A 230,686-nucleotide genomic window follows, 5' to 3' on the forward strand; every position below is an offset into this window, starting at 1 on the left:
TTCCCTGGCGGCTATAGCGCTGTGGTCCCACCCGATCCCATCCCGAACTCGGAAGTGAAACGCAGCTGCGCCGATGGTAGTGTGGCATTGCCCATGCAAGAGTAGGTCACCGCCAGGGGCTTCATCCCAAACCCTCGTAGCTCACGCTACGGGGGTTTGTTCTTTTTAGGCCCTGGCGCCGTTAGGCGCAGCCTGCAACAGGTCACCGCCAGGGGCTTCATCCTCAAACGCCTTCCCATCCGGGAAGGCGTTTGTCTTTGTGTGTTTCGCGCTTTGCGCGCCGCAGGCGCCCCCCGCAACAGGTCACCGCCAGGGGCTTCATCCCAAACCCTCGTAGCAACTGCTACGGGGGTTTGTTCTTTTTGGCGTGTCGAAAACGCACGCTGTTGACGCCTCCGCTCGATGCCAAAGGTTTCAAGCCAAGCCCTCGTCGCCTATGCGTCGGGGGTTTTTGTTTTGGGCTTTCGACAACATCGGCGGCGGCCGAACGGCCCATCAACACCTCACCGTCATTCCCGCGAAAGCGGGGATCCAGTGACTGTGCACGGGTTGGACAGCGCAACAGTTGTCGCCTCATGCCGCTCACGCCTAAGGCGCTGGATCCCCGCTTTCGCGGGGATGACGGTGAGGGGGCGAATGACGGTGAGGGAGAGCCGGCGGTGAGGGGGCGAATGACGGTGAGGGGGAGTCGACGATGAGGGGGGAATGGTCGTGAGGAAGCGACGCCGGTGAGGGCGGAATGACGCTGAGGGAGGGCCGACGATGAGGAAGATCCAGGTTCGGCTCACCAGCTTCGCCGTGCTGCGACTTATCGCCTATGATGCAGAGTGTCCTTAATCGGCGTCTCGCGGAGCGACCTTCACGTGTTTGTCCATGTCGAAACCCGACGTCGTAAGCACGTGCAATGGGCCTCCACGCTGTTGGTCGTCGTTTGCGTGATCAGTTTCGTCTGGCTGGCCCTGATGCCTGCGCCGCAGCGCGTTTCGATGTGGCTGGAATGGGGTACGGTGCCGGCGAACATCTTCGACGCGAAGATGCCGATACTGCCGCAATTGCACGACCCCGCCCTGCTGCGCCTCGCCACTGCCTTGTTCATCCACCTGGCGTGGCTGCATTTGCTGGGCAACCTGTTGTTTCTGGTGATCTTCGGCATTCCGGCGGAACGCGCACTGGGGTCGCTGCGCTTCCTGCTGTTGTTCATGCTGGGCGGTATCTTCGCCAATCTGGTTGGCGCCCTGTCCCTGGCCGGGGTGCGTTCACCCATCATCGGCTGCAGCGGAGCGGTGTCCGCGGTGCTCGGTGCCTATATCGCGCTCTTTCCGCGTGCCCGTCTTGGCCTGGTCCTGCCCCTGGGGCTGTATCTCGAGTTCGTGCGGGTGCCTGCCTTCCTGTTGATCGGCATCTGGGTCTTGTTGCAGCTGCTTTTCACCTATGCAGGACCAAGCTATGGGGCCGTGGTCTGGTGGACGCATATTGCAGGGTTCTTGTTCGGCGTGGTGTTCGCCCTGCTTTCACGAGATTCGATTGCGCGTCGTCTGCGAGGATAAAATGCGCGTATGCGTATCAAGAAACTCTATAAGGTGACCTTCCTGCATCTGGGCAAGTGCTACGAGCTTTATGCCCGGCACGTGGCCTCCAGCAGTCTCTGGGGTTTCACCGAGGTTGGCGAGCTGGTCTTCGAGTCGGCTGGCGAGGGCTTGTTGGTCGATCCCACGGAAGAGCGCCTGCGCGAGGAGTTCAAGGACACCCGCGTACTCCATCTGCCAATGCAGTCGGTGGTACGCATCGAAGAGGTCGAGAGCAAGGGCGCACTGGTCATTCGCGATGCCAGCGATGGGCAGAAGATCACGCCGTTTCCGATGCCGCCGCGGAGCCGCTAAGGTCAGGCCGGCGGGCGTTTAGACGTGCCGCATCACCGCGATGACGATCTCCACCACGATCAGCAGGATGATCGCCAACTCCAATAGCTCGCCGCGCTTGCTCGAGGCTTCTTCATAGAGCGCCGCGTAACTGTCGCGGATGATGGCCAGCTTGCGATCGACCGCTTTGCTCACGTGTGAGACGCGGAACAAATCCAGCGCCGATGCATAGACGCGGGCGAGATAGACGTCCTCGGTCACCTGCAGCGCGTTGTCCACTTTTTCGGTGATCTCGGTGACTTCAGCGACCAAGGTGTAGAGATGACGCGCCAGGTCGGCGTAGCGCCGCGCGGCGAATGGGCTGGCGACGTGGAGCGTGGCTTCGACGAGGTCATACATGCGCGGCAACTCGGCATCGAGCAGCTCGTCGTAATAGCGCAACTCCAGCAGCTGCGCATTGGCCACCTCCAAGATATCCACCACATCGGAATCGTTGCGCGGCTCGATGATGAAGGCGCGATCCCAAGTCAGCACCACGAGGTCATCGGCATAGTAGGAAAAGCGCTGCCGCAACAGCTCATGGCGGGCTTGCTCGGACAGAGGGCGCGACTCGCCGGACAGCAGCGGCACGAGGTCGACCTCGTGATGCAAGGAAGCCGTGGTGCTCACGCCCTCCATCGAGTGTACGAGCCCCAGCAGATAGTCCTCCTGCAACGGTTCGACGCTGGGTCGCGAGAGCGCGGGACGCATGATCGTGGTGATCTGTTCCAACAGCCTAGGCCACACCGCTGCGTCTGAAGACAGCCCCAACGCGGCATCGACGGCGTTGACGCGCGAGGTGAAGTCCGCCCAGGAAAGATCATCGGCTGCTACGCGCAGGGAAAAGGCGACGGCGCCAAAATCATAAAGCCGCGCCATGACGGTGGCCTGCATCGGCCGCCCGCCGATGTCGATCTGTTGGGGATCAAGCGTAAGCTGAAGCGGCGGCACCCCGAACGCCACCGCCTTCGGTGGTGCGTTGAGCAGGCGACCGCGCGCGGCGGCCGTGCGTGCATGATGTACCCACAGCGATTCGGCGGTCGTCAGATCAATGGCGTCGGCGATATCGACCAGCCGCATCGCGATCACCGCGGCGCGATGTACATGCGGCTGCTTCAATGCCATCTCGCCCATCCTTTCGCGGAGAGCGCGCAATCCGCGGAAAGGCGCCCGGCACGGTCATTCTAGGCTGCCACTGTGACTTGCCCGTGTAGGTCAGCCCTTGGCGAGCCCGTGGTGCCGCGAGAATTGCCGCATCAGCCGGCGTGCCAGCGGCGTCGCGGCCACCTGGCGGAATGTGTGCCGCGGATCGAAGCCTTCCTTGTCCATGGCATCGCGCTTGCGATGGATATACGCGCGCATGACGTCGGCATTGAATTCGGGGTGGAACTGCACGCTGACCGCGTTCGCGCCATAACGGAGCAAGTGGTGCGGGTCGCGCTCCGAACTGGCCAGCACGGTGGCGCCCTTGGGCACCTCCAGCACGCTTTGCTCGTGCGTGGTGTGGGCACGAAACTCGGACGGCAGGTCGGCGGCGAGCGGGTCCTGCTTGGCCGCTTCGAGCAGCTTGATCGGCAGCGTGCCGATCTCGCGTCCGCCCGGCAGGTAGTCGACGCGGCCGCCGAGTGCGTGCGCCATCAGCTGGTGGCCATAGCAGACGCCGAACATCGGCAGCTCGAGGTCCATCGCATCGCGGATCCAGCCCGCGGTGCGCTCGCTCCAGGGCGCGCGCTCGGTGACCATGGCGGCCGAGCCGGTGATCAGTGCACCCGCTACCTCGGAAGCGGCCGGAAGCGTCTCACCGGCCTCCACATCGACGATGCGTACACGCTCCGGCGACAGATTGGCGCTGAGGCGGAACCAGTGTGGAAAATCGCCGTGGCGAGCGCGGATGGAATCAGGGGCGCGACCGGTGCGGATGATCAGGACGGGCTTCATGCGATGCGGCGACTTCCAGGACGAAGAGACGGTGTGATGATGCAGATTCAAACTGAACTGTGCTCGATCGGCGGTATCACGTTGAGCACTTCCTGCACGGTGGTCACGCCGCGCGCGACCTGTGCGGCGGCGGAAATGCGCAATGGACTCATGCCTTCGGCCAGCGCGGCATGGCCGAAATGCCCGAGATCCAGCTGTGCAGAGATAAGGCCGCGCAGGCGCGAGGACAACTGCATCATCTCGTAGATGCCGGTGCGCCCCATGAAGCCGGTGTTGCGGCATTCCAGGCAACCCTGGGGCTTGTAGACCTTGTCCGGCAGCGGGATCGACCAGCCATGGGTCAGCGCCGTCCATTCGTGCGGATCCTGCGCAGTTTCCTGCTTGCAGTGCGCACACAGCGTGCGCACCAGGCGCTGTGCCACCACGCCAGTCAGCGTGGACTGGATGAGATAGTGCGGCACGCCCAGATCCAGCAGGCGCGTGACCGCACTGGGCGCATCGTTGGTATGCAGCGTCGATAACACCAGGTGGCCGGTGAGCGAGGCCTGTACCGCCATCTGCGCCGTGGCCAGGTCGCGAATCTCGCCGACCATGATGATGTCCGGATCCTGGCGCAGCAGGGTGCGCACGCCCGCGGCAAAATCGAGATCGATCGCCGCCTGCACCTGCATCTGGTTGAACTCGGGCGAGACCATTTCGATGGGGTCTTCCACCGTGCACACGTTGAGCTCGGGCGTGGCCAGGTGGCGCAGCGTCGAGTAGAGCGTGGTGGTCTTGCCGGAGCCGGTCGGGCCGGTGACCAGCACGATGCCATGCGGGCGCTCCACCATCGAGCGCCAGATCGCGCCCTCCTCGGCGGAAAAGCCCAGTTGGCCGAAATCCTTGGCCACCAGGTCCGGGTCGAAGATGCGCATCACCACCTTCTCGCCGAACGCCGTGGGCATGGTCGAAATGCGCAGCTCGACCTCGCGCCCCGACGATGAACGCGTCTTGATGCGGCCATCCTGCGGGCGGCGCTTCTCGGCCACGTCCATGCGCGACAGGATCTTGATGCGCGCGGTGACGGCGGTCATCACCGGTGGCGGCAGCTCGAATACCTTGTGCATCACACCGTCGATGCGGAAACGCATGCGGCCGGCGTCGCGGCGCGGCTCCAGGTGGATGTCCGAGGCGCGCTGCTCGAACGCGTATTGCAGCAGCCAGTCGACGATATGCACGACGTGGCGATCGTCCGCGCCGATTTCGCCACCCTTGCCCAACTCCACCAGTTGCTCGAAGTTGAGGATGGCCGACGAGTCGTAGCCGGTGCCCTTGGCGTCCTGGGCAAGCTGGATCGAGCGCTGGACGCCGTAGAACTCCAGCAGGTAGCGGTTGATGTCCACCGGATTGGACACCACCCGACGCACGTCGCGGCGAATCATCTGGGCCAGATCCTTGGCCCAGCCGGCGTCGAACGGCTCGCAGGTGGCGAAGGTGACCTCGCCCGGCGCCACGCCCACGGGCAGGATGCGATGCCGCTGCGCATAGGCGTGGCTGACCACCTGGGTCACGGCCGCCGCGTTGATCTTCATCGGATCGATCTTGAGATACGGCAGGCTGGCGTGGCCGGCCAGCCATTCGGTCAAGGCTTCGAGACCCAGGGGGCGCCCGGGCTCCCGTTGATTGGGCAGCTTCGCGTTGGCCACCAGCACCAGCGGATGCAGCTCCACCGTGCTGCGGCCGCTGCGTGCGCCCATGCGCACCAGCTTGGCGTCCTCGGCCAGCAGGTAGCCATCGACCACCAGCGTTGCCAGCAGCTCGTCCAGTTCCAGTCGGCCACGGCGGCCGAGCAGGGTCGCGGATTGCGGTGATGCGGCCATGCGGCAATCTCTCCGATGAGGGTTTTCGCCGAAAAGCCAGCGGCGAAAGCGGTCGCGGCTATACTAACGCGCTTTATTCAAGCCCACGGAAAGCCATGTCCGCGCGCACCTTCCAGGATGTGATCCAGACCCTGAACCGCTATTGGGCGGCCCAGGGTTGTGTCTTGCTGCAGCCCCTCGATACCGAGGTCGGCGCCGGCACCTTCCACCCCGCGACGTTCCTGCGCTCGCTCGGTCCCGAACCGTGGGCCGCTGCCTATGTGCAGCCCTCGCGCCGCCCGACCGACGGCCGCTACGGCCAGAATCCGAACCGCCTGCAGCATTACTACCAGTACCAGGTGGTAATGAAGCCCAATCCGGACAATATCCTGGACCTGTACATCGGCTCGCTGAAGGAGCTGGGCCTGGACCCGCTGGTGCACGACTTGCGCTTCGTCGAGGACAACTGGGAATCGCCCACCCTGGGCGCCTGGGGCCTGGGCTGGGAAGTCTGGCTCAACGGCATGGAAGTGACCCAGTTCACCTACTTCCAGCAGGCCGGCGGCCTGGAATGCCGTCCCGTGACGGGTGAGATCACCTACGGCCTCGAGCGCCTGGCCATGTACCTGCAGAACGTGGACAACGTCTACGACCTGATCTGGACCGAAGGCCCGCATGGCACCGTGACCTACGGCGACGTGTTCCTGCAGAACGAAGTGGAACAGAGCACCTACAACTTCGAGCACGCGAATGTGCCCGAGCTGCTGCGCTGGTTCGACGTCTGCGAGGGCGAGGCGAACAAGCTGATCGCCGCCGGCCTGCCGCTGCCCGCCTATGAGCAGGTGATGAAGGCCAGCCACACCTTCAACCTGCTCGACGCGCGTCGAGCCATCAGCGTGACCGAGCGCCAGCGTTACATCCTGCGCGTGCGCACCTTGGCCCGCGGCGTGGCGGAAGCCTATGTGGCGCAGCGCGAGAAGCTCGGTTTTCCGGGCCTTAAGAAGAACCTGAAGGAGCAGGCTGCATGAGCGCCGCCAGCAAGCCATTGTTGATCGAACTGGGCACGGAAGAACTGCCGCCCAAGGCGCTGGACGAACTGGCCGCCGCCTTCCTGCGCGGCATCTGCGATGGCCTGGCCAAGCGTGGCGTCAGCGCCGCGCTGGACGTCGCCAGGTCCTATGCCTCTCCGCGTCGTTTGGCCGTCCATATCCCGGAGGTGGCGGTGCAGCAGCCGGCGCAGACCATTGAGCGTCGCGGGCCGGCGCTCAACGCCGCGCTCGATACCGATGGCCAGCCGGGCAAGGCCTTGCTGGGCTTTGCGCAGTCCTGCGGCGTCAGCGTGGAACAGCTGGAAAAGCTGGAAACCGACAAGGGTTCCTGGTTCGTTTTCCGCGCGACCAAGCCCGGTCAGCCGGTGGCGGCGTTGCTGCCAGAAATCGTTGAAGAGGCACTCAAGGGCCTGCCCATCCCCAAGCCGATGCGCTGGGGCGACCACGACTATAGCTTCGTGCGTCCGGTGCATTGGCTGGTGATGCTGCATGGCGCCGATATCATCGATGGCCACGTGCTTGGCCTCAGCAGTGGGCGCAAGTCGCGTGGTCATCGCTTCATGCATCCGCAGCCGTTGCACGTGGTCGATGCCGACAGCTGGCTGGACGGCATGCGTTCGGCCAAGGTGTTGGCCGATCCGCTCGAGCGGCGCCAGAAGATTCGCGATGAAGTGGCGCGCGTGGCGAAGGAAACCGATGGCGTGCCCCAGCTCGACGACGCGTTGCTCGACGAAATCGCCAACCTTACCGAATGGCCGGTGGCCATCGCCTGCACGTTCGAGCGCGAATTCCTGGCGGTACCGCCGGAAGCCTTGGTCACCACGATGGAGACCAACCAGAAGTTCGTGCCGGTGTTCGACGCTGAAGGCAGACTCACCGAGCATTTCATCGGCGTCGCCAATATCGACAGCAAGCAGCCCGGCGAAATCCGCAAGGGTTACGAGCGCGTGATCCGTCCGCGTTTTGCCGATGCGAAGTTCTTCTGGGACGAGGACCTGAAGACGCCACTGGCGGGCTATCAGGACCAGCTGAAGAGCGTCACCTATCAACAGGCGCTGGGCAGCCTGTGGGACAAGAGCGTGCGCGTGGCCGAGCTGGCACGCATCATCGCTAATCGCGTCGATGTCGACGCCGGCGAAGCGACGCGCGCGGCCGCGCTCAGCAAGTGCGATCTGCTCACCCGCATGGTCGGCGAGTTCCCCGAGCTGCAAGGCGTGATGGGTCGCTACTACGCCGCCCATCATGGCGAAACGCCGGAAGTGGCCGCTGCGCTCGACAGCTACTACCAGCCGCGCTTTGCCGGTGACGCCATCGCCGCGGGCAAGGTGGGGCGCGTACTCGCCGTCGCCGATCGCCTCGATACGCTTGCCGGCATCTTTGCCGTGGGCCTGAAGCCCAGTGGCAACAAGGATCCGTTCGCGCTGCGTCGCGCTGCGCTGGGTCTGGCGCGTACCCTGGTCGAAGGCGGTCTCGAACTCGACCTGCGCGGCACCTTTGTCGAAGCCCTGGAGTTGCTGCCGGAAGCCGCCCTGGCGGCCGGCCTCAAGCCTGGCAAGGACGGTAAGGCGCCTTCCCTGGATGCAGGCAAGCGCCGTGCGGCCCTGGTCGACGAGCTGTATGACTTCGTGCTCGAGCGTCTGCGCGGTTATTACGCCGAGCAGGGCTTCACCGGCGAGCAGTTCGAAGCGGTGTTGGCGGTGACGCCGGCCAGCCTGGTCGACTTCGACCGGCGACTGCGTGCCGTCGCCGAATTCGGCCGTCGCCCGGAAGCACTGAGCCTGGCGGCGGCGAACAAGCGCGTGGCGAACATCCTGCGCAAGCAGGCGGAAGAAGCGGGCGCGCCAGTCGTGGGCAGCACGGTCGATGCCGCTTATTTCGAAGCCGACGCCGAGCGTGCCCTGGCGGCGGCGCTCGATGGTGCGCGTGCGGATACCGCGGCCCCGTTGCAGGCAGGCGACTATGCAGCCGTACTGACGCGGCTGGCGCAGTTGCAGGCTCCGGTGGATGCGTTCTTCGACAGCGTGCTCGTCAACGCCGAAAACCCGGCCGTGCGGGCGAATCGCCTCGCCTTGCTGGGTCAGCTCAAGGCGCAGTTTGGCGCCATTGCCGATATCGCACGCCTTTGACGTGCGATGACGCGGGGTGACGACCCCACAAAAAAACGGCAGCCGATGGGCTGCCGTTTTTTTTCGTGCGAAACGCGGCTTGCGCTTAGCCGATGATCGTGCGGCCACGCTTGACGCGTTCGGCCAGACGGTGGGTGAAGGCCACCATCGCCGTTGCGTCGACATCTGCGCCACCCGGGCCAAGGATGTCGTAAAGATCAGCCAGCATGTCGGCGTTGTCGGCCAGGGTCAGGTGACTTTCGGCCAGGTCCAGTTCCGACTGCAGGATGCGCAGCGCGGTATTCAGGCGTTGCGGATCCATGGCCATGCCGCTGGCGTGGAGGGTGTCGGCGGCGGTCCGCAGCTTGGTGCGGTGACGGTTGGCCGTGGACTCCGCATTCGGCTGGTCTTCCCCGGAGGTGATCGCGTCCGTCTGGATCGAACCCTCACCCGCTACCAGCCATACCAGCGAAATGCCCAGCGTCTTCGCGAGCGTCACGCAGCGGGCGCGCGACGGATCGGTGTTGCCGTCGCGCCAGCTGCGCACCACGCCCTCGGAAAAACCGCACATTCGGGCGATTTCAGTGACGCTGCCTACGCGCTGGATCAGCACTTTGATGCGATCGGCGAAGGTGCCTGCCGTTTCGGGTGGCGTAAATTTTTGCATGTTCATCGCAGTTTCCTGGCGGATGGCGACAAGTTGTAGTGAGCGTGAACCCGAAAATGAATTGCCAGCGTCAAGCGACTGTTAGCAAGTCGTTGACGATCGTAAAAGCTTTCCGATGGTCCGTAGGTTCTTGGGGGATAGTCGCGATATCCAGCAACTTCGCCTAGATCAACAACGCAATTGTCCTTGATTGGTAACTACAAACTCGCCGGCTTGTTCAGCTGACAGACAGGAAAGTACGGGCGCTCCAGGTCTAGTTCCTGCGACCCAGGGTGAGGAAAGCAAGTTCTCGATCCCTGGGTCAGCCCCCGGGGGAATCTTGGCTTGGGAGCGAGGTGGCTGTTTCGTAAAAAGATCAACAACAAACTTACGCTCGCCGCACGCCTTGCATCACCCGTAGGTACCTTCGCGGGCCCTGGCGCCTGTTTGCCAGGACAAGGCGACGAAGCTCGCGCTTACCCGCAGCCACGACTTCGGTACGGCGGGCAATGCCTGGATGGGCCGCTACGACAGCAACGATGACCCGAGGCAACTTGATGCCCTCGCACATGGCACATCCCATACGCGAACTGTCTCCCCATGAGGATCAAGTCAGAATGCCAACGCGGATGAGCAGGAGGTGTTGCAGACCCGTGGGTAGCGAACTTCGCTTCGGTGGGATCGGCCCACGCATGTATTCGAAGGCGAGCTGTTCCTGTGGCAGCAGCGGCGGCGTGGATCGTGCTCGCTTCTATTACCGCCAATATACCCAGCGTTGCAAAGACGGGTTAATACCGTATTAGCAGGTGTTCGCTAATCAGCCACGCTTTTTGTTTATGCGCCAATGGGCTGGCGATTAATTGCGGCATACGCTCGCGAATGGAGTAAGCTTTTACAAGGCATATCCTTTGGGCTATCCTGAGAGCTTCCCCCGTGTAGAGTCGAGGCGTGTTGGCGCCTGTTGGTTCTCGCGCTTCGCTCTGACATTCGATAGAGGTTTTTCCCATGCGCAGGTTGGTTTGGTCGCTGATGTCGGTCGCTGCTCTGGCTCTGGCTCTGGCTGGTTGCAGTAATTCTTCGGACTCATCGCAGACCGCGGCCCCTGGTGGCGCGACGGCTCCCGCTGGTACCACCGCTGGTGCCCCCGCCAATGCCAACGCCGTTACCGGTACGGTGACCTTGCGCGACGCCAGCCAGCTGAGCGCTTCGGCGAAGCTGGATATCAGCCTGGTGAACGTATCGGCACAGGACGCCGCACCGCTGGCGACGAAGACGATCAGCCCGGCAACGACATTCCCGCAGTCGTTTGAGCTGACCTTCAATCCTGCCGATATCGATCCGGCTGCCATCTACACGGTCAAGGCCGTGCTGACCGATGGCGATCGCAAGTACACCATGCCGATCCAGGCGCCGGTATTGACCAAGGGTTCGCCGAGCCAGGTGAGCATCCAGCTGGTGGCCGAGCAGACTCCGGGCGAGAAGGAATTCGCTGCCTTCACCGCGGTGCAGAAGCAGATCGGCGGCATGAAGATCAGCAGCGGCACCAAGCTCGAAGCGAATGTCTCGCGCGGCTGGCAGGTGTTCCGCGAAGCGGGTGAAGTGAAGTTCATCCGCGAGCAGGTGGATTTCGGCGACAAGGGCTTCACCAGCACCGACTTCGCCTTCAAGGATGGCAAGCCGTGGGTCGTGGTGCAGCAGCATAAGGCCAGCAAGGATGCCAAGCCGACGTCGACCGACCGCGCTGCGTGGAGCCAGGACGGCACGCTGGTGCTGAAGACGTCCGAAGCGGGTGGCAAGACTTCGCCGTTGGGCGATGACGCCGCCGCCGACCTGCAGAAGCAGGCACTGGCCATCCTGAGTCTCGCCACCGGTGGCAAGGGCAAGTAAGCCCCTCCGACACGGAGCATAAAAAAAGCCGTCCGCTCACGCGGACGGCTTTTTTGTTGGGTGACGCTCGCCTTAGCCTTAGAAGTCGTACTTCATGCCGAGGTTGACGCTGCTGTAACGCTGGCTGCTGTCCTCGAAACGACCGCTGTAGCCGAGCCAACCGCTGATGGCCTTGGTGAACTGCGCGCTGACGCCCAGGTCACCGGTACCCCAGGTCTTGTCCGGGGCGAAGCCAAGCAGGCTGAAGGAGCCCGGCATGTTGTTGAGGCCGGCCGTGACGTCGCGTGGATCCGCCTTGCTGTCGTGGTTCCAGGCCAGTTCGGCGTAGGGCTTGAGCAACACGTTGCCTGCCTGCCACTGGCCTTCCAGGCGCCAACCGACGACCGAGAGCAGCGAGTCGCGCTGCTGGCGGCCAAACCACATGGCCGTGCTGTCGTTGCCGGCTTCGTTGAAGCCGTTGACCTTGACCGTCTGCCATTCGACCGTGGCGAACGGACCGCTGCGCAGGCTCGACATGTCGAACCAGTAGCCACCGGTCACGCCACCACCGAGGTGGTTGCCGTCGGCCTTGGCGGTTTCGGTGCGCTGGGCGTTACCCAGCTGGATGCGACGCTCGATGTCGGAGAAGTTGTCCGAGCCGAAGTCGACATAGCCACCGACGTAGGCGCCCGCCTGGTGATAGGTGATGTAGCCGAGGCCGGAGACGTCCTGCAGCTTGTAACCGCCGCCGCCGGTGTAGCTGGCGTTGTGCTGGCCGATATTGAGCGCCACGCCGGCCGACAGGTTGTCGGTGGCGCGCACGTCGGCACCCAGGGTCAGGTTGACGTTGTTGCTGCTGGTGCGCGGCGAGGCGCTGCTGGCGTCGAAGGTCTGGTCGCCGTAGTCCACATTGGCGAAGACGCGCGTTTCGCCGCCTTGGCCGTCAGCCAGCATCTGCGTGCGGATGGCGCGGTTCTGCGCTGCAATCGAAGCCAGCGGCGCTTCGGCCAGGATCGATGCGTAACCCGGTGCGCTGAGCACCGAGACCACGTACTGACCCAGCATCACGTCGGCACCGGTGGTCGGGTGCACGCCATCGGCGAACAAATAGGTCATGTTGGTGCCGGCGGCCCAGGTGTACGGCAGGCCGGAACCTGCCGGGCCGCACATCACCGAGCTGGAACCGACGCCGCAGGCCGGCGTGGTCACGTTGGTAAAGCCGTAGGCGCCCGGGTTGGCGATCACTTCGTTGAGCAGGCTGTAGGTATCGAGCGGGACGATGCCCTTGCCGAGCGTAGCCAGGCCGGCGTTGAGCTGGCCGTTGAAGACCAGGCTGAGGCCGGTCAGCGAGGCGGAGGCTGCAGCGCCCTGCGCCGTGCCGTCCGGGGTCGCGCCGATATTGGGCAGGTTGAACACCAGGATGTTCTTCACGCCGGCGGCCTGCAGCTGGCCGATCAGCTTCACTTCCTGTTGTGCGGCGGCGGCAATGGACGCCTGCGCCTGGTCAGGCGTCTGCAGGGACGACACGCCGGCGGCGGCGAGCACTGCTTGGGTCACCTGAGCGGTCACCACCTGGGTGATCTGCGGGGTGGCTGCCTGAATCTGTGCAGGAGTTGCGCCCTGGCTTTGCAAATAGGCGATCTGGTTGGCCACGTTTTGGGCGATCAACTGCTGCGCCGTGGCGGCCGCGCCGACGGAGGTAGCGGCAGCGAAGATGTCGTTGGCACCGCCCCAGATCGAGTACAGCGTCTTGCTGTCGACCTGGCCGCTGGCGAGATAGGCGTTCACCTGGGTGGTGATGGTCGGCACGGCCGACGGCGTGCCAGGCGAGTTGGTGAGCACACCCGCGCCGCCCCAGGCGTAATCACTGCCGCCAACGAGCGAGGGGGTGAGCGAGATGCCGTAATGGCCGGCCACGTTCTCCACCGTCACCGCGCCCGGATTGGTGGTGAACTTCAGCGGAGGCTGGATGGCGGGGTTGGTCGCCAGCGAGATATTGCCGGCGTCGCTCAAGCTGTCGCCGAACACGACGACGTTGTCGAACTGCGAATTGGCGGCGAATACAGGGGTGCTGAAGATCAGTGCGGCGGTGATGGCGCCGGCAATGGTGCGAATGCGGGGCATGTCTTAACGCTCCTGGACCGGAATGGTCTTTTGTTATTCCCGCGTTACGGTAATGCATGCCCATACGTAAGCGCATGCTGCGCCGCATCGCGAGTGATTTCCCCTGCTGGCAGACCACCGTCCGACCGCCGGAACCCCCTCTTTGGGCTCGGCGGGTGGTGCTGGCAACGGCCGCCCCAGGGGCCGGGTATTACACGTAACTTCAAAAACTCGTCATTCCCGCTTGACCAGCCTGCGGCTGTTGAGAGCCGCGGGAATGACGGTGAAAAAGCGTGGCTTTTTAAGGTTCTCTGCAGTGTCGCTGGTTGGCTCAGCGCTTCATAGCACGAGACAGGGCGTCGGCGAACGCGCTGTTCGACGGCGTCGGCGCCGGCTTGGGTGCCCCGCCAGCCGGACGCGGACCTCGGTTGTCGCGTTGGCCACCCCGTGTGTCGTTGTCGCCCGCCGGGCGGGCGCTGCGCGCCTGCTGGCCTGGCTCGTCATCCAGGCGCATGGACAGGCCGATGCGCTTGCGCGGCAGGTCGACCTCCATCACCTTCACCTTGACGATATCGCCGGCCTTGACGGCATCACGCGGGTCCTTCACGAAGGTGTGCGACAGCGCGGAGACGTGCACCAGGCCGTCCTGATGCACGCCGATATCCACGAAGGCGCCGAACGCGGCCACATTGGTCACGCGGCCTTCCAGCACCATGCCAGGGCGCAGATCCTTCAGGTCTTCCACGCCCTCGGCAAAACTCGGGGCGACGAATTCAGGGCGCGGATCTCGGCCAGGCTTTTCCAGCTCCTTGAGGATGTCGCGCACCGTCGGCACGCCGAACTTCTCATCGGTGAACTGCTCGGCCTTGAGGCTGCGCAGGAAGCTCGCGTCGCCAATGATGGCGCGCACTTCACGACCGCACTGGGCCATGATGCGCTCGACCACCGGATAGGCTTCCGGATGCACGGCGCTGGCGTCGAGCGGATTGTCGCCGCGGGGCACGCGCAGGAAGCCGGCGCACTGTTCGAACGCCTTGTCGCCCAGGCGTGGCACTTTCAGCAGCGCCTTGCGATTGGCGAACGGGCCGTTGGCATCGCGATGCTTCACCACGTTCTCGGCCACGCTGGCGCTGAGGCCGGCCACGCGCGAAAGCAGTGCAGCGGAGGCCGTGTTGACGTCGACGCCGACGGCATTCACGCAGTCTTCCACCTTGGCATCCAGTGCGCGCGCCAGCTTCACCTGGTTCACGTCGTGCTGGTACTGACCCACGCCAATCGCCTTCGGCTCGATCTTCACCAGCTCGGCCAGCGGATCCTGCAGGCGTCGCGCGATCGACACGGCGCCGCGCAGGCTCACGTCGAGGTCCGGGAATTCCTTGGCGGCGGTTTCAGAGGCCGAGTAAACCGAGGCGCCCGCTTCGCTCACCACGATCTTGGAGAGCTTGAGGTCGGCGTGTTTCTTCATCAGTTCGGCGGCGAGCTTGTCGGTTTCACGCGACGCCGTGCCGTTGCCGATGGCGATCAAGTCCACGCCGTGTTGCTTGCTCAGCACGGCCAGGCGCGCGATGGATTGATCCCACTGATTGCGCGGCTCGTGCGGATAAATCGTGTCGGTAGCCAGCAGCTTGCCGGTGGCGTCGACCACGGCGACCTTCACGCCGGTACGGATGCCCGGGTCCAGGCCCATCACGGTCTTGGCGCCGGCCGGTGCAGCAAGCATCAAATCCTTGAGGTTGTCGCCGAACACGCGAATGGCTTCGTCTTCGGCGCCTTCGCGCACGCGACCGAACAGGTCGAGGGTGAGATGCAGGTGCAGCTTCACGCGCCAGGTGAGGCGCACGGTTTCGCGCAGCCACGCATCGGCGGGGCGACCGCGGTCGAGGATGCCCGCATGCGCAGCCACGCGGCCCTCGCCTTCCAGATGGCCTTGTTCCATGTCGACCGTGGGCGCGAGTTCCAGCTCGATCACGCCCTCGTTGCGCGCGCGCATCAGCGCGAGCAGGCGATGCGAAGGGATCTTGCCGATCGGCTCGACATGATCGAAGTAGTCGCGGAACTTCGCGCCTTCGTTCTCCTTGCCGGGCACCAGCTTGGCGCGGATCTGGCCCTTGTCCCACAGCCAGTCGCGCAGCTCGCCGAGCAGGCCGGCGTCTTCGGCAATACTTTCCATCAGGATCGCGCGCGCGCCATCCAGCGCGGCGCGTACGTCAGCCACGCCCTTGTCGACATCCACGTACGCGGCGGCCGCCGATTCCGGTGATTGGGTAGGATCTTCGCGCAGGCTGAGTGCCAGCGGCTCAAGGCCCGCTTCGCGCGCGATCTGCGCCTTGGTGCGGCGCTTGGGTTTGTACGGCAGGTACAAATCTTCCAGGCGCGCCTTGGTGTCGGCATAAAGAATGTCGCCCTTCAGCGCATCGGTGAGCTTGCCCTGTTCCTCGATGCTGGCCAGGATCGCGCTGCGCCGTTCTTCCAGCTCGCGCAGGTAACGCAGGCGTTCCTCCAGCAGGCGCAGCTGGGTGTCGTCGAGACCGCCGGTGGCTTCCTTGCGGTAGCGGGCGATAAACGGCACGGTGGCGCCGCCATCGAGCAGATCCACGGCGGCGTTGACCTGTTCAGGCTTGGCGGCAATGTCCTGGGCAATACGTTGTTCGATGCTGAGCATGAGGCTGAAACGATTCCTGTGCGTTCGACAAAGCGACACGCCACCTGCGTGGCATGCCGAGCTGCCGATCATAGCAAGTCGCACCCTCGCTCAATCCTGCGCCGCGGGCGCCTGCTCCGGACGAAGCGTCAGATAGCCCGGGGCCAGCGCCTGCGACGGTTCATCGCCACGGGGCGACAGATAGCCGGTGGCGGTGCGGTGGTAGCGCGGCCAGTGCCGTGGATGCAGGAAGCGCGGATCGGAAGCGTGGGCGTACGGCATCACCACCAGGGCGGGACGTGGACCTGTACTCGGCAAGGACAAATGATCATGCGGTGGGAACCCCATGCTCATGGCTGCCAGCATGGCGGCGATGATGGCCAGCGTGATGGCCGCGGGCAGCCAGCGCGCGAGCATGCGGGAGAACCTGGGCTTGCGCTTGAAGTTCGGCGCGGGCGTGGCAGGCACCTCGCGAATCTCGATGCCGGCTGGCGACTCGCCCACCGCGTGCCCGTTGGGCGCTTCGATCGGCGCGGCCGGTATGGGTATGCGTCGCACCTCGCCAATGAAGCGATATCCGAGACTGTGCACGGTGGCGATGTACTGGGGATCGGCCACGCAATCACCCAGCGCACGCCGTAGCTGCGAAATGGCACGCGAGAGTACGCCGGGTGTGACATGCCGGTGGCCCCAGGCGGCATCGAGCAAATCGTCCTTGCTGACGACATGCCCCGCTTGCTGCAGCAGCGTCGTCAGTACCACGTAGGCCTTGGGTTCGACCGCGATGGGGGCGCCCGCGCGCTCGAGACGATGCGCGCGCGGTTCGACGACGATGTCGTCGCATTGGTAGATCCAGCCACTGTCTGCCTGGGACTGGGCCATGACCTTGCCTGATGGGCGGCCCCCCGCACCCGGAAGCATGCGCCCAGTGGATCGGGCACGCATCCGCCATTGGTCATAATCAACGCATTTCGTGCAAGGTGGCATGCATGGTGCACATGCCGCGGCCTGGATGACGCTTAGGTGTCAGCAGCCTTGCGGATGTATTGCGGGAAGCCCACGGCTCGCAAGGTCGCTGTCGCCATGAGCTTGCTTCAGGCGTTGAACGAACCTGCGTTGGCACCGGTTTTTTTTCCGGCGTCCTTGAGTTCGCCGGCGCGACCGTTGAGCACCAGCGTATTGGCGATCAAGTCGTGCAGTCCCTGCTTGCGTTGCGTCCAGCCAACCATCAGGAAGCCGATGCCAAGGATGAGTGCGCTGAGGTATTTGGCCGGATAGCGGCCGAACGCGCGCAGGAAGCTGATACGTTCACCTTGCATATCGGTGACACGGATACGCAGCACGAGCTTGCCGAGCGTCGCCTGCCAGGCCGAGCTTTCGCAAATCGCGAAATACAGCCAGATCATCGCAGTGATGATGAGAAACGCAGGCGTCATGGTCGTGTAGTACTGGCTGAGCGCGGCCAGCAGGGCCTGCGCATCGTCCGAAGCGGCGGCTTGCGCCTGTTCCAGCGTGGCCTGGGCTGCGTCACCGCCCATCATCTTTTCGATCAGCGCGCCAGGGATGGAGAGGATGATGCTATCGATGAAGTAGGCGGCGACACGCTTCCAGAACCCTGCGTTATCGTCCAACGCGGCGGTCGTTGTTGGCGCCGACTGCACCGGGGGCATGCGTGGGGGATAGGCCGGGGACGGGGACAGCTCTTCAGGAAACAGCGCGGACAGCGGCTGCCAGTCGGCCAGGCCTTCGTGCCAGCCCAGGTCGCTCGCGCTGACCTGGCCGCTGCGCAGCCACTGGCGCACTTCCACTTCCGTGTACGGGCCATGCCGTTCGCCGTCCCGTCCGATCCAGACTTCCATAAACGCATGCTCCGCATAGTCGATGGCATCCATGATGCCATGCGCGGCGCAAAAGCGGCTTTCACGCCATCCCGATCAGGCCATCGGTCGCTCCGCCGGGATCAAGCAGCGTGGCGTTTCAAGTGCACCAGCAACAGCGAAATGGCCGCTGGCGTGACGCCGCTGATACGCGATGCCTGGCCGATCGTTTCCGGTTGCGCGCGCTTGAGTTTGAGCAGCACTTCAGCGGAGAGTCCGCGCACCTTGTCGTAGTCGAAACTGCCGGGAATCGCGGTCTGTTCGTGGCGCCGCTGCCGTTCGATTTCATCCCGCTGGCGCTCGAGGTAGCCGGCGTACTTGGTCTGCACTTCAACCTGGGCGGCCACGTTCTCGTCGGCCACGGCTGGCGCAATGCCATCCACCGAGGTCAGCCTGGCATAGTCCAGTTCGGGGCGGCGCAGCAGGTCCAGCGCATTGGTTTCGCGGCTCAGCGTGATGCCGAGTTGGCGCTCGATGGCCGCGCCCAGCGCGTTGTTTGGCGCGGCCCACAATGCGCCCAGGCGCTGTGTTTCCCGTTCCACGGCGTCGCGCTTGGCGCGCAGCGCGTCGTAACGCGGCTGTGGCACGACGCCGAGGCGATGCCCGCTTTCGGTCAATCGCAAGTCCGCATTGTCCTCGCGCAGATGCAGCCGATATTCGGCGCGAGAGGTGAACATCCGATACGGCTCGATGGTGCCGTTGCTGGTGAGGTCATCGATCAGCACGCCGACATAGGCCTCGTCGCGGCGCGGATACCACGGCGCCTCGCCCTTCACGGCCAGCGCTGCATTGAGTCCCGCGATCAGGCCCTGCGCCGCGGCTTCTTCGTAGCCGGTGGTGCCATTGATCTGGCCGGCGAAGTAGAGCCCCGGGATGGTCTTGGTTTCCAGCCACGGGTGCAGGCCGCGCGGATCGAAATAGTCGTACTCGATCGCATATCCCGGCCGCGTGATGTGCGCGTGCTCGAAGCCCTTGATCGAACGCACGAGCGCCAGCTGCACGTCGTACGGCAGCGAGGTGGAGATGCCGTTCGGGTAGATCTCGAACGTGTCGAGACCTTCCGGCTCGATGAAGATCTGGTGCGAGCTCTTCTCCGCGAAGCGCACCACCTTGTCCTCGATCGAGGGGCAGTAGCGCGGTCCGACGCCTTCGATCTGGCCGCTGTATAGCGGCGAGCGATCCAGCGAGCCGCGGATCAGTTCGTGCGTGTGCTCGCTGGTATGGGTGATCCAGCAGCTGACCTGGCGGGGATGCTCGGCGCGCGAGCCCAGGTAGGAGAACACCGGGGCCGGGTCGTCGCCCGGCTGCTCTTCCAGGCCGGAGAAATCGATGCTGCGCATGTCGATGCGTGGCGGCGTGCCGGTCTTCAGGCGGTCGGCCGCAACAGGCAGTTCGCGTAGCTTCTGGGCCAGCGTGCTGGCGGGCGGATCACCGGCACGGCCGCCAGCGTATTGCGCGGGGCCAATATGGATCTTGCCCGCCAGGAAGGTGCCAGCGGTCAGCACCACCGCGCGTGCGTGGAATTTCAGGCCCATCTGGGTCGCCACGCCGGTGACGCGCCCGCCTTCCAGGATCAGGTCGTCCACTGCCTGCTGGAACAGTTCCAGGTTGGGCTGGGTTTCCACCTGGTGCCGGATCGCGGCCTTGTACAGCGCACGATCGGCCTGGCACCGGGTGGCGCGGACGGCCGGCCCCTTGGAGGCGTTCAGCGTGCGCCACTGGATGCCGGCGCGGTCGGCCGCACGGGCCATGGCACCGCCAAGGGCGTCGATTTCCTTCACCAGGTGACCCTTGCCGATGCCGCCGATGGCCGGGTTGCAGCTCATCTGCCCGATCGTCTCGATGTTGTGGCTGAGCAGCAGGGTGCGCGCACCCGTGCGCGCCGCGGCGAGCGCGGCCTCGGTGCCGGCATGGCCGCCGCCGATCACGATGACGTCGTAGTGGGTCGGATGAAACATGAAACTGCCCCGAAAGCGCAGGAATGGACCAAATGCGGCGCCTATGGTAACTCCATAAGCGCTATCTGACCTTTGGCACGCTTCCTGCTTGGCCCAGTCAGCACTTTCACGGGCAGAAGCTGCGCGGCAACGCGCGCCGAGATCGAACGACAGGGGTTCGATTGCGTGCCGGGAGAGGAAGCAAGACGGCGCCCCTAGGGGCGCCGTCGCCTTTTTCAGGTCTTGAATAAGATCTGGCGCCCGGCGGTCTCAGGAACAGGGGGAATCCAGGATGACCGTGTTGCCGGGCGCCAGAAACCGTGAAAACGGATGACTGGCAACAGCTACCTGCTGCGCTACGGGTTGGATATTTACGCCTCGCGCGTGAACGTAAAGTGACTAAAACGCTCGTTTGTGCCAAGTCTCGGCACCTCATGACGTACAGCGTCATTTCGTGATCCGGGCCCTGTTTGAATGTGATCTGCGTCACATGGATGGCACGGGCATTGCTTCAGCAGGCAAGCCAGCCAAGGCAACTGTACTGGGGGAACTCGTGTCATGGATTTCAACTTCGATCTTCAGCCGGTTTACCAGCATCACGACCTGCTCATCGAGCTGGGTCGCGTCGAAATGGCCATGGAGCACCTGGATGCACGCGGCGAGAACGAGCGCCAGACGTTGCGTCCACGCCTGCTGACCCGGCTGAGCCGACTTCGCGACGCGTTGGAACGCCTGCCCGCCTGACGGATGCGCAGGCTTTGGCCGGATGGACGGCTAAACGCGCATTGACTGGCAAGCGATAAACGTCCCGGGCGCATGCTCCTCACTGGGGCCCTCCGCGACCGGGTGGTGTACTCCCGGCAATAACATTACGCCCGGGTGCCCCGTCCTAGGCGGGCAGCACTCGGGCGTTTTCTTTTGGCATGCGACGAAGGCCGCTGCCATGCAGCGACCTTTGTCAGGTTCAGTCGTGCAGCATGCTCTGCACGATCTCGGTGAGGTTGCGCGACAGCCCGGGTCGTCCCGCGAGGGCGTCGATCGCGGCCCTGGCCACGGCGTGTCGCGTGGGTTCCAGGCGTTGCCAGCCGTTGAAAGCCGTGGCCAGCCGCGCCGCGACCTGCGGATTGAGCGCATCGAGCTCGGCCAGTCGTTCGGCGAGCAGCCGATAGCCGCTGCCATCGGGGCGATGAAAGCCATCGGGGTTGTTGCGCGCCCACGCGCCAAACAAGGCGTTGACGCGATTCGGGTTCTTGAGCGTGAAAGCCGAGTCCGCTTCCAGCTCGCGCACGCGAGCCAGCACGATATCGCCGGGCAACTGCGTCTGCACCGAGAACCACTTGTCCATCGCCAGCGGGCTGTCTGCATAGCGCTGGCGGAAATGGACCAGGGCTGCGCCGGCCTGCGGGGCATTGCCGCGCGCCAGCACGGCCAGCGCGGCCAGGCGGTCCGTCATGCTTGGCGCGTTGTCGTATTGGAGCGTGGCAAGTTTCTGCGCGCGATCGGCATCGACCAGCGCGAGCAAGTCGAGCACGCGGCGCTTGAGCCGGCGCCGGGCCTGGCTGAGCGCGTCCAGGTCCCGATTCGTGTGGCTGGCAAGCGCCTCGTATCGTTGCAGCAGGGTGTCGCCGCCGATGCGCCGGGCCAGACGTTCCTGCAATTGCAGGCGCAATGCGTGCACGCGCGAGGGATCGACCAGGCGCTCGCGCTCGGACAGCTCGATTTCGCCGGGTGGCGTCAACAGATCGGCGAGCAGCGCCGGATCGAGCGTCGTCTCGCCAAACAGGGCCGCCAGCGCGTCGCACCAGGCGTCCAGGGCGGATGTGCCGGCGCCATCACGCAGGTTGTCGAAGGCGCGGGCGGCGAGCTGCTGGCCGGCTTCCCAGCGATTGAAGCCGTCCACGTCATGGCGCAGCAGCAAGGCCAGTTCGCCTGGTGCGTAGTCGCATTCAAGGATGACCGGTGCAGAGAATCCACGCAGCAACGATGGCACGGGCGCCGCGTCCACCTGGTGGAACACGAAGGCCTGTTCGGCGCGATCCAACACCACCACACGCTCCGTCGTAGCGGCAGGCGTTGAGGTGGCGTCACCCGCAAGATGCAGTGGCAGCATGCGGCCCGCACGATCGAACAGCGCCAGCTTCACCGGGATCGGCAGCGGCTGCTTTTGCGGCTGGGCCGCGGTGGGTGGCGTGTGCTGCGACAGGGTCAGCGTGTAGGTACGCTGCGCGGCATCGTAGTGGCCGCGCGCCGTCAGGCGAGGCGTGCCGGATTGGCTATACCACGCAAGATAAGGCATCAGGTCGATGGCGTTGGCGTCGCCCAGCGCGCGCAGGAAGTCCTCCAGCGTGGCGGCGTGGCCGTCGTGGCGCGAGAAGTACAGGTCCATGCCACGGCGAAAGCCTGCGCGACCCAGGTGGCCGGCCACCATGCGCACCAGTTCCGAGCCTTTCTCGTAGACGGTGGCGGTGTAAAAATTGTTGATCTCGCTGTATTGCGCGGGACGCACCGGATGCGCCAGCGGACCGGCGTCTTCCGGGAACTGGGCGCGACGCAGCAGCGCCACATCCTCGATGCGCTTGAGCGAGGGCGAGTTCATGTCGGCGGAGAACTGCTGTTCGCGGAAAACCGTGAGGCCTTCCTTCAGCGACAGCTGGAACCAGTCGCGGCAAGTGACCCGATTGCCGCTCCAGTTGTGGAAGTACTCGTGTGCCACCACGGCTTCCACGGCGCGATACTCGTCGTCGGTGCTCGAGTCGGGGTCGGCCAGCAGGTACTTCGCGTTGAAGATATTGAGGCCTTTGTTCTCCATCGCGCCCATGTTGAAGTCGTGCGTGGCGACGACGTGGAACACGTCCAGATCGTACTCGCGGCCATAAGCCTGCTCGTCCCAGCGCATCGAGCGCTCCAGCGCGTCCATGGCGTAATGGCAGTGGCCGATGGCATCGGGCTCGGCCCAGATCACCAGCTTCACCGCGCGGCCGCTGGAGGTCACGTAGTCCTGCTCGATCTTCTGCAGCCGGCCGGCGACCAAGGCGAACAGATAGCTCGGCCTGGGGTGCGGATCGACGAAGCGCGCCCAATGACGGCCGTTCTCCAGGTCGCCATGGCCATCCGGGTTGCCACCGGCCAGCAGGACGGGGAAGCGGTCGCGATCGGCGCGCAAGGTGACGGTATAGCTGGCCAGCACGTCCGGCCGGTCGGGGAAGAAGGTGATGTGGCGGAAGCCTTGCGCCTCGCACTGGGTCAGCAGAAAGCCACTCTCGCGCTTGCCGGACAGATACAGGCCTTCCAGCGCCGTGTTGGCCGCAGGCTGCACGCGCACCCGCGTCTCCAGCACGCTGCCGTCGTTGGCGCCATCGACTTCCAGCACATGGTCCGCGTAGCGCCAGGCCGATTCAGGCAGCGCCTCGCCGTCCAGGGTGATCGAGAGCAGCTCCAATCCCTCGCCATCCAGGCGCAACGGCTCGTGCTGGTCGGGGTCGCGCAGCAGACGCAGGCGCGAGGTCACTTCGGTGGTGTCGATACCGAGGTCGAAGGCCAGTTCCACCTGCGCCACGCGCCACGCGGGAGCGCGATAATCGTTGAGCCGGATAAGCGTTGGTGAGGCGTCGCTACGCATAATCATCGAGACAGCTGGGGCTAGTGAGACCGATCAGGCTAACATGCGGCCCTTTCCAGGCAGGACAAGGCGATGTCGGACTATCTTGCGGAACGCGACCATTGGGGCACCCATGAGCTCGCCGTACTGGGCGATCAGGCGCGCGGCCGCCGGCTGCGTATCGCACGGCGCGGGGCCACCCTGGTCAATTTCGAAGTGCCGAGCCGTGCTGGCACGCACGATCTTGCTGATGGCTACCGCGATGCCGGCGAGCTGGACACCCGGCCCAGTTCGCGTTTCGCGATCATGGTGCCGTTTGCCAACCGCATTGCCGATGCGCGCTACAGCTTCGACGGCGAGGCGCATGACTTGCAGCCTGGCGTCGAGGGCGCCCAGCGCGCGGCTCGCCACGGTTTCGTGCGTGGCGTGGATTTCGACATCACCGAACTGTCGGCTGATGCACAGGCGGCGCGCGTCACGTTCGCTACGCAGGCGATCCGCCCCGGTCTGCATCCGGGCTACCCATTCGCCATCGACCTGGCGGTGACCTACACACTCGATGCCGCCGGCCTAACGCTGCAAGCGAGCATGCGCAATGTCGGCGACCGGGCGGCACCCTGCTTCTTCGGCTGGCATCCGTATTTCCGTCTTGGCGACAGCCCGGTCGACAGCTGGATATTGCAGGTTCCTGCGGCCGCCGTGGTGCGCACGGATAGCGACTACATTCCCTTGCCGGGCGACGCCGCGCGCGTGGCGTTGGAACATGCGCCCGAACTCGACTTCCGCCAGGCCCAGGCCATCGGCACGCGCGAGCTCAATCATGCCTTTGCGGACCTGCGTTACGACGCCGACGGTCGCGCACGCACGCGCCTGCGCGATCCATCGAGTGGACTGGCGATCGCCATGTGGCAGACGACCGGCGTGATGCTGGCCTTCACCGCCGACACGGTGACGCGCGATATACGCCGCTCGGTCGCGCTGGAGCCGATGGAAAGCTGGTCGGATGCGTTCAACCGGCCCGACTGCGCTGCCAGCATTCGTCTCGAACCCGGCGCCGAACGGCGCTTCCTCTGCGGCGTGGAGATCGCATCAGCATGAGCCCCAACAACCCGGCCGCACTACCCAGCTACGATCAGATCCAGCAGGCGGCAGCGCGCATCGCGCCTTATGCCGTGCTTACGCCGGTGCTTCGCAGTGCCACGTTGAATGCGCTGACTGGCGCGGACCTGTATTTCAAGTGCGAAAACCTGCAGCGTGGCGGTGCGTTCAAGTTTCGCGGCGCCTGCAATGCGGTGTGGTCGCTGGACGATGAGCGGGCGGCGCGCGGCGTGGTCACCCATTCGTCCGGCAACCATGGCAACGCGCTGGCGCTGGCCGCAGCCACGCGCGGCATCGCCGCGCATGTGATCGTGCCGGATGGCGCCGTGCGCACCAAGCTGGAAGCCATCGAACGCGCTGGCGCGATCCTCCATCGTTGCGAGGCGACCCAGGCCGCGCGCGAGGCGAAGGCCGAGGAAGTGCGCCTGGCCACCGGGGCCGAACTGGTGCATCCCTATGCGGATACGCGCGTGATGGCCGGGCAGGGCACCGCAGCGCTGGAATTGCTGCAGCAAAGCGGTGGACTGGATGCGCTGATCACGCCGATTGGTGGCGGCGGCCTGGCGGCCGGCACGGCGATTGCCGCGCACGGGCTGGCGCCGCAACTCGCGCTGCATGGTGCCGAGCCGGAAGGCGCCGACGATGCGGCCCGTTCGCTGGCACAGGGTCACCGGGTCGGTCCGTTTACGGCGCATACGATTTGCGATGGCCTGCGTACCTTGATCGGCGAAAGCAACTTCGATGCACTGCGCATGCACCGCGTGCAGGTGGCGACGGTGAGCGACGAAGAAGTCGTCGTCGCGATGAAGCTGCTGTGGAACGAGCTGAAGCTGGTGGTCGAACCTTCCAGCGCCACGGTGCTGGCGGCGGTGCTCAAGTATCCGGAACGTTTTGCGGGTCGGCGCCTGGGGCTCGTGCTTAGTGGCGGCAATGTCGATCTTGAGGCGTTGCCGTGGTGACTAAGCTTCCTCTCCCCTTCGGGCGGCCCGAAGGTAGTCCCCGTGGGAGAGAGGATCGAGGTGAGGGGTGGGTGCTCGCGGGAACGCTAAAAAGTGCCCGCTTCAATCAATCGCTATCGCAAGATTGACCCCTCACCCTACCCTCTCCCCTTCGGGGAGAGGGATAAGCGCAGCGCTCAGACCTTCTTGATAAAACAGGTCTTCAACACCAGCGTAGAGCGCCCGTCGCGGCATTCGACTTCTTCGGGGTTGTCCTCGTCCACGCGGATGGACTTGAACACCGTGCCGCGCTTGAGCGTCTGCGACGAGCCTTTTACCTTGAGGTCCTTGATGACCTGCACCGAGTCGCCGTCGAGCAACACGGCGCCATTGCTGTCTTTCACGTTCAAGTCGATCTTCCTGCGCGAAACAAGGCGCTTATTGTAGCGCCGTGCGGGCGAGGCGACTCAGCCGCGGCGCAGTCGCACCCCGCTCACCGCGGCCAGTCCGAGCAGGACAAACACGATGCCCACCACTTCCATCGCGCTGGGGTGCTCGTGCAGGATCGCCCACGCCAGCAGGACGCTGACGATAGGCACGCCGAGGCTGGCCAGGCTGGCCACGGCGGTCGGAAGGCGCTGCAGCACCACCAGCCACAGGCCCCAGGCCAGGCTGGAGGCCATCACCACGCTATAGGCCAGTCCGCCGACGAAGCCCCAGCTCCAGTCGATCGGGCGCTGCGGTACGCATAGCGTGATGAGGGACAGGGCGATTGCCCCGAACAACATCTGCCATGCGGTGAGATTGAGTGGCGTCGGCGCGTGATGCAGGAATACCCGCTTGCTCAATACCGTGCCCGTCGCCCAGGCCATGCCGGCACCGATCGCCAGCAAGGTGCTGCCGGTATTGCCCAGGCCGTGCCACGGCTCGATGATGCAAACCAGTCCGATCGCGGCGAGCCCGAGGCCTAGCCAGCGACGCGGCGTCAGCCGCTCGTGCAGCATCACCCATGCCAGCAGCACGGCCCAGAACGGCATGGTGTAAGCCAGCAGGGCGACGCGGCCGGCGCCGCCATTCACCAGCGCCCATTGCCCCAGGCCCTGGAAGGCAGCGGTCTGGGCGAGGCCGATCATGAGGGTAGGCAACAACGGCGGCGGCCGCAGCGACTGTCGCGTCGCCAGCAAGGCGCCAAACAAAAGCAGCGCCCCAAGCACGTAGCGCAGCGCGGCGAAATCGAAGGGGCCGGCGTGTTGCAGCACCTGCTTCATTACGACCCAGCTATAGGCCCAGATCAGGATGGTGGCGAGCAGCGCCAACACGGCGCCGCGCGGAGGCGGTGATGCGGTCATGGCGTCAGACCAGGTCGATGGAGCGCGGCGTATGACGGGCGTTGCCCTTGTGACGCGCCAGTGGGTGGGATAGCGTCGTGGCTTGCCCGGAAACTAGCAAGGGGAGGGTCATGGCCGCAACGAGTTCGTGGAACGCACCCGTGGCCTGCGCCGGATTGGCGGCGTACGTCGGCATGCTGTTCCGCTTTCCACTGCTGGTGCAGATGGTGCAGGCTGGCGAGATCGCCTTGCTCAGTGCCGTGCCGACCGTGCTCGGTGCCTTGCTGCTGCTGGTGGCGTGCTTTGGCCTGCTGCTGCGCAGGCCGATCCGCGGATGGCTGTTTGCCATCGCTGCGGTCGCCTTGCTCGTTGGCTTGATCTGGCTGCCTAGCCTGGTGTTTTCGTTCTGGCTTTGGCTGGCCGTCGTCGTGGCGGTGGCGGGGACCGTGATTGGCTTTCGCTCCCGGCGCCGCGCAGGTGCGGAAGACTGATCCAGGCCAGGGCAAAGGGCTCGCACGTCATTACACGGAGTTCAGCACATGAAGCGTTGCCACTGGGGCGATAGCCCGGACATGCACGACTATCACGATACGGAGTGGGGCGTGCCTCTGCACGACGATCGCGCGCTGTTCGAATTCCTCTGCCTGGAAGGCGCGCAGGCCGGACTGTCGTGGCGCACCGTCTTGCTCAAGCGCGACAACTATCGTCGCGCCTTCCATGACTTCGATATCGCCAAAGTGGCGGCGCTCAAGGATCGCGAGCTGGAAAAGCTGCTGTTGGATCCGGGCATCATCCGGAACCGCCTCAAGGTAACGGCCGCGCGTGACAACGCCATCACGGCACTCGACGTCATCCGCGAACACGGCAGCCTGGACCAGTTCCTGTGGTCATTCGTCGACGGCAAGCCCATTCGCAATCGCTGGCGTGAGCAGGGCGAGGTGCCGGCGAGCACGCCGCTGTCGGACCGCATGAGCAAGGAGCTGAAGAAGCGCGGCTTCCGTTTTGTCGGCACCACCATCTGCTACGCCTTCATGCAGGCGACGGGCATGGTCAACGACCATGTGGTGGGGTGCTTTCGCTACAAGGAAGTGTGATGCCCATGACAGCAGCACGATCCTTCCCGCGCCATCTCGTCTCAAGTCGGGACGACGCGGGAAGTGCGAATGTCTAGCGCCGCCGCGAACCGCGCAGGCTGTCGACGGAGAAACTGGCCATCTCGCCACCGCCAGGCGTGCGGCGCGATTGTCCGTGGGGCGGGCCCCAGGCGTGCGCGGTGACGACTTCCCATGTCGCGGGAATACGCCCGTCGACGCGCATGGCTTCATAAGCCGCAAGCATGCGCTGGTAGTGGCGCTTGCCGAGCAGATGGCGTTCGCGTTCGCGATCGGCATTGGTGGCGCCCAGGCCCTGCAATTCCTTCAGCAACAGGCGCGGCTCGCTATAGGTGAGCGTATAGCGATCCACATCGAGCACCGGGTCGCGTAGACCGGCGTTGATCATCGCGTCGCCCAGATCATGCATATCGAGAAAGCGGCTCACGTGCGGCTGCTGGTCGGCCTCGGCCCAAGCGGCGCGCAGTTCCTTCAGCGTGTCGGGGCCGAAGGTGGAGAACACCAGCAAGCCACCGGGCTTGAGCACGCGCACGCATTCGCCGAACAGCGCCGGCAGATCGTCGATCCACTGGAAGCACAGGTTGGAATGCAGCACATCCACGCTGTGATCGGGCAGCGGTAGCGAGGTGGCGTCGGCACAGACGCGCTGGAACGGCTTCAGCCAGCTGATGTGCTTCTTCGCCGCGCGCAGCATGGGCAGCGCAAGGTCGGCGGCGATCACCTGCGCCTTGGGATAGCGCTTGCGCAGCAGCGCGGTGCCGCGCCCGGTGCCTGCGCCCACGTCGAGCACGCGTGCAGGCGCTTCGAGATAGAAGCCAAGGCGATCCAGTAGCAGTCCCTGCACTTCCTGTTGCAAGGCGTCGTGCTGTTCATAGGTGATGGCGGCGCGGCCGAAGTTCCGGCGCACCTGGCGCTTGTCGAAATGCGATTCGCTCATCGCAGCGTATCCAGTAACGGCGTCAGCACATTCGCAACGTCATCGGCGTAACCGAAGAACGGCGCGTGGCCGGCGTGGGCGATCTCGTGATACGTGCCGCGAGCCTGTTCGGCGGACCAGGCCATCGCGGGCGGTGGCACCAGACGGTCACGGTGTCCGGCAATCCAGGTGTTCGGCACCGCGAGCGAGGCAAGGTCGGCGCGGCGGTCGGTGGTTTCCAGAATGCGGATACCTTCCTGCAGCACGCGCATATTCGGTTCGCCGCGGGTGAACATCAGGCTGCGTAGGTGGCGTAGCTCGGCGCGCGGATCGGGACTGCCCATCGCTTCGAGCGCGATGAAGCGTTCGAGCGTGGCGTGGTAGTCGGTTTCCAGATCGTCGGCGAGCTGGCGCACGAGCTTGGGGTCGCTGCCGTAGGGCCAGTCTTCGTCACGCGAGAACTTGGGTGTGCCGCAAATGACGCCGAGGCCGCGTGCGTGCTGCGGGTGTTCCAGGGCTGCCGTCAGCGCCACCAGGCCGCCCAGCGACCAGCCGATCCACAGCGCGGGCGGGGTGCGTTCGGCAATCGCCTGGGCACAGGCCGAAGGTTCCAGTGGCAGCGTGCTGTCGCGCGAATAGCCATGGCCGGGAAGGTCGACCACATGCATCGAGCAGCGATCCGCCAGCGCGTCCACCAGCGGCTCCATCATGCCGCCGTGCATCGCCCAGCCATGCAGGATCACCACGGGGATCGGGCCGCGGCCGTGGGTTTCGATGTGGAGACTCACTGATCCTTCTCCCCGCCGGGGAGAAGGTGCCCCGAAGGGGCGGATGAGGGGTGAGTGCTCGCGGGCATGCTCAACGAAGCTCGCTCTGCTGATGCGCTATCGCTAGATTGGCCCCTCACCCCAGCCCTCTCCCCGAGGGGGAGAGGGAGCAAGGGCGCGGGCGCCAGGCGCTTGTCTACGGCGCCGCGCTCGTCGAACACGAAACAATCGCCGCGCCAATGCGTGCCGTCGGTTTCCTCGAAGTACTTCAGGATGCCGCCTTCCAACTGGTAGACGTTGTCGATGCCGATGTCCTGCAGATGCAGGGCGGCCTTTTCGCAGCGGATGCCGCCGGTGCAGTACGACACCACGGTCTTGTTCTCGTAGCGGGCGCGGTCGGCGGCAATCGCTTCGGGAAAGTCGGTGAAGCTGCTCAGGCGATAGTCCACGGCATTCTCGAACAGGCCGACGTCGGTCTCGTAATCGTTGCGCGTGTCGAGCAGCACGACCTCGCGACCCTCGTCGTCACGACCTTGCGCCAGCCAACGCTGCAGGGTGCGCGGCGCCACGGCCGGCGCTCGCGTGGCTTCCGGACGAATCGCCGGCATGCGCATGGTGATGATTTCCTTCTTCAGGCGCACGCGCATGCGGCCGAACGGGATCTCGTCGGAGATCGACTCCTTCGGTTCCAGCCCGGCGAAGCGCGGGTCGCTGCGCAGCCAGTCCATGAAGGCATCGATGGGTTCGCGCGGGCCGGCCAGGAACAGGTTGATGCCTTCGGGTGCCAGCAGGATGGTGCCCTTCAGCGCGAGCGCTTCGCAGCGTTCGAGCACGCGCTCGCGCAGCGCCGGAAGGTCGTCCAGGCTGACGAAGCGGTAAGCGGAGAGATTGATGATGGACATGGGCAGAGGGGTACGGCGAGGCCGCCATTATACGGGGCGTGCCAAAGGCGCCCCCGTGGGCAGGCGTGACAGGGCATCCAGCAGCCGGTCCACGTCGGTCTCCGTGTGCATGGCAGACAGCGTGATGCGCAGGCGCGCCTTGCCTTGCGGCACCGTGGGCGGGCGGATCGCGGTGACCAGCAAACCCTGCTGTTCCAAGGCTTCCGCCGCGTCCAGCGCGGCCTGGGCATCACCCAGCAGCAGCGGCTGGATGGCGGTGGGCGAGGGCATCAGGGGCAGGCCGAGCTGCGCCGCGCCCTGGCGGAAGCGGGCGATCCGCTGGTTCAGCTGGTCGCGCCGCCAGTCTTCCGTCTGAGCCAGCCGCACGGCGGCCAGCGTGGCAGCGGCGAGGGCCGGCGGCATCGCAGTCGTATAGATATAGGTACGGGCGGACTGCACCAGGCCGTCGATCAGCGCGGTTGAGCCGGCCACGAAGGCGCCGCTGCAGCCGAGCGCCTTGCCCAGCGTGGCCATCAACACCGGCACTTCGTCCTGGCTGAGCCCGCTGTCGACCACGCTGCCTGCGCCTTGCGCGCCAAGCACGCCCAAGCCATGGGCATCATCGACCATGAAGGTGGCGCCTTCGCGCTGGCAAAGCTGGGCCAGTGCGGCCAGCGGCGCGATATCGCCGTCCATGCTGAAGACGCCATCGGTGGCGAGCAGGGCGGCCGCATCGCTGCGGCTGTCGAGCTGGCGCGCCGCGCCGTCCACGTCGGCATGCGGAAAACGCTTGAGTTCGGCACCAGCGAGCTGGGCGCCATCGAGCAGGCAGGCGTGGTTGAGCTTGTCCTGCACGCACAGGTCATCGCGTTGCAGCAGTGCCTGCATCACACCCAGGTTCGCCATATAGCCGGTGGAAAACAGCAGCGCGCGCTCGCGCCCGGTCCACTCGGCCAGCGCTTCTTCCAGCGCGGCATGGGCGCTGCGATGACCGCAGATCAGATGGGCCGAGCCGCTGCCGACGCCGTCGCCATCGGCGGCCTGCTTGAGCGCGGCGATCAACTGCGGATGTTGCGCCAGGCCGAGGTAATCATTGCTGCAGAACGCGAGCAGGCGCCGCCCGTCGCGTTCCACCCAGGCGCCATCCACGCGATCCACCGTGCGCAGGCGCCGCCGCAAGCCCGCCTGCGCGCGTTCGGCGCTGTGGCGGGCGAGACGCTCGGTGAGCGAGGGACGGGTCATGCGGCCAACGGGATGGCGGTCAGGCGGCCGCGCTGCAACCGCAACCGTTGCCGCAGCCGGCCGCCTCGGTTTCGAGGATGTCGGCATGCACCGTGTCGGTTTCTTCCGCGACTTCCAGCGGATGCAGGTCGAGGCGGGCGAACAGCTGGCGGTCGTGCTCCACGTCGGGGTTGCCGGTGGTCAGCAGCTTTTCGCCGTAGAAGATGGAGTTCGCGCCGGCAAAGAAGCACAGCGCCTGCACCGCGTCGTCCATCTGCTGGCGGCCGGCCGAGAGGCGCACCATCGAGGCGGGCATCAGGATGCGCGCCACCGCGATCGTGCGCACGAAATCGAACGGGTCCAGCGCCTGCGTGCCGTTCAGCGGCGTGCCTTCCACCTGCACCAGCTGGTTGATCGGCACCGACTGCGGGTGCTCGGGCAGGCTGGCCAGGGTCTGCAGCAGGCCGGCGCGCTGGTCGCGCGTTTCGCCCATGCCGACGATGCCGCCGCAGCAGGTCTTCAGGCCCGCTTCGCGCACATGGTCCAGCGTGTCCAGGCGATCTTGGTACTGGCGCGTGTGGATGATCTCGCCGTAGAACTCCGGCGCGGTGTCCAGGTTGTGGTTGTAGTAGTCCAGGCCCGCCTGCTTCAGCGTCTGCGCCTGTTCGCCGCTGAGCATGCCCAAGGTGGCGCAGGTTTCCAGGCCCAGGCCCTTCACCGCGCGCACGATCTCGGCGACCTTCTCCACGTCGCGATCCTTCGGGCTGCGCCAGGCCGCGCCCATGCAGAAGCGGCTGGCGCCGGCGCTCTTGGCGGCCTGCGCCCGTGCCACCACGGCATCCACGCTCATCAGCTTCTGCGCCTGCACGCCGGTGTCGTAACGCGCCGCCTGCGGGCAGTAGGCGCAATCCTCGGGACAGCCGCCGGTCTTGATCGACAGCAGGGTCGATACCTGCACGGCATTCGGGTCGTGGTGCTCGCGGTGCACGCTATGGGCGCGATGCAGCAGCTCGTTGAACGGCAGGGCGAACAGCGCGGCCACTTCGGCGCGGGTCCAGTCGTGGCGGATCGGTTGGGCCATGGCGGGCATTCCGGGGTGGGGAAGCGCGACAGTTTGGCAGGGCCGCTCCGGCTGTCAACTTTCCATGGACATCATTGGTTGACGATGCGCAAACGTATGGCTGCCGCTACCATCGGGAGCAGTCACCCCATGGAGTCACAGGCATGAGTGCAGGACAGGGCAGTGCCGGCAACGTGCTCGCGGCGATTTGCAGCTTTTTCATCCCCGGCCTGGGCCAGCTGGTGCAGGGGCGCGTGTGGATCGCCCTGGTGATGTTCGTGCTCGCCGGGATCCTGTGGATCGTCTGGCTGGGCTGGATCATCCACCTGTGGTCGATCCTCGACGCGGCGCTGTTCAAACCCAAGAGCTGAGGCAGGGGCGTCGCGCATGGAGGCGCTTTCCTGGTGGCGACGGGCGGCGGACGCGTTGCAGCGCTTCGCCTTGCCCCGGCATTGCCTGTTATGCGGCGGGCCCGGCGACGACGGGCTCGATCTCTGTCGCGACTGCGCCGCCGAGCTGCCACGCAATCGCAGCTGCTGCGCTCGCTGTGCCCTGCCGCTGGCGCTGCCGGCGGCCTTGTGCGGGCAATGCCAGCGGCGCCCGCCGCCGTGGGACGCGGCGTGGGTGCCGTTCCGCTACGCGTGGCCATTGGACCGGCTGGAATCGCGCTTCAAGTTCGGCGCGGACCTTGCGGCGGGTCGCGTGCTGTCGACCCTGTGGCTGCGCGAGATGCCAGCCGTGGAACCGCCCCAGTTGATCATCCCGGTGCCGCTGCATCGTTCGCGTTTGCGCCAGCGCGGCTACAACCAGGCCCTGGAGCTGGCTCGGCCGCTGGCACGCGAGCTGCGCCTACCCACGCGGCACGACCTGCTGCAACGCCCGCGCGCGACCACGGCACAGACCGAACTGGGCGCCGTCTCGCGTCGCCGCAATGTGCACGGTGCCTTCGCGGCGAAGGCCGGCGCGGTCTGGCCCACCCATGTCGCCCTGCTCGATGATGTGATGACCACCGGCGCCACCGTGCACGAGTGTGCTCGCGTGCTCAAACGTGCGGGGGTAACACGCGTCGATGTCTGGGCGCTGGCGCGTGCGCCCGCGTCGCGCAGTTAGTCCCTGCGCTCCCACGGCATCGACCGCTGCCGAGCTTCGGCTAGGATGCAACGCGACCCCTACTGGAGAGTGCACCGTGGCGCAGCGTCGTTCTGTTCTGGCCGTCCTTTTGCTGGCATGCCTTCCGGCGGCGGTATCGTTCGCGGCAGACTCCAAGCCTGCGACCGATAAAGACTTCGTTGCCTACGCGCAACCCGTGATTGCATTCACCCATGCGGACATCGTCGATGGCACCGGCCACAAGGCCGCCCATGACCAGACCCTGGTCATCGATAAGGGCCGCATCGCGGCGCTGGGGAAATCCAGCCGGGTGAAGGTGCCCGATGGCGCCACCGTCATCGATGCGCACGGCAAGACCTTGCTGCCGGGCTTCGTGCTGATGCACGAGCACATGTTCTATCCCGCCGGCGAAGCCGCTTATAACGAGATGACCTTCAGCTTCCCGCGGCTGTATCTCGCCGGTGGCGTCACCACCATGCGCACGGCCGGCACGATGATGCCGTACGCCGACATCAACGTGCGCGATGCCATTGCGCGGGGCGAGCTGGTCGGTCCGGACATGGACGTGACCGGTCCCTATCTCAACGGCCCTGGTCTACCGATTCCTGGCGTGCACGTGCTCAGCGGCGTCGACGATGCCGAGCGCACGGTCAATTACTGGGCCGACGAAGGCGTCACGTCGTACAAGGCCTATATGCAGATCAGTCGCGCCGAACTGCAGCGCGCGATCGAAGTGGCGCACCAGCGCGGCCACAAGATCACTGCGCACCTGTGCTCGGTGACCTATCGCGAAGCGGTGGAGCTGGGCATCGACAATCTGGAACACGGCTTCTTCGTGGCCAGCGATTTCGTACCGGACAAGCAGCACGACACTTGTCCTTCCGGCGCAGCCGTGCAGAAGTCCCTGGTGGATATGGACCCAGCGTCACCTGAAGCGAAGGCGCTGATCAAACTCCTGGTCGACCACCATGTGGCGCTTACCTCCACACTCACCGTCTTCGAAACCTTTGTGCCCGGTCGACCGAAGGCGCCGCAAGGCGTGCTCGACCTGATGATTCCCGAAGTGCGCGCGCAGTACGAGGCGCAGTGGAACAAGGTCCAGGGCAGCAAGACCGCCTGGTCAACGCTGTATCCGAAACTCGCCAGGCTGGAAAAGCAGTTCGTCGATGCTGGCGGCACGCTGATGGCTGGCACGGACCCGACCGGCTACGGCGGCGTGGTGCCCGGCTATTCCGCCCAGCGCGAAATTGAATTGCTGGTGGAAGCGGGTTTCAGCTTCGAGCAGGCCATCCACATCGCCACCTTCAACGGCGCGCACTATATGGGCCGCGACGCCGATATCGGCACCCTGGCGGTGGGCAAGCGCGCCGATATCGTGGTCATCGACGGCAACCCGCTCAAGGACGTCGCCGCGATTGAACACATGCCGTTCGTATTCAAGAACGGCGTGGGCTACGACCGGCAGGCGATCCTTGGCACGATGAGTCATACGGTGGGCTTGCACTGAGCGGCATGCCGCTTCGATGCAGGTTCGGTCGACGACAACGATGGGCTGCGTTGTCGTGCCTCAACACCGGCCAGGCGCAGCCATAGCCAGGGAGTACCAGAACGAATGGCCATCCAACTGTTTCACGCCGACACCGATGAACAGATCGCGGCGACCTTCGCGGTGATGCAGCAACTGCGGCCTCACCTGCAGCGCTCCGAGTACGGTGCGCAGATCCGCAGCCTGATGGCCAGCGACGGCTTGCGCTTGCTGGCGCTGGCGGACGGCGAGGTGGTCAGGGCCGTGGCCGCCTACCGCGTCATGAACATGCTGTATTGCGGCCGCGCGCTGTTTATCGATGACCTGGTCTCGGATGAACACGCCCGCTCGCTTGGCTATGGCGCGCAATTGATCGCGCGGCTGAGGGACGAAGCGCAGACGCTTGGCTGCAGCGAGGTCCAGCTGATCTCCCGCGTCACCCGCGAGCAGGCGCATCGCTTCTATTTCCGTGAGGGCTTCGGCATCGAATGCTTTCACTTTCGCAGCAAGCTGGCCTGAGCATGGCCTGGCCCGCCGGGCCTTTGCAGCGCTGACACGAAGAGGCCCGGGACGAGTCCCGGGCCTCAGGTGCGCCGGCGTTTGCAAGCGGCAGCGGTGTTGCTGTCGTTATTGCGCCAGGGTGTTGATCAAGGCCGCCTGCGGGCTACCCCAGCCTGTCACCAGGTCATAGCCGGTCACGGCTGTATAGCTGCCGGACTTGCCACTGGTGATGTCATGGAAGTTGGTGCCATAGCTGCTGGTGATGTTCAGCGGATAGATGGTGGCGTTGAAGTTGCCTACGCGCGTGCCGCCGTTGGCAATCGCCTGCTGGTTGACCAGGGCGATGAAGGCTGCCCACATCGGTGCGGCGAAGCTGGTGCCGCCGTACGCGTTGGCCTGGCAGGTGGTCTGGTCGGCGCAGGTGTAGAAGGTGAAGTTGGCATTGGCCGAGACATCCGGGCCGTTGCGCAAGGTGGTCGAACCCTTGTTGCTGGTATTGATCACACCCGCAAGCTTCTGCCAGGAAGGAATGGCGATCTTGTCGGGCGAGATGCCGCCGCCGCTGTCGACCCAGGCGGTCTCCGACTTCCACGCGCCGCCCGCGCTGGCGGTGACCAGGTCGGTGCCGCCGACGGAGATCACATAGGCGTCGTCGGCCGGCCACGCTTCATTGCGCCGCGACCAGGTCGAACTATCGCCGGAGGCGGCGAAGAAGGTCTGGCCCTGGGCGGCCATCTTCTCGAAGTACGGATCAAGCGTCGACGGATCCGCGGGCGTCCAACCCCACGAGCAGCCAATCGTGGTGGGTAGCGGGCTGTGCGTCGTCATCGAGCTGATGATGGCGGTATCGGTGGAACCGATATACATCACCAGGCTGCTGAGCCCGGGCGCCATGCCCAGTGCCTGGGTCATGTCCAGCGTCTGCTCGGTGTCGTCGCAGCCGCTCTTGTACAGGCAGGCCGTGCTGGTGCCGTCGGTCGAGAGCAGGGTGACAGGGACGTTGTTGGTCTGCCCCACGTTCTTGTAGTACGTGGTGAGATCAGCCAGGTCGGTACCTTCATACTCGAACAAGCCGAGGTTCTGGCCTGCGCCGGTGAGTGCCGTGCCGCCGTAGTAGGCCGCGCGCATGTCACTGCCGAGGAAGGAGGCCGACGGGCCCGAACCGGTGGTGGCGTGCGAGACGACAGCTTCAGGGCTGATGCCATTGGCCTTGGCGAAATCGCTCTTCTTGACGTAGAGCGGATGCGGCAGCGAGTAGTTGTCGAGTCCGGAGACATGCCAGAGCGCGATGCCCAGCGCCGTCGTGGGCTCCCGATCGGGGCTGAAGAATACGCGGTTCTCGGTGGGATGCTGATAGGTACGCATCTTGACGTTGAAAGCAGCTTCGACGGCAGCAACCGGGCCCCTGACCTGCACGTCCATGCCATCGCGGCTGCCGCCGGTGATGGTCAGGCCGTTCCTGCCCAGATAACGCACGACATTGTCGTAGTCGCTCTGTGTCGGACCAAACCTCGCCGTGAATTGCGCCGGCGTAAGGAACTGATGATAGGAAGCGCTGGCAGGATTGTTGACGTTCGCCACGAACGCGTCGAGACCCGCCTGGTCGCGCACCGGCAACACCACATCCAGGCTCATCACCTGGTTGGCCGCGAGGCTCCCCACCTGCGCCGCTGTCTTGCCGCTCACCGCGTCGCGCACATGATGCGTCAACACCTCCGCAGCCTGCGCGGCGGCGGTGGCACCGAACGCCAACGCGATGGCGACGGACAGAGCACAGGTCTTGCGAACCAGGCCTGATACACCGTTCCCAAGATCCGTTCCAGTCGAAGCTGTTCTATTCATTGGAAGCTACTCCCCATATAGACAGTGACAGTGAAAATCGGAATGCCTGACGGCATGCTCCCCCGGTGTGCCGAATGGCCGCGGGAGCGTAGGCTCGCGTTTGTTGCCGTCGGGTGAAGTGACTGCCGATCAGGCAAGGAAAGTTTTTGCGATCGGCGCAGGATCTCCCCTCGCGCCTGGAGCAGAGCACCTCGAGCTCCCGCGAATTTTCAAAACACGCTCAAAAACAGGGCTTTTACCTCGCCGAGCTGGAGGCACGCTTGCCTGGCCCGGCGCCGAAACTTTCGCTTTAAGCTCTATGGGAATTATTCCTAGAAGGGCGGGCCACGGCCGCTCGGCATGCGCGTTCGCCCCTCCTAAAGCAGTGGAACCCCGGCGCTGGCTGGCGGTACACAGGTGGCGCCAATGCCTCGGCACGCGAACAGGTATGGCTTTGCACTCCTGCTGCCATACACCGACGCGATGGTGTATTGGCGAAGTGTCGTCACGCGGTGGAACTCGCCACGTGTGCATCGCTGCACCGTTTTGAGCGGCAATTACTTGCAGTCACCGGGAACGGCGGGCAAGCTAGATCGTTTGAGCAAACGGAGGTTCCATGTCTAGCGAAGAAACCATCATCCAGATCATGCCGGCTACCGGCTGGGTTGCCGTGTACGAGATCGACGGCGAGGAAAGCGCCGAGACCATCGTCTGCTTTGCGCTGGTCGAGTCGGTCGAGGATGGCGTCAAGCGCCGCGACGTCCGCCCGATGTGCGCGGAAGGCAAGCTCATCGAGTTCGCCGACGAAGCCGAGAATTTTGTTCGGGTCGAGGAACTGGCCGAATTCGAGGAAGAGGAAGACGAAGACGAGGATGAAGAGGTCGAGGAGTAATCCGGGCTTCGCATCAGCCTGACCTTGCCCGCCTTCTAGCCAAGGCGGGCATCTCCAGGACGCGTGCCATCTACCAGGTCAGGTCGTCCGGCACTTGGAACTGCTTGTAATACTCGTCGTCTACGTCGCTCGTGCTGCTGGCCGTGTTCAGGCCGTGATCGAGCACGATGGCGCTCGCGTCGCGTGCGTAGATCTTTTCGGCGGCAGCGCGGGGCAGTAGCTCGAAGCCCTGCTCATGGCGGGCGATGACCAGGGCGCCCTTGGCCAGCTGCGCACGTTGCACCTCGCTGACCAGCACGCTCTGGATCTTGTCTTCGACCGTGAAGCGATAGGTGAGCTCGCCGTCGCGCTTGATCTTGTGCGCCTCGACGATCTGGCGAATCTGCGCGCGCAGCTCGTTGGCGCGCAGCTGGGCGTTGTGTTCCGCGGCCAGGGCGCGATCGCGTTCGGCACGTTCCGCCAGCAAGCGCTGCGCATCCACCTGTTCCGTGCTGGCGGGCGCCGGTGCCTTGCCCTGGCGTTGCTTGGTCTGTTCGCGCACGACCTGGGCCACCTTGCCCTTTTTTACCAGGCCGGCCTTGAGCAGCTGTTCTTGCAGGGGATTGCGCATGGGAAACGGGAGTGTGGGTGCGAGATCGCGGACGCTTATTGTAACGCGCCTGCCCGAACGCGCAGGCGGCAGCGCCAGCGATGGCTGGATCAGCCGTTGCCGCGTACGCGCAAGGTCAGGCCCTTCAGGAAATTGCGCAGGGCCTGGTCGCCGCAGAGCCGGAAATTCTTGTGCTCGGGCTGGCGGAACAAGGCGGTCAATTCCGGCTTGGAAATCGGGAAGCCGGCATCCTCGAACGCCTGGTGCATGTCCACGTCCTTGAGCTGGAACGCGACGCGCAGCTTTTTCAGCACCACATTGTTGGTGACGCGCTTTTCAATCGGTCGCTGCGGCTGGCTCTCGTCCTTGCCCCGGTAGTGGAATACCAGCCCGTCGAGGAAATGCGCGAGCACGCGGTTGCTGCACTCGACGTAGCCTTCCTCATCGTCCTTCTTGAGAAAGGCCTGCACATCCGTCTTCTCGATCGGGAAATCGGCATCGGCGAGCTTGGTGATCTCGACCACCTTGATGTCGCTGAGATCGAGCATGTAGCGGATGCTGCGTAGTACGTCGTTGTTGATCATGACTATTCCGTGGTGCAACGCCTGCTGGCGCTTGGGGCAAGGCGGATTCTAGTGGCTTATGGCCTCGGCGGGGCTTGCCTGGCGCGCGCGCCACGTCGCCTCAGTAGCCGATCAGCACAGCCGGCGTGGGAAACGCTTTGACGCCAAACCAGCGCTCGCGCTCGTCGCGGCAACCCGGGCTGCCCATGGTGTATTTGCGGCAGATGGCGGGACGCTGTGCATAGATCGTGCAGCGCGAAGTGTTGGGATCCACCGCCGCACACCAGCCGTCCTCGCCCTTGGCCAGCGTTTCCATGCCGTGGGCGTCGCGATCGATCAGCCACTCCGGCACATGATCATCGGGCATCAACAGCACGGTGAGGCGGCAGCAAACCGCCTCGCAGTCGTTACAGCTGACGGACGGGTTGACGCTCTCGGCGTACGGATCGAGGGGGATGCTCACGCGTCAGTATGACGGCTTTCCCATGCGGGTATATGAACCCCACGCCGGCGCGGCCCGGGGCGGCGGCAGTCTCAATCCGGATAGTCGAGCCTCGGGTACCAGTGACTGTCGCGGCCTTCGGGAGTCATGTCCAGCACCGTCCAGAGCGGCATGAGATCGGGTGCGCCACGCGGATCCTGGCCGGGATCCGCGCTTTCAAAGCCCATTTCACCACCCCAGGAGTGGCGAATGACGCCGTTGCGGCGAGTGAACACGTTGATGGCCGCATCGTCGCCACCGTCCTTGCCGATGCCGTGGTAGTCGCGGCTGAAGCCACCGTTGATATCCGCATACAGCTTCAGGTGGCGCCAGCCACGCTCGTTCTTGAAGGCCACGAGACGCTCGATCGGCGACCGGGCCACCACCGCAAGCGCAATACGTTGCTCCATGTCGCGGGCCTCGCCGTCCCATGCACTGAGCAGCGATGTGCACATGGGACAGGGGCGCTTACGCTGCGGACCGAACATATAGCTGTAGATCACCAAGGTCTGCTTGTCGCCAAACAGACCCTCGAAGTCCACCGGCCCGCGTTCGCCGTGGAAACGGTAATCACCGGTCACCTCACCACCCGGAGGCAAGGCGCGGCGTTGCTCCGCCACGCGTTCGATATGCCGGCGCAGTTCAATTTCCTCGGCCAGCAGGGCCTGGCGCGCGCGACGGTAGTCGGCGCTTTCGTTCGGAAACCTCGTCTCGTTGCGTTTTGCGAGTTCGGCCGCGGGAACGAGGGTGGGGCTCTGTGCCATGGTCGTCTCCAGACTGAGGCCCGATCAATCGCGATCGGGTGCGCCAAGGGGGAACAGCGGACGGTATACGCGCGCCTCGTCGACGGCGCGTGCAAACGATGGCCGCGCCAGCAGCCGGCGTCGGTAAGCGAGCACATGCGTGAACGCGGCATCGATGCGATGCGTCCAGTCGGCATAGAACAAGAACGGTGCGGCGCCGCAATCGGCCAGGCTGAAGTGATCTCCGGCGGCCCATTCGCGATGGGCCATGACCTGGTCCAGCCAGGCGTAGGCGGTGTCGAGCATCTCGCGCGCCTCCCTGACGCCGCGCGCATCGCGTTCGGCCTCGGGTCGCAGGCGGTCCGCCACCACCCGCTGCGCCGGCGTCGACATGTAGTTGTCGAAAAAGCGGTCCATGGCGCGGACCTCCAGCGCCGCGACCGGGTCCCGCGGCAGCAAGCTGATCGGGCCCGGATAGTGCAAACCCAGGTACTCGATGATGATGCTTGCCTCGGGAATGCTGTGCCCGCCGTCCACCAGCACGGGGAAGCGCTTCAGCGGCCATAGCGCGGCGAACTCCCCCAACAGTTGCGCATTCTCATGTTGCAGCAGGCGCCACTCGAATGGCGTGTCGTTTTCATACAGCGCGACCAGCACCTTCTGGGAGTAGGAGGAAAATGGGTGGGCATAGAGCTTCAACGTCATCGCGGTTCACCGTGTGGAAGAGGGGGCTCTACTCAATGACGAACGGGATCGGTGGAAATCGACAGGCCGTGGAGTGCCGCCATGGCTGGACGATCCAGCCGATTCTGCAAGCACGCATCAGCGGCGGCCAGTGCGCCTTGCCTGAATGCCGTTCACGCCAGGATCACGACGGGGCGTCGTCCTAGGGATCGCGGGTCAGGCGCAGGTCGTTGAACTTGCGACGTTCGATCAGCGCGTCGACCTTGCCGTGTTCATCGCGGCGGAAGATCAGCAGGTTTCGTTCGTCGTCGCTGCCCATGAACACGTCCCTCGCGATGGGCTCGAGCACATTGGCCGGCCCGCCGGGCTTGCTGACGTAACTGAGTACACCGTGGGCGTTGCTGACGGTCCAGGCCCGGTCGGGTGCATAGCGGTAGGTGCCGCTGTAGTCGTCCAGAACCAAATTGGCGACAGCCAGCCTGGGCGGTGGCGTGGGCAAGGTCACATCCTCGTAGCCGGCAAGCTTCCAGGCGCCCGCCTCCTTCACGAAGGTCAGCAGCGACTGGTAGCGCACGACAAAGTTCTGCCCGAAGACGCTTTCACGCTCGTACTCCTCCGTTTGCAGGATCGCCGTGTCGCCATATTGCTGAACGTGGGCATCGCGTAGTTCGATGCTGCCAGACAGGCCGGGTGGAAACGGATGCAGCGATGCCACCGTATCGGCCTTGTGCGCCACACGGCCAAACTCGTCGACGATAACGGCATCGTCGGCAAGCGCCTGCTCCCAAACCGCCTTGTCGCCGGTTGGAATCGCGTCGACCAGCGCTTGCGTCGTGTGCAGGAGTTCATCGCGCAAGGGCTTCGGCGCTTCGGCGGCCTGCGCAGAAAACGCCGGGCTCAACGCAACCACGGCGGCAAACAGCAACCCGAGCGATCGCATAGGCATGACGACTCCTCTCAAGGATGTCGCGAAGCATACGCCGACCGCCAAACCCGTTACGCGTGCGTGAAGTCACTCCACGCATGCGCGGGAGTTCGGGCAATGACGCCCAGGCTCAATGGCGGCCACCGGCGTCACCTGGACCCTTTGTTGAAGATCCATTGGATGGATCGAACCCTTCTCGCGTGGCTATCAGGACCCGCTTCGGCCGACTCAATCTTGCGGTGATGTGTGCGCCGTAGAGGGAGCGTAGTGGCAGTGAAACTGCTCCCTCAATTGGTTCTTCAGCACTTTTCCCGTCGCGCCAAGAGGAAAGCCATCGACAAAGACGACGTCGTCAGGCTTCCACCATTTCGCCAGCTTGCCATCGAAGAATGCGAGGATGTCCTCTTTGGCCAGGCTGCTACCCGGTTTCCTGACGATCAACAGGAGTGGACGCTCGTCCCACTTGGGGTGCTGCGTTCCAATGCATACCGCGCTCGCCACTTCAGCATGCAGGCAGGCGACGTTCTCGATGTCGATCGAGCTGATCCACTCGCCGCCGGATTTGATCACGTCCTTGCTCCGATCGGTGATCTGCATGAATCCATCGCGGTCGATCCTGGCCACGTCACCGGTGGCAAACCAGCCATCCTCCAGTGCTGCCGTGGTTTCGTCCCGATAGTAGCTGCGTGACACCCAGGGGCCACGCACGAGGAGGTTGCCTACCGCGGCGCCATCCCAGGGGAGTTCCGCGCCTTCGGCGTCGACGATCTTCATGTCAATGCCGAAGACGACCCTGCCTTGCTTGGCCTGGATGGCATGGCGCGCATCCGCCGACATGGAAAGCTGATGGTGTTTGAGACTGCACACGGTGCCGACGGGACTCAGCTCCGTCATGCCCCAGGCATGCAGCACCTCGACCTGGTGGCGATCCTGGAACTGCACCGTCATTGCGGTAGGGCAGGGAGCGCCGCCAATCACCGTTCGCCGCATCGACGAGAACGTCCTGCCAAGTTCGGCAGCGTGCGACAGCAGGCCTTGCCACACGGTGGGCACGCCCGCCGACATCGTGACCTGTTCCGACTCGATGAGCTCGTAAAGCGATTTGCCGTCGAGCGCGGGTCCCGGGAAGACCAGCTTGGCGCCCACCATGCAGGCGATATATGGCAGTCCCCATGCATTGACATGAAACATCGGCACGACGGGAAGAATGGTGTCGCGCGCCGAGCAGTTCAGCGCGTCCGGCAGCGCTGCCGCGTAGGTGTGCAGCACGGTCGAGCGATGGCTGTACAGCACACCCTTGGGGTTGCCCGTGGTGCCGGAGGTGTAGCAGAGGGACGATGCGGTGTTCTCATCCAGTGGCGGCCAGACGTAGTCATCGACGTGGGCCTCGATAAGGTCCTCATAGCAGAGCATCGAGACCTTCGAATCAACCGACGCCGGCATATGGCTCGGATCGCACATTGCCACGAAGAGCCTCGGCTTGGTCATCCGAGCCGCCAAGGCCTCGATGATCGGAAGGAAGCCGAGGTCGAAGAAGACGACCTGGTCGTCGGCATGCTCGACGATATAGGCGAGCTGATCGATGTGCAGGCGAGGGTTGATGGTATGCAGCACGGCACCGGATCCCGACGCCGCGAAATACAGCTCCATGTGGCGATAGCCATTCCAGGCCAGCGTGCCCACGCGGTCGCCCGGCCGGATGCCCAGGCCCTCGAGGGCATTGGCCATGCGGCGTGCCCGCTTGGCGAGGTCGGCGAACCGATAGCGATGAAGATCGCCCTCGACCCGTCGAGACACCACTTCCTGATCAGCATGATGCCGTTCGGCGTGCATCAGAAGAGAGGCAACCAGGAGAGGTTGCTCCATCATCAAGCCTTTCATTGTCAGCCGCTCCGGCTTTAGTCATCAATCACTGCGGGTGCCAAGGTCGCGGCCTCGCACCGATGCTTGCAAGTCGCCCTGCATCTGCCCAGGGAAAGCGCAGATGCAGGGCGTGCTTTGATCAGAGCAAGCTCCGATCAGAACGTGGTCTGGAAGGTGAAGTCGACGTAGTTGCGATCACGCAGCAGCGAAGCGAGACCGGCACTCGAGGTCACCTGGCCAGCTGCGTTGGTGGCGACGCGGCCTTCGAAGCCGATGTACTTCAGGTCGAAGCGGTATTTGGAGCGTACGTCCGCACCCACGCCGATGGAGAAATTGCCGTTGCCCTTGTTGCCGCCGAAGGTCACCGCGGAATTGCCCACCAGGCCCATCGAATAGGTCAGCGGCAACAACAGGTCGACGCCCGGATAGACCTGGAACCAGGTCGGGGTGAAGTTCACCTGGGTGCCAATGAAATCCTTGGTCGGCTTGTCGATGCCGGTATAGGTGGGAGCGCCCAGGAACGCTGCGGCGTTCTGCGTCACCTTGTCCCAGCGGTTGTAGGTGAACTCGACCACGTAGTTGGCGGTGTCAAACAGCGGGGTCTTCGGCACGATGCCGGCAAAGTCGGTGACGGCGTGCCAGGTATCGCCACGGGCGCCGGCGGTCTGCCCCTGTTCGGGCAGGGTGCTGATGGCCCCAGGAACCTTGCTTGCCAGTGCAGCCGGCAGTAGCTGAATCGGCACGCTGACCAGCGGCATGTTGTGGCGGTAGTTCACTTCCGCACTCACGCTGACACCGAGGATCTGCTTGGCGAAGCTGGCTCCGTAGATATCGATGTCGCTGGCATAGCTGGCCATGTACTGGCCGATATTGCCTTGGAGGATCTGGGAGACACTGGCCATGGACGGGTCGATATAGCAAACCGTTGGCGTGATCGACTTGTAGCCGAGCTTCTTGCAGACCGCGGCGGGCACGTTGGGCGCCACGGCAGGCGCCACGATCACCTGCGGCTGGATATCCGAGGTCTTGCGGTAGTACAGGCCGATGGTGGAATCGATCAGCTCCGGTGTCCAGCGCATCGCCAGGCCCCAGTCGCCATGGTCACTCGGCGTGATGTCGTTGCCGCGCAGCACGCGCTGGGCCGCATTGATGTACAGCGACTGGCCACCCTGCAACACCGCGTCATTGGGGGCCATGTAGGAACCCGACTCGGGGTAGAACACCTGCTCCCAGCCCAGGTAGTACTGGCCTTCGATCGAAAGCGTGGGCGTTGCCTGCACCTGCGTCGACACCTGCGGGCGCGGGCGGAACAATTCCTTCGCCGTCACGCCTGGCACGGTGAGCAGCTTGCCGATGTCGAGCGAAGCCTGGCCGTAGCTGAGCGAGTTGATCGGATTCAGCAGGGCTTCGCCCCAGAACACGGTGTAGCGACCGGCCTTGGTATTGACGTTGACGTCGTCCACGTCGAAGTTGCCGAACGCGAACGCATCGAGGATCTGCCCGGAAGGTCCGTGGAAATAGCGGTTCGTGTAGTTGGGCAGGCCGAGCGCGGGCGCACCGTTGACGATGTGGTTGGACGACGCGACGTGCGTGTTGTCCAGCGACTCATAGGCCTGGTCGTACCAGCCGTCCGCGCTGAGGCGAAAGCCGTAGTTCTTCTTGTAGACGAAGTCGAACTCGCTCAGCACGTCAAGTCGATTGGTGACGATTGAGTTGTTGCCGAAATTGCGATCACCGTCGTCGTAGTTGGGGCTGGCGAGAATCGACCCGTCCTGTTGGTGAGCGCGATGGCCAAGGTTGTAACGAACGGTATTGTCCCAACGAATCGAAATGTCCGGGTTGCCGGTGTCGATCTCGACAGCCTGGGCGATTCCCGTGAACCCAAGCGCAGCCGCCACGGCAAGCGCCATCAGACGGATGGCCGTCCCACTCCGGCGCCTGTTCGCCCCATAAACGTTCTTCATGCAGCACTCCTCCCCCTAAAGCCAATCTGCAATCCCGTCGGGGGTCCAACACACCTGCATCCGCACCATGTACCTGGTACGGGACGCGTCGCGCCGCACGTGGGCCGTAGCCATGGTGCGGCCTGGTTGTCGGTACTCCACACGCGGGTACGTGTCGCCAAGCAGCCTCAGAAACTCCCCCCCCCCGGGCCACGCGACGAATCTCATACCGGTGCCAACGCTTCGGACCGGTCAGCCCACGACCGAACCGTTCGGCGCGATATGAGCGATGCCAGGACCGTCACGACCGGTGTTGAGCCAGCCGGCCGTGTTTGTTCCGGTCTATTGAGAGTCATGCGGCCGCCTTCGAAAGGCCCCCCCCACTCCGATGGGGGAGGGGCGTCTCATGCAGAACAAGCGCGAGAGGCCTCGACAATGCATGAGGCAAGCTGGGCGCGATGGCGTGCTTGGGTGCTGCGACGATGACCATCGAGGCGCGTCGTCTTGGCGCCGACGCGTGCATTCGACCAGCCATCCTGGACCCTACGTGCGCATCGTCGTGCGTGGGACTCGCCATGGCCCAGTATGGGCCGCGCGCGTTTCAGGCCAGCGATTTCAGCATGGCCATCGCGAGCTCCTCCGGCGGCTGCGCACCCATGCGGGGCACGCGATCTTTCAGCACGAAGCCCGGCACGCCCGCGATGCCCTGGTGCCGGGCGTCATCGAGCCATCGCGGCAACGGTGTCCCGTGCATGGGCGCGACCAGCAGAGCGAGCGTGCGAGCGCGCTCAAGACCAAACGCTTCACCGATACCTGCAAGCACCTGCAGGTCGCCGATATCCTCATTGCGACAGAAGAATGCGTCGAACAGACGATCGATGAGCTGGGCCTGGAGCGCATGACCACCCGACTGCCCGGCGTGTTCTATCAGCCGATGCGCGGCAATCGTATTGGGCATGAGCTCGATGTGCTCAAAATCGAACTCCACCCCAGTGGCCAGCCCGACCTCGCGAACCTGGCGACGACGTGCCTCGACGGCGCTCGCCGAGCCCAGGCGCTTCAGGTAGAAGGCCTGGAACGGGACGCCTGAAAGTGGCAGATCCGGCAGTAGCGGCAGCGACTTCCACTGCACGACGACTTCCACATCCGGGTAGCCAAGCCTGAGCAAGTCGATCGCCTGCTCGAGCTGCCGCTTTCCGATCAGGCACCAGGGGCAGACGAGATCGAAATAGAACTCGACGGCGATGCGCCGCTGCAGCGTTTTTGCATCGACTTCCGCTGGGCAGCTCATCGCAGCGAATCGATGAGTGTCTCCGCCAACGGCCACGGCCCGTAACCCGCGGCAGGGTTGAGGTGGCCGACATCGCCGAGCTCGACGAGGCGGCTGCCCCAGGCATCGGCCAGTCCGGCAGCGCGCTGGGCGCTGCACAGCGGATCGGTGCTGCTGGAGGCGAGCGTACTGGGAAATGGCAGGCGTCCGCGCGGAACCGGCAGCCAGCCGTTGTCGCTGAGTGCTTCCATGGTCGGATAACCGGCCGGCATCGGCGATTCCAGGTCGGCCGGCGCGGCGAGCAGCGCGCTATGGATGGGACGATGCTGCCGCTGTGCCCAGTGCACCGTGATCAGCACGCCGGCACTGTGCGCGACCAGAATCACCGGGCCGTCGATGTCGGCGAGCGTCTCGTCGAGTGCCGCCACGCGCGCTGCAAGGCTGAGCTTGTCATGTTGCAGTGGCGGCACCGAGCGGGAGCCGGGAAGCTTCGCTTCGAGCAGGGTCTGCCAGTGCTCGGCGACGTGGTCGCGCAGCCCGGGCACGAACAGGATCGTCGGGTTCGAGAGGTTTTGCATCGATGGCGAATCCGTGGATGAAATATCAGTGCGCCGGCGTGGATGCCGAGGCCTGGATGCGTGCGAGATCGTTGGCGTAATGGCGGCGACCCATCCAGAACGCGGTCGCCGCGAACACCGCCATCAGCGGAATCCACTTGAAGGCGCCGAGCAGGCCGATGTGGTCGGCCAACAGGCCGGTAAGCACGGGGCCGGGCGCGAGCCCCAGCAGATTGTTTGCGAGGGTGAGCGTGGCGAACGCGGAGGCGTGGATCGGCGTCGGCGTGAGATTCGCGACCATCGCACCGGCCGGACCGGCCGTGCCGGCGGCGAGGAACATGCCCAGACCGATCATGCTCAGCTGGCCGGGTCCCGGCGGCAACTGGAACGCAATGCCGAGCATGATCGCCGTGATCAGGCAGAACGCGATGGCCATGGCCATCTTGCGCGATGGCAGGCGACGGCATAGGCGATCGGTGATGGCACCGCACATCACCATGCCCAGGGCGGCGATCAGCACAAAGGCGGCTGCGCTGACGCCGGCCTTGTCGGGCGTCATGCCGTAGTAGCGGTTGAGGAAACTGGGCAACCAGGCCATCACCGCAGCCATGATGAACAGCTGCAAGCCACTGCCGATGTAGGCGCAAATCACCGATGCGCTGGAAAACAGGCCGCTGAACAGGCTGCGCAGCGACAGGCGAAAGCCTGGCTCGGAGGCACCCGGGCGCAGGCCTTCGCCGCCACGCTCGCGAAGCCTGCGCTCGCTCACCGTCACCGCATAGAGCAGCACCAGTGCGCCGCCGAAGGCCGCCATGGCGGCGAACGCCCAGCGCCAGCCGAGATGCGTGGCGAGAATGCCGCCCAACGCCATGCCGGCGACCGAACCAAAGGCGCCACCCGCCATGAAGGCGCCGGTGAGGGTAGAGCGCAAGTGCGCAGGGAACACGCTGATGATCAGCGCAACGCCGACGCTGCCATAGGCGGCCTCACCCAGGCCGACAAAAAAACGTGCGGCGAACATCTGTCCGAAGCTCGTTGCCAGGCTGCAGGCAAGCGTGGCGAGGCTCCACAGCGTGGCCATCAGGATGATGCTGCGTACGCGTCCCCAGCGGTCGGCGAGCACCGAGAGCGGGAAGGTGAGCAGGCCTACCAGCAGCGCGACGATGCCGGAGAGCGAGCCCAGCTGCGTATCGGACAAGCCCCATTCGGCCTTGAGCAGCGGAAAGACCGCATTGAGCACCTGGCGCGACATGTAGTCCGACAGCAGCAGCCCGAACGTGAGGGCGAACACGAGCCACGCGTAAAAGCGCGGCGTAGCGGTGGACGTGGCAAACGTCTGCGGTGAAGCTTCGGCGTAGTGCATTCCCAAAACGGTATCCTCGCCAGCATCCATGCCGTGATTGATGGCGCGATTGCGCGTCTCACGCGGTGGGTCGCCGGGTGGAGCGCCCACGGCGCTCCGCCCGGCGACGGTGACGGCTCAGGCAGCGAGCTCGGTCAGACTACGCTTGGCTGGCTTGCGATTCGGCGAAAAGCCGTTGGCGGCCAGGGTCTCCTCGATGGTGTCGTAGAACACGCCGATCTTCAGGATCTCGCGCGCCTCCTTGCCATTGGCGACCTCGCGACCGAATTCGCGCGACATGCGCACCAGCTGTTCGATCTGTTGCACCGTCGTCATCTTGCCGGTGCGCGACTGGTTCCACAGGTTGTCCTCGATGCCGCAGCGCACGTGCAGGCCCATGGCGATGCCCATCATGTTGATCGGCAGCACGTTGCGCATGCTGCTTTCGACCGTCAGCATGGTGCCGTCAGGGATGGCGCGCACGAAGTTGGCCAGGCTGTAGATGGTGGGCTGGTCCATGCCGCCGCCGATCGCCACCCAGTTGCACACCAGCGGGCCCTTGTAGACGCCGCGGCGGATCAGGCGCTCCACCGTCTCGTAGCTGTTGATGTTGTAGAACTGGAACGCGCTCTGGATGCCGGCGGCGGTGAGGCGCTTGACGTGCTCCTCAATGAAGCCTGGGCCGGAGGGCACGATCATCTCGCGATAGGCCTGGTAGTTGTGCGGCTCGGCCAGGGAGGTGCCGGCGAGATCCGCCATTTCCATCTGCTCGACCACGTTCATCTGGGTCGTGTTGACGGTGACCGTCACCTGGTCCGGCTTGGGGTCGAGTTCGGCCAGCATGTGGCGGGTGTCGTCCTGCAGCCACTGGGCGGCGGCGCCGTCGGACTCGGGCGCGAAGGAGATCGAGCCGCCGACCTGGATGACCATGTCCGGCACCGCCTTGCGTACGCCGGCAATCAGTTCATTGAACATGGACAGCCGCTTGGAGCCCTTGCCGTCCAGCTCGCGCACGTGCAGGTGCAAGACCGAGGCGCCAGCGTTGTAGCAGTCGACCGCCTTCTGCACCTGCTCGGCCATGGTGACGGGAATGTCTTCCGGAAAGTCCGAAGGAATCCACTCGGGACCATAAGGCGCTGCAGTGATGACCAGCTTGTCCTGGTTTTCGGGAAACAGCGAACCGTCGAGGAAATTCATGGCTTGTCCTGTTGATATGGAGTGGTAGGGGCAATTCAGAACGTGGCGCTGCCGATGATGCCGGCGCGTTCCATCTTTCGATGGCAGGGCGGGTAATCCATGACGGCATAGTGTTGGGTGGAACGGTTGTCCCAGATGGCGACGCTGTTCTTCTGCCAGCGCCAGCGCACCTGGTACTCGGGGATATAGGCCTGGCTGATCAGGTAGCTGAGCAGTTGGCCTGCACCCGGGTTGGCGTCCTGGCCGAAGCGCACGTTCTCCCTGGTGTGGAAGTTGCTGAAGTGCGTGGTGAAGGCGTTGACGAACAGCACCTTCTCGCCGGTCTCCGGATGCGTGCGCACCACCGGGTGCTCGGCATCGGGATATTGGGCCTTGAGCGCGAGGCGCCTTTCGATCGGCATCGCCGCGCCGAACGAGGCCTCGATGCTGTGGCGTGCCCGCAGGTTGGCGATCTGCGCCTTCACGTGCTCGGGCAACATCTCGTAGGCAAGCGCCATGTTCGCCCACATGGTATCGCCGCCCACGGGCGGGCATTCCACGCAGCGCAGCACGCAGCCCATCGGCGGCGCCTCGCGCCAGGTGGCATCGGTATGCCAGGCGTTTTCGTAGCGGTCGATCGGCGTGTCGGGCGTCTTGTAGATCTGCACCAGGCCCGGCGCATCGGGATGGCTGGGCGCCACCGGATGGTCCTCCAGCTCGCCGAAGCGGCGCGCGAAGGCCACGTGGTCCTGGCGGCTGATGTCCTGGTCGCGCAGGAACAACACGCGATGTTTGAGCAGGGCCGCCTTGATCTCGGCGAACAGGGCCTCATCGTGGGCGGCGTCGGCGAGGCTCACGCCGAACAGTTCAGCGCCGATATGACAGGTCAGTGGCTCGATGCGCATGGCAGTTCCTCAGAGGACAAAGATCGACGAGCCGGTGGTCTTGCGCGATTCCAGGTCGCGGTGGGCCTGCACCGCATCCTCGAGCGCATAGCGCTGGTTGATCTCGATCTTGATGCGGCCGGACGCGACCTGGCTGAACAGCTCATTGGCGAGCTCGGCCTTTTCGGCGGGATCCGCGATGTAGTCGGCCAGCGCAGGGCGGGTGAGGTATAGCGAGCCCTTCATGGCGAGGATCTGCGGGTCGAACGGCGGGATCGTGCCGGAGGCGGTGCCCACGCAGACCATGAGGCCACGACGACGCAGCGAATCGAGCGACGCCATGAACGTGTTCCTGCCAACCGAATCGAACACGACCGACACACCCTTGCCGTCGGTCAGCTCGCGCACGCGCGCGGCGACGTCTTCGTGGCTGTAGTTGATGGTTTCGGCACAGCCATGGGCGCGCGCAACCGCGGCCTTCTCGTCGGTCGAGACCGTGCCGATCACGCGCAGGCCGAGCAGCCTGGCCCATTGGGACACGATCAAGCCGACGCCACCGGCGGCGGCGTGCAGGAGAATCGTCTCGCCCGCCACGAACGGGTAGATACGGCGCATCAGGTAGGCCGCGGTCAGTCCGCGCATGGTCATTGCGGCAGCGGTTTCGCTGTCAATGGCGCTTGGCAGGCGGACCAGCGGAGCGGCCGGCACCAGGCGGGCCGTGCTGTACGCGCCGAGCGTGTTGAGAAATCCCGTGTAGGTGACGCGGTCGCCCACGGCGACGTTGGTCACGCCCACACCGACTTCCTCGACAATGCCTGCCGCCTCCACGCCAATGCCGTTGGGCAGCGGAATCGGGTAGGTGCCGTTGCGGAAATAGGTGTCGGCGAAATTCAGGCCCACCGCCTGGTGGCGCAGCCGCACTTGGCCTGGGCCGGGCGCACCGACCTCGACTTTCTCATAGCGCAGCACGTCAGGGCTGCCGGCCTCGTAAAAGCGGATTGCATGTTCCACGCGATACTCCTTGACTCAAAATTCGGGCGGGGTGCGCCTGAGGTGTGGCGGGTGACGCGCTACGGGTCGGCTGCATCTGGCGCGAAATTGACGATGCGCGAGAACAACCGCCGATGCTCGGCCTCGTTCTCTTCATCCCTGCCGCCGTCGCGGCTGTCGACGAAGGCAGCGTGAACCGCGCGCCAGTCCGCTTCGGTGAGATAGCGCTCGGCGGCCGGGATGATCACGCCTTCCTCGCGCCCCATGTGTTCCCACATGAAATGTGCGTACTGTTCGACGGCGTCACGCAGCTCGCCGAGGGTGGCGGCGCTGCGGTCGTAGCGCTCGAGCAGGGCGGCGTGTGCCTCGACCAGGGAACGACCGCGCTCGTGCTGGCGTTCCAGCTCGTCCAGCTCGGCATGGAACACCGCGGTCCGTTCGCGCAAGCGCTTGTACAGCTGGTCGTGTCCTTTCACGCGGCGCGCGGCGGCCGGGAATTCCATGATGTAACGGACCATGGCCCGCATCAGCGGCACATCGGCGCTACCACCTTGTTGTGAATAGGTGTTCACCAGACGCAGCCAGGCATGCAGGACCGCGGCTACCGAGCGGTGTTCTTCACGGATCCTGGCAATCACCGGATTGGCGTTGCCCAACTCACGCATCGAAGACACCAGCACGGGCAGTTCGCCGTGCGTCAGCACGTTCAGCGTCTGCGAGCCGAGCGTCGTGCCGGTGCGCGCCTTCTGACCGTGCGAGGCCATGAAGACCAGGTCGCAGCCGGCGTCGCGCGCCACCTCGAGGATGGCCTCGTACGGCGTACCGCCGCCGCGCACTTGCGAAGCGCACGGCACCCCGAGCGCACGGGCAGCCGATTCCGCCATGGTGAGCAGCGCGCGCGCGCGGTCCTGGTAGGTATCGCGGTACTCGGCCGGCGAAGCCGGGCGCACTACGTCGGCGTCGCCAGCCGCCCGTGAAGCATGCTCCGCCTGGACATGCAGAAAAGTCACACGCGCGCCCAACGTATGCGCGAACTTGACGGCCCGACTGACCGTCTCGATCGATAGTTCGGTGTCATCGAGTGGAACAAGCAGATGACGGTACATACTGACTCCTGACAGGTGTGCTACCCGTGAACCTGGACGGGGCCGGCCCACCAGCGCCGGACGCCGATGAAACCCACCGCTGCTGCCGTGAAGGGGAGTCTCCGCCGCCCGCGCCCGATGCCGCCGATCGCAGGCCTGGATTTTCGAGAGCCGGGCCCGGTCGCAAGACGCTCCACTTCAAGTCGTTCACGCCGGCGTCGCAGCCGGGAGTCCCCCAACCCTAAAACGTTGCGAGGCCAAGCCTAGGTCTGGTCACCCATGTGCTCCCCCCCCGGCTAGGAGGGGGGCGGGTGGCTCGATAGCGAGTGGTCACGAGCGGCGCGGCGTGCCTACAATGTCTTGCGATCGTGCACCGCACACGCTCGCGGACTTCATCGGTCGGCGCGCCTCCGTGCCAGCGATCGCGTCACCCGTTCGGAGACCTTGCTCCAGCGCACCACGGGAACCTGTCTGATGGCCACCACCTCCAGCGAGGCCGTACCCGCCATCGCCGAGCTTGTTCTGAAGACCATGCCTCCGCGGACGCCTCGTCATCGGCTGGTCCGTCCGCGGCTCGGTCTGGACGACGAGCAGTTTCGCGATTGCCCGCTGATTCTCGTGCAGGCACCGCCCGGCTTCGGCAAGACCTCGCTGCTGGCTCAGTGGCGACACGAATTCCTGGCGCGCGGTTCGGCCGTGGCCTGGATCTCCGCCGATGGCAGCCCCGACCCGCAGCGCGTGCTGCACAGCCTGGTGCTGGCGGTGCGAATGGGCTGCGGCCGCCCGAATTTCGGTGCCACGCTGCTGGAAGGCGGCGCGTCGACCATGGGCGATCTGGAGAGCATCACGGCCTGGTTGAGCGAGGTGGCCCAGGCTTCGCTGTCGCTGGTATTGATGATCGACGAGGCCGAGCGGATGTCCGCCAACAGCCTCGCAGCGCTCGACTACCTGCTGCACAACGCGCCGCCGAACCTGCGCGTGGTGGTGGCTGGACGTGGCGCGCTGGACGGCATGGTGGCCGATCTGCGCACCTACGGCCAATGCACGTCGGTCGGCATCGAGAGCCTGCGTTTCACCCTCGAGGAAACCATCGCCCTGGTGCGCAATCGCGTTGGCAGCAAGGCCGATGCCGACACCTGCGCACGCCTGCATGACATGACCGAGGGTTGGCCGCTCGGGCTGCAACTCGTGCTGGCGGCGATGGAGCGCGGTAGCGACCCACGCAGCATTTTCGGCACCCATTTGTCCGGTTCCCGCAACCAGCTGGTCGAGGCACTCACGGCCGAGCTGGCACCCGAAGACGTGGCCTTTCTCACGCGGATCGCCGTGGTCGAGCAGTTGCATCCGGACCTGTGCATGGCCTTGACCGGCGATGCCGAGGCGCCGCAACGCCTGGCACGGCTGGCTCGTGACACGCCCATCTTCGTGGTGGGCGAGGATTCGGAGTGGTACCGCCTGCACGCGCTGGCCTGCGATGCACTGCGCGGCCACCTGGCGGAACTGCCGGCGCAGGAGCGCGCCGAGTTGCACGGCAGGGCGCAGGCCTGGCTGGCAGCGCACGGCATGTTCACCCAGGCCGCACGGCACGCACGCGAAGCGGGGCGGGAGGGTGTGGCCTTCGAGCTGGCCCAGCAAGGCCTCTACGAAGCCGTCACGCAAGGACACATCGGAACCGTGCGCGACTGGCTCGAACTGCTGCCCGAAGTGGTGCTGGACCAGCATCCGCGGCTACGCCTGGCGGCGGCCTGGGCCTTGGCGGTGAGCGAGCGTCATGAGGAAGCCGAGCGCATGGTCGGCTTGATCCTCTCGCGTCCGGACGTCGATGTCGCCTTGCGTTACGAATGCGTGCTGATTGCCAGCGGCGCGGCCTATTTCGCCGACGATCCCGATCGCTGCGTGGCCATGTTTGCGCCATGGAGCGAGGCGCCGCCCGGGATCGAGCCTCGCATGCGCTGGATGCATGTCAACCGCCAGGCCATGCTTGCATTGCTGCAGGGCGATCCGGTGCAGGCGCGCCGCCTGCTGCAAAGCGCTGCGCGCCCGGATCTGCCACAAGGGACCGATTATGTGGCGCGCTGGGGCGAGTTCATCATCGGACTCAGCTATCTGTGGGAAGGGCAAGTGCGGCTCGGCGAGGAGGGGTTGCGGCTCGCCCTCGGTTCCATCGACGCCAAGCTCGGTCGACGGCACCCGCTTTCCTGCATGATCGCGGCGCTGCTGGCGGCGGCGGTGTATGAGGAAGGGCGACTGGACGAGGCGGTGGCGCTGCTCGCCAACCGGCTCGATGTGCTCGAACGCGTGGCGGCGCCGGAGGCCATCCTGGTGGGCTATCGCACGGCCACGCGGATAGCCGCTGCGCAAGGCGAGGAGCACCGCGCGCTCGACATCCTGGAGGCCTTGTTCTCGATTGGCGAGACGCGCCGCCTGCCGCGCCTGTGCATTGCCAGTCTCAGCGAACAGATCCGCGTGCACGCCGGACGCTTTCGTCGCGAGACCTGCGCCGCCCTGATCGCGCGGATCGATCAGCTGGTGGCCTCCGAAAGTCCCCGGCGCGGGCCGCTCTGGCGGCGCAACGTGGAGTTGCTTAGCGCCATGGCGCATACCTATGCCGCGATGGCGGCACAGGATTGGCCCCGCGTGCTCGAGGCCATCGCACATGCGGTGCCGCTGGCCGAGCAGGCGCGGCTTGGCCGCTCTCGCATCGAATGCATGACCCTGCGCGCCTATGCGCTCGATCGTAACGGTGAAGATGGCCGCGCCCTGCTGCACGAGGCAATGAGCCTTGCCCGCACCTACGGCCTGACGCGCATTTTCGCCGACACCCACCCCGTGGCGGCGGACTGGGCCTATCGCATGGCGGACGAGGGGAGTGGTGCGGCGGGGAACCCATCGACGCCGCAGGCACGGGTGGTCAACCCGCCGCCCGAGCAGCATCAGGGCGGGCCGCGCGTGGTGCCAAGCATGGTGCTGACGCCGAAGGAGCGTGAAGTGCTGGAGCTGCTCGCCCGCAATCTGTCGAACAAGGAAATCGCCCAGGCCATGGCGGTCGGCGAGGCCACCATCAAATGGCATCTCAAGAACCTGTTCAGCAAGCTGGGCGTGGGTACGCGCCGGCACGTGGTGCACCGGGCCCAGATGCTTGGACTGATCCAGGGGCTGGAATAGCGCGATGCGGCGCCATCGGCGGCCGCGTGCTTGCGATGAAACCTGACGGCCTGGTTGGCCGGCCAGCCTCCCTGCTTGGCGAGTGACGAACCCCTCCCCCGACGTTTTGGGGGGGGTGTACTTCGCTGCGCGACCAACAATGGTACCGACCGCCTTCGTGCGGCTGCGTTCCTCTGAGGGCGGAGTCGGCGACTGCGGACGAGAAGAGCTAGGGCGACGTAGCAAGCATCAGCGATGTGCAGTTGCACATCGGGAGCCGACCAGACCAAACCGGTCGGTGGATGCGACGCAGCCTGTGCTTATGCAGCGGGGGGAGGTGATGCGAAGCGTGCTAGCGCAAGCATTGCGCCGCTGGAACCCGACAATCGAAACACCATTGTGAGGAGCATGCGCATGCAATTCCGCAAAGCCCTGATGGCTGGGGCCGCCGCCGTCCTATGCTGCGGCGTAGGGCACGCCAGCGTGTCGTCCGAGGACGCGCACAAACTCGGTACCACGCTTACCGGCGTAGGCGCCGAAATGGACGGCAGCAGCGACGGTGCCATTCCCGCCTATACCGGCGGACTCACCACGGTACCTGCTTCGTTCAAGGCCGGCAGCGGCATTCGTCCCAACCCCTTCGCCAACGAGAAGCCCTTGTTCTCGATCGACGCGAAGAACATGGACAAGTACGCGGGCAACCTGACCGAAGGCACCCGGGCCTTGATGAAGAAATACCCGGGTTATCACATCGACATTTATCCGACGCATCGCACCGCGGCCTTTCCGAAGTTCGTGGTGGAGAACACGGCCAAGTGCGCGATCGAGGCCAAGACGGCTGCGAACGGTCGCTCGATGAGCGGTTGCCACGCGGGTTTCCCGTTCCCGCTGCCGCAATCGGGCTTCGAGGCGATGTGGAACCACCTGGTGCGCTTCAACGGCGTCGCCTATGCCGCCCGCTATCGCAACTACAACGTCGATGCGTCGGGCGGCGTGGCGCTCACCACGGAAGGCGACGCCTCCGAGGAATACCCGTACTGGGATGTGAGCAGGCCCGATGCCGACGTCTATTGGCAACAGCGCCTACTCTATACCGGCCCGGCACGTCGCGCTGGCGAGGCGTTGCTGATCGTCGACCCGCTCAACTACGAAGACAAGGGTCGTCACGCCTGGCAATACCTGCCGGGGCAGCGGCGCGTGAAGGTGGCGCCTGACCTGGCGTTCGATACGCCAAACCCGGGCTCGGGCGGCGCCTCGACGTTCGATGACGTGTTCCTGTTCAATGGCTCGATGGATCGCTACGACTTCAAGCTGGTGGGCAAGAAGGAGATCTTCATCCCCTACAACGCCTACAAGATGGCGTACGACACCAAGGCGCAGGACCTGCTCAAGCCGAACTTCATCAATCCGGACGACGTGCGCTGGGAACGGCATCGCGTGTGGGTGGTCGAGGCCACGCTGGTGCCGGGCAAGCGCCATATCTATAGCAAGCGCACGTTCTATCTCGACGAGGACAGCTGGGCAGCGGTCGCCTCCGACGCCTATGACGCGCGCGGCCAGTTGTTCCGCACCGGCTTCGCGTATGTCACGCCGAGTTACGAGGTACCCGCGCCGATTGCCGACCTGCACGGCATCTATGACCTGATCGCGGGCTCCTACTCGTTGACCGGCTTTACCGGTGAAACCGGTGGCTACCGCTACACCAAGCCGATGACGGAGCGCGACTGGGCCCCGTCATCGCTGGCCGGCTCGGGCATTCGCTGATCGCGCTGGACGGCGCCGTCGTGGCGGGTGGGACAGCTTCCTGCTGTCCCACCCGCCATCGCTAGAACAACCGTGGAGATGGCATGCAGATCCGCTGCCGCTCCCATGGCGGCGAAACACGCTCCGATGCGTGCCGTGTCTCCACCCCACCTGCACGCGTCGCCTTGGATGACGCTTGTTGCCCGGCATGGGCAGGCGCCGCGCCCGGCGCTCGGGGATCCAACAGTAGGCCTTACGTCTTCCGGGACTTCCGATGTTTTTGCATAGAGTTCGACGCGCGCTGGTTGCGCTTGCCTTCATGTCGCCAGCGCTTGCGTTCGCCGGCTTCACCGACGTCCTGGATACGCCAGCGAGCGCGAGCCCACTCGCGTCCAAGGGTTTGCTCAATGGACTGGCGTTGGCCGGCAAGCGCATCGTCGCCGTCGGTCAGCGCGGCCAGATCGTCTATTCGGACGACGCCGGCGCCAGCTGGCGACAGGCCTCGGTACCGGTCGCATCCGATCTCGTCGCAGTGAGCTTTCCGACGCCGCAGCAGGGTTGGGCCGTGGGCCATGACGGGGTCGTGCTTCACAGCAGCGATGGCGGCGCCACCTGGGCCAGGCAACTGGATGGGCGACGCGTTGGCCCGTTGATGATGGAACAGCTGCGCGCGCGGGCCGCCCGCGGCGAACTGGGCAGCAGCGCGGACGCCGCTGCCTTGATCGAAGAAGCAGCCCGCATCGCGGCACAGGGCGCCGAGAACCCGTTCCTCGACGTCTGGTTTGCCGACGAGCACAACGGCTTCATCGTCGGCGCCTTCAACTTGATCTTCCGCACCACGGATGGCGGCAAGACCTGGGTCTCGTGGTTCGATCGCACCGAAAACCCCGATCGCCTGCACCTGTATGCGGTGCGTGGCGTGGGTACGGACGTCTATATCGCGGGCGAACAGGGCCTGCTGCTCAAGCTCGACCGCGAGGCCGACCGCTTCCATGTGCTCGCCACACCTTACAAGGGCACCTATTTTGGCGTCATCGGCAGCGGCGACGCGGTCGTCGTCTACGGCCTGCGTGGCAACGCCTATCGAAGTACCGATGGCGGCACGCATTGGCAAGCGATCGACACCGGCATCCAGGAAGGGCTGACCGGCAGCACCGCATTCGGTGCGCAGGGTCTGGCCCTGGTCAGCCAGGCAGGCAACCTGCTGGTGAGCCGCGATGACGGTGCGCACTTCACGCTGTATCGCCAGCCCAAGCCTGTACCCGCTTCCGCCGTTGCCGTTGTGGGCGATGCCACTGTGATCGCCGGCGCGCTTGGGGTGAAAACCCAGGCGTCGCACTGAGAAGCTTGGGAGACAAGCACGATGAACGTTGAAACCATGTCGCTCGACCGCATGCCGGTTGTTGGCGCGCTTCACGAATTCGATACCAACTCCGGCAACGTGCTGGAGCGCCTGGTGTTCAACCACCGCTTCGCCATGATGCTGGTATGCGCACTGGCGACGGTGCTGCTGGGCTGGGTGGCGGTGACGAGGCTGAGCTTCAACGCCAGCTTCGAGAAGATGATCCCGAGCAACCACCCCTATATCCGCCATTACCTGGAAAACGCGAACGAACTGCGCGGCCTGGGCAATTCCTTGCGCGTGGTGGTCTCCGTCGACGATGGCAGCATCTTCGATCCGAAGTACCAGGAAGCACTGAAGAAGATCAACGACGAGCTGTTCCTCACCCGCGGCGTCGATCGCGCGGGGCTGAAGTCGCTGTGGACACCCGCCGTGCGCTGGACCGAAGTCACCGAAGAGGGCTTTCGCGGCGGCCCGGTGATGCCCGACAACTACGACGGTTCGCCGCAGCACACCGCCCAGCTCAAGCTCAATATTGCGCGTGCGGGCATCGTCGGGCGCTTCGTTGGCAACGACTTCAAGTCCAGCATGATCTTCGTGCCCTTGCTGTCCAAGGACCCGGAGACCGGCGCGGCCATCGACTACCGCGCGCTGTCGCACACCCTGGATGACCTCCGAAGCCGCTACGAGGCCACGCCGGGCGTGAAGATCCACCTGCACGTGATCGGCTTCGCCAAGCTCGTCGGCGACCTGATCGACGGACTGGTCAAGGTGATGGGATTCTTCGCCATCGCCGCGCTGATCGCCATGCTGGTGATCTACGGCTATACGCGCTGCGTGCGCAGCACCGCCCTGGTCATCCTGTGTTCGGTGGTGGCCGTGGTGTGGCAGCTTGGCCTGGTGGCCTTGCTAGGTTTTGCGCTGGACCCGTTCTCGGTGCTGGTGCCGTTCCTGATCTTTGCGATCGGCGTCTCGCACGGCGCACAGAAGATGAATGGCATCATGCAGGACATCGGCCGCGGCACGCACCGGCTTGTGGCCGCGCGTTATACCTTCCGGCGCCTGTTCCTCGCCGGAGTCACCGCATTGTTGGCGGACGCGGTGGGTTTCGGCGTGCTGATGCTGATCGACATCCCGGTGATCAAGGACCTCGCGCTCACCGCCAGCATCGGCGTGGCCGTGCTGATCTTCACCAACCTGTTGTTGCTGCCGGTGCTGCTGTCCTTCAGCGGCGTCGATCCCGTCGCTGCCCAGCGCAGCCTCCGTTCCGAGCGTGAGCGCGCCGAGGGGCGGGGAACCGGCGTGGTCTGGCAGGTACTCGAACGCTTTACCACGCGCCGCTGGGCCGTGGCTGCGCTGGGCGTTGCCGCGGTGCTTGCGGGTGCCGGCCTGATGGTCAGCAAACACCTGAAGATCGGCGACCTCGAGCGCGGCGCCCCCGAGTTGCGGGCCGATTCACGTTACAACCGCGACAACGCCTACATCACCGGCAACTACTCGCTCTCCAGCGACATGTTCGCGGTGATCGTGAAGACGCCCGCCGAAGGCTGCCTCAAGTACGTCACCCTGGTCGAGGCGGATCGCCTGGCCTGGGCGTTGCGCCAGGTGCCCGGCGTGCAGACCACGATCTTCCTCGGCGACGCGGTGCGCCAGATCACGGCGGGCTCGTACGAGGGAAGCCCCAAGTGGCTGACCATTTCGCGCAACCAGGACGTGCTCAACTACGGTGCGCAGCAGGCCTCGGTCAACAATCCGGACTTGTTCAACAACGCCTGTTCGGTGATGCCGGTGATCGCCTATCTCAGTGACCATCGCGCCGAGACGCTGGATCGCGTGGTGGCCGCCGCCGAGGCCTTTGCTGGCAGCCATGCTGGGACCGGTCGCGAATACTTGTTGGCCGCTGGTACCGCGGGTATCGAGGCGGCGACCAATATCGTGGTGCGCCAGGCCGACCGCACGATGTTGTTCTATGTCTACGGCGCGGTGATCGTGCTGTGCTTCATCACGTTCCGCTCCTGGCGCGCCGTGGTGGTCGCGGTGGTGCCGCTGATGCTCACGTCGATCCTCTGCGAAGCACTGATGGTTGCGCTGGGCATTGGAGTGAAAGTCGCTACGCTGCCAGTGATCGCGCTCGGTGTAGGCATTGGCGTCGACTACGCGCTGTACCTGCTGTCGATCCAGCTCGCCCAGCAGCGCGCCGGCGTGCCGTTGGAGGATGCCTACCGCCATGCCGTGCAGTTCACCGGCAAGGTCGTGGCCCTGGTCGGCGTCACGTTGGCGGCGGGCGTGGTGACGTGGGCCTTCTCGCCAATCAAGTTCCAGGGCGACATGGGCATCCTGTTGACCTTCATGTTCCTGTGGAACATGGTCGGCGCCCTCGTCCTGATCCCGGCGCTGTCCCATTTCCTGCTGCGCAAGGCGACTTGAGGCGCGCCGGCTGGACCGAAGGGCTGCGTCGGCGCAGTGGGCGGGCAGTGCCTTCGGGACTTCATCAGGTGTTTGCGGCACATGCTTCCGATAGCCGATAACGCCACCCGAAGCTGCTGGAATGGAGGCGCTCGCTTCGCAGCGTGGCGAACGCCTCCTCGCCGGCAAACCATCTCCGCCCGAGCGAAGACTCGCCCACCCCACTAGCCCCAGCCGCCATCGGTGGTGTTAAGTTGCGCGACCATTCACTTGCTCGTCGGAGCCCTCCATGTCCCGTGTTCGTCCTGCCGGTTCGCCGGTTGCTGCGTGTCGTAAGTTTTCGTGCCTGGCCTTGGCCGTAGCGGCGGCGCTCGCGGCCGGTGCCGTGACGGCGCAGCAGGCGCGCACCGACGATGTGCCGCCGCCGCAGGACACGCCGTACGTCGGCACGGTGGGCCTCCACGTCGATGCCAGCGACACGGCCCAGGGCATCTTCCGCGTGCATGAAACGATTCCGGTGAAGCCGGGTGCCTTGACCCTGCTGTACCCGCAGTGGATTCCCGGCGACCATTCGCCCACCGGTCCCGTCGCCATGCTCGCTGGCCTCTCGCTCAGCGCCAACGGCAAGCCGATCGCGTGGAAGCGCGACAAATACAACGTGTACGCGTTCCATCTCGACGTGCCCGCCGGTGTCTCCTCGATCGATGCGGCGTTCCAGTACCTGTCGGGCCGCACCGACAGCGAGGGCTTCGACATCACCGATCGCATGATGGACATGGAATGGAGCAAGGTGGCGCTGTATCCCGCCGGCTACTACACGCGTGGCATCACCTTCGCGCCCAGCATGAAGCTGCCGCACGGCTGGCAGCTGGGCACGGCGCTTGAGACGGCCTCGAAATCGGGCGACACCGTCACCTTCAAGCCGGTGACGTTCAACAACCTGGTCGATTCGCCGGTCTATGCGGGCCAGTACTTCAAGCGCGTCGAGCTCAACCCGGGCGGCGACGCGCCGGTGTATCTGGACCTCGTCGCCGATGCGCCGAAGTACCTGGAGATGACGCCCGAGCAGCTGAAGGTGCACCGCGCCCTGGTGACGCAGGCGGTGAGCCTGTTCGGCTCCCACCACTACGACCACTACGATTTCCTGTTCTCGCTGTCGGATCAGCTGGGCGGCAACGGCACCGAGCATCACCAGTCCAGCGAGGATGGCCTGGGCAGCGACTACTTCGCCGGCTGGAACGACGCGGCGCCCGAGCGCGACTTGTTGGCGCACGAGTACGCGCATTCCTGGAACGGCAAGTTCCGCCGCCCAGCCGACCTGTGGACGCCGAACTTCAACGTGCCGATGGGCGACTCGCTGCTATGGGTGTACGAGGGGCAGACGCAGTACTGGGGTTTCGTGCTCACCGCGCGTGCCGGCATGTGGTCGCCGCAGCAGTTCCGTGACGCCCTGGCCATGGTGGCGGCCAACTACGAGCGCAACCGCGAAGGCTTCCAGTGGCGCACGCTGGAGGACACCACCAACGACCCCACCATCGCCCGTCGTTCCAGCCTGCCGTACCGCAGCTGGCAGATGAGCGAGGACTACTACAGCGGCGGCCAGATGATGTGGCTGGAGGTGGACGCCAAGCTGCGTGCCCTGACCCATGACCAGAAATCGCTGGACGATTTCGCGCGCGCGTTCTTCGGCGTCGACAACGGCAGCTACGTGACCAAGACCTATACCTTTGACGACGTGGTGGCGGCGCTCAACGGCGTGGCGGCGTACGACTGGGCGAGCTTCCTGCGCGCGCGCGTCGACGCCATCAATCCGCCGCTGCAGAACGGCCTCGCGGCCACCGGCTGGAAGCTGGTCTACACCGACAAGGAAAGCGAGTACGAGAAGCAGTACAACAGCCGCTCGGAACCATCCCGCCACTTGTACAACTTCGCCTGGTCGATCGGCCTGACCATGAACGACAAGGACCAGGTCAACGACGTGCGCTGGAACGGTCCGGCCTTCAAGGCCGGCGTCAGCACCGGCGCCACCGTGGTTGCCGTGAACGGCCAGAACTATTCCAGCGACGTGCTGAAGGACGCGATCACGGCGGCCAAGGACAGCAAGGCACCGATCCAGCTGCTGCTGAAATACCAGGGCAGCTACCGCACGGTGTCGGTCGACTACCACGGTGGCCTGCAATACCCGCATCTGGTGCGCGTCGAAGGTACGCCTGACTACTTGAGCGAGATCATCGCGCCGCGCAAGTAAGCGCCGGCGTGGACGGCAGCGCAGGGCGTGGGCATGCCACGCTCCTGCGTGTGCTCGCCAGAGGGATAGACCGTGCGCCAGAGCCTCAGCGACCCTGGCGCACCACGGCACCCGCTAGAACTTGTACGTGATCATCAAGCGGTTGTAGGTGAACGACTCGTTGCCCGGATTGAGATTGCCGGCGCCACCGACGGAGCGCTCCCAGCGATTGCGCAGGGTCAGGCCCTTCAACACGCTGTCCATGTTGTAGACGATGTCGAAGTAGACATTGTGGCTGTCGCCACGATATTCCGTGGTGTACTTGGCGTAGGACGCCACCAGTTGCAGCTTGTTGTCGAAGAAGTTGTACGAAGCCCTGGCCTTCCAGGCGTGGCCGGGACCGGTTTCGACCAGGCCACGGATCATCGACGTCGTGAACAGCGGGTCGGTGGCGTAATTCGTGGTGTACGGGGAGATCAAGGCGCCGCCGCCCACCGCGCCCGATTCCTGCTGCAGCTTATTGTAGGCGAAGTCGATACGACCGTTATAGGCCGAGGTGCCGATATCCGCACCCCAGGCCTCGCTGCGCACGCGCGTGCCCGCCAGGCCAAACAACTTGGTGTGGGTGTCCACCAGGATGTTGTCGTTGCCACCGTTCTCGTTGACGTACTGCAGCGACAGGAAGGGATTGAAGTGCGTACCGGTCTTCAGCGTGTACGTACCATCCACGTAGCCCATTTGCGCGAAATTGATGAAGTCGTAATACCAGCCCTGGGCTTTCACCGCGTCATTCGTGTAAGTCGTACCCGCTGCCCAGACGCCATCGAAACGGGGAGCCGTCCCCGGCAGCGATCCGTTGTTTCCAAACATCGAGTCGCCATCGAAGTTGGATGGGTAATACAGGTTGTTGTAGTACATGCCGGTAGACGTGCGGCTCTTCCAGCTATAGGTGCGGATGCCGTAGAGGTTCCAGCCGGTGATCGGCGTGAGCCCAACCAGGATGGCGTTGTACGAGGAAGGAATGACGCGCGAATCGTTCTTGCCCATCCACGGTGTGTCGAGGTACTGGTAGCCGCCACGCACCAACAACCAGTCATCCTTGAACTGCGCGTAGGCCTGGCTGAACGCGCCGATGGAGTTGTTCGGCCCCATCAGCGAGGTGTCGATCTTTGCCAGCGTGTCCGACTGCGTGCCCAGCGAGTTGGCGGTAACGAACGATCCGCCGAAGCTGAAGCCGCCGAGAAAGTCGCCGGTGTGTGCGTTGATCAGTGCCGCCAGCGAGAACGCACTCGCATTGGGCGTGTTCGGTGTTTCGTACAACCTGTCGAAGTTGTACATGCGCAGCTCGCCGTCGACGTGGCCGTTGGCGAAGATGTCGTTCGAGTCCTGGTTGTCGGCATGCGTGACGGTGGTAAAGATGCCCAAGAATACCCATGCCACTGCAGCGGCCAGCTTCTGTCGCATACGATCTCTCCCCAGAGTGTCAACACGCCATGGCGTTCCCGCCATTCGGATTTCGCGTATTTCACCAAAATCCCACGCCCCGTTGCGCGGATTGTAACCAAATTGAAATAAATGGCGACGTTGCCGAGCCGCGGTCCAGCTTGCGCGCACCGCCCGGAAGCTCCCCGGCAGTACGCTTGGGGCGGGCTCGTCCAGGAACACATCATCGACCAGGCATAAAACGTCTCGGCCAAGAGGTAGCTCTGCCATGCACCACTCACGACTCTGTGCTGTGCTGATCGACTGCCATGTTGCGGATCTTGACCAGGCCGCCCGCTTTTGGGCCGAGGCGCTGGGCCGCCCCGTCGATCCGGATCATCCCGGCACCCGCGGCAACTACCGCATGCTGGAGACCCCACCCGACGAACCCATCGTGCAGATCCAAAGAGTCAGCCACGAGAGCCGGGTGCATATCGACATTGAAACCGACGACATCCCGGCCGAGGTAAGTCGCCTCGAGGGGCTGGGCGCCAGCGTGGTCAGTCGATTGGAGCGGTGGGTCGTCATGCAGGCGCCGACGGGGCAGCGATTCTGCGTCGTACGCCTGCAGCGACCAGGTTTTCCCAAGAACGCGAACCGCTGGCCGTAAGGCGTTTGATGGGAGTCGGCGTGCGTGACAGGGTGGGCCATGGCGCCTGGTCATGGTTCGGCCCGGGCGCCTGGCATACCAGCAAGTCTGTTGATGCCGCTTCCATTCCTTGGTGCGCCCTCCCTTTTGAGGCGTCCTGCATTCGGTGCATGATGAAACGCACGGGTCGCTGCCTTGGGCGGGTGCTCCCATCTATCGACCAAGGCGGCCATCTGTCGGCCATTGCCAGATCCCTATGCCAAAAATCGAACGATTTCTGCTTCAAGCCGCCGCTTTACCAACGTCCATAGGCATCGGCGCCGCAAGCCCGGCACGGCGCACGCCGGCTCCATATGCGCAACGGGACCCGTTGCGCGCATCTCGCGTCGTCGTCGCTTGAACCCTATGTGGCCCGCTCCGCACATCGAGACTCTTGCGGAAGACGCCCTGCTGCTGCGTTTCGGCGAGACCATCGACGCAGCGGTCAATGCGCGTGTGCACGCGGCGGCAGCCCGCTTGCGCGAGCGGCTCGCCGGCGTCGAGTGCGTGCCGGCTTATGCGAGCCTGCTGCTGCGCTTCGATCCGGCGCAGTGGGAAGTCAGCGGCGCGATGGCGCCACATCACCGGATGGGCGAGCGGGTGATGGCGGCGTTGCAGGATCTGCCGGAAGGCGCCAACAGCGACCGCGAAATCGATATTCCTGTCTGCTACGGCGGTGAGGCGGGGCCGGATCTGGCAGCGCTCGCTGCCCATGCGAGGCTCACTCGCGACGAGGTGATCGCCCGCCACTGCGCGGCGACGTATCGCGTCGCCATGCTTGGATTCGCCCCCGGCTTTCCTTATCTGCTTGGGCTTGACCCGACCTTGGCGATGCCGCGTCGGAGCGATCCGCGCATCAGCGTGCCGGCCGGCAGCGTGGCCATCGGTGGCGAACAGACCGGCATTTATCCAGAAGCCTTGCCGGGCGGGTGGCAGCTGATCGGGCGCACGCCACTGCGCCTGTTCGATCTTCGCGCGGCTTCGCCGTCGCTGTTGCAGCCGGGAGATCGCGTGCGCTTCCGCGCCATCGGTGAAGACGAGTACCAACGGCTCGCCGCCGAGGCGCGCCGGTGAGCGTGATCGTCATCAAGCCGGGCCTGCTGAGCAGTCTGCAGGACGGCGGGCGCGTGGGTTATGCCGCACTCGGCGTGGGCAGGGCTGGCGCAGCGGACTGGCCTGCCTGGCGGTTGGCGAATGCACTGGTCGGCAATACCCGCGGCGAAGCCGCCTTGGAGTTCACCTTGATCGGTCCGACGCTGCGCTTCGAGCAGGCGACAGCGATCGCCCTGACCGGCGCACCGGTGGACGCGCGCGTCGGCGATCAGCGCCTACCGGGCTGGACGTGTTGCGTCCTGCCCGCTGGCAGCGTGCTGCACTTGGGCGGCATGCGACACGGTTGTCGCGGTTATCTGGCGGTGCGGGGAGGCTTCGCGGCGACGGCCGTGCTTGGCAGCCAGAGCACGGACTTGAATGCACGCATCGGCCCGCTCGACGGACGCGCCCTGCAAGCCGGCGACCGGCTTGAGCTGGGCGTCGCTGATCCCGCGCCGCTGCCTGGTTCGGCAGGGGCGCTGCGGGTGCTGCGCTGGGGAATCGATCCGCAACCCTGGTTCGACTACGGCCAGGTACGCTTGGCGCTGTCGCGTGGTCACCACTTCGACCGGCTCGACGACAACGCGCAGCAGGCGCTGTTCAAGGCGTCCTTCACCCTCAGCAAGGACAGCAACCGCGTCGGCAGCCGCCTGGATGGCCAGCGTCTGCATCTGCGTCAGCCGCTGGAGCTGATTTCCGAGGCGACCCTGCCGGGCACCCTGCAGCTGCCGCCTTCCGGCCAGCCGATCCTGCTGCAGGCCGAGGCGCCAGTCACCGGGGGCTATCCCCGTATCGGCCAGCTGGCGGCGGTGGACCTGCCACGGCTGGCGCAGCGACGGCCCGGCGATACCGTATGCTTCCGGGAGACCACCCTGGACGAGGCGGCGCAGCGGCTGGCCGCGCGCCGCTTGCGGCTGCAGCGCCTCCTCGACCACATCGAACGACGGTTGGATTTCGCATGACGCCTGACGTATTCAAGACCATCGACCTCAACAGCGACCTCGGCGAATCCTTCGGCGCATGGCGGATGGGCGACGATGCCGCCCTGCTCGCCGTGGTCAGCTCGGCCAATATCGCCTGCGGTTTTCATGCCGGCGATCCGGACATCATGCGGCACACGGTGTCGCTCGCAGTGGAGCACAACGTGGCGATCGGCGCCCACGTCTCGCTGCCCGACCTGCAGGGCTTTGGCCGCCGCGAAATGGCGGTGACGCCAAACGAAGCCTATGCGATGACGCTGTACCAGATTGGCGCCCTGCATGGATTCACCCGGGCCGCCGGCACGCGTCTGCGCCACGTGAAGCCGCATGGCGCGCTGTACAACATGGCCGCGCGCGACGCCGCGCTGGCGGACGCGATCGCACAGGCAACGCGTGATTTCGATCCCAGCCTGTGCCTGTTCGGCCTGGCCGGTTCCGCCCTGCTCAAGGCCGGCCGCGATGCAGGCTTGACGGTGGCCGCCGAAGCGTTCGCCGATCGCAGCTATCGCGCCGATGGCTCGTTGCAGCCGCGTCGCGAACCCGGTGCCGTGATTAGCGAGAGCGACCAGGCCATTGCCCAGGCCATGGCGATCGCGCGCGAGGGCAGCGTGCGTGCCGTCGATGGCCAGATCATCACGCTGCAGGCCGATACGTTGTGCGTGCATGGCGATGGCGCGCATGCGGTGGCATTCGCGCGCAGCCTGCATGCGGCACTGGAAGCCGCCGGCATGGTCGTCGCGGCCCCGCATCTCTCGGGCGCTCGTGCATGAATTACTGGCCCTTGCTTGGCGTCGCGGTGATCGTGATCGGCTTCGCCTTGCGCTTCAATCCGGTGCCGGTGGTGGTGTGTGCGGCCCTGGTCAGTGGCCTGCTGGCCGGCATGCACGTGCCCGACCTGCTGGCGCTGCTCGGCAGGAGCTTCGTGTCCAGCCGCATGCTGATGCTGTTCGTGCTGACCCTGCCAGCCATCGGCCTGCTCGAACATGCAGGCCTGCGCGAACACGCCCAACGCTGGATGGGGCGCTTGCGCGGACTGACCCTGGCGCGACTGTTGATCGGCTATCTGCTGGTGCGCGAGCTGTTGGCCATGCTCGGCCTCACCGGCGTCGCGGGCCACGCCCAGACCGTACGCCCGTTGCTGGCGCCGATGGGCGAGGGCGCGGTGGAGAAAATCCTGCCGATGGTGACCGACGCCGACCGTGACGAATTGCGTGCGGTGGCGGCGGCGACGGACAACATCGGGCGCTTCTTCGGTGAGGATGTCTTCATCGCGCTCGGCGCCGTGCTGCTGATCCAGGGCTTCTATGCGCAACACGGCATCGATCTGACGCCACTGTCGATCGCCTTGTGGGCTTTGCCCACGGCCATTGCCGCCTTTGTCATCCAGTCCGTGCGCGTTTGGCTGTACCAGCGTCGGCTGCTGCGTCGCGCGGCCCGCATGCGCGACGAGCAGGCCGCCTGAGCATGTTGCGCATCGAATACGCCTACTGGCTGATCGCGGCCCTGCTCGCCTACACCGGGCTGCGCAATCTGCGCGAACGGCACGGCTGGCGCGCAGCCTTCTGGCTGTTGCTGGGCGCGTTGTTCGGTGGCGGCGACTATGTGCTCGCGCAGCAGGCGGCGGGCAACCCGCTGCCGGCGCAAATCGCGGGCGTTAGCGTGATCGTGCTGGCCTTGCTGGCGCCACGGCTGCATCGACAGGCGCACGCGGACGGTGGCGATGCCCAGGCGCGCCTGCAATCCGCGCTACGCCTGGGCCACAAGCTGTTCGTGCCCGCGCTGTTGATTCCGCTGGTGACCTTGCTGGTGGCGCTGTTCGGCGCGTATCTGTCGATCGCCGGCCACGCGTTGTTCGCCAAGGCGCAGATGACCCTGACCGGGCTGGCGCTGGCTTGCGTGGTGGCCTTGCTGGCCGCGGCGAGGGTGGCGCGTGTGCCCGTGCGCCAAGGCATTGCGGAAGGCCGTCGCCTGCTCGATGCGATCGGCTGGGCGGCCTTGCTGCCGCTGCTGCTGGCAGCCCTCGGCGAGGTATTCACGCACAGCGGCGTGGGCGCCGCCATCGCCGCCCTGGCCAGCAACAACCTGCCCACCGGCAGCGCGCTCGCCTGCCTGCTGGTATTCGCGCTGGGCATGGTGTTGTTCACCGTGATCATGGGCAACGCGTTTGCGGCGTTCCCGGTGATGATGGCCGGCATCGGCTTGCCGCTGCTGATCCATCAGCACGGCGCAAACCCGGCGATCCTGGGCTCGATGGGCATGCTATGCGGCTATTGCGGCACCTTGCTGACGCCGATGGCCGCCGACTACAACCTGGTGCCGGCCGCACTGCTGGAGCTGCGCAACCCTTACGGGGTGATTCGCGCCCAGGTGTGGAGCGCCGTATCCATCTTCATCGTCACGTTTCTGATGATGTGGATGCTGGTATTCCGTTGATGGGCAGAGACCGGCCACGATGAGCAAGCCACCACGTATCCTGCTGACGGGCTTCACCCCGTTCGGCAACGAAGTCATCAATCCATCCTGGGAAGCCGTGCGCCTGTTGCACGACCAGCGCATTGCGGATCACCGCGTCGTTGCGCATCTGCTGCCGACGGCCTTCGAGGACTCGCGCCGCGAGCTGGAAGCGGTCGTGCACGAGGTGGAGCCGAGCATCCTGCTTGGCGTCGGCCAGGCCGGTGGCCGCAGCCGCTTGTCGATCGAGCGGGTGGCCATCAACGTGCAGGATGCGCGCCTGCCGGACAACACCGGTGCGCAGCCGATCGACGAAGCCGTGGTTCCGGGCGGGCCGGCGGCGTACTTCAGCACCTTGCCGATCAAGGCCATGCTCGCCGCGCTGCAGGCCGAAGGCCTGCCGGTGGAGATCTCGAATACGGCCGGCACCTTTGTCTGCAACCACATCGCCTATCTGATGTTGCATGAGGCGGCTCAACGCCAGGGCATGCGCGCGGGCTTCATGCATATTCCCTATCTGCCGGAACAGGCCGTGCGCCTGCCGCAGGCGCCGAGCATGGCCAAGGACGACGTGGTGCGCGCCCTGACCGTGGTCCTGCGCGTCGCGGCCCGCCAGGTCATCGATGACCGGCTCGGCGCAGGCACGCTGGACTGATGACTCGACCTCATGCCGGCGTCGGCCACGCCATCAGCATGCGTGATGCACTGAAGCCCCATGCTGCAGTCGAAATACGAACCGGGTCGCCAATGGATCCGACGTTGCCATCAGGGTGCCGCCGTGCGCCTTGGCAATTTCCGACGAGATGAACAAGCCCAGCCCGAGGCCCGGCCTCGGTTCGGCGAAGGTGCCTCGCGTGAACGGCTGGAACAGGCGGCCCAGGGTCTCCGGCGCAATCGGCGCGCAGGCATTTTCCACCGCGACCTCAAAGGCGGACGCGTCGCTGCTCAAGCTGACCTTGACCGGTGCATCCGCGATGCCGTGAACGAGTGCGTTCGACAGCAGGTTGCACAGAAGTTGGGCCACGCGCTGGCGATCGCACAGGACCGGATGCCGTAGCGAGATGGTCAGCTCGATGCGGCGATCCGGATAGATGCTGCGCACCTCGGAGACCACATGTTCCAGGGACACGGCCAGCTCGTCGCTGACTTCGGGCTGGACGGCGATGCCTTCGCCGAGACGGCCCCTGGCGAAATCCAGCACGTTGTGGGTGAGTTCGCCGATGCGCCGGCACGTCGCCAGGATATGCCGCGTCAGCCGCAGGTCGCTGTCACTGACCAGGGTGGAACTGAGGTGTTCCGCGCACACGATGATCGATTGCAGCGGATTGCCCAGGTCATGCCCGAGGACGGCGACAAACTGCTCGCGCAGCTTGGCCGTCTCCTGCGCATCCAGCAACGCGGCTTCCGCCCGGTGACGCCGCAGCTCCGCTTCGAACTGCGCGGCGATCAGCGTAGTGAACAGCTCGAATGTCTTGAGGATATTAGGGTCGTCCAGCTTGGCCGGGGCCGGATCGATGGCGCAGAGCGTTCCAAAAAACGAGCCATCGGAAAGGATGATGGGTATCGAGACATAGCTTTCGAAGCCATACATCTTCGGCGTCGGGTGGCCGGAAAAATAGGGATGTTCGCTGGCGCGGCCAAACACCACCGGTCGCTGGTGCTCGCGGATTTCGTTGCAGATGGTGGTGCCCAGATCCAGCTCGTCGCCCGGCTTCAGGCCGAAATCCATGCGGTCGTAGACCGCACACGCGGTCCAGCTTCGATCGGTGACCCGGGCCACCGCGGTGAATCCCATGCCGGTGGTGTGCGCCACCACCTCGAGGATCCTGGGTATCGCCTCCAATCGTCCAATCAGCGCTACGGCGTGATCGGCGTCGATAGACTGCATAACATGGCCCCCGGCGCAGGTTTGCCGGAGTCTAGCGCTTTGTTCAGGCGCTGCCGATGCGACTTTCGATAGTCCCGGCAAGCGGATTTGCGCTTTCACACAGGCGGCACAGAGTTGCCTTTAGGTTGTGGCGGTGACGGCCCCAGGGCGGGACCGCGCATCAAACACGCAGGGGAGGACAGGTTCGCGCCGATGGCCGTTCAGGCGGGCCGGGCGACCATGCCATGACCTGTTCGAGTGCGAGAAGAACACCTTGGCCGAGGAGGTTCGATTGCCCCGTTCCACCGCCAGAGTCCGCCGCCTTGTTGCACCGACGACGGCGTGGGTGCTTGCGCTCGCCTGCGTGGCATGCAGCAGGACGGAGCAGACGCCGGGAGGCGCGGGCCAGCCCGTGACCGTCCTGGTCACCACCGTCACCGCGTCGCCGACGCCCAATATCGTGGAGCTTCCGGGCCGCATCGAGGCTGTGCGCACGGCGGAAGTGCGTGCGCGCGTCGACGGCATCGTCGAACGCCGGCTCTACCAGGAAGGTACCGACGTGGCCGCCGGGGCGCCGTTGTTCCAGATCGACGCACGCGACTACCGCGCCCAGTTGCAGCAAGCCCAGGCGACCTTGCAACGCACCGAGGCGGTACAGGTCAATGCTGCCGCGGTGGTCGCGCGCTTCAAGCCGCTGGTGCAGCGGCAGGCAGTGAGCGCGCAGGAATACGAGGAGGCCGTGGCCTCGCTGCAGCAAGCCCAGGCCAATGTGTCGGACGCGCACGCCCAGGTGGACCTGGCGCAGTTGCGCCTCGATCGTTGCATCGTCACGGCGCCGATCGCCGGCCGCGTGGGGCGTGCCCAGGTGACCGAGGGCGCCCTGGTCAGCGGCAGCGCAGCGACCCTGCTCACCCAGGTCAATCAGCTGTCGCCGATCAGCGCCGTGTTCACCCAGTCGAATACGTCGCTGCTCGACTTCCAGCAGCTGGTGGCGTCGGGCGCGCTCAAGGCGGCCGACCGCAAGCATGTCGAAGTGCAGCTGATACTGGCGAACGGGCAGGAGTACGGCGAGCGCGGGTTCCTGGACTTCACTGACCTGGTAGTTGAGCCGTCCACCGGCACGCAGACCGTGCGCGCCCAGTTCGCCAATCCGGCACGCACTCTGCTGCCGGGTCAGTTCGTACGCGGACGCATCGTCACCGGCACGCTCAAGTCGGGTATTCGCGTGCCCGAACGGGCTATTCAAATCGACAACGGCGCAGCCAGCGTGGCCATCGTCGCCGACGATGGCTCGGTGGTGCGCCGAAACGTGGAACTGGGGGCGCAGGACGGCGGCGAGTGGATCATTCTCGATGGCTTGAAGACCGGTGAGCGCGTCATCGTCGACGGCTGGCACAAGGTCCAGCCGGGGATGCGCGTGAACGCCCAGCCGGCACCGGCTTCGCCGCCGCCCACGCACTGAGCGGACGCCGCCGATGAATCGCTTCTTCGTCTACCGCCCGGTGTTTGCCTGGGTCATCGCCTTGTTCGTGACCCTGTTCGGCGTCATCGCCATCATGCTGTTGCCGGTCGAGCAATATCCCGATGTGGCGCCACCCTCGCTCACGGTGTCGGCCAGCTACAGCGGCGCCGACGCACAGACGCTCGACCGCTCCGTCACCTCGATCATCGAAAACGAGATGAACGGCATCGAGAACTTTCTCTACATGTCCTCGACCAGCCGCTCCAACGGCACCGTGCAGATCACCGTCACGCTGCAGCCAGGAACTGATCTCGACACCGCGCGTTCGCAGGTGCAGGACCGCCTGAGCCGGGTCGAGCCGCGCCTGCCGCAGGAGGTGCGCCAGCTCGGCATCACCGTGACCAAGTCCTCGTCCGGCTTCCTCATGTTGATCGCACTGCAATCGACGGATGGCACGACCGACGCCGTGGAAATGGGCAACTTCGCCTCCAACAACATCGTCAACGAACTACGCCGCATTGGTGGCGTGGGCGATGTGCAGTTGTTCGGCTCGTCCTACGCGATGCGCATCTGGCTTGATCCGAACAAGCTGGCGGGGCTCGGCCTGTCGGCCAGCGAGGTGCTGACCGCCGTGCGCGAACAGAACAGTCAGACCGCGGGCGGTGGACTGGGCGACCAGCCGATTGCGCCAGGCTCCGAATTCAATGCCCAGATCGTCACCCAAAGCCGCTTCACCACACCCGAGCAATTCCGCCAGATCATCGTGCGCGCGAACCCGGATGGCTCGACCGTGCGGGTAGGCGACGTCGCGCGGGTGGAACTGGGCAACGACAGCTACGGCTTTCGGCTGACGGTGAACGGCAAGGAGTCCGCCGGCATGGCGATCCAGCTCGCCAGTGGCGCCAATGCGTTGGCGGTGGCGACCCAGGTACGCCGGCGCATGACGGAATTGCAGCCGATCTTTCCGCGTGGCGTGGTGTGGGCGGTGCCGTTCGATACCACGCCCTTCATCACCACCTCCGTGCACGGCGTGCTGCGCACGATGGTCGAGGCGCTGCTGCTGGTAACCGTGGTGGTGTTCCTGTTCCTGCAGACCTGGCAGGCCACGTTGATTCCCACCCTGGTGGTTCCGATCGCGCTGATCGGCACCTGCTGCGGCCTGTATCTGTTCGGTCTGTCGATCAACATCCTCTCGCTGTTCGGCATGGTCGTGGCCATCGGCATCCTCAACGACGACGCCATCGTGGTGGTGGAAAACGTGTCGCGCGTGATGCGCGAAGAAGGCCTCAATGCACGCCAGGCGACGGTCAAGGCGATCGGGCAGATCTCCGGTGCCGTGATCGGCAGCACCCTGGTGCTGGTCGCGGTATTCGTGCCGATGGCATTTTTTCCGGGTTCCACCGGCGGTATCTACCGGCAGTTCTCGGTCACGTTGACCGTGTCGATTTTCCTTTCCACCGTGCTCGCGCTGACCCTTGGTGCGGCCTTGTGTGCGGCCCTGCTCAAGGGTGAAGCGGAACCCACGCCGAACGCCGCGCCAGCCCCGCGCAACGCAGCGGCGCGGATGCTGCAGCGGGTGTTCGGCGCGTTCAACCGTGGCCTGGATGCGGCGACGGTGACGTATGTCCGTGGCGTCGACGTCATGCTGCGCGCGCCGGTGCGCTGGCTGCTGGTGTTTGTCATCGCGTGCGTGGTCACGGTGTTCCTGTTCATGCGGCTGCCAGGAGGTTTCCTGCCTACCGAGGACCAGGGGCATATTTTCGTCTCCTATACCGGCGCGCCAGGTTCCACCGTGGGGCGCACCCAGCACGCGGTCGACCAGGTCGAGGCGTTCCTGCGCCGGCAGCCGCAGGTCCGCAACATCGCCACGGTGACCGGCTTCAGCTTCTTCGGCCAGGGCCAGTCGGCGGCGCTCTCGTTCGTGGACCTGCAACCCTGGGACGAGCGCCCCGGCGTCGAAAACTCGGCGAGCGCCCTGGTCCAGCGCAGCAACGCGGCGTTCCGGCAAATCCCCGAGGCGATGATTTTCGCGCTGGACCCTCCGGCGATTCCGTCGCTGGGCAACGCGACCGGCTTCACCATGAAGATCCAGGATCGCGGCGGGGCCGGCGCCGCCGCCCTGCAGCAGGCAGCCATGCGCATCATGATGGAGGCGGCGCAGAGCCCCGTGCTGATGGGCGTGCGCTCGGAGGGCCTGCCCGCGGCGCCGCAGCTCTATGTCGAGATCGATCGGGTCAAGGCGCGTGCGCTGGGACTGCAGATTGGCCAGGTGAACCAGGCCCTGTCGCTGGCGTTCGGCTCCAACTACGTCAACGACTTCCTCTACGAAGGCAATGTGCTGCGCGTGTTTCTGCAGGCCGATGCGGCGCAGCGCATGCGCCCGGAGGACGTGAGCGCGCTGCGGTTGCGTAACGACCACAACGAGATGGTGCCGTTTTCGGCATTCACGCGGGTGCACTGGATTTCCGGACCGCAACAGCTCGAACGCTATAACGGCTTTCCCTCCGCCACTATTTCGGGCCAGGCCGCGGCCGGCCAGTCGAGCGGCGCGGCGCTTGCCGAGATGGAGCGCATCGCCAAACGCGTGCTGACCGGCAACCTCAGCTACGAATGGACCGGCACCGCCTTTGAGGAGCAGCAGGCGGCCGGGCAGATCGGCATGCTGCTGGGGCTGTCCTTGATTGTGGTGTTCCTGCTGCTGGCGGCGCTTTACGAAAGCTGGGCGATCCCGGCGGCAGTACTGCTGATCATTCCGTTCGGCGTGATGGGCGCGGTGCTGCTGACCATGGCGCGCGGCATGTCCGCCGACGTCTATTTCAATATCGGCCTGATCACCATCATCGGCCTGGCGGCAAAGAACGCCATCCTGATCGTCGAGTTTGCGATCAAGGAAGAGGCCGAGGGCAAGGACCCGATCACGGCGGTGAAGAACGGTGCACAGCAGCGCCTGCGTCCGATCCTGATGACCAGCATCACCTTTGTGCTTGGCATGATGCCGCTGGTGCTGGCGACTGGGGCGGGTGCGGCAAGCCGGCGGGCGGTCGGTACCGGCGTGATGGGCAGCATGCTCACCGCCACCTTGTTCGGCATCTACTTCACGCCACTGTTCTACGTGGCGGCGCGCCAGTGGCTGAGCCGCAAAAAGCGCTACAGCGAGGAGGACGATCTGGCGGCACTTCCAGCGGAGCCTCCCGGGCCGCGTGGAGGTCCGGGCGATGCGTAGAAGCCTCGTACTGGTCGTCGCCTGCGGCGTGCTGGCGGCCTGCAATCTCGCGCCGACCTATCGTCAGCCCGAGTTGCCGGTGGACGACCATTTCGACGCGAGCGAGGCGCCCACGCCCGACGGTGGCCATCTCGCCACGGAGATTGGCTGGCAGGCGTTCTTTGGCGATCCCCAGCTGAAGTTTCTTATCCTCGCGGCGCTCGAGCACAACCGCGATCTCGCCGCCTCGGTGGCGCGCATCGAGCAGGCACGCGCGCTGTATCGCATCCAGCAGGCCCAGCGCCTGCCGCAGGTCAACGCCAGCGGCGGGGTTACCAGGACGGAAGCGCCCTTGGGTTCGTTCGATCCGGAATTTGCAGACAGTCGCGCGACGGTGATCTTCAACCAGTACAACGTGCAGGTCGCGGTGACCTCGTTCGAGCTGGATTTCTGGGGGCGCGTCAAGAACCTGAGCGAGGCCGCGCGCCACCGCTATCTGGCGACGGTGGAGGCGCAGCAGGCGTTTCGCCTGTCCCTGATCAGCAATGTGGCGGCCACCTATTACGCGATTCGCGCAGGCGAGGAAGGCATCGAGCTGGCCGAGCGCACGGTAAAGAGTCGCCAGTACGCCCTGGACATCGCCCGGCTCCGCCTCGACGCCGGCGTGACCTCGAAGGTGGATTATGAGCAGGCGGCGATTCTCGTCACGCAGGCGCAGACGCAACTGGCGGAATTGCAACGAACCACCGGGCAACTGCGCAACCAGCTGATGATCCTGGTCGGCGGCCCAGTCGCCGGCCCGCTGCCCGCCGGGCGTTCAATCGAGGACCCTGGTCAGTTCGCCGAACTCGATGCGGGGCTGCCCTCCGCACTGCTCACGCATCGCCCGGACATCCGCCAGGCGGAGCAGCAACTGCGCGCCGCCGACGCCGACATCGGGGCTGCACGTGCCGATTTCTTTCCGCGCATCGCGCTCACCGGCAGTTACGGTTATGCCTCGTCCGAACTCAGCGAGCTGTTCTCGCGCGACAAGCGGTCATGGTCCGTCGGAGGCTTGATCAGCCTGCCCATCTTCGATGCGGGCCAGCGGCGGGCGCAGCTCGGCCAGGCCCAGGCGCGACGGGATGAACTGGTGGCGACCTACCAGCGGGCCGTGCAGACCGCCTTCAGCGAGGTATCCGACGCGCTGATTGGCCGGCAGCGCTACAAGGAGCAGATCGCGGCGCAGGAACGGGCGGTGGAAGCGCAGCGACGGCTGGCGGAAACCGCCGAGCTTCGCTACCAGAACGGTATCTCGATCTACCTCGAAGTGGTCGATGCGCGACGCAACCTGTTCTCCGCCGAGCAGGAGCTGATCCAGCTGCGCGCGACCGCGCTGCAGAACGGCGTCTCCCTCTACGTCGCCCTGGGCGGTGGCTCGGAGGCGCCGTGAGGCGTGGAACGGCGCGGCCGTCCCAAGGCACGGGGCCATGGATCGAGGCGGCTGGGTGTGCAAGCCGGACGCAGGAAGCGCAGCATGTTCGACATCGTTCCGGATATCTCGTCCGGTGCGATCAATCACTTGAGGAGACATCCCATGTTGGATTGGCCTGAATACCGCAACGAACTGATGGGTCGGATTGGCGAGATCGGCAAGCTGAGTCCGGGCACGCTGGCTGGCTATCAGACGCTTTCCAGCGCCGGCCAGAAGACCGGGCACCTGGATGCGAAGACGCGAGAGTTGATCGCACTTGCTGTGGCCGTCACCACGCGCTGCGATGGGTGTATCACGGTGCATACGGCGGAAGCGCTCAAGCATGGCGCCAGCAAGGAAGAGATTGCCGAAGCCCTCGGTGTCGCCGTGGCGCTGAACGCCGGCGCAGCGCTGGTCTATTCGGCCCGCGTCATGGACGCCGCGGCCGCATATGGCCGTGCCGCAACCGCTTGATGGCTGGCATCGCCGATCGGCCAGGCCGACGGTTTTGCCTTGGCGAGGGCGGTAGCGGCATCGATGCGGTCAGCGCGTGCTCGCCGAGCGCGCGCTGGTGGCTGCGCGCTGCAATAGCAGGTTGCGTTCGCGCGTGTTGCGGGTGAGCGACGCGGCGCGCTCGAATTCCTCGCGTGCCTCGGCATGGCGACCCAGCTTGCCGAGCAGGTCGCCGCGCACGCTGGGCAGCAGGTGATAGTGGCGCAGCAGGGGTTCGTCGCGCAGTTCATCCGCCATCGCCAGGCCTGTAGCGGGCCCGAACGCCATGGCGTGCGCAACCGCGCGATTCAATGCGACCACCGGTGAAGGCAGGCGTTGGGCCAGGATGTCGTACAAGCCGGCGATGCGCGACCAGTCGGTTTCGTCGGCCGAGCGCGCCCGCGCGTGACAGGCGGCGATGGCGGCCTGCAAGGTGTAAGGGCGTTCGGCCCCGCCCAGGCTTTCGGCACGCGCGAGCGCGTCGAGCCCGCGCCGGATCAGCAACTGGTCCCAGCGCCCGCGGTTCTGCTCGCCGAGCAGGATCGGTTCGCCGCCAGGCCCCGTGCGTGCCGCCGTGCGCGAGGCCTGGATCTCCATCAAGGCCAGCAGGCCGTGGACCTCCGGTTCGGCGGGTGCCAGGCCAACCAGCACGCGGCCCAGGCGCATCGCTTCCTCGCATAGGGTCGGGCGCATCCAGTCGTCGCCAGCGGTGGCGGCATAGCCTTCGTTGAAGATCAGGTAGACGACTTCGAGCACGGAGGCGAGGCGCACACTCAACTCGTCGCCGCGCGGCACCTCGAACGGCACCTGGGCCTGGCTGAGCGTGCGTTTGGCGCGCACGATGCGCTGCGCCACGGTGGGCTCGGGCACCAGATAGGCGCGCGCGATTTCCGTGGTGGTCAGGCCCCCGAGCAGGCGCAAGGTCAGCGCCACGCGCGCCTCAGTGGACAGCACCGGATGACACGCCGTGAACACCAGGCTCAGCAGGTCGTCACCAATCGGGTCGTCGAGCATGACATCGGGGTCCACGATGGACGCTTCCAGCTGCGCCTCGATTTCCTGCGTCAGCGCATATGCCTTGCGCTGATGCAGGGCGTGGCGACGCAACTGGTCGATCGCGCGGTGCTTGGCCGTGGTCATCAGCCAGGCCCCGGGCTTGTGCGGCACGCCGATCGTCGGCCATTGCTCCAGGGCGGCGACCAGGGCGTCCTGCGCCAGTTCCTCCGCCAGGCCCACGTCGCGCACGATGCGGGCGAGGCCGGCAATCAACCGCGGCGATTCGATGCGCCAGACCGCGTCGATGGTGCGATGGATGTCGGTGGTCGTCATGGCCACCGATCACAGCACCGCCTCATCGACAACGCAAGTTCACGCGCAGGTCCCGGCCAGCTCAGGGAGGCGACATCACCATCCAGTGCACGCCGAAGCGGTCTTTCAACATGCCGAAGCCGGAGGAGAAGAAGGTCTTGCTCAGCGGCATCACGATCTCGCCGCCCTCCGCCAGCGCATGGAAGCTGCGCTTTGCTTCGGCGGCGTCGGCGACGGTGAGCGACAGCGAGAAACCGCCGAAATGCGCCTCGCCCTTGCACTCGCCATCCGAGGCCATGAACGCCGTCTCGCCGACCTCGACATGGGCATGCATGATCTTCTGTGCATTGGCCGGGTCGATCGTGGGAGGACCGTGCCCTTCCGGACTTTCACTGAAGCGCATCAAGCGTGACTTGGCGCCGATGGCCTTCTCGTAGAAAGCCAGCGCCTCCTCGCAGCGACCGTCGAAGAACAGATAGGGCTGTACGAGCATGATCTTCCTCCTGCTGACATTTGAGCCTGTCCCACTCCCCCGCCTGGCTGGCGTCGGGCGGGGGAACAAGCGGCTAGGCGCGGTCGCCGATCTGTTCGCGCATGCGTGCTTCCTGCTCGCGCAGCTCCGGCGTGCATTCGACGCCGAAATCCTCGGCCTCGAAGACCTGGCGGATTTCCACGTCCGAATCGATGCCATCAAACGGATTGGGCGCACGCTTCAGCCACTCGATCGCTTCTTCCAGCGACGCGACCTGGATCAGCCAGAATCCGGCAATCAGCTCCTTGGTTTCGGCGAAAGGTCCATCGATCACCGTGCGCTGGTCGCCCGCATAGCGGATGCGCACACCGCGGGCGCTCGGATGCAAGCCTTCCGCGGCCAGCAGCACGCCAGCCTTGACCAGTTCCTCGTTGAAGCGGCCCATGTCTGCCAGCAGTTTTTCGCTTGGCATCTCGCCGGCTTCGGAGCTCTTGGTCGCACGTACCATCACCATGAATCGCATCGTCGTCTCTCCATCGGGTTGCAGGGCGAGCCACCGCCAGCCTTGGGGGCCAGACCCCGCGGGACTCTCACCTGATCGTCGAACGAGGTGAGCCGGAATCGACATCGACCCATGACTTTCGACATCGCCATCACCGGCGACCGGCACAGGTGGGCCCGGCCGCAACCGGCGGAGCATGCACCCGCCACCGTCAGCGGGTCGTGAGATGCGGGTTGTGGATGGGCTTCAGCGCACGGCCAAGGCCAGCACGATGCCGATCCACAGGACCATGCCCAGCCAGTTGTTGTTGCGGAATGCCGTAAGGCAGGCATCGCGCTCGCGCTTGCGGATCATCCACAACTGGTGGCCGAACTGGCCCGCCGCGGCGACCAGGCTCAGCCAGTACGGCCAGCCCAGCGCGGCGCGCTGGCCGACAAACAACATCGCCAGCAGGAAGGTGGCCATCAGGATGCCGAGGATGGGCAGGTCCGCATCGCCAAACAGGATCGCGGTGGATTTGGCGCCGGCCTTGAGGTCGTCGTCGCGATCGACCATGGCGTACTCGGTGTCGTAGACCACCGACCACAGGATATTGGCGATGAACAGCAGCCAGCCCACGGGCGGCACAGTGTGGGAAACCGCGGCAAACGCCATCGGTATCGACCAGCCGAAGGCCGCACCCAACACCACCTGGGGCAGGTGGGTGTAGCGCTTGGTGAATGGGTAGATCGCGGCCAGCGCAGCGCCGGCAAAGGACAGCTTGATGGTCAGCGCATTGGTGAACAGCACCAGCACGAACGACAGCGCCAGCAGGCTCACGAAGATGATCAAGGCTTCGCGCGGCGTCACCCGTCCCGAGGCAATCGGTCGGCCCGCCGTGCGCGCCACCTGCGGGTCCAGCTTGCGGTCCGCGAAATCGTTGATCGCGCAGCCGGCGGCGCGCATGGCGAACACACCCAGGGTGAAGATCACCAGCAGCTTCACCGGCGGAAAATCAGACGCGGCGAGCCATAGCGCCCACCAGGTCGGCCACAGCAGCAAGAGCGCGCCGATGGGGCGATCCATGCGGGTCAGCACCAGGTAGTCGCGCGCCTTGCTGCGATAGGCCTCAGGCAACTTCTGCAGGATCCAGTCGAGCACGCGCGTGGCACGCGTGGAGCTGTCCGCCGGGCGTGGTGGCACGGCGGCCTTCACCGGCGTGACGGGGCGCTGCCGTGGACCGGTCGACTGAGACGGGTTGCGCCGCTGGCGCTTGCGTGAGGAAGAAGCCATTGCCCAAGTTTAGCGTGGCCTGCCCGGCGCCGTGGCGTGACGCAGCACCGATTTGCCAGCGATCGCTGCACGATTTTGTCGTCGCCTTGTCACATGCGGACCTACACTCGGGGCTTCCCGTGGACCGGACCCAGGTCGTGCCATGCCCCAGATGCTCAGCCATATTGCCCTGATCGTCGCCGATCCCCTGCGCACGGCGCATCTGCTTACCGGGGTATTCGAGGATGCCCGCATCACGCGTGAGCTGGACGCCGAGGACAGCCACCCCTCGATGACGGTGCGCCTGGCCGGCCTGGATTTCGAGCTGATCCGTGGCGCTGGTCCGGCCGCGCGCAATGGTGACCATATCGCGTTCCAGGTCAGCAAGGCGGAACAACAGGCCTGCGCGGAGCGGCTGACGGCCCTGGCCCTGGATTTCGACATGGCGCGGCGGGATACGGCGCTGTACTTCAGCGACTACGACAACCATGTGTTCGAGTTGGACGTGGTTGAGGCGTGATGGGCGAGGCAAGTTGTTAGCGGCCCTCATCAGGCCGTCACCCCTCCAAACATCGTCATCCCCGCGAAAGCGGGGATCCAGCGCCTCTCGTCGTAGCCACCAAAGTCACGGGATGACTTGCTGCGCTCGCCCCTTCGGGGCCGCCCTACGTGCGTTCTGCGCGCTTCGCGCTTGTCCCGCTTTCGCGGGGATGACGGTACTAACAGGTTATGAAGTACTGAAGCGGCACCAAATCACGCTCTCAACAACAACCGATACGCCGCATTGTCGCTCTCATCCCGAAACGGATATCCAAGCGCGTCGAGGAAGGATTGGAATAGCGGCCGCTCGTCGCTCGGTACCTGAATGCCAACCAGGATGCGCCCGTAGTCGGCGCCCTGGTTGCGGTAATGGAACAGGCTGATATTCCAGTCCGGATGCATATGGCCGAGAAAGCGCGTGAGTGCGCCGGGCCGTTCGGGAAACTCGAAGCGATAGAGCAGTTCATCGTTCGCCAGCGGCGTGCGCCCGCCAATCATATGGCGCAGGTGCAGCTTGGCCAGTTCGTCGTCGGTGAGATCGAGCACGCCAAAACCATGTTCGCGAAACGCGTCGATCAGGGTCCCGCGCTCATCCCCACGGGTGGTCTGCACGCCGACGAAGATATGCGCTTCAGCGGCATTGCCGATGCGGTAATTGAATTCGGTGATGCTGCGCTGGCCCAATGCCGCGCAGAAGCGACGGAAACTGCCGCGCTCCTCGGGAATGGTGACGGCAAACACCGCCTCGCGTTGCTCACCCACCTCGGCGCGTTCCGCCACGAAGCGTAAGCGATCGAAATTGAGGTTCGCGCCGGAAACGATGGCCACCATCGGCTCCGCCGAGGCGCCGTGCGTCGCCACGTACTGCTTGAGACCGGCCAGGGCCAGCGCGCCGGCGGGTTCCGGCACGCTGCGCGTGTCCTGGAACACGTCGCGAATGGCCGCGCAAATTGCGTCGGTATCCACCCGCAGCATGGCATCGACATACTGGCGGCACAGCTCGAAGGTGAGATCGCCCACGCGCTTCACTGCCGTGCCATCGGCGAACAAGCCGACCTCGGCCAAGCTGACGGGCGTGCCGGCTTCAAGTGACTGCGCCATGGCGTCGGAATCGCAGGTCTGCACGCCAATCACTTTCACATCGGGCCGCAATGCCTTGATATAGCCGGCAACGCCGGCCAGCAAACCGCCGCCGCCCACCGGCACGAACACCGCATGCAGCGGGCCCGGATGCTGGCGCAGGATCTCCATGCCCACGGTGGCTTGTCCCGCGATCACCGCCGGATCGTCGAACGGATGCACGAAGGTGTAGCCGTGTTGCGCCTGCAGCTGCGCGGCGGCGGCCTGCGCATCGCTATACGAATCGCCGACCAGCACCACTTCGACCTGGGCGCCGCCGAGACGACGCACAGCATCCACCTTGACTTGCGGCGCCGTCACCGGCATCACGATCACTGCGTGCACGCCAAGCCTCGCGGCGGCCAACGCCACGCCTTGCGCATGATTGCCGGCCGACGCCGCGATCACGCCACGCGCGCGTTGCGCTGCGTCGAGGCCGGCCATGCGGTTGTAGGCACCGCGCAGCTTGAACGAGAACACCGGCTGCTGGTCCTCGCGCTTGAGCAGCACGCGCTGGCCGAGCCGGGCGGACAGCAACTGCGCCGGTTGCAGCGCGGTTTCGCGCGCCACGTCGTAGACGCGCGCACCCACCGTCTGGCGCAGCAACTCGTGCTCGCCGAACGTGGTCGGTGTCACCTGTTCGGCGAGGACGCTCATGGAGTCGTCGTCACCGCGGGGTGACTGACCTCGATCACGTCGACCAACTTGCGCGTCTGCTTGATGATCTGCTCCACCGTCTCGTCGGCGCCGTGCATCACCAGGGTGAGTTGCGATACCGCGGGGTCCTGCGTGGCGGCGACGGTCAAGGTATCGATATTGCAATGACGCGCGGCAAACAGGCCGGCCACGCGCATCAGGGCGCCGGATTCGTTCTGCAGCAGGATGGAAAGCGTGTGTTTCATGGCGGTGCTCCGTGAGCCTGAGTACGCGTCATACCGATGTTTGCCGGGACGACGGTCTAGAACATGTCGGATGGCGAATCTCCAGGCGTTTCCGCCACCGCGCGCGACGGAATGAAGTCGCCGGTGATCATTTGCGCATACGTCGCGCCCGGCCCCACCATCGGGTAGACGCCGGCATCCGTATCGATCATCACCTCGAGGAAGGCTGGGCCATCGAAGGCCAGGAAGTCGGCGATCGTGTCCGCCAGCTCTTCCTTGCGCTCCAGGCGCCTGGCCCATTCGAAGCCATCGGCCTGCGCGGCCTTGATGAAGTCCTTCTTGTGCAGGCTCTTGTCGGACGAGGCAAAGCGGCCGCGGAAAAACAGCTTCTGCCACTGCCGCACCATGCCGTCGCCGATGTTGTTGAGCACCACCACCTTCACCGGCAGGCCATAGGTGGTGACGGTTTCCAGCTCGCCCAGGTTCATGCGGATGCTGGCATCGCCATCGATATCGATGACCACCGCATCGCGTCGCGCAAACTGGGCGCCGATCGCGGCCGGCAGGCCGAAGCCCATCGTGCCCATCGAGCCGGAGGTGAGCCAATGGCGCGGCTCACGGAAATCGAAGTACTGCGCCGCCCACATCTGGTGCTGGCCCACGCCGGTACTGATGATGGCGCGGCCCTGGGTGTGGTGGTTGATCGCCTCGATCACCGCCTGCGGCTGGATCAGCGCGCTCGCGCGATCGTAATTGAGTGCGTGCGTTTGCTTGAGTGCGGCGATATGCGCATGCCACGGGGCGTAGCGGCCATCCGCGGCAAAATGCAGTCCGTGGCGCGCGCCGTACTGTTGCAGCCGCGACAGCGTGCGATCCAGGTCGCCATGGTGGTGCCACTGCACGGTCTTCACCTTGCCGATCTCGGCTGGGTCGATGTCGATCTGCGCGATGAAACGTGCATTCGGCGCGAAGCGATCCGGCACGCTGGCGACGCGATCGTCGAAGCGCGCGCCCAGTGCCAGCAGGAAATCACAATCTTCCACAGCGTAGTTCGCATACGCCGTGCCATGCATGCCGAGCATGTGCAGGGCCAGCGGCTCGGTGGTGTCGAACGCGCCGATGCCCATCAGCGTGGTCGTCACCGGCAGGCCGAACTGCTGCACGAAGGCGCGCAAGGTCGCCGCCGACTCGCCTGCGATGATGCCGCCGCCGGCATAGATCAGCGGACGCTTCGCTTTCGCCAGCGCGTCGAAGAACGCCGCGCACTGGGCGTCTTCGAGCCTTGCGTGCTCAATTGCATGCTGGCGGGCGCGGTAGCCGGGAATCGGCAGGCGACCCTCGCCGGCGAAGGTCAGCGCGGTGTTCTGCACGTCCTTCGGGATATCCACCACCACCGGACCGGGACGGCCACTGCGCGCGATCTCGAACGCGGTGCGCAGCGTCTCCTCCAGACGTGCGGGCTCGGTGAGCAGGAAGACGTGCTTGGCGCAGGCACTCATGATGTTGCTGACCGGCGCCTCCTGGAAGGCATCGCTGCCCAGCGCCGCGGTGGCGACCTGGCCGCAGATCACCACCATCGGCACCGAATCGGCCATGGCGTCGCGCACCGGCGTGACCATATTGGTGGCACCGGGACCGGAAGTGACGATGGCCACGCCCACCGTGCCCGACGCGCGTGCGTAACCCGCCGCCATGAAGCCTGCACCCTGTTCGTTCGCGGGCACGATCAGCGGCATCGGTTCACCGCCATTTGGCGACAGGTGGGTGGCGTTGTAACGGAACACCGCGTCGTACACCGGCAGAATCGCGCCGCCCGAATAGCCGAACAGCACGTTGACGCCTTCGTCGGCAAGTACCTGCACCACCACCTCCGCGCCGCTCATGGTCTGGCCGGAGAGCGGGTGGGTGGAGTCCGGCGCGGGAATCTCCTTTTGCAATGGCAGGTTCACGATGGTCGCGCTTCCTTGGATATCGCCGCTGGCGCGGCGCTTGGAATATTTGAATGGCTTGTCAAAAAAGCTCCCTCCGCTGCACGTCCCGAACGAGGGAATCCCTTCGGGCGCAGGGAGGGTTGACGAGAGGCAACAGCCTGCGGGAACAGCACCCCCTCCTAAGCTCCCCCTGCACGACCCGCATGAGACGGGCAGGGGGAGGACACAACGATTAACCGACCTTTTTCAGCGGCTCGGCAGCTGACTTGGGCGCGTTCGCCTGCAGCCACGGCATGCGCGCACGCAGCTTGGCGCCGACCTGTTCGATTGGATGCTCGAGATCGGCCTGCTTGAACTTCTTGTAGTTCGGCAGGCCGGCCTGGTGCTCGGCAATCCAGTTGCGCGCGAAGGTGCCGTCCTGGATGTCCTTGAGCACGTCCTTCATGCGCGCCTTGGTGCCGGCGTCGATCACGCGCGGGCCGCTGACGTAGTCGCCGTACTGCGCCGTCTCGGAGACGAACTCCAGCATGCGGGCGATGCCGCCCTCGTAGAACAGGTCGACGATCAGCTTCAGTTCGTGCAGCACTTCGTAATAGGCGATTTCCGGCTGGTAGCCGGCTTCCACCAGGGTCTCGAAACCGGCCTGCACCAGCGAGCTGGCGCCACCGCACAACACGGCCTGTTCGCCGAACAGATCGGTCTCCGTCTCTTCCTTGAAGTCGGTCTTGATCAGCAGTGCGCGACCGCCGCCGATGCCGTCGGCATAGGCCTTGGCCTTCGCTTCGGCGTGGCCGCTGACGTCCTGATGGATGGCCCAGATCGAGGGCACGCCGCGCCCGATTTCATACTCGCGGCGCACCAGCGCGCCCGGGCCCTTCGGCGCCACCAGGATCACGTCGATGTCGGCGCGCGGCTCGATCTGCTTGAAGTGCACGTTGAAGCCGTGCGCGAACAGCAGGGCGGCGCCGGGCTTGATGTTCGGTGCGATGGACTCGCGATACAGCGCCGGCTGCACCATGTCCGGGGTCAGCACGGCGACCAGGTCGGCGTCCTTCACCGCATCGCCGGGTTCGGCCACGGTGAAGCCTTCGGCGCGGGCCTTTTCCCACGAGGGGCCGTTCTTGCGCAGGCCCACCACGACGTCGAGGCCGGAGTCACGCAGGTTGAGGGCATGGGCACGGCCCTGGCTGCCGTAGCCGAGTACGGCGATGCGGGCCTTGGCGAGTGCGTCGTTCGAGGTCTGGCTGGTCATGCGGTGACTCCTGCGTTCGTGTCTTCGTGGACGGTGTTGGAAGGATGGGCTGCGGAGGTGCTGCGTGATGCGGAGAGCTGGGTGACGGCGCCGTCCGAAGCGGAGCCGACCAGGCGCGCGTACTTGGCCAGTGCGCCACGGGTGACCTTGGGTGCCGGCGGCTGCCAGCTGGCGCGGCGCGCGGCGAGATCGGCGTCGGTGCTGATCTCGCGCGTATCGGCATCGATACGGATGCGATCGCCGTCGCGCAGCAAGGCAATCGGGCCGCCACGTACAGCCTCGGGCGAGATGTGGCCGACCATGTAGCCGTGGGTGGCGCCGGAGAAGCGGCCATCGGTGATCAGCGCGACGTCGTCGCCCAGGCCGCGGCCGACCAGCGCGGCGGTGACGCCGAGCATCTCGCGCATGCCAGGGCCGCCCGCGGGACCTTCGTTGCGGATGACGATGATGTCGCCCTTGGCGATGCTGCCACCCTGCACGGCGGCGAACGCCTGCTCCTCGCTTTCGAACACGCGAGCGCGCCCTTCGAAATGATTGGCGCCCTTGCCGGCGAGCTTGAGGATGCAGCCTTCCGGCGCGAGGTTGCCGTACAGGATCGAATAGCCACCGCGCGGCTTCAGCGGCTGCGTCACTGCATGCACCACGTCCTGCTGCGCGGCACGCGGCGCGGCCGCGGCTTCTTCGAACAAGCTGCGGCCGGTGATGGTGGGGGCATCGTCGAGCATGCCCGCGGCGATCAGTTCCTGCGCCACGCGCGCGCTGCCACCGGCACCGAACATTTCGACGGCGGTATAGCGGCCACCAGGCAACAGGTCGGCGACCACCGGCGTGTGCTTGGAGGCGGGCTCAAAATCTTCCAGCGTCCACGGCGTGCCGGCTTCGCGGGCGATTGCCAGCAGGTGCAGCACGGCATTGGTGGAGCCTGCGGTGGCGGCAACCATGCGTGCCGCATTGCGGAACGCCGTGGTGGTAAGCATGGCGCGTGGCGTGCGGCCTTCCTTAAGACATTCCATCACCAGCTCGCCGCAGCGATACGCGGCCGCGGTCTTGGCCGGATGCGTGGCCGGAATATCGTTGAAGCCCATCGGCGACAGGCCCAGCGTGGACAGCACCATCGCCATGGTGTTGGCGGTGAACTGGCCGCCACAGGCACCGGCGCCCGGGCAGGCATCGCGCTCGACCGAGGTCAGCTCCGCGTCGTCGATCTTGCCCGCGCCATGCGCGCCCACCGCTTCGAACACCTGCTGGATGGTGATCGGGTGGTTGTCGTGGGTGCCATGCGCAATGGTGCCGCCGTACAGCGCCACGCTGGGAATATCCAGGCGCGCCATCGCCATCGCGGCGGCGGGGATGGTCTTGTCGCAGCCGCACAGCACCACCATCGCATCCAGGCAATGGCCATCGACCGCGAGTTCGATGGAATCGGTGATCACTTCGCGACTGATCAGCGAGGCACGCATGCCCGGCGTGCCCATGGCAATGCCGTCGGTCACGGCAATGGTGTTGAACTCGACCGGCGTGCCGCCCGCGGCACGAATGCCGGCGGCCACATGTTCGGCCAGCTCGCGCAGGTTGAGGTTGCACGGGCTGACGTTGGACCACGTATGCACCACCGCCACCAGGGGCTTGGCGATGGCGGCATCGTCCATGCCGGTGGCGCGAAGCATGGCGCGGGCGGGTGCGCGATCGGGCCCGGTCTTGATGAGATCACTGCGCATGAGGTTTCCGGGTTGAAGAGAAGGGCAGCATCGGGGCCGCGTTGGTGAAGGAGTCGATGGGTTTCATCCGCAGGCGCGCCCCCAGCGCAGGAAGGCCGCGGCGTGGCAGGCCTGTTCGTCGAGCGCGGACAGCACGGCTTCCAGCACCTCGGTGGTGCTTGCCTGGCCGCCGATGTCGCGCGTGTGCGGGCCGTGCTCGAGTACCTCGGCCACGGCCGCTTCGACCGCGGCGGCTTCCTGTTCCAGGTCCAGCGAGTGACGCAGCAGCATGGCGGCGGACAGGATCGTGCCAATCGGATTGGCCACGCCCTGGCCGGCGATATCCGGTGCCGAGCCGTGGATCGGTTCGTACAGGCCGGCCTTGGCTTCGCCGATCGAGGCGGATGGCAGCAGGCCCAGTGAGCCGGCCAGCGCCGCCGCTTCGTCGGTGAGGATGTCGCCGAACAGGTTCTCGGTCACCACCACGTCGTAGCGCGATGGCTGGGTCAGCAGCAGCATGGCCATCGAATCGACCAGCTGGTGCTCCACCTTCACATCGGGATACTCAGCCGCGATGCGCTGCACCGTGCTGCGCCACAGGCGCGAGGTTTCGAGCACGTTGGCCTTGTCGACCGAGGTGACATGCTTGCGACGACCGCGCGCCAGGTTGAACGCGCGGCGCACGACGCGCTCCACCTCGGCCACGGTGTACTTGCACTCGTCGATGGCGGTATCGCTGGTGCGCGTCTTGGCGCCGAAGTAGGCGCCGCCGGTGAGCTCGCGCACGAACAGCACGTCGACGTTCTTCAGCTTTTCGTTCTTCAACGGCGACAGCGCAGCCAGCCTGGGATGCACCTGCAAGGGGCGCAGGTTGGCATACACGCCGAGCGCGGCGCGCAAGGCGAGCAGGCCCTGCTCCGGACGCACCGGCGCATTCGGGTCCGACCACTGCGGGCCGCCGACGGCGCCGAGCAGCACCGCGTCGGCTGCCTTGCAGGCCTCCAGCGAGGCGGCCGGCAAGGGTTCGCCGGTGGCGTCGATGGCGCAACCGCCAATCAGATGTTCGTCGAAATGGAAACTGTGGTCGAAGTGGGCGGCCACGGCGTCGAGCACGGTGACGGCTGCTGCGGTGACTTCAGGACCGACGCCGTCGCCCGGCAGGATGACGATCTGCGCTCTCATGCGGCTTTCTCCGTGCGTTGTTCGAAGGTGGTGATGGCATCGGCGTGCTGTTGCAGGTAGCCGAGCTGGTCGACGCCGTTGAGCAGGCAATGGCGCGCGAACGGTTCCATCTGGAAGCGGATGCGCCCGCCGTCGGGCAAGGCGATGTACTGCTCGCGCACGTCGATGCTCAGCTCGACGCCCGGATTCGCCAGCAGCCAGCGGTGTTCGGCCTCGTCCAGCACGATGGCGAGCAGGCCGTTCTTCAGCGCGTTGTTGCGGAAGATGTCCGCGATTTCGCTGCACAGCACGGCCTGGATGCCGTAATCGAGCAAAGCCCACGGCGCATGCTCGCGCGAGGAGCCACAACCAAAGTTGCGTCCCGCGACCAGGATCGAACAGCCGGCGGCCTGCGGCTGGTTCAGCGGAAACGCTGGGTTGTCGCTGCCATCCGCCTGGTAACGCCAGTCGTTGAAGCACAGCTTGCCCAGGCCGGCACGCTCGGTGGTGGTGAGGAAGCGCGCCGGGATGATGCGGTCGGTGTCGATGTTTTCGTCCAGCAGCACGGCGGTGCGGGAGTGGAGGCGGGTGATGGGGCGCATTAAAAAACCTCCGTAGCATGAACTCCCTCTCCCCTCCGGGGAGAGGGTTGGGGTGAGGGGCGGGTGCTCGCGGCAGCGCTGATCGAAGCGCGCTTTGAAGTTGGACTGAGGCAAGAGCGACCCCTCACCTCGGTCCTCTCCCCGGAGGGGAGAGGAAGAAAGGCTCGCGCGCTCATGCCGCCACCTCCGTCAAATACTCCCGCGGATCCGCAATCCGCCCCGCCAGCGCGGAAGCCGCCGCCGTCGCGGGACTGGCCAGCACCGTGCGTGCGCCCTTGCCCTGGCGGCCTTCGAAGTTGCGATTCGAGGTGCTCACGACCAATTGCCCCGGCTGCGCCAGATCGCCATTCATGGCGATGCACATCGAGCAACCCGGCACGCGCCACTCGGCGCCGGCCTCGGTGAAGACGTGATGCAGGCCTTCGCGCTCCGCATCGCGGCGCACCGCTTCGGAGCCGGGCACCACCAGCATGCGCACGCCGTCGGCGACGCGACGGCCGCGCATCACCTGGGCCGCCTCGCGCAGGTCGGACAGGCGCGAATTGGTGCAACTGCCGACGAAGACCACGTCGACCGGCGTGCCCTGCATCGGCTTGCCCGCCTCGCTGCGCATATAGTCCAGCGCGCGCTTTTCCTGCGCGTTGCGCGCGGCCGGCACCGGCGTGTCCATGGCAATTGCCATGCCCGGATGGGTGCCATAGGTGACGGTGGGGCGCACCTTGCTGGCATCGATGCGCACTTCGCGGTCGTAGCGGGCGCCGTCGTCGCTGCGCAGCGCGCGCCAGCGCGCCACGGCCGCGTCCCATGCCGCGCCTTGCGGCACGCGCGGACGGCCCTTGAGCCAGTTGAAGGTGGTGTCGTCCGGCGCGATCAGGCCTGCGCGTGCACCGGCCTCGATCGACATGTTGCACACGGTCATGCGCTCATCCATCGACATCGCTTCGATCGCTTCGCCGCGGTATTCCAGGACGTAGCCGGTGCCGCCATCGACGCCGATCTCGCCGATGATGTGCAGGATCAGATCCTTTGCGCCCACGCCCGCCGGCAGCCGACCATCCACGTGGATCGCGAAGGTCTTCGCCTTGCGTTGCAGCAGGCATTGCGTGGCCATCACATGGCCGACCTCGGTGGTGCCGATGCCGAAGGCCAGCGCGCCGAACGCACCATGCGTCGAGGTGTGGCTGTCGCCGCAGACGATGGTCATGCCCGGCTGGGTAGCGCCCAGCTCCGGACCGAACACATGCACGATGCCGCGATCGTTGCTGTCCCAGCCGTGCAGTTCGACGCCGAACTCGCGGCAGTTGGTTTCCAGTTGCGTTACCTGGGCCTTCGCTTCGGCGTTGGCGTAGGGACGCTCGCCATCGGCACTAGCGGGCAGGGTGGGGGTCGAGTGATCCAACGTGGCCAGCATGCGATCCGGGCGGCGCAGCTTCAGGCCACGCTCGCGCAGTTCGCTGAAGGCCTGCGGCGAGGTGACTTCGTGCACCAGGTGCAGGTCGATATACAGGATGGCTGGCGTATCGGTGCTTTCCGGCGCGACCACATGCGCGTCCCACACTTTCTCGAACAGGGTCTTGGCCATTACGCGGCCTCCTGTGCGGCTTCGACTTTCACCGGCGACAACCAGCCCCAGCGGTCGGGCGTGGTGCCGTCGAACAAGCCGAAGAACGCCTTCTGCAGGGCACGCGTGATTGGGCCAGGACGTCCTGCGCCCACCTGCTTGCGGTCCACCGAGCGCACCGGCGTGATCTCGGCGGCGGTACCGGTCATGAAGATCTCGTCGGCGGTGTACAGCGCTTCGCGCGGCAGGTCGCGTTCTTCCACCGCGATGCCCAACTCGCCGGCCAGGGTGATCACCGACTCGCGCGTGATGCCGGCTAGGATGCCGGCGCTGGTCGGCGGCGTCAGCAGCTTGCCGTTCTTCACCAGGAACAGGTTTTCGCCCGCGCCTTCGCTGAGCAGGCCGTTGTGGCCAAGGGCGATGCCTTCGGCATAGCCGCCGCGACGCGCTTCAAGCGCGATCAGCTGGCTGCTCAGGTAATTGCCGCCGGCCTTGGCCCAGCTCGGCAAGGTGTTTGGGGCCGGACGATGCCAGGACGACACGCAGACGTCGGCGCCGTGTTCGATCGCGTCGCCGAGGTAGGCACCCCATTCCAACGCCATGATCGCCACGTCCACCGGCGAGTCGCCCTTCGGCAGCACGCCGAGGCTGCCGGCGCCGCGGAACACGATCGGCCGCACATAGGCGGACTTCATGCGGTTGGCGCGAATCAGCTCGTGGCAGGCAGCATTGATCTCGTCTTCGCTGTAGCCGATCTCGATCTCGTAGACGCGCGCGGACTCGAACAGGCGGCGCGTGTGGTCGCCGAGACGGAAATACGCCGGGCCCTGCGGCGTGGCATACACGCGCTCGCCCTCGAACACCGAGGAGCCGTAATGCAGTGCGTGGGTGCTGACATGGACGGTCGCTTCGGTCCAGGGTTTGATCTGGCCGTTGTGCCAGAGGAAGGGCGTGGTCATCGCTAGCTCCTTGGAATTACAAACCGGCGACCGCGGCCGGCTGGGGTGCCGGTGCCTGTCGCTCGATGCGGTTGACGATGGCGAGCGCGGCGTGCGCGGTCGCTTCGATGATGTCGGTGCTGACGCCGTTGCCGCGCCAGTCGCGTTCGGCATGGCGTGCGGTGAGCTGGGCCTGGCCTTGCGCATCGCCGCCTTCGCTGACGGCGCGCACCTGGAACTGGGTGACGTCCAGTGCGGTGCCGGTGGCGCGCTCGATCGCACGCAGCACCGCATCCACCGGGCCGTCGCCAATCGCCGCTTCGCCCACTTCGTGGCCGTTGTCGTGGGTCAGGCGTACCGAGGCCGAGGCGCTGCCGCCCATATGCGAGTTGGTATTGAGCTGGGTGATGCGCCAGGGGCCGGTGGCTTCCGGATCATGGCCCAGCGCAATCGCCTCCAGGTCCTCGTCATGCACTTCGCGCTTCTTGTCGGCCAGCGCCTTGAAGCGGGCGAAGATGATGTCCATCTCGCCTTCGTCCGGCGTATGGCCCAGCACCTGGAGTCGCTGGCGCAAGGCGTGGCGGCCGGAGTGCTTGCCCAGCACCAGGCGCGTCTCGCCCATGCCCACGTCCTGCGCGTGCATGATTTCGTAGGTGCCGCGATGCTTGAGCATGCCGTGCTGGTGGATGCCCGATTCGTGCGCGAACGCGTTCTCGCCCACCACCGCCTTGTTGCGCGGCACGGCCTGACCGGTGAGCTGGGTCAGCAGGCGCGAGGTGGGATACAGCTTGCGCGTATCGATGCCGGTATCGACACCAAACAGCGGGCGGCGCACGCGCAGCGCCATCACCACTTCCTCCAGCGAGGCATTGCCGGCGCGTTCGCCGATGCCATTGATGGTGCACTCGACCTGGCGCGCGCCGGCACTGACGGCGGCCAGGCTGTTGGCGACCGCCATGCCGAGGTCGTCGTGGCAGTGTGAGGAGAAGATGACGTGCTGGTCGCGACGCACGTGCTTGAGCAGATAGGCAAAGCGCTCGGCGATTTCCGCCGGGGTCATGTAGCCGACTGTGTCCGGTGCATTGAGCGTGGTGGCGCCGGCGGCTGCCGCAGCGCTGAATACTTCGACCAGGTATTCCGGTTCGGTGCGCATGGCGTCTTCGGCCGAAAACTCCACCTCGTGGCTCAGGGTCTTCGCGCGTTCGATGGAGGCGCAGGCAGTGTCGATGACCTGCTGCTTGCTCATGCCCAGCTTGTGCTCGCGATGCAGCGGGCTGGTCGACAGGAACAGGTGGATGCGCGAGTGGTGGGCACCCTCCAGCGCGCGGCCGGTGCTTTCGATATCGCCGGTCTGGCAGCGGGCCAGGCCGCAGATGGTGGGACCGCGCAGGGCGCGGGCGATCTCCGCCACCGCGTTGAAATCATCGGGCGAGGCATGCGGAAACCCTGCCTCGATGACGTCGATGCCCAGCGCTTCCAGCGCATGCGCCATGCGCAGCTTGGCGCGACGGTCCATCGAAAAGCCGGGCGCCTGCTCGCCATCGCGCAAGGTGGTGTCGAAGATCCGCACGCGTTCGGCCGCTACGTCCGTCACGTCGCTGTTCTCGTCTGTCGGGTTGTGCTGGTGGGTCATCACTTAGCTCCGCTAGGCGCGTCGCAGGGGGCAATAAAAAACCCCGCATCCGTTACCGGGTGCGGGGTTCTTTGGTCGTATTCAGGTTCTTTCTAGTTACCTGGACACACGCCCTCAGCCCGCACCTCCGTTGGTAATAAGGAGTACGAGTACAAGGGCAAGAAGGAGGTTGTTGCGAAGTCGCAGCAGTCCCGCGACCGTCGGTAGACGGATCGGTTCGGCTATGCGGTCATGGTTGCTGCGTTGCGACATGTGATCGAACGTAAAGGGCGTCGCTACGGGTTGTCAACAGTTTCTTTTGAAATTTTTAAGGTGACGCGTTGACGATCACATTCGGACGTCCAGAAGGCCAGACACTACCAGTGCCTCCAAGGCGCTGTCGGCATCAGGCCTCGGCGAGCGACTTGAGATAGTTCGCCAGGGCGCGCCGCAGTTGGGCTTGCGCCGCATTTCGCAGGCTCGCCGGTTGCTCGTTCTGCAGTGCCACTGCGGCCTTCATCAACTGCTGTACCACCATGGCCGCAGGCCGCAGATCACCGGCCGCCAGGCCGGGGGCATGAATAGCCAGGATCTGACACAGATAGTCGCGCATGCGCTGACGTATGGTGCGGGACAGCGAAGGTGGCAGCGAGCCGGCCGCTTCGGTCAGGGCCACGAAGGAAGGATGCAGGCGGCGATAGTCGGCGAAGGTGCGGATCAAGCGTGCCGCAAGTTCCTCCGTATCCCAGCCCGAAGCCTGCGCCACCAGGCGCTCCATCCGTGCATTGAGGGCCTCGCCATGCTCGACCATCAACGCTTCGGCCAACAACTCCTTGGTGGGAAAGAATTGGTACAGCGAGCCGATGGATGCCCCTGCGCGGGCGGCAATTTCGGTCATCGTGGCGGCATCGAAACCCTTTTCGGCAAAGCAGCCGGAGGCAGCTGACAGCAGCGCCGCGACACGTTCGTGCCCACGCCGCCGTTGCGGCGAGCGTCCGGCCGGGCTTGAATTACGTGAGGCCATCCTCATAAACTCCTAGGTGAGGATATCCTCACATTGAGATCTTACCGGGCCGCTTCCAAGGCGTGAATCTCCCCTGGCGGAACGGTGCGGCGACAACGCATTAACTTTCACCCTGGCATTTTGGGCAAGCCTTGGGCTGCCACGCGATGCCAAACCACGCGGAGTTACGACCATGGACAAGCTAGACCCCGGCACGACAGCGCTGGTGCTGATCGATCTGCAAAAAGGCATCGGCCCGTACGCCGGCGGCCCGCATACCGCGCAGGAGGTATTCGAGCGCGGAGGCCGCCTGGCCGCGCGTTTCCGCGAACTGAACGCCCCGGTGGCGCTGGTGCGCGTGGGCTGGTCTGCCGACGGCGGCGACGCCCCCCGTCAGCCGGTGGACGCGCCGATGGGCAAGGGTCCGCTGCCGGCCGACTGGTGGGATTTTGCCGAGCAGCTGGCATTGGCCGATAGCGACATCCTGATCACCAAGCGCCAGTGGGGTGCGTTCTACGGCACCGAGCTCGATCTGCAGCTGCGTCGCCGGGGCATCAAGCGCATCGTGCTCGGTGGCATCAGCACCAATATCGGCGTGGAATCGACGGCCCGCTTCGGTTGGGAACTGGGTTACGAGCTGGTCCTGGTCGAGGATGCCATGAGCTCCAGCAGCGCCGAGCATCACCAGTTCGCGGTGGAGAACATCTTTCCGCGCTTGGGCCTGGTGAGGTCGACGGCGGATGTGTTGAGCGCGCTGGGCTAAGCGTTGCCGAGCGGCGCGCCCTCGCTTTCACTCCTTCTCCCCGGAGGGGAGAAGGTTGGGATGAGGGGCCGTGCTCGCGATTACAACTCAATTGAGCGTGGCGGCCAGCTTGCCGCCTACGCAAGGGCGGCCGAATCGCTCGCTGGATCACAGCCTTGGGGGGAAGTGCTCAAGCCGCAACCCTTCCCCTCAACCACCCCTTGAACACCTCATCCTCCGCGGCCAACGGCTCCGCCGTAGCCCGCCTCTCCAGCATCGCGGCCAAGGCCGGCGGCACCTCCGGCGCGAAGCCCAGCAACGGTTCCAGCACCGTCTCGAACTTGGCCGGATGCGCCGTGGCGACCACCGCCCAGGCGGAGTCGTCTTCGGGCAATCCGTCCAGTACGTGCATGGCCGTGGCGGTGTGCGGGCACAACAGCTCGTGGTGGTTCCGCGCGTGACGAACGATGGTTTCCGCGATGCCATCGTCATCCACGCTACTCGCGTGCAGTTCGGCGCGCAGTTCCGCGTCGTAGGGAAAGGTCCAGCGCAGGCGTTCGAAATTGCTGGGGGCGCCCACGTCCATGGCGTTGGCCAGGGTGGCGATGGCGGGGCGGGGCAGGTACGGGTCGCCTGCGAAGTAGTCGGGGACGGTCAGGTTGGCATTGCAGGCCAGATGGATCTCGCCGATCGGCAAGCCCATTTCGCGTACCCACACGCAGGCTAACGCATTGCCCAGGTTGCCGGTGGGCACGATAAAGCTCAGCGGCGTGCGCTGGCGGCGCCACCAGCCCAGCGCGCTATGCGCGTAATAGCTCATCTGCGGCAACAGTCGGCCCAGGCTGATGCTGTTGGCCGAGGACAGCGGCACCTGCGCTTGCAGGGCCTCGTCGTTCAGCGCCGACTTCACCATGCGCTGGCAGTCGTCGAAACTGCCGGCCACGCGCAAGGCCTGCACGTTGTCGCCGAAGCAGCCGAGCTGATGCGCTTGTCGCGGTGAGACACGGCCATCGGGGTAGAGAATCACCACGCGCACGCCAGGCTGGCGATGGAAAGCGGCAGCGACGGCAGCACCGGTGTCGCCGGAGGTGGCGACCAGCATCGTGAGCGGTGGCGCGCCCGGCGGGCGCAAGCGCCGAAAGCAGGCCGCCAGGAAGCGCGCGCCAACGTCCTTGAAAGCCGCGCTAGGGCCGTGGAAGAGTTCCAGCATCGTGGCACTCCTGCGCTGAGGTAGGGGGCGCAAGGGCACCTCGAAATTCAGCGCTTCGTGGCAGATGTCGGGCAGAGCATCGGCCAAGGCGTTGCCGGCGAAAAACGGGGTGAGCAAGGTCACCGCCGTGTCTGCCAGCGCTCCGTGCGGATCGAAGTTGGCGGGATCGAGGCGGGGCAGTGCCTCCGGTACATACAGGCCGCCATCGGGCGCCAGGCCGGCCGCGATGACTTCGTTGATGCGGGCAGCGTGATGGCCGCCGCGCGTGCTCCGGTAAAGCAGCGGCTCCCTCATGCCGCGTTCTCCTCGATGAGATTCGCCGCCGGTCCGTTGATGGGCGAGACGAACGGGTCGCTGGCAATGCCGGCTTCGGCAAACGCGGCAACCATCGCGGATGCGGCGTGTTCGGCGTCCTCGCGGCGCTCGTACCAGCCAAACACGCTGGGACCGCCGCCGGAGATGCTGGCGCCGAGGGCGCGGTGATCCAGTGCCGCCTGCTTTACCCGTGCAAAAGCGGGCACGAGCGGCGCGCGGCGTGGTTCCACCAACACGTCCTTGAGTCCTTCGCGTACCAGTGCGGCATCGCCGCGATGACAGCCGACCAGAACCAGCGCGAGATTTGCGTGTTGCGCCACCACGTCGCGCAATGCGAAACCGTCAGCCAGCACGGCACGCGACTCCCGCGTCTCCAGCACCACATGCGGGTGCACCAGGGCGCAATGCCAGGCGTCGGGTACGGGCAGGCGCAACAGGCGCTCGCGCGTGGCCAGTACCAGCCCCCCCAGCAACATGGGGCCGAGGTTGTCACCATGACGGCTGCCGCTGGCCACCACCTCGCCGTCGAGCGCAAAGCCATACAGCGACTCGCGCGGAAGCGGGCGCTCGAGCAGCGCGTTGGCGGCTACCAGGGCCGCCACGCATGAAGCGGCGGAGCCGCCCATGCCGGAGCCGAGCGCGATGCCCTTGTAGAGTTCCAGTTCGAAACCGTGGCGTAGGCCCAGTGCCTTGCGCAGCGAGAGCAGGGCCGCACCGGCCGTGTTGTGGCTCGCTTCCAGTGGAAGGCCAGCGACGCAGCCATGGATGGCGGCGATACGCACGGTGGGTTCATCGATGCGTCGCACCACCGCACGATCGCCGGCGCCAGCGACGCTATGTCCGAGGATGTCGAAACCTACCGCTACGTTGCCCACGCTGGCATAGGCCATCGCCTGCGCGCTCAGCGCGCGCTGCGGGGCTGGCATCGGGTCGACCAGTTGCGCATTCATGCCCGCACCTCGAGCCCTTCGGCAATACGCAGCAGATCAGCGAACACGCCGGCGGCCGTGACTTCCGGTCCGGCACCAGGGCCCTGCACCAGCATCGGGTTTTCGCGATAGCGATGGGTGGTGAACTGCACGATGTTGTCGGTGAGTCGCGTATGGGCGAAGGGGTGCGCTGCCGGTAATACAGCGAGCCGCACGCTGGCATGTCCATGCGCATCGAGGCTGGCGACATGACGCAGTACACCGCTCTGTGCCCTGGCCTTGGCGAGCCGCGCAGCCATCGGCGCGTCCAGGTATTCAAGATGTTCCATCACCGCATCAGCCGACAGGGTGGCGAGTTCCGGCGGTACCAGGCTTTCCACGTCTACTTCCTCCAACGAGAGCGACCAGCCCGCTTCGCGCGCCAGGATCACTAGTTTGCGCGCCACGTCCAGGCCAGACAAATCGTCGCGCGGATCAGGCTCGGTGTAGCCCAGCGCATGCGCTTCGCGCACCAGGGCGGAAAACGGGCGGCTGCCGTCATAACGATGACAAAGCCAGGCCAGCGTGCCGGAGAACATGCCTTCGACGGCGAGCAAGTCGTCGCCGGTGTCGAGCAGGTCGCGCAGTGTTTGGACCACCGGCAAGCCAGCACAGACCGTGGCTTCGTAGCGGAAGCGCGTGCCCACGCCGCACGCCGAGCGGATCGCCTGCAGTCGCCGCATCGGGCCGCTGCCGGCCAGTTTGTTCGGCGTCACCACGTGCAGGCCGGCTGCCAGCCAGTCCGCATAACGTGAGGCCACTGCGTCGCTGGCGCTGCAATCGATCAACAGTGCATGGCGCCCATCATTGCCGCGCACATGGGCGGCAAACTCGTCGAGATCGCTGGGGCGCCAGGTCTGCGCGCTGTCATGGCGGCCGTTGAGTTCCGGGTCATCGGCATCCAGCCACATGCGACGGCTGGCGGCGACACCGCAGAGTTTAAGTTCCAGTCCGGAGCGTGCCAGGCGAGGCTGCGCGGTTCGCAGCTGCTCAAGCAGGGCGCTGCCGACACGGCCGGGTCCGATCAGGCCCACGGCGAGCACGCGTTGACGTGCGGTGATCGTCGGCAGCGCCCTGGCATGTGGCGGTAGCGACGGTTGTTCGGCAGATGGCGATGCAGCAAGGTTCACGGTGGCCTCCAGGTTGGGGCCCGTGCTCGCTGGCGGTCTCGGTGGTGTAACCCGGCCCGCCTCATCGAGGGCGGGGCCGTTGCGTTGGTTACTTACTCGCGCACGGACTCCCACCCCGACCCGGTGGTAATAGTGGTCGTGGTGGTGGTGGCAAGCGTCATGGTGTCGGCGCCAAGCAGCATCCGACCGGCGGGAGCCGGACAGAAAACGATGCGTGCTGGTGCGGATAGCGGCGACATGGAACCGACCTTAGGTCGATTGCTGCACTGCAGTCAACAGGTACAAATGAAACTTTGGACGGCCAAGCGCATGGCCTTCGTTCTTCGGTACGCGGTCAGTCGCCCCGCCGCCAGCGCGGCGGTTCGCCTTTCAGCCAGCAGACCAGGGTAAGCAGGACGCAAAGCACCCCGGCGTAGACGAGGAAGTAGCCGTTCGCATGCTGCGGCCGAAAATAAGCGCCGCCTGCTCCCATCAGCATCACGAAGGCGAGTATCACCAGCCAGCCCTGCCAGGTGGTGGGCAAACCCCAACCCCAGCCGTAACGCTTGGCGGGAAACCAGTACTTTTTTTCGTCAGCCATGCTGTTGAGCATCCTGGGTTGATAGGTCGCGCGGCGGCGGAGTCTACGCCGACTCGAGGCGGCCACAAGTGCTGGCGAAGCGGCGCGCATAATTGCCTTTGCGCGCCGTGGCGTTCACCTAATGAGCGAGATCGATGGCGTAAAGCGCCGTGCCGTCGCCGTTGTCCTTGAGTTCGCGAACGGCGGTGACGCCGAGCTCGCGTGCCAGCTGCTGCTTGCCGGCGGCGTCCTTGAACACTACCTCGCCGCGCGTCTTCAGCGGCGCGAACTGCCACGACGTCGCCGGCAGGTCCTTGGCGCCGATATCCTGGCGGGCTTGCAGCCACCTGGCCAGGATCTCGCGGGCGCCGTCCGGTGCCGCCAGCACGATGCTCTTGCCGTCCAGGCCGGGGAAGTTGCCGCCGCCGCTGGCGCGGTAGTTGTTGGTGGCGACGATGAACTGCTGCTCTGGCGTCACCGGCTTGCCCTTCCAGCTGAGCTTGGCGATGCGCTCGCCGGCCGGGCGTGACACATCGATGACGTAGGTGATATCGCCCTGGATCTGGTCGAAATTGAAGCCGGGGTAATGCTCATTGAGCAGCCACTGCTGGCCTTCCTTGCCCGGGTCGATGCGGTTGAAGCGTTCGGCCGACTTCTCCAGCCAGGCCTTGAGGCCGGCGCCGTCGATCTTCACGGCAGCGAGGGTGTTCGGATAGAAGTAGAGGTCGGCGGCGCTGCGCAGGGTGAGCGGGCCGGGCGCCACGTCGGTGTAGTCGTCCGGGCCGCCAAAGCCGGTGCGGAACGCAGCGGCAGCGGACAGTACCGGCAGCTTGGCCAGCTCCGGGTGCGACTTGGGCAGCTCGCGCTGCACGTAGTCACGCATGGCCGCGTTGATCGGCGCCAGCGCGGTCATATTGCCCACGTCGGCGAAGTAGCTGCTCATACGCACGCGGGTCTGGCCGATCGGAGTGTTCACGTAGGCCACGGCGGCCCGGTGCGGCTGCGCCACCAGCGGCGCGATGGCTGGGTCGGCAGGTACACATTCGCCTTTCTTCGGACAAATCGCGCGCACTTCGCTATGCGTCTGGCTCTTGTCGATCACCCAGCGGCCGTCCTGGCGATCCAGTCCCAGCTGGATGACGCCGAGATCCTTGCCGAAAAAGCCGCCCATCACCGCCGGGACGCCGCGCACGAAGCCACGTTCGGCATCCACGTCCTGCATGCCGGCATAGCGCGGCCCGGGGAATTCGGTGTGGGCGTGGCCAAGCAGCAGCACGTCGATGCCGGGTACGGCGGCGAGGTGCCAGCCGCCGTTCTCCATCGACGAGGTATAGGTGTCGCTGTTGAGGCCGCCGTGCAGGATGGCCACGACCAGGTCGGGGTGCTGGGCCTGCAACTCGGGCAAGTATTTCCTGGCCGCTTCGACCACGCCGGTCACCGTGACCTTGCCGGCCAGGTTCTGCTTGTCCCACTCCATGATCGGCGGCGGCGTGAAGCCGATGATGCCGATCTTCAGCGGTACGCTATGCGTGCTGCCATCGGGCGCGGTGACGCGGATGTCCTTCTGCACCACCGTCCACGGCTTGAAGAGCGGGGCGCCGTCGCGCGCGCTGTACACATTGGCCAGCACCAGCGGGAAGTGCGGGCCGGCGCAGCGCTCGCTGCGGCCGCCTTCCACGTTCATGGGCGTACCGGTGACCTGGGACAGGAAGCCCAGGCCGTAGTTGAACTCGTGGTTGCCGGCGGTACCGCCGTCGTAGCCGAGCGCGTCCATGGCGCGGTAAATGCCCAGCTCCTCGTCGCAGCCGATGGTCTTGACCTGGGCCTGGTAGTCCGCCAGCACGCTGCCCTGGATGGTGTCGCCGCTGTCGAACAGGAAGCTGTTGGGGTACTGGGCGCGGGCGCGCCGGATCAGGGTGGCGGTGCGCTCGTAGCCCATCGAGTCGTCTTCGCGCTGCTTGTAATAGTCGTAGCTGAGCACGTTGGCGTGGACGTCGGTGGTTTCCAGGATGGCCACCTGCGCCCGACTGCCCTCCATGACGGTGGTCGTCTTGGGCGTCTGGCTGGCGCAGCCGGCCAGCACGGCCACGGTCAGGGCGGCGAGGGGGAGCAAGCGAGGGGTCATGCGGCAGTCCGTATGGGGCGAGCAGGGCGGGCAAGCTAGCAGATCCGGGTGACGGCTTGCCGGGCGCAACGCCGGCTGAACCGTTCGCTGCCGCCGCTGGCCGTTGCCTGCGGTTGTGTTTGTGACGACGGCAAGTCCGTAGAATTGCACCCAGATGACACCGGGGCCAAACAGGGGGCCTGTCCGTTTATGCCACGACAATCGCTACGCTTCGTGCGGAAAAGTGCGGCATGGCTGTGTGCAGCAGGCTTCTTCCTGTTCTGCATCAGCATGACTGCCTTGCGCGAGCCCGACCTGCTACAGCAGGCCTTCGTGATCGCGCTGATGGTATGCGCCTTTGGCATGTTGCTGTTCGCCTTCGCGCGGCCGGCCACGGCGCTGGTGGTCAGCGGCGGCCTGTTCCTTGGGCTCAACTTCCTGTCGGTACTGAAGCTGCGCTATCTCGATTCGCCGCTGATGCCGGCGGATTTCGTCTATTACGCGCGCAGCAGCCTGCTGGAGACGTTGGGCCATTACCCGCACCTGTACGGCCTGGCCCTCGTCGTGGGTGTGGTGACGCCGCTGGTGTTGTGGGTTATCTGGCGTGGGGATCGCCGCGTACTGGCGCATTTGAGCCCGAGCCGAGCCCTGGTCACTCGCGTCGGTGGCGTGGCGCTATGGGCTTTGGCGTTCTGGGTATGCCTGCTGCCGAACGGTCCGTTTGCCCAGGTGCACGCAAGGAACGTGTGGGAGAAGCTCTCCGACGATGCCCAGATCACCAACTTCTTCGTCAACTTCAGCGATTCGGACGTCCGCCTGCCCGAGCTGGGTGACGATACGGTAGCCGAGCAGGAGTGGGGGCCCACGGCGGCCGTCGAACCTTCGGCCGGCCCGCATTCGGCCGCGGACTACCCGGACATCGTGCAGGTGCTGGAAGAGAGCACCTTCAATCCGTCCAACTTCACCCAGTGCAATATCCCCGAGTGCCGGGTCCAGCTGTTCAAGACCGATGCGCGTACCCGCGCCACCGGACCGATGCGCGTGCATACCTTTGGCGGCGGTACCTGGGTGAGCGAATTCGCCACCTTGACCGGCATGCCGCAGGACATTTTTGGCCCGGGCGGCATGTACGCGCCCTATGTGCTCGCGCCGCACGTGCAGGACAGCCTGCCCCGGCAACTGCAGCGGCTGGGTTATCTCACGGTGGCGATCTACCCGACCAACGGCAGCTTCCTCAATGGCCGCAACGCGTACACGGCCTACGGCTTCGACCAGTTCTACGACGCCGGCCAATTGGGCCTGACCGAGTGGGAAGAGAGCGATGCGCAGATGTTCGCCGCGGCCAAGCGCATCTACGACAAGGTGAAGAAGCCGGGCCAGCCGGTCTTCGTGATGATCCTGACCCTGGCGCAGCATGGCCCGCACGACACCGATCCGCTGTCGTCGCTGCCGGCACCGTTCAACAAGGGCCTGCTGAAAGGCCTGCCGACGCGCGAATCGCTCAACTTCAACACCTACCTGTCCAACCTGCACAACTCCGACGTGGCGATGCGCGGGCTGGAGCACGACTTCCTTGATCGTGCGCAGCCGACTGTCATCGTGCATTTCGGCGACCACCAGCCGTCCTTCAGCGGACTGATTCGCGACATGCCGCGGACCTGGCCAACGGCGCTGGGGCAGTACAAGGACTACCTCACCTATTACATGATCAAGAGCAATTTCCAGGGCGCGCCGCTGCCGCATTACCCGATGCTCGATATCGCCCTGCTGCCGAGCATGGTGTTGCAGGCTGCCGACTTGCCGACCGACCCCTACTTTTCCGCGGCGATCGCGCTGCGCACGCGCTGCAACGGGCTATACACGGATTGCGCGCAGCCGGAGCTGGTGAAGTCGTATCACGCGTGGATTTTTGATCGGCTGCACGTGTATCAGTGAAGGTGCCTGCTTCTGCTTCCTCTCCCCTCCGGGGAGAGGGAGCGAGGGCTTAGACCTCGTAGCGCACGCCGCCCACCCAGGTTTCGCGCGTCACCAGCCCATCATCGAGCACGGCGAAGTCCGCCCGCTGCCCGGCCACCAGGCGACCCTGCGTGCGATCCAGCCCCAACCACGCGGCGGGATAACTGCTGGCCATGCGCGACGCTTCCGCCAAGGGCAGGCCGACCATGTTCACCAGGTTGCGCACACCCGTCGCCATATCCAGCGCGGAGCCGGCGAGCACACCGGCGTCACTCTGGCAGATGCCGTCGCGCACAATGATGGTCTGGCCATTGAGCACGTACTCCGGGCTGTCCGAACCGACCGGCGGCATCGCGTCGGTGACCAGCACGCTCTTGCCGCGCGCCTTCGCCGCGATGGCCACGCGCAAGGCGACTGGATGCACATGATGGCCATCGGCAATCAGCCCGCACCAACTGTGCGGATCGTCCAGTGCGGCACCGACTACGCCGGGCTCACGGCTGCCTAGCGGGGTCATCGCGTTATACAGGTGGGTGAAGCCGCACACACCGGCATCGAGCGCGGCGCGCGTAGTCGTGTAGTCGGCAGCGGTATGTCCCGCCACCACGATGACGCCGGCCTCACTGAGCTGTCGGATGGTGTCGAGTGGCACTTCTTCCACCGCCAGCGTCAGCATCACCACGCCACGGCGGTGGCGCGTGATCGCCGCGATATCGTCCGCATCGGGCAGGCGGAACAGCTTGGCGTCGTGAATGCCCTTGCGTGCGGTGGCCAGGAACGGGCCTTCCAGGTGGATGCCGAGCACGCCGGGCACGCCTTGCTCGATCGCCGCATCTACGGCGTCGAGCGCCTTGTGCATGATCTCGGCGGTGTCGGTGATCAGGGTGGGCAGGAAGCCGGTGGTGCCGAACTTGCGATGCGCGGCACCGATCGTCCGCAGTGCATCCACCGTTGGCTCGGCGTTGAACAGCACGCCGCCGCCGCCATTGACCTGCACGTCGATAAAGCCGGGCACCAACAGCCGACCTCTCAGGTCGTGCGTCTTCGCACTGGCGACGCGAGGATCGTTCGCGTGCGTGATCGCTTCGATCCGTTCACCGCGCATCAGCACCGCCAGGCCGTCCTGCGGACCGTGATCGGCAAGTACGCGACCGTTGATAAGCGCAATGAGGGCTTGCGGCGTGGCCATTACATGGTCTCCGTGACCTTGCGCAGATGCGGCGGGACGTCGGGATCGTAGCCCCGCGCCAGCGACAGCGCACTGGCAGCGCGATAGAAACTCTGCACGGCCAGCAGCGGCGCGACGATGGCATCGATACCGGAAGGCAGTGGCAGCGTGCCCGGCTCGGTGCTGCCTGGCGCGGCCAGCCACACGCGGGCACCGCGTGCGCGGAATTCGCGCGCCACCGCCACGGTGTTCTCGAGCGTGCCGTCATCCTGGGCAAAGAACAGCACCGGGAAGCCATCGCCGACCAGCGCCATCGGACCGTGTTTCACTTCGGCGGCGCTGAACGCTTCGGCATGCAGACCGCAGGTTTCCTTAAGCTTGAGCGCCGCTTCCAGCGCCGCGCCGAAGCCATAGCCGCGACCCACCACGAACAGGTTGCACGCATCGCGCAGGCCATCGGTGAGCGCGCTCCAATCCGAATCCCAGCCACGACGCAGGTCGTCCGGCAGGCGCGCCACGGCCGCGTGCAGTGAGGCGTCGTCGCTCCAGTGCGCGGTGAGCTGAAGAATTGCCGCGAGCGTGGCGAGATAACTCTTGGTCGCGGCCACGCTCAGCTCGGGGCCGGCGCGCAGCGGAATCACCGTGTGGGCGAGCGCGGCCAGCGGCGAGTCTTCCACGTTGACCAGGGCCAGCACCTGCGCACCCGCATCCTTGGCCGCCTGCGCGCTGCGCAGCAGGTCCGGGCTCTTGCCAGACTGCGAGATGGCCACGAACAGGGCGCCTTCCAGATTCAGGTCGGCATCGTAGATCGACGAGATCGACGGCGACGCCGATGCAGTGATCAGGCCAAGGCGCGTTTCGAACACATACTTGGCATAGGCAGCCGCATGATCGGAGCTGCCGCGTGCGCAGGTGACGATGAAGCGCGGCGGCTTCGCGCGCAGTTGTTCGCCCAGCGACTTGAGCACGTCGGCGTTTTCACGCAGCTGGCGCTCGACCACCGCGGCCGACTCGTGAGCCTCGCGGAACATCAGGGTGGAACTGGCTTCTTTCATGGCTATCTCGATGGCTTGCGTGTGGGCGCCGGCCGCGGGAGAGGGCGTGCTGGCGCGCGCCTCAACCTTTGCGCGGCGCCGATGTGGGTGGCGGCGCGGTGGAACCGCGAACCACCAGTTCGGGAATGAAGCATTCGTTGGACGGCATGTCGGCAGCGGTACCGGCCTTGTGTTGCAGCTCGGCCATCAGCTGCAAGGCAGCATGCTGGCCGATCTCGCTGGTCGACTGGCGTGCGGTGGTCAGCGCTGGCCACGCCTGCTTGGAGAACGGGCTGTCCTCGAAGCCGGCGATGGAAAGATTCCACGGCACGTCCATGCCGCTGGAGCGCGCGGCCGCGAGCACGCCCGCGGCGATTTCGTCGTTGCTGCCGAAGATCGCGGTCGGCGGATCCTTCAGCGCGAGCAATTTGCGCGCGCCACGAAAGCCATCGTCGAACGCGTAGCGACCGGGCAGCACCAGCTTCTTGTCGAGTGGCACGCCGTAGTCCTTCAGCGCGTCGGCGTAACCCTGGTAGCGCTCCGGGCTGGAACGATGGTGCGGTTCGCCCCACAGGAAGCCGATGCGCGTGTGACCAAGCTGGATCAGGTGTTCGGTGATCGCATACGCCGCACTGCGGTCGTCGATGTAGACGCAGGGCGAGCCGTCATGCGGGTCTTCGCGCGAGGAAATGATGCGCACGAAGCTGATGTCGTTCTCGGTCAGCTGGGCGATCAGGTCCGCCTGTTCGGACATCGGCGGCGCCAGCACGAGGCCGGCGAGACGATTGCGCTCGACCAGCGAACAAAGTTCGTCCGCAAGATCCGGTGACGACGCATCGCAGGGATGGATCAGCAGGCCATAGCCGCGCTGGCGGCAGGCCGACAACACGCCGTCCTGCATGCTGATCACGTAATGCGCGTTGGGGTTGTCGTAGACCAGGCCAATCGCATACGCATGCGTGCTGCGCAGGCCGCGCGCCGAGAGATTGGGCTGGTAGCCCAGCGCCTCGATCGCGCGTTCGACCTTTTCACGCGTATCCGCGCGTACCGAGGCCTCCCGGTTGATCACGCGTGAGACCGTTTTGAGCGAAACGCCCGAACGCTTGGCGACGTCCTTGATGGTGGGGTTGCGCAACAGGGGAACTCCGGCAGAACGGGAAGGGCATCGTAGCCCAGCGGATAGGTGCGGGTCGGCGGCGTGACGTCTGGTTCGCCGCCTTGCCCACTCAGGCGAGGTGTTGGCCTACACGATGACCCTTCAAACCGTAATAAAGGATGTAGAGGTAGCAGGGCACCATCAGCACCAGGAATACCAGCTGGAAGTTGAAATGCTGTTTCAGGTGCACGAACAGTTGCGGCACCAGCGCACCGCCGGCGATGGCCATGATGAGCAGGGCCGAACCGCGCTCGGTGAGCTTGCCAAGCCCCTTGATCGCGAGCGGAAAGATCGCCGGCCACATCATCGCGTTGGCAAATCCCAGGGCGGCAACGAAGGCCACCGAGGCATAGCCGTGGGTGACATAGGCACCGACCGTGAACAGCACGCCCAGCACGGCCGATGCGGCGAGATAGCCCTGTTGCGAGATCACGCGCGGGATAAGGGCCAGGCCAGCGAGATAACCCACCAGCATCGCCACCAGGGTGAACGAGGTGAAGTGCTTGGTCTCATCCAGCGGCAGCCCGAAGCCCTGGCCGTAGGTGCCGATGGCGTCGCCGGCCATCACTTCCACGCCGACATAGAGGAACAGGCACAGCACGCCCAGCCATAGATGCGGAAAGCTGAAGATGCCGCCCTTGGCGTGGCCGATCTCCGCTTCGCTGTTGGCACCCGACGGCTTGATCTCCGGTAGCGACGAGCGCACCACCCAGATCGCCAGCAGCACCAGCAGGCCCGCCATGATCATGTACGGCATGTGCACCTTGGCGGCGAACGCATTGAGCAGCGCCTCGCGTGCTTCGGGCGTGGGCGCCGCCTTGACTTGCTGGTCGAACGTATCGATTCCCGACAGCACGAGCGCACCAAAGACGAACGGCGCCAGTGCGCCTGCAATCTTGTTGCAGATGCCCATGAAGGCAATGCGCTGCGCCGCGCTGTCGATCGGACCGAGGATGCTGATGTACGGGTTGGAAGCCGTCTGCAACAGCGCGAGCCCCGCGCCAATCACGAACAGGCCGACCAGTGCGCCGTAGAAGACCCGCATGCTGACGAACTGGCCGAACATCACCGCGCCGATGGCCATGACGAACAGGCCAAGGCCCATGCCCTTTTTCATGCCCGTGCGGCGAAGCACGCTCGACGACGGAATGGCCAGGAAGAAGTACGAGAAGTAGAACACCAGCGGCACCAGGAAGGCCGACACGTCGTCCACGTTGAAAGCGAGCTTGACGAAGGTGATCAGCGGGCCGTTGAGCCATGTGACGAAGCCGAAGATGAAGAACAGCACGCCGATGATCAGCATCGGTACCAGGCTGGAAGAGCGCGACTCGCCGGCGGCGAGCGATGTTGACGACATGGTGTAAGGACTCCCCGCGGGTTTCCGATGACTGACTGCATGGCCGATGGCCATGACTTCCCCGCGCTGTTTATCCGCGTTAACTAGCAACGTTGTCAATTACTGTCGCCTCGTTGTCAGGCGCCGTGCTGGCCGTATACCCCACATGGTACGCCGACACCTGCCGTCCATGGCGCGCCGCCGCAAACCATTGTCGAGCGCTGTCATTTGGCCGTCAAACCGCGCCAGCCCGGTATTCATGCGGTTTTAACAAGTACGTCCTGCATAGCGTCTCAATGCCATTGGTGCACCGCAGCACGCACCTTTGGCGACTAGGAAAAATGTCCTGTTGACAACGTTGTCATCCATTCCCAGACTCCGGCCAAAACAAGCCACGTTTGACAAGGGCGTGACGAACACATGACGGGAGGGAATGTGGGGGAAGTGGCCAACCACGGCAGTGCGCGCAAGCTGGCGACGCAGGGCGATGTGTTTCTCGCGGCCGACGTCGGCGGTACGCATGCGCGCATCGGGCTGGTAAGCCAGCACCCGGATGGCCAGCGGCCCGTCACCGTGCTGCAGTACCACCGTTACGCCTGCGCCGACTGGCCGAGCCTGACCGCGGTGCTGAAGGACTTCGTCGACCAGCTCGATCGTTCCGTCCATGTGCATCGCTGTGCGGTGGCCAGCGCCGGCTATGTACTGGGCGACGCCATCGTCAACGACAACCTGCCCTGGCCGGTGTCCATCCGGGACATTCGTGACAGCCTCGGCATCGACCAGCTCGCGGTCATCAACGATTTCGAAGCGGTGGCTTATGCCACGCAGTTCCTGGCCCAGGCCGACACCACGCCGGTGATCGAGACCACGGCGGCACCTGCCGTCGGTCCCGTGCTGGTGATGGGTCCTGGCACGGGGCTTGGCTCGGCCGTGCTGCTGCCGGGCCACCCGCGCGCCACCGTGCTGGCCACCGAAGCAGGGCAGATCGCGCTGGCGCCGGGCAATGAACGCGAAATCGAGATCCTGCGCTATCTCGCGCGCGATCGCGCCTACGTGTCGTTCGAGCACGCCCTGTCCGGTCCGGGCCTGCTCAATCTTTATCGCGCGATCTGCGACCTGAGCAAACAGGCTCCGACGCTGACCGTGCCCAGCCAGGTGACCCAGGCCGCGCTCGATCGCAGCGATGCCGCGGCCGTCGAGGCGCTGGATGTGTTCTGCAGTCTGCTCGGCAGTTTTGTCGGCGACTTGGTGCTGCTTTATGGCGCGCGCGGTGGCGTGTTCCTGGCCGGCGGCATCCTGCCGCAGATCCGCGATGTGCTGCTCGCCAGCAACTTCCGGCAGCGCTTCTTCAACAAGGGCGTGATGCGCGCCTTCTTGCAGCAGGTTCCTGTACGACTGATGGAGCACGGCCAACTCGGCGTGATTGGCGCAGCCGGACTGTATCTGGATGGCCAGCACCCGAGCTTGGGGGAGAACGCAGCACCAACGTAACACCGCAGATTCGTAGCACTGAACCGGGCATTGAGCCCAGACAGCCACGTAGCAGCCGGACGACCCACATACATCCGCTGCCGATATGCCTTCGAGGGGAGGAAACCATGTCACACCGCAAAACACTGCTAGCAGTAAGCATCATCACCGGTCTCTGTTTGGCTGGCTCGCTTCACGCGCAAGACGCCACCAAGCCGTCCGGTCCCGCCGCAGCGCCGGCGCAATCGACCGACCAGCAGGCCAGCGCCGACCAGGCCCAGGCCAAGCAGCTCGCCACCGTGACCGTGACCGGCATCCGCGCCAGCTTGCAGGCGTCGATGGATACCAAGCGCAACGCCGACGCCATCGTCGACGCCGTTACCGCGCTGGATATCGGCAAGTTCCCGGCCAGCAACGTGGCTGAAGCACTGGCGCAGATTCCGGGCGTGACGCTGGACCGCCAGCTCGGTGCGACGCAGCGCGTCAGCATCAACGGCATGGACCCCAGCCTCAACCTGACCCTGCTCGATGGCCATCCGGTCGCACAGGCGGTGTGGTTGTACGACGACAGCCCGAACCGCGGCTTCAACTTCTCGCTGCTGTCGCCGGAAGTGATCGGCGCCATCGAGGTCTACAAGAGCATCGAGGCTCGCCTGCCGGAAGGCGCGATGGGCGGCCTCATCAACATGCACACGGTCAGGCCGCTTGATGCGCCTTCGAACACGGTTTCCGGTTCGGTCGGCATCAACTACAACGACATGGTGGACAGCACCCGTCCATCTGCCTCGATCTTCTACAACTGGCACAACGCCGACAAGACCTTTGGTTTCAACGTCTCGGCGCAGCACTTCGAGCAGTTCAACAATCGCGAAGGCCTGGAGAACTACGGCTATTCCAGCGTTGCTTCGGTGAACACCGCAGCGCTCGCCAAGGGCAACAACGCGATCCAGAACGAGCTGAATGCGGGCACCATCAAGCCCACGGACATGATGCCGAACCAGGTTGCCGCCACCAACTTCCAGCAGGTCGAGAAGCGTGACAGCATCACCACGAACTTCGAGTGGGCGCCGACGCAGTCCTTCACCAGCAACCTGAACCTGATGTACTCCAGGGACAACCTGGACAACGTCAACCAGTCGATGTATCCGTGGGCCACAAACAGCCCGGCCGGCATCACCTCGCTGACCGAAGGCCCGAACGGCATCATCACCAGTGGCACCCAGGCTGGTACGCCGTGCCTGAACAGCACCAACTGCACCAGCACTGCACACACCTTCACCGACAACAATGCGCGCATCTCGCATGTCACCACCAAGGGCGCCGACCTGCAGCTCGATTACAAGGGTGACGGCTGGCAGCTGCACGGTCAGGGCGGCGTAAGCGACTCGCGCAACCCGATGCAGCAGGCCGTGAAGGAAATCTTCTACGGCGGTGCCTTCAACTGGAGCCTGAGCCAGGGCCCGCAGTTCACCGATCCGTCCACGGCCAACAATCCCAACTACTGGGCTGACAACGGCTGGGGCGGCAACCTGGGTAAGGAGCTGTACAAGGCCCGCGACGGCTACGGCCAGCTCGACTTCACCAAGGACTTCGACAGCTTCCTCAACAGCGTGCAGGTCGGCGCTCGTTATGTTGACCACACCGAAAGCCAGACGCTCAACGTCTACACGGGCGCGCAAACGCTCACCCTCAACCAGATCGGCTTCGGTGGCCTGAGCAACCTGCAGGGTTCGCGCGATCTGGGCCTGAGCCAGAGCTCGATCGAGCACGTGCAGACCATGGGCCAGCAGGCGATCTTCGACGCCGTTACCAATTCGCCTGGCTTCGGCTCGGCGACCGATCCGAACTCGTTCTGGGACAACACCTTCGCGGTTCAGCAGAAGAACACGTCGGGCTACCTGCAGGCGAACTTCGGCAACGACAACCTGCGCGGCAATGTCGGCGTGCGCTACGTGCATACCGAAAACAGCAGCAGCGGCTGGGTCATTCCGGCTTCGTGCGCCTCTGCAGACGTGTATCCGTGCAATTTCCCGGCTGGCTTCGGCTATATCACCCAGAACAGTTCGCGTAACAACTGGCTGCCGGCACTCAACATCGCCTATAACGTCACGCCGGACATCATCCTGCGCGGCGCTGGCTCGGAAACCATTGCCTACGCACCGTTCAACCAGATGGCGCCGTACTTCGCCGCCAACGACACCGTGCTCACGGCCGTCGCTGGTAACCCGAATCTGAGTCCGTATCGTTCGGTCAACTGGGACGGTTCGGCCGAGTGGTATTTCGACCCGCACTCCGTCGTGGCCGTGTCGTTCTTCTACAAGAACGTGCTCAACTACATCGTCAATGCAGCGACGATGCAGGAGCGCGTGAACGGCTCCTGGACGCTGCCGGGTTACCAGATCAATGCCGCGTCGTTGATCGCCACCGGCCAGTGCACCACGGCTGGTATCTGTAACTACAACGTCACCGCACCGGTTGACGGTGGCGGCGCCACGGTCAAGGGCGGCACCTTGGCCTACCAGCAGGCGTACGCCTACGGCTTCGGTCTGCGTGCCAACTACACGTACTCCGACGCGCATACCAACAACAACGGCGCGCTGCCGTACAACTCCAAGAACTCGTACACCATCGCGCCGTATTACGAGGAAGGCCCGTACAGCGCCAGCGTTGCCTACAGCTACCGCTCCAGCTACCTCGCCGGCGGTTATGTGGCTGGCGCACCGGCGACTTACATCGACGGCTTCAAGGAGCTGGATGCCACCCTGGGTTACCAGATCAACCAGTACCTGTCGCTCAACCTCAACATGCTCAACCTGCTCAACTCCAAGTACTACGCGTACCTGGGCAGCAAGACGCAGATGTCGGCCGAGTACGTCACGGGCCGCCAGTTCATGCTGAAGCTGCAGTTCAAGCTGTAAGGCTGCCATCCGCGGTTCGAGGGGCCTGGTCTTGGCCAGGCCCCTTCGAGGAACGGGAACCCGCGGGTGCGACCGTGTAAGCGTCGCATCGGTGCCGTCGTCAGGACGGTTGATCGCCACCAGGCGCCAACTGGCCTATCGGAAAGCACACTTCCCATCCTTGGCCTTTCGAAGACCAGCGGCGTCAATGCCGGTCGTGGACTCGGACCCGCCACGTCCACGATCGACCTGGCACGCAAGTCATCGAGAGGAGAAGTTCGCCACGGAATCAAGGTGAGCAGCGTGACACTCTTGTCCTGCGACGAGGGCTTACGCGGCAACGGTTCCGTGCTTGATCATCGTTTGCGTTTGCACCACTTCCACGTTTCATCAGGAACTTTGAAGCCGTTGGCTTCCCTCCCCACGGGCCTGGCAGTCTTGCCAGGTCCGATTTTTCTTCCGGGACCCTAATCGACTGAAAGGAGGGCGATTGCGTGAAGCCATGTCACCAGCGGGTGCTGGTGCCGTCCTCGCTTTCGGTGAACGTGCCGGGTTCGCGCTGATGACGCCCGCTGCTCGTTTACGATCAGCATTTCCCATGCCTGGCGCGGCAACTACGAGACACCGATGAGAAAGACTCGCTATCTTCTCTGCTATGCCTTGTGCGGCATCGCCGCGTCCACGCCGAGCGCGGCCGCAGCGCCAGCGCCTGGCGCGACTCCCGCCGGCGCTTCCGAGTCGAACGTGCTGGTCGATCAGGTGGGTTACGACACGCTCGCGCCCAAACAGGCGATGGTGGTCGTGTGGCCGGGAGCATCGTCGCAACGCTTCCTCGTGGTGAACGCCGACACGGGCGCCCAGGCCTGGCAAGGCGAACTGTCGCAAGCCGCCAAGGTGGCGAACTGGGGCGATGCTGCCTATGCCATTGCCGACTTCAGTGGCATGAAGACACCGGGACACTACTACGTGGCCTTGCCCGGCGACGGCCGTGAGGCACATTCAGCGGTCTTCGCCGTGCAGGACAATGTACTGGAGCGCAACACGCTCTCGGACGTCATTTATTACTTCAAGGGGCAGCGTTCCAGCGGCCTCCTGGATCAGGCGGACCGGCATCTGCCGCGTCCGGATGGCCAGGCCGGCACCCTCGATCTGCACGGCGGCTGGTATGACGCCACCGGCGACTATGGCATTCACCTGTCGCACCAGAATCTCACCAGCTATTTCAACACCCAGCAGCTTCCGCTGGTCGCGTGGAGCCTGCTGCGCAGCTGGCAGCAACTGGACGCCCGGCATGATGCGAATTTCCGCGAGTACCAGCGTCGCCTACTCGACGAGGGCTTGTTTGGTGCCGATTTCCTGGTGCGCGACAAGCGACCCGATGGCTCGTTCTACCAGTCCATCGACGCGCCCGGTGCCGGCAAGCTGCCGCAGGATCGCCGCGTGGGCGATCCCAACTGGCGTACGCAGATCAAACTCAAGCCGGGCGACCACACCGAGCGGGTCGATCAGCCCGCCCGCGGTCCGCATGCCTATGAGGCCAGCTTTCGCGCGGGTGGCGGCATGGCCATCGCCGCGCTGGCGCTGGCCAGCAGCATGGGCGTCGATGGCGAGTTTTCCGCACAGGACTACCGTCGCGCCGCCGAAGATGCCTACCGCTTCCTCGATGCGCACAACCGCGAGCTGACCAACGACGGCAAGGACAACATCGTCGATGACTACAGCGCCCTGCTCGCGGCGGTCGAGCTGTATCGCGCCACGCATGATACGAGCTGGCGCCAGCTGGCCGATGGGCGCGCCGATCGACTGATGGCTCGCCTGACCAGTCATGATGGGCATCGCGACTACTGGCGTGCCGACGATGGCGTGCGTCCCTTCTTCCATCCGTCGGACGCGGGCTTGCCGGTGGTTGCCCTGGCCGAATACGCCTCGATCGCGGATCCGGGCCGGCAGTCTGCCGTGCGGGATGCGATCAGGCGTTCGTTGACCGCCGAGCTGGCCGTCACCGCCGAGGTGGCCAATCCGTTCGGGTACGCGCGCCAGCTGGTGCGCAGCGGCGATGGCCGCGTGCATACCGCTTTCTTCTTTCCCCACGACACCGAAGCCTCGCCCTGGTGGCAGGGCGAGAACGCGCGCCTGGCCTCGCTGGCTGCGGCCGCGCGCCTGGCGGCGCCGCTCTATGCCGACGATGCGGCCTTCCAGGCCAAGCTGCAAGCCTACGCATGGAACCAGCTGCACTGGATCCTGGGGCGGAACCCCTACGACAGCAGCATGCTGATGGGCAGCGGCCATCACAACGCGCCTTACATGTTCTTCGACTCCTACGCGTATACCAACGCCCCCGGGGCCATCGTCAACGGCATCACCAGCGGGCTAGCGGATGAGGACGGCATCGCCTTCAATCTTGGCTACGCGCAGACCGGCAAGGACGAAGACTGGCGCTGGACGGAGCAATGGCTGCCGCACGATGCGTGGTATTTATTGGCCATCAGCCTTCCCCAACATTGACCGAACGGCTCCGAGACACCGATGACAGCGACACGCCAACTTCTCTGCCTTGCCCTGTACGGCCTTGCCGCTCTCGCCCATGGCGCGGAGGGGTCGCGAGCGTCCGTCGATGTCATCCCGCTGCCCGCACAGGTCACCCATGCTGGCGAGCCCTTCAGCGTCAGCGCGCAGACAGCCATCGTGGTGGAAGCCGGGGACGCCGGCGCACGGCGCACGGCTGACTATCTCGCCGCGCTGACCGCCCGCACACGGAACCTGTCGCTGCCGGTGAAGACCGGTCCTGTCGCCGGGCCGGCGATCGTACTCAGGCGCGATCCACAGGCGCCGGTGGCGAATGCGGAGGGCTATACGCTCGACGTTACCCCGCAAGGCATTCGCGTGGTCGCCCGCGAGGAAGCGGGTCTCTTCTATGGCGCCATGACGCTATGGCAATTGCTGACACCCGCCCACGGCACCGGCGACGTGAAAATTGGCGCGGTGCATATCCGCGACGAGCCACGCTTTGCGTGGCGCGGGCTGATGCTCGATTCTGCACGTCATTTCCAGGCCCCGGACGAAGTGCGCACCATCATCGACCAGATGGCGCAGCACAAGCTCAACGTGCTGCACTGGCATCTCACCGATGACCAGGGCTGGCGCATCGAGATCAAGCGTTATCCCGAGCTGACGGGCATCGGCGCCTGGCGCACGCCGCCCGATGCCGGCGAAGGCGGCGAACCCCAGCGCTATGGCGGCTACTACACGCAAGACGATATTCGCGCCATCGTGGCTTACGCGGCCGAACGCCATATTACGGTGGTACCGGAGATCGACATGCCAGGCCATGCGCAGGCAGCGGTAGCCGCGTATCCGGAAATCGGTGTCACCGGCCGTCGCCCACCCGTGTCACCGGATTGGGGCGTGCACCCTTACCTCTACAACGTCGATGACGCCACGCTGCACTTCCTGCAGAACGTGCTCGACGAAGTGATGGCCCTGTTCCCTTCCACCTATATCCACGTGGGCGGCGACGAGGCGGTCAAGGACCAGTGGAAAGCCTCGCCGGCCGTGCAGGCGCGGATGCGCGCCCTGAAGTTGAAGAATGAGAACGCGTTGCAGAGCTGGTTCATCGGCCAGATGGGCCAATACCTTGCCGCGCACGGCCGACGCCTGATCGGCTGGGACGAAATCCTCGAGGGCGGCTTGCCGGCCAGCGCCACCGTGATGTCATGGCGCGGCATCCAGGGCGCCATCGATGCGGCGAAGCAGGGCCACGACGTGGTGCTGTCGCCCGCGCCGCAGCTCTATCTCGATCAGATGCAGAGCGATCGCGCCGACGAAACCACCGGTCGCCTGCCGGCCATGTCGCTGGAGAGCTACTACGCGTTCGATGCCGTGCCGAAGGCGCTGGATGCCCGGCAGGCGAGGCACGTGCTCGGCATGCAGGCGAACATGTGGACGGAGCATATGCCTACCCTCCGGCATATCGAGCATGCGGTGTTCCCGCGCATGGATGCACTGGCCGAAGCAGCCTGGACACCGGCGGAGGCGCGCGATTGGCATGGTTTCCTCGATCGCTTGCCGGCCCAGCTGGCCCGGTACCGCGAGCAGGACATCGGCTACGCGGACAGCGCGTTTGCCGCCTCCATTGAGGTGGACCGCAATGCCGCGATAAGCAGCGGACACGCTGCCGTCTCTTTGTCCAACCAGTCGAAGTACGGCAGCCTGCACTACACCACCGATGGCACGGCGCCCGGGGCTAACTCGCCGTTGTACGTCGAGCGGTTCGTGGTGAAGCTGCCGACGACGGTGAAGGCGGTGGCCCTCGCCGACGACGGCACGCCGTTGGCCGCCGTGCGTGAGCGATTGCTTGACGTGCCGGCGCTGCGCAGCCGCAGCACCGGCGAGCTGGACAATTGCCCGGGCAGCGATTTCCGCCTGCGCGTGCAGCCCACGCCGGATGCCACCACGCTGTCGCCGACGTATCTCATCAACGTGTTCGACAACTGTCGGCTCTACCGTGCCGCCAAGCTGGACGGTATCGCGGCGATCAGCGTCGACATCGCGCGCCTGCCGCGCAACTATCAGCTGGCACATGACGCCAAGCTGGTGGTGTCGCACAAGGCCACGACGTCGCAGGGTGAATTGGTCGTGCGCCTCGACAGCTGCAAGGGCCGCACGCTGGCCACGCTGCCTTTGCCCAAGGAGGGTCCGCAGAATTTCACCTTGCAGGGCCCGCTAGCCGCGCAGCCCGGTGTGCACGATCTCTGCCTGGTCTTTACGTCGCCGATCAGCGGGCCGCTCTTCGGCATCGGCAAGGTCTCGCTATTGCCGGTCGATGTCGCCGTCAGGCCCACGCCATGAAAGCCAAGCTCGTGGCGTGACATCCCAAGGGCGATCCGGGGAGTGCTTCGAGCGGTTGCAAGCCGACCGCGCGCGAGCGGTGTGGTTGCTTGTTGTCACCAGGCCCCCCGCACTGGCATGCTGACCCGAATCGGTGGGGGCCGATGCCCGCATCTCGTTGCAGCAGCCAGGGGGCGACATGCAGCACCAGGAAACCGCGCAATCGCGCGGCGCGGGCGATTGTCCGTCGTCCATGGATCCATTCGCCGCGGCAGGCAAGCCACGCTTGCCTGAGCCGGGGGCGGATGGCTGTCGCGGCCTCTGGCCCAGATCCGGCCAGGACAATCGCATGTCCACAGAGTTATCTCATCTGCTCTCTTGGGCGGGAGCAGGCCGCGTCGACCTGGGAGCCACTCGCATCCGGAGACCGTCAACACCGACGTGGCGCCGCAGTGCGAAGCGGCATACAGCGAGGTTGCCATGGGTGAACTGACGCCGGACGACACGAGTTACCCGCTTCAACAGGCGCTGCTGAGCTACCTCGACAGCCGTAGAAAGGCGCTGCGCCTCTATGGCGAAGCCGTCGATAGCGGTGACGACGCGGTGGCTGCGCAGGCAAAAGCGGCTGCCGAGGATGCCAGCAGGGCGCTCGAGGAGCTGAAGAAGCTCAGTGCGTCGAATCATTAGGCGCTGGCCTAGCACCTTGCTTCGGTATGCCACGAACCGCGACCGATCAGCGGTCGATCGGGTGGCTGCCACGGACGGCCAGCTTCGCGTCAGCTGGCGGGTTCTGCCGTCCACGCGGATGCGCGAGTGGCGGCAGACTAAGGTGACCGGGCCAGGAAGAACGACTCATGGTGTCCGCAATGGCCGAGTCGAACAGGGCTTGCCGCCAGGCCGGGTCGAAAGTCACTGAGCCCGCGCGGCGCGCAGCTTCGCGCCAGCGGGCTTCGCATCAACCCTGGGACGCCTTCGTCGGCGTGGCGATGCTGCCGGACATCGAGGCGTTGATTCTCGCGATCAGACTATCGAGGTCACCGGTGGCTTCGCCGGCTACCGTGGCCATCTGGTTGACAACATAGAGAAGCTCGCGAGGCTGCACATCGCCTACCTGCAAGTCAGCCAGGGCGTCCATCATGCGTGGCCCGTTCAATACGGTGGGGAGATCCTCGGTCATGGTAGCGCTGGTCGAATTCTGCGCCGCATAGACAGCCGTGTATCGACGCAGCTCGTCGTCATCCATCCAGCCGGCGGATTGATTAGCTACGGCAACATCCCAGGCTTCGTGGCGCAGCACGGGCCATCGAAAGGCGAGGTAAAACCCGTCCTTGGTCATTGCCCTGAAGTGCTCGTTGATGGCGGCATCGGACGCATGCGCCTTGATGTCGCTCACCAGCGCGTCGCGAATCTTGCCCAGCTCCTGCCAGCGCGCGAAGTCGTGCGACCGCTCCTTTTGGATTTCCGCGAGATTGGCGCGGATCTCTGCCTGGATCCTCGCGCTGGCGTCTGACGCCGCGCTTCGGTGATGCGATCGTTCGATCGACGCCTCCATGCCGAGTGCGGTAAGAATGCTGAGCACGATCATCAGATAGTGCTTGGCGAAGTCTTTCAGCGATTGCAGGTGAACGCGTTCCAGTTCAAGGTGCATGCTACGGCTCCCATGATCGGCACCATATGTACATCGCAGGGTCCCAGGCGGACCCGATTGGATCGAACAAGCGCGTCGCCCAGTCTAGCAGGCCACCCTGACGTCCCTTCACCTGGCGATCCACCATGGTGGCGCGCAGCCGACCCGATGAGGCGATGCCGAACGCAGAGAGATCGTTCGCCGGTGCCGTGCTCAGGCCGTTCGAGCGTGCAACCAGGCGGTCATGGCCTGCAGGCCCTCCGGCACAAAGCTCCGCCCGAAGCCTAGGCGGAAGGCGTTCGTCGGCACATCCTGCAGCTCCGAACGATAGACACTGGCGGGCAGCAGCAGTACGCCAGCCTGTTCGACCAGGTCCTGGGTAAACGACTCCACGCCATCCTCGCCGTGGTAACGGACAAAGCCGATGCATCCGCCGTCAGGCACTTTCCAGTGGAACAGCCCGGGGAACTGTGCGAAGAACGCGTTCAGCACGGTGATATTGCTGTCGATGATGTCCCGACTGCGCTGAAGTATCGTCGTGCCCGCCTTCAGGGCGATCAGCGCCAGCTGCTCCGAGGGCGCCGCGTTGCAGATCGAGAGGTAGTGCTTGTAGCGCTCCCACTGCACCAACGCATGGCGATCCTTGCAGGCCAGCCAACCGATGCGCAGGCCCGCAAGTCCGTAGGCCTTGGACATCACATTCAACGAGATGCCTTTCTCGTAGGCATCCACGGCCGCTGGCAGCCGCTTGGCGGGGTCGCGTTCCAGCAGCCGATACACTTCGTCACTGAATAGCCATAGCCCGTGCCGCCGGCACAGATCGACGATCGCATCGAACGATGCGCGCGGAATGACATGGCCGGTGGGGTTGTTGGGGAAATTGATCGAGATCAGCTTGGTGTTCGGGCGGATCGCCGCGGCAAGCTTGTCGATATCCAGCTGCCAGTCGTTCTCCTCATCGAGTGCCACGCCGGTCACCTCGCAGACCGACATAGGGATGGTTTCGGCGGACTGGTAGTTGGGCACGATGACAATCGCATGGTCGTGCGCTTCCAGCAGCACTCTCATGGCGATGTAGATGCCTTCCTGCGCGCCGGCAAAGCAGACGATCTGCTCGGCGCTGACGCTGTCATAGGTCTTGGCGATGGCATCGCGCAGTGCAGGCGAGCCGAAGGTCTCGGTATAGCCCAGGCTGAGGTGCTCGAACGCGGCCCGGTCCTCGGCTGTCGCCAGCTGCAGGAGGTCGCCGAGCGAGAGGCTTTGTACATCCGAGGCGGCCATGTTGTAGCGCGCCTTGAATTCCCAGCGCGAGAAATGGACTTCCAGGGCGAAATCTCGCATGCGTTCGGCCATGTGCGGGTTCTGCTCGAGGTGGGTGAGGGTGTCTTGTGGCGGGCGAAAACACGACGTCGCTGGATTCACCCAAGCAAGAACATCCTCTCGCTTGGGCATCCACCCGGACGGCTCGATGTTCACGCAGCCTGCCGTTCCTCCAGGATATCGCGAGCAGCGCGCTGTATGGTCTCCATGGCCAGCAAGTAGGCGGAAGGTCCGTAGCTGATGCGGGCGACGCCCGCCTGCGCCAGCTCGCGCACCGCAGGAAGTCCAGGCATCGCCATGACGTTCAGCGGCAGCTCGACGGCGTTGGATAGCTCCCGTATCGCCGACAGGTCGACCAGACCCGGAACGAAGTAGCCCGAAGCGCCAGCGCGCGCATAGGCGGCTGCGCGATCCTTGGCTTCGGCCATGCCCTCGGGCGGCTTGACCCCGGTGCCCAGGAATAGATCGGTCCGCGCATTGATGAACAACGGTACACCACGTGCGTCTGCCATCGCGCGGATGGCCGCGATCCGTGCGCATTGCAGCTCGAGACCATGCAGACCCTTGCCGTGGACGATGCGGTCCTCGAAGTTGATGCCGACCACGCCGTGCTCCAGCAAGCGCGCCACGTTGGCCGCGCAAAGCTGTGGGTCCTCGCTATAGCCGCCCTCGACATCGACCGTCACGGGGACGTCGACCGCGGCGGCAATGCGAGCAACGATGAACTCGACCGAGGCGAACGGCATCGACTCGCCATCGCCATAGCCCTGCGCCGCGGCCACGGCCCAGCTGCCCGTCGCGATCGCAGGCGAGCCCGCGTCGGCAATGGCCTTGGCGCTGCCGGCATCCCAGGCGTTGTACAGGATCAGAGGGCGGTCTTTGACGTGGAGGGAAGCGAACAACTTGGCGCGTTCTTGCTGCTGCATGTCATATCTCCTTGGGTGCTTGGATAGAGCCGGGTGGATCAGATCGCATGAAGCGCGAACGTCAGGTGTTCGGGCCCGAAGGCGCGAAGAAAGTCGTGGGCATCGAAGGCCTGCCCCAGGGTGAGGGCACCGCTTCGATTGAATGAGGAGTCGAGCAGGCGTGCAGCCGCCTCGACCACGAGAGGTGCGGTCACCGCGTAAATGTCTTGTCCGTGAGCCACGGCGCGGCGGGTACCCTCGCGGTCACGTGCGACCACCTCGATGACGAATTTCTGTGCCGATCGCCCCTGCGTATCGATGGCCACCGGCTGGGGTGTTGCCGCGTCGCGGATTTCGCTTAGAGACGCCGCGTTGAGATAGGCGCGCAGGTTGCGCACGTGCAGATGGCGCGAGATGGTGATGATCTCGCTGAAAGGCATCTGCTCCATGTCCTGCACGCCATGCGGCGCATCGAACGTCCATGCGGTCTTCGGTGCCGGCATCGCCATGGGCACCAGACGGCCATGCTCGACCACCACGCGTGGTACCCGATTGCGCTCGCCGGTCTGACGCGTTCCCTTGGTCGGCCACCAGTGATCGAGCGCAATAGCCACGGTCATGTCATCGACCGGCTGATCGCCAACCAGTGCGCTGGCCAGCAGATCCGCAAGGCCGCCGTAAAAACCCGCTGCGGGGATGATGGCAACGCCCGCAGCGCGGGCGCGCTCGTCATAGCGTTCGAAGGTGGAGAGCGCGCTGGCTTGTTCTGCCGTGACATCGATGTAGGCGCAACCCGCCCTCAAGGCAGCTTCCACGACAGGCGGCGCCGTATCCAGGAACGGGCCGGCGCAGTTGATGACGACCGCGCAGCCGGCGAACGCCCGCTCGAGGGCCGCCGCATCGTCGATCGCGGCCAGCCTGGCCGGCACGCCCGCCGGGACGCGTGATACATCGCGGCCCACTGCCACCACCGGCAGACCACGACGCAAAAGCTCAGCGATGACGAAGGCCCCCGTATGGCCCGAGGCGCCATAGACGGCGACGGCAGTGTGGTTGCTGACCATGATGATGTCCTCCCAGGACGATACAGACCTGTCTGTTCTTGTAACGCTACAGAACGGTCTGTATCATGTCAACACCAAGTCGACCTGCTGCCCCCATGACTACGCACTCATCCGGCAAAACCCCCAAGGCACACGGTGTCGAAGCCTTGGACGTGCGCGAGAGAATCCTGGAGTGCGCGTCCAGCCTTTTTTACCGGCAAGGCGTCCGTGCCGTAGGCGTCGACCTGGTGGTCGAGCAGGCCGGCGTGGCCAAGACGAGCCTGTACCGACATTTCCGCACCAAGGACGACCTGGTCGTCGCCTTCCTGGAACGCGAGGACGTGGATTTCTGGGCGACCTGGGATGAGGTGGCGGCCGCGCACGCCAGTGATCCGGTCGGCGAGCTGGCGGCCCATATGCGCTGGATCGGCGAGCGGCTGTCGCGTTCGAACTATCGCGGTTGCCCGCAGATCAATGTCGCGGCCGAATTCCCGGAGCAGGACCATCCGGCGCGACAGGTGGCACGCGCCCACATGCACCGACTTCGTTCACGCCTGGATGGCATCGCGCGGCGGCTCGAGGTGGCCAAGCCGGAGATCCTGGCTGCGCAGCTGGCCTTGTTGGTCAATGGTGCCTTCGTCAGCTCGGACCTGCTGGTATCCGACGATGCGACGCAAGTCCTGCAGAGGTCGGCGCGTGCGCTGGTCGAGGCTGCGCGCTCAGCCGGGTAGTCGTTGCATCATGAAGATCGGCTGCATCTACGAGAATTCAATTTCCCGCTGAGATGGTCCCTGGGCTTGAACTGCAGAGCTAGTTTCGGCCGTCCAAACATCACGCATTCCGCATCCGGCTACCCTGCTCGCAAAGAGCAGGGCAGCCAGGTGCCTGGAGCCGATCAGTAACCGATCACCAGATACGAACCCGCTCGGCGGGAGCGATATACAGCTTGTCGCCGGGCTGGATGCCGAAGGCCTGATACCAGGCATCGATATTGCGGACGGGCCCGTTGACGCGGAAGGCGCGCGGCGAATGCGGATCGCTGGTGACCTGGCGACGGATCGCATCGTCGGTCAGCTTGCCGCGCCATGCCTGCGCCCAGCCAAGGAACACGCGCTGGTCGCCGCTCAGTCCATCGATCACGGGTGCGGGCTTGCCGTGCAGCGACGCGTGATAGGCGTCCAGCGCCAAGGTGAGGCCGCCCAGGTCGGCAATGTTCTCGCCCATGGTCAGGTCGCCGTTGATATGCACGCCGGGCAGCGGTTCGAAGGCCGAATATTGCGCACCGAGTTGCTTGGCGCGCTGCTCGAACGCCTTGGCGTCGGCTTCGGTCCACCAGTCGCGCAGGGCGCCATCGGCATCAATCTTGCGCCCCTCGTCGTCGAAGCCATGGGTGAGCTCATGGCCAATGACGCCGCCGATGGCGCCGTAGTTGATCGCTGGATCGGCGTTCGGATCGAAGATCGGCGGCTGCAGGATGGCCGCGGGAAAGACGATGTCGCGCAGCGAGCCGTTGTACGCATCGTTGGTCTGCGGCGACATGCTCCAGTCGCTGCGATCCACCGGACCGTTGAGGCGATCCACGTAGAACGTCCAGTCCGCCTGCGCCGCGCGCAACACGTTGCCGACCAGGTCGTCGCTGCGCACGTCCACCTTGGAGTAGTCGCGCGGGTGATCGGGGTAGCCGACCTTGATGGTGTACGTATCCAGTTTGCGTAGTGCTTCCTGGCGCGTCTGCGGGCCCATCCAGTCGAGCTTTTCGATGCGCAGGCGATACGCGGCCTTGAGGTTGGCCACCAGCTCCTCGATCTTGGTCTTTGACGAGGCCGGGAAATATTTGTCCGTATACAGCTGGCCAACGCCCCAGCTCAGGTTGCCGAAGCAGTCCAGCCGTTCGCCAACGCCGCAGTCGCCGCCCGATACGGCCTGGACGCCGCGTTTCCAGCGCGCCGACATCTCCTTCTGGCCGGACAGCGTCTTGTTGTGCATCTCGAAGTACGCGTCCTGGAACGGCTGGGACAGGTAGAACGCGGCATTGTCGGCAATGCGTGCGGCCTGCCAGGCCTGGATCGTCGCCACCGGTGTATGCGCATACAGTTCAGTGAGTTTCGGGATCGCGGTTTTTTCGCCGACCACGATGCGCTTGAGGTCGCCAAGCTGCGCCGACTTCAAGTAAGCGGACCAGTCGAAGCCCGGCGCCAGCTTGTGCAGGTCGGCCACGCTCATCGGGTTGTACATGGCAACGGGATCGCGCTGTTCGACCTTGCTCCAGCTGGCTTGCGCAATGGCGGTCTCAAAGGCCACGACGTCCTGCGCGGCCGCCTCGGGCTGCGGCCAGCCGGCTAGTGTGAGCAGCTGGGCGACGTAAGCCTGGTAGGCCGCCTTCTGCTTGGCGAATTCCGGTTTGAGGTAGTAGTCACGATCCGGCAGGCCAAGCCCGGCCTGGGTGACGTAAACCGCATAGTGCTTGGTGTCCTTGAGGTCCACGTCGAACACCAGATTGAACAGGGCGCCTTCGAAATCGACGTTGGTGCGGCCCATCAGCGCGGCCTGCGCATCGCGCGTGCCGGCCTTGCGCACGGCATCGAGCTGCGGCGCGATGGCCTTGGCGCCGAGCGCGGCGATGCGCGCCTCGTCCATGAAGGACTGATAGAACGCTCCCACCTTGCCGTCCAGCGAGGTCGGCGAAGCATGGCCATGTGCCGCCGCCTCCATGATGTCATGCAGGCGTTGCTGGGTGAGGTCGGTCATCGCCAGTCGCAGGCTTACGGCCGGCTTGTCAGCGGGAATCGGCGTGTTGTCCAGCCAGGTGCCATTGGCGTAGCGGAAAAAGTCGTTGCCCGGCCTGGTCGCCATCTGGGCGCCTGCCTGATCGAAGCCCCAGCTGCCGTACTGCGGCTTGGCGCTGGCCGGGTCGGCGGCGTAGGCCGTTCCCATGATCAAGGCACTCAAGCAAGCGAACGCGAGAATCCTGCTGCGCATAACCCCTCCGGTCGTGAATGACGTCGGCGGATACTCTCATTTCCAGGCCGGCGGACCAGTGCTGGAAGTTGCAGCCTTCGAACGGATCGCAGCGGGATGGCCGGCGGCCACCTACGCCAACGGCCCGGATTGAGCCGGGCCGTTGATGGTATCCACATTGTCGGTGGGCGAGGCGAGTAACGCTGCAGCGTTACCGCGTCGACCATCGCCCAGGCCCGTGGCCCGCGTCCGGATTACTTTTCGCGCTGCTTGTGGATGCGCTTGCTGTCCTGGTTCAGCGACTTGTTGAGGTTCTTCTGTTCGTTCTTGGTCAGGTGGCCATCGTGCTTGGCCTCGTCGGCGCTCTCGCGCTGGGCGATGTTGGCGTCCTGCTTCTCGTCATGAGCCGCCTGCTTGGCGTTGAGCTGGCCGTCGGCCACGCCGGCCTGGATGCGGTTCTGCTGGTTCTCGAGGCGCTGGTTCACTTCGTTGACGCGGGGGTGGCCCGGCACGTCCTGCGCAGCGGACTGTGCCATGGCACCTGCGCTCGCAAGCGCAGCGGCCATCGTGAAACCGATCAGGCTGAAACGCGACGTCATCTTGGTCTGCATGGCTTTTTCCTCAATGTCAGGGTTAGCTGGAGCAGGGTGCACTCGCCCTTGGGGTAGAACTACCCCATGCCGTAGAGCGTGGTGCCCCTGTGGCCATCCGCAAGTCGGGTGGCACAGGCGGAAGAACGGTGCCCGGCATGGCTGGTTGACCCGTTTCATGCGCTTGCACTGTTTTGTTCAGCGGAAAGTGGGGATTGTCGATGTGATCGTCAGTCATGCGAAAGCGAATGCCCGTTGAAGCCCGTTTCTATCGACCCGTGGAGATTTTGGCCGTCTTTTTCCCATACCGTCGGCAGACTGAAATTTTTGTATTTCGCTTCGTCGTCCGGGCGGACTTCACGAAAATTGAAGGTCTGTGCGGCGCAGCAGGAAGGATCCGATACGACCATGGCGTCACGGCCGACTGCAGTAATCTCCTCCAGCATCGTCACCAGCGTCCGGGAGCACGTGGCATGCGCGCGCCAACAGGTTCAGTGGTCGGCTTGTGCTCGGCCTCCGCCACGCTGTGTGCCATGGGCATGGCGTTCCTCGCTTACTGGGGCGTGCACGAGCCGTTGCCATGGCGTTGGCATGATGTGGTCGTCATTGCGATTGCGTTCATCGGTTTTGCCGTGTTGCTCTCGACGCCGTGGATCGCAACGACGCCGGTCGAAGATGAAAGCCCGGAGCGCATCAATGCCGCGCGGCGGACGTTCGCGATTGGCGCGGCGCTGGTGTGGCTGGCGGCCCTGGTTACGGTGCTGTGACGACGAGCGCCATGGTGACCTTCATACCTCAGCCTTGAAGGTCTTGCCGAGCGCCGCGCCGCGACCGACATAGTGGCGAAAAAGATAGAACAAGGGCTGATAGCGTGCGGGATCGATGTGCTGCGTACCAGGCACGACGATGTCCTCGTGGGCGTGCACGCGCAGAACCTGCAGCTCGGCAATCACATAAGCACCAGGACCGGGGCGCCAGTCGTCGACCGGCCGTTCCACCACCAGCGTCACTCGGGCCTCGAGTTGCAGCGGACATTCGGCGATGCGTGGCGCCGACACCGCGTGCGAAGCGACGGCGTGCAGTCCGGCCAACGCAAACTTGTCGGCCTCGTGCCGGTAGCCGTTGGCCCGTTTCCAGTCGGGTACGGGATCACATCCCGTGGTCGGCGCCATGCGTTCCGTGGCCTCCTGCAGGTCTTCGCTGGCAAGGTTGAGCACGCATTCGTGCTCGCGCCGGAGGTTGGCCACGCCTTGTCCGCCGGCGGCGAGCCCGATCACCACGCGATCGGCCAGTGCCCACGCGGACGACATGGGAGTGATGTTGGTTGAGCCGTCCGCGTTGCGCGTGGTGATCAGCACGACGGGCGTACCGAAATAGAGAATCGAAGGATGGATGACGATGCTGTCGGGGGCGCGGTATGAGTCCATGGCGACAGTGTCGGCGCTGCGACATGGGCGATGTTTCGTGCGCGGGCGAACTATGGGCCGACGCAGCAGCGCTAGACTGCACGCATGAACGATACCGTGTCCCCCAGTCGCTATCAGCTGGCCGAGATCGGCGCCCTGCTGGCCGAGCCGGCACGTGCGGCGATGCTGCTCGCCCTGATCGATGGCACGGCACGCCCTGCCGGTGAGCTGGCGCGCGCAGCCGGCGTGGGCGCTGCAACGACGAGTGCGCACCTCAAGCGACTGCTGGAAGGCGGCCTGCTGGCGGTGCATGCGCAGGGTCGCCACAGGTATTACCGGCTGGCCAGTGACGAGGTGTCCGCCATGCTTGAAGCGCTGGCCTTGCCGCGCACGCGACCGGTGCTGCCGGTGGCCGCAGGCGTCGATGGCCCGCTGCGTCTTGCCCGCACGTGCTATCGCCATCTGGCGGGGCGGCTGGGCGTGAGCCTGTGCGAGGCGATGCTGGCGCGTGGTTACCTGCATACCGTGAGCGATGGCTTGCATCTGTTGCCCGACGGCGCGGATGCGCTGGTCGCCGCGGGGCTGGATGCGATTCCCGTGCAGGACCTGCTCAAGCTGCGTGGACGCGGTTGCCTCGACTGGAGCGAACGTCGACTGCACATCGGCGGTCCGCTGGGTGTATCGCTCACCGACACGCTGCTCAACGCAGGTTGGCTGAGGCGTCGCGCGGGCAGCCGCGCGCTACAACCCAGCAGCGACGGACTACGCCGTTTCGCCGCCTTGGGCGTGAGGCTGGATAATGACGGCTAGGCGTGTCTATTGGCCCTGGGTGAATAGCGTACGCAGGGCCATGTCACTGCCTGCGCCCGGCAACCCAAGCAAACCGTCGAGCAGCGCGATCTGCTGCTGGCAGGTGACGGCGTAGATATCGCCAGCGGGCTGGCTGGATACCGATTGCCCAACGCTTCTGCGCACCTGCGCGAGCTCGCGGGCGCCGAGCATCCAGTCGATCGTCATAGTGCGCGAGGGGTCGTTGCCGGTCAGCAAGTCGACGTAACTCTCGCTATTGGCGCGATAGATCGCGTCATTCTCATCCCTGGCATCGAATGGCAAGCCAGAGAGATAGCGGCCGCACGCGTTGGCGGAAAGACGCTTGCGCATGTGCAAAAGCATGTCGCGCCGGGCGACGGCAAAGTCGCGCACGTGGTCCGACGTGCTGGTGCGCATGGCGGCATTGCGCGCTGCATGCAGCGTGTGCCACAGCGCCGTGTTGTAATCGGTCAGCCGTTGCTGGCGGCCTGGCTCCTGCTGGATGCGCAGGTTGCGTTGAATCCAGGCATCGTAGATCTGCGGCATCTGGGTGCGGATCAGGGTCAGCGCATCGCCCATGCGCTTGGTGCTCGCGTTGCGGTCATACGCATAGAGGAACTGCTCGGTGCGCCACTGGTCGGCAGACACGACGCGGCCGTCGACGCGCAGGCCGGTAATGATGTGATTGGCGAACAGCGCATCGGCATTGGGCGCGTAGACGTCATTGCCTTGCTTGGCGAACGCCAGGCGGATGAAGTCCGCTGAAGCGCCTCGACTGACCAGCAGTGACTTGAACGCATCCTGCTTGCTCTCGGTGTAGTCGGCCGAAAGGCGCGTGTCGATCATCGAATGCATCTGATGGAAGCCGAGCGTTGCGTTGACCGACACCAGGCGTTGCGCGCCGCCAATGTAGGCCAAGGTGCAGGCGCTGGCGCAGAAGTGATCCACCTCAACCGAGATATCCGGATGCGCCACCAGGAAGTCACGCAACTGCATGCCGTTGTCGACGTCGCCACCCAGGCTGTCGAGTACCAGGCGATGAATGCCCGGGTGGGCAGTGAATGCCTCGGCGATACCCTTGGCGTAGTCGACGCCGATCGTGCCCTGGGCCAGGATCGCATCGCCGGAAGGATCAAGCCCGATCTTGAAATGACTCAGGCGGCGTTGCTCTGCCGCGCCTTGTGCAAGGCCTTGCAGGCTATGCCATTGCGTTGGTAGTCGGCCCAGCGCAGCGAGAATGGCCAGCACCATCAGGATGTTCACCACCACGGCCCAGCGACTGCCACTCAGAGCCGCCGAACGCAGGATGCCGACCACCTGCCATACGGACACGATCAGTCGCGCCACGCCGTAGCTGGCCGCAATCACCAGTACGCTGGTGAGCGAAGGATGGCTGTCCTTCATCCAGGCCAGCAGCGCCGACTCCAGGATGACCATGGCCAGGCCAAGCAGCACCCCGTTGAACCAATACGACTCTGCCAACGACAGCTCACCCTTCCAGTGCGCAGCGATATAGCCGGAGCGAGGCGCTGGTGCCCGAGGAGGCACCGGAGGCGGCGAGGCATCGGGAGGCGTGCCGTCCCAGGTGGGCGGCGTGCGGTTCGATGGATGGCGCATTTCCGGATAGGTCATCAGCCGCGCTCCAGGAATCGCCATGCGACACCGGGCGTCTTCGCCGGCTACGGTGGCCGGTGAGCACGACCGACGACGATGGAGGTTCCGCTTGGATATCGTCCGTTGATACACGTCCGCCCGGACGCGGCCGCCGCTCCCCCTTGGCGCGGTGACAGGATGATCTTAGGGCCTGTGCAAAGGCTCCGGAAGATGCGTCATGCGAACTGCGCAACAGCCTCAGGGCGGGCCCGCCCTGAGGCCACGAACCAGCCTGCCTTACTGTGCGCCAGCCTTGGCGGGTGCGCCGGCGGCCGGCGAGCGCTCAAAGCTTCCTGCATCGCCCGGAAACACCACCGGACTCTGATAGCCATCCGCTGACACCGCCGATACGCCAAAGAACCAGTCGTCGATCACCACGTCCTTGATGACCGCGGAGTCGACATTGCCCACGGCCTGGCTGTACTGCCACTGCGGTGCGGTGGTGTCGCGCCAATGCACCACGTAACCAGCGGCGCCCGGCACCTTCTTCCAGTGCACGGTGGTATCGGTGGCGAGTGCGCCCTCGATGCTCACGCCGGTCGGCGGAGCCGGTGCGCGGCTGAGTGCGGCCATGGTGACGGTGTTGAGCGCGGTGACGCGCGCCAGATAGCGAAAGTCGACGCCGTCGACGGTGTCGCCGTAATGGATACTCTTCTCGGTGCGCAGATCCTGGTGCTGGCGCGTGTAGTCCTCATGACCTTCGGTCACGCGCACCGCCGGATAGCCGGCTTCGAGGAAGGGTACCTGGTCACCACCGCGGCTGTAGCGGTCGGTGCGATAGACCATGTGCACGCGCAGGTCAGGCAGGTAGTCCGAGGCGATCTGCTGCATATAGCGCGCGATGTTGCGCGAGGGCGAATCGACTTCGCCGCCATGATACGCGCGGTACTTGGCCTGCTCGGGCGTCTCGTTGCTCTTGGTGCCTTCGGAGAACACGCGCACGGTGGTGTTGTCGAGCACGCCGTTCTGGCCGTGGCTGTTGCCGACGATGTCGTTGTTGAGATCCGCCTGCACCTGCCAGCCCTGGGCCGTGGCGTAGTCGGCCAAGACCTTGCCGCCGTACAGCCCTTGCTCCTCGCCGGAGAGCGCGGCGAAGACCAGGGTGGCGTCGTTGTCCTGCTTTGACAGCAGGCGCGCGGCTTCCATCAGGGCCGCCACGCCGGAGGCATCGTCATTGGCGCCGGGCGCGTCGCTGGTGCTGTTCATCACATCGGTGACGCGCGAGTCGAGATGGCCGGTCATCACGATCACGCGCTTCGGATCACCCTTGCCGCGCTTGATCGCCACCACGTCCATCACTTCCGTCGGCTGCGGAACGCGCTTGCCGGTGAACACCTGCGATGGCGTCACCACCTCGATGCAACCGCCGCATTCGCGCGAGATTTCCTCGAAGCGCGACTTCACCCAGCGACGTGCGGCACCGATGCCACGCTTGTCGGACTTGGTGTCGGAGAGCGTGTGCCGGGTGCCAAAGCTCACCAGCTTCTCGATGGTGGCGTGCAGCTCCGCCTCGCTTGGCGCCGTGGCCAGGGCCTGCAGCGACGGCTGCTCGCGCGGCACGACGGGCAGGTCGGCCGCCTGGGAGGCGAAGGTGGCGGTGATCAGCGCAGCAAGGCAGAGGGTTCGGCGGGACACGGGTTTGATCCAGGCGGTGGTGAAGCAAGCACCTTACTACGCCGTCTGGACGTCCGGGATGGGCCGATGGTTGGGGCCGCCTTCAGTGCAACGAACGCACCCGGAAATTGCGTCCTTTGATCTTGCCCGCGCGCAAGCGTTCCAGCGCCTTGTTCGCAAGATCGCGACGGATGGCCACATACGCGCGCGTAGCGAACACGTCGATCTTGCCAATGTCCTTGGCATCGAGCCCGGCATCGCCGGTGAGTGCGCCGAGAATGTCGCCGGGGCGTAGCTTGTCCTGCCGCCCTGCATCAATCACCACGGTCTTCATGGGCGCCAGGTTGAGCTGCTTGCCCTTCGGTGCCGCGAGCTTGAGTGGCGACCAGGGCAGCGCTTGGCCAAGCTGTTCCTCGATATTGATGGCCTTGGGGCGCTCGCGCGGCGTGACCAGGGTGATGGCGTGTCCGGCTTCACCGGCACGACCGGTGCGGCCGATGCGATGGGTGTGTGTATCCGGATCGTGCGCAATGTCGTAGCTCACCACCAGCGGCAGGGCGGTGATGTCCAGGCCACGCGCGGCCACGTCGGTGGCGACCAGGATGGAGCAGCTGCGATTGGCGAACTGCACCAGCACTTCATCGCGGTCGCGTTGTTCCATGTCGCCATGCAGGGCGAGTGCGGAGAAGCCGCGACGGTCCAGTTCCAGTGCGACGGCATCGACGTCCTTGCGCATATTGCAGAACACCAGCGCGTGCTGGGCATGCTCCTTGCCCAGCAGCTGCGCGAGCGCGTCGATCTTGTGTGCCGGCTCCACTTCGTGGAAGCGCTGCTCGATGGTGGTCTCTTCGTGCGGTGTCTCCACCGTCACTTCCACTGGGTCGCGCTGCAGGCGCTTGCTGACCTGGCGGATCTCTTCCGCATAGGTGGCCGAGAACAGCAGGGTCTGGTGATGCTTGGCAATGCGACCGACGATATCGTCGATGGCTTCGGAGAAGCCCATGTCCAGCATGCGGTCCGCTTCGTCCAGCACCAGCACCTTGATGCCGCCACCATGCAGGCTGCCGCGCTTGAGATGCTCCTGCACGCGGCCCGGCGTGCCGACCACGATATGCGGATCATGCGTCAGCGAAGCCAGCTGCGGCCCCAGCGGCATGCCGCCGCACAGGGTCAGCAGCTTCACGTTCGGGATATTCGCGGCCAGCTTGCGGATGGCCTTGCTGACCTGATCAGCCAGCTCGCGCGTCGGGCACAGCACCAGCACCTGCAGCCGGATGGTGTCCACGTCGAGGCTTTGCAGCAGGCTCAGGCCGAAGGCCGCGGTCTTGCCGCTGCCTGTACGCGCCTGCGCGATCACGTCGCGCCCTTCCAACATCGGTGGCAGGCTTTGCGCCTGCACGGGGGTCATCTCGGCGAAACCGAGGGTGTCCACGCTGGCGAGCAGGGCGGGCTTGAGGGGGAGCGTGCGGAAATCAGTCATGCGTCATTGTCGCATGCCGCTTGTGAGTGGAAGGGGCGAGGGATCAACCCACGCCCCCAAAGTCTCAGCTCTGCATGTCTTCCAGCTCGATACCCTTGGTCTCGCGCACGGCAACCACCACGAACACCAGCGATATCAGGGCAAACAGCGCATACAGGCCATAAGCGAAGCTCAGCCCGATTTCCGCCAGCTTGGGGAAGCTGCTGGTGATGGCGAAATTGGCCAGCCACTGCGCCGAAGCGGCCACGGCCAGCGCGATGGCGCGAATGCGGTTGGGAAACATCTCGCCCAGCAGGACCCATACCATGGGCCCCCAGCTCAGGCCGAAGAACACCACATAGGCGTTGGCGGCGACCAGGGCGACCATATTCCACGGCGCAGGCAGGCTCAGGCTGGCGCCGCTGCCGCTGGCTTGAGAGAAGCACCAGGCCATCAGGCCCAGCGTCACGGCCATACCGGCGGAGCCGATGACCAGCAGCGGCTTGCGGCCGATGCGATCGACCAGGGCGATCGCCACCAGGGTCACCAGCACGTTGACCACCGAAGTCACCACGGTGATCGAGAACGAATCGGCCTCGCTGAAGCCCACCGAGTGCCATAGCGTCGACGAGTAATAAAAAATGACGTTGATGCCCACGAACTGCTGGAACACCGACAGCAGGATGCCGATCCACACTACCGGCAGCAGGCCGAAGCTGGCGCCGCGCAGATCGCGCAACCGGGGGCGGTATTCCGCGTGCAGGCTCTGCTCGATGTCCTGCACCTTGTCGTCCAGCGCGCGCTCGTTGGTCATGCCGAGCACCTGGCGCAGCACCTGGCGTGCCTCAGTCAGTCGTCCCTTGGCCACCAGATGGCGCGGCGATTCGGGCACGCCCAGCACCAGCGAGCCATAGGTCAGCGCCGGGACCACGGCCACCAGGAACATCCAGCGCCATGCGGCGAGGCCAAACCACAGCGGCTGTGACGCGCCGCCCGCCGTGCCGGCCAGCCATGCGTCGCTCAGCAAGGCAGCGAAGATGCCCAGCACGATGGCCAGCTGTTGCAGCGAGCCGAGTCGGCCACGCACCTGGGCGGGAGAGATTTCAGCGATATAGGTGGGTGCGATGACCGACGCCATGCCCACGCCAATGCCACCGACCACGCGCCACAGCACCAGGCTGCCCACGCCACCGACGAGGCCGGAACCCAGTGCGCTCATGGCCAGGAAAAGCGCCGCCACCTGCATGCTGCGAACGCGCCCGAAGCGATCAGCCAGCGGGCCGGCATACCAGGCACCGACCGCCGAACCGAGCAGCGCGCACGACACGGCGAAGCCGATTTCACCGGCACCCAGGCCAAAGTTGCCGCGCACGGCATCCACGGCGCCGTTGATCACCGCCGTATCGAAACCGAACAGGAAACCGCCCAGGGCGGCTGCTGCCGCAATCAGGACCACCCGCACGGTGGCGTGCTGGCCCAGGTCATCCACTGCATTGCTCGTCGTGCTGCTCATCGCCTCTCCCCATTTAGTCCGGCGATTCTGCGCTGGACGCCTTGGCAGAACGGAGTGAATACGTATGCACTCGAGACGCCATGATGTCTTGTTTTGCGCCTAGGGGGGCGAATGATGCAGGTGCGCAAACCGTTTCTGAATCGTCATCCCAACGAATGCGGGGATCCAGCGCCGTGCAGCCCGGTTTTCTTGTGCAATGCGGCACGCAAGCGCGGCGATGGGTGATCACTCTCCAATAGAACGGAGAGCAGACAGCTCACCACTGCGTGCGTCCGGGCAGCAGCCCTTTCAGCTCCGCCTCGGTGAGGTTGCGCCACTGACCGATCTTCAAATGGCCGAGCTTCACATTGATGATGCGCACGCGCCGCAGCTGGGTCACGCGATAGCCGAACTCGGCGGCCATCAGGCGAATCTGGCGGTTCAGGCCCTGGGTGAGGATGATGGCGAAGCCGAACTTGGCGATCCTGCGTACCTTGCAAGGCTTGGTCATCTGGCCATGGATGCGCACGCCGCGCGCCATGCCCTTGAGGAATTCGTCGGTGACCGGCTTGTTCACCGCCACCAGGTATTCCTTCTCGTGGTTGTTTTCCGAGCGCAGGATCTCGTTGACGATGTCGCCGTTGCTGGTCAGCAGGATCAGGCCTTCCGAATCCTTGTCCAGGCGGCCAATCGGGAAGACGCGCTCCTGATGGTCGACGAAATCGACGATGTTGTCCTTCACCGTCTGGTCCGTGGTGCAGGTGACGCCGACCGGCTTGTTCAGGGCGATATAGACGCCGCGTTTGGCCGCCGCGCTGGGTGCGAGGATGCGTGCACGCACGATCTCGCCGTCCACCCGCACTTCGTCTCCCTCGAGCGCCTTGGCGCCGGTGCTGACCACCTCGCCATTGATGGTGACGCGACCGGCCAGCAACAGCTCGTCCGCCTCGCGGCGGGAGCAGATGCCGGCTTCGCTGATGTATTTGTTGACGCGCATCGATTCGCTTTTCTTCTTTTTTGTAGGAGCGCACCCTGTGCGCGATCACGGCGTCACCGCTCCGTTGGTTGATCGCGCACAGGGTGCGCTCCTACACAGGTTTCGTGTTCGGTTACGAACGCAAGCCTACGCCACGCTTCAGCAACTGCAGCGCCACGATGGCCAGGCCGATGACGAAGGCCAGCATCACCGTGAACGCCACGCCGATCTGCACGTCGCTCACGCCCAGCACGCCGAAGCGGAACGCGTTGACCATGTACAGGATCGGGTTGACCATCGAGATGGTGCGCCACGGTTCGCCCAGCATGCTCACCGAATAGAACACGCCGCCGAGATAGGTCAGCGGGGTGAGCACGAAGGTTGGCACCAGCGCGATGTCATCGAATTTCTTCGCATACACGGCATTCACGAAGCCGGCCAGCGAAAAGATCGTCGCGCCGAGAATCACCGAGGCCAGGGTGATCAGCGGATGCACCACGTGCAGATGGGTGAAGAACAGGGCAATGATCAGCACCAGGGCGCCGACGATCACGCCGCGCGTCACGGCACCGGTGACATAACCGAGCAGGATCACCCAGTTCGGCATCGGCGACACCAGCATTTCCTCCACCGCGCGGCTGAACTTGGCGCCGAAGAACGAGCTGGAGATGTTGCCGTAGCTGTTGGTGATGATGCTCATCATCACCAGGCCCGGCACGATGTACTGCATGTAGGTGAAGCCGCCTTCGATGGTGCCGATGCGGCTGCCGATCAGCTTGCCGAAGATCACGAAGTACAAGGTCATCGTGATGGCGGGCGGAATCAGCGTCTGCGTCCAGATGCGCATGATGCGCACGATTTCGCGGCGGACGATGGTGTTGAGTGCAACCAGGTTGCCGGTACTGTTCATGCGACCTTTTCCTCGTTGCCCTTGGCGGATCGGCCCTGCTCTGTTCGTCCATGTTCGACCAGGCGCACGAACAGTTCTTCCAGGCGGTTGGTCTTGTTGCGCATCGAGGTCACCGTCATGCCCTGGGCGGACAGTGCCGCGAACAGCGAGTTGAGGTCGTGCGAGCGGGACATCTCCGCTTCCACCGTGTGCTCGTCGAGGCGGCGCAGGCTGATGCCCGGAATCACCGGCAGCTCGGTCGGCGCCTGGTTGATGTCCAGCACGAAAGTTTCGACGTCCAGCGTGGCCAGCAGACGCTTCATCGAGGTGTTTTCCACGATGGTGCCGTGGTCGATGATGGCGATGTTGCGGCACAGCTGCTCGGCCTCCTCCAGGTAGTGCGTGGTGAGGATGACGGTGGTGCCGGCGGCATTGATGCCGCTGACGAACTGCCACATCGAGCGGCGGATCTCGATGTCCACGCCCGCGGTGGGCTCGTCGAGAATCAGCAGCTTGGGCTCGTTCATCATCGCGCGGGCGATCATCAGGCGGCGCTTCATGCCACCGGAAAGCATGCGCGCCTGGTGCTGGGCCTTGTCCCACAGGCGCAGCTCCTTCAGGTACTTCTCCGCGCGTTCGATCGCGATCTTGCGCGGAATGCCGTAGAAGCCGGCCTCGTTCACGCAGATGTCGAACGGCTTCTCGAACTGGTTGAAGTTGATTTCCTGTGGCACCAGGCCGATCAGCTGCATGGCCTTGCCGCGCTGCTTGTTGACCGACACGCCAAACACCTGGGCATCGCCACTGCTGGCGTTCACCAGCGAGGACAGGATGCCGATCAGGGTGGACTTGCCGGCGCCGTTGGGCCCCAGCAGGGCGAAGAAATCGCCGGGCTGGACGGTCAGACTGACGCCCTTGAGGGCTTCAACGCCGTTGCTGTAGGTCTTGCGCAGGTTTTCAACGACCAGCGCGGGAGGGGAAGTGGGGGACATGGGCTGCACCGGAGGGGCCAGCCGCTTATTATACGTGGCTTGCCCAAACCATCTGGCATGGTGCGGCGACCACATCGTTTCCCCGGGAAGTTCCATGGCAGACCACTTTCAGCTCCGTCTCGTCGACAGCCATATGCTGGCGCCCACCGTGCGCCACCTGGCTTTCGAGCGCGTCGACGGTCAGCCATTGGCCTTCGTACCGGGCCAGTTCCTGCAGATCCACTTCCATTACGCCGACGGCACGGCCACCAAGCGCAGCTACTCGGTGGGCACGGTGGGCGACGGTTCCTCGCCGGTGCAGCGCATCGAAATCGCGGTGAGCTATGTCGAAGGCGGCGCCGCCACCCAGCTGCTGGGCGAGCTGCCCCACGGTGGTGTGATCGATGCCAGCGGCCCGTATGGCCGTTTTTGCCTGCAGGCGGGCGATAGCAATCGCCGTTACCTGCTGCTGGCCACCGGCACCGGCGTCACGCCGTATCGCGCCATGCTGCCGCAGATTCAGGCGCTGCTGCAGAAAGGCGAGCGCGAGGTGGTCCTGCTCTACGGCGCCCGCAATGAAACCGAGCTGCTGTATGGCGAGGAGTTCGAAGCGTTCGCCCAGGGCAATCCAGGCTTCACCTTCCATGGTTGCCTGAGCCGCCAGCCGCGGGCCGTGCCGCGCCCCAGCGACCGCCAAGGCCACGTGCAGAACGTGCTGGCCGAGCTGGCGCCCAGCCCGGAACAGGACATCGCCTACCTGTGCGGCAACCCGAACATGGTGGACGCCGCCTTCACGGCGCTGAAGGACTTCGGGCTTGCCGTGGCCCATATCCGGCGTGAGAAGTACATCTCCTCGCGCTGAGACTGGCCGCGCCCCGTTCCTTAACGCTACCCGAACCCCGGCCTCAAGTTGCGCGGGGGCATGCCGCTACATGGAAGGTCCCTGGCAAGCTCCTCAGCCCCCGGTGACCTTCATCGTCCAAATTGACCAAAAAATGTGACCAGGTTCACATTGTGGAGACGTGCGCGGGTTTTGGATTAAAGACCCCATCGGCCCTGCCGATAGATCCCCAACGTACCTAGCCGACGTGCGGGTACAGGAAGGGGCCCGTCATGAAAGGTTGGTTTCGCCGTACCTGGTTGGTTTGCGTGGTCGCCTTGGCGCTGGGCGCGCCAGCGGCGTATGCGAGCGGCGGTACGATTACCTTCGTCGGGGCCATTCTTGCGCCGACGTGTCTGGCCGATACCGGCGATCTTTCAAGTATGGCGCCGGGTGGTTCGGGCCGGCGCAGTTGCGAAGGATCGGGCTCGGACACCAGCGATTCGGCGTCCTATGTGGTGAAAGTCAGCACGGTGGCTGCTTCGGGCATTGCCGATGATCGTGTGCTCAGTTATTACTCGAGCTACGCCAGGGCCGCGGGTGAAGACGATGCGGCCGTGAAGCTGGTCACGCAGATTTTCGAATGAAGATGGTCTGAGGCTTACTGGTAACTCATCACGAAGGTGACTGTTGCGGTTACGCCTCCAGCCGTGACGGGCGAGCCCGTCTGGTAGTACTGGGCGTAATAGGGCACCGAAAGCGTGCCGTTGCTGGTGGATGTCGCAATCGTCTGGCTGGTGGCTCCGGTAACGTCTACCGCAGCGCTACTGCCGTTAAGAATCTGCACGCCAACATTGCCCGCGTTGCCGGCGCCGCTGGTCGGCAGTACCACGCCCTTGGTTGCGGCCGGATTACTCGCCGTCATGGTAATGAGTACGTTCTTGGACGCGGACTTGCAGGTCAGATTGATATTGAATGCGGTCCTGCCGCCGGTGGCGCCGGTGCCGTTGAGGGCTGCGGCATTGATGTTGGGCAGCGTCACCGTGAGGTTCTGGGAGTCGGTGTTCACGCTGCACGAGCCGGTACGGACCGAACTGGCGCCGAGATAAAGGTTGACGCCCGCCATCTGCGCACTGCTGGAGTTGGCCGAGCCGCCGGAGATGTACCACCAGAACGGAATCAGCGTAATTCCCGTCAACTGACCTGAGCCAACAGTGATCGGGCCCGTCACCATCAGGTGGCCCACAAACGTGGCGCTCACCGAGCCGGTATAGCTTCCCAAGGCGGCGTTTGATGGCGCCGTCACCGATCCGACCGGATAACCCGCATATTTGTTCGGACCGTCGTTGACATTGCCGCTCTGGCTGGTGGCTTGAGTCGGGCTGGCCGTCACCTTCAAGGCGAGGCCAGGGATGTTGGTTTTGAATGTAATGCCCGGGCCCGTGGTGACATTCGTGGCGTCCAGTTGCGCGAGAGTCTGGCCCGCCTGAATGGTCGCGATGTGGTCGGCAGCCGAGTTACTGATAGGCAAGCCAGAGCAGGTAAAGACAATGGTGACCGGAGCAGAGGTGGCGATCTCCGATCCCACCGCGGGCGTGGTCGACGGCAAGATCACATCCGGCATGGTGATGGTCGCCGCGCCCGCGTTGCAGTTGGCGGCGGCGACGGCCAGCGGCGCCCAGCCAAGCGTGCAAGCCGCGAGTAAAAATAGGCCGAGGAGTTGCGCAAAGCCGCGTGCGCGGGATGGATGGAACATCATGAACCACTCCTTGCGACCTGGGCGAGCGCCTGAGGACGGTCGCAGGTCACCTTGATCTCTTCATACGCTGTGGCCGGCGTAGCCTTGGTCTTTGCCGGGAGTTTGTAGGAGAACGAGCAAGATTTTGCTTCTCCGTTGTCATCCTGCCAGCGCGCAGTCAACAAGCCGCTCTGGTCGACGCCTCGCATGAGGATCTTGCCCGCCTGGCCGACGACGCCCAGGACGACCCCCTTTTCGTTGAACACCTCGGCACCAAACGGTAGCGACTGGCCGTTCTGCAATTGCGCACGCGCAATCAGCGCCCGGCCGTTTTCGGTCTTAAAGTTGATCATGACCACGGCACCCGCGTGCGGCGCCACCTGAGCGCTGGTGGCGTCGAGCTGCACGTCCAGCGGCAGGCCCTGGGGATCGATCGTGATCGTGTTGAGGTTGTAGGGCGTCAAGTAAGGCACCAGGGCGTAACCGAAGCGGTCGATGCGAAGGCCCGATGCATTACCCAGCCGCGCCCCGGCCGCCCCCGGTACATGGATGATGCCGATCGTGTCGCCCAGCGGCTGGCCGAAGGTCACGCCACCCGGGTGCGCAACGACGGCACCACTCACACCCAGCGAGGCTTGCGAATAACCGCTGCCATTGCCGTAGCTGCCCGTGATGACCGCATAGGGGCTGCGGTAGCCAGCGTTGAGCGATCCGGCATTGCCGGTGCCTTCTCCGCTGCTATGCGATGCAGTCGCGCCGTAGTTGAACTGATTGTCGGCGCCGGCTGAGCCCGTGATCGTGGCCTGTTCCTGCGCTCCATTGGTCTCATTGTGGGAAGCATTGAAGGACACCACAGGCGAGTGCGTACTCTCACCCAGCGGCAGGCTAAAGCTGGCGAAGTATTCGTTGTCGTAGCGTCCGAGCGCGTCGCGAGTGCGCGTGGCTGAAACGTTGAAGCTCAGCTGGTGAAAGGAATTGCTGTAGCCCACCTGGAATTGCGTGTCACTTCCCGAGCGGTTCCAGTAGTCGCTGGCTGTCGTATTGACGTAGATCGAGCCACCACGATCGCCCAGGCGCTGGCTCAGCGTGAGGGTAAAGCGGTTGCGTTGACGCTGCAGCCCGGTCGCTTGCAGGATCGGGTTGTAGGTGGTGCCGGCCAGGGCCGCCTGTTGCGCAGGCGTCAGCAAGGTCTGTTCCTGCACGCCATTGATCAGAGTGCCCTGCACCGGCAGTATCGCGGTGAAGGCATCCAGCCCGCGGCTGGCGTAGTCTCGCGCCAGCGCAGCGTCGGTGAGGCTGAGGAAGCCGCCGGTTGAGTAGCGATAGGCCGCGACAGCGAATGAGGTATCGGTCTCGGGCAACGTCTTGCTGTAGGTCAACCGCAGGCTCTGGCCTGAGTGCGAGCCAAACCCCGGAATGGTGGCATGCGCCTGCGTCAGATCGACGGCGAGGGCGCCCAGACGCGTGTTGACGGCGCTACCAATCAAGGCGGCGGCATAGTCCTGTGAGGCTTGAACGCCGGCATAGCCGGTCAGCAGATTGCTGAAGCCGTGTTGGATCGTCGCCTGCAGGACGCCGGGCTGGTGATCCAGATTGACCGAGCGAAGCTCACCCATGGCGATTCCAAAGCGGGTGGTGCCCGGGCGCAACAATTGGGCAACCGACGCATAGGGCACGGAGAACGTGCGGCTGCGGCCATCGGCCTCGGTCACCGTGACATCGAGATTGCCGCCGTATCCGGTCGGATACAGGTCGTTGATCGAGAAGGGGCCGGGTGCGACCGTGGTCTGGTAGATCACTAGCCCATTCTGGCGCACGGTCACCTTTGCATTGGTGTTGGCAACGCCGCGCACCACGGGTGCATAACCGCGCAGCGAGTCCGGCAGCATGCGGTCGTCGGTCGCCAGTTGCACTCCGCGCAGCCCATAGCTGTCGAATACCTGGCCGTCGGTATACGAATCGCCCATGGTCAATTGCGCGTGCAGCGTCGGCAGATCGCGCTGAACATAGGTGTTGATGTTCTGCCACTGGCGATGCGTGGATGAGCCTGCCGTTGCCGACTGCCAGTTGGCGGTGGAATCCTGGCGCAGGTGCCACGGGCCGATGTTGAGGCCGAAATTCAGGCCAAGATAGGCCGTGGTCAGGCTCTGCCCGTTGCTGGTGGTACGGTAGCTATTGAAGTTGTAGTTCAGGAGCGCCGCTGGCACGCCAGCATCCCAGTATTCCGGACCGACATAGCCACGCGGCGTCTGCCCTAGATAGGCCTGCGGAACGCTGACATCGAGCCGCAGATTGGTCATATCGAACGCCATGCTGGCGTCGGGGATCAGACTGTCGATATGGACGCAGGCGTTGGCGTCTTGCATCTGCGAGGTGAGTCCCGCGGAGAGATTGGCCGGATGCAAGTTCAGTTGGTCCAGCAACTTGCGATCCACGCAAGGTGTCGCGCTGGCCTGGCCTGCTGCTGTAACAAAGCGCACGCTCGCGCGCCCGACGGGTGCACCGTTGAGGTAAAGATCGGCACTGTAGCTGCCGGGCAGCACCGGATTGCCGTGCTCGAAGCGCGACAGGTCGACCGTATTCTGGCCGGCGCCGGAAAGGAGGCTGCGATCAAAGCTTGCCTCGGCGCCGCTCGCGTCTGCACTGGTGCCTGCGGCTGCGTCGGCATGCGCGGTACCAACCCATCCGCTCAGCGCGGCAGCGATGCCGGCGCAGAGCAAGATTTGACGATACGCCGCGTTTACGCGCGGTCGAGTCGTCGGGTTGGTGGCGCGCGCGATAATCACGGCGAGATGGCACCCTTCAGGGCAGCGCTGGCGCCGTAGTCATTGATAGCGGTGTAGTCGATCGACGTCCCGTTGGCAGGAGCCTGCGCAAGGCCCTTCACGGGCAGCTGCAGGGAGCCCTGCGGTGCAACCATGCCCGTCTCCGCCGCATATGTCGTACCGTTCACGGAGATCGACACGTTGGTAAAGGTGACGTAGTACGGGGTAGGGTTGCGTGCTTCCAGCGCAAAGCCTTTGCCGTCGGCAACCACTTTCCAGGTGATGCTTGCCGGCGCCTTCAGCGGATCGCCAGCCAGATTGGCCGGGCGATAGAAAAGCTTCAGCCGCGATCGGATCGCGAACTGCAGGGTGTTCTTGCCTTCGGCTTCGAGACCGGTGGGCTTGGGTGGTACTTCCAGTACATTCAGCCAGAACAGCGATTCACGATCTGCCGGCAGCTGCGAAGGCGTGCCAATGATCCGCAGACTCTGATCCCTGTTGGCCTCCATGCGAAACAGCGGTGGCGTTACGATGAACGGCACGTCGACCTTGTCCGGTGTCGAGTGCACGTCTCCACTGTCGATCCACGCTTCGACGAGCGCAGGGCTGCTGCCCAGGTTGCTGAGGCGCACGGTGACCTCACCGTTCTTGGCCGGAAACACCACCCGGGTGCCGCCGATCACGACGCTGGCATGTGCACTGGCGGCGCACAGGCACAGGGCGAGTAGACCCGCGCGAACTGCGCAGATTAGGTTCTTCATCGAACGCCTTCCTGATGGGGGCGGTGCGAGCGGCACCAACGGTGCGTTGCGGCCGACAAGGTCGACCGCAACGTGGTGCCTTGCTTACTGGTAGGCCATCGTGAACGAGACGGCCGAGGTCACCGTACCGGCGGTGGCATTGCCGTTCTTGGCGTAGTAGCGGGCGTAGTACTGCAGGGTCGCACCGCCGCCGCTCAGCGTCACCGGTGCCATCGCGTAGTTATTGACCAGCGGGATGACGGTGGAGGTGCTGTCCAAAAGCTGCACTTCAACGCCATTGCTGCCGGCGGAGTTGGTCAAGGCATTGTTGGCGGCATCGATGCCGGCGCCCGAGAACGTCGTCGTGACCTTGCTGAGCGAGGCGTCGCAGCCTGCAATGACGATCGTGAAGCCGGTGGTGCCGGCGGTGCTGCCCGCGGCGTTCAGCACAGGAGCGAGGACGTTTGGCAGCGTCACCGTCTGGTTGTCCGGAGAGGTGATGGTGCCGTTGGCGCTGTAACCCTTGCCGTCGACCGTGCAAGTCTGGGCCAGGACCTTGCCGTTGATCGTGATGGTGCCGTCGACAGCCGAGGCAGGCTGCGGAGCCAGTGCGGCGACGCCGGCGACGGCGGCCAGTGCAGTCGAGAGGAGAATCTTCTTCATACTGATGTCCTTTAACGATTTATTGGATGGTGCGGATGTTTTTGCGCTTCCGGACAAACAGGCGGGCGCCCCCCGATTGCGCTGTACGGCCCCTGGTTTCGTGCCCCGATGGCTCTCCCCCAGATCGCTCACCAGGCCAAAAGCAACACCCATGCCAACCTGTAGGAAGTCGCCCTCACGGCTTCACAACGGGTTTTTTACGGGATTGGCTGCTTTGGGCGGTCGGACGATTCTTATGTCGATCCGGGTCACTTCAGGCCCGAGGTCAACGGAATGTGCAAATTGTGTCACATTTTCTGACATTTCTTGTTGCCTGCAGCCTCAAGTTCAGGTCCCGGCCGCCGATAAGATTGTCAGGAATGTAAAGCCTGCTTGACATTCGTCCATCATCTGCCTCAACCTGATGTCAAGGGTGCTTGACATAAGCTTGGGAGGTTGGATGTCGCGTCTCAACGACCAGCGATACCGGCAACGCTTGCTGGCGGCGATGGCGTTCTATATGGGCGTCATGTTGCTGGCCTGGCCATACGTGCGGACAGTCTCCGGCCTGCCACTGAAGATCTCCTTGGCCTTGGCGCCGCTGGTGCCGATGTTCTATGTGCTGATGCTGCTGGCGCGGCGCATCCGCGACAGCGACGAACTGGAGCAACGAACGCACCTGATCGCCTTGGGCGTCTCCAGCGGCGTCACGGCGGCGCTCAGCCTGCTCGGGGGGTTCCTGTGCAGCGCGCACCTGGTGCCCTTGGATGGCGCGGTGCTGATCTGGGTGTTTCCGCTGATGATGATCTGCTACAGCGTCACGCGCTGGCATGTGGGGCGCGCCTATGGCCTCGACGTGTATTGCGATGACGACAACCCGATAACGGGCGCACTGCGCTTCGCATTGTTGGGCGCTTTTGCGGCGATCACCGCTGCTTACGGCTGGCGGCACGGCTGGGACGATTTCAGGGTGGGCTTGCTCGCGGGCCTGGCTGGCGGCCTTCTGCTGGGTGGGGTGGTGAAGGGCGTGATGCGCGAGCGCGGGGCGGAACGCTGATGAATGATGCAGTGTGTCACGGGCCAGCTCCCGCCTTATGAACAACCGCGTACGCGAGCTTCGTACGGAGCGTGGCTGGTCACAAGCTGACCTTGCCGAGCAATTGGACGTATCACGGCAGACGGTCAATGCCATCGAGACGGGCAAGTACGACCCGAGCCTGCCGTTGGCCTTCAAGATCGCGCGCCTATTCGGTTTACCTATCGAATCCATCTTCGAGCCTGAGCCTTGAGCGACAACCAGGGCATCGGCGAGTGCAACCCATGCGGAATGAGGGACAAGTGAGTTATGGCAATCAAGGGACGAACGGCTTTACGACTCGCGGCGGTGATCGTCGGCTTGGCGGCACTGGGCTGGAATCAACTGCACAAGGCCACCGTCACGGAGCCGGTTGAAGCTGCGCCGGTCGCCACTGCGGCCAAGCCGACCGCGCCGGTCAAGCCGCAGGCCTGGCAGCTCGGCTCGCTCACCCTGACGCCTTGCGAACTGGGTCAACCCAATAGCGGGCTCTCCACCGCCGCCTGGTGCGTACCTTTCGAGGTTCCGGAGAATCGCGACGACCCGCATAGCCGCAAGATCAAGCTCAGGTTGGCCATCATCCGCAGCAGTGCGCAGGTGGCCAGCAAGGACATGCTGGTGATGTTGGCGGGCGGCCCGGGCCAGGCGGCGACCGAGTCGTGGCCCGGCGTCGCCACCGCATTGCAGCCGTTGACCGCCCATCGGCATGTGCTGTTGCTCGATCAGCGCGGTACGGGCGGCTCCAACCCGCTCACCTGCAAGTCGGAGGGCGCTAACGGCGATGAGGAGGACAATCTCGAGTTCGATCCGGAGCGGCTGCGCGCGGAAACCGCCCAGTGCCTGAAGCAACTCGAAGGCCGCGCCGATCCGCGCTTCTATACCAGCACGATCGCCGTGCAGGACCTGGAAGAGGTGCGCCAGGCGCTCGGTGCGCCCAGCTTCGACCTGGTCGGCGTCTCCTATGGCACGCGCATGGCCCAGCAATACGCCATGCGTCATCCCGATGCCGTGCGCAGCCTGGTGCTCGACGGTGTGGTGCCTAACGAGCTGGTGCTGGGCCAGGACTTCGCGCCGAATCTGGATGACGCATTGAAGGCGCAGTTTGCCCATTGCACCGCCGACGCGGCCTGCCACAAGCGCTTTGGCGACCCCTACCAGACGCTCTACCAGCTGCGTGATGCGCTGCGTGCCAACCCGCACATGGTGAGCTTCCGCGACCCACAGACCTATCAGAGCGTGCAGCGGGTGCTCAGCGAGTATTCGCTGGCCAGCGTGGTGCGCATGTTTGCCTACTCGCCGCTCACGGCAGCCCTGCTGCCCTTGTCGATCGATGCCGCTGCGCATGGCGACGTCGGACCCTTGCTGGGCCAGGCGAAATTGTTGAGCGGCGACCTGTCGGACACCATGAACGGCGGCATGCAGTCGTCGGTCATTTGCAGTGAGGATGCGGACCTGCTGAGCAAGCGTCCGCAGGATGCGCACACCATACTCGGCACGCGCATGATCGAAACGCTGCAGGCCGTGTGCTCGGTGTGGCCCAGGGGTTCGCGCCCAGCCGATTTCCATGAGCCCTTGAAGACCGACAAGCCGGTGTTGCTGTTCTCGGGCGAATACGATCCGGTCACGCCGCCACGCTACGGCGATGCGGTAGCCAGCCACCTGCCGCAGTCGCGTCATCTGGTGCTCAATGGCCAAGGTCACAACGTGATCAACGCCGGCTGCGCACCGCAAATCGTCAAGCATTTCATCGAGGGCCTCAATCCGAAGGCACTCGATGTGAAGTGCCTGGATCGGCTGCGGGCCACGCCGACCTTCATCGACTTCAACGGAGCCGCGCCATGATCGAGGTAAGGGACCTGCACAAGGCGTTCGGCATGGTGAAAGCTGTGGATGGGGTCAGCTTCACCGCGCGCGACGGCGAGATCACCGGGCTGCTCGGGCCCAACGGCGCCGGCAAGACCACCACCCTGCGCATGCTCTACACCTTGATGAAGCCCGATCGGGGCCAGGTGATCGTCGATGGCATCGATGCCGCCGCCGACGCGCTTGCCGTGCGTCGCGAACTGGGCGTCCTGCCCGATGCGCGCGGCCTGTACAAGCGCCTCACCGCGCGCGAAAACATCAACTACTTCGCCAGGCTGCATGGATTGCCCGAGGCGCTGTTGGCGGATCGGCGCGACGCGCTGATCCATGCGCTGGAGATGGAAGACATCGCCGACCGTCGCACGGAAGGATTCTCGCAGGGTCAACGCGTGAAGACCGCCATTGCCCGCGCGTTGATCCACGATCCGCGCAACGTGATCCTCGACGAGCCCACCAACGGCCTCGACGTCATGGCGACCCGGGCGCTGCGCAAATTCATGGGTCGGCTCAAGGCCGAAGGACGTTGCGTGCTGTTTTCCAGCCACATCATGCAGGAGGTGGCGGCGCTGTGCGATCGCATCGTGGTGATTGCGCATGGCCGCGTGGTGGCCGACGAATCGCCTGCCGCGCTGCGCGAACAAACCGGTGAAGCGAACCTGGAGGATGCCTTCGTGAAGATTATCGGCAGCGATGAGGGACTCGCCGCATGAATGCCGTGAGCTTGAAGATCGAACGAAGCCGCGCCTTCGTCACCGTGTTCCTGAAAGAGGTGAAGGAAAACCTGCGCGATCGCCGCACCATCGTCAGCGCCTTCCTGACCGGTCCCTTGCTCGGGCCGATCATGCTGGTGATGCTGCTCAACATCACGCTCAACCGGGAGTTCAACAAGGCCGAACAGCCCTTGCCGGTGCCGGTGATCGGCGCCAATTACGCACCCAACCTGATCGCCGCGTTGAAGGCCGGAGGCATCGTGCCCACGGCTGCCATCGGCAATCCCGAAGTGGCCGTGCGCAAACAGGATGCGGATGTGGTGATGCGCATTTCGCCCGACTTCGCCACGTCCTGGCGCAGGGGCGAACCGGTGCAGGTCGAGGTGATCTACGACTCCTCGCAGCGCGACGCGAACACCGCCGTCGAGCGGGTCAGTCAGTTGGTGGAGAGCTATGCGCGCCAGCAGGGCGCGATGCGCCTGGTCGCGCGCGGCCTGGCGCCCAGCACGGCGTGGCCGGTGACGGCGGCCAGGCGTGACCAGGCCACGGCGCAGGCGCGCGCGGCCTTGATGTTCTCGATCCTGCCGTATTTCTTCGTGCTCACCGTGTTCATGGGCGGCATGTACCTGGCCATCGATCTGACGGCGGGCGAACGCGAGCGCCAGTCGCTGGAGCCCCTGTTCGCGAACCCGGTGTCGCGCTGGAAGATCCTCGCCGGCAAGCTGGCTGCGATCTGCGTCTTCTCGATCGCGAGCCTGCTGATCAGCCTGGTGGCATTCGGCGTGGTGGGGCGTTTCATTCCCACCGAGAAGCTCGGCATGGAGCTGGACCTGGGTCTGCACTTCAGTGGACATGTACTGCTGCTGATGCTGCCCTTGATCGTATTGCTGGCCGCGTTGCAATCGATGGTGGCGGCATTCGCCAAGAGTTATCGCGAGGCACAGACCTATGTGTCCTTGCTGATGTTCGTGCCCGTGCTCCCCAGCATCCTGTTGTCGACCATGCCGATCAAGGCGCAGGGCTGGATGTATGCCGTACCCCTGCTCGGCCAGCACCTTGGCATCATGCAGCTGCTGCGCGGCGACGGCATCGACATGCAGCAACTGGGTCTCTGCCTGGCCGGCAGCCTGGCGGCCGCCGTGCTGGGCGTGCTGGCGACGGTGCATCTTTACCAGTCGGAGCGGTTGGCCATTTCGAGCTGACGCACACTTCTTCCTCTCCCCTTTGGGGAGAGGACCGAGGTGAGGGGCGGGTGCTCGCGGAAGAGCTAAACAAGAGCCCGCGCTAGGAAAGCGAACCGCAAGATTGTCTTCCTCACCCCAACCCTCTCCCCGCAGGGGAGAGGGAGCCAGCACACGCGCTACCATGACGCTTTCCCTACACCGAGAAAGCCCATGCGCCGCCATCTCCTTGCCCTGAGCCTCGTTGCCGCCCTGGCCGGCTGCAACTCGTCCCATGACAAAGCGCCGGCGGCGCAATCCGCCGCGCCTGCACCGGCTTCCACTGCACCGGCGACGCCTCCGCCACCGTCGACCGACGCCGAGAACGCGCAACAGCGCATGGCCGCGTATGCGCCGGTCAAGCTCACCGCCGATCTCTCCGCATTCGATGACCGGCAGAAGCAGATGATTGCGCTGCTGATCGAGGCGGCCGATGTCACCAACGACATCTACTGGCAGCAGTCCTGGGGCGACAAGGCCGCGCTGATGCAGCGCATTCCGGACGATGCCACGCGTCGCTTCGCCGAGATCAACTACGGCCCGTGGGACCGCCTCGACAACGACCAGCCGTTTGTGGCCGGTGTCGGCGCGCGCCCGCCCGGCGCTCAGTTCTATCCGGCCGACATGACCAAGGAAGAGTTCGAGCAGGCCGATCTCAAGGACAAGACCGGGCTTTACAACGTGCTGCGTCGTGATGCCCAGGGCAGGCTGGTGGTGGTGCCTTATCGCGACGCCTACAAGGCGGAGCTCGAGCGCGCCGCCGGGTTGCTGCGCCAGGCCGCAGCGCTTTCCGACGACAAGGAATTCGCCAGCTATCTGAAGCAGCGTGCGGACGCCTTGCTCAGTGACGACTACCGCCCCAGCGATTTCGCCTGGATGTCGATGAAGAACAATCCTGTCGATATCGTGATCGGCCCGATCGAAACCTATGAAGACCAGCTCTACGGCTACAAGGCCAGCTACGAAAGCTATGTGCTGGTAAAGGACCAGGCGTGGAGTGCGAAGCTGGCGCGCTTCGCCAAGTATCTCCCGGAGCTGCAGCGCGAGCTGCCGGTGGATGACAAGTACAAGGCCGAGAAGCCAGGCTCGGATGCCGATCTGAATGCCTATTTCGCCGTCTATTACGCGGGCGACGCCAATGTCGGCGCCAAGACCATCGCCATCAACCTGCCCAACGACGAAGAAGTGCAGCTGAAGAAGGGCACGCGCCGCCTGCAGCTGGAAAACGTGATGCAGGCGAAGTTCGACAAGATCATGCTGCCGATCGCCAGGGAGCTGATTGCGGACGACCAGCAGTCGCATCTCACCTTCGATGCCTTCTTCGAGAACACCATGTTCCATGAAGTGGCGCATGGCCTTGGCATCAAGGAGACCCTGACCGGCAAGGGCCTGGTGCGCAGTGCGTTGAAGGACCAGGCCTCGAGCTTCGAGGAAGGCAAGGCCGATATCCTCGGCCTGTACATGGTCACCAAGCTGGCCGAAAAGGGCGAGTTGGACAAGTCGAAGCTGATGGACAACTACGTCACCTTCCTCGCCGGCATCCTGCGCTCGGTGCGCTTCGGTGCCAGCGACGCACACGCCAAGGCGAACATGGTGCGTTTCAACTTCTTCAAGCAGCAGGGCGCTTTCTCGCGCGACGATGCCACCGGCCGTTACCGCGTCGACTTCGACAAGATGACCGCGGCCATGAACGCGTTGTCAGCCAAGCTGCTCACCATCCAGGGCGACGGCGATTACGAGGCAGCCAGGCAGCTCACCGAGACAATGGGCAAGGTCGACGCACAACTGGCCGCTGATCTGAAGCGCCTGGACCAGGCAAAGATTCCGGTGGACATCACCTTCGAGCAGGGCCTGGACGTGCTGGGCCTCCCCAAACCCCAATAACGCTACTACCCAGCGGGCACGGGCGCTTCGAAGCTGTCATCGAGATGGGCACGGGCCCATGCGGCGACTGCTTCGGGATGCTCAAGATGCAAATGGTGGCCGCCGTCCATATGGCTGACGGCGATCTGATCGACGCAATCCGCGCGCGCCTGTATCTGCGCTTCCGGCAGATAGGGGGTTTCCGGCGTCGCCAGCAACAGCGCCGTGGGTGCTTCGATGCCGCGCAGCAGGGCATGAATCTGCCCCTCAGCCAGGCGTATCGGTGTGGTCCGGTTGAGTCGGGGGTCGCTGCGCCATTGCCAGCCGCCCTCGACCTCGAGCAGGCCGCGTTCCACGATGGGGCGCGCCTGTTCCGGCGGCAGGCCGCTGGCGACGGTGCGGGCGCTGATGGCCAGGTCGATGGAGGGGAACAGTCGTAGCGCTCGAGCCTGAGCGGGAGCAACCGAGAACCCACTACGGAATCGATGCAGGGTTTGCCGCCCGTTGTCACCCACCGGTCCGATGCCTTCGATCAACAGCAAGCGCTCGACGTTGTCTGGTATGGCCGCGGCGACCAGTGCCGCGATGCCGGCACCCAGTGAATGGCCCAGGAGTTGATAGCGCGTCAGCGCCAGCGCATCGACCGCCGCCAGGACGGCATGAACATAATCGAGGAAGTGATAGTGCATGCCCGGCGGCAAATGATCCGAATGGCCATGGCCGGGCAGGTCGAGCGCGATGACCTGCCAGCGGTCGGCCAGCAAGGGTGCCAGCCGGGCGAAGCTGCCGGCGTTGTCCAGCCAGCCATGCAAGGCGAGCAGGGCAGGTGCATCGGCCTCGCCCCAGACCTGGGCGCGCAAGCGGAAATGCGGCAGGACGATATCCTTTTCGAGCGCTGCATTCATGGGGCTTTACCTGAGGGTGAAGGGCTCTTGCCGGGGCCGGTTGCCCGCCGGAGACTCGATGGCGAATTCGTCCCAGCCTTGCGTATGGCGCAGCACCAGCTTGGCCAGGCTTTCGACCTGGGCGGGCGTATCGTTGAGTGCCGGGATATAGCGTAACTCGCTGCCGCCAGCCGCGCGGAAGAACTCGTGGTTCTGCATCGCGATCTCTTCCAGGGTTTCCAGGCAGTCCACCGCAAAGCCCGGGCAGGCAACGTCCAGCGTCTTGATGCCGGCGCCGGCCAGCTCGCGCACAGTGGCATCGGTGTACGGCTGCAGCCAGCGCTCGCGGCCCACGCGCGACTGGAAGCTCACCAGGAGCTGCGTCTCGTCCAGCCGCAAGCGCTCGCGCAGGGCGCGCGCCGTGGCCTGGCACTGGTCCTGGTAAGGGTCGCCCAGGCGTACGTAACGCTCCGGAATGCCGTGGAACGACAGCAGCAGTTTGTCGCCGCGACCGTGCACCGCCCACCAGCGCTCGATGCTGAGGGCGAGCGCTTCTATATGCGCCGCGTCATCGTGGTAATCGTTGACGATGCGCAGCTCCGGCGGCCAGCGTAGCGACTTGAGCGCATCGGCCACGGCATCGAGCACCGAACCGGTGGACGTTGCCGAATACTGCGGATAGAGCGGCAGCACCAGCAGGCGACGTACGCCTTCGCGCTGCAGTTGTTCGATCTGATGCTGCACCGAGGGCTCGCCATAGCGCATCGCCAGGGCCACGCGTATCGGGCCCGCCGGGCGCAGTCGCTGCAGCTCTTCGCGCAGGCGCGCGGTCAGCGCCTCGCTGCCGACGCGCAGCGGCGAACCCTGGGGTGTCCAGATGCGTTGATACGCGTGGGCCGAGCGGGACGGCCGCACGCGCAGGATCACGCCGTGCAGGACCAGCCACCAGAGCCAGCGCGGGTAATCGATCACGCGAGAGTCGCTGAGAAATTCGGCCAGGTAAGGACGTACCGCCTTCGCGGTGGGTGCCTCCGGTGTGCCCAGGTTCACCAACAGCACTCCCGCCTGAACGGGCGGGTCATCGGAATCGCCGGCGGGGCCGGTATAGTCGAGGCTATGTGGCATCGTGGCGCTGGCGGTGAGAATCGCCGCAGAGTCTGCCACAAGCCGTTTGCGGTTCCGCATGAAGAGTTGCCGCGGGCCGTGCCTGAAATCAGCTTGGGAGTCATCCATGATCAAAACCCCGCTCCGTCGTCTTTTGCTTGCCAGTCTGATCCTGTTGCTGCCCGTCATGGCAGCACACGCGGAGGATCCGCCGCTCGTGCGCGCCCAGAATTCGGTGCGCGTGCTCAAAGAGATCATGGAAGCGCCGGACAAGTCGATCCCCCAGGACCTGCTCAAGGACGCCAAGGCCATTGCCGTGATTCCCGACCTGCTCAAGGTGGGTTTCGTCTTCGGTGGCCGTCGTGGCGAGGGCCTGATCTCGGTGAAGAGCCCCGATGGCACCTGGTCCAACCCCAGCTTCATCACCATGACCGGCGGTAGTTTCGGCTTCCAGGCCGGTGTGTCGTCCACCGACGTGATCCTGGTGTTCCGCACCCAGCGTGGCGTGGACAGCATCGTCAACGGCAAATTTACCCTTGGCGCCGACGCCGCGGCGGCGGCCGGGCCGGTGGGACGCACCGCCACGGCATCGACCGACAGCCAGTTCAAGGCGGAGATCTACTCCTACTCGCGCTCCCGTGGGCTGTTCGCCGGCGTCGCCCTGGACGGTTCCGCCCTGCGCATCGATTACGACGCCAACGAGGCGATCTATGGCTCCGGTGTGACGCCACGCCGCATCTTCGAAGGCGGCGTCGGCAACGTGGCCGGGCCGGTGGTCGATTTCAGGGACCGTCTGGAGGAGTACACTCAGCGTTGATGTGGAGCGGCGGCGCGGCAGCGTGACGGCTGGTTCCGCCGCTTTTACGTCCTTGAGGCCAGATTCATGAGCATTACCCATCTACTCATTCTTCTCGTCGTTGTCGTGCTGATCTTCGGTACCAAGAAACTTCGCAATATCGGTGGCGACCTTGGCGGCGCCGTACGCGACTTCAAGAAGGGCCTGGACGGTGACGACGCCAAGCCGGCCCCGGCGCAGCCGGACGAGCGCCTGCGCGCTGATCCGCCGGTCAGCCCCAGCCAGACCCAGGCTCAGCACGACACCACCGAGCCGAAGTAATCCGGGTTAGTGAGCCATGATTGAAATCAGCTTCGGCAAGCTGATCCTGCTCGCAGTCATTGCGCTGATCGTGCTGGGCCCGGAGAAACTTCCCGGCGCCGCCCGCACCGCCGGCGCTTTGCTGCGCCGTGTGCGCACGGGCTGGGACAGCGTGCGCGCCGAGGTCGAGCGCGAATTGCAGGTCGAGGAGATTCGCCGCCAGGCGCGTGAGGCGGCGGACCGGGCCGCGGCTGCCCAGGCCGAGCTGGACGCTACCCTGCGCAAGATGCAGCCGGTCGGCAATGCGGCCGTTTCGCCCGCACCGGCCACCAGCGAGGCGCCGGGCAACACGGTCACGCCGGTGCTCGAGCCTGCGCCACCCAAGGAAGCCTCGCATGGCGGCGTCTGAGCAAGAAAGTCCCGAAGCCGATGGTCTGGAGCAAGGCCTGTTCTCCCATCTGATCGAGCTGCGCACACGCCTGATGCGTGCGCTGATCACGGTCGTGGTGGTACTGGTGGCGCTGATTCCATTCGCCAATCGGCTGTATTCCGAGCTGGCGCAGCCCCTGGTCAAGCGGTTGCCGCAAGGGGCGCATCTAATTGCCACGGAAGTGGCCGGTGGCTTCGTGACGCCGCTGAAGCTGGCGTTCTACACCGCGCTGTTCATCGGCATGCCGATGATCCTCTACCAGCTGTGGGCCTTCGTCAGCCCCGGCCTGTATCGCAACGAGAAGCGTCTGGCCCGACCGCTGCTGGCGGCGGCGCTGCTGCTGTTCTACCTGGGCTGCGCGTTCGCCTATTTCCTGGTGCTGCCGGCGGCCTTCCGCTTCCTCACGGCGGTGACGCCGGAGGGCGTGGAGATGATGACGGACATCTCGCATTACCTCGATTTCGTCATGCTGATGTTCTTTGCCTTCGGCCTGTGCTTCCAGGTACCGGTGATCGTGGTGGTGCTGGCGGCGATCGGCGTGGTCAATCTCGAGCAGCTGCGCAGCGGGCGGCGTTATGCCATTGTTGGCGCGTTTGCGATTTCCGCCTTCATCACGCCGCCGGACATCACCTCGATGATCATGCTGGCCATTCCGATGTGCCTGCTCTACGAACTGGGCGTGCTGGCGGTACGCTGGCTGCTGAAGCCGGGCCAGACGGAGCGGGCATGAGCGACGTCGCGGCCCGCATCGAAGAGCTGAAGGCCACGTTGCAGCTGCAGCCCCATGTGGAAGGCGGACACTATCGCCGGGTGTACCCGCAGCCATCGGCGGCGGACAATCCGGATGGCCGTTCCGCCCTGAGCGCGATCCACTACCTGCTCGAGGCGGGTGAGTACAGCAGCTGGCATCGCGTCGATGCCGAAGAAGCCTGGCATTTCGTCGAAGGCGAACCGCTGGAGCTGCTGATCTTCGACCCGGACAACAAGAGCCTGGAGCGCTGCTGCCTGGGGCCGCTGGCTCCGGGCGTGCGGCCGATGGCCGTGGTGCCGGCCGGTGCCTGGCAGGCCGCACGGCCTCTCGGCAGCCATGCCCTGGTGACATGCCTGGTGGCGCCCGCTTTCGAGTACGACGGCTTCGAACTGCTGGACCAGCACGATCCACTGGCCGGCCACCTGGCCGGCCTGGCGCCCGAGATCGATACGCAGTGAGCCCGACTTCCTCTCCCCGGTGGGAGAGAGGATCTAGGCTTGCGTCTCAGTGCGTGCTGACAGTCGTCGCCGCAGGCGCGACGCGATTGAGCGCCAGCCCCTTCAGTACGTTGAGCGCCTGCGACAAGGCGTAGTCCTGCGTAGCCAGCTTGGCGTTTTCGGCGCTGCCGTCGTTGTCGATGTCCCGCCCGAGCTTGCTGTCTTCGTTGGCAAGATGGTTGGGCAGGTCGGCCTCGGAACTGACCAGCACAGGCGAGCTATCGGCCTTGTTGACCGCCAGGTCCGCCAGGGCGATATCAGGCTTGATGCCTTCGGCCTGGATCGAGGTCCCGCTGGGCGTGTAGTAGCGCGCGGTGGTGATCTTCACCGCATGCTCGTTGTCCAGCGGCAACACGGTTTGCACCACGCCCTTGCCAAACGTGCGCCGGCCCACGATCAGGGCGCGGCGGTTGTCCTTGAGGGCGCCGGAGACGATCTCGGCCGCCGAGGCCGTGCCGTTGTCGACCAGCACCACCATCGGTGCGCCATTGAGGATGTCGCCCGGGTGCGCCTCGAAGCTGAGGTTGGAGTCCTGCAGCCGGCCCCGGGTGGTGACGATGGTGCCGCTATTGAGGAAGTCGTCGCTGACCCCAACCGCCGCCGTGAGCAGGCCGCCCGGGTTCGAGCGCAGGTCGAGAATCACGCCCTTGGGCTGGCCATGCTTCTTGATGAACTCGCCCAGCTTCTTCTCGAGGTCGGGCGTGGTGTCGTCCTGGAACTGGCTGATGCGCACATAGGCGTAGCCGCGCTCCAGTTCGCGCACCTTCACGCTGGTGATCGAGATGCGTTCGCGCACCAGCGGCATGTCGATCGGCTTGTCGCTCTTCTCGTGCAGGATGGTCAGGGTGACCTTGCTGCCCGGGTCGCCGCGCAGCTGCTTGAACATCTCGTCGATGTTCTCGGTTTCCACCGGCTTGCCATCGATCTTGACGATGGTGTCGCCCGGCTTGATTCCGGCGCGCGCCGCGGGGGTGTCGTCGATCGGGGCAATGATGCGCAGCGTGCCGTCCACCTGCAGGACTTCGATGCCGAGGCCGCCGTACTGGCCGGTGGTGTCCTCGTTGAGCTCGTTCAGGCCCTCCTTGTCCAGGTACTCGCTATGCGGGTCCAGGCCGGTGAGCATGCCGCTGATGGCGGCCTTCATCAGGGTCTTGTTGTCCACCGGCTCCACATAGGCCTGTCGTACGATTTCGTAGACGCGGCTGAAGTTGCGGATATCGTCCAGATCCACGCGATCAGGTACGGATGCCGCGGCCGCCGGGGCAGCCGATGGCTTGGCGCCCTTGACTTGCGCGGGCGCGGTCTGGGCCTGCGCCAGCGGCGTCGCCAGCAGCAGGACGGCGAGGCTCAAGGTGGAAAACCGCATGGGTGGGGGACTCCGGGAAAACCAAGGGGGGGCGTTGCCGATGATCCATCAGCGCAACGCGCTTGGACCGCCAGACCGCGCCGAAATTCAATCTCACGGCACGCAGGTTAGCCTGCGACGCTGCGTAGCTGGCGTCAACGCTGGCGGCCGAGCCAGCTGCGCGGGTCCACCGGCTTGTTGTTCTGGCGCAGCTCGAAATACACCCCGGTATTGACGCCGATCGGTGCGGTCGCCGTGCCGATGACCTGGCCGGCCTCCACCTGGTCGCCCACGCCACGCAGCAGGGTTTCGTTATTGCCATACATGCTCATCCAGCCACTGCCGTGGCTGACGATGAGCAGCATCCCGTAGCCGCGCAGGAATGCGGCATAGACCACGCGGCCGCTGGCCACCGCGTGCACTTCGCTGCCTCCGGCGGCCTTGATCAGGACGCCATTGCCATAGGTGTTCACCACGCCATTGGCAGGCCAGGGCAGGTTGCCACGGATGTTGGCCAGCCCCTTGCCGGGGGGCGGCACCGGCGCCGTGGCGTTGGCGCGAGCGGCGCGCTCGGCCTCCCTGGCGGCTTCGTCGATGGCCTTTTGCAGTTTTTCGAGCAGCTGGTTGAGCGAGGCCTCGTTCTGTTTCAAGGCGGCCAGGCGCTGGGCCTGGTCCTTGTATTGGGCATCGGTGTCGGCCACCAGTTTGGCCTGGACTGCGCGCTGCTGCTCCAGCGCCTTGGCCTGTGTCTCGCGTTCGGCGCGACTGGCCTGCAGCGCCTGCTGCTGGGCGGTGATCTCGGTCTCCAGGTCCTGCAGCCTGGCCAGGTCGCCCATCAGCTTTTGCACGCGCTGGACGCGGTCTTCCTGGAAGTATTTGGAATAGGCCAGGGCCTGGGCGATGCGTGCCACATCATCGTCGCCCATCAACAAGCGCAGGTCGGATCCCCGCCCCAGGGCGTAAGTGGCGCGGAGCAGGTCGGCAATGGCGGCGCGCTGGCCTTCGAGACTCCTGTTCAGCTCGGCCCGCTGTTGCTGCAACTGCTCCAGGTCGTGCTGTTTGGTCGCCAGCTGGGCGTCCGTCTCGCGCACGGCTTTGGCGGCGCCAGCCACGGCATTGGCCTGCTTGGCCAGTTCGGCACTGGCGCTGTCGCGCTTGGCGGCGGTTTCGGCCTGTTCCTTGGCCAGTGCCTCCATCTTGCTGCGCACGTCCGACAGCTTCTTCTCGGCCTCGGCCTGCTCGGCCTTGGTCTTGACGTCCTGGGCGGCCCAGGACGGCATCGCGATGAAGGAGAGCAGGAGGGCGCCGGTGATGGCGCGGGCGAAGGGACGGGCACGATCAGCGGGCTTTGGCATCGGGCGATTATCACTGAGCTCGGTGACGGCACGCGAGCCCTGCGGTCAGCCCCGGCCGACCCATCGTCATCCCGCTGTAGGAGCGCACCCTGTGCGCGATCACGACGTCATCGCTACGTAGGCTTTTCACTCGGGCCATCCCTGGCCCTCGCCCTTCGGGCAGCTGGCGCTGTGCCATCCGGCAGTCCTGCCGGAGGGTCGCGCACAAGGTGCGCTCCTACAGCGCTTGGCCTGGAATGAACGGGAAGACGTAGCCAGGCCGCTTGTAGTCCGAACCTTCCACAACAAGAAAAACACTTGCGAATGAAACTTTCATTTGGACGTATAGATTGCTTTGACGCGACGCAACATTTGTGCTTTAGTCGAGTCCACACTAGTACACGTGGCAGCGGAGCCGTCGGCACCGTTGAGACTACGTGTCTCTTTCCATCGGCCGGGGAGGCAAGATGGCGCAGGCAGGTCCAGCGACGCTTTACGACGCTGCGTTTGAGCACGACAGCTGTGGTTTTGGTCTGGTCGCACAAATCGACGGGCGCGCCAGCGCCTGGGTAGTGGACACCGCCTTTACGGCGCTGGCCAAACTTTCCCATCGCGGCGGCGTCAACGCCGACGGCGTCAGTGGCGACGGCTGCGGCGTGCTCTTCCATCGTCCGCTGGATTGGCTGAAGGCGCTGGCAGCCGAAGCGGGCATAGCGCTCGGCGAACGCTTTGCGGCGGGTGTGGTGTTTCTTGATCCCGCGGGCGGCGAGGCGGCCGCCGCGACACTGGAAGAGCGTCTGCGCGAGGAAGGCCTGCGGCTGGCAGGCTGGCGCGACGTGGCGGTGAACGCCGAGGCCTGTGGTCCGCTGGCGGCCGCGGCGATGCCGCAGGTACGCCAGGTCTTCGTCGAACCCGCTGCCGGCATGGATGACGCCGTATTCGAGCGTGCCCTGTTCCGCGCGCGTCGCCGCGCCGAGAGCACGCTGAGCGCGGACGAACATTTCTACGTGGTGACCCTGTCCGCCCAGGTCGTGGGCTACAAGGCGATGGCTGCGCCGGGTCGCCTGCGCGACGTCTTCGCGGACCTCGCGCATCCGGCCCTGGCGGCCGATGCGGTGGTGTTCCACCAGCGCTTCTCCACCAATACGACGCCGCAGTGGCGCCTGGCCCAGCCCTTCCGCCTGCTGGCCCACAACGGCGAGATCAACACGATACGCGCCAATCGGCGCTGGATGCAGGCGCGCGAATCCATCCTGCATTCGCCGCTGGTGGATCTGTCGGATATCGGTCCGCTGGTACGCCAGACCGGCTCCGATTCGGAGACGCTCGACAACGCACTCGAAGTGCTGCTTGCCGGCGGCCTGGACCTGCTCGCCGCCATGCGCGTGCTGGTCCCGCCGGCGTTCGCTGCGCGCGAGGGCATCGACGAAGACCTGGCGGCGTTCTACGAGTACTACGCGCTGCACAGCGAGCCATGGGACGGCCCGGCCGGCCTGGTGATGTGCGATGGCCACTACGCCGCGTGCACCCTGGACCGCAATGGCCTGCGCCCGGCGCGTTGGGCATTGTCGGCCGACAATCACCTGATCGTCGCCTCCGAAGCGGGCCTGTGGGACGTGCCGTCCTCGCAGGTCGTGGCCAAGGGTCGCCTGGCGCCGGGCGAAATGATCGCCGTCGATCTGGTACAGCATCGCCTGCTGCGTGACGCCGACATCGACGATATCAATCGCAAGCGCGCGCCTTATCGCGATTGGCTGCGCGCCGGCGTGAGCTATCTGGAATCGGACCTGATCGATCCGTCGCTGGCCGCCGAGCCGCTGCCGGCGGACAAACTGCGCCGCTACCAGAAGCTCTATGGGCTGTCGCGCGAAGAACGCGAAACCGTGCTCAAGGCGATGGTGGAGCTGGAGCAGGAAGCCACCGGCTCGATGGGCGACGACACGCCGATCGCGGCGATGTCGCGCCAGGTGCGGCCGCTGTTTGATCGCTTCCGGCAGGCCTTTGCCCAGGTCACCAATCCGCCGATCGATCCACTGCGCGAAAAGCTGGTGATGTCGCTGGTGACGCAGATCGGGCCCGAGAGCAATGTGTTCGATCTCACCCCCGAGAACGCGAAGCAGGTGCTGATCAATTCGCCGGTGCTGTCGCAGCGCAAGTTGCGCCAATTGCTGGCCTTGCCGCAGTTCACCGGCACGCCGCGCTTCGATTTGATGTACGCGCCGGAAGAAGGGCTCGAAGCGGCACTGCACCGGCTTTGCGCCGACGTGGAAAAGGCCGTCCGAGCTGGTTGTGCGCTGGTCTTCCTCAGCGACCGCTATCCGAACAAGGACCAGTTGCCGATCCACTCGCTGCTGGCGGTGGGCGCGGTGCATGCGCACCTGATCGATCGCTCGCTGCGCTGTCAGTGCAACATCGTGGTGGAGACGGCCACGCCGCGCGACGCGCACCAGTTCGCCTGCCTGATCGGCTTCGGCGCTACGGCGATCTATCCCTGGCTGGCCTACCAGAGCCTGTTCGAGCTTGGTCGTGAGGGGCATATCGCCAGCGACCGCTTCGAAGTGGGCCGCAGCTATCGGCGCGGCATCCGCAAGGGCCTGCTGAAGATCCTGTCGAAGATGGGTATCTCCACCGTCGCCGGCTATCGCGGTGCGCAGTTGTTTGAAATCGTCGGGCTGGCGCCGGAGGTGGTCGCGTTGTGCTTCCCGGGCACGCCATCGCGCATCGGTGGCGCCGGCTTTGCCGAGCTGGAACACGATCAGCGCCTGTTGGCCGCCGAAGCGTGGAACGAGGCGTTGCCGCTGCGTGCGGGCGGGCTGTACAAGTTCGTCTACGGCGGCGAATACCACATGTACAACCCGGACGTGATCGCCAGCCTGCAGACCGCGGTGCGTACCGGTAGCGGTGCGGATTACCGCGTCTACGCGGATTACGTTGATCATCGCCCACCGTCCGCGCTGCGCGACCTGCTCACGCCTCGCCCCGTCGGCGCATCGGTGCCACTGGACGAAGTCGAGTCGGTGGAAAGCATCCTGCGCCGCTTCGATTCGGCGGGCATGTCGCTGGGCGCGCTGTCGCCGGAAGCGCATGAAGCGCTGGCGATCGCAATGAATCGCCTCGGTGCGCGCAGCAATTCCGGCGAAGGTGGTGAAGACCCCGCGCGCTACGGCACCGAGAAGACCTCGAAGATCAAGCAGGTCGCCTCGGGTCGCTTTGGCGTCACGCCGGCGTACCTGGTCAATGCCGAGGTGCTGCAGATCAAGATCGCCCAGGGCGCCAAGCCCGGCGAAGGCGGTCAGCTTCCAGGCCACAAGGTGGATGCTACGATCGCGCGCTTGCGCTATGCCAAGCCGGGTATCGGCCTGATCTCGCCGCCGCCGCACCACGACATCTATTCGATCGAAGACCTGGCCGAGCTGATCCACGACCTCAAGGAGGTCAATCCTGCGGCCCTGGTCTCGGTGAAGCTGGTCAGTCATGCCGGCGTCGGCACGGTGGCGGCCGGCGTGGTGAAGGCAGGTGCCGATCTCATCACGGTGAGCGGCCACGATGGTGGTACCGGCGCGAGTCCGCTCACTTCCATCAAGTACGCCGGCACGCCGTGGGAGCTCGGTCTGGCAGAGACGCAGCAGACGCTGCGCCGCAACGACCTCCGTGGTCGCGTGCGCCTGCAGACCGACGGTGGCCTGAAGACCGGCCTCGACGTGATCAAGGCGGCCTTGCTCGGTGCGGAAAGCTTCGGCTTCGGCACCGGTCCGATGGTGGCGCTGGGCTGCAAATACCTGCGCATCTGCCATTTGAACAATTGCGCCACCGGCGTGGCCACCCAGCATCCCGTGCTGCGCAAGGAGCACTTCATCGGCTTGCCGGAAATGGTCATCAACTATTTCCGTTTCGTCGCCGAGGACGTGCGCGCGCATCTGGCGCGGCTGGGCGTGCGTAGCCTGGACGAGCTCATCGGTCGGGCCGATCTGCTGGAGCAGGTCGATGGCACCACGCCGGTCCAGCACAAGCTGGATCTGATGCCGCTGATCGGCACCGGTTCCCTGGGCTCCAGCGTCGATTTCGCCTGTACCTTGCCGCGCAATCCGATGCGCGACGAGGCCGAGTTGGCGGAGCGCATCGACGCCGCCACGCGCGAGGCGATCATCCAGCGCAGCGGCGGCGTATTCACCTTCGATATTGCGAACACCGACCGTGCCATCGGTGCACGCCTGTCCGGCGAAGTGGCCCGCCGTCACGGCGACCACGGCATGGACGCGCATCCCCTTGTCCTCAAGCTCAATGGCGCGGCGGGCCAGAGCCTTGGCGCCTGGAACGCCGGTGGCGTGCAGATCGACCTCACCGGCGAAGCAAACGACGGTGTCGGCAAGGGCATGGCCGGCGGCCGCATCGTGGTTCGTCCGCCGGCGGACTCGCCGTTTGCCAGTCAGGACGCGTCGATCATCGGCAATACCTGCCTCTATGGCGCCACCGATGGTGAGTTGTTCGCTGCAGGTCGCGCGGGCGAACGTTTCGCCGTGCGTAACTCCGGTGCGTTGGCCGTGGTGGAAGGCGCCGGCGACCACTGCTGCGAATACATGACCGGCGGTGTCGTCGCCGTGCTCGGCAAGGTCGGCCTCAACTTCGGCGCGGGCATGACGGGCGGTTTCGCCTATGTGCTCGATCTCGAACGCACCTTCGTCGACTGCTACAACCACGAGCTGGTGGACATCCTGCGCATCTCTCCCGAGGGCATGGAGCATTACATGCAGCATCTTCGCGGCCTGGTGGCGCGTCACGTCGAGCTCACTGGCAGTGAGTGGGGACGCCACATCCTGCATGACTTCCGCGGCCTGCAGTACAAGTTCTGGCTGGTGAAGCCCAAGGCCGCGAGTCTGTCGGCGTTGGCCGAAGAGCTGAGGAGCGCAGCATGAGCGACAAGGACTTCCAGTTCCTCAACGTGCCAAGGCAGACGCCGCGTACGGTACCGGTATCCATCCGCGTGCTGGGCTACGGCGAGATCTCCGGCGATTTCGGCGCGTCGCAGGCCGGTACCCAGGCGGAGCGTTGCATCGACTGCGGCAATCCGTATTGCGAGCATGCCTGCCCGGTGCACAACTACATTCCGAACTGGCTCAAGCTGGTGGAGGAAGGTCGCCTGATGGAGGCGGCCACGCTGATGCACGAGACCAATCCGCTGCCGGAAATCTGCGGGCGCGTGTGTCCGCAGGATCGCCTGTGCGAGGGTGCGTGTACGCTCGAGCAGACGTCGTTTGGTGCAGTGACCATTGGCAGCATCGAGCGCTGGGTGACGGACGAAGCGTTACGCCAGGGATGGCGCCCTGATCTTTCCGCCGTGCGCGAGACCGGCAAGCGGGTGGCCATCGTGGGTGCGGGTCCGGCCGGACTGGCCTGTGCGGATCGCCTGCGCCGTGCCGGCATCGCCGCCGATGTCTACGACAGCCAGCAGGAAATCGGTGGCCTGCTTACCTTTGGCATTCCGCCGTTCAAGCTGGACAAGGCTGTAGTGCGCACGCGCCGCGAGCTGCTCGAAGGCATGGGCGTGAACTTCCTGCTCGGTCGCGAAGTGGGGCGTGACATCGAATTCGGCCAGTTGCTGGACGAATACGATGCCGTGTTCGTGGGCACGGGTGCCTATACTTATGTCGACGCCCAGTTGCCCGGCCGCGAATTGCGTGGCGTGCACGACGCGCTGCCATTTCTGATTGCCAATACCGAGCGACTGCTGCGCGACGAATCACCGCCGCCGGCGTTCGACTTCCGCGGCAAGCACGTGGTCGTGCTCGGCGGTGGCGACACCGGCATGGACTGCAATCGCACGGCGATCCGCCTGGGCGCGGCGAGCGTCACCTGCGTGTATCGCCGCGACGAAGCGAACATGCCTGGCTCCGCACGCGAGGTGAACTACAGCCGCGAGGAAGGCGTCACCTTCCTGTTCCAGCGCCAGCCGCTGGAGATACTCGGTGGCGCGCGCGGCAATGTGCGTGGCGTGCGGGTGATCGAGACGGCCTTGGTCGATGACGGCTCTGGCCGCATGCGTCCGCAGAACGTGGCGGGCACGGAATACATCATCGACGCCGACGTGGTGATCCAGTCGTTCGGCTTCCTGCCCAGTCCGCCTGATTGGCTGCGCACGCATGGCGTGTCGCTGGACCGCACGGGACGCGTCGTCACCGGCGCCAACGGCAACCTGCCGCACCAGACCAGCCACCCGCGCATCTTTGCCGGTGGCGACAACGTGCGCGGTGCCGACCTGGTAGTGCGCGCGGTCTACGACGGTCGCGAGGCGGCTGGGTCGATCGTGCAGTTGCTGCAGCAAGTCGACGCACCCGCGCTCGCGCATGCCTGAGGCCAGTCAGGCGCCGTGAGTGACCAGGGTGACGGTGTCGAGCATGAAGCTGCCATCGTCCGCGATGGCGAAGTGCTCGCGCACCGTACTGGGCGCGACCAATTGCAGGCTGCGAATGGCGGCGATGTGCTCGGCGCTGGTGCGGGTGCGCGCCACCCAGTCGTCGAAACGCATCGGCAGCCGGCGTGCGGTCAGGCTGTCGACCGTGAAGCCGGCAAGCGCCAGCGCCGCGATCCATTCCGGCACGCGGTAGTTGCGCACATGCGAGACATCGCGCAGCAGCTCGACCGCCTGCAGATGGGTGTCGAGCAACGCATGCTCCGGTGCGACGACGTCGATGAAGATTGCGCGGCCGCTCGGCTTCAACACGCGTCGTGCCTCGCGCAAGCCGGCGTCGCGGTGCTGCCAGTGGTGGGTGGTGAAGCGCGCCACGACCACGTCGAAGCTCGCGTCGGCAAACGGCAGTTGTTCCGCGGGCGCCTGCTGGACGGAGATGTTGGACAGCCCACGTTCGGCAGCTGTCGCCTGAACCATGGCGAGCATGCTCGGCGTGACATCACAGGCCACCACATTGCGCACCAGCGGGGCGACGCGGTAGCTGACATGGCCGCCTCCGCAGCCGAGGTCCAGCAGGCGCGCGTGGCCGTGGTCGCGCAGTTCGTTTTCGAGCTGGTCCAGGTCGGCACCCTGGCGATGCACTTCGCTGCTCAGGTAATCCTGGGCTCGCGGGCCATAGTGGTTGGCGGTAAAGCTGTGCGGCGTCGTGGTCATGAGGTTGGCCTCGTGGGGATGGAGCCGACATTCTGCGAACCGGCCACGGGCCGAGTAAGTAGCGTCGTTATCCTGGTATGAATGCTTCCTCCTTCGATGCAGCCAACGATCCGCGCCATCTGCTCGGTCGCTTCTTGCGCGCCAGGCGCGAGGCGGCGCCAGCCGACGCGGGGGCAATGAAGGGATTCGGCCGGCGCCGTACGCCGGGCCTGCGGCGCGAGGAAGTCGCCCAGCGCGCCGGCATCAGCACGACCTGGTACACCTGGCTCGAGCAGGGACGTGATATTGCACTGTCGCCGTCTGCCCTGGCCCGGTTGGCCGACGCGCTGAGCCTTTCCGCTGCCGAGCGCGCCTATTTGTTCGAACTGGCGCGCCGTCGCGACCCCGTGCGGACCCCGTTCGAAGGCGCGTCCAGCCTGGCGCCGGAATGGCAGCAGGCCGTGGCGGCCATGCCGATGCCCGCCTATCTGCTCGATCGCATGTGGTGCCTGCGGGCATGGAATGATGCGGCGGCTGAATTGTTTGCCCCGTGGCTGGCCAGCGGCGAGGCCTGCCTGTTGCGCTACGTGTTCCTGCATGCGTCCGCGCGCGAGCTGATCTGCGACTGGGAAGAGCGCGCGCATCGCCTGGTCGCCGAGTTTCGCGCCGATACTGCCTTGTACCCGGATGATAGTGGGCTCATCGGCTTGGTCGCCGAGCTGCAACGCGAGAGCCGACCGTTCCAGCAGTTCTGGAACCAGCATGATGTACTGGCGCGCGAGGGCGGCAGCCGCCGTTTTCATCATCCTCGACTAGGGCGCGTCGAACGCACTCAGGTTACCCTGCTGCCCTCCAGTCTTCCCGATCACAAACTGGTGTTGCTGCTGCCGGAAGCCGGTGGCCCAGACAGCTGACGCCTCAAGGAGCAAAACGATATGCGTCTTGGCCTCGCCGCCAACCAACTTCATCACGCCCATGCGGACGCGGCGCTGTTTCGCTGGCTGCGTGCCAGCGAAGCCGGCATCCGCGAACTGGGGCTCGGCCTGCACGCGGTGGGGCGTACGTATGATGCGATCCTGCGCGCAGGGCACCTGGAGAGTTATGCGCCACTGCGTCGCTATCCCTATGGACGCGAGGGCGGCCTGATGAAGCTGGTGGCCGAGGTGGTCGGCCTGGGTGATGACCGCGTGCTGGATGGCGCGATCTACCTGATCGATCCGGTCGATCCCTCGTCGGTGTTTCCGGAAGCGGTGGCGTTGAAGCGGCAGTGCGTGATCCACGGCAAGCCGTTTATCTCGACGGTGGCATCGGCACGCGACTGGATCGAGTTCGAACGCGTCCACGCCGGCTGCACGGCCGATCCGGGCGCCGACCGGTTCTATGCGCTGGAAACGCAGACCGCGGCCTTGATCGCGCACGATGCGATGAAGCCGCAGATGCTTGCCTATGCCGACGAGCATTTCGACGTGCTCTCCCGCTTCGCCCATCGCGTCGGCACCGGTACCACCGGCCAGCGATTGAATGAACTGGCCTGGAGCCGCGGCTGGCCCAAGGACACGCCGTGGGTGGAACGCTACGAGAGCGGTCCCATGGGTGGCGACGCGCAAATCGCCGACCTGGTGCTGGAAGGCCGCTGCCAGCGCGCGATCTTCTTTGAGGACCCGCATGTGGCCCGCCAGCATGAGGCCGACATCCAGCTGCTCGAACGTGCCGTGACCACCCGTACCGACGAGGCCGTGTGCATGACCTCGCCCAAGGTGGCCGCGCGCTGGGCAGCGGCGGTACGGCTGCGCGCGGCGGCCTGAACCGGCACACGCGCGCAGGCCCTCGCCGGATCTATACTCCCCGCCAGTGCCCGAGACGTCGCCAGGCCAGGGGCCAGAGTCGACGGGGGAAACCAGGGCGGCGCGCCGAGCGATCGGCGCGCCGTTTTTTTATGGCTCGGCGCTGGTGCGGGCACATCCGCTCGCCCACAATGGCTGGATGACGTCGGGAGCCTTTTTGATATGTGCCTGATCGCGTTGGCATGGCAAGCCCATCCACGCTGGCGCCTGCTGCTGGCGGGTAATCGCGACGAGTTCCATAGGCGCCCCAGCTTGCCGCTGGCGCGCTGGGAGCAGGCGCCGATCATTGCCGGCAAGGATCTGGAAGCCGGCGGCACCTGGCTCGGTGTGACCGATGCGGGGCGTTGCAGCGTCGTCACCAACGTGCGCGACCCGCGCGATCCGCAACACGGGCGTTCACGTGGCCTGCTGGCGCTGGACTATCTCACCGGCAGCGCCGATGCCGTGACGCACGCCGACGCCCTGCTGGCGACGGCCGCGGATTACCGTCCGTTCAACCTGCTGACTTTCGATACCCGGCACGCGTTCTACCTGGGCAACCGGCCCGATGCACGTGCCCAGGCCGTCACGCCCGGCGTACACGGGCTGTCCAATGCCGACTTCAATACGCCGTGGCCGAAGACCCGCACCCTGATGCAGCGCCTGCAGGCATGGCTCGATGCTGGCGAGGACGACGAGTTCGCGCCGCTGTTCAGCGCCCTGGCCGACCCACAGGTGTATCCGGACGACGAGCTGCCGGACACCGGCGTGGGACTGGAGCGCGAGCGCTGGCTGTCTTCCGCCTTCATACGCGGCGAGCATTACGGTACGCGTGCCAGCACGGTGGTGGCGATCGGCCATGACGGGCGCGGCTTGGTGATCGAGCGCCGTTTCGGGCCTTTTGGTCGCCCTGAGGGTGAGACGGCGATACCGCTGGTGGCAGCTGGCTGAGGCCTCGGCACTGGGGTCATCCTTGGCCCCGTCCAACGGGTAGCGCGCGCTCAATCCTCGCCGGAGCGGGCTTCGGGGAACTCGCCGTCGACGTAGAACCACTGGCCGTGTTCGCGCACGAAGCGACTGACCTCATGCATGCGCTGTGCCTTGCCACCGCCGTAGCGCAGGCGTGCAATGAATTCGACCGTGGCTTCCTCGTTGGCGCTTTCGTGGCGCTTCACCGTAAGCCCCAGCCAGGTTGGCGCAGGCTGTTGCGCGCCGAGTTTCAAGGTGGCGGGACGCGTGCTGGCGTGCCAGGTGGCGAGCAGGTAGTCCTCGCGCTTGAGCACATAGGCACTGTAACGCGAACGCATCAGTTGCTCGGCGGTAGCGGCGTGGCCACCCTCATGCAGGGGGCCACAGCACTGGGCATAGCCGGCCGTATTGCCACAGGGGCAGGGGGTGAGCGTGTCGATTGCTTGCACGTAAGGTCGCATGGCCGCTGGTGGTGTGGCGGGCAAGCCGCCATTGGGCGCATCCTGACGCGTACGCCGTCTGAAATCCAATGATTCGAGCATGTAACACCCGGGGGCAAGCAGCCGGGCGCGCAGGGGGGCCGGGTCGCGCTATGGCTAGCCAAGCCATGCCTGCCGCTGCCACACGCGGCAGCGGTTGTTGGCTGGCATGGTGATGTCATCGACCAGCTTGAAGCCAGCCGCGTCGGCGATTGCGTCCACTGCCTCGGCATCGCGGATGCGCATATGCGCACCACGCGCCTGCAGCCACTGGTCGAAGGCGGCATTGCTGTCGCTGGTGTAGTGCCCGTCGTAGTTGAACGGTCCGTAGACGATCAGCTTCGCATCATCCGTGGTCGCATCGGCCAGATGATCGAACAGCTGCTCTACCTCATCCCACGCCATGATATGCAGCGTGTTGGCACTGAACACCGCGTCATAACGCTGCGTCGGCCACGCGCCACTGACATCCAGTTCGATGGGTGCGGGTGTATTTGGCAGCCTGGCTTCGTCCAGCCAAAGCTGGATGCCGGGCAGGTTCTCCACCCGATCCGTGCATTGCCAAACCAGTTGCGGCATCGCCCCGGCGAAATGCACGGCGTGTTGTCCGGTGCCGCTGCCGATCTCCAGCACGTTGTGGCGATCGGCGAAATGAACCCGCAGCACCTCGAGTATCGGATCGCGGTTGCGCTCGCAGGACGGCGCGTGCGGTTTGTCCGCGCCCATCAGGCGACGCGTCGACCGCCCAGCGCGCGCGCCGGCAGCATCAGCAGCGCGCCGAGGAAGGCGAACACCGCGCTCACCGTGATACCCACCAGACGCAGCGGCAACGTAAGCAGCCACACGATTGGATACAGCACGATGGCCAGCAGTGCCAGCGGCCAGCAGAACACGAGCAGCAACAACCACAGCAGGAAACCAACCATGGGACGTCCTTCGTATCAGAACCGGCGCCACTCTAGCGCAGCCCATGGGCCGGCGAGTAGATGACTCCCGTCACCCCATCGGATTCACGCCAATCAGCCATGCGTGCAGGGCGAAGGCGAATACCGCCCAGCCCACGATGCCTGCGACCACGGTGATGATGTCGCCCTTCGCCGTACCGGCGGGGTAAACCACCCCGGCCAGTCGATCCCGGCGGCGCGCGCTGACGAAATCAACCACGGCCCACAGCAGGAAGGCGCCGAACAACAGCACGTCGTGCAGCATGCCGGTGGCCAGCAGATGGCCGAAGGCCCAGGTCTTTACGCCCGCCAGCATCGGGTGGCCAAGCCTGGCCTTGAAGTGGTTGTTCGGCACATAGGCGGCTGCGACGAGAATGAAGGCGAGCAGCGTGAACAATGCATTGAGATGCCGCAACCACAGCGGCGGCACGTAGAGGACGACTGGCTGGTGTCGCGCCAGTCCAAAGCCCCAGCAGATCATCACGAAACCGACGCTGGACGCCAGCGCGTAAAGCCCTTTCCAGCGCTTCTCGCCGATGCGGGCGATTTGTCGGCTGCGCCAGTCATTGGCAAGGATGCGGATCGAGTGCGCACCGAGGAAGATCACCAAACCGAGGATCAGCAGCGCCATGAGCTCACCTTGGGTGTGTGGGGCTGCGGCGATTATAGGCATGCGGCCCGCCCATGCCGTGACGGCTCAAAGCTAGTCGGCGCGAAGGGTGACCCGGACCAGGAAAGCCAATGAACCATCGTGCAGCTCGAACGAACCACCCTCTGGCCGCCACGCATCACCCGCCTGCAAGCGCCCCGCGGCTGTGCTGGCGGTGCCTCGCAGCAGGTAAAGCAATACACAGCTGGCGTCGGTCGCGTGACTGCCAGGCCCATGGCACAGGGCCACCGACCCCTGCGCTTGTGCGCGGCGCACCATCAGGTTGAAGTCGCGCGTCGGGCCGCCGACCAGGGCGACATCGACATGGGCTTCGCCCGCAAACGCGAACGGTTCGTAAGCCGTGTGCAACGGATGCGCGAGCGTCCCATCCAGCGTCATGGTGAAGCCGGCGCCATCGAGCAAGGCGATATGCCGATCGATGCCGGGAAACGCGGAGAACGGCGCCGCGCTGCTCACCTCGGCCACGCTTACGCGCCACAGGAAATGCTCGTTGTCTGCATCGGCCGGAAAGCGCGCGACTTCGCGTGTCACGCCCATGCCGTTCTTCCAAGGCTGGGGTGGGCAATCGGCGGCGCGGATGATGGCGGAGCTCATGCCACCTTCTCGATCACGCGGGTGAACGGCGGCAGCGATTTCAGCATGCGTTCGCCGTAGCGCTTGAGCACCACGCGGCGATCCAGCAGCACGATGCGGCCATGGTCGGTCTCCGTGCGGATCAGGCGGCCGCAGTACTGCGTGAGCAGGCGCGTCGCCTCGGGTACGGTCACTTCGATGAACGGATTTCGTCCGCGTGATTCCAGCCATTCCGCGTAGGTCGCGCCGACCGGATCGGTCGGCACGGCAAACGGCAGCTGCGTGATGACTACGGTTTCGCAGAGCTTGCCCGGCAGGTCCAGACCCTCGCCGAACGAGGCGAGCCCGAACAACGTGCTGCCCTTGCCCGCTTCAATATCGGCGATGTGCTCGGCCACCAACTGTGCCTTGCCCAACGAACCTTGCGCGCGCACCTTGCGCACGTGCTCGATCGGCAGCTTCTGCAGGACGCGGTCGAGCTTGATACGCGAGGTGAACAGCACCAGGTTGCCGGCATTCCAGTCGAGATGCTCGGCCAACCAGTCGCAGATTTCCTGCGTGTGGTCCTCGCGCGCATCGGGCAGCGAGCGCATCGCGGGTACTTCCAGTCGCGCTTGTGCAGCGAGGTCGAACGGCGAAGGCAGGCTGAGCGTGACGGCCTCGTTCGGCAAGCCCACGGCATCCGCGAAGCCGCGGAAATTGCCGCCCGCGCTCAAGGTGGCCGACGTCATCACCACGCCGCTCGCATTGCCCCATAGCACGCTGCGCAGCAGCCCGCCAGCCGACACCGAAGACGCATGGCAAACCAGCTGCTGGTCCACGCTGAGGGTGACCCAGCGCGCCAGCGGCGGCGCTGTCTCGCTATCGCTGGCGGACCATGCGCGCCAGGTGCGGGTTTGCCGGTCGATGCGTTCCAGCGCCATGCCCAGTTCGCGCGACAGCGCTTCGTGGGTGGGGCCGCTCTCGGTCATCTCGAGTACGGCGCGGCGCACCGCACCAACCCAGCGTTCCACTTCGCTGGTGAACACATACAGCACTCGCGCCTGTTCGACCCAGGCTTCCGGCAGCTGGCCGAGCGAGCCGCGATACATCGGCTCGTCATCGTCCGGCGACGGTAGCCAGGCGAGACGGATCTCCTTCTCCAGTTCTTCCAGCGCGTCGCTGAGTTCCTGCAGCTTTTCGTCGCCGGCATCCAGCGTGAGCTTGCCGATCACTTCCTTGTCGGTGAGCGAATAGGCGGCATGGATCTGGCGGCCGAGGCGGCTGAGCTGGCGCACCGCGATGCTCATATACACATCGGAGGCACCACGATCGATCGCCTTCGACGGCACGTGGTGGCCTTCGTCGAAGATGTATAGCGTCTCGTCCGGCTTGGGCAGGATGACGCCGCCAAAGCCTTCCTCCTCGCGCGGCATGGTGAGGTCGGCGAGGACCAGGTCCTGATTCGCCACCACGATGTCCGCGTCGCCGACCGCGCGACGCGCCGCAAAGAAGGGACAGATCATGAACTGGCCACATTTGCGGCTGGTGCAACCGCCCGCGCTGGTGGTGATCATCGGACGCAGCAGGTCGCTGATCGGCTCGGGCGAGGCATCGATGTCGCCGTCCCATTCGCCGCGGTCGAACAGGCCGGCGAGCTTGGACAGCGCCTTCTTGTCACGCTCCTGCGGCGGCTTGGTCCACAGCGCCAGATCGGCGTCGAAGCCCAGCCCCATCTGCGCCGTCTCGTTGAGGCTGTTGCCAGCCATATTGAGATTGCGCGGGCACAGGTAACGCCCACGGCCCTTGGCCAGGGCCACCTTCGCTTCGGTCCCGTTGAGCTTGAGATACAGCGGGATATCGCGCTGCACCAGCTGCTCCTGCAGCGCGACCGTGGCGGTGGCGATCAGCAGCTTTTTCTTCTGCGCCCGCGCCACTTCGACCCCGGCGATCAGGTAGGCCATCGACTTGCCGGTGCCCGTAGGCGCCTCGATCACCGCGGCACCGCCCTCCTGCGCCAGGGCCTTGGCCACCTCGGCAATCATCTTTCCCTGCGACGCACGCGCGCGAAAGCCCGGCAGGCCGTCTTTCAGGCGCGTATAGGCGGCGCGGATGGCGTCTTTGGTGGTATCGGTGAGCATCGGGGGCGGTTCAGGCCTGCGCTGTCGCGGCAGGCGCCCATTCTCGCATGGCCATACCCAACCTGCCGCCAGGGGCGCGTGGAATGGGGCGTCCCCGGCCTGGTTGAGCGTCAGTGCGCGGCGTTGATGGCTAAGGCCACCGCTTCGGCGACGCGGATGCCGTCGACGGCGGCGGAAAGAATGCCGCCGGCATAACCGGCGCCTTCGCCGGCGGGATACAGGCCGCGCGTGTTGAGGCTTTGGTAGTCATCGCCGCGGCGAATGCGCACCGGCGACGACGTGCGTGTCTCTACGCCGGTCAGCAGGGCGTCGTGCATGGCGAAGCCCTTGATCTGGCGATCGAAGGCGGGCAGCGCCTCGCGTATGGCTTCGATGGCGTAGGCGGGCAGGGCGGGCGCCAGGTCGGTGAGGTGCACGCCGGGTTTGTACGAAGGCTGCACGCTGCCAAGCTCGCGCGATGGCTTGCCAGCGATGAAGTCGCCCACCAGCTGGCCCGGCGCGTCGTAGTTGCCACCGCCCAGCTCGAACGCGCGCGATTCCAGCGCGCGCTGCAAGGCGATGCCAGCGAGCAGGCCGCCGCTGGGGTCGAAGGGGGCGAAATCGCTGGGCTCGATGCCGACCACGATGGCGGCGTTCGCGTTGCGCTCGTTGCGCGAGTACTGACTCATGCCGTTGGTGACTACGCGACCCGGCTCGGAGGTGGCAGCCACGACGGTACCGCCAGGGCACATGCAGAAGCTGTAGACCGAGCGGCCCCGTCCTTGATGAGCGCCGGTGGCGTGATGCACCAGCTTGTAGTCGGCCGCGCCGAGAATCGGGTGACCGGCGCTGGCGCCGAAGCGCGCGCGATCGATGATCGATTGCGGGTGTTCGATGCGGAAGCCGATCGAGAACGGCTTCGGCTCCATGTACACGCCGCGCTCGTGCAGCATGTCGAAGGTATCGCGGGCGCTGTGACCAATGGCCATGACGACATGATCGCTACGCAGCTGCTCGCCGCTGGCCAGCTCCACGCCGCGCACATGCCGCACACCATCGGCGTCAGCCTCCACCAGCACGTCGTCCACGCGCTGCTTGAAGCGGATCTCGCCGCCCAGCGACTCGATGGTCGCGCGCATGTTCTCCACCATGGTGACCAGGCGGAACGTGCCGATATGCGGCTTGCTGACGTAGAGGATTTCCTCCGGCGCGCCCGCCTTCACGAATTCGGCAAGCACCTTGCGACCGTGGTGCTTAGGGTCGGAGATCTGGCTGTACAGCTTGCCATCGGAGAACGTGCCGGCGCCGCCTTCGCCGAACTGCACGTTCGACTCCGGTTCCAGCTGGCGCTTGCGCCACAGGCCCCAGGTATCGACGGTGCGCTCGCGCACGGCCTTGCCACGATCGAGGATGATTGGCCGATAGCCCATCTGCGCCAGCAACAAGCCCACGAACAGGCCGCAGGGGCCGGTGCCGACCACGATGGGGCGGTGGCTCAACTGGGCCGGCGCCTGCGCCACGAAGTGATAACTGGTGTCCGGCGTGGGCTGCACATGCTTGTCGTCGGCATGGCGCTTGAGGATGACGGCTTCGTCGGCCACGTCCACGTCCAGCGTGTAGATCAGGAGGATCGCGTTGCGCTTGCGCGCGTCGTAGCCGCGGCGGAACACCGTATAGCCGCGCAACGCGTCCTTGCCGAGACCGAGCTTGGCGCGGATGGCAGCCTCGATGGCGCCTTCAGCGTGATCCAGCGGCAGCTTGATATCGGTGAGTCGCAACATGCGGAGTTCCGGGCTTGGGGTCGACAGCAGCCGTGTATTTTCGCACGCCTGGGCCGTTGCTTGCCGTCACTCGCGCAGGCCCTTGTGGCGCAAGGGCCTGCGGCAACCGGATCAGCCCTCGCTGGCGATCCTGCGCAAGGTCTGTTCGAACGCTTCCGGCGGCTGGCCGCCCTGGATCAGGTAGCGGTCGTTGACGATTACCGAAGGCACCGCCTGGATGCCTTGCGACTGGTAGAACTGCTCCTGCGCGCGCACGTCCAGGGCGTAGCGAACCTGCTCCAGCACCTCGCGGGCAGTGACGGCGTCCAGGCCGACCTTGGCCGCCACGTCCACCAGCACATCGTGCGAGCTCACGTCACGGCCCTCAGTGAAATAGGCAGTGAGCAAGGCTTGCTTCAACTCGGCCTGGCGGCCTTCCAGTGCAGCCCAGTGCAACAGCCGGTGCGCGTCGAACGTGTTCACGATGCGGCTGCGCTTGGCCAGGTTGAAGGTGAAGCCCACGGCTTCGCCGCGCTGGCGGATGGCCTCGCCGTTCTTGGCGATCTGTTCGGGCGTGCTGCCGTACTTGCGCGCAATGTGCTCGACGACGTCTTCGCCTTCCGGCGCCATCTGCGGATTCAGTTCGAACGGCTGGAAATGCAAGTCGACGGCGACGGAGTCGCCCAGTCGATGCAGCGCCTGTTCCAGCGACTTCAGCCCAATGGCGCACCAGGGGCAGACCACGTCGGAGACGAAGTCAATCTTGAGCGGTTTGGTCATGTTGATTCCTGAAAGGCGGTGCGCGAGTCGCGCGATGCCTTCTAGGTGGGGGCATGCAAGCCCCCGATCAATCTACGCTCACGGGGCCAGCGACAGCGGCCCCGTGACGTCGCTGACTTCAGGCCTTGCCAATGAAGTCCATCTTGCCCAGTTCCACGCCGGCCTGGCGCAGGATGCCGTAGGCGGTGGTGGTGTGGAAGAACAGGTTCGGGATCACGAAGTGCAGCAGGTAGCCCTGGCCTTCGAACTCTTGCTCGCCACTGCGGGTCTTGATGGTCACCGTGCGCGTCTCGCTGCCGTCGATCTGCTCGGGCTTGAAGCTCTTGATGTAGTCGATGGCACGGTCGATGCGCGCGTAGAGCTCGGCGAAATTCGCCTCGTTGTCCTCGAACTTGAGCGGCTCCACGCCAGCCAGGCGGGCGCAGCCGTTCTTGGCCATGTCGGTGGCGATCTGCACCTGGCGGGCTAGCGGCAGCATGTCGGGCGTCAGCCGGGCCTGGATCAGCAGCTCGGGATCGAACTTGCGGGCTTCGGCGTGCGCCTCGCCCTTGCGCAGCACATGCTGCAGGTTGCTGAGCGCGCGCAGGAAAACGGGGACAGCAGCCTGGTACATCGACAATGTCATGGGGAATGCTCCGAGGGTTCGGTGGGGGTAACAGGAGGTGGGACCGGGACGACGGAAGATAGCTCCGTCGCCAACGGTAACGCTTCAGCCTTGGCCAGGTCGACCGTATGGCGCGTGATGCGCCAGGCGAGCACGCTGCCGACCGCCAGCAGCACGGCAGACAACACGAAGGCCAGGCCGGGCAGATGGATCGGCGAGTTCGGCGAGATCGAGAACGAGAACACCTGGGCGAACAGGAACGGTCCGAAGATGCCGGCAAAGCTTGCCAGGCTGCTGATCGCACCTTGCAGTCGTCCCTGCTCATGGGGATCGACCTGATGCGTCATGATCGACTGGATTGGCGGCTGCGACAGGCCCCACAAGGCCATCAACGGAATGCCCAGCAGGAATACGAAACCCGTGCTGGCCAGGCCCATCACCAGGAAGGCGCCAATGCCGCACAGCATGCCGCCCAGCAACAGGCGTCGCTCGCCAAACTTCGGGGCCAGCCGGCGAGTCAGCACGGCCTGCACCAGGCCGTCGCATGCGCCGACCAGCATCAACACATAGCCCACGGCTTGCGGACCCCAGCCGTAGCGGTAGTCCGCATACAGCACGAAGGTCGTCTGCAGCACGTAGTGCGCGAGATAGACCAGGAACATCACCACCGCCAGGCCCAGTACCAGCGGGTAGCGGCGCAGCAATTTCAGCGAGCCCAGCGGGTGCGCGCTATGCAGCTCGAAGTGCGCCGTACGGCGTTCCTTCGGCAGCGATTCGGGCAGCACGAACAAGCCGTAGAGGAAATTGCACGCCGCCAGCCCGGCTGCTACCCAGAACGGCAGGCGCAAGTGGAAATGACCGAGGAAGCCGCCAAGGCCGGGGCCGATGATGAAACCCAGCCCGAAGGCGCTGCCGAGGATGCCGTAGGCCGCCGCGCGTTTTTCCTTCGGCGTGATGTCCGCGATATAGGCGTTTGCCGTGGTGAAGCTTGCGGCGGTCACGCCCAGGATCACCCGCGCCACGAACAACAGCCACAGCGTGGGCGCCAGCGCCAGCACCACAAAGTCGATGGCCAGCCCGGCGTTGGAAATCAGGATCACCGGCCGTCGCCCGAAACGATCCGACAGCGCGCCCTGGATCGGCGAACAGGCGAACTGGACGATGGCGAACACCGTGCTGAATACGCCTACCCACCAGGCCGCATTGGCGATACCGCCACCCGCCAGCTGCTCGATCAGGTGCGGCAGCACCGGGATGACGATGCCGAACGCCAGCATGTCCAGTACCACCGTGATGAAGATGAACGCCACCGCCGCGCGGCGGCGCGGGTGGTGTTCGGTGATGGCTGGCTGGTCCATGGGGCGTGGCTGGCGGGGAGGGGAGCACGATAGCGGATTGTGTGTGACGCGGTGTGTGCGGTGCAGTAAAGACTGGCGGCCGCGTGCATGCTTCCTCTCCCCTTTGGGGAGAGGATTGAGGTGAGGGGCGGGTGCTCGCCGGAAGGCCGCAGAAAAAAACCGTATCAACGGACGATGAGGCTAGGTTGGCCCCTCACCCCAACCCTCTCTCCCACAGGGACTACCTTCGGGTCGCCCGAAGGGGAGAGGGAGCAGTCAGGGCTGCGGCGGCTGGGTTAACTCGCGCGCGTCCAGATACCCATCGTGGTTCCGGTCCAGCTTGTGGAACTGCCGGCGCAGATTGTCCTGGAATTGCTTGAGCGTGATCGGCCGGCCGTGACCGCCAGGCAGTTCGTCGCCTTCCAGCACGCCATTGCCATCGCGGTCCATGCGGCGAAAGCCTTCGCTCATATGTTCCACGTACTCGGCTTCGCTGACTCGGCCATCGCCGTCGGTGTCGAACTCGCGCAGATACTCGGCCGGGGTGCTCTGCGCCCAGGCCGCCAGGGGCGGCAGGATCAGGGCGGCCAGCACGATCAAGCGCCGGCCGCGCATCAGGCAGCCTCGGTCCGGCGGCGCAGCACGGCGAGCGGCTGTGCCCAGGTGGCGCCAGGTCGGCGCTTGCTGGTGACCAGGGTGAGGTCGCTGGGCTGGAACACGTTGATATTGTGCGTGGCCGGGGTGGTGAGAATGTACTGCGCACGGGTGGACTTGAGGAAGGCGCCGACCTTGTCGATGTTGAAGATGTCCAGGTGCGCGAACGGCTCGTCGATGAAGACGAAGCCGCCGGGACGATCCTCGTCGCGCATCAGGGCCACCAGCAACAGCAGGGACTTCATCACCTGCTGGCCGCCGGAGGCTTCGCCGTCGTCCATGCCGATCCAGCCCTTCTTATCGAACTCGAAGCGCACGTTGAGGCCGGCCGAGGCCAGCGCCAGGTCCTCGTTGGACAGCTCGGGCAGCTCCACTTCCACGCCGATGCCGGCCAGTTCGGCCAGGATCTTCAGATTGCGCGCATAGCGCTTGACCGTATTGCGCAGCACGTTGAGATAAGCCGCACGCGCCTCGCTGGTAATGCGCGCGGCGCGCTCCAGATGCTGGCGCCGACGCACGAGGTCCTGCTTGAGGCCTTCGTGGTCGCCGGCCAGCTTGTCGCGCAGCGGCACGCAGCCGGCATCAGACTCCCAGTGGCCTTCGTTGAGGCGGCGTTCGATACGCTCGATCTCACGCCGTGCCGCGGCAGGCGATTCGTAGCGCTCGCGCAGTTCGGCCATGGCCTGGCGGTTGCGCTTGCCCGGTCGCACGTGGCTGCGCTTGTGCCGGAACGCCTTGAGGCGATCGATCTGCTCGTTGCGGAACTGGCTGAACTGGCGCGTGCTGTCGGCCAGCTGCTGCTGGGTCTGCTTGTGCTCGCGCGCCTCGTTGTCGCGCTGGCGCGAGTTCTGCTGGCGTTTTTCGCGTACCGCTTCGTAATGCGAGTCGGCAGCAGCGTAGCTGTCGGCGCAGCGTTGCACGTCGTCCTGCAGGCTTGCCTGCGCTTCGTGAGCCGCGGCGAATTCGTCGGCACGATCGGCCAGCTGGCCGCTGGCGTTGGCGCCGCGCAATAGGTTTTCCGCATCGCTGGCCTGCTGCTGGCACTGCTTGCGCTGATCGGTGAGCGCATGCAGCTGTTCCTCGATGCGCTGCAGGCGCGCCTCGCCTTCGCGCAGCTGGCGCTCGCGCGCGGCGCTGCCGAAGTAGACATCGTCGACGCCCAGATGACGGCCGCCACGACGCTCACGGAAATAGCCCTGCGGCGTGATCCAGTCCTGTTCCTTGCCCAGCTTGCTGCCTTCGGCCACATCGTCGACGCGGCGGATACGATCGAGCTGGCGCAGCAGCCATTCCGGCGCCGCGGCATTGAAGTCGACCACTTCCAGCAGCGAACCGCGAGTGGGCGCGGTGGTCGGGGCGCGCTCGGCCACCACGAAATGCTTGTAGCGATGCTGTTCGCCCAGGCGCCAAGCCGCCTCACGGTCGCGCGGATGGTCCAGCAGCACCACATGGCGATAGCCGGCAAGCACGGCTTCCACCGCCGCCTGCCAGCGCGGCTCGCTGATCTCCACGATCTCGCTGAGCATGCTGTGGCCGATGCCGGCGTCGTCCAGCGCGCGGCGAAACGTCTGCTCGAATTCCGGCGTATAGCGCTGGCCGCGGCGCCAGGCGCCAAGCTGGGCGGTGAGCGTGCTGAGTTCCTCACGCAGGCGGGCTTCCTCGCCCTGCAGGCGCGCCAGCTGGCTGCGCGCGTCGATCAGCACGCGGCCCTGCGCGTCGTGATCGGCACCATCCTGGGCGGCGACCTGCTCGCGCAGGCGTAACTCCTGCTTTAGCAGCACTTCGTTCTCGGTATAGGCGCGGCGCGCCTCGTCCAGTTGGCGCTGCGCCTGCTGGCGCGTGCCATCGGCGAGTTTCTGTTCGCCGCGCAGGTGTTCCTCGTTCGCATCGAGTGCGTGCAGGCGCTGGTCCAGCTCGACATCGCGCTGCGACAGGTCCCGACACTTGCGCTTGAGGCCGAGCAGCTGCGGACGCGCGCCGCGAATGGCCGCGTGCAGTTCGGCCAGTTCGGTGCGCGGAAGCACGTCGGCCACCAGCTCGGTGCGTTCGCGACCCAGCGCATCCCATTCCTGCCACGAGCGCACGCGCCCTTCGGTTTCCTGCAGGCTGACGCCGATCAGCGAGAGCTGATGTTCCAGCCCGTGCTGTTCGCGGTCGGCCTCGGCTTGTTCGTTGCGCGCGCGCTGGTAGTCGTCCAGCACGGTCTTGTCGCCGAACACATCGAACACCAGTTCCAGCAGGGCCTTGGGCGGCAGCTGGCACAGCTTGTCGGTGGCGCCCTGTTCCAGCGTCAGCACGCGGCGGATCGCCTGCGAGAGGCCGGCGCCTTCCAGGCGCACGCGGTATTCGCGCAGGCCCAGCCAGTCGCCGCGCGCTTCGATCTCGTCCACGCTGACGTCGCCGCCCATCACGGCGTATTGGCGCTGCCACTCGCCGCCCTTCTTCTGGATGCGCACGGCCAGGGTGACTTCGTTGTCCATCAAGGGGAAGAACGGACGCTCGCCGCGCGGCCCCGGGATGTTGCCCACGCGCGCGCGCAGCCATGCGAACGGCTTGCCGTTGTGGCGCAGGTAACTCTTGTAGTCGCGGTTGCCGGCGCAGTCGATCGTGAGCAGGGTGCGCAGCGCATCGAGCAAGGTGGTCTTGCCGGAACCGTTCGGCCCCACCACGGTGACGATATTGGTATCCAGCGGCAGGCTGAAGCGCTGCCAGTAGTCCCAATGGATGACTTCGAGGCTGCGGAAATCAAACATCGCTGGTCACTTCGCTGTCTTCGAGATCGTCCGCTTCGTCGTACAGCGGTTCGTCGTTGTCGTCATCGCTGCGGCTCGGCACCAGGCCGGCGAGCAGGTCGCCCAGCGCGCCATCGAGGATGCGTCGCGCCGTGCGCTCGTAATCGAACACCAGGTCCAGTATCGGCCCTTCGGCCAGCTCGCCCTTGCGGCGCACGATGAAGCCATGGCGCGCCAGCAGGCCGAGGTTGAAGTTCACCCGCGTCTTGCCGCCGAGGCGGTCGCCGAAGTCGGCCAGCAGGGTGCGTTCGGCCACCACGGGTGACAACGCGGGATCGCGCGAAATCGGTTTCGCTTCGGCAAACATCAGCGTCTGCGACGCATCCGTTTCGGCCTGCTGCCGTTCGACCTGGCGCTGGCGCTTGGGCAGCACGATCAAGGCCCACAGCACCACGAGCAACGCAATGGCGTCGCGGTCGAGCTGCAAGGTATTGGAGATCCAGCTGTCGCTGCCGCCGAACACCTGGCGCTCGCTGCTGCGCGCCACGGCGACGCTGATATAGGCGGAGTACGGATGTTCGCGCAGTTCCAGGCCGACGCTGGCCAGCCGGCGATCGAGTTCCTCGCGGAAGCCTTCGTCCAGCAGTGCCTTGCGGGCCTGTACGTCGTCACGCGGCAGCCAGCGCTGGGCTAGCAGGCGGGCCACCAGCGCCGCGGTTTCGTCATGCATCGGATGGTTCCTTGGGTGGATGCAGGCGGCCCGCGCTGACCAGCGCGATCGCCGCCAGGCCTGGATCGATCAGGCGCGGTTCGATTTCCAAAGCCAGCGGCAGCCGTGCGAGATCAGCGGTCGGTCCCTGCAGCGCCGACGACTCGGGGTCGCCGAGCAGGCCGAGCAGGGAGAGCCGATACGCGCTCAAGGCGTAGTCTTCGCCGCGCAAGGCATCGCTGAGTTCCAGCGGCTGGGTGAGCGCGGCGAGTTCGCCATGCCAGGCCAGCAGCGGCGAGAGATCGTCCTCGTCCAGCGGCAGGTCGGCCGTGGTGGGTGTGCTTTCGGCGGCGGGAATGACGGTGTTTTCCGCTGCGGCGCGTTCGCGTTCAAGCAATTCGAATTCGGCCACGTCGAGCGCGATCTGGTCGTGCAGGAACGGCGCTTGCAACGGCAGCAGGGCGGCGTCATCGGCGTGCCCGGCCAGCGCGTCGGGGCTGAGCGAGCGCAGCCATGCCACCAGATCGGACGACGACAAGCCGGTACGGCCCAGATGCACGCGGTGCTGGTCGATCTTGTTGAGTTCGCGCTGGAACACGCCAGCCTGCCGCAGCAGCGCGCTTTGCGCCCGGCCCACGGCCTGGGCGAGACGATGCGTGGCAGGGTCCAGGTCGGCGCTGTCGGCAATGCGGCTGACCACCTCGGTGCCTTTCTCCACCCAGTCCCATACCGATTCCAGCCGCGTCGCCGCATGGCGGATGCGATGCTCGGAACCGGACAGCACGGCGCGGTCGAAGTCTTCCTTCAACTCCGACAGGCGCGACAGCAAATGGCTCAGTTCGTCGGCGGAGAGCCGTCCCACTGCCTGGCCAGCGGCCAGCTGCGCGGTGAGGTAGCCGAGGCCGTCCTCATCGTCACGCTCGAATTCCAGCAAGGTAGCCACGGCGGCCAATGCCTTGCGGCCCAGCGGACTGATCCGGTAGCGCTGGGTCTCGCCGTCCCAGGTCAGCAGCTCGTGGTCCTTCAGGCGCTGCACCACGGTTTCCAGCTTCACCGGCTCCACGAACGCGAGCTGGTCGCGAATTTCCGCGGGCGTCCACTCGGGCGCATGCGCGCGTGCGCCCAGCGTGCGCAGGATCAGCAGGCGCAGCAGCACCTGGGTATCGCTGCCATGAAACAAGGCGCTGAACGCGCGCAGCAGGGAACGGCCGCGCAGGAGTGGGAACACCGCCGGCAAATCCTCGGCGGTGATACCTTCGCGCAGTACATCCTGCAGACGCTCGTCGGCGTCCGCGCTATCGAGCGGCGTCATCAATCCAGTTGCCTGCGCTCTCAGCGACCGCCGTGGATGCCGATGAACTGCAGGAACTCCGAACGCGTGCGCGCGTCGTCGCGGAATGCGCCCAGCATCTGGCTGGTGATCATCGACACGCCGCGCTTGTGCACGCCGCGCGTGGTCATGCACTCGTGGCTGGCGTCGATCACCACCGCCACGCCGGCCGGCTGCAGGTTTTCCTGGATGCACTGGGCGATCTGCGCGGTGAGCTTTTCCTGCACCTGGAAGCGGCGCGCATAGGCGTCGACGACGCGTGCCAGCTTGCTGATGCCCACCACGCGATTGGTCGGCAGGTAACCGACGTGGGCGCGGCCAATGATCGGCGCCATGTGGTGCTCGCAATGGCTTTCGAACTCGATGTCGCGTAGCACGACCATTTCGTCGTAACCGGCCACTTCTTCAAACGTGCGGCGCAGGTACTCGCCCGGATCGACCTGGTAACCGGAGAACCAGTCGCGGTAGGCCTTGACGACGCGCTTGGGGGTGTCCAGCAGACCCTCGCGACCGGGATCTTCGCCCGACCAGCGCAGCAGAACACGCACGGCCTCCTCGGCCTGTTCGCGGGTGACGTCGGTCGGTTCGTGGCGGTCGCTCATGCGGGGTCCTTCGGCTACAGCACAGACCCGTCAGTGTAACGCCCTCGTCAAGTTTTGCGGCCTCCAGGCCGGGGCAGGTCATTGGGGATCGGGTACGAAATGGCCCGGGAAGGGCGTGGGCAGGCCAGGTTGCGGCAGGCCGGGCGAGGGGATCACGCCCTGGGCAAGCAGGTGCTCGCGCGTGTCGTAGTACAGCGTGATCACCTCGTCCGGCGTGGTGGAGGCACGCTTGAAGTCGGTATAGCTCACCGACGAGTCCTCTCGCGGGCCGTGGCCGGTACCAAGCGGGCCGCTGGCATCGAGGACAGGCACCCGCGGTGCGATGGCCGCGACGGAAGCTGGAGCCGACGGTGGCAAAGGGCTGGTGCCGACGGACTCAGCGGCTTGCCGGGCCCCGCTCGCCGCCTCCGGCCTCATCGGCAGGATCGGGTGCGGAAACGGCCGGGCGCGGAACACCGCTACGCCGATTACCCCGACATTGTCTGGTCGACCCGTGCGGGTTGCGTAGCTCTGTGCGGCATCGGCAAAGACGAAGTCCGCCACTTGCTCCAGGCTCTTGCGCCAACCGCGTATATCGGTGGACGTGTAGGCGCCGAGCACATAGCCCGTTTGTGACCAGTCGGCCGTGTCGCCCGATATGGCGTTGACGCCATCGACCGAAATCACGCTCAGGATGCGCTCGCCTTCGATGTTGCGCAGGTGGATCTCGTAGCGGTGGCCAGGTTGTCCCGCCACGTAATAGCGCCCCTGGTAGCGGTAGACCGGCAGCTCCTGTTCGCTGGTGCGGTCATACACGCCCAAATCCACCCATCGGCCCACCGCAGCAGCCTGGGGGCTAGCGCCCAGCACGGTCAACAGAGCAAACGCCAGGAATGGGGTTTTCATGCGACGACTCCGGCAAGCACCGCCAATCGATGCATTAGCTATAACGGTGCAATGAGCCGAACGGGGTTGAGAGCCGCGATATTGCCGGGCCTCAAGATCTGGCGCGGCCTGCCGATAGTCCAGGCGGACCTCCAGAGAACGCCTGCGTGAACATCACAATCAACGCTGACCGTAGTTCCATCCCGGTGACGATCACGGGCACGTCGACGAACACGGCTCCGTCAACATCCACCTCGTCGTCGACTTCCACCAAGTCGGGCTCGACCCCTGGCTCGTCATCAACCACGGCGTCGACGGCAAAGAGCAAGCAGGCGTCGGCTGCCGGAGCGGCCTCGGGCACCTCCGGCAGCGGCAGCAGTTCCAGCGCCACGGTGCAGGCCTTGCAGCGGCAGATTGCCCAACTGCAGAAACAGCTCACCAAGCAGCAACAGCAGCTGCAGAAGGCGACTGCGCAGAATAAGGGCGGTGATCAGGCGCGAGCCGCCGCGGTCGCCACCTTGCAATCGGCGGTGACCACCACCTCGAGCCAGCTGCAGGTGGCCGTCACCGAGTTGGCCGCCGCCGTACTGGCTGAGGGTGGCAGCAGTACCGGCGCGCTGGTCAGCACTTCGGCTTGAGTGCTGCCGTGCGACCCCGTCGGGATAGCAAGAAATCCGTCACGGCATCGTGTATGACCACGACGGGGATACAGGACCTTGCCGGGATCACGCGCCATGACGGGCAGCACGGCTGCCCGGCAAACAGCACTCTCGCACTTGCCGGCCGAAACATCGCGTGCCGGTGTCGACGCGGGTCGCTCTGACTCAGGTCCTTTCCCACTCCATCAAAAACCACGCGGTCATGGATGCGCCAGGGGTAAGGTAGGCGGTGGGAGCGAGGTTGAAAGCGTCCGGTGGGCCGCTTTGCGGTTCGACGCAGGTCGCATGGGCGGTTTCGTCGTAGACCACCCAGTGCTTGCAATCGGACGTCAGCCGAACGCTTTGTCCATCGCGATGAAGCAGTACCGGTTTGTCGTTGAGGAAGCAGTCGTCCCACGGGCCCGGCGGGGGCGTCGCCAAGGGCAGCGAAGCGATGCCCTCGGCGTCGCGCGGGTAGTAGCGGCTGGGCGCGAAATCGAGCCGCTCCGGTTTGCGGAACCACGGATGCCATCCGATGGTGACCGGCATGGCCTGCGCGCCGGCGGTGACAGTCAACACCAGCCGCAATTGGTTCTCCGCGATCTCGATGCGCTGTTGGGCGGTACCGCCAAATGGCCAGCCCTCATCCTCGGGCAATTGCAGCAAGAGACTTAGCTGCGACGCTGTCTGTTCTTCGACCTGCCACGGCACGCCGAAGCCAACGCCGTGGATGGCGTGGCCGCCCAGATTGAGCGGGAGCCGGTAGGGCTGCCCGCGGAAAGCAAACTGGCCGTGCCGAATGCGCCCGGCCCACGGCAGCATCGGATAACTTCCCCACGCGATCATCGCTTGGTTCTGGCTATCGTGGCCGACCAGCCAGGGCACGCCGTCAAACGTGATCTGCGCGATACGACCACCGGCGGCGGGGGCGATGTCGACCGCGAGCGCACCACGTTCGATGCGCAGCAAAGGTCCGGGGGCCAGCGGGCTCAGCGCGTCGTCGTGCGGCGGCACCTGATCGGGGAGATCACTTGCCATAGGGATGGAGCGTGATGATCTTGCCCTGCTCGTCATAGCGCAGCTCGGTCATCTTGATCGAACGCAGGTGGGTGACGCCGCCGGACAAGATGGAGTCGTGATAGAACAGATACCACTTGCCGTCGACCTCGCAAATCGAGTGGTGCGTGGTCCAGCCGACGACTTCGGTGAGGATTTGTCCCTGGTAAGTGAACGGGCCATAGGGGTTGTCGCTGGTCGCGTAGCACAGGTAATGCGTATTGCCGGTGGAATAGGACAAGTAATACTTGCCCTGGTACCGATGCATCCATGGCCCTTCGAAGTAACGGCGATCATGATCGCCCGCCAGCAGGGCGTTGCCCTGCTCGTCGAGGATTCGGATCTCGCGCGGCGGCTCGGCGAACTGCTTCATGTCGGCGCTGAGCCTTGCCATGCGCGGCCCCAGCGCGAGCTCGTCGTCGCGTGGTTCTTCATGGCTTTCGGCGTAGACATTGTCGCGATATTTCTGCAACTGCCCGCCCCAGATGCCACCGAAAACCATGTAGTACGCGCCATCGTCATCGGCGTATACGGCCGGATCGATGGAGTAGCTGCCTTGAATGGCTTCCGGCTCGGGAACGAAGGGACCCTCCGGTCGATCGCCCACGGCGACGCCGATCTGGAAGATGCCGTCGGCGCGCTTGGCCGGGAAATACAGATAGTAGCGGCCGTCCTTGCAGGCGGCATCGGGAGCCCACATCTGCCGCTCGGCCCACGGCACGTCGTTCACATGCAAGGCGACGCCGCAGTCGACGGCTGCGCTGTCGGGCGACGCCATGCGGAAGACGTGGTAGTCCTCCATGCAGAAATGATCGCCGTTGTCGTTGAACGGTACGCCGCCTTCGATGTCGTGCGACGGGTAGATATAGATCGCGCCGTTGAACACATGCGCAGATGGGTCTGCGGTGTAGATATGCGTGACCAGCGGCTGCGAAATGGCCTTGGTGGCCAGGGAGGACAGATCGGTCGTCATCGTTTCGTCGGACATGGTGGATACCCAGCTAAATCAGGCGCTCGCGCCGGCTGCAAGCCGCCGCTCGCCGAGTTCATGCTCGATGCGCAACTCGGCGGACTTGTCGATCTTGTAGAAGAACATCAGCACGACGCCGAGCAGGAATGGAATGGAACAGAACAAGCTGACGGTCAGGCGGATGCCGTTGACGACTTCCGGCGACTGCACGGACAGGTCGGCGCTATAGCCATAGTGGGCGAGGATGCCGGCTACCAGCGCGCCGCCGAGGCTGAGTCCGAACTTCAGGCCGCACAGCATGGCCGAGAAGATGATCGCGGTGGCGCGGCGATGGTTCTTCCATTCGGAGTAGTCCGCCACGTCGGCAATCATCGCCCACAGCAGCGGGATCGTGATGCCGTAGAAAAAGCCGTGGAAGATGTACGAAACGACGATCAGGCCAATGGCGCCCGGCGCATAGAAATAGAACGCCAGCAGGAACAGCGTGGAGACGAACAGCGCGCCGGCAAACACATCGCGTTTGCCAAAGCGGTCGGCAAGCCGCTTGGAAAAGCCGATGCCGACGATCATGAAGATGATGCCGAGCGCATTGAACAGGCTGAAGGCCGAGGTGGGTGCGTCCTGCGGCCAACGGAACCCGGTCAGCCCCATGCCAGCCAGCAGTCGGTTCAATCCTGCAATGAGTCCGTTGAAGCCGATCTGATCCAGGAACGAGGCCAGCGTGGGCTCGCTCAGGTAGTACTTGAAGTAGTAGATGTAGGTGCCGCCCTTGAGCGCGAGATTGACGAAGATCAGCACGGTGACGAGCAACATGATCTGCCAGGGCCGGTTCTTAGCCAGATCCGCCAGATCTTCGCGGACGCTGGAGTTCTGTCCTGCGGTGGGAACGATGCGCTCCCTGGTGGTGAAGAACGTGACCAGGAAGAACACCGTGCCCACGATGGCGAACAGCGCCATGGTGTGCTGGAAGCCGCGGGCCTTGTCGCCGTTGCCCAGAATCAGCACGAGCGGCAGCAGCAGCACCTGGATGATGAACTGCGCCACCATCACCGCCACGAAGCGATAGGACGAAAGACTGTTGCGTTGCTCCATGCTGCCGGTCAGCACGCCGCTCAGGGCGGAATAGGGCAGGTTGTTGGCCACATAAACCAGCACCAGCAGGCTATACGTCGCCAAGGCATAGGTGATCTTGCCTTGCTCGCCCAGGTTCGGCGTACTGAAGGCGAGCAGGGATAGCGCACCAAACGGGAGCGCGGTCCACAGCACCCAGGGACGGAACTTGCCCCAGCGCGTATGCGTGCGGTCGGCGATCAAGCCCATGATGGGCGTGAAGACGAACGCGCCGAGGATGCCGACGATGAAGATGATCGTGGCGGCCGACCCGGCCGGAATGCGATAGACGTCGGTATAGAAGAAAGCGAGGAACGTCACCAGGGTCTGGAAGATCAGGTTCGCAGACAAGTCGCCGAGGCTGTAGCCGACTTTTTCGGTAACCGAGAGTTTTTGAGAAGTGCTGTTCATGCGCGCTCGTTGCTGGGTACAGACCATTCGACAGTATCGCGTGCAACCGGCTGCCTGGTTATGAGACGGAGCGGCCCGTCCGGTACGTTGTAACCGGACGGGCCGCGGGCGCATCACGCGTTGAATCCGCGCTTAGAACGTGCCACGTATGCCGAGCATGATCGTATAGCCCGGGGTGTAGTAGGTATACGCGGCATTGTCGTAGGTGAAGGTGGTGCGCAGGGCTGCCTTGGTCATGTTGATGGCGTTCAACGTGATGGTCGGCTTCGACTTCCACTGGGCGAACTGATAGCTGGCCGACAGATCAAGCTGTCCACGCGCGTCCGTCCTGATCTGGCCGTAGGGCAGGCCGTTCTGGTTGGCCGAGGAGCTGATCTGCGCCGCATTCCACACGTACGACAGGCGGACCATCGCACCGTAGTTTTCCCAGTACGTCGTCACGTTATAGGTATGCGGCGAAATGCCGATCGCCTGTGCCGGCACGCCGCTGCCGATGTTCTTCTGCGAGACAACGGTCCAGTTTGCGGTGACACCAAGACCCTTGGTGATGAAGTCCAGCGGCTGCACCCAGTTCGCTTCCGCGCCCTTAATGAACAGCGTGCCGTCGGCATTCACCTGCTGCGTGACCTCCACCTCCGCCGCGCTGGGGCCGCCGCGCAGGTTGATGGCTGCCTGCTGCGTCGCATTCAGCGTGGCAAACGGAATGCCGAGCTGGTTGAACGGAATCAGGTTGGTGCCGTTGACGGTGAAGCCGGTGATGCGCTTGCCGAACAGGTCGAGGCCGACGTAGCCCTCGCCGCCGGTATACCACTCGCCACCAAAGTCCAGGTTGGTGGACAGGTACGGCTTCAGGTTCGGATTGCCCTGGGAGGCGATTTCAGCCGCGGGATCGCTGAAGTTGGTGCTGGGCACCATCGCGCTGGGGTCGGGACGGGTCATCGAGCGCGAGGCCGCCAGGCGCACGATGATGTCTTCCGCCGCGTTATAGGCCAGGTTGAACGACGGCAGGTAGTAGCCGTAGTTGTTCGACAGCGAGATGTTCTGCAGCTGGCCATTGATCGACGACGGACCGGAGATGTTCTGGTTGGTATAGGCATGGCGCACACCGCCGTTGACGCGCAGATCGTTGCCCCACAGGTCGTACTTGCCGTTGCCTTCAATGAACCAGGCCCAGGTTCTTTCACTGATGTCGCTGCTGTTGGCGCCCGTGGCGGCGGACGTGGTGAGCGGCGCGGTGGCGTTGAGATAGTCGTAGTTGCTGATGGCCTGCAGCGCAGCGAAATTCGCCGTGATGAAGCCGTTGGGGCCGGCCGACAGGTACTGCGGCAACGACGACGCGGGCACGGCGGACTCGATCGACTTCTGCCACGCCGCGCTGTTGTCGTAGGCATTGATCTGGCGCGAGATGTCGTCGAAGGCGATGCCGCCCTTGATGTTGTTGCTGTCGTCGCCCCACTGCAGATCCTGGCTGAAGCCACGATTGTCGGTCACGCGCCGTTCTTTCTGCAGGTTGACGCGATACCACTGCCAGCCCAGGTTCGGGTTGTTCAGGTCGACGTTCGACGTGATGCTCGGGAAGTTGCCGCCAGTGTTGCTGTAGTTGGCCGTAGTGCCCTGGCCCATCGGCGTCTGCACCAGGATCGACGGCTGCTCGTTGAGATACCAGCTGCGCTGCACGTAGCCCTGGAAGTCGAGCTTGAATTCATCATTGGTGCCGAACAGCAGGGTGCCGCCCGGGTTGATGTTGAAGAACTTGACGTGCTCGTCGTACTGCCGCTGTTCCAGGAAGTACTGGGCATTGGCGAACGTGGCCTGGGTCACGACGTTGTTCGAGTCGACCTGCATGTTGGTCGGGATCATCTGACCGCTGCGACCGACCAGGTTCATGTCGTAGCGATTGAAGTCCTGTTCCTTCTTGGAGAACAGGGTGTCGAGGTAGAAGTGCGCCTCTGTGCTGGGACGGAATTCGAACGACATCATGCCGGCCTGATGGTCGTTCGTGCCGTCGATGTACATGGGACGGCCCAGACGCGGAATCAGCGCATTGGCGATCTGCCCGGTGCTCAGGCCCGGGTTGTTGGCAAGCAGCCAGGCGTTGTTGATCGGGGTGCCCGCGACCAGCCCGGCGCCGGCGCCGGCCGGTACCGTCGAGGGAATGACCCAGCTGCCGCCGGCGGGGCTGCACGAACCCGAGGCGATGCCGCATTGGGCAGCACTCAGATGCGGCGTGGTCCAGCCAACCGATTCGAAGCCCTTGACGTCGTAATCGGACCTCGACCCGGTTAAGCCGATCAGGGCGCCGAAGGTATTGTCAGCATTGGTCCAGCTGCCGATGAGGGCGCCGCGCGGCTTGGTGTCGCCGCCGAGCGAGCTATAGCTAGCCTGCGCGGAATAGGTCAGGTGGGTGCCGGGATTGTCGAACGGACGCGCGGTGCGCATGTCGACCACGCCCGCGATGCCGCCTTCCGTCTGGCTCGCTTCCGCCGTCTTGTTCACCGTCAGCTGGGTGAAGAATTCGGTGGGCAGCAGGTTCAGGTCGACTTCGCGGTTCTGGTTCTGCGAATCGAGCGTGCCGGAGGAGGCAATGGCCGCCTGGTTGCCATTGAGCAGGATCTTGGTGAAGTCGGTGCCCAGGCCACGGACCTGGATATTCACGCCCTCGCCGGTGACGTCGCGTGAGATCTGCACGCCGGGAACGCGAGCCAGCGCTTCGGCGATATTGGTGGCCGGGAACTTGCCGATGTCCTCGGCGAACACCGTGTCGATGACATTGGTCGAGTCGCGCTTGGCGTCGGTCGAAAACTGCAGGCTGCTGCGGAAGCTGCCGCTGACATTGACGGCACCAAGCTGTTTGACTGGCGCCGGCTGATCGCTAGGGCCCTGCGCCGTGCCGGATGCGGCTGGCGTGGTGGTGTTGCCCTGCGTATTGGCCTGGGTCGGCGACGACGATTGAGCTTGCGTGGATGTCTGGGCCTGCGCTTGGTCCTCTGCCTGGGCGGTCCCCACCATGCCCAGCAAAGCAAGACTCAAAGCATGCGCCAACACCTTTCTTGCACATTGGATCTGCACCGTACTCCCTCCCTCATTTCTTGTAACTTTGTGAGTCCCATTGGAGCGCCCCTGCGTGCTCGCCAAATGGACGATTCATTGCAACGACTTACCAGGGCGATCTGCCTAGATGGCCGAGCCAAACGGTAGCGCTAACATTTTGAACTCGCACGCTGCATGGCAGCATTGTGTGAATCGGCCGGCTGAACAGCAGAAAAGGCCTGCAAACAAGCTGAATAGTGAAATTGGAAGGGCGCTGCCAGCGGCCAGAAAATACGAAGTAGCGCGCCCAACAATCCATACTGTAGTGTTAGCGCTACCACCAAGGCCGCGGACTGGGCTGTCGTCGATGCTGCGGTGCAAAAGAATTCGTGCGTGAATCCACTCGGTGCTGCCGCGTCAACTTCCTTTGAGGCCGGGGCATGGCTGCGCCGGCCGGAAAGCTTGGATCTGAGATGAACGACGTCAGTCAAACAACGGCAATGCCGACGCTGGGTGCCAAGGTCGGCAGGTACCGCTGGCGCGTCTGCGCCATGTTGCTGGCGGCGACCACCATCAATTACATCGACCGCCAGGTGTTTGGCGTGCTCGCGCCGTTCCTGCAGGACAAGATCGGCTGGAACGAGATCGAATACGGCCACATCGTGACGGCGTTCCAGGCTGCGTATGCGATCGGTCTGCTCTGCGCCGGTGCCGTCATCGACAGATTCGGGACCCGCATCGGCTATGCCCTCGCCATCGGTATCTGGAGCCTGGCGGCAATGAGTCACTCGCTGGCTACCGGCGTGCTCGGCTTCGCGGCGGCCCGTTTTGCCTTGGGCCTGGGCGAGTCGGGCAACTTCCCGGCGGCGATCAAGACGGTCGCCGAATGGTTTCCGCAACGCGAACGCGCGCTGGCCGCCGGTATCTTCAACTCGGGCTCGAATATCGGCGCCATCGCGGCGCCCTTGCTGGTGCCGATCGTCGCCGCCACCTGGGGCTGGCAGGCGGCCTTTCTCTTCACAGGGGCGCTGAGCGCCACCTGGCTGATCGTGTGGCTGCTGACGTATCGCACTCCGGATAACCAACCCCGCCTGTCCGCCGCCGAGCGGGCCTATATCGGGCACGAGCCACCTGGGCCGCGCAGTCGCATGCGATGGTCGCAACTGCTGCGTTATCGGCAGGCCTGGGCCCTGGTCGCCGCCAAGTTCATCACCGATCCGATCTGGTGGTTCTTCATCTTCTGGCTGCCGAAATTCCTGCATGCCAGCTATGGCCTGTCGTTGTTGGAATTGGGGCCGCCGTTGATCGTGATCTTCGTGCTCGCCGACATCGGCAGCATCACCGGCGGCTGGCTGGCCGGCCGCCTGATCAAGCTGGGCTGGAGCGCGAACCGCGCGCGCAAGGGCGCGATGCTGATCTGCGCGCTGATGATCGTGCCGGTCATTTTCGCGGCCAAGGCGCATAACCTGTGGCTCGCCGTGGCCCTGGTCGGGCTGGCGACGGCAGGGCACCAGGGCTGGTCGGCCAACGTCTACACGCTGGCCTCGGACATGTTTCCGCGCTTTGCGGTGGCGTCGGTGGTCGGCATCGGCGGCTTTGCCGGGGCGGTGGGCGGCATGCTGATCTCCACCGTGATCGGCCTGCTGCTGCAAGCCACGGGCAGCTACGTGCCGGTCTTCGCCATGGCTGGCTTCGCTTATCTGTTTGCCCTGATCGTGGTCCATCTGCTGGTCCCGCGACTGCAACCGGCACGGCTGGACGAGCCCCCACCAGGCAACCCACCTCCTTCACCTATCGCGGCAGCGGAGTAGTTTCGGCATGAAAAACGCACTCATCCTGTGGCTCGCGCTGGCGCTGGCGGCGCCCGCCCTGCAGGCGCAAGACAGCCCCTTGGCCGCTGGCCAGCAAAAGTTCCTCGGCAGTGCCTATAGCAAGAAGCAGGCAGCGGACTTTGCAAGCTACTGGAACAAGCTCACGCCGGAGAATGCCGGCAAGTGGGGCAGCGTGGAGGCGGTGCGCGGCGAGATGAACTGGACCGCGCTCGACGAGGCCTACCATTACGCCAAGACGCATGGGATGCCGTTCCACATGCACGTGCTGGTATGGGGCCAGCAACAGCCCGAGTGGATCAAGCACTTGCCGCCCGACGAACAGCGCCGCGAGATCGAGCAGTGGTTTGCCGCCGTGGCCGCGCGCTATCCCGACGCCGACTTTGTCGAAGTGGTCAACGAGCCGTTGCAGCATCCGCCCACGGGTGGCCACAAAGGCAGCGGCGACTATATCCAGGCATTGGGCGGCAGTGGCGCCAGTGGATGGGACTGGATCCTCACCGCGTTCCGCATGGCGCGCCAACACTTTCCCCACGCCAAGCTGTTGATCAACGATTACAGCATCACGCGCAGCAGCAAGGACACCAGGCGTTATCGCGAGATCATCGAGCTGCTGCAGAAGGAGCAGCTGATCGACGGCATCGGCCTGCAGGAGCATGCCTTCGAGACCAAGCCCGACGTGCCGATGTCGGTGCATCGGGCCAACCTGGATGTGCTGGCGGCCACCGGCTTGCCGATCTACATCACCGAGCTCGATATCGATGGCCGCAGCGACGCCCAGCAGCTCAAGGACTACCAGCGCGTGTTCCCAGTGTTCTGGGAGCATCCCGACGTCAAGGGCATCACGCTATGGGGTTTCCGGCCGGGCTTGTGGCGCGACAAGCAGGGCGCGAACCTGATCCGCACGGATGGCAGCGAGCGGCCGGCCCTGGTCTGGCTGCGCGGCTATGTCGGTGACGCAAGCGCACCCGTGCCCGGGTCATCACCGCCGCAAGCGCATTGATGTCCAGCCGATCCGCCAGCTCGATCCGCGCCCTGTCCTTATTTCACCGCATCACCTGAAGAGAATCGTACTTCCGCCATGACTACCGCAACGCTCCCCCTGGCCCTGCACGACGATCGCCTGTTTTCTTCCGACCCGGCACAACGCGCCGTCGCCCGTCGCTTGTATGCGCAGGTGGCGAAACTGCCGATCATCAGCCCGCACGGTCATACGGACCCGTCGTGGTTCGCCGGCAACCAGCCGTTCGCAAACGCGACCGAGCTGCTGCTGCTGCCGGATCACTATGTGTTCCGCATGCTCTACAGCCAGGGCATTACGCTGGACGCGCTGGGCATTCCGCGTGGCGACGGCTCGCGCGCCAGCATCGATCCGCGCGAGGCCTGGCGCCTGCTGGCGCAGAACTTCCACCTGTTCCGCGGTACGCCCTCATCGATGTGGTTGAACCATGTGTTCCACGATGTCTTCGGCCTGCGCGTGCGCCTGGATGCAGGTACGTCCGACCAGTACTACGACCACATCACCGAGGCGCTGCAACAGCCGGCCTTCCTGCCGCGCGCCTTGTTCGAGCGTTTCAATATCGAACTGATCGCGACCACGGAATCGCCGCTCGATCCCTTGCAGCACCATGCGGAGATCCGCGCCAGCGGCTGGGGTGGCCGCGTCATCACGGCGTACCGGCCCGATCCCGTGGTCGATCCGGAGCACGAGCAGTTCCCGTCCGCGCTGCAGATGTTCGGCGAGATCACCGGCGAGGACGTGTATAGCTGGAACGGCTACCTGCGTGCGCACCGGCAGCGCCGCGCCTACTTCGCCAAGGCAGGCGCGACCTCGACCGATCATGGGCATCCGAGTGCGGCAACCGCCAATCTGTCCCCTGCGGAAGCGAGCAAGCTGTTCGACAAGGTCGTCAGCGGCAAGGCCACGGCGGCAGATGCGGAGCTGTTCCGCGCGCAGATCCTCACCGAGATGGCGGCCATGAGCCTCGACGATGGCCTGGTGATGCAGCTGCACCCGGGCTGCTTCCGCAATCACAACCACCAGTTGTTCGAGCGTTACGGCCGCGACAAGGGCGCCGACATGCCGCTACGCACCGAATACATCCAGGCGCTCAAGCCGCTGCTGGATCGCTTCGGCAACGAGCCGGGTTTCAAGCTGATCCTGTTCACTCTGGACGAAAGCACGTATAGCCGCGAGCTGGCCCCATTGGCTGGCCACTATCCCGCGCTGTTCCTCGGGCCGGCGTGGTGGTTCCACGATGCGCCGGAAGGCATGTGGCGTTTCCGCGAACAGACGCTGAGCAGCGGCGGCTTCTACAACACCGTCGGCTTCAACGACGACACGCGGGCGTTCCTGTCGATTCCGGCGCGCCACGATGTCGCGCGGCGGGTCGATTGCGCGTTCCTTGCCAAGCTCGTGGCTGAGCACCGCATGGATGAGGACGAGGCGGCGGAGTTGGTGGTTGATCTCGCCTATAACTTGCCGAAAAAGGCCTACAAGCTTTAAGGATATCGCTCGTCATCTCCGCGAAAGTCGGCGCAAAGGCGCGTCACGCTCCCAACCTTCCTCACCGTCATCCCCGCGGACGCGGGAGGCGCTTTACAACAGCGAAGCTGGTCATCCAGCGCCTTTCGCTCTGTAGTGATGTGGCCCCGACCGGGCTCGCCTGCGGCGGGCTTCCGAGCCGCTGCCGCGGCCCGGGTTACTTCTCTTTGCGTGGCCACACGCGTGCTGGAGCACGCGTGAACGGCGAAGCCGGCCCGAAGGGCGGAGGGCAGGATGCCCGGAGTAAAGAGAAGTAACCAAGAGAAAGGCCACCCCGATGGCGCGCCTTCCGGGCTGCGCCCTCCAGGTGCGCGGGTGGGTTACGGAGGTTTGTCGACAGGGCCTCCTGCCCTGACGACAAACTGGCCGGCATCCCTGCCGGCCACCCTGCGGGCTTTTCCTCCACCCACCCGCCGCGCCATAGGGGACCCGGAGAGCGGAAGAGCCGATCCAAAGCAAGGCCACGCGGCGCCTGGTTTCCATGTAGGAGCGCACCCAGTGCGCGAAAAACCTACGCAGCGGCAACGCCGTGATCGCGCACTGGGTGCGCTCCTACAACGTCGGCGTGGCTTTTGACGTGTGGGGCCCCTGTGCGGCGGTGAGGGGCGGACGATCAGGCCCCGTCAGGGGTGCCTGGCAAGGATGCCAGGCACTTTTCGTCAGGACAGGAGCCCTGTCGAAAAGCCCGGCCGACCCTCACGGACTTGCCGAGCTTAAGCTCGGCAAGCGCCAAGCGGGGGTGCCTTTTCTCTTGGTTACTTCTCTTTGGGCAAGCAAAGAGAAGTAACCCGGCCTCCGGCAGGAGGACGGAAGCCCGCGGCAGGCGAGCCAGGTCGCTGAGTTCCTCACGCAGGGCGACAAAACCAATCCCACAAGCGGCGTCATCGCGAGCACCCGCCCCTCACCCCAGCCCTCTCCCCGGCGGGGAGAGGGAGCTGAAGGCAAAGAGCGCGCTCGCGGTCAGGTCGACATGACTCAGTGATAGCGATAGAGCCGGACCCGGAACACACCGAACTTCCCCGAGGGAAGGCGAAGCTCGCGTCCCTGGTTGCTGTCGTCGCCATTGATGGTCCGGCCGGCGATCCACGTTCCCTTTTCGAAGCGGCCTTCCTGGATGGATTCGATCCCGGCGATGGGGTTGGCCGGATCCTTCGACGCGAAGGTCAGGATCATGCCCGTGCCGGCCACAATGAATTCGTCCGCGCCCAGTCGCACGATCAGGCCGCCGTGCGCACCGGGCAACTCGGCTTCTTCCTTGGCGCCAACCGAGATGCCGGGCAGCTGTTTGAAATGGACGTCGAACCGATAGGGATCGAACGCCACCTGCTGCGGGGATAGATCGACGGTGCCGTCGAATGCGGCGGGCGTGCGAATGCCGACCAGCTTGCCGGTGCCCTGATTGGCGAGCAGCAGCGGCGACAACTGTTCGATGACGCGATAGGCCTCGCCAAGCGTGGCGGCTTCCTCGGCCGAAAGAAACTCGGGTGCGTAAGGCGAGAAGCCCATCGCCTGCAGGCTGGCGAACGCATAGAACGCATTCGCCGCCATGTCCGCCGCGCTGACCCGGCCGGTTTCGGGAATGAAGAATGCATGCCCGGGCTGCGCGTACTTGTTCGCCCATTCGACGAAGTTCGGGAAGTAGAGATCGGGCGCGAGGAAATCGAGGGCGGGCGCGGCGGCCTTCCAGACGTCGAACACCTGCGGCAGCGGTCCGCCGCTCGGGTATTGGCCGGGTAGCTTGCCAGGTCGCATCAGGGCAGCGTTCACGAACATCGGCAGCGGATACACCGCCTTGCCGCTCGCCGCGACCTTGCCGGTGTAGCTCGCCTCGCTCCACGCGTTGAACAGCTCGTCAGTCTGTGGGCTTTCGCCGAAGGTCGCGGCCCAACTCGCCCCGGTCTTGTAGCCATGGGCTTGCCATGCCTGGCGTAGTGGCGGCGCCAGCGCGTCCTTGTGGGCGGCGAGATAGTCGATCAGGCGAGCCGGCACGGGCGCGGCAAAAGCGGCATTCGCCGCCGCGCTATGGTCGCGTGCCTCCGGCAGCATGCCGACTTCGTTTTCGACCTGCACCATCAGCACGGTGTGCTCGTGCGCATCGGTGTCTTTCAGGTGCTGCATCAGCGCAGTAAAGGAGCGGGTATCGGCGTCGAGATTCGCCTGGCTCAAGGCCGAGAGGATCTCGAGGCCGCTGCCGTCCGTGCGCGCGGCGCGAGGAAAGCGCGCCTGGTCGCGCTTGACCCAGGCCGGCGCGTAACTGGACATGCTGTTCTTCCAGCTGCCGAACCAGAGCAGCACCAGCTTCATGCGGTGCTGCCGGGCCGTGGCGACCAGGTGGTCGATGCTGGAGAAATCGAAGTGCCCTTCCTGCGGTTCGATCAGCTCCCAATAGGCGGGAGCGAGCACCGTGTTGAGGTGCATGGCCTGGAGCCTGGGCCACAGCTCTTGCAGGTAGTCGGCACTGGAAGCCGATGAATTCTCCAGCTCGCCGCCGCGCACCAGAAAAGGTGCCCCGTCGACGATCAGCTGGGTCGCGCCGTGCTCAAGGCTCAAATGTGGCATGGCGGCGGAGGCTGGCTTGTCCGCCGCAAAGACGGCCTGACCGGAGAGACTGAGCGCACATAGCAGCAGTCCTGCTTGCTTGAACACCGGCTTGATCCTATTCAACACGGTATGTCTCCCTGCCGGCATAAGGGCCTCGGTCAGTCGGCCTGGTGGACCGCAACCAGCGCACTGGTCACGGCCGCTGGCGTGGCATTGCCGAGCGCGGCGTAGGCCGCACGCAGCGCCGCCATAAAGCGCTTGTCGGCCGAGAGCGGGGCGAACACCGCATCGAGCTGGAGGAAAGCCGCGACATCGCCGTCCGGGTCGCCCGTGGTGGCAACAGCAAGGCTGGAAAGCACCTCGTTCAGCGGATCGACCAGGGCCACGCCGTTGCGTGCCTGTCGGCGCACGAAATGCATCCACGCGGCGATGGGCAGGCATAGTGGCGCGATCGATCGGCCCAAGGCGAGCGCATCGGCGATCGTACTAAGCAGACGCACCGGCAGCTTCTGCGAACCGTCCCAGGCGATCTGCGAAAGGCGATGGCGGATCGACGGATTGCGGAAGCGTTCGAGGATCGCATCGATATAGGCACCGGCATCCATGCCTTCCGGCAGGGCGATGGCCGGTGCAATGGATTCGCGCATCAGGCGTCCCACGAAACCCGCGAGCCTTGGCTCGCTCATGGCATCGCCGACGGTTTCGAGGTCCATCAAGGAGCCGAGGTAGGCCAGGGATGAATGCGCGCCATTGAGCAGGCGAAGCTTGGCGCGATCGTAACCGGCGATGTCATGGCTCATGGTGGCGCCGACGCACTCGAACGGTGGACGCTCGTTGCAGAAGCGGTCTTCGATCACCCACTGAGTATATGTCTCGCGCTGGATTGGCCACGCATCCACGCAGCCCAGCTCGCTCTGGACGCGCTCGCGCAGCGCATCGTCGGTAGCCGGCGTGATGCTGTCCACCATCGAGCAGGGAAAGGCGACCTCGGCCTCGATCCACTCGGCCAGGTCGGCATCGATGCGCTGCGCAAATTGCAGGGCGGCGCGGCGCAGGCGATGGCCGTTGTCAGCAAGATTGTCGCAACTGAGCACGGTATACGGAGCCAGTCCCAGCTGCCGGCGTGCACGCAGGCCGGCGACGAGATAGCCGATCGCGCTATGCGGCGTCGAAGGCGAGGCGAGGTCATGCACGATGTCAGGATGGCTGACGTCGAGATCCTGCCCGGCCAGGCAGTAGCCCTTTTCGGTAATCGTCAGCGTCACCAGTCGTACCGCGGGATCGGCGAGCCGGGCCAGTACCGCGGCAGGTTCCTCGCGGGCGCACAGCAACTCGCGGATCGAGCCGATCACGCGCAGCTGGCTTTGTTCGCCCAGCAGGGCGAGGGTGTAAAGGCCGTCCTGAGGTTGCAGTGCGTTGCGGACGTCGGTGCTGTGCAGGGACACGCCGCAAATCGCCCAGTCCGGATGATCGGCCAGCAGGTCGTCGAGATACACCGCCTGATGCGCGCGATGGAATGCACCGGGGCCGAGATGGACGATGCCGATGCGGGTATCGGCTGGCTCATAGGCCGGCTTGCGTACGGACGATGGCAGGTTGGCCAGCGCTTGCAGGGATAGGCGCGTGGCCGCTTGCGATTGCATCCCGGCCATCAGCGTTTCACCTCGAAGCCGCCCTGGGCGAGGAACGCGCGCATATCGGCCTCACGCAACAAGTTCACGTCGCCGGGTACGGAATGCTTCAAGCAGGCGGCTGCGATGGCGAAGTCGAGTGCGTCCTTGTCGCTCATATGGCGCAGCAGGCCGTGCAGCAGGCCGGCGGCAAACGCATCGCCGCCGCCAATGCGGTCGACGATGCCGCTCAGCGCATACGCCTTCGTGCTCAGCACCCGTTCGCGCACGGCCAGCATGCCCGCCAGTTCCTGGTGGTCGACACTGCGGTGCCTGCGTTCCGTCGCCGCCATATGGCGCAGGCGCGGCCACGCCGTGAAGGCGGCGGCCGCGGCGGCGGCAAAGCGCTCGGCGGCACTCTTGTAGGGAAAGTCCATGCCAAGGATCAGGGCGACGTCGCGGTCGTTGCCAAAGATCAGGTCGGCCTCGGCCACGATCTCGCGCAGCAGCGCCGGCGCCTCCACCACCCGCGAGCCCCATAGCTTGTTGCGGAAGTTGCAGTCAAACGAGATGGATACGCCCGCTTCGCGCGCTGCCCGCACGGCCGCCAGGGCGGCCTGCGCCGTGGGTTTGCCCAGGGCCAGGTTGATGCCTGATAGGTGCAGCCACTGCGCGCCGGCAAGCAGGCGAGGCCAGTCGTAAGACTTGGCCGAGGTGCGCGCGAATACCGAATCCGCGCGGTCGTAGAGCACTTCGGAAGGGCGTTGCATCGCGCCGGGCGAGAGGAAATACAGACCCATCCGACCTTCGGCATAACGCAGGCTCGAAGTATCCACGCCATGCCGGCGCAGCTCACCCGCACAGGCATGCCCGAGCATATTGTCCGGCAGTGCGGTGATCATGGCGCTGTCGTGGCCGAGGATGGCGAGCGATGCGGCGACATTCGCTTCCGCGCCGCCGAAGCGCACATCGAAGTGCGGCGACTGCAGCGGCAGCTCATGGCCTGGTGGCGATAACCGCATCATCAGCTCGCCGAAGAAGACGACGCGGCTCTTGCCGTGGTTGTTCTTGGATTCGTTGCGCATTGCGTTTTCCATCAGTGCTGGACGACGACGTCCTTGGCCAGGCGGATATCGGCGCTGGATGCGCCGATCTGCACCTGGTACTTACCCGGATCGACGGCATAGGCATGCCGCACGTCGTCGTAATACTTGAGATCGTTGGCGGGCGAGACATCGAAGCTGACAGTGCGCTCCTCGCCCGGTTGCAGGTTGACTCGCTGGAAGCCGCGCAGTTCCTTGGTCGCGCGCGCATGCGGGGCAGCCAGCGGATGCAGGTACAACTGCACCACTTCCTCGCCGGCGCGCTGGCCGGTGTTCTTCACCTTCAGCGTGACTTTCAGGTGATCGTTCGCCGCCACCGTGTTGCGGTCGAGCTGGAGATCCGCGTAGCTGAACTGCGTATACGAAAGGCCATGGCCAAACGGATACAGCGGCTCGCCCTTGAAGTAGCGGTAGGTGCGCCCGCTCATGCTGTAGTCGTCGAACGCCGGCAGCTTCTCGTCGCCCTTGTAGAAGGTCACCGGCAAACGGCCGGCGGGATTGACGTCGCCGAACAACACGTCGGCCACGGCATTGCCGCCGCGCTGGCCGGGATACCAGGCGAACAGGATCGCCGGCACATGCTGCTTGGCCCAGTCGACGGCCAGCGCCGAGCCGGCGGTCAGCACCAGCACCACGGGCTTGCCCGTCGCCTGCAGCGCTTCCAGCAGCTTTTCCTGCGTTTGCGGCAGGCGCAGATCGGTACGGTCGCCGCCGGCAAAGCCGGGATAGTTGACCTTCATCTCCTCGCCTTCCACGTCGCCGGTCAGGCCACCGACGAAGACCACCACGTCCGCATGGCGTGCCGCGTCGAGCGCTTCCTCGAGCGGCGGCTTCGCACCGGGCAGGCGCCAGGCCAGCTGCACGTCGGCGTTCTTCGCGCCCTTCGCGTATTCAAGGCGCAGGTCGTAGGCCTTGCCCGCGACCAAGTCTACGAAGGCGCTTTGGCTGTGCGGGTTGGTTCCGCCATTCCAAGCATCGATCAGCGGTTTGCCGTCGAGGTAAAGGCGAAAACCGTCGATGGCCGCAGCGCTCAACTCATAGCGGCCCGTTACCGGCGGCACCAGCTGGCCGCTCCAGCGCACGCTGAAGTGATTGTTTTCCAGGGCCTGCGCGGCGGGCAGTTCGCCACGGCTGATCAGGTCATCGACCGGCGTGCTGTGATCCCAGCGAAAACTGACCTTGGCGTCCGTGCGCGTCAGCACTGGCGCCGAGGCAAAGTCGTTGCCGCGGAAATACTCGCCCTTGAGGCCATGCTCCGTCGCGTTGGCCGAGGGACGCAGATAGCTCGGCTCGATCAGGGTCGCCGCACCCGGCCCATTCAGGCCTTCGACCAGGGCAGCGCCATGGGCATAGCTGACTTGCGCGTTCGGCACGGCCTGGCGGATGCCCTGCAGGATGGTCACCGGCGCGGCCGGCGTGCCGTAGTAATTGCCCAGCAAGGGCGCGACTTCATCCGCCGTCGGGCCGATGACGGCGATGTGGCGGATGTCGTGCGAAAGCGGCAATACGCCATCGTTCTTCAGCAGCACGATCGATTCCCGCGCGGCGCGTCGCGCCAGCTGATCGTGCGCCGGTGACTGGTTGGCGGTAGCGGGAATCTGCGCCCAGCGCACGCGTTCCGGCGGGTCGAACATGCCAAGCCGGAAGCGGGCGAGCATCAGCCGTTTCAGCGCGGCATCGATCTCGCTTTCGCGGATCAGGCCCTGGTGCACGGCGGCGGTCAGCGCCGCATAAGTCTTGCCGCAGTTCAGGTCGTCGCCGTTCTTCACCGCGAGTGCCGCCGCCTGTTCGGCGGTGGCCACGATCTTGTGATGCAGATAGATGTCTTCGACCGAGTCGCAATCGGACACGACATAGCCGTTGAAGCCCCAGGTCTTGTGCAGGATGTCCTGCAGCAGGCGCGGACTGGCCGAGGCCGATTCGCCATTGACGCGGTTGTAGGCGCCCATCACCGCATCGACCTTGGCTTCCTGCACGAGCGCCTGGAACGCTGGCAAATAGGTCTCGAACAGATCGCGTTCGCTGGGATGCACATCGAATTGATGGCGTTCCGCCTCGGGGCCGCTATGCACGGCGAAGTGCTTGGCGGTCGCGTCGAGCTTGCGGTACGTCGGGTCATCGCCTTGCAGGCCGCGCACGAAGCTCACGCCCATGCGCGAGGTGAGGAACGGATCTTCGCCGTAGGTTTCCTGCCCGCGACCCCAGCGTGGATCGCGGAAGATATTGATATTCGGCGACCAGAACGTCAGTCCCTCATAGCGGGCGTGCATGTCGTGCCGCTCGAACTCGTTGTATTTGGCGCGTGCCTCGTCGCTGATCGCCGTGGCCACCTGGCTCATCAAGGCGGTGTCGAACGTCGCCGAGAGGCCGATCGCCTGCGGGAAAACGGTGGCCTGGCCGGCGCGCGCAACGCCGTGCAAACCCTCGTTCCACCAATCGTAGGCGGGCACGCCCAGGCGCGGTATCGCCGGCGCACTGTTCTGCATCTGCGCCACCTTTTCCTCCAGCGTCATGCGCGAGACGAGGTCGGCGGCGCGCTCTTCGAAGCTGCGCTGGAGGTCGAGATAGGCGGGCGTCGGCGCCGGCGCGGCCGTAGCCGGCGCACAGAAGGCCTGGGCGCTTAGCGTGAGCAGGGCGGTGGCCGTGATCGCGCGCCATGTCGGCAACGACGAACCAGGGCATCGAGCCATCGATGGTTTCTTGAAACGGTTGTGCATGTTCATGGCTTCTTATTCGTTACCAAGCTGACGCGCATAAGGTCCCACCACCGCGCCGACGAAGCCGCCGGCCACATCGGTGCTGAGCAGGGTTCCGTCTTCGTCGCGACCCAGCCACTTCCAACCGGAACCGTCGTCATAGCCGAACGAATAACGGCCACCGTCGGCACTGATTTTCAGCTTCAGTTGCCGCGTGTCCTTTGGCAGCGTTGCCGTAGCCACCAGTACCTTGCCGTCGCCACGGCGTCGCTCCAGCGACAGCACCACCTGGTCGCCAATCCGCTTCGCGCCCATGGCATACCAGTAGTGCTCGTTCTGGAAGCTTGCGATGCCGGCTTCGGTGCCGGCCTCTGCCGGCACGCTGAGCGAGGTGCTGGCCTCGAACACCAGATGTTGTTGGCGGCGTGCCAGGAAGGAAGGGTTGTGCAGCGTGTCCAGGTCGTCCGGCAGCGGGTGGATCGCCAGCTTGCCGGGGTGGCTGCGCAGGTCGGCCCACTCCTGCTTCGGCACACGCACGTACATCCAGGCGGGATCGAGCGTGGTGCTCGCAAACGTATCGCGCCAGTCGAAGTTGCCGCTCTGCGGTGTCTGCGTCGAATCGCGCTGCATGAACGTCGGTCCCGCGGCGAGCTGCGGAATCGCGCGGCCATGCGGCAGGATCGTCGGCCAGCCATCCTTCCAGGTGACCGGCAGCAGGAAGGTCTCGCGGCCGGTGTTGTAGTGCACGCTGTCATACGCACGGCTGGCCAGGAACACCGCCCACCAGCTGCCGTCGGGCGTCTCGACCAGGTTGGCATGGCCGGCATTGGTGATCGCGTCGGCACGATCGGCAGGAAGATCGCGCTGGGTCAGGATCGGATTGTCTGCGTACGGTGCGTACGGTCCCCATACCGAGCGGCTGCGCAGCACCACCTGCGAATGCTGGGGACCGGTGCCGCCTTCGGCGCAGACGAGGTAGTACCAGCCCTGGCGCTTGTACAGGCGCGGTCCCTCGATCCAGATCGGCTTCTTCGACAGATCGACGCCGCCGTTGATCACCACGCGACGTGGGCCGAACGGCTGGTGATGCGCGAGATCCAGCTCCTGCATCCAGATCGCGCGATGCCCTTCGTATAGCGGTTTGCCTTCGGGCGCGTCATTGTTGAGGAGGTAGACCTTGCCGTCGTCGTCGAAAAACAGCGAAGGATCGATGCCGCCGATGCTGGGCAGCCAGATGGGGTCGGACCACGGACCGGCGGGATTCTTGGCGGTGGCGATGAAGTTGCCGCCGCTGTCGACCGCCGTATTGACCACATAAAAGGTGCCGTCGTGATACGCGATGTTTGGCGCGAACACGCCACGCGACAGGCTCAGGCCGTCGAAATTCAGCTGGGACGGCCGCTCGATGACGTGGCCGATCGGCGTCCAGTGCACCAGGTCGCGGCTCTCGTACACCGGAATGCCGGGGAAGTAGCCGAAGCTCGAGGTGACCAGGTAGTAGCGGTCGCCGACCCGGACCACGCTGGGGTCCGGGTTGAAGCCGGTGAGGATGGGATTGCGGTACTGGCCCGGCGCCAGCGGCTGCTCGAAGGCCTGGTCGTGGCCGCGATACTCGAACCAGTCGAACAGCACCGGTTCCTGCGCACGCGCGGACATGCCGAGCATGCCGACGATCAGCATGAGGCCGGCACGAAGGGGAGTACGCTTGCTCCCCTTCGATGCGGAGACAGGGCCTGCGGCGAGGCCGAATAGCCGGGCCAGCGCCATCACCAATCCCACATCGAGCCGTCTTCCAGGCGCGCGATCGGCAGCTGCTTCGGCGCGTAGGGATAACGTGCCGCCAGCTTCTCGTCGATGGTGACGCCGTGACCCGCCGATTCGCCGCAATGCAGGCGGCCTTCGCGGAAGTAGTAGTCGTGCGGGAACACTTCGTTCGCTTCGTCCGAATGGAACATGTATTCCTGGATGCCGAAGTTCGGCACCCAGGTATCGAAGTGCAGCGCGGCGCCCATGCATACCGGCGACAGGTCGGTGGCGCCGTGGAAGCCGGTGCGCACCTGATGCAGGGCGGCGAAGTCGGCCAGGCGACGCAGATGGGTGATGCCGCCACCGTGCACGATGGTGGTGCGGATGTAGTCGATCAGCTGGTTCTCGATCAGGTGCTTGCAGTCCCAGATCGAGTTGAACACCTCGCCCACTGCCAATGGCGTCACCGAATGCTGGCGGATGATCTCGAACGACTTCTGGTTTTCCGCCGGCGTGGCATCTTCCAGCCAGAACATCCGGTACGGCTCCAGGCTGCGTGCCAGCCGCGCCGCTTCGATCGGGGTCAGGCGGTGATGCGCGTCATGCAGCAGTTCGACGCCGGTGCCGTGGTCGGCGCGCAGGCGCTCGAACAGCTGCGGCACGATCTCCAGGTACTTCGGCGTCGACCACACCGTCTCGGCCGGCAGTTCGCTTTCAGCGGGCTCATAGGGCTTGCCGGCGGTGGAAATGCCATAGGCCTTCTTCACGCCCGGCACGCCGCATTGCGCGCGCACGGCGAGAAAACCCTGCTCGATATAGGCGCCAACCTGTTCGGTGGTCTCGCTGATATCGCGGCCATTGGCATGGCAGTACACCAGGGCGCCTTCGCGCGAGCGGCCGCCTAGCAGCTGGTAGACCGGCATGCCGGCGAGCTTGCCCAGGATGTCCCACAGAGCCATGTCGACGGCGGCAATCGCGGTCATGGTGACCGGGCCGCGCCGCCAATAGGCACCGCGATAAAGGAACTGCCAGATGTCCTCGATGCGGCCCGCGTCGCGGCCGATCAGGTTCGGCACGACGTGTTCCTGCAGGTAGGCAGCCACGGCCAGTTCGCGGCCGTTGAGCGTGGCGTCGCCGATGCCGCTGATGCCCGAGCGCGTCTCGATCTTCAGCGTGACGAAGTTGCGTCCCGGGCAGGTGACGATGACGCGTGCGGCGATGATTTCGCGGTCGCGCGCCGAACCATTGGCGGTGACTTCAGGGGAGGGAGTGGGGCTCATGGCCGGGTTCCTTGCTTGGCTTCTTGTGTGGGCGTGACGGGCAGCTCGAACGGTCCGGCCGGCAGGCCGGAGCCGTCGTAAAGCGTGCAGATCGGGCTGTCGGCCCAGCAGTAGCGCACGCGCTTGATCTCGCTGGCGGGCAGCGCCGCGCGCAATACCACCTGATGGCCGTGGATATCGGCGCTGGCGTAGTGGCAGGAGTCCGCCTGGGCTCCGCAGAGTTCAAAGCCGACGGGTTGCTCAGCGCCGTAGACGATGAGCTGGTCGGTGACGTCGCCAAACGTGAGCGTGACCGCGTCTCCATGGTGCTGTGCCGACGTGGGCACCGGGCCGGACGGCGGCAAGGCCTCGCCATAGATCACATGGCGCGCGGCGCGGGCGAGGCGTCGCCCCAGTTCCTGTTTGTTCGCCGGATGGATATCGGAACGCTCGCCGATATCGACCGCCACCGCGAGACCGGAGTGCGGGTCCTGCAATGCAGCCAGGCGCTGTGCCTCGCGCACCTGGGCCGAGCCGCTTTCCACCGGGTGGGTGGGCGCCGGACCATAACCGGCGAGCTGCACGATCAACATCGGCTGGTTGGCGCCGAAGCGCGCGCGCAGGTCGTTGCGCAGGCCGTCTAGCAGCGCCAGGTAGTTGGTCGCGCGACTCGTGTTCGATTCGCCCTGGTACCACAGGATGCCGCGCAGGCCGTAGTGGCCCAAGGGCGCGATCATGCCGTTGTAAATCGTGCTCAGGCCGGAGGTCGACAGCCACGGCGGGCTCGGCGGCTGCCCGTAGGACGCAGGCACTACCTGGTACTCCCAGGCGTCGCCCAGGGCCACCGTCGAGCCGTCGGCGAGGCGAAGTGCACGCTTGGCCGTCGGGCCATAGAGGCCATCATCGCGATAGGTGCCGAGCACGTTGATGACGACGAGGTTGTCGCCTTCGTGCAGTACGCCGGCCGGCAGCGTGTAGCTGCGATCGTCGCCGCCATAGCCGGTGCCGACCCAATGGCCGTTGATCCAGGTCTGGTCGGCTTCGTTGACTGTGCCCAGCGACAGCACCGCGCCCTGAGCTGCCTGTGCTGCGGTGAGTTTCACCGTGGTGCGATACCACAGCATGCCGGTGAAGTTCGCCAGCTCCGGCATCTCCCAGCGCTGCCAGGCGCCGCGCTCGAGCGGTGCCGGGCGCCAACCGTCATTGGTGACATGCGCGGGGTTCCAGGGTTCGTCGGTCGCGCTGACGCCGGGGCGCGCATGCCACCAGGCCTGCCACTGCTGCGCCCACTGCTGGCCCGCGCCGGCCGGGTCCTTGGCGTAGATATTGAGCAGGTCCAGCGACGCGTCGTAGCCGCCGACCTTGCGCAAGGCCTGTGCGCTCATCCACGGCTCGATGCGCGAACCGCCCCAGGCCGAGACGATCAGGCCCATCGGCACCTGCACGGTCTTCTGCAGCTCGCGTGCGTAGTAGTAGCAGGCGGCCGAAAACTCCGGAATGTTTTCCGACGTGGTCTTCAACCAGTGATTGGCGGCAGGGATGCTGTCGCGTGGCGTGACGCTGCTGATGTTGTCGACGGTCAGCATGCGAATGCGATCGTTCGAGGCGTTCTGGATTTCGGAGCGCGAATCCAGCGTGCGCTTGACCTGCAACACCATATTGGACTGGCCGGAGCACAGGAACACATCACCGACCAGCAGGTCGTTGAGCGTCTGCGAGCTGCCGTCCGCCGCCGTCACCTTCAGCGTATAAGGGCCGCCCGCGGGCAGGGCCGGCAGCGAGGCCTGCCAGCGTCCGTCGGCTTCGGCACGCGCATTGATGTTCTTGCCGGCGAAGGCGACCTGCAGCTTTGCGCCGGGCTGGGCCTGTCCCCATACCGGGTTGGCGCGGTCGCGTTGCAGCACCGCGTGATCCTGGAACAGGGTGTTGAACAGCGGGGCGTCGTCACTCCTGGCCTGCGCGGCGAAGCTGCACAAGCCTAGCAGTGTGGCGAGCGCGGCGGCGCGCGGACGGGCCTTGAAATCGTTAGGCATAGCGTGGGTCACCATGGTCAATGGCCAGGTACGTACGGGAAGGAAAGCGACTGGTAATACGCAAGCGGATGCTGTGGCGGCGCGAAGCCCGGCGGCAGCGGCAGGCCGGAGACACTCTGGAAGTAGGCGATGCTGGCGTCGCGCCACCACTGGGCCTCCTTCTCCTGGATGGCCAGGAAGGCGGCGACCTGCTGGTAGCGCTCCGCATCGATATGGCTGTCCAGACCGCGCCACGTTTCGCGCATCTGCTTCACCTCATCCACGCCGCGGGTGTAGTGCGCCACCAGCTCGTACCACAGCGTCTGGCCGGAGCGCATGCGGTAGTCCCACGGCAAGTGGTGGAACCACAGCAGGTCCTGCTCGGGCGTCTGCGCCGCGTCATTGAACTGCGCGGCGAGCGGCGCCGCGTACTGGGCAACCGCGTTGCTGCCGCTGCTGTCGCGATCGAAGCCGATGCCGTGGCTGTCCGCGCGGTGGTAGTAGACCGGGGTCCAGTCGGCCCGTGGGCCGCCGTCATACCAGGGCTGCGGGCCGTAATGGTGGCCATTGCCCATCAGGTGATGCAGGCCCAGCGGCGTCATATAGTCGACCACCGCCTCGCGCGAACCCATCATCATGTCGACGACGGGTTTGACGAAGGCTTCGTCATTGCTGAAGGTCATGCGCACCCATTCCTCGGCGATGGCGCGCGACGACAGCGACGGGTTCCAGGCCAGGCGGCCGAAGGCGAACCAGTTGGCCTGGTTGAAGTCCGAACCGGCCCAGTTGCGGTCCGTGCCGATATTGGCGACGCCGGCCATGCCGGTCAGCGCGTAGCCGTGCAGCGAACCGTCGATCACCCTGGCCACGGTGGAGCCCTTGCCCTGCACCATGGTGTCAGCCCGCAAGGTCTCCTCGAACAGCGGGCCCAGATAGGCCAGGTGGGTGGCGAAGCCCAGGTATTCCTTGGTGATCTGGAATTCCATCATCAGCGGCGTCTTCGGCATCGCGCCAAACAGCGGGCTGAACGGCTCCCTGGGCTGGAAGTCGATCGGGCCGTTCTTCACCTGCAGCAGCACATTGGCGCGGAAGCGGCCGTCGAGCGGCTTGAATTCCGTATAGGCCTGCTTGGCGCGATCGTCCGGCTGCTCATGCGAATAGACGAAGGCGCGCCAGATCACGATACCGCCATGCGGTGCGAGCGCATCGGCCAGCATGTTGGCGCCGTCCGCATGGTTGCGGCCGTAATCCTGCGGACCCGGCTGGCCTTCGGAATTGGCCTTGACCAGGAAGCCGCCGAAATCCGGCACGTACTGGTAGATCTCGTCGGCTTTCGCCCGCCACCAGCGTTGCACCTGCGGGTCGAGTGGGTCGGCGGTCTTCAGTCCACCGAGCTCGATCGGCGAGCTGAAGCGCACGCTGAGAAAGACGCGAATGCCATACGGGCGCAGCACGCCGGCCAGTGCCTTCACCTTCTCCAGGTACAGCGGCGTCAGGATCTGGGCGTTGGCATTGACGTTGTTGAGGACGCTGCCGTTGATGCCGATGGAGGCGTTGGCGCGCGCATAGTCGGCGTAGCGCGGGTCGAGCCAGTCCGGCAGCTTCTGCCAGTCCCAGATCGAGTTGCCGGCGTAGCCGCGTTCGACATGGCCGTCCAGATTGTCCCAGTGGTCGAGCACGCGCAGCTTGATGCGCGGCGTTTCGCGCAGGTCGAGATGCGCGATCGATTGGGCGGTTTGCAGCAGGCGCAGGAAATGGAAGGCGCCATACATGACGCCGACATCGTCATTACCGACGATGACCGTCGTCGCATGGCCCGCCACGATGACGCTGCGGATCAGATAGCCGTCGCGGCCGAGATCCTTGGTGCTGAGGCGCAACTGCGCAATCAGCGGTGAAGAAGCGGGCGTGCCGGCGACGATGGCGCCGTCACTGCTGACGCTGTCCGACAGCGGCGGCGCATGGCCAAGCAGCCCACCCAGGCCGCGCAGCAATTCCTGGCGAGTGACCGTCTGGGTGGGTGTCGCGGCGCCCACGATCAGCTGCGAGGCATGCTGGCGATAGGTCTCCGCTTGCGCGGACCCGAGCGGGCGGTAGCGCAACCACAGGTCGTAGCCATCCTCCGCCCATGCCTGCATCGCGCACAGGGTCATAGCCAGCATCAGGACGGCCAGCGCGAAGCGGCGGCAAAGCGAACGCTTGCGCGCATGGCCGCCGGGCATCGACGATGTCGCGCGGATTGTTTTGCTGGAAGCAGATCCTGGTACCGCTAACATATGCAAGAATTTCCCCGTATCCGATCCCATCTCACGACGGATATCGCTCGATGGCCACCGTGACGCGACTTGTGCGGCAGCGAACCCGCTAGAAGGAAACGGCATTGAAGAAGACAAGCAAGAAATCGGTTCGTCGCAAGGGCTTCGCCGTCACCATCGATGAGGTGGCGGCGCTGGCCAAGGTGTCGCCGATGACGGTGTCGCGCGTCGTCAATGGTCACAGCACGGTACGCGAATCGACCCGCGAGCGCGTGATGCAGGCCGTGAGCGAACTGGGCTATATCCCGAACCAGGCCGCGAGTTCGCTGGCAGCCGCCCAGGATGCGCGCATCGCCCTGATCTACACCAACCCCAGTGCCGGCTACCTGCGCGAGCTGCTGCTTGGCGCCCTGCACGGCACGGCGCGCACGGCGGCGCAGCTGGTCATCGATGACTGGGACGGGCTCGACACCAGTGCCGAGCGCAAGGCGGCACGGGCGCTGGCCAAGGGCGTGGCCGGCGTGATCCTGCCGCCGCCGTTGTGCGAGTCCAAGGTGGTGATCGAAGAACTGGTCAGTGCCGGGGTGCCCGCCGTGGCGATCGCCTCGGGACGCTTCAACCACGAAATTTCCAGCGTGCGCGTCGACGACTTCCTGGCCAGCAAGGAGCTCACCGAATACCTGATCCAGATGGGCCACACGCGCATCGGCTGCATCAAGGGCCATCCCAACCAGACGGCCAGCACGCGCCGTTTCGAGGGCTACCAGGCGGCGCTCAAGGAAGCCGGCATTCCGTTCGACGCGGCCCTGGTCCAGCAGGGTTACTTCACCTATCGCTCCGCCCTGCCGGCCGTGGAAACCTTGCTGGCCCTGCGCAAGCCGCCGAGCGCGATCTTCGCCGGCAACGACGACATGGCGGCCGCGGCGATCTCGGTGGCGCATCGGCGTGGCCTGGATGTGCCGCGCGATCTCTCCATCGTGGGCTTCGACGACACCTCGGCCGCGACCACGGTCTGGCCCGAGCTCACCACCATCCGCCAGCCGATCGCGACCATGGCCGATTCGGCCATCGACATCCTGCTGCGCACGATTCGCCGCAAGGAGAACGACACCCGCGTGGTGGTCGATCATGTCGTCGCGCATCAACTGGTCAAGCGCGACTCCGTCGCGCCCTACACCGCGCCCAACGGCAAGTCGCGGGGCTGACGAACAGCCCCGCTTCTCGTCAACGGCTTCGGTGGGGCGAAGCCGAGCCTCGGTGGGGCGAGGCCAGGCGGGCGAGGGTGCGTTCACCCTAGCCCTCCATCTGTTCCAGTTCCTTGCCGCGGGTCTCGTGCACATAGCGCTGCACGAAGAACACCGACACCACGGCAGCGGCGGCATAGAGACCGTAGGCGCCGGCCAGGCCGATGCCGGCCAGCAGGATGGGGAAACTCACGGTGATGACGAAGTTCGAGGTCCACTGCGCGGCGCCGGCCACGGCCAGGCCCGAGCCGCGGATCTGGTTGGGGAACATTTCGCCCAACATCACCCACATCACCGGGCCCCACGACATATTGAAAAAGGCCACGTAGACGTTGGCGGCGACGAGGGCCAGCGTGCCCATCGGATGGGACAGCGCCAGCTTGCCGTTCGCATCCACCCCGGCGTTGGCGAACGCGACGGTGACCAGGATCAGGCTGACGGCCATGCCGAGCGAGCCGATCCACAACAGCGGCTTGCGGCCGACCTTGTCGATCAGCATCACGGCGACCAGGCAGGCGCCGATGCTCAAGGCGCCGGAAAGCACATTGATCAGCAGCGCATCGTTCTCGGAAAAGCCGACGGCTTGCCACAACACTGCGCCGTAATAGAACACCACGTTGATGCCGACCAGTTGCTGGAACGTGGCCAGGCCGACGCCGACCCAGACGATGGGACGGATCTTGCCGCTGACTTTGTCCACCAGGTCGGACAGGCGCGGGCGATGGCGGTCGTGCGCCAGCGAGGCGCCGATCTCGGCCAGCATGCTGCGTGCCTTGCCTTCGCCATACAGCTGGGTCAGCACCGCCGAGGCTTCCGCATCGCGCTTGCGCACCACCAGATAGCGCGGGCTTTCAGGGATGAACAGCAGCGAGACGAAGAACAGCGAGGACGGCAGCGCCTGCATCCAGAACATCCAGCGCCAGGCGGCCTGGTTCAGCCATAGCGTCTCGGTCGACGCGCCGGCCGCCTTGGCCAGCAGGTAATTGCTGAGGAAGGCACAGAACAGTCCGCCGATGATGGCGATCTGCTGCACCGTCGCCAGTCGGCCGCGGTAGCGTGCCGGTGCGACTTCGGCGATATACGCGGGAGCGATGACGCTGGCGGCGCCGACGGCGAAGCCGCCCATCACGCGCGCAGCCACAAACAACAACGCCGTTCCCGCGGCGCCGGCGCCCAGCGCCGACAGCAGGAACAACACGGCGGAGATGATCAGGACCGCGCGTCGGCCCCACAGGTCGGACACGCGCCCGGCGAAAAACGCGCCGAGCGCGCAGCCCAGCAGCATCGAGGCGACCACCAGGCCGACGACGGTCGAACTGGCGTGGAAGGTGGTGCTGAGTCCTTCGACCGTGCCGTTGATGACGCCACTGTCGAAGCCAAACAAAAAGCCGCCAAGCGTGGCGACACAACTGATCTGCACGATGAGCCGGGTGTTCTCTTCAGCCCTCGCGGGGAGGGCTCTTTCCAACAGGACGTTATCCATACTTTAGGTATCTCTTGGCCATAGTCTGGGTTCCGTCCACCTGTGAGTTGTGGCCCGGCGCACCGTGGATGGCGCCTCTCCCGGGAGGGTGGAGAGGCGCCATCCCGTCTTCAACGCGATAGATGCAGGTTGAGCAGGTTCTCGTAGCGTTCCTGCTTGCCGCTGCGCTGGGTCGGCTCACCGTTCTTCACGGCCAGGGCACGCAGGTCGTCCAGGCTCAGCTTGGCCTGTTCGAAGTCGCGGCCGGGACCGTTGTCGAAGCTGGCGTAGCGATCCGCACGCCACTGTTCCCACGGCGAAGCGGTCAGCAGCGAATGGGCGACTTCCAGGCCGCGGGCGAACGAGTCCATGCCGCCAATGTGGGCGAGGAACAAGTCGTCGGCGTCGGTGGATTCGCGGCGCACCTTGGCGTCGAAATTCAGGCCGCCCGGGGCGAGTCCACCCTGGCGCAGGACCACCAGCATGGCGCCCACGGTGTCGTAGAGGTCGGTCGGGAACTGGTCGGTATCCCAGCCGTTCTGCGCATTGCCGCGATTCGCGTCGATGCTGCCGAGCAGGCCGTGGTTGGATGCCACCTGCAGATCGTGCTCAAACGTATGGCCGGCCAGGGTGGCGTGGTTCGCTTCGATATTGAGCTTGAAGTCCTTGTCCAGGCCGTACTGCTGCAGGAAGCCGGCGACGGTGGCGGAGTCGAAGTCGTACTGATGGTTCATCGGCTCCATCGGCTTCGGCTCGATCAGGAAGTTGCCCTTGAAGCCGATGCTGCGGCCATAGTCGCGCGCCATGGTCAGGAAGCGGCCGAAGTGTTCCAACTCGCGCTTCATATTGGTGTTGTGCAGCGAGGCGTAACCTTCGCGACCACCCCAGAACACGTAGTTGCTGCCGCCGAGTTCGACGGTGGCGTCCAGCGCGGCCTTGATCTGCACGGCGGCGCGAGACACGACGGCGAAATCGGGATTGGTCGCCGCGCCGTTCATGTAGCGGGGATGGCTGAACAGGTTCGCCGTACCCCAGAGCAGCTTGACGCCGGTGGCGTTCTGGCGCTCCTTGGCCAGCGCGACCATGTGCTTCAGGTTCTTCTCGTACTCGCCGATGTCATCGGCATCGGGCGCCATGTCGATGTCGTGGAAGCAGTAATACGGCACGCCGAGCTTGGTGAAGAACTCGAACGCGGCATCGATCTTCGCTTCGGCGCGGCCGAGCGGCGTGGACTCCACGTCCCACGGATAGTGGCGCGTGCCCGGGCCGAACGGATCGTGGCCCATGTTGCAGAAGCTGTGCCAGTAGCACACGGCGAAGCGCAGATGCTCGGCCATGGTCTTGTCGCCGATCTTCTTGTTGGCGTCGTAGTGCTTGAACGCCAGCGGATTGTCCGACTGGCGGCCTTCGAACGGGATGCTGCCGATGCCCGGGAAGTATTCGCGTTTGCCGATGAAAGGGGTGCTCATGAGGTTCAAATCCTTGTCGAGGAGTGAGGGCGTCGGAGTCGGCGACGCATCAAACGGTGTGCGTGGATTAACGATTCGCGTAGAAGGAGACGGCTGCGTCCAGGTGGCGCAGGAACTGGCGATAGGAATTTCGGTAGGCGGTGGCCGCCTTGGCGTCCGGGCGCGTGGAAAGCGCCGGTTCGATGAGCACATGCTCGCGCGCCAGGTCGGCAAGCGCCGTGCTTCCGCCATTCGCGTGGTCATGCGCCCATAGCGCCTGCAAGGCCGCGCCAAAGGCGGCGCCTTCGGCCTGGGTCGGCACGTCCACCGGAAGCTCGAATACGTCGGCCACCATCTGCCGCCACGCGGCGCTATGGCTGCCGCCGCCCGTGAGGCGAATGGCGTCGAAGCGCAGGCCGGCCTTCAGCCAGGCGTCGTAGCCGTTGCGCAACGCATAGGTGGCGCCTTCCATCGCGGCACGATAGGCATTGCCGCGCGTGAGGTTGGCCATGTCGACGCCGAGCAGGCTGGCGCGTGCGTTTGGCATGTCCGGCGTGCGCTCGCCGTTGAAGAACGGCAGCATGACCAGGCCGGCGGCGCCAGGCGCGGTATCGGCCATCACCGAATCGCCATCACGGCTGCTGAAACCAAACGCACGCGCCACGCTCTCGGTGGCGACCGTGCAATTCATGGTGCAGATCAGCGGCAGCCAACCGCCGGTCGACGAGCAGAACGCCGCCCAGCTGGCGTCATTGCTCACCACCGGCTGGTCGGCGTAGGCGAACAGCGTGCCGGACGTGCCCAGGCTCATGCTCAGCACGCCAGGCACCACGTTGCCGGTGCCGATCGCCGCCATCATGTTGTCGCCGCCACCGGCAGAGACGCGCACGTTGCCCGGCAGGCCGAGTTCGTCGGCGATGGCCGGCGCGATGGCAAAGCTCGCGTCCGCCTCGACCAGCGGCGGCAGGCACGCCGCGAGGTCGCGCTGCGGATCCGTCGCGGCCAGCATCGACGCGGACCATTGACGCGTGCGCACATCCAGCCAGCCGGTACCCGATGCGTCGCCGCATTCCATCCAGCGTTCGCCGGTGAGCCAGAAGTTCACGTAGTCATGCGGCAGCAGGATCGTCGCCAACTGCTGATAGACGCCCGGCCGGTGCTTGCGCGTCCACGGCAGCTTCGATGCGGTATAGCCGGCAAGGATGGGATTGCCCGCCAGCTCCAGGCAGTGCTGTACGCCGCCGGCGTTCGCGGTGATCTCGTCGCACTCAAGCTGCGTGCTGGTATCGCACCACAACTTGGCCGGTGCCAGGACCTTGCCGGCCGCGTCGACCGGCACGAAACCATGTTGCTGTCCCGAAACGCCAACGGCGATCACGCGTGCGCGCAGGCTCGGATCGAGTTTCGCGAAGCAGGCGCGGATCGCGTCGATCCACCACTCGGCATGTTGCTCGCGGCTGCCGTCGTCGCCAGCGATCAATTCCAGCGCGTGACCATGCGTGGCGACGACGCGACGCAGGGAAGGATCGTAAGCAACAAGCTTGACGCTTTGGGTGCCGACATCAAGTCCAACAACAAGGCTCATCTGCATTCCACGACGGTAAATGTTAGCGCTACCACTTAAGCTAACGGAGAAGCATGAGGCTGGCAAGAACGGCTCGCATGTCATTTGCACGGGGAGAAAAACCAGGCGCGAGCGACGCCACGAGTGCGCACGTCAAAAGCCATGCCGCATTGCAAAAATTACGTCGGGCAGTTGTTCGAAATGGCGGCGTTGGGAGGAAGGTCGATGCCCACGCGGGAAGACCCGGCTGCTGCGTAGCGTCGCCCCAAGCAGGCATGCCCATCCCGAGGATGGATTTCGCAAGCCGCGTCGCTAGGCCAATTCAAGTCGCGTGCTCGCGATGGAGCGCGCATGAAGGGCGAGGGCGAGCCTGCCGGGCCTGAGCATCATTTCCTGCCGCTTGGATGTGCGCGAGAAAATGCTGTGGTGCGTCAGAAGCTGGGCTCTCATGGCGGCGTGACGCTCACAGGCCAATGCCATGCCGGTGAACCCACAGGGTGGATTCTGGGATGCATCACCCGGCATGGCCGCCCAGGTGTCCGCTTTCGGGGTGGCCGGGCCCGCCCAGTGAAGCGCCGGGCCTGCTGGTCCGCCTTGCGGTGACTGGCCGGGTGCCCGTCCTAGCCGGCGGACGGATTCGCGATGTAAGCGCCGAACCCGGATCGCGCCGTTGCGCGATAGGCGCCAGCGACCAGCCACGCGCCTCCGGCAATCGCGAACGAGATGATCAGTGCCGTCCACTGGGTTCGGTCCGTCGGTGTGGCGATCACCCCAGGCCCCCAGACGAGCAGGGTGATGATGCTCAGCATGGCCGCTTCCAGTGTGGCGGCCAGGCGCGGAACGACGCCAAACAGGATGGCAAGGCTGGCGGCGATGCTGGCTGCGCCGGTCAGGTAGACCCAGGCCAGGCGAAACGGCAGCCACGCGGGCACGAAGGCGACGGTCTGTTCGCTATAGAAGAAATGGGAGAGTCCGATCATCGGCAGCGAAAGGGCAAACAGCACGCGCGCACAGCGGATAGCCGTCCTGCCCGAGAGGAAGCCCTGCTTCCTGCCGCCATCGGCGAGCGAGGCGTGGAGCGTCCAGCCGCCAGCGAAGATCACCGCGATCTCGCCAAAGCCCAGCCAGGTCGCTTCGAGCTGCGGCATGACCACGACGGCTGGCACCTTCAGCAGCAGCCACAGCAGCAGATAGACGGCCAATGCAGCGGCAGCGAATCTGCTCGTGCCGCGAAACAGCAGGCCCAGCCCCAGGATCAGCTCAATCGCTGCGCAGGCATAGGCGATCAGCTGCCGGCCCGGCAAATGGTCGATCGGGATGCGCTGCCAGACCATGGCGAAGTCGCCATAGATCAGCCCGACGATACCCAGACCGATCATGGTCAGTGCAAAGAATACGCGTGCCGGGCTGGGGCTTGCGGCGGAGGCCGTATGGCGGTCGTCAGTGCTGAGCACCGGCGAGCCAAATCGCGTGTGGTCCGGTCGAGCTGATCTTCCCATACCCCGCCTCCTTCACCGTGTGAGTCACTCGCGGACATCGGTACTGGCCCTGCCCGGACCTGACTCGCCATTCGGCGGTCGAGCCCCGTTGCCACGAACCTGAGCAGGCTTGCAACGACTGGTGGATCAAGGAACGCCCGATAGGCGCTGCGCCAATTCGACGCTGCGTGGTGCGGCAAGTCCCCCGTAATGCGTGTCGATCTGGTCGAGCAATTGCCTTGCCGGCCCGCTTGCGCCGCTGGCGATCAGGCCTTGGGCCTGGTCGAGCTGCTGGCTGAGCAGGCTGTCCATGCTGGCACGGCAGCTGGCGAGTTTGCCCGGTTCCGCGCTCCGATGCACGGCGAGCGACTTCAGCGCTCGTTCCAGCGACGAGCCATCGGCCAGTTCGTGCCCGGTCCAGGGCATGGTCTGGTTGTCGACATCGAACACGCACCAGGTCCGCAGCGATTGCCGGCTTCGCTGGTCGGCATCCTCGTGGAAGACATCGCGCTCACCGGTGAGGTAGACCAGGCGCGTCGATTCCTGGAACCGGTAGAGCAGGTCACGCGGCGGACTGGGGATCTGTTCGCCGATGACATCGCTGCCGGCATCGAGCAGGGCGCCGCGGAACAGGTCGGGATAACCGAGGGCCAGGCGCAGGGCTACGCGGGAGCCGCCGGAAAAGCCGCCGATGAAAACCCGGGCTGGGTCGACGTGGTAGCGCGACATGACATTGTGTGCGGCCAGCAGTGCGAGCGGATCGCGTCGGTCGAGCACATTCGCATCGTTGCCGGCGTTGGCCGCGCTGACCAGGATCACGCCCAGGCGCTCCAGCGCCGGTATCCAGCGCGGCGGGATTTCGGCCTGCGGCCAGGGCGGCACGAACACCAGCAAGGCGTAACCCGCGGCTGGTTCGCGGGCGGGTACATACAGGGCAAAGTGTTCCCGCGCCAGATCGATCGGCTGCTCGCTGATGCCCACATGCGTTGCAGCGGCCTGGTGCTGCAGGCGCAGCACATTCAAAGGGCTTACCAGACGGCGCGCCAGTTCCGCGCTGCTCGCATAGGTCGAGTACTCGGTAAACGTCACATCGCCAAGCAGGCCCGTCTTTGCGGCGGCAGCGTCCCCTGCGGCCACCGTCAACGGCAGCAGCGTGCCCAGGGCAAGCAGGTGACGCCAGATCATCCGTGCAGGCTAGCATCGGCTGCCGGGTCAGTGATCGCCCCGCGGGTCCAGCAAATCCATCAAGCCTGCCGAGCCCCCGCCCGCCGCCGCGCCACGGCGCAGGGAGTCACCCGCGGGAGCTACGTTGCCGCAGGCCGTTCCCCCGAGGTCGCGACTTGGACGCCAAGATCGCCATCAAGGTGTTTGCGCTGTTTTTGCGGGTCCCGGCGCAGGCCTGGGATAGCTCACCTGGCTGGCGCCGTACGGTGCATGCCACTGGCCCAGCGCGTAGTCGATGGTCATGCGCATATAGCCTTCCGAGTAGCGAGTGGAAAGGCGCGAGCCATCCGCCTGCAGTTGGAATTCGGTCATGCCGTGCTCGGCATGCGGGAACAAAGCGGTGGTGATGGGCAGGCCCTGGGCCTGCAGCGACTTCAGGCGGCGCAAGGTCTCCCCGCTCGGCGCGTCGATATCGTCCTCGCCCAGCATCCACAGTTGCGGGGTCGTGAGCTTGCGAAGCACCGCCATCGAGTCGTAATGCCAGGGCGTATGGAACATGAAGGCCTTGCCCTTCTCGCGAACCTCGTCGGCGCTATACGGCAGCACCAGATAGCTGAAGTCGCCGCGCACATCCTTGTACCAGGGCTCGTTGCGGTACTTGTTGCGCGCTGCATCGAGCTGCTCGTAGCCCTGGGTCAGCTGGCTGGACAGGATCAGCCCGATCGCATCGGAGATTTCCCATGCCTTGTCGATGGTGGCCTGGTCATAGCCCTTGAGGCGAAGCTGGAAGGCCACCGCCTCGCGGTCCTCTTCCAGCGGCGAAATGGCGAGTCCATAACCGACCATCACGAAGTCGACCCTGGTACGCGTGGCGGCCAGTGGTGCCACCCAGCCGCCCTGGCTGCCGCCGCGGAAGCCGACGCGTCCGGCACGCGCACCGGCCAGCGCGCGTGCTTCCTTGACGGCCGCCACCGCATCGTTGGCGAGCACGCTGTAATCCTGCGTATAGGTGCCGTCCGAACCGCCAGTGCCGCGCTTGTCGTAGACAAAGGCACCGACGCCCTCCGCCGGCAGCTGGCGCTGCATGTGGTCATCGATGCGCGCGGAGTCGTGCTCGGAGCCGTGGATCAGCACCACGATCGGCACCTTGGCCTTGCCTTCGGGAAGGATCAAGCGACCGACCAGCCGGGTGCCGCCTTCGCCCTTGAACTCCACCTCCTGCACGTCGAAGTGGATGCGCTGGCCGGCCATGCCGCCGAACGTGATGCCACCCTTGGCGCAGTCGGTGAAGCTCACGTCCTTGCCATCGGGGCGGGGCGTCCAGCCGGCGGTGCTGGTCCACACATCGTTTTGGCCATGGGTCAGCTTGCCCGTGGTGCCGTCGATGCGGCGCCAGCGCAGGGCGCCGTCATCGCCGGGCGCAATGTCCAGCGAGCTCCCGTCGGCCATTCGATAGGCCCCAACGTGACAGTCGATACTGGGCTGGGCGCTGCTGAGCAGGGTGGCTAACAGTAGGGATAGCATGCGCGTCCGCTGCGTGGCGTGGGTGATGATGACCGTAGCACCGGCATGCGACGGGGCCATTGGCCGCAAGTCATGCACGGCCACAAGTCATGGTTTGCGCCATGCTGGCGCAAAGGCGATGGTGGAGGGAGATTCATCAGGTGTGCGGTCGCCGCGTGGCATCCATGAATCGGCGTGCCGCTGATGCAGGATCGTCAGATGGGTCGCGCCGCCTCGGCGTCATGAAACCAATCACAAAGGTTTGGCCATGCTTCGTCTAAGCTGTTTGTTGGTATTCGCTGCAGGCATGTTGGTCATGGCCCCTGATGGGCAGACGAAGGAAGCGCCGATTGCCACGCGCGTGCTGGTGATCGGGCATCGAGGCGCGAGTGCCTTGCGGCCGGAACACACGCTGGCTTCCTATGCCAAGGCGATTGCCGATGGGGCCGATTTCATCGAGCCGGACCTGGTGATGACACGCGACGGCGTGCTGGTCGCTCGCCACGAGAACGAAATCAGCGGCACCACCGACGTTGCGCAGCATCCCGAGTTCGCCGCGCGCAAAACCACCAGGACCATCGATGGCCATGCAATCACCGGCTGGTTCACCGAAGACTTCATGCTGGACGAGCTGAAGATGCTACGTGCACGCGAACGCCTGCCAGCGTTTCGCAGCACGGCTTATGACGGCCAGTTCCAGATTCCCACCCTGGACGAAATCATCGATTTCGTCGCCAGCGAAGCGGCCACCAGCGGGCGCATGATCGGCATCATTCCTGAAATCAAGCACGGCACGTATTTCCAGCAGATCGGCCTGCCCATGGAAGATCGCGTGCTGGCGACGCTTGCCGCGCACGCTTACACGCGCACCGCGCCGGTGGAGATCCAGTCGTTCGAGGTCGCCAACCTGCGCTATCTGCGCCATAAGCTGGGCAAGACCCATCCGAATATCCGCCTGCTGCAGCTGATCGATGAAGCGACTGCGCATCCCTACGATGTCGCCGCCGCGGGCGGCAAGCTGAGCTATGGCGACATGATCACGCCGGCAGGCCTGCACGAGATCGCCAGCTATGCCGATGCGATTGGCCCGAACATCCGCGCCATCATCCCGCTCGCTGCCGATGGCACGCTGGGCGCGCCAACCCCGCTGGTGCGCGATGCGCATGCCGCGAAGCTGGAAGTGCACGCGTATACGTTCCGCCCGGAAAACCACTACCAGGCCAGGAACTTCTGGCAGGGCAATGACCCGAACACTTTCAACGAGGCCGGCTCCGTGGCCGAGATACGCGCTTACCTCGATGCAGGGATCGATGCCTTCTTCACTGATGATCCGGCTCTGGGCCGCCGCGCCATCGACGGCCGCCAGGCGCTATAAGATGGCTGCCGCGACGGGTCACGACACCATCTCTCCTGCTGGGATCCTCTTATGCGTAGCGCCATGCGTCGTATTGCCGGCACCCTATTGGCACTCGGTCTGGCCGTGCCCGTGGCGGCGGCCCCGGTCGTGCTCATTTCCATTGACGGCCTGCGACCGGTCGACGTACTGGACGCGCAACATCGCGGCCTGAAGATCCCGAACCTGCAGAGCTTCATCACGCAGGGCGCCTATGCGCAAAGCGTGCGCGGCGTGCTGCCCACGACCACCTACCCCAGCCACGCCACCCTGATGACGGGCGTATCACCGGGCAAGCATGGCATTGGTGGCAACCTCACGTTTGATCCGTACAGCAAGAACCAGCGGGGATGGGACTGGTACGCCAGCGATATCAAGGTGCCCACCTTGTGGGATGCCGCTCACGACGCGGGCTTGAGCACGGCCAACGTGCACTGGCCGGTGAGCGTGGGCGCGCAGGTGGACTGGAACCTGCCGCAAATATGGCGCACCGGTACAGCCGATGACCGCAAGCTGCTGGCTGCGCTGGCTACCCCGGGCCTGTTGCCAGCTCTGGAGGCGCGGCTCGGCCCCTATGCCAATGGCATTGACGAGAACCTGGCCGCCGACCAGACGCGTGCGCGCTTCGCCGTCGCGCTGCTGGAAGCGCGCAAGCCTGATTTCATGACGGTCTATCTCACCGCGCTCGACCACCAGCAACACGAGAGCGGGCCAGATACGCCACCATCGCGCGCCGTGCTGGAACAGATCGACGTGCTGGTGGGCAATCTGATGCAGGCATCACGACGCGTGCATCCTGATGGTGTGATCGCGGTGGTATCCGATCACGGCTTTTCGCCCGTACAGAGCGATGTGAATCTCTACGCGCCCTTTGTCCAGGCCGGGCTGGTCACGTTGAAGGAAGGCGTGGTGGCCGACTGGCAGGCGATGCCGTGGAACGATGGCGGCAGTGCCGCGATTGTGCTGCGTGATCCAGCCAATGCCACGGTGCACGGGAAAGTGGCCGCCTTGCTCGCTCAGTTGGGGCGCGATCCGGCCTACGGCATCGACCACGTGATCGACAAGGCGGACGTGCTCAGGCAAGGCGGCACCCCGCAAGCCGAATGGTTCGTGCTGTTCAAGCCAGGCTACGAGATGGGCTCGAAGCTCGATGCGCCGATGCTGTCGCCAAGCCCTTATCGCGGCGAGCACGGCTACGATCCGGCGCTTCCGCAGATGCGCGCCACCTTCCTGATCGAAGGCAAGGGGATCAAGGCGGGCAAGAACCTGGGCGAGATCGACATGCGCGACGTGGCCCCGACGATTGCCCACGTGCTTGGTGTGAAACTGCCGCAGGCGGAAGGCAAGTCGCTGCTGCCCTGAAGCGTGTCCAAGGCCTCTGCAGCGGCTACGGCATGCTCGTTCCTCATCCCCGCGAACGCCGGGATGAGGCATGGGAAGGCGAGCGAACTCGTGCCGGTCACGGAAATCTTCAACAGGCTCTAAGATCGCGGCTCTACCCGGGCACAGGGGCCGTGCATGTCCTATCCGTCCATCGCCGACAAGGCGACTTCATTCCGCCGGCCGGGTCTGCCGGTGGGGTTGCTGGCGTTCGGGGCCATCCTCGGTGCCGTGCTGGCCGGTCCGCTTGCTGCCGACGGCTGGCAATGGCTGCACTGGATCTGCAAGCCGTTGACCACCGTGCTGATCGCGTGGACCGCATGGCGAATGGCGCCGCCGCTGTCGGAGCGCTACCGGCGCTGGATCGTCATCGGCATGTTGTTCTCGCTGGTTGGCGATATTTTCCTGATGCTGCCGCAGGACGCCTTCGTCCCTGGCCTGGTGGCCTTCCTGTTCGCGCACGTCTGCTTTATCCGGGCCGTGCTGGACGATGCGCGCTTTGCAGCGCGGCCATGGGCCCTGCTGGTCTGCCTGGCGTATGCGGCGCTCAACCTGTGGCTGCTGTGGCCGTCGCTGCCGCCGGCGCTGTATGCCCCGGTGGTGGTTTATGTGGTGGTGCTGGCTTGCATGGCCGGCCAGGCGGCGTCTCGCGCCTGGTGGCACGCCGGGGACGCGCTGGCCGTCCCGGCCCGTTGGGCGGCGGCAGGCGCGCTGCTGTTCATGCTCAGCGATACACTGATTGCCTGGAACCGGTTCCGCCTGGCCATCCCATGGGCGGCCTTGTGGATACTGGCCACGTACTATGCGGCGCTGTGGTGTCTGGCGCGATCGATACAACGGGTGAGCGGGGCGGGTAGGCACGCGTGAATACGCAGGAAATCATCATTACCTGGGCCACCCCGGTGTTCTTTGCGCTGATCGCGCTGGAACTGCTGGTGGCGAAGCTGCGTGGGCGCGTGGTCTATCACAGCAGCGACGCCATCAACAGCCTCGGCCTGGGCGTGATTTCGCAGATCGCGGCGGTCTTCAGCAAGCTGCTGACGCTGGGTATCTATGCTTGGTGCGTGCAGCACTTCGCGGTGTTCGCGCTGCCGGCGAACAGCATCTGGGTCTGGATCAGCGCCTTGCTGCTGTACGACTTTTGCTACTACTGGCTGCATCGCTGCGGCCATGAAGTGAACATCCTCTGGGCCGCACACGTGGTGCATCACCAGAGCGAGGACTACAACCTGAGCACCGCGCTGCGCCAGACCGGCAGCGGCGTGTTGCTGGGCTGGCTGTTCTACCTGCCAATGGCGGTCATCGGCTATCCGCTGGAAGTGTTCGTGGTGGTCGCGCTGATCGACCTGCTGTACCAGTTCTGGGTACACACCGAACTGGTCGGGCGGCTGGGCTGGTTCGATCGCGTGTTCTGTTCGCCATCCAACCATCGCGCGCATCATGCGGTGAACGATCGCTACCTCGATCGCAACTACGGCGGCATCCTCATCATCTGGGATCGCCTGTTCGGCAGCTTTGTCGAGGAAGACGACACCGATCCGCCGATCTATGGCACGCGCTCGCCGCTGCGCAGCTGGAACCCCCTGTGGGCGAACGCCGAGGTGTATTGGGCCACCTTGAAGGACGCCTGGCATGCGCGTCGCTGGCGCGACAAGCTGTTGATCTGGCTGAAGCCACCGGGCTGGCGACCGGCCGATGTGGCCGAGCGATTCCCCAAGCCGGCGTTCGACATCCAGCGCGAGCGCTATGCGCCCCAGCTATCGCGCGGCCTGGTCATCTACAGCCTGGTGCAGTTCGCCTTGCTGCTGGGGATGGGCGTGCAGTTCCTTGACCTGGCCAAGCACTTGCCGGCTTTGTCGCTGATCGGCTACGCCATCTTCCTCCTGCTGAGCCTGTATGCGCTGGGGGCGCTGACCGAAGGGCATCGCGGCGGCGTGGGGCTGGAACTGGCGCGACTGCTCGCCACCGCGGCCATCCCGCTGTTCACCGGCGGCTGGTTTGGCGTCGCCCATCTGGACATGCGCATCGTCGGTGCGCTGGTGGCCATTCCTGTACTCAGTGCGCTCGTCCTGGGTTGGCTGAGCCTGGGTACGCACGGGCAGGCAGGCAGCGGCAAGACTATCCCCGGGTGAGCTTCGGCGGGGCCTCGCGCAGCTGCAGCATGGCAGCGGCAGGGGCATTCGCTATGATCGCGGCTCGCTTCCCGGGGATGACTAGATGAGTTTCTTGAGCAAGTTGATACGCCACAAGCCTGTGGAGCTGTTGCAGGCGGAGGCGGGCAAGCGCGGTGATTTCCGCCGCGTGCTGGGTCTTTGGCAACTCACCGCGATCGGCATCGGCGGCATCATTGGCGTGGGTGTGTTCGTGCTGGCGGGCCAGCAGGCGGCGATCAACGCGGGTCCGGCGGTGGCCTTGTCCTTTCTCATCGCGGGCATCGCCAGCGCGGCGGCGGCACTCTGCTACGCCGAGTTCGCCGGCATGATTCCCGTCACCGGCAGCGCCTACACCTACGGTTATGCCGTGCTCGGCGAGCTGGCCGCCTGGCTGATCGGCTGGGATCTGCTGCTCGAATATGCGCTGATCGTGGCGGTGGTGGCGATCGGTTGGTCCGGCTATGTGCAATCGGCACTGGCCAGTATGGGTTGCCACCTGCCGGTATGGGCGCAAGGCGCCATCGGCACCGGCGAAGGGCACGTGTTCAACGTCGTCGCCGCCGTGGTGACCCTGGGTGTGTCGGCGCTGCTGATTTTCCGCACCGAATGGGGTGCGCGCTTCAATACGCTGGTGGTGGCGATCAAGGTGGCCGCCGTGGCGCTGGTGATCGGCGTCGGTGCGTTCTACGTCAATCCGGCCAATTGGGTGCCCTTCATTCCCGAGCGCGTGATGGGTCCCGATGGCGTGGGTCATTTCGGTTTCCAGGGCGTCGCTTCGGCGGCTGCCGTGGTGTTCTTCGCGGTCTTCGGCTACGACACGCTCACCACGGCGGCCGAGGAGTCGAAGAATCCCCAGCGCGATCTGCCGCGTGCGGTGCTGCTGTCGCTGGGCATCTCGATGACGATGTACCTGGCGGTATCGATGGTGCTTACTGGCATCGCCCACTACACCACGCTGAAGACCGACGCTCCGGTGGCCGATGCGTTCAAGGGCCTGGGCCTGCACTGGGTGGCCTTGACGGTTTCGGTGTCGGCGGTGTTTGGCCTGATCAGCGTGCTGTTCGCCTTCATGCTGGGCGCCACGCGCATCTGGTTTGCGCTCGCCCGCGATGGCCTGCTGCCGGGCTGGTTCGCCAAGGTGCATCCGCGCTACGGCACGCCGCACCGGCCCACCATCGTGTTGGGCGTGTTCACCGCGCTGGTGGCAGGCCTGTTGCCGATCGAGGAAGTGGCCAAGCTGGTGAACATCGGCGTGCTGTCGGCCTTTATCGTGATCTGTTCCTCGGTGATCCTGCTGCGCATCCGCAAGCCGGACCTGCACCGCAACTTCCGCACGCCGCTGGTGCCGCTGATTCCGCTGATCGGTATCGCGTTCTCGATCTGGCTGCTGGCGGAGCTGCCGGCGATCACCTGGAAGGTCTTCCTGATCTGGGTGAGCCTGGGCCTGGTGGTCTATTTCACTTACGGCATGCACCACAGCAAGCTGGAAAAGACCTCGTAACGATGTTGTAGGAGCGCATCCCGGGAAATGCGGGGTGCGGCGAGCCTTCCGCGCATAAAAAAACGGCCGCTGATGCGGCCGTTTTTTTTGCTGCAGTGTGCGCAAAACTCAGAAGCGGTATTCGACCGACGCCGAGTAGGCTGCCACATTGGTGTTGACCTGCGACTGGCTGGCGCCGGCGCGGCCGTACTTGACGTGGTAGTTGTCGTAGTTCAGGGCGAGGCTGACGTTCTTGGTCACGTCGTAGCCCACGCCTGCACCCGCGTACCAGCCGTTGTTCCAGCTGCGCTGCGAAGCGGATACGTCGCCCACGGTGACGCCAGCGGTAGTGCGCGAACGCAGGTAGCCGCCATGACCGGTGACGTACCAGTTGTTGTAGAAGTTGTACTTGGCGGTGACGCCGAGCTGGCCCACGCGCGGCTTGGCGTAGGCGGTCGCGTAGTCAACCGTGTTCTTGGCCTGGCCGAGGTAGGCGTAGCCGATTTCGGCACCGACGAGACCGTTCCAGCGCCAGCCGAAGCGCACGTTCTGGA

190 protein-coding genes and 1 rRNA gene (1 of these 191 cut by a window edge) are annotated in these 230,686 nt (G+C 65.2%); 72 read left to right on the top strand and 119 right to left on the bottom strand.

The genetic code is table 11. The features are described 5' to 3' along the window. Positions 1-3 precede the first annotated feature (3 nt). The 3 genes from rrf (at position 4) to OUZ49_RS10970 (ending at position 1,880) form a co-directional block, all read left to right on the top strand. Positions 4-118 (top strand): 5S ribosomal RNA (rrf, locus tag OUZ49_RS10960). A gap of 745 nt (positions 119-863) precedes the next feature. Beyond that, positions 864-1,547, top strand: coding sequence for a rhomboid family intramembrane serine protease (locus OUZ49_RS10965; protein WP_266150445.1), 684 nt, complete (start codon positions 864-866; stop codon positions 1,545-1,547). A gap of 9 nt (positions 1,548-1,556) precedes the next feature. Then, the gene (locus OUZ49_RS10970) at positions 1,557-1,880 is read left to right on the top strand and encodes a DUF1820 family protein (protein WP_266150446.1); all 324 of its coding nucleotides are present in this window, start codon (positions 1,557-1,559) and stop codon (positions 1,878-1,880) included. Between the two features lie 18 nt (positions 1,881-1,898). On the opposite strand, the gene OUZ49_RS10975 is transcribed toward OUZ49_RS10970, so the two are convergent. From OUZ49_RS10975 to tfpB, 3 genes are all read right to left on the bottom strand, one after another. Further along, positions 1,899-3,023 carry a hypothetical protein gene (locus OUZ49_RS10975; protein ID WP_266150447.1) on the bottom strand — a complete coding sequence of 375 codons (1,125 nt, stop codon included), beginning with the start codon at positions 3,021-3,023 and terminating at the stop codon, positions 1,899-1,901. A 90-nt stretch (positions 3,024-3,113) separates the two neighbouring features. Further along, the gene (locus tag OUZ49_RS10980; RefSeq protein ID WP_266150448.1) at positions 3,114-3,836 is read right to left on the bottom strand and encodes a glutamine amidotransferase; all 723 of its coding nucleotides are present in this window, start codon (positions 3,834-3,836) and stop codon (positions 3,114-3,116) included. A gap of 47 nt (positions 3,837-3,883) precedes the next feature. Continuing rightward, entirely contained in the window at positions 3,884-5,695 is a 1,812-nt protein-coding gene (tfpB, locus tag OUZ49_RS10985; RefSeq protein WP_266150449.1) for a type IV pilus assembly ATPase TfpB, read from the bottom strand. 95 nt (positions 5,696-5,790) lie between these two features. Here tfpB and glyQ point away from each other — a divergent pair, with 95 nt between their 5' ends. Together glyQ and glyS are read left to right on the top strand one after the other, a co-directional pair. After that, on the top strand, positions 5,791-6,702 hold the full coding sequence (gene glyQ / locus OUZ49_RS10990) for a glycine--tRNA ligase subunit alpha (RefSeq protein ID WP_266150450.1): 912 nt from the start codon (positions 5,791-5,793) through the stop codon (positions 6,700-6,702). Further along, complete coding sequence (gene glyS, locus OUZ49_RS10995) at positions 6,699-8,849, top strand: glycine--tRNA ligase subunit beta (RefSeq protein WP_266150451.1); 2,151 nt, start codon at positions 6,699-6,701, stop codon at positions 8,847-8,849. The genes glyQ and glyS overlap by 4 nt, the downstream gene beginning before the upstream one ends. 85 nt (positions 8,850-8,934) lie before the next feature. On the opposite strand, the gene OUZ49_RS11000 is transcribed toward glyS, so the two are convergent. After that, positions 8,935-9,501: a helix-turn-helix domain-containing protein gene (locus OUZ49_RS11000; protein WP_266150452.1), complete on the bottom strand. Its 567-nt coding sequence runs from the start codon at positions 9,499-9,501 to the stop codon at positions 8,935-8,937. 978 nt (positions 9,502-10,479) lie between these two features. On the opposite strand from OUZ49_RS11000, the gene OUZ49_RS11005 reads away from it, so the two are divergent. Next, positions 10,480-11,361: a YbaY family lipoprotein gene (locus OUZ49_RS11005; RefSeq protein WP_266150454.1), complete on the top strand. Its 882-nt coding sequence runs from the start codon at positions 10,480-10,482 to the stop codon at positions 11,359-11,361. A 78-nt stretch (positions 11,362-11,439) separates the two neighbouring features. On the opposite strand, the gene OUZ49_RS11010 is transcribed toward OUZ49_RS11005, so the two are convergent. The 5 genes from OUZ49_RS11010 to mnmG form a co-directional block, all read right to left on the bottom strand. Beyond that, positions 11,440-13,464, bottom strand: coding sequence for an autotransporter outer membrane beta-barrel domain-containing protein (locus OUZ49_RS11010; RefSeq protein ID WP_266150455.1), 2,025 nt, complete (start codon positions 13,462-13,464; stop codon positions 11,440-11,442). Between the two features lie 310 nt (positions 13,465-13,774). Continuing rightward, positions 13,775-16,105 (bottom strand): Tex family protein, encoded by a 2,331-nt coding sequence (locus OUZ49_RS11015; protein ID WP_266150456.1) that lies wholly within the window; start codon positions 16,103-16,105, stop codon positions 13,775-13,777. Between the two features lie 90 nt (positions 16,106-16,195). Then, the gene (locus OUZ49_RS11020) at positions 16,196-16,966 is read right to left on the bottom strand and encodes a winged helix-turn-helix domain-containing protein (RefSeq protein ID WP_266150457.1); all 771 of its coding nucleotides are present in this window, start codon (positions 16,964-16,966) and stop codon (positions 16,196-16,198) included. Positions 16,967-17,178: 212 nt separating this feature from the next. After that, complete coding sequence (locus OUZ49_RS11025; RefSeq protein ID WP_323134930.1) at positions 17,179-17,976, bottom strand: RDD family protein; 798 nt, start codon at positions 17,974-17,976, stop codon at positions 17,179-17,181. Positions 17,977-18,044: 68 nt separating this feature from the next. Then, a complete protein-coding gene (gene mnmG, locus OUZ49_RS11030) occupies positions 18,045-19,919 on the bottom strand; it encodes a tRNA uridine-5-carboxymethylaminomethyl(34) synthesis enzyme MnmG (RefSeq protein WP_266150459.1) in 1,875 nt (624 codons plus the stop codon). A gap of 537 nt (positions 19,920-20,456) precedes the next feature. Here mnmG and OUZ49_RS11035 point away from each other — a divergent pair. Continuing rightward, entirely contained in the window at positions 20,457-20,642 is a 186-nt protein-coding gene (locus tag OUZ49_RS11035) for a hypothetical protein (protein WP_266150460.1), read from the top strand. A gap of 220 nt (positions 20,643-20,862) precedes the next feature. Here the strand turns inward: OUZ49_RS11035 and pepN are convergent, their stop codons facing one another. Continuing rightward, positions 20,863-23,523 (bottom strand): aminopeptidase N, encoded by a 2,661-nt coding sequence (gene pepN, locus OUZ49_RS11040; RefSeq protein ID WP_266150461.1) that lies wholly within the window; start codon positions 23,521-23,523, stop codon positions 20,863-20,865. Positions 23,524-23,589: 66 nt separating this feature from the next. Between pepN and OUZ49_RS11045 the strand changes: the two genes are divergently transcribed. Further along, on the top strand, positions 23,590-24,594 hold the full coding sequence (locus OUZ49_RS11045) for an aldose 1-epimerase (protein ID WP_266150462.1): 1,005 nt from the start codon (positions 23,590-23,592) through the stop codon (positions 24,592-24,594). Next, the gene (locus OUZ49_RS11050) at positions 24,591-25,553 is read left to right on the top strand and encodes a pyridoxal-phosphate dependent enzyme (protein ID WP_266150463.1); all 963 of its coding nucleotides are present in this window, start codon (positions 24,591-24,593) and stop codon (positions 25,551-25,553) included. Before OUZ49_RS11045 ends, OUZ49_RS11050 begins: the two co-directional genes overlap by 4 nt. A gap of 176 nt (positions 25,554-25,729) precedes the next feature. Here the strand turns inward: OUZ49_RS11050 and OUZ49_RS11055 are convergent, their stop codons facing one another. Then, positions 25,730-25,936, bottom strand: a complete 207-nt coding sequence (locus OUZ49_RS11055; protein ID WP_266150796.1) for an alkylphosphonate utilization protein — start codon at positions 25,934-25,936, stop codon at positions 25,730-25,732. A 63-nt stretch (positions 25,937-25,999) separates the two neighbouring features. Further along, the gene (locus OUZ49_RS11060) at positions 26,000-26,881 is read right to left on the bottom strand and encodes a DMT family transporter (RefSeq protein WP_266150464.1); all 882 of its coding nucleotides are present in this window, start codon (positions 26,879-26,881) and stop codon (positions 26,000-26,002) included. 110 nt (positions 26,882-26,991) lie between these two features. Here OUZ49_RS11060 and OUZ49_RS11065 point away from each other — a divergent pair, with 110 nt between their 5' ends. Together OUZ49_RS11065 and OUZ49_RS11070 are read left to right on the top strand one after the other, a co-directional pair. Then, entirely contained in the window at positions 26,992-27,351 is a 360-nt protein-coding gene (locus tag OUZ49_RS11065; protein WP_266150465.1) for a hypothetical protein, read from the top strand. Positions 27,352-27,399: 48 nt separating this feature from the next. Continuing rightward, positions 27,400-27,954 carry a DNA-3-methyladenine glycosylase I gene (locus OUZ49_RS11070; RefSeq protein WP_266150466.1) on the top strand — a complete coding sequence of 185 codons (555 nt, stop codon included), beginning with the start codon at positions 27,400-27,402 and terminating at the stop codon, positions 27,952-27,954. A gap of 73 nt (positions 27,955-28,027) precedes the next feature. Here OUZ49_RS11070 and bioC read toward each other — a convergent pair whose 3' ends face one another. The 5 genes from bioC to bioB are packed head-to-tail and all read right to left on the bottom strand — an operon-like array spanning position 28,028 to position 32,838. After that, on the bottom strand, positions 28,028-28,909 hold the full coding sequence (bioC, locus tag OUZ49_RS11075; protein ID WP_266150467.1) for a malonyl-ACP O-methyltransferase BioC: 882 nt from the start codon (positions 28,907-28,909) through the stop codon (positions 28,028-28,030). After that, positions 28,906-29,676: a pimeloyl-ACP methyl ester esterase BioH gene (gene bioH, locus OUZ49_RS11080; protein ID WP_266150468.1), complete on the bottom strand. Its 771-nt coding sequence runs from the start codon at positions 29,674-29,676 to the stop codon at positions 28,906-28,908. Before bioH ends, bioC begins: the two co-directional genes overlap by 4 nt. Next, entirely contained in the window at positions 29,673-30,557 is an 885-nt protein-coding gene (locus OUZ49_RS11085) for a sulfurtransferase (RefSeq protein ID WP_266150469.1), read from the bottom strand. Before OUZ49_RS11085 ends, bioH begins: the two co-directional genes overlap by 4 nt. Positions 30,558-30,584: 27 nt before the next feature. Continuing rightward, a complete protein-coding gene (gene bioF / locus OUZ49_RS11090) occupies positions 30,585-31,778 on the bottom strand; it encodes an 8-amino-7-oxononanoate synthase (RefSeq protein ID WP_266150470.1) in 1,194 nt (397 codons plus the stop codon). 19 nt (positions 31,779-31,797) lie between these two features. After that, a complete protein-coding gene (gene bioB / locus OUZ49_RS11095) occupies positions 31,798-32,838 on the bottom strand; it encodes a biotin synthase BioB (protein WP_266150471.1) in 1,041 nt (346 codons plus the stop codon). Positions 32,839-32,981: 143 nt separating this feature from the next. On the opposite strand from bioB, the gene OUZ49_RS11100 reads away from it, so the two are divergent. The 4 genes from OUZ49_RS11100 to OUZ49_RS11115 all read left to right on the top strand — a co-directional run bounded on the left by OUZ49_RS11100 (position 32,982) and on the right by OUZ49_RS11115 (position 35,971). Beyond that, a complete protein-coding gene (locus OUZ49_RS11100; RefSeq protein WP_266150472.1) occupies positions 32,982-33,188 on the top strand; it encodes a hypothetical protein in 207 nt (68 codons plus the stop codon). Between the two features lie 16 nt (positions 33,189-33,204). Next, complete coding sequence (locus OUZ49_RS11105) at positions 33,205-33,927, top strand: ComF family protein (protein WP_266150473.1); 723 nt, start codon at positions 33,205-33,207, stop codon at positions 33,925-33,927. Positions 33,928-34,123: 196 nt separating this feature from the next. Further along, the gene (locus OUZ49_RS11110) at positions 34,124-35,434 is read left to right on the top strand and encodes an amidohydrolase family protein (protein ID WP_266150474.1); all 1,311 of its coding nucleotides are present in this window, start codon (positions 34,124-34,126) and stop codon (positions 35,432-35,434) included. Positions 35,435-35,539: 105 nt separating this feature from the next. Beyond that, positions 35,540-35,971, top strand: coding sequence for a GNAT family N-acetyltransferase (locus OUZ49_RS11115; RefSeq protein ID WP_266150475.1), 432 nt, complete (start codon positions 35,540-35,542; stop codon positions 35,969-35,971). Positions 35,972-36,079: 108 nt separating this feature from the next. On the opposite strand, the gene OUZ49_RS11120 is transcribed toward OUZ49_RS11115, so the two are convergent. Then, complete coding sequence (locus OUZ49_RS11120) at positions 36,080-37,795, bottom strand: S53 family peptidase (protein ID WP_266150476.1); 1,716 nt, start codon at positions 37,793-37,795, stop codon at positions 36,080-36,082. A 595-nt stretch (positions 37,796-38,390) separates the two neighbouring features. On the opposite strand from OUZ49_RS11120, the gene OUZ49_RS11125 reads away from it, so the two are divergent. Further along, entirely contained in the window at positions 38,391-38,666 is a 276-nt protein-coding gene (locus tag OUZ49_RS11125; protein WP_266150477.1) for a hypothetical protein, read from the top strand. Positions 38,667-38,736: 70 nt separating this feature from the next. On the opposite strand, the gene OUZ49_RS11130 is transcribed toward OUZ49_RS11125, so the two are convergent. The 15 genes from OUZ49_RS11130 to OUZ49_RS11200 all read right to left on the bottom strand — a co-directional run bounded on the left by OUZ49_RS11130 (position 38,737) and on the right by OUZ49_RS11200 (position 53,782). Then, complete coding sequence (locus OUZ49_RS11130; protein ID WP_266150478.1) at positions 38,737-39,276, bottom strand: DUF2058 domain-containing protein; 540 nt, start codon at positions 39,274-39,276, stop codon at positions 38,737-38,739. An 89-nt stretch (positions 39,277-39,365) separates the two neighbouring features. Beyond that, positions 39,366-39,839, bottom strand: coding sequence for a YehS family protein (locus OUZ49_RS11135; protein WP_266150479.1), 474 nt, complete (start codon positions 39,837-39,839; stop codon positions 39,366-39,368). A 100-nt stretch (positions 39,840-39,939) separates the two neighbouring features. Then, the gene (locus tag OUZ49_RS11140; protein ID WP_266150480.1) at positions 39,940-40,281 is read right to left on the bottom strand and encodes a YkgJ family cysteine cluster protein; all 342 of its coding nucleotides are present in this window, start codon (positions 40,279-40,281) and stop codon (positions 39,940-39,942) included. 71 nt (positions 40,282-40,352) lie between these two features. Beyond that, positions 40,353-41,063, bottom strand: coding sequence for a DUF899 family protein (locus OUZ49_RS11145; RefSeq protein ID WP_266150481.1), 711 nt, complete (start codon positions 41,061-41,063; stop codon positions 40,353-40,355). Positions 41,064-41,087: 24 nt separating this feature from the next. Beyond that, positions 41,088-41,747: a glutathione S-transferase family protein gene (locus tag OUZ49_RS11150; RefSeq protein ID WP_266150482.1), complete on the bottom strand. Its 660-nt coding sequence runs from the start codon at positions 41,745-41,747 to the stop codon at positions 41,088-41,090. 181 nt (positions 41,748-41,928) lie between these two features. Next, the gene (locus tag OUZ49_RS11155; protein ID WP_266150483.1) at positions 41,929-42,672 is read right to left on the bottom strand and encodes a nuclear transport factor 2 family protein; all 744 of its coding nucleotides are present in this window, start codon (positions 42,670-42,672) and stop codon (positions 41,929-41,931) included. Positions 42,673-42,879: 207 nt separating this feature from the next. Further along, entirely contained in the window at positions 42,880-44,532 is a 1,653-nt protein-coding gene (locus tag OUZ49_RS11160; RefSeq protein WP_266150484.1) for a 3-(methylthio)propionyl-CoA ligase, read from the bottom strand. A gap of 137 nt (positions 44,533-44,669) precedes the next feature. Then, the gene (locus tag OUZ49_RS11165; RefSeq protein WP_266150485.1) at positions 44,670-46,478 is read right to left on the bottom strand and encodes a DUF1302 domain-containing protein; all 1,809 of its coding nucleotides are present in this window, start codon (positions 46,476-46,478) and stop codon (positions 44,670-44,672) included. A gap of 580 nt (positions 46,479-47,058) precedes the next feature. Further along, a complete protein-coding gene (locus OUZ49_RS11170) occupies positions 47,059-47,784 on the bottom strand; it encodes a DsbA family oxidoreductase (protein WP_266150486.1) in 726 nt (241 codons plus the stop codon). Next, a complete protein-coding gene (locus OUZ49_RS11175; RefSeq protein WP_266150487.1) occupies positions 47,745-48,305 on the bottom strand; it encodes an RBBP9/YdeN family alpha/beta hydrolase in 561 nt (186 codons plus the stop codon). The genes OUZ49_RS11170 and OUZ49_RS11175 overlap by 40 nt, the downstream gene beginning before the upstream one ends. 25 nt (positions 48,306-48,330) lie before the next feature. Then, positions 48,331-49,737, bottom strand: coding sequence for an MFS transporter (locus OUZ49_RS11180; protein ID WP_266150488.1), 1,407 nt, complete (start codon positions 49,735-49,737; stop codon positions 48,331-48,333). A 27-nt stretch (positions 49,738-49,764) separates the two neighbouring features. Further along, a complete protein-coding gene (locus tag OUZ49_RS11185) occupies positions 49,765-50,823 on the bottom strand; it encodes a beta-keto acid cleavage family enzyme (RefSeq protein WP_266150489.1) in 1,059 nt (352 codons plus the stop codon). A 35-nt stretch (positions 50,824-50,858) separates the two neighbouring features. Further along, positions 50,859-51,707 carry a TauD/TfdA dioxygenase family protein gene (locus OUZ49_RS11190; protein ID WP_266150490.1) on the bottom strand — a complete coding sequence of 283 codons (849 nt, stop codon included), beginning with the start codon at positions 51,705-51,707 and terminating at the stop codon, positions 50,859-50,861. Positions 51,708-51,716: 9 nt separating this feature from the next. Beyond that, complete coding sequence (locus tag OUZ49_RS11195; protein ID WP_266150491.1) at positions 51,717-52,697, bottom strand: quinone oxidoreductase family protein; 981 nt, start codon at positions 52,695-52,697, stop codon at positions 51,717-51,719. Between the two features lie 59 nt (positions 52,698-52,756). After that, a complete protein-coding gene (locus tag OUZ49_RS11200; RefSeq protein WP_266150492.1) occupies positions 52,757-53,782 on the bottom strand; it encodes a universal stress protein in 1,026 nt (341 codons plus the stop codon). 453 nt (positions 53,783-54,235) lie between these two features. On the opposite strand from OUZ49_RS11200, the gene OUZ49_RS11205 reads away from it, so the two are divergent. From OUZ49_RS11205 to OUZ49_RS11225, 5 genes are all read left to right on the top strand, one after another. Beyond that, complete coding sequence (locus OUZ49_RS11205; protein WP_266150493.1) at positions 54,236-56,926, top strand: winged helix-turn-helix domain-containing protein; 2,691 nt, start codon at positions 54,236-54,238, stop codon at positions 56,924-56,926. A gap of 393 nt (positions 56,927-57,319) precedes the next feature. Next, positions 57,320-58,669 (top strand): DUF1329 domain-containing protein, encoded by a 1,350-nt coding sequence (locus OUZ49_RS11210; RefSeq protein WP_266150494.1) that lies wholly within the window; start codon positions 57,320-57,322, stop codon positions 58,667-58,669. Positions 58,670-58,922: 253 nt separating this feature from the next. Further along, positions 58,923-59,990 carry a WD40/YVTN/BNR-like repeat-containing protein gene (locus tag OUZ49_RS11215; protein WP_266150495.1) on the top strand — a complete coding sequence of 356 codons (1,068 nt, stop codon included), beginning with the start codon at positions 58,923-58,925 and terminating at the stop codon, positions 59,988-59,990. Between the two features lie 21 nt (positions 59,991-60,011). After that, the gene (locus OUZ49_RS11220; protein WP_266150496.1) at positions 60,012-62,417 is read left to right on the top strand and encodes an efflux RND transporter permease subunit; all 2,406 of its coding nucleotides are present in this window, start codon (positions 60,012-60,014) and stop codon (positions 62,415-62,417) included. A 268-nt stretch (positions 62,418-62,685) separates the two neighbouring features. Next, positions 62,686-64,644, top strand: a complete 1,959-nt coding sequence (locus OUZ49_RS11225; protein WP_266150497.1) for a M61 family metallopeptidase — start codon at positions 62,686-62,688, stop codon at positions 64,642-64,644. Positions 64,645-64,758: 114 nt separating this feature from the next. Here OUZ49_RS11225 and OUZ49_RS11230 read toward each other — a convergent pair whose 3' ends face one another. After that, a complete protein-coding gene (locus OUZ49_RS11230) occupies positions 64,759-66,087 on the bottom strand; it encodes a hypothetical protein (RefSeq protein WP_266150498.1) in 1,329 nt (442 codons plus the stop codon). Between the two features lie 247 nt (positions 66,088-66,334). On the opposite strand from OUZ49_RS11230, the gene OUZ49_RS11235 reads away from it, so the two are divergent. The 7 genes from OUZ49_RS11235 (at position 66,335) to pcp (ending at position 71,911) form a co-directional block, all read left to right on the top strand. After that, positions 66,335-66,715 carry a VOC family protein gene (locus tag OUZ49_RS11235; protein WP_266150499.1) on the top strand — a complete coding sequence of 127 codons (381 nt, stop codon included), beginning with the start codon at positions 66,335-66,337 and terminating at the stop codon, positions 66,713-66,715. Positions 66,716-67,099: 384 nt separating this feature from the next. After that, positions 67,100-67,807, top strand: coding sequence for a 5-oxoprolinase subunit PxpB (gene pxpB, locus OUZ49_RS11240; RefSeq protein ID WP_266150797.1), 708 nt, complete (start codon positions 67,100-67,102; stop codon positions 67,805-67,807). Then, complete coding sequence (locus OUZ49_RS11245; protein WP_266150500.1) at positions 67,804-68,787, top strand: 5-oxoprolinase subunit C family protein; 984 nt, start codon at positions 67,804-67,806, stop codon at positions 68,785-68,787. The genes pxpB and OUZ49_RS11245 overlap by 4 nt, the downstream gene beginning before the upstream one ends. After that, positions 68,784-69,575 (top strand): LamB/YcsF family protein, encoded by a 792-nt coding sequence (locus OUZ49_RS11250; RefSeq protein WP_266150501.1) that lies wholly within the window; start codon positions 68,784-68,786, stop codon positions 69,573-69,575. Before OUZ49_RS11245 ends, OUZ49_RS11250 begins: the two co-directional genes overlap by 4 nt. Then, positions 69,572-70,267, top strand: coding sequence for a DUF969 domain-containing protein (locus tag OUZ49_RS11255; protein ID WP_266150502.1), 696 nt, complete (start codon positions 69,572-69,574; stop codon positions 70,265-70,267). The genes OUZ49_RS11250 and OUZ49_RS11255 overlap by 4 nt, the downstream gene beginning before the upstream one ends. 2 nt (positions 70,268-70,269) lie before the next feature. Continuing rightward, the gene (locus OUZ49_RS11260) at positions 70,270-71,238 is read left to right on the top strand and encodes a 5-oxoproline transporter, DUF979 family subunit (RefSeq protein WP_266150504.1); all 969 of its coding nucleotides are present in this window, start codon (positions 70,270-70,272) and stop codon (positions 71,236-71,238) included. 19 nt (positions 71,239-71,257) lie between these two features. After that, a complete protein-coding gene (pcp, locus tag OUZ49_RS11265) occupies positions 71,258-71,911 on the top strand; it encodes a pyroglutamyl-peptidase I (RefSeq protein WP_266150505.1) in 654 nt (217 codons plus the stop codon). A 33-nt stretch (positions 71,912-71,944) separates the two neighbouring features. On the opposite strand, the gene OUZ49_RS11270 is transcribed toward pcp, so the two are convergent. Continuing rightward, positions 71,945-73,144, bottom strand: coding sequence for a GAF domain-containing sensor histidine kinase (locus OUZ49_RS11270; RefSeq protein ID WP_266150506.1), 1,200 nt, complete (start codon positions 73,142-73,144; stop codon positions 71,945-71,947). Between the two features lie 271 nt (positions 73,145-73,415). Between OUZ49_RS11270 and OUZ49_RS11275 the strand changes: the two genes are divergently transcribed. The 4 genes from OUZ49_RS11275 (at position 73,416) to OUZ49_RS11290 (ending at position 79,714) form a co-directional block, all read left to right on the top strand. After that, entirely contained in the window at positions 73,416-74,585 is a 1,170-nt protein-coding gene (locus OUZ49_RS11275) for an efflux RND transporter periplasmic adaptor subunit (RefSeq protein WP_266150507.1), read from the top strand. A gap of 13 nt (positions 74,586-74,598) precedes the next feature. Beyond that, complete coding sequence (locus OUZ49_RS11280) at positions 74,599-77,808, top strand: multidrug efflux RND transporter permease subunit (RefSeq protein ID WP_266150508.1); 3,210 nt, start codon at positions 74,599-74,601, stop codon at positions 77,806-77,808. Beyond that, positions 77,801-79,219: an efflux transporter outer membrane subunit gene (locus OUZ49_RS11285; protein WP_266150509.1), complete on the top strand. Its 1,419-nt coding sequence runs from the start codon at positions 77,801-77,803 to the stop codon at positions 79,217-79,219. The genes OUZ49_RS11280 and OUZ49_RS11285 overlap by 8 nt, the downstream gene beginning before the upstream one ends. A 144-nt stretch (positions 79,220-79,363) precedes the next feature. Further along, entirely contained in the window at positions 79,364-79,714 is a 351-nt protein-coding gene (locus OUZ49_RS11290) for a carboxymuconolactone decarboxylase family protein (protein ID WP_266150510.1), read from the top strand. Between the two features lie 69 nt (positions 79,715-79,783). Here the strand turns inward: OUZ49_RS11290 and OUZ49_RS11295 are convergent, their stop codons facing one another. The 4 genes from OUZ49_RS11295 to ubiA all read right to left on the bottom strand — a co-directional run bounded on the left by OUZ49_RS11295 (position 79,784) and on the right by ubiA (position 83,154). Then, positions 79,784-81,061 (bottom strand): RNA polymerase sigma factor, encoded by a 1,278-nt coding sequence (locus OUZ49_RS11295; protein ID WP_266150511.1) that lies wholly within the window; start codon positions 81,059-81,061, stop codon positions 79,784-79,786. Positions 81,062-81,122: 61 nt separating this feature from the next. Continuing rightward, the gene (locus tag OUZ49_RS11300; protein ID WP_266150512.1) at positions 81,123-81,533 is read right to left on the bottom strand and encodes a VOC family protein; all 411 of its coding nucleotides are present in this window, start codon (positions 81,531-81,533) and stop codon (positions 81,123-81,125) included. Between the two features lie 73 nt (positions 81,534-81,606). Further along, positions 81,607-82,035: a YciI family protein gene (locus OUZ49_RS11305; protein ID WP_266150513.1), complete on the bottom strand. Its 429-nt coding sequence runs from the start codon at positions 82,033-82,035 to the stop codon at positions 81,607-81,609. Between the two features lie 225 nt (positions 82,036-82,260). Beyond that, on the bottom strand, positions 82,261-83,154 hold the full coding sequence (gene ubiA / locus OUZ49_RS11310; protein WP_266150798.1) for a 4-hydroxybenzoate octaprenyltransferase: 894 nt from the start codon (positions 83,152-83,154) through the stop codon (positions 82,261-82,263). A 274-nt stretch (positions 83,155-83,428) separates the two neighbouring features. Here ubiA and OUZ49_RS11315 point away from each other — a divergent pair, with 274 nt between their 5' ends. Beyond that, positions 83,429-83,785, top strand: a complete 357-nt coding sequence (locus tag OUZ49_RS11315) for a VOC family protein (protein ID WP_266150514.1) — start codon at positions 83,429-83,431, stop codon at positions 83,783-83,785. 233 nt (positions 83,786-84,018) lie between these two features. Here OUZ49_RS11315 and ilvA read toward each other — a convergent pair whose 3' ends face one another. The 11 genes from ilvA to OUZ49_RS11370 all read right to left on the bottom strand — a co-directional run bounded on the left by ilvA (position 84,019) and on the right by OUZ49_RS11370 (position 97,583). Next, positions 84,019-85,581 (bottom strand): threonine ammonia-lyase, biosynthetic, encoded by a 1,563-nt coding sequence (gene ilvA, locus OUZ49_RS11320; RefSeq protein ID WP_266150515.1) that lies wholly within the window; start codon positions 85,579-85,581, stop codon positions 84,019-84,021. Then, the gene (gene ilvN, locus OUZ49_RS11325) at positions 85,578-85,826 is read right to left on the bottom strand and encodes an acetolactate synthase small subunit (protein WP_266150516.1); all 249 of its coding nucleotides are present in this window, start codon (positions 85,824-85,826) and stop codon (positions 85,578-85,580) included. The genes ilvA and ilvN overlap by 4 nt, the downstream gene beginning before the upstream one ends. Positions 85,827-85,882: 56 nt before the next feature. Next, on the bottom strand, positions 85,883-87,688 hold the full coding sequence (ilvB, locus tag OUZ49_RS11330; RefSeq protein WP_266150799.1) for a biosynthetic-type acetolactate synthase large subunit: 1,806 nt from the start codon (positions 87,686-87,688) through the stop codon (positions 85,883-85,885). A 280-nt stretch (positions 87,689-87,968) separates the two neighbouring features. Then, complete coding sequence (gene ilvC / locus OUZ49_RS11335; RefSeq protein ID WP_266150517.1) at positions 87,969-88,988, bottom strand: ketol-acid reductoisomerase; 1,020 nt, start codon at positions 88,986-88,988, stop codon at positions 87,969-87,971. Then, positions 88,985-90,706, bottom strand: a complete 1,722-nt coding sequence (gene ilvD, locus OUZ49_RS11340) for a dihydroxy-acid dehydratase (RefSeq protein ID WP_266150518.1) — start codon at positions 90,704-90,706, stop codon at positions 88,985-88,987. Before ilvD ends, ilvC begins: the two co-directional genes overlap by 4 nt. Before the next feature lie 63 nt (positions 90,707-90,769). Next, a complete protein-coding gene (leuB, locus tag OUZ49_RS11345) occupies positions 90,770-91,867 on the bottom strand; it encodes a 3-isopropylmalate dehydrogenase (protein WP_266150519.1) in 1,098 nt (365 codons plus the stop codon). Further along, positions 91,864-92,448 carry a 3-isopropylmalate dehydratase small subunit gene (gene leuD, locus OUZ49_RS11350; protein ID WP_266150520.1) on the bottom strand — a complete coding sequence of 195 codons (585 nt, stop codon included), beginning with the start codon at positions 92,446-92,448 and terminating at the stop codon, positions 91,864-91,866. The genes leuB and leuD overlap by 4 nt, the downstream gene beginning before the upstream one ends. A gap of 172 nt (positions 92,449-92,620) precedes the next feature. After that, a complete protein-coding gene (gene leuC, locus OUZ49_RS11355; protein WP_266150522.1) occupies positions 92,621-94,030 on the bottom strand; it encodes a 3-isopropylmalate dehydratase large subunit in 1,410 nt (469 codons plus the stop codon). Further along, entirely contained in the window at positions 94,030-94,968 is a 939-nt protein-coding gene (locus OUZ49_RS11360; RefSeq protein WP_266150523.1) for a branched-chain amino acid transaminase, read from the bottom strand. Before OUZ49_RS11360 ends, leuC begins: the two co-directional genes overlap by 1 nt. A gap of 16 nt (positions 94,969-94,984) precedes the next feature. Then, a complete protein-coding gene (locus OUZ49_RS11365) occupies positions 94,985-96,580 on the bottom strand; it encodes a 2-isopropylmalate synthase (RefSeq protein ID WP_266150524.1) in 1,596 nt (531 codons plus the stop codon). Positions 96,581-96,965: 385 nt separating this feature from the next. Beyond that, positions 96,966-97,583: a TetR/AcrR family transcriptional regulator gene (locus OUZ49_RS11370; RefSeq protein WP_266150525.1), complete on the bottom strand. Its 618-nt coding sequence runs from the start codon at positions 97,581-97,583 to the stop codon at positions 96,966-96,968. A gap of 172 nt (positions 97,584-97,755) precedes the next feature. On the opposite strand from OUZ49_RS11370, the gene OUZ49_RS11375 reads away from it, so the two are divergent. Next, complete coding sequence (locus tag OUZ49_RS11375; protein WP_266150526.1) at positions 97,756-98,325, top strand: hydrolase; 570 nt, start codon at positions 97,756-97,758, stop codon at positions 98,323-98,325. 169 nt (positions 98,326-98,494) lie between these two features. Here OUZ49_RS11375 and thrC read toward each other — a convergent pair whose 3' ends face one another. The 6 genes from thrC to OUZ49_RS11405 all read right to left on the bottom strand — a co-directional run bounded on the left by thrC (position 98,495) and on the right by OUZ49_RS11405 (position 104,611). Further along, entirely contained in the window at positions 98,495-99,808 is a 1,314-nt protein-coding gene (gene thrC, locus OUZ49_RS11380; protein WP_266150527.1) for a threonine synthase, read from the bottom strand. Beyond that, on the bottom strand, positions 99,805-100,779 hold the full coding sequence (locus tag OUZ49_RS11385; protein WP_266150528.1) for a homoserine kinase: 975 nt from the start codon (positions 100,777-100,779) through the stop codon (positions 99,805-99,807). Before OUZ49_RS11385 ends, thrC begins: the two co-directional genes overlap by 4 nt. After that, positions 100,776-101,927 (bottom strand): homoserine dehydrogenase family protein, encoded by a 1,152-nt coding sequence (locus tag OUZ49_RS11390; RefSeq protein WP_266150529.1) that lies wholly within the window; start codon positions 101,925-101,927, stop codon positions 100,776-100,778. The genes OUZ49_RS11385 and OUZ49_RS11390 overlap by 4 nt, the downstream gene beginning before the upstream one ends. A 92-nt stretch (positions 101,928-102,019) precedes the next feature. Beyond that, a complete protein-coding gene (locus OUZ49_RS11395) occupies positions 102,020-102,166 on the bottom strand; it encodes a hypothetical protein (protein WP_266150530.1) in 147 nt (48 codons plus the stop codon). Between the two features lie 95 nt (positions 102,167-102,261). After that, a complete protein-coding gene (locus OUZ49_RS11400) occupies positions 102,262-102,507 on the bottom strand; it encodes a hypothetical protein (RefSeq protein WP_266150531.1) in 246 nt (81 codons plus the stop codon). Positions 102,508-102,625: 118 nt separating this feature from the next. Continuing rightward, positions 102,626-104,611, bottom strand: a complete 1,986-nt coding sequence (locus OUZ49_RS11405) for a bifunctional 2',3'-cyclic-nucleotide 2'-phosphodiesterase/3'-nucleotidase (protein WP_266150532.1) — start codon at positions 104,609-104,611, stop codon at positions 102,626-102,628. A gap of 270 nt (positions 104,612-104,881) precedes the next feature. Here OUZ49_RS11405 and OUZ49_RS11410 point away from each other — a divergent pair, with 270 nt between their 5' ends. After that, positions 104,882-106,525, top strand: coding sequence for an LTA synthase family protein (locus OUZ49_RS11410; RefSeq protein WP_323134931.1), 1,644 nt, complete (start codon positions 104,882-104,884; stop codon positions 106,523-106,525). A gap of 49 nt (positions 106,526-106,574) precedes the next feature. Here the strand turns inward: OUZ49_RS11410 and nagA are convergent, their stop codons facing one another. From nagA to OUZ49_RS11430, 4 genes are all read right to left on the bottom strand, one after another. Continuing rightward, positions 106,575-107,735, bottom strand: a complete 1,161-nt coding sequence (gene nagA / locus OUZ49_RS11415; RefSeq protein WP_266150534.1) for an N-acetylglucosamine-6-phosphate deacetylase — start codon at positions 107,733-107,735, stop codon at positions 106,575-106,577. Further along, the gene (locus OUZ49_RS11420; RefSeq protein ID WP_266150800.1) at positions 107,735-108,775 is read right to left on the bottom strand and encodes an SIS domain-containing protein; all 1,041 of its coding nucleotides are present in this window, start codon (positions 108,773-108,775) and stop codon (positions 107,735-107,737) included. Before OUZ49_RS11420 ends, nagA begins: the two co-directional genes overlap by 1 nt. 55 nt (positions 108,776-108,830) lie before the next feature. Then, positions 108,831-109,883 carry a LacI family DNA-binding transcriptional regulator gene (locus tag OUZ49_RS11425; protein WP_266150535.1) on the bottom strand — a complete coding sequence of 351 codons (1,053 nt, stop codon included), beginning with the start codon at positions 109,881-109,883 and terminating at the stop codon, positions 108,831-108,833. A 91-nt stretch (positions 109,884-109,974) separates the two neighbouring features. Continuing rightward, on the bottom strand, positions 109,975-111,261 hold the full coding sequence (locus tag OUZ49_RS11430; RefSeq protein WP_266150536.1) for a sugar MFS transporter: 1,287 nt from the start codon (positions 111,259-111,261) through the stop codon (positions 109,975-109,977). A 399-nt stretch (positions 111,262-111,660) separates the two neighbouring features. Between OUZ49_RS11430 and glk the strand changes: the two genes are divergently transcribed. The 5 genes from glk (at position 111,661) to OUZ49_RS11455 (ending at position 121,121) form a co-directional block, all read left to right on the top strand. Beyond that, positions 111,661-112,731 (top strand): glucokinase, encoded by a 1,071-nt coding sequence (glk, locus tag OUZ49_RS11435; RefSeq protein WP_266150537.1) that lies wholly within the window; start codon positions 111,661-111,663, stop codon positions 112,729-112,731. Between the two features lie 107 nt (positions 112,732-112,838). After that, positions 112,839-115,628 carry a TonB-dependent receptor gene (locus OUZ49_RS11440; protein ID WP_266150538.1) on the top strand — a complete coding sequence of 930 codons (2,790 nt, stop codon included), beginning with the start codon at positions 112,839-112,841 and terminating at the stop codon, positions 115,626-115,628. A 606-nt stretch (positions 115,629-116,234) separates the two neighbouring features. Further along, on the top strand, positions 116,235-118,112 hold the full coding sequence (locus OUZ49_RS11445; RefSeq protein WP_266150539.1) for a glycoside hydrolase family 9 protein: 1,878 nt from the start codon (positions 116,235-116,237) through the stop codon (positions 118,110-118,112). A gap of 21 nt (positions 118,113-118,133) precedes the next feature. After that, complete coding sequence (locus OUZ49_RS11450) at positions 118,134-120,455, top strand: family 20 glycosylhydrolase (RefSeq protein WP_266150540.1); 2,322 nt, start codon at positions 118,134-118,136, stop codon at positions 120,453-120,455. A 459-nt stretch (positions 120,456-120,914) separates the two neighbouring features. Then, positions 120,915-121,121, top strand: a complete 207-nt coding sequence (locus tag OUZ49_RS11455; RefSeq protein WP_266150541.1) for a hypothetical protein — start codon at positions 120,915-120,917, stop codon at positions 121,119-121,121. A 268-nt stretch (positions 121,122-121,389) separates the two neighbouring features. On the opposite strand, the gene OUZ49_RS11460 is transcribed toward OUZ49_RS11455, so the two are convergent. The 4 genes from OUZ49_RS11460 to OUZ49_RS11475 all read right to left on the bottom strand — a co-directional run bounded on the left by OUZ49_RS11460 (position 121,390) and on the right by OUZ49_RS11475 (position 125,350). Continuing rightward, on the bottom strand, positions 121,390-122,082 hold the full coding sequence (locus OUZ49_RS11460) for a hypothetical protein (RefSeq protein WP_266150542.1): 693 nt from the start codon (positions 122,080-122,082) through the stop codon (positions 121,390-121,392). Positions 122,083-122,274: 192 nt separating this feature from the next. Beyond that, a complete protein-coding gene (locus OUZ49_RS11465) occupies positions 122,275-123,414 on the bottom strand; it encodes an aminotransferase class I/II-fold pyridoxal phosphate-dependent enzyme (RefSeq protein ID WP_266150543.1) in 1,140 nt (379 codons plus the stop codon). Between the two features lie 119 nt (positions 123,415-123,533). Beyond that, complete coding sequence (locus OUZ49_RS11470) at positions 123,534-124,307, bottom strand: isocitrate lyase/PEP mutase family protein (protein ID WP_266150544.1); 774 nt, start codon at positions 124,305-124,307, stop codon at positions 123,534-123,536. 38 nt (positions 124,308-124,345) lie between these two features. Then, a complete protein-coding gene (locus OUZ49_RS11475) occupies positions 124,346-125,350 on the bottom strand; it encodes a saccharopine dehydrogenase family protein (RefSeq protein WP_266150546.1) in 1,005 nt (334 codons plus the stop codon). A gap of 95 nt (positions 125,351-125,445) precedes the next feature. On the opposite strand from OUZ49_RS11475, the gene OUZ49_RS11480 reads away from it, so the two are divergent. After that, positions 125,446-126,060 (top strand): TetR/AcrR family transcriptional regulator, encoded by a 615-nt coding sequence (locus tag OUZ49_RS11480; protein ID WP_266150547.1) that lies wholly within the window; start codon positions 125,446-125,448, stop codon positions 126,058-126,060. A gap of 175 nt (positions 126,061-126,235) precedes the next feature. On the opposite strand, the gene OUZ49_RS11485 is transcribed toward OUZ49_RS11480, so the two are convergent. After that, entirely contained in the window at positions 126,236-128,263 is a 2,028-nt protein-coding gene (locus OUZ49_RS11485; RefSeq protein ID WP_266150548.1) for a M13 family metallopeptidase, read from the bottom strand. Here OUZ49_RS11485 and OUZ49_RS11490 point away from each other — a divergent pair. Further along, positions 128,262-128,441, top strand: a complete 180-nt coding sequence (locus tag OUZ49_RS11490; protein WP_266150549.1) for a hypothetical protein — start codon at positions 128,262-128,264, stop codon at positions 128,439-128,441. The genes OUZ49_RS11485 and OUZ49_RS11490 overlap by 2 nt on opposite strands. Positions 128,442-128,541: 100 nt before the next feature. On the opposite strand, the gene OUZ49_RS11495 is transcribed toward OUZ49_RS11490, so the two are convergent. After that, positions 128,542-128,898 (bottom strand): hypothetical protein, encoded by a 357-nt coding sequence (locus OUZ49_RS11495; protein ID WP_266150550.1) that lies wholly within the window; start codon positions 128,896-128,898, stop codon positions 128,542-128,544. Between the two features lie 227 nt (positions 128,899-129,125). Here OUZ49_RS11495 and OUZ49_RS11500 point away from each other — a divergent pair, with 227 nt between their 5' ends. Next, positions 129,126-129,644 (top strand): hypothetical protein, encoded by a 519-nt coding sequence (locus tag OUZ49_RS11500; RefSeq protein WP_266150551.1) that lies wholly within the window; start codon positions 129,126-129,128, stop codon positions 129,642-129,644. 21 nt (positions 129,645-129,665) lie between these two features. Here the strand turns inward: OUZ49_RS11500 and OUZ49_RS11505 are convergent, their stop codons facing one another. Next, positions 129,666-130,304 carry a flavin reductase family protein gene (locus tag OUZ49_RS11505; protein ID WP_266150552.1) on the bottom strand — a complete coding sequence of 213 codons (639 nt, stop codon included), beginning with the start codon at positions 130,302-130,304 and terminating at the stop codon, positions 129,666-129,668. 84 nt (positions 130,305-130,388) lie between these two features. Between OUZ49_RS11505 and OUZ49_RS11510 the strand changes: the two genes are divergently transcribed. After that, on the top strand, positions 130,389-131,093 hold the full coding sequence (locus OUZ49_RS11510; RefSeq protein ID WP_266150553.1) for an ArsR/SmtB family transcription factor: 705 nt from the start codon (positions 130,389-130,391) through the stop codon (positions 131,091-131,093). A gap of 6 nt (positions 131,094-131,099) precedes the next feature. Here OUZ49_RS11510 and OUZ49_RS11515 read toward each other — a convergent pair whose 3' ends face one another. The 7 genes from OUZ49_RS11515 to OUZ49_RS11545 all read right to left on the bottom strand — a co-directional run bounded on the left by OUZ49_RS11515 (position 131,100) and on the right by OUZ49_RS11545 (position 140,168). Then, a complete protein-coding gene (locus OUZ49_RS11515; RefSeq protein ID WP_266150554.1) occupies positions 131,100-132,725 on the bottom strand; it encodes a hypothetical protein in 1,626 nt (541 codons plus the stop codon). Between the two features lie 258 nt (positions 132,726-132,983). Further along, positions 132,984-134,381 (bottom strand): M28 family metallopeptidase, encoded by a 1,398-nt coding sequence (locus tag OUZ49_RS11520; RefSeq protein WP_266150556.1) that lies wholly within the window; start codon positions 134,379-134,381, stop codon positions 132,984-132,986. 82 nt (positions 134,382-134,463) lie between these two features. After that, positions 134,464-135,840, bottom strand: a complete 1,377-nt coding sequence (dbpA, locus tag OUZ49_RS11525) for an ATP-dependent RNA helicase DbpA (RefSeq protein WP_266150557.1) — start codon at positions 135,838-135,840, stop codon at positions 134,464-134,466. A gap of 64 nt (positions 135,841-135,904) precedes the next feature. Beyond that, entirely contained in the window at positions 135,905-137,332 is a 1,428-nt protein-coding gene (locus OUZ49_RS11530; RefSeq protein ID WP_266150558.1) for a sugar porter family MFS transporter, read from the bottom strand. Positions 137,333-137,588: 256 nt separating this feature from the next. Next, on the bottom strand, positions 137,589-138,308 hold the full coding sequence (gene rluF / locus OUZ49_RS11535) for a 23S rRNA pseudouridine(2604) synthase RluF (protein ID WP_266150559.1): 720 nt from the start codon (positions 138,306-138,308) through the stop codon (positions 137,589-137,591). Positions 138,309-138,420: 112 nt separating this feature from the next. Next, on the bottom strand, positions 138,421-139,197 hold the full coding sequence (locus OUZ49_RS11540) for an ABC transporter permease (RefSeq protein WP_266150560.1): 777 nt from the start codon (positions 139,195-139,197) through the stop codon (positions 138,421-138,423). Then, on the bottom strand, positions 139,194-140,168 hold the full coding sequence (locus OUZ49_RS11545) for an ABC transporter ATP-binding protein (protein WP_266150561.1): 975 nt from the start codon (positions 140,166-140,168) through the stop codon (positions 139,194-139,196). Before OUZ49_RS11545 ends, OUZ49_RS11540 begins: the two co-directional genes overlap by 4 nt. A 94-nt stretch (positions 140,169-140,262) precedes the next feature. Here OUZ49_RS11545 and OUZ49_RS11550 point away from each other — a divergent pair, with 94 nt between their 5' ends. Further along, the gene (locus OUZ49_RS11550; protein ID WP_266150562.1) at positions 140,263-141,009 is read left to right on the top strand and encodes an FAD-binding oxidoreductase; all 747 of its coding nucleotides are present in this window, start codon (positions 140,263-140,265) and stop codon (positions 141,007-141,009) included. 251 nt (positions 141,010-141,260) lie between these two features. Beyond that, complete coding sequence (locus OUZ49_RS11555; protein WP_266150563.1) at positions 141,261-141,614, top strand: hypothetical protein; 354 nt, start codon at positions 141,261-141,263, stop codon at positions 141,612-141,614. Between the two features lie 14 nt (positions 141,615-141,628). Here OUZ49_RS11555 and OUZ49_RS11560 read toward each other — a convergent pair whose 3' ends face one another. The 4 genes from OUZ49_RS11560 to OUZ49_RS11575 all read right to left on the bottom strand — a co-directional run bounded on the left by OUZ49_RS11560 (position 141,629) and on the right by OUZ49_RS11575 (position 146,873). Beyond that, on the bottom strand, positions 141,629-142,726 hold the full coding sequence (locus OUZ49_RS11560) for a fimbrial protein (RefSeq protein WP_266150564.1): 1,098 nt from the start codon (positions 142,724-142,726) through the stop codon (positions 141,629-141,631). Beyond that, the gene (locus OUZ49_RS11565) at positions 142,723-145,491 is read right to left on the bottom strand and encodes a fimbria/pilus outer membrane usher protein (RefSeq protein ID WP_266150565.1); all 2,769 of its coding nucleotides are present in this window, start codon (positions 145,489-145,491) and stop codon (positions 142,723-142,725) included. The genes OUZ49_RS11560 and OUZ49_RS11565 overlap by 4 nt, the downstream gene beginning before the upstream one ends. Then, complete coding sequence (locus OUZ49_RS11570; protein ID WP_266150566.1) at positions 145,488-146,231, bottom strand: fimbrial biogenesis chaperone; 744 nt, start codon at positions 146,229-146,231, stop codon at positions 145,488-145,490. Before OUZ49_RS11570 ends, OUZ49_RS11565 begins: the two co-directional genes overlap by 4 nt. A gap of 84 nt (positions 146,232-146,315) precedes the next feature. Beyond that, entirely contained in the window at positions 146,316-146,873 is a 558-nt protein-coding gene (locus tag OUZ49_RS11575) for a fimbrial protein (RefSeq protein ID WP_266150567.1), read from the bottom strand. A 439-nt stretch (positions 146,874-147,312) separates the two neighbouring features. Here OUZ49_RS11575 and OUZ49_RS11580 point away from each other — a divergent pair, with 439 nt between their 5' ends. The 6 genes from OUZ49_RS11580 to OUZ49_RS11605 all read left to right on the top strand — a co-directional run bounded on the left by OUZ49_RS11580 (position 147,313) and on the right by OUZ49_RS11605 (position 153,604). Continuing rightward, positions 147,313-147,909 carry a hypothetical protein gene (locus OUZ49_RS11580; protein ID WP_266150568.1) on the top strand — a complete coding sequence of 199 codons (597 nt, stop codon included), beginning with the start codon at positions 147,313-147,315 and terminating at the stop codon, positions 147,907-147,909. Positions 147,910-147,946: 37 nt separating this feature from the next. Further along, entirely contained in the window at positions 147,947-148,141 is a 195-nt protein-coding gene (locus OUZ49_RS11585; protein WP_266150569.1) for a helix-turn-helix transcriptional regulator, read from the top strand. A gap of 56 nt (positions 148,142-148,197) precedes the next feature. Next, positions 148,198-149,769, top strand: a complete 1,572-nt coding sequence (locus OUZ49_RS11590; RefSeq protein ID WP_266150570.1) for an alpha/beta hydrolase — start codon at positions 148,198-148,200, stop codon at positions 149,767-149,769. Beyond that, positions 149,766-150,500, top strand: coding sequence for an ABC transporter ATP-binding protein (locus tag OUZ49_RS11595; protein WP_266150571.1), 735 nt, complete (start codon positions 149,766-149,768; stop codon positions 150,498-150,500). The genes OUZ49_RS11590 and OUZ49_RS11595 overlap by 4 nt, the downstream gene beginning before the upstream one ends. Continuing rightward, positions 150,497-151,702: an ABC transporter permease gene (locus tag OUZ49_RS11600; RefSeq protein ID WP_266150572.1), complete on the top strand. Its 1,206-nt coding sequence runs from the start codon at positions 150,497-150,499 to the stop codon at positions 151,700-151,702. Before OUZ49_RS11595 ends, OUZ49_RS11600 begins: the two co-directional genes overlap by 4 nt. Positions 151,703-151,894: 192 nt before the next feature. Next, positions 151,895-153,604, top strand: coding sequence for a dipeptidyl-peptidase 3 family protein (locus OUZ49_RS11605; RefSeq protein WP_266150573.1), 1,710 nt, complete (start codon positions 151,895-151,897; stop codon positions 153,602-153,604). A gap of 5 nt (positions 153,605-153,609) precedes the next feature. Here OUZ49_RS11605 and OUZ49_RS11610 read toward each other — a convergent pair whose 3' ends face one another. Together OUZ49_RS11610 and hemH are read right to left on the bottom strand one after the other, a co-directional pair. Continuing rightward, positions 153,610-154,488, bottom strand: a complete 879-nt coding sequence (locus OUZ49_RS11610) for an alpha/beta fold hydrolase (protein WP_266150574.1) — start codon at positions 154,486-154,488, stop codon at positions 153,610-153,612. A gap of 6 nt (positions 154,489-154,494) precedes the next feature. Continuing rightward, positions 154,495-155,592, bottom strand: a complete 1,098-nt coding sequence (hemH, locus tag OUZ49_RS11615) for a ferrochelatase (protein ID WP_266150801.1) — start codon at positions 155,590-155,592, stop codon at positions 154,495-154,497. Positions 155,593-155,698: 106 nt separating this feature from the next. On the opposite strand from hemH, the gene OUZ49_RS11620 reads away from it, so the two are divergent. The 5 genes from OUZ49_RS11620 (at position 155,699) to OUZ49_RS11640 (ending at position 158,306) form a co-directional block, all read left to right on the top strand. After that, positions 155,699-156,388 (top strand): lipid-binding SYLF domain-containing protein, encoded by a 690-nt coding sequence (locus tag OUZ49_RS11620; protein WP_266150575.1) that lies wholly within the window; start codon positions 155,699-155,701, stop codon positions 156,386-156,388. A gap of 66 nt (positions 156,389-156,454) precedes the next feature. Continuing rightward, positions 156,455-156,688, top strand: a complete 234-nt coding sequence (gene tatA / locus OUZ49_RS11625) for a twin-arginine translocase TatA/TatE family subunit (protein ID WP_266150576.1) — start codon at positions 156,455-156,457, stop codon at positions 156,686-156,688. A gap of 16 nt (positions 156,689-156,704) precedes the next feature. Continuing rightward, positions 156,705-157,076 carry a Sec-independent protein translocase protein TatB gene (gene tatB / locus OUZ49_RS11630; RefSeq protein ID WP_266150577.1) on the top strand — a complete coding sequence of 124 codons (372 nt, stop codon included), beginning with the start codon at positions 156,705-156,707 and terminating at the stop codon, positions 157,074-157,076. After that, a complete protein-coding gene (tatC, locus tag OUZ49_RS11635) occupies positions 157,063-157,827 on the top strand; it encodes a twin-arginine translocase subunit TatC (RefSeq protein WP_266150578.1) in 765 nt (254 codons plus the stop codon). The genes tatB and tatC overlap by 14 nt, the downstream gene beginning before the upstream one ends. Next, positions 157,824-158,306 (top strand): cupin domain-containing protein, encoded by a 483-nt coding sequence (locus OUZ49_RS11640; RefSeq protein WP_266150579.1) that lies wholly within the window; start codon positions 157,824-157,826, stop codon positions 158,304-158,306. Before tatC ends, OUZ49_RS11640 begins: the two co-directional genes overlap by 4 nt. Before the next feature lie 46 nt (positions 158,307-158,352). Here the strand turns inward: OUZ49_RS11640 and OUZ49_RS11645 are convergent, their stop codons facing one another. Both OUZ49_RS11645 and OUZ49_RS11650 read right to left on the bottom strand, forming a co-directional pair. Further along, a complete protein-coding gene (locus OUZ49_RS11645; protein ID WP_266150580.1) occupies positions 158,353-159,711 on the bottom strand; it encodes a S41 family peptidase in 1,359 nt (452 codons plus the stop codon). A 134-nt stretch (positions 159,712-159,845) separates the two neighbouring features. Beyond that, positions 159,846-161,045 (bottom strand): murein hydrolase activator EnvC family protein, encoded by a 1,200-nt coding sequence (locus tag OUZ49_RS11650; RefSeq protein ID WP_266150581.1) that lies wholly within the window; start codon positions 161,043-161,045, stop codon positions 159,846-159,848. Between the two features lie 446 nt (positions 161,046-161,491). Between OUZ49_RS11650 and gltB the strand changes: the two genes are divergently transcribed. Together gltB and OUZ49_RS11660 are read left to right on the top strand one after the other, a co-directional pair. After that, complete coding sequence (gene gltB / locus OUZ49_RS11655; RefSeq protein WP_266150802.1) at positions 161,492-165,937, top strand: glutamate synthase large subunit; 4,446 nt, start codon at positions 161,492-161,494, stop codon at positions 165,935-165,937. Beyond that, positions 165,934-167,373, top strand: coding sequence for an FAD-dependent oxidoreductase (locus tag OUZ49_RS11660; RefSeq protein ID WP_266150582.1), 1,440 nt, complete (start codon positions 165,934-165,936; stop codon positions 167,371-167,373). The genes gltB and OUZ49_RS11660 overlap by 4 nt, the downstream gene beginning before the upstream one ends. 6 nt (positions 167,374-167,379) lie before the next feature. Here the strand turns inward: OUZ49_RS11660 and OUZ49_RS11665 are convergent, their stop codons facing one another. Then, entirely contained in the window at positions 167,380-168,144 is a 765-nt protein-coding gene (locus OUZ49_RS11665; protein ID WP_266150583.1) for a class I SAM-dependent methyltransferase, read from the bottom strand. A gap of 77 nt (positions 168,145-168,221) precedes the next feature. On the opposite strand from OUZ49_RS11665, the gene OUZ49_RS11670 reads away from it, so the two are divergent. From OUZ49_RS11670 to OUZ49_RS11680, 3 genes are all read left to right on the top strand, one after another. Continuing rightward, complete coding sequence (locus OUZ49_RS11670) at positions 168,222-169,037, top strand: helix-turn-helix transcriptional regulator (protein WP_266150584.1); 816 nt, start codon at positions 168,222-168,224, stop codon at positions 169,035-169,037. Between the two features lie 21 nt (positions 169,038-169,058). Further along, complete coding sequence (locus OUZ49_RS11675; protein ID WP_266150585.1) at positions 169,059-169,928, top strand: methylglyoxal synthase; 870 nt, start codon at positions 169,059-169,061, stop codon at positions 169,926-169,928. 201 nt (positions 169,929-170,129) lie between these two features. Then, on the top strand, positions 170,130-170,897 hold the full coding sequence (locus tag OUZ49_RS11680; RefSeq protein WP_266150586.1) for an NRDE family protein: 768 nt from the start codon (positions 170,130-170,132) through the stop codon (positions 170,895-170,897). A gap of 50 nt (positions 170,898-170,947) precedes the next feature. Here the strand turns inward: OUZ49_RS11680 and OUZ49_RS11685 are convergent, their stop codons facing one another. The 17 genes from OUZ49_RS11685 to OUZ49_RS11765 all read right to left on the bottom strand — a co-directional run bounded on the left by OUZ49_RS11685 (position 170,948) and on the right by OUZ49_RS11765 (position 187,443). Beyond that, a complete protein-coding gene (locus OUZ49_RS11685) occupies positions 170,948-171,376 on the bottom strand; it encodes a YchJ family protein (protein WP_266150803.1) in 429 nt (142 codons plus the stop codon). A gap of 135 nt (positions 171,377-171,511) precedes the next feature. Next, a complete protein-coding gene (locus OUZ49_RS11690) occupies positions 171,512-172,120 on the bottom strand; it encodes a DUF938 domain-containing protein (RefSeq protein ID WP_266150587.1) in 609 nt (202 codons plus the stop codon). Then, complete coding sequence (locus OUZ49_RS11695; protein ID WP_266150588.1) at positions 172,120-172,320, bottom strand: hypothetical protein; 201 nt, start codon at positions 172,318-172,320, stop codon at positions 172,120-172,122. Before OUZ49_RS11695 ends, OUZ49_RS11690 begins: the two co-directional genes overlap by 1 nt. A 70-nt stretch (positions 172,321-172,390) precedes the next feature. Continuing rightward, on the bottom strand, positions 172,391-172,969 hold the full coding sequence (locus OUZ49_RS11700) for an NnrU family protein (protein ID WP_266150589.1): 579 nt from the start codon (positions 172,967-172,969) through the stop codon (positions 172,391-172,393). A gap of 72 nt (positions 172,970-173,041) precedes the next feature. Then, complete coding sequence (locus OUZ49_RS11705) at positions 173,042-173,602, bottom strand: HutD/Ves family protein (protein ID WP_266150590.1); 561 nt, start codon at positions 173,600-173,602, stop codon at positions 173,042-173,044. Next, positions 173,599-175,701: an ATP-dependent DNA helicase DinG gene (dinG, locus tag OUZ49_RS11710; protein ID WP_266150591.1), complete on the bottom strand. Its 2,103-nt coding sequence runs from the start codon at positions 175,699-175,701 to the stop codon at positions 173,599-173,601. The genes OUZ49_RS11705 and dinG overlap by 4 nt, the downstream gene beginning before the upstream one ends. Before the next feature lie 110 nt (positions 175,702-175,811). Beyond that, positions 175,812-177,461 carry an NAD(P)/FAD-dependent oxidoreductase gene (locus OUZ49_RS11715; protein WP_266150592.1) on the bottom strand — a complete coding sequence of 550 codons (1,650 nt, stop codon included), beginning with the start codon at positions 177,459-177,461 and terminating at the stop codon, positions 175,812-175,814. A gap of 111 nt (positions 177,462-177,572) precedes the next feature. Next, positions 177,573-178,220: a DsbA family oxidoreductase gene (locus tag OUZ49_RS11720; RefSeq protein WP_266150593.1), complete on the bottom strand. Its 648-nt coding sequence runs from the start codon at positions 178,218-178,220 to the stop codon at positions 177,573-177,575. 118 nt (positions 178,221-178,338) lie between these two features. Then, entirely contained in the window at positions 178,339-178,845 is a 507-nt protein-coding gene (locus OUZ49_RS11725; RefSeq protein ID WP_266150594.1) for a DUF1993 domain-containing protein, read from the bottom strand. Next, positions 178,842-180,182 carry a TCR/Tet family MFS transporter gene (locus tag OUZ49_RS11730; RefSeq protein WP_266150595.1) on the bottom strand — a complete coding sequence of 447 codons (1,341 nt, stop codon included), beginning with the start codon at positions 180,180-180,182 and terminating at the stop codon, positions 178,842-178,844. Before OUZ49_RS11730 ends, OUZ49_RS11725 begins: the two co-directional genes overlap by 4 nt. A gap of 255 nt (positions 180,183-180,437) precedes the next feature. Further along, a complete protein-coding gene (locus OUZ49_RS11735; RefSeq protein ID WP_266150596.1) occupies positions 180,438-180,776 on the bottom strand; it encodes an EF-hand domain-containing protein in 339 nt (112 codons plus the stop codon). Continuing rightward, positions 180,776-183,568 (bottom strand): AAA family ATPase, encoded by a 2,793-nt coding sequence (locus OUZ49_RS11740; RefSeq protein WP_266150597.1) that lies wholly within the window; start codon positions 183,566-183,568, stop codon positions 180,776-180,778. The genes OUZ49_RS11735 and OUZ49_RS11740 overlap by 1 nt, the downstream gene beginning before the upstream one ends. Further along, positions 183,561-184,277 carry a hypothetical protein gene (locus tag OUZ49_RS11745; protein ID WP_266150598.1) on the bottom strand — a complete coding sequence of 239 codons (717 nt, stop codon included), beginning with the start codon at positions 184,275-184,277 and terminating at the stop codon, positions 183,561-183,563. The genes OUZ49_RS11740 and OUZ49_RS11745 overlap by 8 nt, the downstream gene beginning before the upstream one ends. Next, positions 184,270-185,568 carry a hypothetical protein gene (locus OUZ49_RS11750; protein ID WP_266150599.1) on the bottom strand — a complete coding sequence of 433 codons (1,299 nt, stop codon included), beginning with the start codon at positions 185,566-185,568 and terminating at the stop codon, positions 184,270-184,272. The genes OUZ49_RS11745 and OUZ49_RS11750 overlap by 8 nt, the downstream gene beginning before the upstream one ends. Before the next feature lie 20 nt (positions 185,569-185,588). Next, on the bottom strand, positions 185,589-186,188 hold the full coding sequence (gene folE, locus OUZ49_RS11755; RefSeq protein ID WP_266150600.1) for a GTP cyclohydrolase I FolE: 600 nt from the start codon (positions 186,186-186,188) through the stop codon (positions 185,589-185,591). A 78-nt stretch (positions 186,189-186,266) separates the two neighbouring features. Next, on the bottom strand, positions 186,267-187,073 hold the full coding sequence (locus OUZ49_RS11760; RefSeq protein WP_266150601.1) for a hypothetical protein: 807 nt from the start codon (positions 187,071-187,073) through the stop codon (positions 186,267-186,269). A 91-nt stretch (positions 187,074-187,164) separates the two neighbouring features. Then, a complete protein-coding gene (locus OUZ49_RS11765; RefSeq protein ID WP_266150602.1) occupies positions 187,165-187,443 on the bottom strand; it encodes a hypothetical protein in 279 nt (92 codons plus the stop codon). Positions 187,444-187,453: 10 nt separating this feature from the next. Here OUZ49_RS11765 and OUZ49_RS11770 point away from each other — a divergent pair, with 10 nt between their 5' ends. Next, entirely contained in the window at positions 187,454-187,690 is a 237-nt protein-coding gene (locus OUZ49_RS11770) for a hypothetical protein (RefSeq protein WP_266150603.1), read from the top strand. Between the two features lie 186 nt (positions 187,691-187,876). On the opposite strand, the gene OUZ49_RS11775 is transcribed toward OUZ49_RS11770, so the two are convergent. The 4 genes from OUZ49_RS11775 to OUZ49_RS11790 form a co-directional block, all read right to left on the bottom strand. Further along, positions 187,877-188,728 (bottom strand): aldose 1-epimerase, encoded by an 852-nt coding sequence (locus tag OUZ49_RS11775; RefSeq protein WP_380003786.1) that lies wholly within the window; start codon positions 188,726-188,728, stop codon positions 187,877-187,879. Beyond that, a complete protein-coding gene (locus OUZ49_RS11780) occupies positions 188,718-189,734 on the bottom strand; it encodes a glycoside hydrolase family 43 protein (RefSeq protein WP_266150605.1) in 1,017 nt (338 codons plus the stop codon). The genes OUZ49_RS11775 and OUZ49_RS11780 overlap by 11 nt, the downstream gene beginning before the upstream one ends. Positions 189,735-189,752: 18 nt before the next feature. Further along, a complete protein-coding gene (locus tag OUZ49_RS11785) occupies positions 189,753-191,237 on the bottom strand; it encodes an MFS transporter (RefSeq protein ID WP_266150606.1) in 1,485 nt (494 codons plus the stop codon). Between the two features lie 132 nt (positions 191,238-191,369). Next, positions 191,370-194,306 carry a TonB-dependent receptor gene (locus OUZ49_RS11790; RefSeq protein WP_266150607.1) on the bottom strand — a complete coding sequence of 979 codons (2,937 nt, stop codon included), beginning with the start codon at positions 194,304-194,306 and terminating at the stop codon, positions 191,370-191,372. A 434-nt stretch (positions 194,307-194,740) separates the two neighbouring features. On the opposite strand from OUZ49_RS11790, the gene OUZ49_RS11795 reads away from it, so the two are divergent. From OUZ49_RS11795 to uxaC, 3 genes are all read left to right on the top strand, one after another. Next, entirely contained in the window at positions 194,741-196,078 is a 1,338-nt protein-coding gene (locus OUZ49_RS11795) for an MFS transporter (RefSeq protein WP_266150608.1), read from the top strand. 7 nt (positions 196,079-196,085) lie between these two features. Then, entirely contained in the window at positions 196,086-197,099 is a 1,014-nt protein-coding gene (locus OUZ49_RS11800) for an endo-1,4-beta-xylanase (protein ID WP_266150609.1), read from the top strand. A 78-nt stretch (positions 197,100-197,177) separates the two neighbouring features. Next, entirely contained in the window at positions 197,178-198,602 is a 1,425-nt protein-coding gene (gene uxaC / locus OUZ49_RS11805; protein ID WP_266150610.1) for a glucuronate isomerase, read from the top strand. A gap of 1,014 nt (positions 198,603-199,616) precedes the next feature. Here the strand turns inward: uxaC and OUZ49_RS11810 are convergent. The 8 genes from OUZ49_RS11810 to OUZ49_RS11845 form a co-directional block, all read right to left on the bottom strand. Further along, positions 199,617-201,308, bottom strand: coding sequence for a GH35 family beta-galactosidase (locus tag OUZ49_RS11810; RefSeq protein ID WP_266150611.1), 1,692 nt, complete (start codon positions 201,306-201,308; stop codon positions 199,617-199,619). 32 nt (positions 201,309-201,340) lie between these two features. Further along, entirely contained in the window at positions 201,341-202,825 is a 1,485-nt protein-coding gene (locus OUZ49_RS11815) for a mannitol dehydrogenase family protein (RefSeq protein WP_465251861.1), read from the bottom strand. A gap of 8 nt (positions 202,826-202,833) precedes the next feature. After that, positions 202,834-203,877 carry a sugar kinase gene (locus OUZ49_RS11820; RefSeq protein ID WP_266150613.1) on the bottom strand — a complete coding sequence of 348 codons (1,044 nt, stop codon included), beginning with the start codon at positions 203,875-203,877 and terminating at the stop codon, positions 202,834-202,836. Positions 203,878-203,888: 11 nt separating this feature from the next. Next, the gene (locus tag OUZ49_RS11825; protein ID WP_380003788.1) at positions 203,889-206,585 is read right to left on the bottom strand and encodes a beta-glucosidase; all 2,697 of its coding nucleotides are present in this window, start codon (positions 206,583-206,585) and stop codon (positions 203,889-203,891) included. Between the two features lie 39 nt (positions 206,586-206,624). Continuing rightward, positions 206,625-208,271, bottom strand: a complete 1,647-nt coding sequence (locus OUZ49_RS11830; protein ID WP_266150614.1) for a glycoside hydrolase family 43 protein — start codon at positions 208,269-208,271, stop codon at positions 206,625-206,627. A gap of 86 nt (positions 208,272-208,357) precedes the next feature. Next, on the bottom strand, positions 208,358-209,617 hold the full coding sequence (gene manD, locus OUZ49_RS11835; RefSeq protein ID WP_266150615.1) for a D-mannonate dehydratase ManD: 1,260 nt from the start codon (positions 209,615-209,617) through the stop codon (positions 208,358-208,360). Then, positions 209,614-211,629, bottom strand: a complete 2,016-nt coding sequence (locus tag OUZ49_RS11840) for a sialate O-acetylesterase (protein ID WP_266150616.1) — start codon at positions 211,627-211,629, stop codon at positions 209,614-209,616. Before OUZ49_RS11840 ends, manD begins: the two co-directional genes overlap by 4 nt. Before the next feature lie 17 nt (positions 211,630-211,646). Continuing rightward, positions 211,647-213,770, bottom strand: a complete 2,124-nt coding sequence (locus OUZ49_RS11845; RefSeq protein WP_266150805.1) for an alpha-glucuronidase family glycosyl hydrolase — start codon at positions 213,768-213,770, stop codon at positions 211,647-211,649. Positions 213,771-214,075: 305 nt separating this feature from the next. On the opposite strand from OUZ49_RS11845, the gene OUZ49_RS11850 reads away from it, so the two are divergent. Next, positions 214,076-215,068 (top strand): LacI family DNA-binding transcriptional regulator, encoded by a 993-nt coding sequence (locus OUZ49_RS11850; protein ID WP_380003790.1) that lies wholly within the window; start codon positions 214,076-214,078, stop codon positions 215,066-215,068. An 88-nt stretch (positions 215,069-215,156) separates the two neighbouring features. Here the strand turns inward: OUZ49_RS11850 and OUZ49_RS11855 are convergent, their stop codons facing one another. From OUZ49_RS11855 to OUZ49_RS11880, 6 genes are all read right to left on the bottom strand, one after another. Further along, positions 215,157-216,590: a sugar porter family MFS transporter gene (locus OUZ49_RS11855; RefSeq protein ID WP_266150618.1), complete on the bottom strand. Its 1,434-nt coding sequence runs from the start codon at positions 216,588-216,590 to the stop codon at positions 215,157-215,159. Between the two features lie 110 nt (positions 216,591-216,700). Beyond that, entirely contained in the window at positions 216,701-218,038 is a 1,338-nt protein-coding gene (gene xylA / locus OUZ49_RS11860; RefSeq protein WP_266150619.1) for a xylose isomerase, read from the bottom strand. 67 nt (positions 218,039-218,105) lie between these two features. Further along, positions 218,106-219,602: a xylulokinase gene (gene xylB / locus OUZ49_RS11865; protein ID WP_266150620.1), complete on the bottom strand. Its 1,497-nt coding sequence runs from the start codon at positions 219,600-219,602 to the stop codon at positions 218,106-218,108. A gap of 599 nt (positions 219,603-220,201) precedes the next feature. Continuing rightward, positions 220,202-221,080, bottom strand: coding sequence for a DoxX family membrane protein (locus OUZ49_RS11870; protein ID WP_266150621.1), 879 nt, complete (start codon positions 221,078-221,080; stop codon positions 220,202-220,204). A gap of 126 nt (positions 221,081-221,206) precedes the next feature. Continuing rightward, on the bottom strand, positions 221,207-222,244 hold the full coding sequence (locus OUZ49_RS11875) for a hypothetical protein (RefSeq protein WP_266150622.1): 1,038 nt from the start codon (positions 222,242-222,244) through the stop codon (positions 221,207-221,209). 174 nt (positions 222,245-222,418) lie between these two features. After that, positions 222,419-223,672 (bottom strand): alpha/beta hydrolase family protein, encoded by a 1,254-nt coding sequence (locus tag OUZ49_RS11880; protein WP_266150623.1) that lies wholly within the window; start codon positions 223,670-223,672, stop codon positions 222,419-222,421. Between the two features lie 361 nt (positions 223,673-224,033). Here OUZ49_RS11880 and OUZ49_RS11885 point away from each other — a divergent pair, with 361 nt between their 5' ends. The 5 genes from OUZ49_RS11885 (at position 224,034) to OUZ49_RS11905 (ending at position 230,153) form a co-directional block, all read left to right on the top strand. Beyond that, on the top strand, positions 224,034-225,101 hold the full coding sequence (locus tag OUZ49_RS11885) for a glycerophosphodiester phosphodiesterase (RefSeq protein WP_266150806.1): 1,068 nt from the start codon (positions 224,034-224,036) through the stop codon (positions 225,099-225,101). Between the two features lie 51 nt (positions 225,102-225,152). Further along, on the top strand, positions 225,153-226,481 hold the full coding sequence (locus OUZ49_RS11890; protein ID WP_266150624.1) for an alkaline phosphatase family protein: 1,329 nt from the start codon (positions 225,153-225,155) through the stop codon (positions 226,479-226,481). Between the two features lie 156 nt (positions 226,482-226,637). Then, positions 226,638-227,366, top strand: coding sequence for a lysoplasmalogenase (locus tag OUZ49_RS11895; protein WP_266150625.1), 729 nt, complete (start codon positions 226,638-226,640; stop codon positions 227,364-227,366). Further along, the gene (locus tag OUZ49_RS11900; protein ID WP_266150626.1) at positions 227,363-228,631 is read left to right on the top strand and encodes a sterol desaturase family protein; all 1,269 of its coding nucleotides are present in this window, start codon (positions 227,363-227,365) and stop codon (positions 228,629-228,631) included. Before OUZ49_RS11895 ends, OUZ49_RS11900 begins: the two co-directional genes overlap by 4 nt. Before the next feature lie 85 nt (positions 228,632-228,716). Then, positions 228,717-230,153 (top strand): amino acid permease, encoded by a 1,437-nt coding sequence (locus tag OUZ49_RS11905; protein WP_266150628.1) that lies wholly within the window; start codon positions 228,717-228,719, stop codon positions 230,151-230,153. A gap of 108 nt (positions 230,154-230,261) precedes the next feature. Here the strand turns inward: OUZ49_RS11905 and OUZ49_RS11910 are convergent, their stop codons facing one another. Continuing rightward, positions 230,262-230,686, bottom strand: the 3' portion of a protein-coding gene (locus tag OUZ49_RS11910; RefSeq protein ID WP_266150629.1) for an outer membrane protein. 160 nt of this gene lie beyond the right edge of the window; 425 of the gene's 585 nt are visible here — the last part of the coding sequence; the start codon falls outside the window, past its right edge — the gene reads right to left on this strand; the stop codon is at positions 230,262-230,264.

The sequence above is a fragment of the Dyella halodurans genome (genome assembly GCF_026283925.1).
GTDB classification, from domain to species: domain Bacteria; phylum Pseudomonadota; class Gammaproteobacteria; order Xanthomonadales; family Rhodanobacteraceae; genus Dyella; species Dyella halodurans.

What these genes read in the sequence shown, in the direction of transcription:
- OUZ49_RS10970 (WP_266150446.1), top strand. Translation starts at nt 1,557, where the DNA reads ATGCGTATCAAGAAACTCTATAAGGTGACCTTCCTGCATCTGGGCAAG.
- OUZ49_RS10975 (WP_266150447.1), bottom strand. Translation starts at nt 3,023, where the DNA reads ATGGCATTGAAGCAGCCGCATGTACATCGCGCCGCGGTGATCGCGATG.
- OUZ49_RS10980 (WP_266150448.1), bottom strand. Translation starts at nt 3,836, where the DNA reads ATGAAGCCCGTCCTGATCATCCGCACCGGTCGCGCCCCTGATTCCATC.
- tfpB (WP_266150449.1), bottom strand. Translation starts at nt 5,695, where the DNA reads ATGGCCGCATCACCGCAATCCGCGACCCTGCTCGGCCGCCGTGGCCGA.
- glyQ (WP_266150450.1), top strand. Translation starts at nt 5,791, where the DNA reads ATGTCCGCGCGCACCTTCCAGGATGTGATCCAGACCCTGAACCGCTAT.
- glyS (WP_266150451.1), top strand. Translation starts at nt 6,699, where the DNA reads ATGAGCGCCGCCAGCAAGCCATTGTTGATCGAACTGGGCACGGAAGAA.
- OUZ49_RS11000 (WP_266150452.1), bottom strand. Translation starts at nt 9,501, where the DNA reads ATGAACATGCAAAAATTTACGCCACCCGAAACGGCAGGCACCTTCGCC.
- OUZ49_RS11005 (WP_266150454.1), top strand. Translation starts at nt 10,480, where the DNA reads ATGCGCAGGTTGGTTTGGTCGCTGATGTCGGTCGCTGCTCTGGCTCTG.
- OUZ49_RS11010 (WP_266150455.1), bottom strand. Translation starts at nt 13,464, where the DNA reads ATGCCCCGCATTCGCACCATTGCCGGCGCCATCACCGCCGCACTGATC.
- OUZ49_RS11015 (WP_266150456.1), bottom strand. Translation starts at nt 16,105, where the DNA reads ATGCTCAGCATCGAACAACGTATTGCCCAGGACATTGCCGCCAAGCCT.
- OUZ49_RS11020 (WP_266150457.1), bottom strand. Translation starts at nt 16,966, where the DNA reads ATGGCCCAGTCCCAGGCAGACAGTGGCTGGATCTACCAATGCGACGAC.
- OUZ49_RS11025 (WP_323134930.1), bottom strand. Translation starts at nt 17,976, where the DNA reads ATGGATGCCATCGACTATGCGGAGCATGCGTTTATGGAAGTCTGGATC.
- mnmG (WP_266150459.1), bottom strand. Translation starts at nt 19,919, where the DNA reads ATGTTTCATCCGACCCACTACGACGTCATCGTGATCGGCGGCGGCCAT.
- OUZ49_RS11035 (WP_266150460.1), top strand. Translation starts at nt 20,457, where the DNA reads ATGGATTTCAACTTCGATCTTCAGCCGGTTTACCAGCATCACGACCTG.
- pepN (WP_266150461.1), bottom strand. Translation starts at nt 23,523, where the DNA reads ATGATTATGCGTAGCGACGCCTCACCAACGCTTATCCGGCTCAACGAT.
- OUZ49_RS11045 (WP_266150462.1), top strand. Translation starts at nt 23,590, where the DNA reads ATGTCGGACTATCTTGCGGAACGCGACCATTGGGGCACCCATGAGCTC.
- OUZ49_RS11050 (WP_266150463.1), top strand. Translation starts at nt 24,591, where the DNA reads ATGAGCCCCAACAACCCGGCCGCACTACCCAGCTACGATCAGATCCAG.
- OUZ49_RS11060 (WP_266150464.1), bottom strand. Translation starts at nt 26,881, where the DNA reads ATGACCGCATCACCGCCTCCGCGCGGCGCCGTGTTGGCGCTGCTCGCC.
- OUZ49_RS11065 (WP_266150465.1), top strand. Translation starts at nt 26,992, where the DNA reads ATGGCCGCAACGAGTTCGTGGAACGCACCCGTGGCCTGCGCCGGATTG.
- OUZ49_RS11070 (WP_266150466.1), top strand. Translation starts at nt 27,400, where the DNA reads ATGAAGCGTTGCCACTGGGGCGATAGCCCGGACATGCACGACTATCAC.
- bioC (WP_266150467.1), bottom strand. Translation starts at nt 28,909, where the DNA reads ATGAGCGAATCGCATTTCGACAAGCGCCAGGTGCGCCGGAACTTCGGC.
- OUZ49_RS11085 (WP_266150469.1), bottom strand. Translation starts at nt 30,557, where the DNA reads ATGTCCATCATCAATCTCTCCGCTTACCGCTTCGTCAGCCTGGACGAC.
- bioF (WP_266150470.1), bottom strand. Translation starts at nt 31,778, where the DNA reads ATGACCCGTCCCTCGCTCACCGAGCGTCTCGCCCGCCACAGCGCCGAA.
- bioB (WP_266150471.1), bottom strand. Translation starts at nt 32,838, where the DNA reads ATGGCCCAACCGATCCGCCACGACTGGACCCGCGCCGAAGTGGCCGCG.
- OUZ49_RS11100 (WP_266150472.1), top strand. Translation starts at nt 32,982, where the DNA reads ATGAGTGCAGGACAGGGCAGTGCCGGCAACGTGCTCGCGGCGATTTGC.
- OUZ49_RS11105 (WP_266150473.1), top strand. Translation starts at nt 33,205, where the DNA reads ATGGAGGCGCTTTCCTGGTGGCGACGGGCGGCGGACGCGTTGCAGCGC.
- OUZ49_RS11115 (WP_266150475.1), top strand. Translation starts at nt 35,540, where the DNA reads ATGGCCATCCAACTGTTTCACGCCGACACCGATGAACAGATCGCGGCG.
- OUZ49_RS11120 (WP_266150476.1), bottom strand. Translation starts at nt 37,795, where the DNA reads ATGAATAGAACAGCTTCGACTGGAACGGATCTTGGGAACGGTGTATCA.
- OUZ49_RS11125 (WP_266150477.1), top strand. Translation starts at nt 38,391, where the DNA reads ATGTCTAGCGAAGAAACCATCATCCAGATCATGCCGGCTACCGGCTGG.
- OUZ49_RS11130 (WP_266150478.1), bottom strand. Translation starts at nt 39,276, where the DNA reads ATGCGCAATCCCCTGCAAGAACAGCTGCTCAAGGCCGGCCTGGTAAAA.
- OUZ49_RS11135 (WP_266150479.1), bottom strand. Translation starts at nt 39,839, where the DNA reads ATGATCAACAACGACGTACTACGCAGCATCCGCTACATGCTCGATCTC.
- OUZ49_RS11145 (WP_266150481.1), bottom strand. Translation starts at nt 41,063, where the DNA reads ATGGCACAGAGCCCCACCCTCGTTCCCGCGGCCGAACTCGCAAAACGC.
- OUZ49_RS11150 (WP_266150482.1), bottom strand. Translation starts at nt 41,747, where the DNA reads ATGACGTTGAAGCTCTATGCCCACCCATTTTCCTCCTACTCCCAGAAG.
- OUZ49_RS11155 (WP_266150483.1), bottom strand. Translation starts at nt 42,672, where the DNA reads ATGCCTATGCGATCGCTCGGGTTGCTGTTTGCCGCCGTGGTTGCGTTG.
- OUZ49_RS11160 (WP_266150484.1), bottom strand. Translation starts at nt 44,532, where the DNA reads ATGAAAGGCTTGATGATGGAGCAACCTCTCCTGGTTGCCTCTCTTCTG.
- OUZ49_RS11165 (WP_266150485.1), bottom strand. Translation starts at nt 46,478, where the DNA reads ATGAAGAACGTTTATGGGGCGAACAGGCGCCGGAGTGGGACGGCCATC.
- OUZ49_RS11175 (WP_266150487.1), bottom strand. Translation starts at nt 48,305, where the DNA reads ATGCAAAACCTCTCGAACCCGACGATCCTGTTCGTGCCCGGGCTGCGC.
- OUZ49_RS11185 (WP_266150489.1), bottom strand. Translation starts at nt 50,823, where the DNA reads ATGAATTTCCTCGACGGTTCGCTGTTTCCCGAAAACCAGGACAAGCTG.
- OUZ49_RS11190 (WP_266150490.1), bottom strand. Translation starts at nt 51,707, where the DNA reads ATGCGCATCGAGCCACTGACCTGTCATATCGGCGCTGAACTGTTCGGC.
- OUZ49_RS11200 (WP_266150492.1), bottom strand. Translation starts at nt 53,782, where the DNA reads ATGTACCGTCATCTGCTTGTTCCACTCGATGACACCGAACTATCGATC.
- OUZ49_RS11205 (WP_266150493.1), top strand. Translation starts at nt 54,236, where the DNA reads ATGGCCACCACCTCCAGCGAGGCCGTACCCGCCATCGCCGAGCTTGTT.
- OUZ49_RS11210 (WP_266150494.1), top strand. Translation starts at nt 57,320, where the DNA reads ATGCAATTCCGCAAAGCCCTGATGGCTGGGGCCGCCGCCGTCCTATGC.
- OUZ49_RS11215 (WP_266150495.1), top strand. Translation starts at nt 58,923, where the DNA reads ATGTTTTTGCATAGAGTTCGACGCGCGCTGGTTGCGCTTGCCTTCATG.
- OUZ49_RS11220 (WP_266150496.1), top strand. Translation starts at nt 60,012, where the DNA reads ATGAACGTTGAAACCATGTCGCTCGACCGCATGCCGGTTGTTGGCGCG.
- OUZ49_RS11225 (WP_266150497.1), top strand. Translation starts at nt 62,686, where the DNA reads ATGTCCCGTGTTCGTCCTGCCGGTTCGCCGGTTGCTGCGTGTCGTAAG.
- OUZ49_RS11230 (WP_266150498.1), bottom strand. Translation starts at nt 66,087, where the DNA reads ATGCGACAGAAGCTGGCCGCTGCAGTGGCATGGGTATTCTTGGGCATC.
- OUZ49_RS11235 (WP_266150499.1), top strand. Translation starts at nt 66,335, where the DNA reads ATGCACCACTCACGACTCTGTGCTGTGCTGATCGACTGCCATGTTGCG.
- pxpB (WP_266150797.1), top strand. Translation starts at nt 67,100, where the DNA reads ATGTGGCCCGCTCCGCACATCGAGACTCTTGCGGAAGACGCCCTGCTG.
- OUZ49_RS11250 (WP_266150501.1), top strand. Translation starts at nt 68,784, where the DNA reads ATGACGCCTGACGTATTCAAGACCATCGACCTCAACAGCGACCTCGGC.
- OUZ49_RS11255 (WP_266150502.1), top strand. Translation starts at nt 69,572, where the DNA reads ATGAATTACTGGCCCTTGCTTGGCGTCGCGGTGATCGTGATCGGCTTC.
- OUZ49_RS11260 (WP_266150504.1), top strand. Translation starts at nt 70,270, where the DNA reads ATGTTGCGCATCGAATACGCCTACTGGCTGATCGCGGCCCTGCTCGCC.
- pcp (WP_266150505.1), top strand. Translation starts at nt 71,258, where the DNA reads ATGAGCAAGCCACCACGTATCCTGCTGACGGGCTTCACCCCGTTCGGC.
- OUZ49_RS11270 (WP_266150506.1), bottom strand. Translation starts at nt 73,144, where the DNA reads ATGCAGTCTATCGACGCCGATCACGCCGTAGCGCTGATTGGACGATTG.
- OUZ49_RS11280 (WP_266150508.1), top strand. Translation starts at nt 74,599, where the DNA reads ATGAATCGCTTCTTCGTCTACCGCCCGGTGTTTGCCTGGGTCATCGCC.
- OUZ49_RS11285 (WP_266150509.1), top strand. Translation starts at nt 77,801, where the DNA reads ATGCGTAGAAGCCTCGTACTGGTCGTCGCCTGCGGCGTGCTGGCGGCC.
- OUZ49_RS11290 (WP_266150510.1), top strand. Translation starts at nt 79,364, where the DNA reads ATGTTGGATTGGCCTGAATACCGCAACGAACTGATGGGTCGGATTGGC.
- OUZ49_RS11295 (WP_266150511.1), bottom strand. Translation starts at nt 81,061, where the DNA reads ATGACGACCACCGACATCCATCGCACCATCGACGCGGTCTGGCGCATC.
- OUZ49_RS11300 (WP_266150512.1), bottom strand. Translation starts at nt 81,533, where the DNA reads ATGCTCGTACAGCCCTATCTGTTCTTCGACGGTCGCTGCGAGGAGGCG.
- OUZ49_RS11305 (WP_266150513.1), bottom strand. Translation starts at nt 82,035, where the DNA reads ATGCGATTCATGGTGATGGTACGTGCGACCAAGAGCTCCGAAGCCGGC.
- OUZ49_RS11315 (WP_266150514.1), top strand. Translation starts at nt 83,429, where the DNA reads ATGCCCCAGATGCTCAGCCATATTGCCCTGATCGTCGCCGATCCCCTG.
- ilvA (WP_266150515.1), bottom strand. Translation starts at nt 85,581, where the DNA reads ATGAGCGTCCTCGCCGAACAGGTGACACCGACCACGTTCGGCGAGCAC.
- ilvN (WP_266150516.1), bottom strand. Translation starts at nt 85,826, where the DNA reads ATGAAACACACGCTTTCCATCCTGCTGCAGAACGAATCCGGCGCCCTG.
- ilvB (WP_266150799.1), bottom strand. Translation starts at nt 87,688, where the DNA reads ATGAGCGGCGCGGAGGTGGTGGTGCAGGTACTTGCCGACGAAGGCGTC.
- ilvC (WP_266150517.1), bottom strand. Translation starts at nt 88,988, where the DNA reads ATGACCAGCCAGACCTCGAACGACGCACTCGCCAAGGCCCGCATCGCC.
- ilvD (WP_266150518.1), bottom strand. Translation starts at nt 90,706, where the DNA reads ATGCGCAGTGATCTCATCAAGACCGGGCCCGATCGCGCACCCGCCCGC.
- leuB (WP_266150519.1), bottom strand. Translation starts at nt 91,867, where the DNA reads ATGAGAGCGCAGATCGTCATCCTGCCGGGCGACGGCGTCGGTCCTGAA.
- leuD (WP_266150520.1), bottom strand. Translation starts at nt 92,448, where the DNA reads ATGCGCCCCATCACCCGCCTCCACTCCCGCACCGCCGTGCTGCTGGAC.
- leuC (WP_266150522.1), bottom strand. Translation starts at nt 94,030, where the DNA reads ATGGCCAAGACCCTGTTCGAGAAAGTGTGGGACGCGCATGTGGTCGCG.
- OUZ49_RS11360 (WP_266150523.1), bottom strand. Translation starts at nt 94,968, where the DNA reads ATGACCACGCCCTTCCTCTGGCACAACGGCCAGATCAAACCCTGGACC.
- OUZ49_RS11365 (WP_266150524.1), bottom strand. Translation starts at nt 96,580, where the DNA reads ATGACCCACCAGCACAACCCGACAGACGAGAACAGCGACGTGACGGAC.
- OUZ49_RS11370 (WP_266150525.1), bottom strand. Translation starts at nt 97,583, where the DNA reads ATGGCCTCACGTAATTCAAGCCCGGCCGGACGCTCGCCGCAACGGCGG.
- OUZ49_RS11375 (WP_266150526.1), top strand. Translation starts at nt 97,756, where the DNA reads ATGGACAAGCTAGACCCCGGCACGACAGCGCTGGTGCTGATCGATCTG.
- thrC (WP_266150527.1), bottom strand. Translation starts at nt 99,808, where the DNA reads ATGAGGGAGCCGCTGCTTTACCGGAGCACGCGCGGCGGCCATCACGCT.
- OUZ49_RS11385 (WP_266150528.1), bottom strand. Translation starts at nt 100,779, where the DNA reads ATGAATGCGCAACTGGTCGACCCGATGCCAGCCCCGCAGCGCGCGCTG.
- OUZ49_RS11395 (WP_266150530.1), bottom strand. Translation starts at nt 102,166, where the DNA reads ATGTCGCCGCTATCCGCACCAGCACGCATCGTTTTCTGTCCGGCTCCC.
- OUZ49_RS11400 (WP_266150531.1), bottom strand. Translation starts at nt 102,507, where the DNA reads ATGGCTGACGAAAAAAAGTACTGGTTTCCCGCCAAGCGTTACGGCTGG.
- OUZ49_RS11405 (WP_266150532.1), bottom strand. Translation starts at nt 104,611, where the DNA reads ATGACCCCTCGCTTGCTCCCCCTCGCCGCCCTGACCGTGGCCGTGCTG.
- OUZ49_RS11410 (WP_323134931.1), top strand. Translation starts at nt 104,882, where the DNA reads ATGACTGCCTTGCGCGAGCCCGACCTGCTACAGCAGGCCTTCGTGATC.
- nagA (WP_266150534.1), bottom strand. Translation starts at nt 107,735, where the DNA reads ATGGCCACGCCGCAAGCCCTCATTGCGCTTATCAACGGTCGCGTACTT.
- OUZ49_RS11430 (WP_266150536.1), bottom strand. Translation starts at nt 111,261, where the DNA reads ATGTCGTCAACATCGCTCGCCGCCGGCGAGTCGCGCTCTTCCAGCCTG.
- glk (WP_266150537.1), top strand. Translation starts at nt 111,661, where the DNA reads ATGACGGGAGGGAATGTGGGGGAAGTGGCCAACCACGGCAGTGCGCGC.
- OUZ49_RS11440 (WP_266150538.1), top strand. Translation starts at nt 112,839, where the DNA reads ATGTCACACCGCAAAACACTGCTAGCAGTAAGCATCATCACCGGTCTC.
- OUZ49_RS11445 (WP_266150539.1), top strand. Translation starts at nt 116,235, where the DNA reads ATGAGAAAGACTCGCTATCTTCTCTGCTATGCCTTGTGCGGCATCGCC.
- OUZ49_RS11450 (WP_266150540.1), top strand. Translation starts at nt 118,134, where the DNA reads ATGACAGCGACACGCCAACTTCTCTGCCTTGCCCTGTACGGCCTTGCC.
- OUZ49_RS11455 (WP_266150541.1), top strand. Translation starts at nt 120,915, where the DNA reads ATGGGTGAACTGACGCCGGACGACACGAGTTACCCGCTTCAACAGGCG.
- OUZ49_RS11460 (WP_266150542.1), bottom strand. Translation starts at nt 122,082, where the DNA reads ATGCACCTTGAACTGGAACGCGTTCACCTGCAATCGCTGAAAGACTTC.
- OUZ49_RS11465 (WP_266150543.1), bottom strand. Translation starts at nt 123,414, where the DNA reads ATGGCCGAACGCATGCGAGATTTCGCCCTGGAAGTCCATTTCTCGCGC.
- OUZ49_RS11470 (WP_266150544.1), bottom strand. Translation starts at nt 124,307, where the DNA reads ATGCAGCAGCAAGAACGCGCCAAGTTGTTCGCTTCCCTCCACGTCAAA.
- OUZ49_RS11475 (WP_266150546.1), bottom strand. Translation starts at nt 125,350, where the DNA reads ATGGTCAGCAACCACACTGCCGTCGCCGTCTATGGCGCCTCGGGCCAT.
- OUZ49_RS11480 (WP_266150547.1), top strand. Translation starts at nt 125,446, where the DNA reads ATGACTACGCACTCATCCGGCAAAACCCCCAAGGCACACGGTGTCGAA.
- OUZ49_RS11490 (WP_266150549.1), top strand. Translation starts at nt 128,262, where the DNA reads ATGATCAAGGCACTCAAGCAAGCGAACGCGAGAATCCTGCTGCGCATA.
- OUZ49_RS11485 (WP_266150548.1), bottom strand. Translation starts at nt 128,263, where the DNA reads ATGGGAACGGCCTACGCCGCCGACCCGGCCAGCGCCAAGCCGCAGTAC.
- OUZ49_RS11495 (WP_266150550.1), bottom strand. Translation starts at nt 128,898, where the DNA reads ATGCAGACCAAGATGACGTCGCGTTTCAGCCTGATCGGTTTCACGATG.
- OUZ49_RS11500 (WP_266150551.1), top strand. Translation starts at nt 129,126, where the DNA reads ATGCCCGTTGAAGCCCGTTTCTATCGACCCGTGGAGATTTTGGCCGTC.
- OUZ49_RS11505 (WP_266150552.1), bottom strand. Translation starts at nt 130,304, where the DNA reads ATGGACTCATACCGCGCCCCCGACAGCATCGTCATCCATCCTTCGATT.
- OUZ49_RS11510 (WP_266150553.1), top strand. Translation starts at nt 130,389, where the DNA reads ATGAACGATACCGTGTCCCCCAGTCGCTATCAGCTGGCCGAGATCGGC.
- OUZ49_RS11515 (WP_266150554.1), bottom strand. Translation starts at nt 132,725, where the DNA reads ATGACCTATCCGGAAATGCGCCATCCATCGAACCGCACGCCGCCCACC.
- dbpA (WP_266150557.1), bottom strand. Translation starts at nt 135,840, where the DNA reads ATGACTGATTTCCGCACGCTCCCCCTCAAGCCCGCCCTGCTCGCCAGC.
- OUZ49_RS11530 (WP_266150558.1), bottom strand. Translation starts at nt 137,332, where the DNA reads ATGAGCAGCACGACGAGCAATGCAGTGGATGACCTGGGCCAGCACGCC.
- rluF (WP_266150559.1), bottom strand. Translation starts at nt 138,308, where the DNA reads ATGCGCGTCAACAAATACATCAGCGAAGCCGGCATCTGCTCCCGCCGC.
- OUZ49_RS11540 (WP_266150560.1), bottom strand. Translation starts at nt 139,197, where the DNA reads ATGAACAGTACCGGCAACCTGGTTGCACTCAACACCATCGTCCGCCGC.
- OUZ49_RS11545 (WP_266150561.1), bottom strand. Translation starts at nt 140,168, where the DNA reads ATGTCCCCCACTTCCCCTCCCGCGCTGGTCGTTGAAAACCTGCGCAAG.
- OUZ49_RS11550 (WP_266150562.1), top strand. Translation starts at nt 140,263, where the DNA reads ATGGCAGACCACTTTCAGCTCCGTCTCGTCGACAGCCATATGCTGGCG.
- OUZ49_RS11555 (WP_266150563.1), top strand. Translation starts at nt 141,261, where the DNA reads ATGAAAGGTTGGTTTCGCCGTACCTGGTTGGTTTGCGTGGTCGCCTTG.
- OUZ49_RS11560 (WP_266150564.1), bottom strand. Translation starts at nt 142,726, where the DNA reads ATGATGTTCCATCCATCCCGCGCACGCGGCTTTGCGCAACTCCTCGGC.
- OUZ49_RS11570 (WP_266150566.1), bottom strand. Translation starts at nt 146,231, where the DNA reads ATGAAGAACCTAATCTGCGCAGTTCGCGCGGGTCTACTCGCCCTGTGC.
- OUZ49_RS11575 (WP_266150567.1), bottom strand. Translation starts at nt 146,873, where the DNA reads ATGAAGAAGATTCTCCTCTCGACTGCACTGGCCGCCGTCGCCGGCGTC.
- OUZ49_RS11580 (WP_266150568.1), top strand. Translation starts at nt 147,313, where the DNA reads ATGTCGCGTCTCAACGACCAGCGATACCGGCAACGCTTGCTGGCGGCG.
- OUZ49_RS11585 (WP_266150569.1), top strand. Translation starts at nt 147,947, where the DNA reads ATGAACAACCGCGTACGCGAGCTTCGTACGGAGCGTGGCTGGTCACAA.
- OUZ49_RS11590 (WP_266150570.1), top strand. Translation starts at nt 148,198, where the DNA reads ATGGCAATCAAGGGACGAACGGCTTTACGACTCGCGGCGGTGATCGTC.
- OUZ49_RS11595 (WP_266150571.1), top strand. Translation starts at nt 149,766, where the DNA reads ATGATCGAGGTAAGGGACCTGCACAAGGCGTTCGGCATGGTGAAAGCT.
- OUZ49_RS11600 (WP_266150572.1), top strand. Translation starts at nt 150,497, where the DNA reads ATGAATGCCGTGAGCTTGAAGATCGAACGAAGCCGCGCCTTCGTCACC.
- OUZ49_RS11605 (WP_266150573.1), top strand. Translation starts at nt 151,895, where the DNA reads ATGCGCCGCCATCTCCTTGCCCTGAGCCTCGTTGCCGCCCTGGCCGGC.
- OUZ49_RS11610 (WP_266150574.1), bottom strand. Translation starts at nt 154,488, where the DNA reads ATGAATGCAGCGCTCGAAAAGGATATCGTCCTGCCGCATTTCCGCTTG.
- hemH (WP_266150801.1), bottom strand. Translation starts at nt 155,592, where the DNA reads ATGCCACATAGCCTCGACTATACCGGCCCCGCCGGCGATTCCGATGAC.
- OUZ49_RS11620 (WP_266150575.1), top strand. Translation starts at nt 155,699, where the DNA reads ATGATCAAAACCCCGCTCCGTCGTCTTTTGCTTGCCAGTCTGATCCTG.
- tatA (WP_266150576.1), top strand. Translation starts at nt 156,455, where the DNA reads ATGAGCATTACCCATCTACTCATTCTTCTCGTCGTTGTCGTGCTGATC.
- tatB (WP_266150577.1), top strand. Translation starts at nt 156,705, where the DNA reads ATGATTGAAATCAGCTTCGGCAAGCTGATCCTGCTCGCAGTCATTGCG.
- tatC (WP_266150578.1), top strand. Translation starts at nt 157,063, where the DNA reads ATGGCGGCGTCTGAGCAAGAAAGTCCCGAAGCCGATGGTCTGGAGCAA.
- OUZ49_RS11640 (WP_266150579.1), top strand. Translation starts at nt 157,824, where the DNA reads ATGAGCGACGTCGCGGCCCGCATCGAAGAGCTGAAGGCCACGTTGCAG.
- OUZ49_RS11645 (WP_266150580.1), bottom strand. Translation starts at nt 159,711, where the DNA reads ATGCGGTTTTCCACCTTGAGCCTCGCCGTCCTGCTGCTGGCGACGCCG.
- OUZ49_RS11650 (WP_266150581.1), bottom strand. Translation starts at nt 161,045, where the DNA reads ATGCCAAAGCCCGCTGATCGTGCCCGTCCCTTCGCCCGCGCCATCACC.
- gltB (WP_266150802.1), top strand. Translation starts at nt 161,492, where the DNA reads ATGGCGCAGGCAGGTCCAGCGACGCTTTACGACGCTGCGTTTGAGCAC.
- OUZ49_RS11660 (WP_266150582.1), top strand. Translation starts at nt 165,934, where the DNA reads ATGAGCGACAAGGACTTCCAGTTCCTCAACGTGCCAAGGCAGACGCCG.
- OUZ49_RS11665 (WP_266150583.1), bottom strand. Translation starts at nt 168,144, where the DNA reads ATGACCACGACGCCGCACAGCTTTACCGCCAACCACTATGGCCCGCGA.
- OUZ49_RS11670 (WP_266150584.1), top strand. Translation starts at nt 168,222, where the DNA reads ATGAATGCTTCCTCCTTCGATGCAGCCAACGATCCGCGCCATCTGCTC.
- OUZ49_RS11675 (WP_266150585.1), top strand. Translation starts at nt 169,059, where the DNA reads ATGCGTCTTGGCCTCGCCGCCAACCAACTTCATCACGCCCATGCGGAC.
- OUZ49_RS11680 (WP_266150586.1), top strand. Translation starts at nt 170,130, where the DNA reads ATGTGCCTGATCGCGTTGGCATGGCAAGCCCATCCACGCTGGCGCCTG.
- OUZ49_RS11685 (WP_266150803.1), bottom strand. Translation starts at nt 171,376, where the DNA reads ATGCGACCTTACGTGCAAGCAATCGACACGCTCACCCCCTGCCCCTGT.
- OUZ49_RS11690 (WP_266150587.1), bottom strand. Translation starts at nt 172,120, where the DNA reads ATGGGCGCGGACAAACCGCACGCGCCGTCCTGCGAGCGCAACCGCGAT.
- OUZ49_RS11695 (WP_266150588.1), bottom strand. Translation starts at nt 172,320, where the DNA reads ATGGTTGGTTTCCTGCTGTGGTTGTTGCTGCTCGTGTTCTGCTGGCCG.
- OUZ49_RS11700 (WP_266150589.1), bottom strand. Translation starts at nt 172,969, where the DNA reads ATGGCGCTGCTGATCCTCGGTTTGGTGATCTTCCTCGGTGCGCACTCG.
- OUZ49_RS11705 (WP_266150590.1), bottom strand. Translation starts at nt 173,602, where the DNA reads ATGAGCTCCGCCATCATCCGCGCCGCCGATTGCCCACCCCAGCCTTGG.
- dinG (WP_266150591.1), bottom strand. Translation starts at nt 175,701, where the DNA reads ATGCTCACCGATACCACCAAAGACGCCATCCGCGCCGCCTATACGCGC.
- OUZ49_RS11715 (WP_266150592.1), bottom strand. Translation starts at nt 177,461, where the DNA reads ATGTTGCGACTCACCGATATCAAGCTGCCGCTGGATCACGCTGAAGGC.
- OUZ49_RS11720 (WP_266150593.1), bottom strand. Translation starts at nt 178,220, where the DNA reads ATGACCAAACCGCTCAAGATTGACTTCGTCTCCGACGTGGTCTGCCCC.
- OUZ49_RS11725 (WP_266150594.1), bottom strand. Translation starts at nt 178,845, where the DNA reads ATGACATTGTCGATGTACCAGGCTGCTGTCCCCGTTTTCCTGCGCGCG.
- OUZ49_RS11730 (WP_266150595.1), bottom strand. Translation starts at nt 180,182, where the DNA reads ATGGACCAGCCAGCCATCACCGAACACCACCCGCGCCGCCGCGCGGCG.
- OUZ49_RS11735 (WP_266150596.1), bottom strand. Translation starts at nt 180,776, where the DNA reads ATGCGCGGCCGGCGCTTGATCGTGCTGGCCGCCCTGATCCTGCCGCCC.
- OUZ49_RS11740 (WP_266150597.1), bottom strand. Translation starts at nt 183,568, where the DNA reads ATGTTTGATTTCCGCAGCCTCGAAGTCATCCATTGGGACTACTGGCAG.
- OUZ49_RS11745 (WP_266150598.1), bottom strand. Translation starts at nt 184,277, where the DNA reads ATGCATGACGAAACCGCGGCGCTGGTGGCCCGCCTGCTAGCCCAGCGC.
- OUZ49_RS11750 (WP_266150599.1), bottom strand. Translation starts at nt 185,568, where the DNA reads ATGACGCCGCTCGATAGCGCGGACGCCGACGAGCGTCTGCAGGATGTA.
- folE (WP_266150600.1), bottom strand. Translation starts at nt 186,188, where the DNA reads ATGAGCGACCGCCACGAACCGACCGACGTCACCCGCGAACAGGCCGAG.
- OUZ49_RS11760 (WP_266150601.1), bottom strand. Translation starts at nt 187,073, where the DNA reads ATGAAAACCCCATTCCTGGCGTTTGCTCTGTTGACCGTGCTGGGCGCT.
- OUZ49_RS11775 (WP_380003786.1), bottom strand. Translation starts at nt 188,728, where the DNA reads ATGGCAAGTGATCTCCCCGATCAGGTGCCGCCGCACGACGACGCGCTG.
- OUZ49_RS11780 (WP_266150605.1), bottom strand. Translation starts at nt 189,734, where the DNA reads ATGTCCGACGAAACGATGACGACCGATCTGTCCTCCCTGGCCACCAAG.
- OUZ49_RS11785 (WP_266150606.1), bottom strand. Translation starts at nt 191,237, where the DNA reads ATGAACAGCACTTCTCAAAAACTCTCGGTTACCGAAAAAGTCGGCTAC.
- OUZ49_RS11795 (WP_266150608.1), top strand. Translation starts at nt 194,741, where the DNA reads ATGAACGACGTCAGTCAAACAACGGCAATGCCGACGCTGGGTGCCAAG.
- OUZ49_RS11800 (WP_266150609.1), top strand. Translation starts at nt 196,086, where the DNA reads ATGAAAAACGCACTCATCCTGTGGCTCGCGCTGGCGCTGGCGGCGCCC.
- uxaC (WP_266150610.1), top strand. Translation starts at nt 197,178, where the DNA reads ATGACTACCGCAACGCTCCCCCTGGCCCTGCACGACGATCGCCTGTTT.
- OUZ49_RS11815 (WP_465251861.1), bottom strand. Translation starts at nt 202,825, where the DNA reads ATGCAATCGCAAGCGGCCACGCGCCTATCCCTGCAAGCGCTGGCCAAC.
- OUZ49_RS11820 (WP_266150613.1), bottom strand. Translation starts at nt 203,877, where the DNA reads ATGCGCAACGAATCCAAGAACAACCACGGCAAGAGCCGCGTCGTCTTC.
- OUZ49_RS11825 (WP_380003788.1), bottom strand. Translation starts at nt 206,585, where the DNA reads ATGGCTCGATGCCCTGGTTCGTCGTTGCCGACATGGCGCGCGATCACG.
- OUZ49_RS11830 (WP_266150614.1), bottom strand. Translation starts at nt 208,271, where the DNA reads ATGCTGATCGTCGGCATGCTCGGCATGTCCGCGCGTGCGCAGGAACCG.
- manD (WP_266150615.1), bottom strand. Translation starts at nt 209,617, where the DNA reads ATGAGCCCCACTCCCTCCCCTGAAGTCACCGCCAATGGTTCGGCGCGC.
- OUZ49_RS11840 (WP_266150616.1), bottom strand. Translation starts at nt 211,629, where the DNA reads ATGCCTAACGATTTCAAGGCCCGTCCGCGCGCCGCCGCGCTCGCCACA.
- OUZ49_RS11845 (WP_266150805.1), bottom strand. Translation starts at nt 213,770, where the DNA reads ATGCTGGCTATGACCCTGTGCGCGATGCAGGCATGGGCGGAGGATGGC.
- OUZ49_RS11850 (WP_380003790.1), top strand. Translation starts at nt 214,076, where the DNA reads ATGACGGTGTCGCGCGTCGTCAATGGTCACAGCACGGTACGCGAATCG.
- OUZ49_RS11855 (WP_266150618.1), bottom strand. Translation starts at nt 216,590, where the DNA reads ATGGATAACGTCCTGTTGGAAAGAGCCCTCCCCGCGAGGGCTGAAGAG.
- xylA (WP_266150619.1), bottom strand. Translation starts at nt 218,038, where the DNA reads ATGAGCACCCCTTTCATCGGCAAACGCGAATACTTCCCGGGCATCGGC.
- xylB (WP_266150620.1), bottom strand. Translation starts at nt 219,602, where the DNA reads ATGAGCCTTGTTGTTGGACTTGATGTCGGCACCCAAAGCGTCAAGCTT.
- OUZ49_RS11870 (WP_266150621.1), bottom strand. Translation starts at nt 221,080, where the DNA reads ATGGGAAGATCAGCTCGACCGGACCACACGCGATTTGGCTCGCCGGTG.
- OUZ49_RS11875 (WP_266150622.1), bottom strand. Translation starts at nt 222,244, where the DNA reads ATGATCTGGCGTCACCTGCTTGCCCTGGGCACGCTGCTGCCGTTGACG.
- OUZ49_RS11880 (WP_266150623.1), bottom strand. Translation starts at nt 223,672, where the DNA reads ATGGCCGACGGGAGCTCGCTGGACATTGCGCCCGGCGATGACGGCGCC.
- OUZ49_RS11885 (WP_266150806.1), top strand. Translation starts at nt 224,034, where the DNA reads ATGTTGGTCATGGCCCCTGATGGGCAGACGAAGGAAGCGCCGATTGCC.
- OUZ49_RS11890 (WP_266150624.1), top strand. Translation starts at nt 225,153, where the DNA reads ATGCGTAGCGCCATGCGTCGTATTGCCGGCACCCTATTGGCACTCGGT.
- OUZ49_RS11895 (WP_266150625.1), top strand. Translation starts at nt 226,638, where the DNA reads ATGTCCTATCCGTCCATCGCCGACAAGGCGACTTCATTCCGCCGGCCG.
- OUZ49_RS11905 (WP_266150628.1), top strand. Translation starts at nt 228,717, where the DNA reads ATGAGTTTCTTGAGCAAGTTGATACGCCACAAGCCTGTGGAGCTGTTG.